This window comes from Erythrobacter sp. LQ02-29, from assembly GCF_022576075.2.
GTDB lineage: Bacteria > Pseudomonadota > Alphaproteobacteria > Sphingomonadales > Sphingomonadaceae > Alteriqipengyuania.
The window spans coordinates 2,592,540-2,820,491 of record NZ_JANCNT010000001.1; the positions used below are offsets into that span (position 1 = coordinate 2,592,540).

A 227,952-nucleotide genomic window follows, 5' to 3' on the forward strand; every position below is an offset into this window, starting at 1 on the left:
TGATCGGTCCGCCCAGTTCCTGAACCGAGCGGTGCCCGGTGACGATCTGACCGATGCCGGTGACCATCAGCCGGACTACGTCGACCGATTGCCGCACGGCCAGCGGAATAGCCTCCAGAGGGCCGACCTCCGCAATGCGGATCTGGCTGGAATAGACGCCGATCCGCCCGACGTGAGACTGATTGCCGAACTTATCGGTTTCCACGGTATCGCTAGGGGTGACGGGAATTTCTCGCCGCGCGCCGTCACGCTCGATTGTGAAGCGCAGCGTCTGGCCCGGGTACATGAGTACCTTCTGCTGCAGCGAGGAGAATTCCGGAACCGTGTCCCCATTGATGGCGACGATCCGGTCCCCCACCCGCAACCCGGCCTCTCGCGCGGCGGATTGTTCGGCGAATTTCGCGATCACGTTCGTCTCGGCGGGATCGGCAGCGACCGGGCGGCCGAAGATCGTGAAGAACGCGGCGAAGATCGCCACTGTGACGATGATGTTGGTGGCCGGACCGGCGAACACGATCAGCGCCCGTTTCCATAGCGCCGCGTACTGGAACGCGCCGTCGCGCTCTTCCGCCGTCAGCCCGTCATGGCCGGTCGCATCCGGCACGCTGGCGGGGTTCATATCGCCCTTGAACTGCACATAGCCGCCCAGCGGCAGCATGCTGACCTTCCACCGCGTGCCGCGTCGGTCGGTCCAGCCGAACAATTCCTTGCCGAAGCCGATGGAGAACGCCTTCGCCTTCACTCCGAACCACCGCCCGACGAGGTAGTGCCCCAGCTCATGCACCGTCACCAGCGGCCCCAGCAGCAGCAGGAACCCGACGATATACATCCAGAAAGGCGGCGAGCCGGTCATTCAGGTGGTCTCCAGCAACGCGGCAGCGCGCCGACGCGTGGCGGCGTCGAGCGCGAGCACGTCCTCCAGATTTTCGGGCGCAGGCGGCAGGTTGCTCTCATTCAGCACGGTTTCCACCACTAGCGCGATACGCGTGAACGGAAGGTGACCCTTCAGAAACGCGGCGACGGCGATTTCGTTCGCCGCGTTGAGGACCGCCGGGGCTGCCCCTCCCGCTTCCGCCGCTTCCCGCGCCAGCCGTGTGGCGGGAAAGCGTACCTCGTCGGGCGCGAAGAAGCTGAGTTCGCCGATCGCGGGCAGGTCCAGCGGCGCGCACGGCGTTTCCATCCGCCGCGGCCAGGCGAGGCACGAAGCAATCGGCACTCGCATGTCCGGCGGCCCGAGCTGCGCCAGGGTCGATCCGTCGCGGTATTCCACCATCGAGTGGATCACGCTTTGCGGATGGATCACGATGCGGATGCGATCGAGCCCGACCGGGAACAGGTGGTGGGCCTCGATCAGCTCCAGCCCCTTGTTCATCATCGTCGCCGAATCGACGCTGATCTTTGCGCCCATGCTCCAGTTGGGGTGCGCCACCGCCTGTTCCGGGGTGACGCGCGCCAGCTCTTCCGCGGAGCAGGTGCGCAAGGGCCCGCCGCTGGCGGTGAGCGTGATCCAGCGTACCTCAGCCACGTCGTTGCCATGGAGGCACTGGAAGATCGCGTTGTGCTCCGAATCGACCGGCAGCAGCGTGGCACCGTGCTTTTCCACCGCGGTGGTCATCACCTCGCCAGCGGAAACCAGCGCTTCCTTGTTCGCGAGCGCGATGGTGCCGCCCTGCTCGATGGCGGCCATGACCGGGGCGAGCCCGGCGCAGCCGACGATGGCGGCCATGGTGATGTCGACGGGGCGCGCGGCGGCCTCGCACAAAGCGCGCTGGCCGCCTGCCGCCTCGATCCCGCTACCTTCCAGTGCCGCGCGCAGCTCCGACAGGCACTCCTCGTCGCCCACGACCGCGAGACGCGCATCGAATTCGCGGGCCAGCGCGGCCAGCTCCTTCGCGCTGCAATTGGCGGTCAGCGCCTCGACCCGCCACTCACCCGGCTCGCGCCGCAGCAGGTCGAGCGTGGATGTGCCGACCGAACCGGTCGCGCCCAGAATGGTGATCGAGCGGGTCAGAGGTCGGTCGCCTGCATCAACGTGCCCATGAACACGAAGCCGAGCACGCAGGATACCGCGATCAGCCCATCGACCCGGTCGAGAATGCCCCCGTGTCCAGGAATGAGCGAGCCCGAATCCTTCACATGCGCCTTTCGCTTCATCCAGCTTTCCAGAAAATCGCCACATTGCGCGACCACCGCGACCACCCCGCCCAGCACGATCGCCGCCGGAACCGAGAGGGCAAGCCGTCCGCCCGATGCGAACAGGGCCAGTACCAGCGCCGCGCCCGCCATGCCGCCCGCCAGACCAGCCCACGTCTTGGAAGGGCTGATCCTGGGCGCGATCTTTGGCCCGCCGATGATACGCCCGGCGAAATAGGCCCCCGTATCGGTCGCGATCACGCTGGCGATCAGCGCGATCAGCGGGCCGCCGATCCGGCCTTCACCGGCGCTGCCCAGAATCTGGTCGTTGCCCAGCGCCGCGATCACGAAGGTGGCATAGCCGATATAGCAGAGGCCCAGGACCAAACCCGCCGCGCGGCGACCCGCGCTTTGCGTCATGCGCCAGACGATCGCGGTCCATTCGTACAGCGCCCACAGCCCGATTATCAGCGCGAGCCCGCTCCACAGCCAGCCGCCGATCCACAGCGCCCCGCCCGCGACCGCGACCATGACCAGCGCGCTGGCCGCGCGGCGCGGCAGATCGCCGGTGCGGACCGAGATCGGCACCGGGAGGTAGCGCTGCGCGCGCGCCTTCAGCCGGTCGCGCTTGCGCACATCGTCGTCAACGTCCGCCATAGCGCCTCTCCCTCGCTGCGAACCGGGCCAGCGCGTCCCGCAGGTGCGCCGGGGTGAAATCGGGCCACAGCGTATCGACGAAAATCATTTCCGCATAGGCCGATTGCCACAGCAGGAAGTTCGACAGGCGCACTTCGCCGCTGGTGCGGATCAGCAGGTCAAGCGGCGGGAGATCGGCGGTATCGAGATGCGCGGCGATCGTATCGGGCGTGATCTCCCCCTCGTGCGCCGCCTGGGTCGCCGCACGCGCGATTTCCTGCTGCGATCCGTAATTCAGCGCCACCGCCAGCGTCTGCGTACCGTTTGCCGTCCGCTCCAGCGCGTCTTCCAGCATGGCGACGATGTCGGAATCGAGCGCGCGCCAATCACCGACGATCCGCAGCCGCACGCCGTTCTCGATGAATTCGGGCAGGTCCGATTTGATGAACTTGCGCATCAGGTTCATCAAATCCCCGACCTCGTCCTCCGGCCGCTTCCAGTTCTCCGAACTGAAGGCATAGAGCGTCAGGCACTCGATCCCCATGGCCGGCACCGCGCGCACGAGTTCGCGCACCGCCTCCACCCCCCGCTTGTGGCCGAGCGCGCGGGGCAGATGGCGCCGCTTCGCCCAGCGCCCGTTGCCGTCCATGATTATAGCCACATGGCGGGCCGATGCGGATTCAGATGCCATGATGCGGCTTTCGCGAGGGACCGCCAGGGCCTCTCACTGGTTCAGTATTTCCTGAACCTTCTTTTCGACCGCCGTATCGGTCTCGGCGACGTATTTGTCGGTCAGCTTCTGGACCTCGTCCTCGGACCGCTTGCGGTCGTCTTCGGAGATTTCCTTCTTCTTCTCGTCTTCCTTCAGCGCTTCCATCCCGTCGCGGCGCACGTTGCGGATGGCGATCTTGCCCTTCTCGCCATATTCGCCCGCCAGCTTCGCCAGGTCCTTGCGCCGCTCCTCCGTCAGGTCGGGCATCGGCAGGCGGATGGTCTGCCCGTCGGTCATCGGGTTGAGGCCCAGATTAGCCTTGGCGATCCCCTTCTCCACCGCGCTGACGTTCGACTTGTCCCACACCTGCACGCTCAGCATGCGCGGCTCGGGGGCGGAGACGGTCGCGACCTGGCTCAGCGGCATCATCGCGCCGTAGACCTCGGCCACCACGGGATCGAGCAGGCTGGTGTTCGCACGACCTGTGCGCAGGCCCGACAGGTCGCCCTTCAGGCTGTCCACCGCGCCCTGCATCCGGCGCTCGATATCGCTTTTGTCGTATTTTGCCATGATCAGGCTTCCTCTTTCACTATCGTCTGCACGCCCTCGCCCGCCAGCACCCGGGCCAGATTGCCCTTCTCGCGGATCGAGAAGACCACGATCGGGATCGCGTTGTCACGGCACAGCGCCACGGCGGAGGCATCCATGACCTTCAGGTTGTCTGCCAGCACGCGGTCGTAAGTGACCGTGTTGAAACGCCTCGCGGCGTGGTTCTTCTTCGGATCGCTGTCGTACACCCCGTCGACGCTGGTGCCCTTGAACAGCGCGTCGCAGCGCATTTCCGCCGCGCGCAGCGCCGCGCCGCTGTCGGTGGTGAAATAAGGTGCCCCGACCCCGGCGGCGAAGATCACCACGCGGCCCTTCTCCAGGTGCCGCTCGGCGCGGCGTCGGATGACCGGCTCGCACACCTGATCCATCTGCACCGCGCTCTGGACGCGGGTCTGCACACCCAGTTGCTCGAGCGCGTTCTGCATCGCGAGCGCGTTCATTACGGTCGCCAGCATGCCCATGTAATCGGCCTGCGCGCGGTCCATGCCCTGCGCCGCCCCGGCCATGCCGCGAAAGATATTCCCGCCGCCGATGACGAGGCAGATCTGCAGCCCGGTATCCTTGGCCGCCTTCACCTCCTGCGCCAGCTCCGCGACGAAGGCCGGATCGATGCCGAAGCTCTGGTCGCCCATCAGCACCTCGCCCGACAGCTTGAGCAGGATGCGTTTATAGGCGGGCGCGGTCATAGTCAGGGGTGGTCCGGTTGGAGGGCGGGTCGCGGCGGTCCTTAGCGACAAGGGCTTGAACGCGCAAAGGGAAAGCCGGATGATGTCGGGCGATGTCCCGGCAGAGGCGCTCGCCCATGGTTTACACCGTTCTGACCGCGTTGAAACTGAGAAGTCCGGCAAACGCGCCACGCTTTTGGTGGCACACGCTGCGCTCGCTCTCCCAACCGCGCAAGGCGCCCGGCAATCTCTCGGTCGGCGTCGACCGGCTGGGGGATCATTATTGCACGATCACGACCTGGGAAAACGCGGGCGCGATGCGCGCCTTCGCCTATCGCGGCGCGCACAAGAGGGCGATCCGCGCCTTCCCCCGTATCGCGACCGGATACATCCATAGCTATGAAGGCGAACCGGTTAGCTGGGACGCGCTCATGGAAATCGTCACGGCGAAGGGCCGCGCATACGATTAGGGGCGACGCGCCCATCGGCGCGCCGCCCCCAGATTTCGGTCGAGAACCGCTCAGCCCTTGACGGCAGCGGCCACCTCGGCTGCGAAATCGCTTTCTTCCTTCTCGATGCCTTCGCCGAGCTGGAAGCGGACATAGTCCTTCAGCACGATGGGCTTGCCGGCATCCTTGCCAGCTTTCGCCACGACGTCGCCGATCGGGGTCTTGTTGTCCATCACGAACAGCTGGCTGAGAAGGGCGTTCTCCTTGGCGAACTTGCCGATGGCGCCTTCGACCATCTTTTCCTGGACGTTCTCCGGCTTGCCGCTCTCGGCCGCCTTTTCCTTGGCGATCGCACGCTCGCGCTCGATCAGTTCGGGATCGAGGCCCTCGGCGTTGAGCGCCTGCGGGAACGCGGCGGCGATGTGCATGGCGAGTTGCTTGCCCAGCGCTTCCAGCGTGTCGGCGTCGGCTTCGCTTTCCAGCGCGACGAGCACGCCAATCTTGCCGAGGTTCGGCGAGACGGCGTTGTGCATGTAAGGAACGACCACGCCATTATCGACGCTGACGGTCTTCATGCGGCGGACCTGCTGGTTCTCGCCGATGGTCGCAACGTTATCCGTCAGCTTGTCGCCCACGGTGCCGCCATCGGGGTAGGACGCGCCCTTCAGCGCTTCGACATCGTCGTCGTCCACGCCCAGCGCAACTTCGGTGGTCTTGCGCACGAAGTCCTGGAACTTGTCGTTCTTGGCGACGAAGTCGGTTTCCGAATTGACCTCGACCGCGACGCCCTTGGTCCCTTCGACGGCCACGCCGACCAGGCCCTCGGCCGCGGTGCGGCTGGACTTTTTCTGCGCGGTGGCAAGACCCTTGGCACGCAGTGCGTCGACCGCGGCCTCGATGTCGCCGTTCGCGTCTTCGAGCGCCTTCTTGGCATCCATCATGCCCGCGCCGGTCTTCTCGCGGAGCTTCTTCACGTCAGCGGCGGTAAAAGCAGCCATGTCTCGTTTCCTCGAATTTGATAGTGCAATGCGCCCGGGTCGAGCGTGCGACCCGGGCGGCTAATGTCTGTTTGTGAAGCGCCGGTGACGGCGGTTCATTCGCCGGTTCAGGCGGCGGCTTCAGCCTCTGCCGGCGGATTTTCCATCTCGCCGACGTTCTTGCCACCACCCGAGTTCTTCTTCGCGGCCTCGCCGAACGCCTCGCAATAGAGGCGGACCGCGCGGCTGGCGTCGTCATTACCCGGGACGGGGAAAGCGATGCCGGTCGGATCGACGTTCGAATCGAGCACACCGACCACCGGAATGCCAAGCACGTTGGCTTCCTTGATGGCGAGATCTTCCTTGTTGGCGTCGATCACGATCATGACATCGGGAATACCGCCCATGTCGCGGATGCCGCCCAGCGACATGTCCAGCTTGTCCCGCTCGCGCGTGAGCTGGAGAATTTCCTTCTTGGTCAGGCCGTGGGTGTCGCCCGAAAGCTGCTCTTCCAGTGTCTTGAGACGCTTGATCGACTGGCTGATCGTCTTCCAGTTGGTCAGCATGCCGCCCAGCCAGCGGTGATTGACGAAGTGCTGCCCGGCGGAGCGCGCGGCTTCCGCGATCGGTTCCTGCGCCTGGCGCTTGGTGCCGACGAACAGGACCTTGCCGCCCGCCCGCGCGGTCGCATCCACAAAATCGAGCGCACGCGCCATCAGGGGCACGGTCTGCGACAGGTCGATGATGTGAACGCCGTTGCGGTTGCCGAAGATATATGGCTTCATCCGCGGGTTCCAGCGGTGGGTCTGGTGGCCGAAATGCGCGCCGGCCTCGATCAATTGCTGCATGGTGACGGTAGGAGCCGCCATAATCATATTCCTTTCCGGTTTGACCTCTGGAAGGCAGGAACCGCGTTGCGGATCACCCGCGCGCGGCACCGGTATGTCAGCGCCTTCCATGTGGATTTTGCCGTGCGATACCCGACCGATGTAGCCGAGTCCCGCGCGACGCGGGGGCAATTAGCGACGATCGCCGGAGAAATCCAGCCCCCATTCGCCGCACCCGTATATCGGCCCGGCGCGAAAAGCACTTGACCCGCGAGAACAAATAGAGAACATGGCCTCTCGATCCGGAACAGGTGTGCTCCATCGAGGTTGTCCACCTGTTCTCCACAACTTGTCAACAGACGGACATTTGCGGATCAAGAACGGAAGGTGGTCTCATGGTTGGTTTTGCCCTTTTCACCCTGTTTGCCGTTGTCGCGGTAATATCGCTCGTAACCGTTGCCGACGCGGCGGTGCGTGCCCGCGGGGCCTTTCTGGCCCTGCGCGGCGAACTCGAGCAGGAAAAGAAAATGATTCGCTATCCGCAGCCTTTGCCACGGTCGCGGCGTATTATTGCAGCGGATCGTCGGCTTCGAGCGGGCGAGCCGCTTGCCGTGCTTCCGCGCGCTGCCGCCTGATCCGTCCATACCGGACGATTCCCAGCGGCATCAACACCAGATAGCCGCAGGCAATGGCCGCCAACGACCACCAGGGCTCGATCAATAGCGCGGCGAAGATGAGACCGGCGAAGAAAATGAGCTCCAGCCTGACGTTTCGACGGGGTCTGATCGAGGTCCAGCTGAGCGTGGCGATGTTCGAAATCATCAGGAACGCAATCAGCGCCATCCACGGCCCGACGAGCCACGCGTTGCGGAATTCTTCCCACCCGGTCGCAAGCCAGAGATAGACCGGCAGAAACGCCAGCCCCGCGCCCACCGGGGCGGGAACGCCGGTAAGAAAGCCCGCGCTCTTGTGCGGTTGTTCGTCCATGTCGATCTGTGCGTTGAAACGCGCCAGGCGCAGCGCGCAGGCGATCGCGAATGCCAGCGCCGCGATCCATCCCAGCCGGGGCAGCGCCTGCAACGACCACAGATAGAGCACGATGGCCGGCGCCATGCCGAACGATAGCGAGTCGGCGAGACTATCGAGTTCGGCCCCGAACCGGCTCTGCGCCTTCAGCAGGCGTGCGATGCGCCCGTCGATCCCGTCGAGCAGCCCCGCGAGAATTATCGCGAGCACGCTTTCGCGCCAGTCACCCGAGATCGCGAAGCGGATTCCGGTCAGGCCGGAGCACATCGCCGCCGCGGTGATTGCGTTGGGCAGAACGGCCCGAAGCGAGAGGCCCTGTCCTGACCCCCGCACAGCCTCAGGCGACGTTTCGTCTTCAGCGGCTTTGGGGCCAAGCCGCGACCCCCGCACCTTCACTGCAGCAGCCCCTCTATTTCGGGAGCCTGACCGATTTCTGCGAGGACCGTCTCCCCGGCGACGACCTTCTGGCCCAGGATCACCTTAGGTGCGGTACCGGCCGGAAGGTACACGTCCACGCGGCTGCCGAAGCGGATCAGGCCGACCCGTTGCCCCGCCGCGACCATATCGCCCGTCTGCACGAAGGGCACGATCCGGCGCGCCACCAGCCCGGCAATCTGGGTGAAGCCGATCTGCACCCCATCCGGGCGCGTGACCAGGATATGCTGGCGCTCGTTCTCCTCGCTCGCCTTGTCCAGATCGGCGTTGAGGAACTTGCCGGGAATGTAGGCGAGGCGGCTGATCGTGCCGCCCACCGGCGCGCGATTGATGTGGACATCGAACACGCTCATGAAAATCGACACGCGGATGACCTCGCCGGGGGGCAAGCCCTCCTGCCCGTTCTGGTCAGCCCCTTGCAACTGCGCCGGAGGCGCCACGGTGCTAATCAGCGAAACCAGCCCGTCCGCCGGCGCGATGATGCATTTGTCGCCCTGCGGCACCACCCGCTCCGGATCGCGGAAGAAGGCCAGCACCCCGAGGGACAGGAAGCCGAGCGGCCAGGCGATGGTTTCCCACGCGAACAGCGCGGCGACCAGCGCGAGACCCGCGACGATCAATCCGAACTTACGCCCTTCGGGATGTATCGCGGGCCAGTTCCAACCCGCTTCGCCCCGTCCCCGATTGTCCAACAATTCTCCTGCCATGGGTTCAACCTAGGGGCTGGTCCTCGCCGTCACAAGCAAAACCGGCGAGTGGCACCGCAGTCAGGCGCCGACCTTGCGCAGGAACACCGCGCCTACCGAATAGCCCGCGCCGAAGCTGCAGACGAGCCCAGTATCCCCGTGGGCGAGATCGGCGCGATGCCGATGAAAGGCGATGATCGAGCCCGCGCTGGAGGTATTACCGTAGCTGTCGAGCACGGTCGGGCTCTCGTCCTCGCTTGCCTCGTGCCCCAGCACGCGCTGCGCGATCAGCCGGTTCATGCCGGCATTGGCCTGATGCAACCACAACCGCCGCAAGGAGGTGGGGTCGATACCCAGTCGCTCCGCTTCCGACAGGATCATCTCGGCGACCATCGGCACGACTTCCTTGAAGACCTTGCGCCCTTCCTGGACGAACAGCTTGTCCGCCGCGCCCACCGTTTCGGGATGGGCGCGATTGAGGAAGCCGAAATTGTTGCGGATATTGTTTGAAAACACGGTCTTCAGCCTGGTGCCCAGAATGTCCCAATGCTCCGCCGGGGCCATGTCCGCGCGTTCGACCAGCACGGCGGTCGCGACATCGCCGAAGATGAAATGGCTGTCCCGGTCGCGCCAGTTGAGATGTCCGCTGGTGATTTCGGGGCTGACCACCAGCACGCTGCGTGCATGGCCCGCGCGGACGTAATCGGCCGCGGTCTGGATACCGAAGGTGGCCGAAGAGCAGGCGACGTTCATGTCGAAGGCGAAACCGTCGGTACCCAGCGCCTGCTGGATCTCGATCGCCATCGCGGGATAGGGCCGCTGCATGTTGGAGGCGGCGCACAGCACCGCATCGACATCTTCGGGATCGCGACCGGCCATCGCCAGCGCTTCGCGGCAGGCCGCCACGCCGATCTCCGCCATCAGCGACAATTCGTCATTGCCGCGCTCGCGGTAACGCGGTGCCATGATCGCGGGATCGAGGATCGCTTCCTTGTCCACCACATGCCGCGCCTTGATACCGCTCGCCTTCTCGATGAAGCCGACCGAACTCGGTTGCAGCGCCTCCGTTTCGCCAACTTCGATCGCGCCCGCGTTCGCAGCGTTTTCACGCTCTACGAACGCGTTGAAGCTTTCGACGAGCTCCTCGTTCGTGATGACATCGGTCGGAGTGTACAGGCCGGTGGCGGAAATGACGGGGCGAATGTGCGTGTCCGCATTCGCGGACGAAGATTGGCTGACCATGATCGCCGTTGCCTAGGCGCAACAGGTGGGATCGACAAGCGCAGACGAAACCCGCCATGCCGTACCGTCAACCACTTTACCCGAACGTCAAGTCTGCCACAGGAACGCCGGAAAACCGCGCATTCGAACCGTTATGAGCTTGACAAAACGCTATATTTCGATGCCTTTATGCCGCAGCGAATGCCGCCGTTCGGCGTACAAATTTGCAACAAGAATACACATGGGAGAGTTATTCATGCGCACTGTGTGCCAATCGTCGTCGCGTCGCAGAGCGACCCTGTCCCTCGGCGCCTCGCTGGTCGCCCTGGCAATCCCCGGTATCGCCCACGCGCAAACCGCCCCTGCCCAGGAGACCGAGGCCGAGCGCGCGAGCGTGGAGGACGATACGGCCGTCGATGAGGGCAATACCGTCATCATCGTGACCGCGCAGGGCCGCCAGCAACCCCTGGCCGATGTGCCGGTCGCCGTCTCCGCCGTCTCCGGCGAACTGCTCGAGAAAACGGGTGCCAGCGATATCCGCGAACTGAACGCGGTGGCACCTTCCCTGCTCGTCAGTTCGACGGGCAACGAAGCGAACGGTTCTGCCCGCATTCGCGGCATCGGCACGGTCGGCGACAATCCCGGCCTGGAAAGCTCCGTCGCGGTGTTCGTGGACGGCGTCTATCGCTCGCGGTCCGGCAATGCGTTGAGCGAACTCGGCCCCATCGACCGGATCGAAATTCTGCGCGGACCGCAGGGTACGCTGGGCGGGCGCAATTCCTCCGCCGGCCTCATCAGCATCTACACCGCGCCGCCCGAGTTCAATTTATCGGGCTATGGCAACTTCACCTACGGCAATTACGACACCTATCGTATCGAGGGCGGCGTCAACGCGCCCCTGAGCCAGACGCTCGCCGCGCGCGTGGACGGCGTCTATATGAAGCGCGACGGTTTCTACCACGACGTGCTGAACGATACCGACGTGAACAATCGCGACCGCTACCTCGTGCGCGGCCAGTTGCTGTTCGAGCCCAACTCCGACCTCTCGGTCCGGATCGTCGGGGATTACTCGAAGAAGAACGAAGCGTGCTGCGCCGCGACCTTCGTACAGCCCGATTTCGCGCCACTCGCGCGGACCAGCCCCGGCTTCGATCAGTTCAATCGGCCGACCGCCGCCGGGACCGCCCTGACCGGGAGCGGGAACCCCATCATCCCCGTCATCCTCGCGCTGGGCCAGGACCCGCGCGCGCTGACGCAGGATACGTTCGATCGGGATATTTATGTCACTCCGGGTCGCAGCTTCGAAGGCGAAACGAAGGATTACGGCGTTTCGGCAGAGATCAATTACGAACTTGGAAGCGTCTCGCTGACTTCGATCACGGCTTATCGTGAGTATTCGAACTTCCAGGGATCGGATACCGACTATACCTCGCTCGATCTGCTGTATCGTGCGTCCGGACCCGACGCTCTTGCGCGGGAATTCAAGACCTTCAGCCAGGAACTGCGCCTGCAAGGCTCGCTGTTCGAGGACCGGCTGGACTGGCTCGTCGGCGGATACTTCGCCAACGAAGACCTGACGGTGCGCGACAATCTGCGGTTCGGCGATGATTATGGCCGCTTTGCCACCTGCCGCGTGGTCGGCACCTCGCTCGCGCCGCTGGTTGCCGGCACGCCGCTGGCGAACATTTTCTCGCCGGGTTCGACCGGGTGTATCAATCCGGCGCTGGCGCCGATCCTTCAGGCACCCGCCTTCTCGCCCTTCAACGACCCCACCGTTCCCGCCCGGAACGAAGGCGCGCTGATCGTGGCCGGGTTCAACCGCCTCGACACGGTCAACGACGTGGGCGGGGTGCAGGACGTCTACAACCAGAACAGCAAGAACTTCGCGATCTTCACGCACAACATCTTCCATGTGACCGATACCGTCGATCTCACGCTCGGCGCACGCTACACGCACGAGAAGAAGCAATTCGACGCGACGTTCCAGAACGACAATACGATCTGCCCCACGCAGCGCGCCGAACTACTGTCTCTCACGCAGAGCGCGAACCCGCTCACTCGCGCCATCGCCGGGGGCCTCATCACGCTGGCGTGCCAGGGCAATTCCACAGCGGAGTTGAACGGTCTCAATCCCAACGACACCCGCAAGGAGAACGAGGTCACCGGTACCGCCATCCTCAGCTGGAAGCCGACCGACGACCTGCTGGTCTACGGCAGCTATTCCCGCGGCTACAAGGCAGGGGGCTTCAACCTCGACCGTTCGGCGCTAACCGGCACTTCCGCCACCGGCATCGTGCTAGGCCCGCTCCTTGCCGGCAGTGTCGACAATCTCCAGTTCGACCAGGAGACGGTCGACGCGTTCGAAGTGGGCATGAAGTACGCGACCAGAAGCTTCAGCCTCAGCCTCGCGGGCTTCTATCAGGAGTTCTCCAACTTCCAGCTCAACACCTTCAACGGTTCGGTCTTCCTGGTCCAGAACATCAACGGGTGCGACGCCGATCTGGGCGCGGCCGACAGCGATGCTGACGCGGCCACAGGCACCTGCTCGGCCGACGATGTCGCACCGGGCGTGGTCGCCAAGGGTTTCGAACTGGAAGCGTCGCTGAACCCGATCCGGGATGTCGGTCTGAACATGGGTCTGACCTATTCCGACACCCGCTATAAGGACGATCTGATCGGCAGCGATACCGGAGTCCCGCTCGACCCGGCGCTTCGCCTGCTGCCGGGCGACCAGCTTTCCAACGCTCCCCTGATCACCGCGACGTCCTCGTTCAGCTGGACTCCACCGATCGGAACCAGCGGGATGCGTGGCCTGGTCTTCGTGAATGCCCGCATGGTCGGCGACTACAACACCGGTTCCGACCTTCTCTATGGCAAGGAGCAGGACGGTTACACCGTGGTGAACGCGCGCGTCGGCCTGACCGACATCGCCGATCGGTTCTCGGTCGAGCTGTGGGCCCAGAACCTGTTCGACACGGACTACACGCAGGTGGCCTTCAACACGCCTTTCATCGCGCCGCAGCAAACCTATTCCGCCTATCTGGCAGAGCCGCGGACCTACGGCGTGACCCTTCGCGGTAAATTCTAACGCGGAGACGCGCAGGCTTGCAGTGCTCGAAAGGGGTCGTCGTCCACGCGGACGGCGGCCCCTTTCCTTTGGACGACGTTTGGTGCCGTCTGGTCTGCGCGCCGAGACCGGTTTTAATCCTCGTTAACCGAGTTCGCGTACCCCTGCTCACGGAGAACGAGGACCCGAGGCCGAGGCATGCGCAATCCCGACAGGGCACAATTCGACGCGGCGATGAAGGCGCCCCAGGTTCGAGCGACCTCGGCGCTTCTCTGGCTGCGCGATGTCACGGCGCTGGCCGCCTGCTATTTCTTCGCGGGGTATGTCGGACTGCAAATGGCTGTGCCCCCGGGATACGCGACCATCATATGGCCCGCGTCCGGTGTCGCTCTGAGCGCATTGATGCTTCGAAACAGGGCCATCTGGCCTGGAATCTGGCTCGGCTCCGCATCGATCAACCTCATGAACGGGCTGGAAGGCAGCGCCGATCCGGACCAGCTCTGGGGGGCAGTCGGCATTGCCGCAGTCATCGCCACGGGCGCAGTAATGCAGGCACTGGCGGGTCTGCTCACAACCCGATGGTTCCAGACCGGCATTGATGTAACCCGTCCGCGCGAACTGCCGTGTTTCGCGCTGATGGTAGTAGTGCTTCCCTGCTTCATCGCACCGACAATCGGGGTGGGAACCTTGCTCTTCACGGGGGCCGCCCAGCCCGAAATGGTACTGGAAAACTGGCTGACCTGGGCCGGGGGCGATGTACTGGGCGTCGCCTTCGTGCTGCCGATCCTCCTTTTGTCGCGATTTTCGCCGATCCCCGTTCTGTGGCGCGGCAAGGTGGTGCGCGGCACCAGTTCCACCATCGCGATCTGCCTGTCGCTGACGTTGCTCCTGACCTTCTATGCCTGGCGCTACGCCGCCGAGCGGGAGTACGAACAGTCGACCGCCAGCTTCCTCGCCCTGGCCACCGATACGGAGCAGGCGCTGCAATACCGCCTCCAGACATACAATCGCGCGCTCGATGGCGGGGCCGCCTTTGCCGCTATCGAGGGCGGAATCTCTCCCGCCAAATGGAAGGGCTATGTCGATCGGCTAGACCTCGATCGCGCTTATCCGGGCATGCGCGGGCTGGGCATCTTCCGGGAAGTAAGCGGCGCGGAATTGCCCGCCTATCGCCGCGAATTCTATCGCGAATACGGGGAACGCTTCGCAGTCCATCCCGACGTACCGGGGGACAAGCATTTCATCATCGACCGGATCGAACCTCTCCAGGACAATCTCGTGGCGCTCGGCCTCGATCTCGCATTCGAGGAGGGCCGCCAGGAGGCGGTCGAGCGCTCCGCGCGCACGGGTCGCATCGCGATGACCCAACCGCTCGCGCTGGTGCAAAACGGCGGTGGCGGTTTCCTCCTCATGGAACCCATAGTGGAAACAGCCGATACGGGCGCGCGCCGGTGGATCTACGCTCCGCTCGTCGCGGCGGAATTTCTCGCCAGGCTGACCCCGCGACAGGGCCAGGATTTTTCACTGGAGGTCTATAGCGGGCGCGACATCGACCCCGATCGCCTGATGTTCGCGAACTCGGCTTCTCCATCGCGCGAGGCACGCTTCGAGCTTACCAGGACCATCCAACTGGCCGGCCAGCCGATGACCTTGCGCTGGCGGAGCCTGCCCCCGTTCGATCGCCGGGTCGTGTCGGAAGAGCCGCTGCTCGTCCTCCTGAGCGGCTTCGTCGTCACCGTCATGCTCGGCATCCTCCTCATCGCGTTTTCCCGGCGCGAGGCGCTGGTCGTGAGGAAGGTGGACGAAGCGACCGCCGAACTGGAAGAGCGCAACCGCATGCTGAACCTGTCGGAGGCGACCGCCCATGTCGGCCACTGGCATCTCGATCTGGCGGAGCAAGCGATTCAGTGGTCCGACGAAGTCTTCCGACTGCATGGTCTTTCGCCGGGCCAACCTCCACCGCTTGGGGAAGCAATCGACTTCTATCACCCCGATGACCGGAAGATTGTAACCGACTCCCTGGACGAGGCTATCGCGACGGGTGAATCCTATCGCTTCACCGCGCGCCTGGTTCATCGCGATGGCCAGTTGCGCCATGTCGAGGTCATCGGACATGTCGACCGGAATGAAGACGCAGTGGCGACGGCCGTGTTCGGCGTGATCATCGATCGCACCGAGGATGTGACGATGCGCGAATATCTGACCCAGGCCCGCGACGAGGCGCGCGCTGCTGACAATGCGAAGAGCAGCTTTCTCGCCAATATGAGCCACGAAATCCGTACCCCGATGAACGGTGTCATCGGCTTCACCGATCTCGCGCTGAGCGAGGAAGACGATCCCGATCAGCGACGGCGCCTGCAGATGATCGCGGAATCGAGCAACGCCATGCTGCGCCTCCTCAACGACCTGCTTGACTTCGCGAAGATCGAGGCCAGCCAGATGACGGTTTCGAACGAACCGACCGATCTGCGGCATACGCTGCGCAGCTGCGTGCGGCTGATGGAGCCGGTGGCGCAGCGCAATGGCGTGGCGTTGAAGCTGAGGATCGACGAAACGCTGCCGCCGCGCGTATCAGTCGATAAGATGCGGTTGCGCCAGATCGTGCTCAACCTGCTCGGCAATGCGCTCAAATTCACCGAGAAAGGTAGCATCGGACTGCAGCTGACGATCGATCGAGGCAAGTCCGATGCGGCCCCGCGCATGGCGATCGCGGTGAAGGATACCGGCATCGGGATACCCGAGGATCGGCTCGGCCAGATATTCGAGAAGTTCACCCAGGCCGACGAAACGACCGCCCGCAAGTTCGGCGGCACGGGCCTGGGCCTGCCGATCAGCGCGCAGCTGGCCGAACTGATGGGCGGCAAGTTGCGAGTGGAAAGCGAAGAGGGCGTAGGCTCCTGCTTCACCCTCACCCTGCCACTGCGAGAATGCGCGGCCCCAACCACCGATGCCGAGGCGGAGGAGCCCGTCGAACGCAACGAGGGCACACCCGCGTCCGGTCTGCGCATCCTGGTGGCGGAGGACAATCCGGTGAACCAGGAGCTTACACTGGGTATGGTGGCGCAGGCCGGGCATCAGTGCGACCTCGCGGGCAACGGGTGCCAGGCGGTGGACATGGCGGTGGCAGCCGCGCGGGACGGCGCCCCCTACGACATGGTTCTGATGGACGTGCAGATGCCGGTGCTGGATGGCCTCGGCGCATCGATCGCCATTCGCGAGGCCGGTTTGAGCGCGGCGACCCTGCCGATCATCGCGGTGACGGCAAACGCCTATGCCGACGACATCCGGCAATGCCGCGCGGCGGGGATGCAGGCGCATCTGGCGAAGCCGCTGCGCGTGAAGGATCTGCGCCAGACCATTTGCCGCTGGTCGCCCCGCTCGCCCGACCGCCCTGCCCCTGCGGAACCGGCTATCGAGGAAGAGACCAACCCACGCCTGCAGCGCATGTTCGCCGATCGAAAAGCAGCGACGATCGCGGCAATCGAGGCCGCTTTGAAAAGCGGCGAGGTCGAAGACGAAGCGAAAACCGAAATCGCCGGGCTGCTCCACCAGATCGCAGGCGTCGCGGGATATTTCGGCCAGAGCGATTTGGGCGAGCGATGCCGCACGTTCGAGCGTGAGCTTCTGGCGAGTTCGGACCCCTCGGCAACGCGCGAACTGCTGGCCGCGATCGGCGAACAACTGGGCCGGGAACCGGTCGAACCATCATGATCGTCTTCAACAGATATTAAACCTATTCGCCCAATTCTTAAGGCAAAATTGGAGCGAACAATGGCTAGAATCCTCATTGCCGACGACGACCCGATCCTGGTTGAGTTGGTACGGTTCCGCCTCGAAGGGGGCGGACACAAGGTGATCGTCGCCGAGAACGGCGAACAGGCGCTGGAGAAGATCGAAGCGGAAATGCCGGATCTGGTGGTGCTGGATTCGATGATGCCAATCGTCTCCGGACCCGAAGTGCTGAGCACGATCAAGGCCGACCCCGAAACGCGAGCCATCCCCGTTCTGATGCTCACTGCGCGCAAGGGCGAAAACGACATCGTCAACGCGATCAAATCGGGTGCCGCCGAATACCTCACCAAGCCGTTCATCCCGCAGGAGCTTCTCGTGCGTATCGAAATGATCCTCGGCCCGAACGCATGACGGCATTCCGCCGTGTCTTGTTCTGGTGGCTGCTTGCCGTCGCAGCGCCGCTCGCCGCGCAAACGCCGGAAATGCCGCGCACCGAGCGGATCGAGCAGGCGGACCGCGCGCGCGCCGAGGGTAATTTCGAACAGGCGCGGGCCATTCTTTCCGCCCTGCTCGCCGATGCGCCGGACGATGCCGGCTTGCTGCGCCGGCTTGCAGTTGTCCAAGCGGCGGATAACGATCTCGATGCGGCCCAGGCGACTATCGACCGCGCCCTGCGCCTCGCGCCCGACGACCTCGATATCCAGCTGGCGCGCGGAAACATCCTGTCGTGGCGCGGCCAGACGCACCAGGCGCGCGCACAGGCAGCGGCAATGGTCGCCGTCGCGCCTGACTATCCCGAGCTGGACCAGCTCCAGGCGCGCCTGATGCGTGCCGAAGCTGGCGATCGGCCACGCATCGTTGCGCTCAGCGTGGTCACCGGGTTCTCCGATATCTCGTTCGACAATCGCGACGGACAGACCTGGTATTCGCAAAGCGTGGCCGCAGGCGCGCGGTTGAGCGACGACCTTTCGGCAGCGCTGGCGGTGGAACGGGAAAAGCGGGCGAGTACGGACACGCGTTTGTCCGCTCGCATCGATCGCCGTATCGACCAAGGCTTCATTTACCTGTCGGGCAGTGTCGTCCCGAACGCGGATTTCCGCGAGAGCTGGAGCATGGGTGCCGGTGGCGAATATGCGCTTGGCGGGCGCGCGACCGCCCTGCTCGATCTGCGCTATGCCGATTACGGCACCGGCGGCGTGTTCGTTGCTCAGCCGGGCATACGGCTGTCGCTGGCTCGCGATGTCGCCCTCTCGGCGCGTGCCATTAATCTGTTCGGCGGTGGCAACGACTACCGCCTCGGCGGGGCGTTGCAGCTAGATTATCGGCCGGAAGGCCGTATGGGCGTGTTCGCCAGCGCCGCAAGCTATCCCGATGTCGAGGCGGACCAGGTGCGGCAATTGCGCAGCGGAGCGCTCGGCGTGGTGGTTCCGCTGAACACAGGCCTGACGCTGACCGCGATCGGTGCCTACGACGACCGGAAGGACAGCTATCGCCGCTTGTCCGCCAATCTGGTTCTCGGCTTTCGCTTCGGTGACCGATGAATATCTATCAAACCGTCATCATCGGTTCGACCGCGCTGGCCGGGGCGGTGATCGCCATATTCCTGCTGCTCCTGCTGCGCCGCCATCTGGCGGAGCTTTCGGAGAAGAAGAACCGGCATGTCGAGGCGGCGGTGACGCGCAGCTATCTGCGCCGCGTCGCTGGCTACGCCGAGGAGGGCGAGCACAGCGGGTGGACCCACACGCGTCGAATGGCCGCCGTGGCGCATGTCCAGGCTTTGCTGCGTGGGGGCGAACGCGCTCGGCTGATGGAAATGGCGGAACTCGACGGATTGCTCGCCGTCACTCTGCGCCGGTCGCATAGCTGGCGCCGCGCGGAACGCATCAACGCGATCCGGCTGCTCCAGCGGTTCGGCAGCGAGGCGTGCATCGCGCGGATCCGGGCATTGATGGCGCGCGACCGTAGCCAGCGGGTCCGGATGGAAGCCGCCTTCGCGCTGGCGGCGATGCATGCCCTGCCCCCTCCGCGCGAGATCATGCGTCTGCTGAGGATGCCGGCCCGCCGTCCCTCGCGGCTCGATGTCGCGCTGCTGCGCACGAGCTCACCCCAATACAGCGAACAGCTGGTCCTGCTGCTCGACGACGATCTGTCTGGCGAATGGCGCGCGGAGCTGATCGACGCGCTTGGCTGGAGCGGAAACATGGAAGTGATCGGGTTGCTGAAGCACGCAGCGCGCTATCACGATCCGGAGATCCGCTGCGCCGCGCTGCGAGCTGCGGCAAAACTCGGCCACCCCAGTGCGCGATCCTGGGTCTTGCGTGCGCTCGACGACGAGGTGACCTCGGTCAGGGTCCAGGCCGTGAACGCCTGCGCCGCGCTGGGCTTGCGCGAAGCGAGCGACAAGCTGCGCGAGATGCGCGCCGATCCCCAGCTCTGGGTTCGCCTGCGCGCCGAACTCGCTTTGGAAAGGCTCACGGTCTCGCGCGACAAAGTGCCTACGGCGGGTGCCGCGGCGGAAAGGGACGCAGCATGAGCTGGACCGACCTTCTGAACGCGGTCGCACAGGTCATCATATGGCTGGCCTTCGGCTGTTTCATCGTGGTCGCGGTGCGCAACGTTATCAGCCTGATACAGCTCGGGATCGCCTGGTGGGTTTTCGCCACGCGCATTGAACCGAGCGAGGGCGCGCGGGAACTGTGGGAACGCTACGCCGACCTTGCGCTGCCGATCACGGTGATCGCCCCGGCGTTCAACGAGGAACTGTCCATCGTTCAAAGCACGAAGGCGCTGCTGGCCCTGGAATACCCCGATCACGAAGTGATCGTGGTCAACGATGGATCGGGCGACGATACGCTGGGTACACTGCTGCGATCCTTCGACATGGAGGAGTGCGAGCGGACCCAGATCGCGCAGTTGCAGCAGACGAAAATTCACAAGACCTACCGCTCGAAGAAATATGCCAACCTGCTGGTGGTCGACAAGGAGAACGGACGCAAGGCGGATGCCGCGAATGCGGGCATCGGCTTCGCCCGCACGCCGCTGGTATGCGTGATCGACGCGGATTCGATCATCGAGCCCGACGGGCTGCTGCGCGCGGCCGAACCATTCATGCACGACGATGGGCGACTGGTCGCGGTCGGTGGTGCTATCCGGATCGTCAACGGTTGTACGGTCAAGGGCGGATCGCTGCAGCAAATCGGCGTGGCGAAGGGGCTGCTCCCGCGCTTCCAGGTGGTCGAATATCTCCGCGCTTTCCTCACCGCCCGCGTCGCCAACGCTCATACCAACACCCTGATGCTCATTTCCGGCGCGTTCGGGCTGTTCCGTCGTTCCACCCTGGTGGAGATGGGCGGTTATCGTCACGATACCGTTGGCGAGGATCTGGAACTGGTGGTTCGCCTCCATCGCCATATGCGGGAGAAAAAGCGCCCCTACGGGATCGCGTTCGTGCCCGATATCGTATGCTGGACCGAGGCACCCGCCGAGCTGTCCGGATTGCAGAACCAGCGAGCGCGCTGGCAGCAGGGCGCGCTGGAGACCCTGCAACGCCACCGCCGCATGATCCTCAACCCAGGCTACGGCAGGGTCGGCATACTCGCCATGCCGCACATCGTGCTGGAAGACATCATCGGCCCGCCGGCCGAACTGGTGGGCTATCTGATAGTGCCGATCGCAGCGCTCTTGGGGCTGCTCGACCCGGTGATGGCGGTCGCCTATTTCTTCGTTTCGGTGGTGTTCGGTTGCGGCCTTAGCGTGGGCACCCTCGCGCTGGAGGAAAACCAGCTGCGCCGCACGCCCAATGCGCGCGACCTGTATCGCATCGGGCAGGCAGCCGTGCTCGAGAATTTCGGCTATCGCCAGATGAACCTGTGGTACCGGCTGCGCGGCATCCAACGCTTCTTCCGGAACGACACCACCTGGGCCGCCGTGCCCCGCGTGGGCTTCAACCGGGGGTGAGCGACGACGTCGGCCTGCTCTCCCGTTGTGAGCTGTAGGGTGTCTCGCCCTTCAAGATTTCGCCTCGCGTAACTTCGCCAGTCGTGCCCGGCTTCTCGAACTGCTTTCGAATCTAGTAAATATCTCCTTGCAAAGTCGCGCACCTTGGTCAGTATCGCGTGACGGCAGAGGTGGGGGTCGGGTTGTTTCATTTTAAAGGGTTAGGGGCAGGCGCCCTGGCGCTTGCGCTCGCGGCGTGCAGCACGTCCGGCCAGCTTGCCACCCCGGACGCCGGTATCGCTGTGCCCGAACGGTGGAGCGATCCTGCGCCTTCGGTCGCTCTCGACCCGGTATCCTACTGGACGGCGCTGGACGATCCGCTGCTCGACCGCTTCGTCGCCTTGGCGCTGGAGAACAATCGCGACCTTGCGCAGGCCGCGTCGCGCGTCGCGATCGCGCGCGCCGGAGTGCGGGCGAGCCGCGCCAGCTACTTGCCCCAGATCAGCGGCACGGCAGGAGTGCAGCGCGATTTCGGCTCTTTCGTCGATACCGATCCCCAGTTCTCGGTCGGCGCCGACGCCCAATGGGAGATCGACCTGTTCGGGCGCATTTCCAACGACGTGGCCGCCTCGCGGGCGGAACTGGCCGCGGCGGGATACGGATTGGCCGACCTGCAACGCCTGATTGTGGGCCAGGTCGCGCAGACCACGATATCGGCACGCACACTGGCGACGCAATTGGCGATCGCGCGCGAGACTTTGGCGATTCAGGACGACAACCTGCAGATCGCGCAATGGCGGCTTCAGGCGGGGCTGGTTTCCAGTCTCGATGTCGAACAGGCGCGCGCGCAACGGGCACAGACGGCGGCGTCAATCCCGGCGCTGGAACGCGATCTCGCCCAGGCCGCGAACACCATCTCGACGCTGCTCGGCGAAGCGCCCGGCCCGGTGCGGGCAGAGCTCGAGGAAGCCGCCCCTACCATACCGCAACCGCCGGGCTCGGTCGGCCTGGCCCTACCCGCCGAAGTCTTGCGCCAGCGCCCGGACGTGCGGCAAGCGGAGGCGTTCCTGCTTGCCGACACCGCGCGCATCGACATCGCGCGCGCGCAATTGCTCCCCCTCGTTCGCCTGAGCGGGAATGTAGGCTCCGGTTCCTTCGGCCTTTCCGCCCTGTTCGATACCATCACCGGCAGCCTGTTTGCGGGCGTAAGCCAGCTGATCTTCGACGGCGGCCGGACCAGGGCGCAGATCGACAGTGCGCGCGCCGTCGCGGCGGGATCGCTCGCCGCCTGGCAGCAAACCATCCTGCAGGCCCTGACCGATGTCGAGAACGCCAATATCGCGCTCTCCAAGGCGCGGCAGCGGGTCGCTGAGCTTGCCACCGCGCGCGACGCGGCGGGCAATGCCGCCATCCTGGCCCGTAGCCAGTACCAGGCCGGGCTGATCGACTTCCAGACCTTGCTGACGGCGGAAAGCCAGTTGTTGAGCGCGCGCAATGCGCTCGCCGCCGCCGAGGCGGAGCGGGCCAATGCGTTCGTCGCGCTCGAACAGGCAGCGGGCGGCGGCTGGGACCCGACGCGACCGATCGAACAGACTACTTCTATAGGCGAGGACACACAGCCGTGAGCGAGGCCACCACCGACCGCAGCGCCGGTTCGATCGACGACTTCCTGGGCACCAAGCCGCGGCCACGCTGGCGGCGCTGGATGAAATTCTGGCTGCCGGGCGTGATCGTGCTGGCACTCGTCCTCGCCGTCGCGACCTGCTCGCGCGGGAGCGACACGCCGAACTACATTACCGAACCGGTGGTCGATCGCTCACTCGACCTTACCGTGACCGCCACGGGCAATCTGCGTCCCACCAATCAGGTCGAGGTGGGCTCCGAAGTATCCGGGCGGATCGATCGGATATTCGTCGACGTCAACGATCGGGTCACCCGCGGCCAGGTACTGGCGCAGATCAACACCGACGTGATCGACGATCAGATCGCGCAGGCCCGTGCCAACCTCAACGCCGCGACCGCGCAAGTGACGCAGGCCCGGGCGACGCTGAATGTCGACACCGCCCAACTTGCGCGGTTGCAGAACGTCTACAAGATTTCGGGTGGCAAGGTTCCGTCGAAGGTCGAGCTCGAGCAGGCGGAAGCGTCGGTCGCGCGCGATCGCGCCGCCGTTGCCGCGGCGACGGCCAATGTGCAGGCGACGCAGGCGCAGCTCTCTACCGCTCAGACCAACCGCGGCCGGGCGGTCATTCGCTCCCCCGTCTCCGGCGTCGTCCTGGCGCGACAGGTCGAGCCGGGACAGACCGTCGCGGCCAGTTTCAGCACGCCGACGCTTTTCATCATCGCCGAGGACCTTTCCGCCATGCAGCTGCGCGTCAATATCGACGAGGCCGATGTCGGGCAGGTGCGCGAAGGGCAGAAAGCCACGTTCACCGTCGACGCCTATCCCGGCCGACGCTTTCCCGCCCGTGTGGAGCGCGTGGATCAGGCCTCGACCAATACCGCAGCCACCGCCAGCCAGCAGGCGAGTGCCGCGGGTGCGGCGTCCTCGGTGGTCGATTACGAGGCGCGCTTGTCGGTCGACAACCCGAACGGGCTGCTGCGCCCCGGCATGACCGCGACCGCCACCATCGCCACCGAGAGCACCGGCAAGCGGATGCTCGTGCCCAACGCGGCCCTGCGGTTCCAGCCGGATGCTCAGGAGAAGCAGGGCGGCGGCGTTCTCAACCCGGAAATCGGCCTGACCGAGGCAGATCAGCAGGCCTCGATCGGGATCGGAAGCCGCCAGCGCGTCTACGTGGCGCAAGCGGACGGTACGTTAAAGCCGATCGAAGTCGTTACCGGCCAGAGCGATGGCAGACTGACAGTGGTGACTTCGAAGGAACTGAAGCCCGGAATGAAGGTCGTGACGGGGAAGAAGGCCGAAGGTCAGTGAGCGACAGCCCTACCCCGGAAGACCAGGCGCTGATCGAGCTGCAAGGCATTACGAAGACCTTCGGAACCGGTGAAGCCGCATTCCAGGCGTTGAAGGGCATCGACCTGTCGATCGACCGCGGCGACTTCGTCGCGGTCATGGGCCCCTCGGGGTCGGGCAAGTCCACGACCATGAACATCCTCGGTTGCCTCGACATACCGACCAGCGGCGTTTTCCGCTTCCGCGGGGTCGAGGTCCAGGCGCTCACCCGCGACCAGCGCAGCCTGCTGCGGCGGCGCTATCTCGGTTTCGTCTTCCAGGGGTTCAACCTTCTGGCCCGGACTACGGCGATCGAAAATGTGGAGCTTCCGCTGCTCTATCGCGGGGAAAAGCGTGCGGTTCGCCGGGAAGCTGCGCTGCATGCCCTGGATCAGGTCGGCCTCGTTCCATGGGCGGACCACACTCCGGCCGAGCTTTCGGGCGGACAGCAACAGCGGGTGGCGATCGCCCGGGCGCTGGTGACCGAACCCGATGTGCTGCTTGCGGACGAGCCGACCGGAAACCTCGATACCGAGCGTTCGATCGAAATCATGGAACTGCTCACCCGCCTCAACGCCGCGGGGATCACCATCCTGTTGGTCACGCACGAACCCGAAATGGCGGAATATGCGCGGACCATCGTCCATTTCCGCGATGGCCTGGTCGAGCGGATCGACCGCAATCACCGCCCGCAACCCATGGAGCACGCCTGATGCTCGGCATGTTCGGCGCCACTCTGCTCCTCGCCTTCCGCGAGATCCGCCGCCATCTTCTGCGCTCGTTTTTGACGACGCTCGGCATCATCATCGGCGTCGCGGCGGTGATTACCATGGTCACCCTGGGCAAGGGCGTGACGGCATCGGTCCAGGACCAGATTTCCTCGCTCGGCTCCAACGTATTCATCGTATTTCCCACGAAGGGCGACCGGGACGCGCCGCGGCCTTTCAAGCAGCAGGATGTCGACGCGGTCGCCCGCCAGATCGGCGGCGTTCGGGAGGCGGCAGGCAGCGTTTCGACCAATGCCACCGCGATCCACAACGGGCAGGACTGGGCCACCACCGTCCAGGGCGTGGACAACGATTTCCTGCGTGCGCAATCGATCGACGTCACCGAGGGGCGCATGTTCACGAACGAGGAGATGGCGTCCGGCAAGGATGTCTGCCTGATCGGGGCCAAAGTGCTCGGTGCGATCTTCGTGGAGGGTACCAGTCCCCTGGGCGAAGAGATGCGCGTCAACCAAGTCTCGTGCACGGTCGTGGGCGTGCTGAAGGAACGCGGCGAAGGGGGCGGTCCCAACCAGGATCAGGACAATACGGTCATGATGCCGCTGAAAACGGTGCAGCGACGCTTCACCGGTAGCAACGACCTGCATTATTTCGTCGTGAAGTACGACGCGGCCTATTCCAGCGCTTCGATCCAGGATTCGCTGATCGCGCTGCTGCGCGAACGTCGCCTGCTGCAGGAGGGTGCGAACAACGATTTCAACATCATCGACACCGCTCAGGTCAATGAAGCTGTCGGCAGCGCCACCGGCGCGCTGACCGCGATGGTGGCCGTGATCGCTGGGATCAGCCTGCTGGTGGGCGGGATCGGCATCATGAACATCATGCTGGTGTCGGTGACCGAGCGAACCCGGGAGATCGGCATCCGGCTCGCCATCGGCGCTCTATCGCGCGAGGTGCGGATGCAGTTTCTGACCGAGGCGGTGGTGCTCTGCTGTTTCGGAGGGCTCGTCGGGATCGGCCTCGCGCTTCTGCTATCGTGGAGTCTTTCCGGCGTGATCGACGTACCGTTCGTCTTCGATCCGGTTATCAATGTCGCAAGCTTTCTCTTCTCGGCCTTCATGGGGATCGCATTCGGATACTACCCCGCCGCGCGAGCATCCAAACTCGATCCGATCGATGCCCTGCGGCATGAGTGAAGCGTCGCGTAACCCTAGCTGACGGCAGAAGCGGCTCAGAACCTCCGCCGGCCGACGCCGAACCACAAGGACGTACGTTAGCTACCGTGGGTGGCGTCGAGCTGGTCCCCGAGCGGATCGACCTGCGGTTCGGCCTTGCCCAATTCCGAGAAGTCCATGATCATGTCCGACCCGCTGTCATAGCGGGGCCATTGCGGCAGGTCGTAGCCGTTCGGGTTGCCGGTCTTGGCGAAATCCACGACATAGCTGCTCATCACGTCGGCAATCGCCAGATCCCGATCCGTGGTCTGTGCGCCGTACTTGATCCCCGCCGTGTCGAAGAAGAACGGGATATCGCTCGCGTGCTGCGCGCCCTCGGAGCCGACCGATTGCGCGACATAGGAGAAGCGATACTGCCAGACCGGCACGTCCTGCGCGGCCAGTTCTCCTGCGATACGGTGCGCACCCGCAACCATGGTGCCGGTGGGCCCCCCTATGTCCGCGCTGGTCGCCCCGATCATCACCGGGACATGCGCGAAGTTTCCGCTGCGATAGGCGGCGGCGGGATCGACCGCCAACTTGCCATCGGCGAAGGGGCTGGCGAATGTGCGCGCGTTGCCCGACCGCGCCTGGAACATGGTGGCGAGGTTCAGCCCGTCGGTGACCTGCTCGGCCGAAAGCGCCCGCAGCTTCGCCAGCGCATCGGGATCTTCAGGTGCAATCCCCTTCCCCTGAGCAAAGCGTGTTCCGATGGCTTCGGCAGTTGCGAAATCGCCTTCGCCCATCCCGCCCCCGTCGCCACCCGACATGACGATCGCCTTGTCGAACAGACCCTGCGCCATCGGGGAGGTCACGAGATTATGAACCGACATGCCACCCGCCGATTCGCCCATGATCGTGACGTTTTCGGGATCGCCCCCGAACGCAGCGATATTGCGCTGGACCCAGCGCAAGGCGGCAAGCTGGTCCATATAACCGTAATTGCCCAGCAGCCCTTCGTCCGCGTCGGCAGCAGTGAGCGCGGGGTGTGCGAAGGTGCCGAACCGGCCGACGCGATAATTGAAGCTGACCACCACCGCGCCTTTGCCCGCGAGCGGCGCGCCGGAATAGGTGGGCGGCGAAGATCCGCCATTCACGAAACCGCCACCATAGATCCACACGATCACCGGCAGTTTCACAGGCGCATCGGTCGGTCGCCATATGTTGGCGTAGAGGCAATCCTCGGCCGGCTGCGTTCCCAGCGGGGCCGCATCGCTCGGAAACGGCTTCTGCATGCAGTCGCTGGCGTAGCGCGTAGCATCGCGCACATCGTCCCACGGATCGGCGGGCTGCGGGGCGCGCCACCTGAGCTGCCCGACCGGAGGCGCGGCGAAGGGGATGCCTTTCCAGCTGACGATATCGTCCTCGACCATGCCCCGAACCGCGCCCGTATCGGTGCGCACCAAAGCGACAGCGGCCCCATCCTCCGGGGGCGCAGCGGTAGCGGACGTTGCCGAAAATGCGATGGCCAGAGCGGACAGGCTCGTGAGTATGCGCATGGTCGATCTCCGTTTCGCCGCAGCAATGCCGGTCGACCATTGCAGGATTACGCCCCTCGCACCATCCTTACCGCACCCGTTTCGACCGTATCGAGCATCTGGCCCTCACACAGCCGAGCTGAAACGACGCTGCGAATCCTGCCGGTAGGTATCGAACAACGCTGCGATTGTCCGCGCATAGGGCAGGCCGTCCGGCAGGATGGAGAGCCATCCCTCGTCCACACTGGCGAGGCCGCGTTCGATGAAGGGGGCGAGGCGCGGATGAACCTCCGCCAGCAAGCACGCGCCTATCCGGGCGTGACCGTGACACAGCAGCCGTTCGATGACCGCGCCGCGATAGCGATCCTGAGCGGTGCGCCTGACCCCGTTCGCGGTCGCCAGAGCCCCCTGCGAAACACGCATGCGGTAGCGCCCGGCGTTCTTCTCGTTCTGCACATGAAGATCGGGAAAGGAACTGATCGCGGACGCGCCCAGCCCGATCAGGTTGGGTGCATCGTCGTCGGTGAAACCCTGGAAATTGCGGTGCAGCCCGCCCCCGAGCGCTGCATGGGCCAGCGGGTCGCCTCCGGGCTTCGCGAAATGGTCGAAGCCGACGGGCGTGTAGCCATGCGTGCACAGGTAGGCATAGCCTAGCGAGGCCATCGCGAACCGCTCTTCCTGATCGGGCAGGCGATCGCCGTCGATTACCTTCTGGCGCGGCACGATATGGGGAACATGCGCATAGCCAAACAGCGACACGCGGTCGGCCCCCAGCACGCGTGTGCGGTGCAGCGTGTCGGTCAGATCCTCGCGCGTCTGATCGGGCAGGCCGTACATGAGGTCGAAATTGAGCGAGGTAACGCCGGCATCGCGCAGCTGGTCGACCGTGCGCAGGATCAAATCCTCCCCCTGCACCCGGCCGATCGCCTGCTGGCAATGTGCGGCGAAGGTCTGCACGCCGAGGCTGGCCCGCTCAATCCCGACGGCCTGGATCACCCCGGCCCATTCGTCCGACATGCTGCGCGGATCGAGTTCGATGGAGAAGATGGGGTCGGTCAGACCGAACTGGGCGGTCAGCGCATCGACCAGCCGGGCGAAGTCCATCGGCGAAAGGGCGTTCGGGCTCCCCCCTCCGAAAGACACGCGCCTGACCTGGGTGCCGGACGGCAGCAGGGCCGATACGGTCTGTATCTCGCGATGCAGCGCATCGAGGTAGGCGTGTAGCCGCGCCTGACGACCGGATGTACCCGTGTTGCACCCGCAGTAGAAACAGATCTTCTCGCAGAAGGGGATATGGACGTAGAGCGAGACATCGCCCGACACGGCCTCGATCGCCTTGCGATGATCGGCGGGCTGAAGCGCGCCGAACTCGGCGGCGGTGGGAAAACTGGTGTACCGCGGAACGGGTACCGCCAGCAGGTCTGGATGATAATGCCACATGCGGACGCCTTCGGCCGATCCGACCGCGCCGTCATTGCGTTGGATCAAATTCCTTGCGGTTACAGCCTGCGTGGCATGCCTTGGCCGCGCAATGGCCGGGTATCGCCGGCGGCTTGCCCGGGATCGGGACTTCGATGGTTCTTCTCTCGGTTCCCGAACAGATGGTCACGGACATCGTGTCTCCACTGGCGGGACTGGTGCCGAGCGCGAGTGGCAACAGGGCTGTCAGCGCGAGAAGCAAATTGCCGTTCATTCGTCTCGCTCCTGCCGGTCATCATCGTCGTCGTCGTCGATCAGGATGCGGTTGGCCGCGCCGTCCAGATCCTCGAACTGGCCGTCCCGCATCGCCCAGAAGAACGTGGCGAGGCCGCCCCCGCCCATCAGCAGCGCGATGGGAATGAGATAGGCCAGCACGCTCATCCGATCGACTTGCGCGCAGCGCGGGCCAGCCTCAGCGAGTTTCCGACCACCACCAGCGAGCTTGCCGACATGGCGACCGCCGCGATCAGCGGGGTCACGAGGCCTGCGAGCGCGAGCGGGATGGCGAGCGTGTTGTAAGCGATCGCGAACCCGAAGTTCTGCCGCACGATCCGCATCGTCGCCCGCGCGACACGCACGGCGAGCGCTACGGGCATCAGATTTTCGCCCACGAACACCGCATCCGCCGCCTGCTGGCTCGCATCGCTCGCGGTGCCCGGCGCGATGGATGCATGTGCGGCGGCCAGCGCGGGGCCGTCATTCAACCCGTCGCCCACCATGAGCGGATGGCGACCGGCGCGCTTCAGCGCTTCGAGTGCGGCGAGCTTGCCCGCCGGATCGACCCCGCCCTTCCCCGCAATGCCAAGCTGCGAGCTGGCGCGCGCTACTGCCGCCGGCCCGTCCCCTGACAGGACCGACGCTTCCAGCCCGAGCGTGCCGAAGGCAGCGATGGCTGCTTTGGCGTCGGGCCGCAGACGGTCTGCGAAGGCGATCAGGCGGCTGCGATAGCCGATCCGCAAGGAGACGCTGGGCGTTTCACCGTTTGCGCGATCGGTTTCGGATGGCCGTTCGAGAGCGACCGTCAGGCCCTCGCACCGACCGGTGATGCCCACACCTCCGGTCTCCGCGACACCGTCGATCCGGGCGGGGACGACCCCATGCGCAGCGAGCGACCTTGCCAGGCCCACGCTGAGAGGATGTCGGCTTTCCTGCGCCAGGGCGAGCGCGATAGAGCGCTCGCGCGGATCGAAATCCTCGATATCGGCGCGCAGTTCGCCCAGGCTCAGCGTGCCGGTCTTGTCGAAAATGACGGTGTCGACCTCGGCCAGCCGCTCCAGCGCGCTGCCGTCTTTCACCAGCAGCCCTTTGCGGATCAAAGCGCCGGAGGCGACCACCTGGGCCGCGGGGACCGCTAGCCCCATCGCGCAAGGACAGGTGATGATGAGGACGGCGATCGCAATGACCAGTGACTGGTGCCAGCCCGCTCCCGCGATCATCCAGCCGACGAAGGCAAGCGCCGCCAGCGAATGGACGGCGGGCGCATAAAGGCGCGCCGCGCGATCGGCAATACGGACATAGCGGCTGCGCGACTGGCCCGCTTCGTCCATCAGCCGAGCGATTTCCGCAATGGCCGTATCGCTGCCGGCCGCCGTGATGCGCACCCGGATCGGATCGAGCAGGTTGATGGCACCGGCATGGACCAGATCGCCGCACCCGATCCGTTCGGGATTGCTTTCGCCGGTGAGCATGGAGTTGTCGATCGAGCCCCCGGCGTCTTCCAGCACGCCGTCCGCCGCCAGCGCCTCCCCCGCCGCCACGACCATCAGCATCCCGGGCGCAAGCTGGTCCGCAACGACGCGCACGATTGATCCGTCGGCCTGTACCACCCCGGCTTCGCGCCCCATCCGCCCCAGCAGCGCCCCTATCCCGGCGCGCGTGCGGTTGCGCATCGTGGCGTCGAGCGCGCGGCCCGCCAACAGGAAGAACAGCAGCATCACCGCGCTGTCGAAATAGGCGTGTTGCCCACCGGACAATGTCTCGTACAGGCTCAGACCTGTCGCCAGCAGGATACCGATGGAGATCGGAACGTCCATATTTGTCCGCCGATGGCGTAGCGCCATCGCCGCCGATGCAAAGAACGGTCGGCCCGCATAGACTATGACCGGAAGGGCAATCAGCGCCGAGAGCCAGTGGAACAACTCGCGCGTCGCCCCGCCCGCGCCGGACCACACGCTGACCGACAGCAGCATGATGTTCATCATGCCGAAACCGGCGACGGCCAGCGCTCGCAGGAGCGCCCTGCCCTCGGCATCGTCCTGCGCCAGCGGGTTGGCCTCCACCGGCTGCGCGTCGAAGCCCAGGCGGCGCAGTTCGCCAACGAGCGCGTCCCGCGTCACGGATGGCACATGGTGCACCGCCACGCGCTTGGCCGAGAAATTGACGCGAGCAGCCTCCACCCCTTCGAACCCGGACAGGCCGCGCTCGATCTTGCCGATGCACCCTGCACACTTGATGCCCGGTACGGTTAGGCGCGTGTCGAGCATGCGCTCGCCCGATGCGGGTTCGATGGCGACCGCCGCGTTCATTCGACGTGTTGCTCGCCGACCCAGCGATTGCTGCCCGAAACGATCGTGACGCGGGCGATCCAGCGTCCCGCCGGCATAGGCTGGTCGGAGCGGTAGCGGTCCTTCCCGCTAGCCTGGAAGGTCAGATCGACCTCGTCCTTCTGCCCCAACGGATGCCGCAGATGGGCAGAAACATCGGCGGCTTGCGGCGCGCCAACGGTTTCGATCACCAATCTCCCGTCGTCGCCTCGCCCTATCTCGACCGACCAGCCCAACCGCTCCTGCGCGCGTTCGGCGCTCAGCCAGCCGTTGAAGTTCTGACTCGCAACGTAGGAGTTCTCGACCACCACACCGCCGAAGCCGCGCGTGGCGAGCGCTGCCATGGTGAAATTGACCGCGAAGACCACGGCGAAGCCACCAACAAGGATCATCGCCATGTCGCGCCCGCTGAATTTGCGTCTGGTACGGCCGGTCACGGGGCGTCCTCCGGTGCGGACAGGCGGGTTTTCACGCTGTCGCTTTCGCCCTCCTCGTCCTGCGCGGTGATGCGGAAGGTGAAATCCTGCGCAGGCGTGCCCGGCGGCACGGCGATATAGGCGCGCACGCTGCGCGTCTGGTCGGCGGGGACCGTCACGACCTGCGTGGGCGCGGCATCGGCGCGACCGACCGTGCTAGACCACATCGTGGCATCCCGCAGACCTTCCACCGCGATCTCCATCTGGCGCGGGCGGCTCTGCATGTTGCGCAGGTTGAGCGTGAACGCATTGCGCACCGACCCGTCGCTCATCAGCATGTAGGGCGGGTTGCGGTCGGGCGAGACCGTCAGTTCGGTGCGGCTGCGCGTGCCTAGCGCGAACAGCAGCGCGACCCCGATCCCACCCCAGACGAGGAAATAGACGATCGTTCTCGGGCGAAAGAGGGTGCGCCAGGGCGACCGGGGCGTTTCGCCCTTCGCTTCGCGTTCGCAATCCTCCAGCGTGGCATAATCGATCAGGCCGCGGGGACGGCCGACCTCGGCCATTACCTTGTCGCAGGCATCGATGCACAGCGCGCAGGTGATGCAGCCGATCTGCGGCCCCTCGCGAATGTCGATCCCGGTGGGGCAGACCTGCACGCATTGCATGCAGTCGATACAGTCGCCGAAATGCTCCGGATCGCGGCGCGCCTTCTTCACGCTGCCGCGCGGTTCGCCGCGCCAGTCCTTGTAGGTGACCATCAGCGATTTCTCGTCGAGCATCGCGCTCTGGATACGTGGCCACGGGCACATGTAGATGCACACCTGCTCGCGCATGAAGCCGCCCAGCGTCACCGTGGTCAGCGTCAGGATCGCGACGGTGATATAGGCGACCGGGGCCGCCTCCCCGGCGAAGAACTCCCGAAACAGCGTCGGCGCATCGGCGAAATAGAGGATCCATGCACCGCCCGTGACGAATCCGATCGCAGCGTAGATCGTCCATTTGAAGGCGCGCCGGAGCACCTTGCTCCAGCGCCAGGGCGCAGCATCCAGCCGCGCGCGCGCATTGCGGTCGCCGTCCACGAAACGGTCGATATGCTGGAACAGGTCGGTCCATACGGTCTGCGGGCAGGCATAGCCGCACCAGGCCCGGCCGACCGCGCTGGTGACTAGGAACAGCCCCACCCCGGCCATGATCAACAGACCGGCGACGAAGTAGAATTCGTGCGGCCATATCTCGATCGAGAACATGTAGAAGCGACGGTGGGCGACGTCGACCAGCACCGCCTGGTCGGGTGCGTACGGCCCGCGGTCCCAGCGCAGCCAGGGGGTGACGTAGTAGATGCCGAGCGTCACCAGCATGACGAACCACTTGAAGCGCCTGAACGGCCCGTCGATCCGCTTGTTGTGGACCTGCTTGCGCGGTTCGTAGAGCTTTTCGCGCAAGTGGGCGCGATCGGGCTCGCTCGGTTCGTGCCGCTTCGTGGCGGCGCCCGGCGCGGCGACGGCGCTGCTTACCGGCCGGTTTGTTTTCGCCACGCCCCGCTCGATGACCGCCGATCGCGCTCGGCCATCATGTGGATGCGGTTCTTCAGGGTTGCTCATCGACCTCTACCTCGGGGTCCTTGGCGACCTCTACGAAGTCTTCGCCTCCCCCGAGCGAGTGGACATAGGCTGCCAGCATCTTGATCGTCACCGGATCGAGCCGATCGCCCCAGGCTGGCATCGCCCCCATGCGCGGCTGAAGGACCTGCCTGCGAATGTCCTCCGCGGTGCCCCCACGCAGCCAGATCGCATCGTTGAGGCGCGGCGCACCGACTTCCCGATTGCCCTGGCCTTGGTTGCCGTGACACGCCGCGCAATTGTCGGCGAAAGTCTGCGCGCCCAGGCTGGTCGAGCGCCCCTTGCCGCTGAGCGAGAGCACATGCGACACGAGCGCTTCCAGCTGCTGCGGTTCGAAGGCACCCTCGAACGCGGGCATGACGCTGCTTCGCGTATCGGGATGGCCAGGCTGCCTGATACCGTTGACGATCGTGTATTCGATTGCCTTCAGGTCGCCACCCCACAGCCAGTCGTCGTCGTTCAGATTGGGATAGCCGAGCCGTTGGCTGCCCGCCGCGCCTGAGCCGTGGCATTGGCTGCAGTTGACGGCGAAGGCAGCGCGTCCCCCGGCCACGGCCTGCGCCATCAGCGCGCTGTCATCCGGCAAGCGTTCGATCGGGGTACGGGCCAGTGTGTCGCGCATGCCCTGCTGCGCCACTTGGGCGAGGTCGACCTCCTCGGCCAGCTGGCCCCGGCTCGACCAGCCGAGCAGGCCGGAAGTCGCACGGTCCAGCATCGGCCACGCAGGAAAGGCGATGACGTAGCCGATCGCGAAGATGATGGTGAGATAGAACGTCCACAGCCACCAGCGCGGCAGCGGGGTATCGAGCTCTTCGATACCGTCCCACTCATGCCCGACTGTCTGAGTGCCGGTTGGCTCGTCAATGCGCTTATTCGCCATCGTTCTCATCCTCGAAAATGGATTTCGCGGCGGCGCGGTTGTGCTTGCCGGCACCGGGGCGGAACGGCCAGGCGCACAGGATCAGGAACACCACCACGATCGCGACGAGGGCGTGGCTGTCGGCCAGATGCCGCAGCTGGTCGTACAAGCTCACCGGCCCTTCTCCTGCGCCAGTTCCTCATGCGCTGCGGCGCTCTCGAAATCGACGAGCGTGCCCAGCATCTGCAGATAGGCGACCAGCGCATCCATCTCCGTCAGGCGCGTTGGATCACCATCGAAATCGCGCGCCTGCGCTTTGGGATAGCGGGCGAGAAAATCGGCCATGTCGCCCTCGGCTTCGGGATCGCCTTGCAACATCATGTCGGCCAACGCCTGGCCGATATCGCGATCGGAATAAGGCACGCCGACGCGCCGCAGCGCGGTCAGCATCGCGGCCGGATCGGCGACGTGCAGGTCGGTCTCCGCGAGGAAGCCGTATTGCGGCATAACGCTTTCGGGCACCACGCTTTGCGGGTCGCGCAGGTGCTGGACATGCCATTCGTCGGAATAGCGCCCGCCCACGCGCGCCAGGTCAGGCCCGGTGCGTTTGGAGCCCCACTGGAACGGGTGATCGTACATGCTTTCCGCGGCGAGGCTGTAATGCCCGTAGCGTTCCACCTCGTCGCGGAACGGACGGATCATCTGGCTGTGGCAGCTGTAGCAGCCTTCGCGGATATAGATGTCCCGACCCGCCTGCTCGAGCGGGGTATAGGGCCGCACGCCCTCCACCTTCTCGATCGTGTTGTCGATCCAGAACAGCGGCGCAATCTCCACGATACCGCCGATGGCGACGGTGAAGAACGTGGCGATAGCCAGCAGCGTGATATTGCGTTCCAGGCGCTTGTGGCCTTTCACGGTTTCCTTGACGGCGAGATCGGTCATGCCTGGATGATCCTATTCGGCGGGAACGGCGGCACCGGACGCCGGGCGCGCGGAAGGTGATTGGACAATCGGGCGATCGGCCTGCGGATCGTATGATGCATCGGTCAGGGGCGCTTCGTCGCGCAGGCGACCGGCCAGCGTCATCCAGATGTTGAATGCCATCACCACCGCGCCGGTCAGGTACATCGCCCCACCGAAAGCGCGCATCACGTACATCGGATGCACCGCCGCGACGGTGTCGGCGAAGCTGTTCACCAGATAGCCGTCGGGCCCGTACTCGCGCCACATCAGCCCCTGGGTGATGCCTGCCACCCACATGCTGGCGGCGTAGAAGACGATCCCCAGCGTCGCGAGCCAGAAGTGCCAGTTGACCATGCGCAGGCTGTACAGCCGCTCCCGTCCCCACAGCCGGGGAACCATGAAATAGACGCAGGCGAAGGTGATCAGTCCGTTCCATCCCAGCGCGCCCGAATGCACGTGGCCGATGGTCCAGTCGGTATAGTGCGACAGGCTGTTGACGCTCTTGATGGAGAGCATGGGCCCTTCGAACGTGCTCATGCCGTAGAACGCGAGCGCCATTACCATCATCCGGATGATCGGGTCGGTGCGGACCTTGTCCCACGCGCCGTTGAGCGTCATCAGCCCGTTGATCATCCCGCCCCAGCTGGGCATCCACAGCATGATCGAGAACACCATGCCCAGCGTCTGCGCCCAGTCGGGCAGCGCGGTATAATGCAGGTGATGCGGACCCGCCCAGATATAGAGGAAGATCAGCGACCAGAAGTGGATGATCGACAGGCGATAGCTGTAGACCGGCCGTTCCGCCTGCTTTGGCACGAAGTAGTACATCATGCCCAGGAAGCCCGCGGTGAGGAAGAAACCGACCGCGTTATGGCCGTACCACCATTGCGTCAGCGCATCCTGCACGCCCGAGAAGGCGCTGTAGCTGCGTGATCCCAGGAAGCTGACCGGCACGGCCAGATTGTTGACCACGTGGAGCATCGCCACGGTCACGATGAAGGCGAGGTAGAACCAGTTGGCGACATAGATATGCGGTTCGCTGCGCTTCAGCAGCGTGCCGACGAATACCGCGAGATAGGCCAGCCAGACGACGGTGAGCCACAGGTCGACATACCATTCGGGCTCGGCATATTCCTTCGACTGGGTGACCCCCATCAGATAGCCCGTCGCCGCGAGCACGATGAATAGCTGGTAGCCCCAGAATACGAACCGGGCGAGCGAAGGGAAGGCCAGCTGCGTGCGGCAGGTGCGCTGAACGACGTAGAAGCTCGTCGCCAGGAGCGCGTTGCCGCCGAAGGCGAAGATCACCGCGCTGGTATGCAGCGGGCGCACGCGACCGAAATTGAGATAGGGTTGGAAATTGAGCTGGGGGAAGGAGAGCTGGAGCGCGATGAAGACGCCTACCAGCAGCCCGACGAGGCCCCAGAACATGGTCGCCAGCGTCGCCCAGCGGACCGGGTCGTCGTCATAGCGGGAAGGACCTGCGGGCATCTTGAAGAAACCCTGCGCCCGGCCTAGCGGATCGAAGCGCGCCGCGTTCATCCACATCAGCACGAATGCGACGAGCCCGACGATCGTCGCATGGACGGCGAAACCGCTGTCCGCCGCCGTCGCCGCGACGACCAGCGACAGCAGCATGATCCCGAACCACAGGCCTGCCCGGCCCAGCGCAGCTTCCGCTTGCATTAGAGTCTCCGTCCGTTTGGCAGGGCGTTAGGGTGCGTGTCGGCAAGCTTCATTGATCCAGCTCAAATTGGGAAAAATTCCATCCAGTCGCGGGCAGATGCCCGGCGCGTTCATCGAGTTGCGCCAGATCGAGCAGGCGGACGATCGAGCGTCCCGAGGTCTCGATCAGCCCTTCATCGCGCAATTCGCCGAGTTGGCGGCTGATGGTCTCGATCGTCAGGCCCAGACTGTCGGCGATATCGCGGCGCGACATTGGAAGGTCGAGAATGCAGGCACTGCCGCGCGGCGATCCGCCCCTCTTGCCTGTTCGTTCGGCCATCACGACCAGGAAACTCGCAACCCGCTCCTGCGCCGTTTTCCGGCCGAGCGTGATGGCCTTCTCGCGGGAACGGGCCAAGGCTGTCATCGCCCGGCCCAGCACAGCGTCCATCACAACCGCTTCCCCGCGCGCGAGGCTCAGGAACGCGTCGAGCGGGAAGGTCACGAATTCGGACGGCACCAGCGCACACAGCATGTAGGCGTGGGCGGCCCGTGCAGGGACGGACACGAGGTCCCCCGTGAAATGAAAGGCGACCACCTGCTCCCGTCCCTGGGAAGCATGGGCCACGAGCTTCGTCGCTCCGGATGCCAGGAACACCATCTGGGCCACATCGTCGTCGGCGATGGCCGCCTCTCCAGCCGCAGCCGTCGTAGAGCGCGCGAGGGCTTGGAACCGGCGACGTAGCGCCTCCGGCAGTTTCGGCGGAAGAATGGCGGTCGCGAAGCGATCGAACGGATCGACCGCGGACAAGGCTTCGCAATGGAGAAGGCGTTGCATGACCCGGTGATGCCCGGTCCGTGCACGACCATCATTGATCTGCGTCAATGCATGCGCGGGCGGTCTTCCGCATCGGGATGCGAGCGATGCAATAGCCTGGGCCGCACGAGGTGGCCGCTGCATCGCGGAGAAGCAAGATGAAACTGTCAGTCCTGATGGGCGCGATCGCGCTCGGAACCCTCGTCGTACCGGGAACCGCAATGGCGCAGGAACGCGCCGGGTCGGTCCAGATCAAGGGTTTCGTGACCGCGGTTCTGCCCGACGGCAAAATCACCGACGTCGAAACCGATATCGTGGGCCTGCCCGCAAACACGCAAACCGAGGCGAACGACAATGTCGTTCCGACCGTCGCCATAGAATACTTCGTCTCGGACAACGTCTCGATCGAGACGATCTGCTGCCTGACCCAGCATGACGTGGATGGCACAGCCGGGCTTCCGGGGGCGGAGTTCGTCTCGGACGCGAAGCTCATTCCGGCGACCGTCACCGCGAAATATCATTTCGATCTGGGCGGCGCGAAACCCTATGTCGGAGCCGGCCCTGCCTATTTCATCTTCATCGACGAAAAGCCCGGTTCGGCGACGATCCCGCTGGGCGTCACGGATTTCGACCTGTCGAACGAATTCGGGCTCGCGCTTCAGGTGGGCGCCGACATCCCGCTGAACGATCGCGGACTGGGGCTGAGCGTCGACGCCAAGCGCTATTTCATCGATACGACGGCCCGCTGGTTCGCGGGCGATACGCTGGCGATACAGACGGAGCACAAGCTCGATCCGTGGGTGATCGGTGCCGGCCTCTCCTACCGCTTCTAAACACCTGAAGGCCACACAGGCAGCGGGCTCGATCCTCGATCGCGATCCGATCGAGGATCGTCGCCTTCGCGTAATGGCAATCTCAACGACGCTGGAGCGGTCCGCAACCCGGTTGGATAAGCCGCCGATCACGGCATTCGTTTCACCCACCTGTTGCCGAATTTCCCGCCTCGGTTGCATCGATCCCGATCTGTGGCCGGGAAAGAGCCAGCTCCTGGCCAAATGCCGGCAATTGTACGAAAATGGGATCTGGCTCCGGCGCCGTCTTGTAGATGAAACCGAAGGTCGGATTGCTGCGCGATCCAAGTGCGTCGATCGGATCGTACCACACGCGCACCGAACTCCAGTCGCCTTCCTCCGACACGTCGACTGCAAGCACACCGCTGTCGATCACGCCCGGACCGGACCAGTTGGCGTGGTCCAGCAGGATGCGCCGATCGTCGAGGATGGCAGAGACGACCGCCACATGGCCCAGCGGCATTGCCCCGGTCGGACGAAATGCGAGGACCGCGCCGACCTGCGGGTCGCCGCCGCGAGGGTAGTGTCCCTCCGCCTGCCCCCACCAGGTGAGGGCATTGCCATGAATCTGGATGCCGGAAACCTGGCGCGCATAGGGCACGCATTGCAGATGGCCGGCCTGTGCCGCGACCGGACCGATGGCCAGTGCGAGGATGCAGGAAGCGGCGAAAATCGCCCGCGTTTTAAGATAGATACGCTCCGCACGGCAGCGGAAGCGCGATAATGCGCCCGTCATCGAGACCCTCCAGATTTTCCGTCCGAGGGCGATGTTACAAGGTCTCGGGAAAGGTGCCAGATGGCACCCGGTCCGCTGGCCGCGTTCGGATAACGACTGGTCGCTAAGTCCGAATGGCGCAGCGGGCGCCAGCGTCAGGACGCGCCCCCCCTGGGCCTCCGACCGCAGCATGCGCGGCCGAAGGCTTCGGGTAAGTTGCGTCGTCAGCGCGCTTTCAATTCCTTCACCAGCGCGGGTGCAGGGTAAATCGTCTCGAGCGCTTCCTGCACCGCGGCGGTAGACACCACCACCGTTCGGTTGAGCGTCGGGTCGTAACCGTAATTGCCGCCCAGCGAGTGGATGTTGCCGTCGAACGCTGCGCCAATCACGGTACCCGCCTTGTCGATGACCGGCGAACCCGAATTGCCCCCGATGATGTCGTTGGTGGTCACGAAATCGTAGGTCGTGTCCATGTCGATCTTCGCCTTGTTGGCGGCGAAGGCGGGTGCGACGTCGAAGGGCGGGCTGCCCGTGGCCCGCTCGAAGGTCCCGCCCAGCGTGGTCGCGATCGGCACCTCGTTGCCGCGCTCGACCCAGCCCTTCACCTGGCCATAGCTGATGCGTAGCGTGAAGGTGGCGTCAGGGTAGAGCGTGTCGCCATAGGCGGCGAAACGCGCATCGGCGAGCTTACCACCCGCGACCGTCAGCGGGCCGACATAAGCCTCGTCCACCTGCTGCTTCAGCTCGCGCTGGCGCGGGTTGAGCCGTAGCGCATACTGAATCATCGGATCGTCCGAAGCTTCAATCGCGGCCATACCGCCGTCCCACAATTGCTGGCGATAGGCTGGGTCGGCCAGGTTGCTGCCTTCGACCAACCGCGTGGCGAGCGCTTCGGGGCTTTCCTTGCCCAGCAGCAGCTTGGAATCGGGATCGTCGACGCCGAGATATTCGCGCGCCTTCGACAGGCTCCATTCCAGCGACAGCTGGTCGAGCCAGTTGTAGACGGGCTTCTCGTCGAGGATCTGTTTGCGGGTCAGCGGCAGCGCGCTGTCGGTGAAGCCGGGCAGACGCTCGGCGTTGGGCTTCGTCCGCTCCTGCGCCGCCATGACAAGCGCCTGCGCATAACCGTAAAGGTCGCTCGACGGCGAGATGAAGCGATAGGGCAGGTATAGCGAGCGATAGGCGGTGACCGCATCATCGACGGCGTTCCACGGATCGCCGATGGCGGCATTACCCGCGCTCTTCGCCTTGAGCTCGTCTTCCTTCGCCGCGAGCGTCGCGGTGAATGCCGGGTCGTTCAGCGCCTTCTGGCGGCCGATATAGACCTTCAGGCTGTTCTCGATGCCGTTCAGCATGTCGAGCCCCTCGCGTTCGTGATCCGCGCTCTCTTCCATCCCGCGGATCAGGCGGCCGCGCAGCTCGGAAAGCGTCGTAACGGTGATCGGCAGCCGCACCTCGCGCTCGAAGGCGAGCTGGCTTTGCGTGTAGAGGCGGCTGGTCGAGCCGGGGTTGCCGACGACGAAGGTCAGTTCGCCTTCCTCGGGCGCGGTCGGGTTCCACTTCAGATGCTGCGGTGTGCTGACCGGCTTGCCGTTCTCGTAGGCGCGCAGGAAGCTGGCATCGAGCGAGTAGCGCGGGAAGTTGAAGTTGTCGGGATCGCCGCCGAAGGTCGCGGCGCGATCCTCGGGCGACCAGACCAGCCGGACGTCGGAATATTTGCGATAGGTATAGAGCTTGTACTGCCCGCCGCCGAACAGGGTCACGACCTGGCAGCGCGTCGTATCGGTATCGGGGCAGCCGGCCGTCTCGATCGCGGCGATCTTCGCATCGCGCGCCTTGGTCAGCGCCTCACCCGTCAGCGATCCGATCGCCCCGGTGACGTCACCGGTAACGTCGGTGATCTTGGTCACGACCTCGGCCTGCTGCCCGGGGCATTTGAGCTCGAGATCGCGTCGGTCGGCGATGTAGCCGTCGTTGAGATAGTCGCTGCCCTGCTTCGAATTGTCGAACAGGCAGCTCGCAACGCAATGGTGGTTGGTCAGGATCAGACCCGAACCCGAAACGAAGCTGGCCGAGCAGCCCCCGGTGAGGCGCACCGCGGCGGCTTGCACCTTGTCGAGCCACTGCTGGTTCGGCGCCCAGCCATAAGCTTCCCTCACTTGCTCGGTCGGGAAATTGTCGAACGTCCACATGCCTTCGTCGGCCCGCGCAGGTTGGGCAGCGAGCGCGAAGGTGGAGGCGGCGACGAGAAACGTCGTGTTGGTTAGCTTCATCGGGGACATCCTTTCCAGTAGAGGCGTTGATCGCACAGGACGCGTCGGTCGTCATGCCATCCGCAAGGTTCTCTCGCTCACGCTTATGGCGAAGAGAGGGTTGCGCAAGGGTGAGCGAGCATTTTTCTCCCATGAGATAGTATCTCCTGTGTTGCAACTCATGAGTGCGTTCTCGCGGGCTTGCTCTCTCGGCGGATCGCTCGAACGAGCGGACAGCAAGGCAGGTTCGCGCGACCGGGCATCGCAAAAAGATTCGGTAAATCGATTGATAAGACTTGCTCGTTATTCGCGGCGCGTGGACGCATCTGCACATCCTACCGCGCTGGAGGAAAGCGCTCGATTGGCGGCTCTGGCCGATCTCGCGATCCTCGACACCGAGTCCGAACGCGAATTCGATGCGGTCACCAGGGTCGCGGCGTCGGTCCTGGGCGTGTCCAGTGCAGCGGTCAGCCTGATCGACAGGGACCGGCAGTGGTTCAAGTCCCGCCATGGGATCGATTTTACGCAGACGCCCCGTGACATCGCCTTCTGCGATCAGGTCGTGGCGCGGCGCGACCCGCTGGTGGTTCCCGACGCTCTCGAAGACAAGGCGTTTCGTGACAATCCGCTAGTCGTCGCGGAGCCTCGGATCCGCTTTTACGCCGGCGTACCGCTTTTCCTGAAGTCCGGCCATTGTATCGGCAGCCTTTGCGTCCTCGACGATCGCCCCCATCACAATTTCGGCGATGCCGAACTCCAGTTTCTGCGGGAACTCGCATCGATCGTCGAAGAGCTGATCGAGGCGCGCAAGGCGCGCTCGCGGGCCGACATCGCGGCGGAGGTGGTCGCATCTACACCTGACGCTGTTGTTGCCACCAATCGCGCAGCACAAATCGTTTTCTGGAATGACGCGGCAGAACGCATGTTCGGCTGGCCTTTGGATCAGGCGCTGGGCCAGGACATCACTCTGATCATTCCCGATTGGTTTCGCGACGACCTTCCCGACAGGGTCGAAGCCCCCGTCAACAACGGTCCTACCCGTTGGGTGAGCAAGTTCGTGGAACTCGAGGCGCGGACGAAGAATGGCGCGAACTTTCCGATCGAGCTTTCGCCTGCAGCCTGGGGCGACGACGATCACGGCGGATATGCAGCGGTGGTCCGGGATATCACCAAGAGGAAAGCCCTTCAGGCGGATCGTGACGCCAGCAAGAAGTTCCTGGATGCGGTGGTTACGAACCTCCCCTCGATGCTCTTCGTCAAGGATTCTCAGACACATCGATACCTTCTGCTAAACAAGAAGGCGGAAGAACTCGTCGGACGATCGGCCGAAAGCATGATCGGTAGGCACGATGCCGAGCTCTTCCCTTCCCGTGGTGCAGCATTCAAGCAGAACGATGCCAGGGCCGTTGCCAGCGGCAAGCCGGAGCAGGCGGAGTCCACGTTCGAGCGGGACGATGGTTCCATGGTCGACATCAGGACCACGCGTGTCCTAGTCGACGGTCCGGATCGGCCGGGCCAATATCTTCTCGGACTGTCGGAGGATGTAACCGAAATCCGGCTGTCCGAATCGGAACGCCTAAAGCTCGCACGGTACGACACCCTGACGGGTTTGTTGAACCGGGCCAGTTTCCTCGAACAGGTCGACAAGCTGATTGCGGATGGAGTTCGCTTCGCCATCCTCAATGTCGATCTCGACCGGTTCAAATCGGTCAACGACCAGTTCGGCCACGTCGTCGGCGACGAGGTATTGAAACTCGTGGGCCAGCGGATCGGGATGCTCGCCGACGAAGAGACGCATGTTTCACGGATAGGGGGCGACGAGTTCGTATGCGTTCTGACCGGCCAGGCCTTGCGAAAACGTGCCCGTCTCATTTCCGAAAGCTTGATGGCCGGGGTCAGTTCGCCAATCACCGTCGGCGGGATCACCGCACATATCGGAGCATCGATCGGGGTCGTCGTCTATCCGGATGACGGCGACTCTCTCGAAACGCTCCGCCAGCATGCAGATCTCGCAATGTATCGGTCGAAGCAGGATGGCAGAGGCGAACCATGCTTTTTCGACGATGCGATGGATGCGGCGGAGCGTGATCGGCGCAAGCTCGAAACCAATCTGCGCACGGCCATAGAGGAAGATACCATCGATGTCGCTTTCCAGCCGATCGTCGATGCCTCTACCGGTGAGGTAACCGGGTGCGAAGCCCTTGCGCGCTGGACCGAAGCCGATCGGGGCCCGGTGCCGCCGGACGTGTTCATATCGCTGGCGGAAAACTGCGGCCTTATCGAGATGCTGGGAGAACAGGTATTGCGGCGCGCCTGTCGCGAAGCGCAAAGCTGGCCCGAACACATCAAGGTCGCGGTGAATCTCTCCCCGCGCCAGTTCTTCTCGGGACGCTTGGTCGATACCGTCCTTGCCGTGCTGGCGGACACGGGCCTGGCGGCTGATCGACTGCAGCTGGAAGTGACCGAAAACCTCGTCATTCAGAACGCCGAGGAGGCCTTCTCGCAGCTCGCACTACTTAAGCAGAACGGTATTCAAATTTCGATCGACGATTTCGGGATCGGCTATTCTTCGCTAAGTTATTTTCAGACGTTTCCCTTTGACAAGGTCAAGATCGACAAGTCGTTCATCGGGGAAGTCGAGGATTCGCGCGCTGCCAAGGCGATCGTCACCGCCGTGGTCGGCCTGGGCGAGCAGCTTTCGATGAATGTCGTCGCCGAAGGTGTGGAGACTATTGCTCAGCAGAGGTTGCTGCGCAAGCTGGGCGTCACCCATCTCCAGGGCTATCTCTATAGCGAACCGTTAACCAGCGAACAGGTTACGAGCTACCTATCGCAACAAGTCGCGTCGCCGGTCGCCCGAGGCCTATTCGAACTCGTATAAGCGGTTATAATACGAACATTGGTGAGTGGGTCGAACTAGAACCCACCGCTTCGTTTGCGTCTGAAAATCTCTCTCCCCAGGAGTAGATTTCCCGGTGTATCAGCGCGCAATGGGCAGGCGTATTTCGAAGGTACTTCCCGCACCCGGGGCACTTCTCAGCAGTTGGATCGTGCCATCATGCAGTTCGACGAGCTGCTTGACCAGGGCCAGCCCGATCCCAAGTCCGTCGCCCCCGATACCCATTCCTGCATCGGATTGCTCGAACATGTCGAAGATCCGCGACTGCTGATCGGCCGGGATGCCAACCCCATTGTCGGATATGGCTATGCTTACGCTAGTCGCGTTACCGGTGACGGCGACCTCGATCCGCCCTCCTTTCGGTGTGTACCTCGCCGCGTTGCCGACGACGTTCCCGACGATCTGGATGAACCGCGCTGGATCGACGTCCAGCTCGATCGGGTCTGTCGGTAGCACCGCGTCGAGCGCGTGATGTCCCGCCTCGATCGCTGGCCCGGCAACCTCCAGCGCCGCCGGCATGATTTCGCTCACCAGCACCTTTTCCCGCCGCAACGAAATCTTGCCGCGTTCGATACGATTGATATCGAGAAGGTCGTCGACAAGTCGGATCATGTGACTGAGGTTCTGCCGCATCGATTTCCGCACGGTATCCGTGGCAGCGCCGTCGGACTTCCGTTCGAGGATGTTGAGCCCCGCCGTGAGGACCGCCAAGGGGTTGCGCAGTTCGTGGGCGAGCACCGCCAGGAAACGGTTCTTTTGGTGATCGGCCGCCTGCAGTGCTGCGGTAAGCCCCTCCAGCTCGTCGCGCTGGGCCGTGATTTGCCGCCGCTGGACGAAAAGGTCGTAGAACACCCTCGATTTCGAGCGCAGGATGTCGGCTTCGATCGGCTTCTGGATGAAATCGACCGCGCCGGCCTCGTACCCGCGGAAGCGGCGCGTGGCATCCCCGCTGCCGGCGGTCAGGAAGATGATCGGGATGTGCCGCGACCGTTCGTTCGCGCGCATGAATTCGGCCAGCTCGAACCCGTCCATGCCCGGCATCTGCACGTCGAGCAGCGCCAGCGCATATTCGTTCGCCAGCATCAGTTCGAGCGCATCTTCACCGCTGCGGGCCTTGTGCAGTTCGAGCCCGTCGCGCGCGAGCAAGGCGTCGAGCGCGAGGAGGTTTTCCTCCAGATCGTCGACCAGCAGGAATTTGACAGGATCGGTCATCGCGCGATCATCGCCTCCAGAACAGGTCCCATGTCCTCAAGGAGCATCGTTCGCGAGCCTGGGCACGCGGCACGGGCAGCCATCGGCATAGTCGCAACTTCCGCCGTTTCCGGGTCCTGAACGATGCCGAGACCGGCTGCCGCGCATACCGCCCGCAGACCTTGGGCACCATCGCTGTTCGCTCCTGTCATGACTATCCCGGCCAGCCCCGCCCCAAAGGCATCGGCCGCGCTTTCGAACAGCACGTCGATCGCCGGGCGCGAATGGTTGACCGGTTCATCGGACGAAAGGGCGATGGTCCCGTCGGTTTCGACGAGCAGGTGATAATCCGGCGGCGCGAAATAGATCGTGCCGGGCGCGAGCGGCTCCTTGTCCTCCGCTTCCTTCACCCGGAGCCGGCACTTTCCTGCAAACAGATCGACCAGTGCATTTTCACGCCGTGGCGGAATATGAACGACCACGAGAACGGGGGCGGGAAAGTCCTTCGGCAATGCAGGCAGCACTTGCGACAGCGCCTGAACGCCCCCTGCGGACGCGCCGATGACCACGGCCTCCAGGCTCATCGCGCGTTCCTCCGGTATATTTTCTCCGTCCGCACGAATTCGGAAAACATATCGGAATGGGTGGAAAAGCGCAGGCTCTCCTTCGACCCAAGACCCAGAAAGCCACCGCGAGCGAGCGATTCACCGAAAAGGCCGACGACCCGGTCCTGCAGTTCGCGGTCGAAATAGATGAGAACATTGCGGCAGGAAATCAGGTGCATCTCGCCGAACGCCGCATCCGTTACCAGGCTATGGTCGGAAAACACCGCCCTCTCCCGCAACGACTTATCGAAGACGGCCCTGTCGTAATCGGCGGTGTAATGGTCGGAGAGGGAGGAGTGCCCACCGGCCAGGCGATGGTTCTCCGTAAACAGGCGGATTCGGTCGAGCGGATAGACCCCGGCCTGCGCCGCACGCAGCGCCACCGGATTTATGTCAGTGGCGTAGAAAATGGTGCGATCCGCCAATCCCTCTTCCGCGAACAGGATCGCCAGCGAATAAAGCTCCTCGCCGTGGCTGCACCCGGCGATCCACACCTTCAGCGAAGGATAGGTGCGCAGATGCGGCACGACCTTTTCGCGCAGCGCCCTGAAATAGTAGGGATCGCGGAACATCTCGCTGACCTGCACGGTAAGGAAATTAAGCAGCTTGGGCAGAATGGTCTCATCGTGCAGGACCGCCGACTGGATGTCGGAGATGCTGTCGTAGCCCCACTGGCTACGCGCCTGTAGCAGCCGCCGCTTGATCGATGCCCGGGCGTAGTGCCGGAAGTCGTAGTGGTAGTGGCGATAGACCGCATCCAGCAGCAGCTGGATCTCGATGTCCTCGATGCTCTCGCCCGTCACCGCGGCATCCATACCCGAACCAGCGACAGCAGCCTGTCGACGTTGATCGGCTTCGCCATATAGTCGTTCGCACCTGCATCGATGCACTTGCGCTGGTCGTCCGGCATCGCCTTCGCCGTCAGCATGACGATCGGCAGCTTCTTCCAGCGGGTGTCGGCGCGAATCGCACGCGCGGCGGTCAGCCCGTCCATCACGGGCATCATCACGTCCATCAGGACGAGGTCGATCGCCTTGTCTGAATCGCCGGCCGCCTCTTCCAGCGCATCGAGCGCCTCCTGCCCGTTGCGCGCGATCCGTGTCAGCGCCCCGCGCGGCTCCAGCACGCTGGTGAGAGAATAGACGTTGCGCACATCGTCTTCCACGATCAGGATCCGACGCCCCTCCAGGGCCGCATCGCGGTGGCGCGCCTTCTCGATCATCTGCCGCTGTTCCGGCGGCAGATCGGATACGACCTGGTGCAGGAACAGGGAAACCTCGTCCAGCAGCCGCTCGGGCGATTTGGCACCCTTGATGATGATAGAGCTGGAATAGCGGCGCAGGCGCTGCTCTTCGTCGGCCGACAGGTCCCGACCGGTATAGACGATGACCGGCGGAAGCGGTCTCTCGCCCTCCTCGCTCAGCGTCTCCAGCAGCGAAAAGCCGGAGGCATCGGGTAGCGCGAGGTCGAGCACCATGCAGTCGTACTGCCCGTCGCGCAGTTCCTCCAGGCACTCGGTAGCGGTTCCGACGCCGACGGTTTCGACGTCCTGCGTTCCCAGCAGTCGGCCCACCGCCTCGCGCTGGACCTCGTCGTCCTCCACGATCAACACGCGCCGTACGCGTGTTGCGAGTTTGTTCTGCAGCGATGCGAGCACTTCGGCCAGCTGTTCGCGCGGCGCGGGCTTTTCCAGGAAACCGATCGCGCCGAGCGCCAGTGCGGTCTGCGCCTGGTCCGATCCGGAAATGACATGGATGGGGATATGCCGCGTGCCGTCTTCGTGCTTCAGCCGGTCGAGTACGGTCAGGCCGGACTGGTCGGGCAGGCCGATGTCGAGCACGATCGCGCTCGGCCGGTATTCGCGTGCCAGATCGATCGCCTCCTGCGCCGTGCCCGCGACGATGCACTGGAAGCCCATTTCGCGCGAAAGATCGCACACGATGCCTGCGAACGTTCGGTCGTCTTCGATGACGAGCAAAAGGCGCTTGCCTTCGGACAGGGCCTCCCGGTCGTCGTCCACCGGCGCGGAACTCCCCGTAGCGGGCGCCGGTGGTGCAGAAGTGGGCGATGGCGATGCGGTTGGCGCGGGCGACGGAACATTGTTTTCCGAGGCAGCCACCGGAACTTGGCGCGGTGCGACCGTGGCGGGGTCGTACACCGCCGGCAGCGTTACGACGAAGGTGCTCCCCTTCCCTTCCTCGCTCTCCAGTTGGATGCTGCCGCCCAGCAGACGCACGAGCTCGCGCGAGATCGAGAGGCCGAGACCGGTGCCGCCGAACTTGCGGCTGATGGTGCCGTCGGCCTGGCGAAACGCATCGAATATGGCCTCGCGCTGCGCGGGGGCGATGCCGATACCGGTGTCCACCACCGCGAAATCGACCGCTCCCCCTTCCCGTGCGGAGATGGACAGTGTCACGCTGCCCTGCTCGGTGAACTTGATCGCATTCGCCAACAGGTTCTTCAGCACCTGTTCCAGCCGCATGCGGTCGGTCTCGATCGATCGCGGCGCATCGGGTTGGAGCGCGATCTCGAACTCCAGCCCGCGCTGCTGCGCCAGCGGCTCGAATACCTTGCGCAGGTCCGCGGCCAGCCGCTCGGTCGCCATCGGGGCGGCCTCGATCTCGACGTGACCCGCCTCGATCTTCGACAGATCTAGGATGTCGTTGATAAGGGTCAGGAGGTCGTTGCCGGAGGACTCGATGGTCCGCGCGAACTTGACCTGATCGGCGGTCAGGTTCCCATCGGCATTGTCGCCCAGCAGCTTCGACAGAATCAGCAGCGAATTGAGCGGCGTGCGCAATTCGTGGCTCATGTTGGCGAGGAAGTCCGACTTGTACTGGCTGGCCTGCTCCAGTTCGCGCGCCTTCAGCTGCAGCGACGCCGCCGCGCGGGCCAGTTCGTCGCGTTGCCCTTCCAGCGTTTGCGCCTGCTCCTCCAGCTGGGTGTTGGTCTGCTCCAGTTCGACCTGCTGAAGTTCCAGCCGGGCCTGCGACTCCTTGAGCGCGTTGCCCTGTTCCTCCAGTTCCTCGTTCGAAACCCGGAGTTCCTCGCTCTGGGCTTGGAGTTCGCCGGCCTGCCGCTGTGTTTCTTCCAGCGCATCCTGCAGCCGCTCGCGGAAACGTGCCGAGCGCAGCGCAACGCCGACCGAGCCCGCCACCGCATCGAGCAGTTCGCGCACGCGATCGTCCACATCGTCGAAATAGCCGAGTTCGACCACGGCATTCACCGATCCTTCGTTGAAGGCCGGTGCCACCACGAGATGGCGCGGCGTGGCGCTGCCCAGCGCGGAGCCGATCCTGAGATATCCGTCCGGAATGTCCGACACGACGGTCGCCTGCGAATCAGCCGCGACCTTGCCCAGCAGCCCTTCATTCAGCGCGAACGCCTCCGGCACCGCAGCGCTGTCGGGGACGCCGAGCATGGCGACGCGGTTGAAGACGCTGCCCTCGCCCTTGAACAGCGCACCCGCCTGCGCACCGGTTCGTTCGGCGAGGAAAGACAGCACTGCCTCGCCCAGCTGCGAAACAGTCTTCTCGCCGCGCATCGCCTCGCTCAGATCGACCCGCGCGGTCTGGAGCCAGCGTTGCCGCTCGCGAGCGCGGTTGTTTCGCAAAACGAGGATGAAGATCGCGATTACCAACCCGATCCCGATCAGGCTGGTAATGACGGCGCTGAGAATCGCGGCGCGCTAGGCAGCGGCAAGTTCAGCAATCCGTTTTTCTCGTTCGCCCGTTTCCTCGCGGGTCATCTGCGCCATTTGCTGACGGATGGCATCCATGGCGATTTTGCCACGGTCGCTGTCGGTCAGTGCGATCGCCGCCTCGATACCGCCTTCGCGACGCGTCCGGATGGCAAGTTCGGAAAAGCGGAACTTGGTGGCGACGGTGTTTCGAAGCCTGTCGAGATTATCGCGTTGGACGGCGCTGTTTCGTGTGAGAGCCGCGAGTGCGGACAACTCCTCCCGCGCAGCGGCAACCCCTGCGTGGTAGGGTTCGAGATACTGATCGTGTCCGGTCAGAACATAACCGCGCTGGCCGGTTTCCGTGTCGAGCATGGCGATCATGAGGTCGTCTAGCGTCGTCAGAACCTCGTGCGTGTTGCGGATCCGCGTCTCGTTATCCCGCATGTCGAGCACGTTGGAATACGAGGCGATCGCGCTGATGACGAAGAAGCCGATTCCTAACAGGAGACCGACGACGGGCCATCCGGCCGATGCATCGCGGACTTCCCGCTTCACGAAAGTTTCTGGCAAGGGTCTCGAACCTTATGGGCGGACACCCGCCATACGAAAGCGGCGCAAGGGCAGGCAACCCTTTTCGGTCAGGGTGAATCGATCGCGGCACCTCACCGAGGCAAAGCCAGGAGTATGCTTCGGCCTTTTGGGTAACCGCCGGTCCGGATGCAGCATGTCGGCGGCGTAGGTATGCGATTTGCCCCTTCCCATGCAGCGTTCGCCCCGCATTGGATGAGAACCCCGAAACATCGGAAACGGTAACCGATGCGCGCCTGCGACTTTGCTCCTCATTCGTCGACGATTAGAAAAATCCGCTTCCGATCATTGACGGGTAAAGATCAAGCCGACTCCCTGAAAATCCCCTCGGAGCGGAACATCAATTCCGTGACGCATCCAGTAGGCACCGCTCGCCTCCGTTGGTGTCGCAGATGCGAGAGGTTCGCCATCCATACGCTCCACGCTATACCGGGCATCTTCGTTCAGACCCTGAAGGCGTATCGGTCGTCGCGGATCAAGCCGGTGGGTCCCCTGGACGAGGGCGAAGAGTGCGGCCTGACTTCGATCTGGCGCCACATAAAGTGTGGTCGACCTTACGTCGCCTTCTTCAGGCCGGTCGATCCGGTAGAGATCTCCTCGCTGCACCGTTGGGCGGATCCGCTTATAAGCGGCGACGTAGCGCTTCGCCGTAGCGAAGTCTTCCTGCGTCCATTCCGTCAGATCGTTCCCGATTCCCAGTCCGCCCTGCATGGCGGATAGAAAGCGAAAAGAAAGCGGCGTCGACCGCCGGTTGACCCAATTCGGACTGTCGGTGACCCACGCCATCATAACCCCCGGGTCGTAGGCCTGGGTGTAACCGTCCTGGATAAGAAGCCGGTCGACTGGGTCGGTGTTATCCGACGTCCAGACCTGGTCGGTTCGCTGCATGATACCAAGATCGATCCGGCCGCCGCCTCCCGAACAGCTTTCGATCTCCACCCCCGGATGGCGTCGCCGCAACTCGTCGAGAATGTAATAGAGATTGCGCATATAGCGTACGTAAATCTCCTGCTGCTCATCCACGGGCACACTCGGCCAACCGGGTTCCGACCAGTTGCGGTTATAATCCCACTTGAGGAAGCGGATGTCGTTCTTCGACAAAAGGTCGTCGAGTACTCCGAGAAGATGATCACGTACATCCTGCCTCGCGAGGTTGAGAACGAGCTGATTACGTCCTTCGGTGCGCGGCCTGCCTTCGAAGTTGATCACCCAGTCAGGATGGGCGCGATAGAGCTCACTGTCCGGATTGACCATTTCTGGTTCGACCCACAATCCGAATTCCATTCCCCGCGCCTGAACATGATCGATCAGGGGCTTGAGTCCATTTGGAAATTTCTCCGGATTGACCTGCCAATCGCCCAGCCCAGCATGATCGCTATTGCGTTCACCGAACCATCCATCGTCCATCACGAAGCGCTCTACGCCGATTCGCGCCGCTAGGTCGGCTAAGCGCATTTGACCGGCCTCGTCGACCGCAAATTCGGTGGCTTCCCAGCTGTTGTAGAGGACCGGGCGGAGCGGTAAGCGACCGTCATGCCGCGGCAGGATCGACTGGCGTTGGAAGCGATGAAATACGCGCGAGGCTGCGCCCATCCCCCCATCGGAGTAACCCGCGTAGAAAACCGGGGTCTCTAGGGTTTCCCTCGGCGCAAGCGAGTAGGCGAAATCGAACGGATTGAAGCCACCTGTAATCCGCGTACGCCCAGCGACGTCTCGCGCCACGCCAATCCGCCAGGACCCGCTCCAGGCGAGCGCTCCGATCCAGGCAGGGCCCGACTGCTCCGTTGTTTCGCCATCGACCGTTATCATGAACCACGGGTTGTTCTCGCTACCGGTCGATCCGCGGCGGCTCTCGAGCACGGTCCCGGCGGCCGAAACCGGCGCGTCGCCCCGTTGCCATTCGGCAGCCCATCGTCCGGTCGTATAATGAAGCCGATAGCGTTCATCGACTGGAAGCGTATATCCGGCAGCGGCGGCGCGATCGATCCGAACGCTCATGTCCCCATCGTTGCGGATTGATGCCGAGCGACCGATCACTCCGGTATCGGGATCGATCGTATAATGAAGGATCACCGTAAGCGGGCGCTGAATATCCTGCAGTTCGACCGTGACTGCATCGCGCTCGATCTTATGCGAGCGATAATGCAGCACCAGATCGCGATTGCCGTCCGGCCATGCCACTTTGAGCGCGGGATCGGCGAAGAGTCCCCCACCCCACCCGGCATATTCCTGCGGAACGACGTTGGCAGTAACATCGAAACCCGACAGCCCGCCAATTTCGGGGCCGTCGATCGGATCTTCCGCCTCGAGCCGTTCGCCCCAATAAACGCTCTGCAATAGATCGTCCCGACTCACTTTGAAGGCGTATGTTACGTCACCTCCGTCGAGACGAAATACACGCCGTTCGGCGTCGTAGCTCGCCTCGGCCTGGGCCCCTTCCACGGGCAGCGTGAGAATCATTGCGAACCCGATTGCGGACAGCGCGAAACGCATTCTTCCCTCCCTCAAATCATACAATTGCCGCGTGCGGTCCGTCTGTGGGTGGCGACGGGCATACGGATTATATATCCACCAGCGGTTGTGGACCGAAGAAAAGCCCTCGACAAGCCCTTCATTATATCATATTTAATTTGGTGTCGAACCACATGGGGGAGGATAACAATGCACGCTAGAAAACTTTCGCTGGCCAGCCTGCTGTCAGGCGTGGCGCTGAACATCGTGGCTCCGGCATCCGCTGCCGCGATGTCACCCGATGATCAGCCGCCGGCAGGAACCACTACCACCGGTGATGCCGAAGAAACCGGAAGCACGACGCAGCCGACCGGAGAGCAAATTCCCGCTGGCGAGGCGGATGATAACGTCATTGTTGTAACAGGCATCCGGGCGTCTCTCGGCAATGCGCTTGATCTGAAGCGCGAGACCATCGGCGTCGTCGACGCGATCTCGGCAGAAGACATCGGCAACTTTCCCGACGCCAACATCGCGGAGTCGCTCCAGCGTATAACCGGGGTCGCGGTCGACCGGGTAAACGGCGAAGGCAGCGGCGTAACGGTTCGCGGATTGGGACCGGAATTCAACACCGTGCTGCTCAACAACCGTCTGCTCTCGACAACTGGCGGCGGCAGGTCGTTCTCGTTCAATATCCTTCCCTCCGAACTCATCTCGGGCGCAGAGGTCTACAAATCGTCCGAAGCACGCCTCCAGGAAGGCGGAATCGGATCTACGATCATCCTTCGAACCGCTCGTCCTACGGATCGTGCAGGATTTCACTTTGCTGGAAGCATTGCTGGCCAGCATGACAGCACGGCAGACAAGATAACCCCGTTCGCCTCTGGATTCATCAGCCAGTCCAACGACGACCAGACGTTCGGCATCCTTGCCAGCTTTGTCTACGACAAACGCATCTCGACCCTATCCAACATCTCCACCGATGGCTGGATCATCAATCAGAACATCGACAGCGATGGAGACGGGGTGAACGATACCGCCTCGGGCCCGGGGACCGGGGTCGCCTTGCCGCGAACGCTCAACTTCACCTCTACCCATAACGACCGCGAACGCATCGGCGGGACGTTTGCGCTCGACTACGCGCCTTCGGACACACTGCGGCTGGAACTCGACGCCCTTTACACCCAGCAAAAGACGTCCAGCGTGACAAATCAGCTCGGCTACTATGTCGATCCGGGACGTATCACGAGCGCGACGATCAATCAGAACAACACCGCGACGCAGTTTACGGTGCTGCCCGCAACCCCAACCGCGGGCCTCGCGTCTGACAATATCCTGGCGACCAATCCGGAGGATGCGCGCACCTATCAGATTGCGGCCAACGCGCAGTGGAATCCGGCCGACGATCTCGAGATCGTATTCGACGCGGCGCATTCGAACACCCGGAGCGGAGCAGACCAGTTGTTCTACGTCGTTGGCACGCGACAGATCGGGGTTACGCCAACCTTCGTTCTCGATGGCCCGGACGGGTTGCCCACAATGACCAACGTGCTTGCCCCGAACGACAAATCGGCGCCCCGACTCCACTGCTGCTCGGAACGCGGGGGGCGGAATTCGGACACCATCAATCAAGGGACTATTGATGCGACCTGGGACCTCAGCGGCTTTCTCGACCGGATCCAGGGCGGGCTTTTGTTCACAAATCGGAAGAAAACCACGATCTCGCGTGAATCTCCCGAACCTCTCGGTTGCTTCTACTGCGGGTACCAGGCAGTTGCGCCTTCCAACCTGTTCAGCGATTTCAGTGCCAATGTGCTGGGACGCGATCTGACGTGGCTCACCTACGATCGCGACGCGCTCGTCCAGTTTTATGGCTCCGCCGCGGCGGTAAACCAAGTAGGCGGCAACTCCCCCGAGGCGATTGCGGCCCGCGAGCGTTTTCTCGCAGTCTACCAGGGCAACAATAACAGCCTCGATCCGATCGACCGCGACCGCGGGTCGGGTACCGTGCGCGAAAACACCTTCGCGGCTTATCTCCAGGGTTCCGCGGAAGGCACTTTGGGCCAAATGCCCTACACCCTTCTCGCGGGCGGCCGCCTGGTTCATACCGATGTCCATGTGACCGGCTATTCTGTCACATTGCTCGATGTGATCCAGAACCCGGCCGATCCGACGGCGGCGGTTCCCGTCTATAGCCCGACGATCCCGGTCGATGCCGACAACAAGTATACCTACCTGCTTCCGTCGCTCAATTTTCGCCTGAACCTGACCGACGACCTGGTATTCCGTCTCGCCGGTTCACGCACGCTCACGCGTCCTACGCTCAGCCGGCTTGGACTGTCGCAGAGCTTCGTGTTCCGTCCGCCGAACTCTAATACCGTCAGCGGCGGCAACCCCAACCTAAAGCCGTTCCTCGCCTGGAACGCCGATGCGGCAATCGATTATTATCTCAGCCGCACGAGCTATGTGAGCCTGACCGGTTTCTACAAGAAACTGCAGAATTTCATCATCTCTGGACAGCAGTTCGAGAACTATTTCGGCCTGACCTTTACGGCGAACCGGCCCTACAACGCACAGGACGGCGAGGTGTACGGTCTGGAAGCAGCAGTTCAGACGACCTTCGATTTCCTGCCGGCGCCGTTCAACAATATGGGCGTAACCGCCAACTACACGAAGGTCGAAAGCTCCATCCGGTTCGATCCATCGCTCAGCAACCAGACTTTCAATGTCGAAGGGCTGTCCGATACCGCCAACCTGATCCTGTTCTACGAGGACGATACCTTCCAGATCAGGGGCGCATACAACTGGCGCGCGCCGTTTCTTCGTCAGACGTTCGGACCGCAGAGCCAGCCGGAGAATATCTTCGGTTACGACCAGATCGACCTAAGCGGCTCGATCAAGTTCAACGATCGTGTGTCGCTGTTCGCAGAGGTCTTGAACCTGACGAACGAGGATTTCCGCAGCTATTCCCGGTACGAGGAGCGACTGATCACGGTTTCCGACCAGGGCCGTCGCATAACCGTCGGCCTGCGCGCAAATTTCTGACACTGACAGGGCTGCGGTCTCCGAATAGGGATCGCAGCCCGTTCTTCACCAAAACAAGCCCCGAGGCCATTGGACAACAGTACACTTCACCATCTTCCGGATGGCCGTATCGCGCGGAAATTCGTTCTCGCCGCCGGCAGTTTCCGCGTGATCATATCCGATCTCGGCGCGACCATCTTGGGGATCGAAACACCTGATCGCGACGGCATTATCGCCAATGTCTTGCTCGGTTATCCCGATCCTGCACATTACCCGTCTGCGGGGGCACCTGGATCCGATCACTATCTCGGCGCGACCTGCGGCCGTTTCGCCAATCGCGTAGGCCACGCGCAATATCGCAAGGACGGTGTCCTAGTGCGGTTAGAAGCAAACGAAGGCCCTCACCAGCTGCATGGGGGGCCGGTGGGCTTCAGCCATCGGATCTGGAAGGCCAAAGCCGCTTCCTCGACGTACCTCCGCCTCGAGCTCATTAGCCCCACTGGCGAAGGAGGTTGGCCGGGCACCCTGCGAGCTCGCGCGGAGTTCGAAGTCGCGAAGTCCGGTTCGCTGTCGATAGATTACAGCGCCGTTACCGATGCTCCGACAGCCGTCAATCTCGTTGCGCATCCTTACTTCAACCTATCGGGCACCAGCGCGCAGACAATCGACGACCACGTGCTGAAGATTGCTGCCGATACGTTTCTTCCGATCGATGGCGACCAGCTTCCTCAAGGAGAAATACGTGGCGTTGCACAAGGACCCTTCGACTTTCGCGAGGAACGACGCATCGGCGAGGCGATCGCCATGCCGGACAGCCAGCTACGAGCGGGCGACGGCTATAATCATGCTTTCATACTGCGGCGCGAAAGGGTCGGCCCAGCCGCAGTGCTCTTCCACCCGAACTCTGGTCGGCGGCTCGCAATCGAGACCGATCAGCCTGCCCTGCAATTCTATTCAGGAAACGGCCTGGCCGGACACTTTGGCAGGCGGCAGGGCCTTTGCCTCGAAACCCAGCAGTTTCCGGACAGCGTCAACCATGCCCATTTCCCACCCTCATGGCTGCTGCCCGGTGAAACCTATCGGTCCCATACGCGGCTCGGCTTCAGCGCGATCCCAAGCCCGGATCAGAGCCGTCCCATCCGACCGTGATCTGCGACAATGTCCTCGCCGGTGATAAAACGGGCACGGGGAGAAGCCAAATATAAGGCCAGCTGCGCAATATCATCGGGTTGGCCTATGTCCGCGGGATCGAGGCTCTCCTCACCGGAACGGATGGCTGGGCTCTGTTGCAGCAGGGGTGTGTCGATCGCCCCGGGAAGGATGGCATTGCAGCGAATACCGCGTTCACGCCCTTCGATCGCCGTGCTTCTGGTGAGGCTGACCAGCGCAGCCTTCGACGCGGCGTAGGATGCCACGAGGGGAGATGTGCGCCGGGCATGCACGGAAGCAATGTTGATAATCGAACTGCCGGGCGCCCCATGCCGAAGTACCAAGCCGCTGAGAAGCGCGGGCGCGATCAGATTGATCGCCAGAAGCTGGTGCCAGTCTTGCTCGGACTGTTCCTCCAGCGGCTTGAATATCATGATACCGGCGATGTTCACCAGGATGTCGACCCGGCCGAAGCGATCGAGAGTTCTCTCGAACGCCATGCTTACCGCTTTCCCATCACTCAGATCACAGCCGATACGCTCGACCGTTCCCTGCTCTGCGTTCCGCTCGGAGCCGAGCGCCTTATCGACCAGTGCGAGATGCGCACCGGCACGTGCGAAGACGGCCGCAGTCGCCGCACCGATCCCGCCGGACGCGCCCGTTACCAGTGCGACCTTTCCTTCCAGTTCGGCGCTTACCATTCCCGCAGCGATCCGTCAGGTCCACGCCAAACCGGGTTACGCCAGCGATGAGGTTGGCGCGCAGCGTGGCGAACGCGTTCCTCGTCGATCTCTACTCCTAGCCCTGCACCCTCGAGCACGGCGACGGATCCGTCGCTCACGTCGAGTACTTTGGGGTTTTGGAGGTAGGTAAGAAGATCGGCATCTGCCTGGTTATAATGAATTCCCAGCGACATCTCCTGGATCACGAAGTTGGGACACGTTGCAGCGAGTTGGAGGCAAGACGCCAAAGCCAAGGGTCCAAGGGGACAATGAGGTGCCAGCGCCACGTCGTAGGTTTCCGCCATTGCGGCAATTCGGCGTCCTTCCGAAATGCCACCTGCATGACTGAGATCGGGTTGGGCAATATCGATCGCAGCTGACTGGAAGAACGGCTTGAAATCCCAGCGGCTGAAGAGGCGCTCTCCCAACGCCAGTGGAACCGCAGTTTGGGCGGCGACTTGCGCGATCGCCTCGGGATTTTCGCTCAGCAGCACCTCTTCGATGAAGAGCGGTCCGAGCGGCTCGAGCGCGCGAACCACTTGCCGCGCCATCGGACGATGAACGCGCCCATGCAGATCGACCCCGACGTCCAGGCCGGTTTCGCGAACCTGAGCCAACCGTTCGACCGCATCGTCGACCGCCGACGGGCCAGCTAGCCAGGCCATGTCCTCCGTCCCGTTCATCTTTACTGCGTCGAAGCCCTGTTCCCGCCGCATAGCCGCAGCTTCGGCAACGTCACCTGGTCGGTCTCCCCCGATCCAAGCATAAACCCTGATCCGGTCGCGCACGCGCCCGCCTAACAGATCGGATACTGGAGCATTCAGCACCCGGCCCCTGCGGTCCCATAGCGCCTGATCGATACCTGACAGAGCAGACATCAGAACAGGCCCGCCGCGATAGAACCCCAGCCGATAGATCATCTGCCAGGCGTCTTCGATCCGATCAGCATCGTGGCCGATCAAGCGATCACGTGCTGCGTCGAGCGCGCCGGCTACAGCCTCCCCATGCCCTTCCAAACTGGCCTCACCCCACCCGACGGCTCCATCGTCTGTTTCGATACGCACGAAGAGCCAGCGTGGCGGAACAAGAAAATGCTCCATTGAGACGATTTTAGACATCATCGGGTCCGATCGAGAGCGGTGCGAGCGGCCAATGGCCACAGGCGAAGTTCGGAGAGACGCCCGCTCTGACGCAGACGATCGGCTATTACGGCCAGCAGTAGGATGCCGCCGCGCACGACATATTGGTAAAAGGTCGGGACATTGAGCAGGTTGAGGGCATTCTGCGCTGTTCCCATGATGAGTACACCGATGATCACTCCGGCCATCGTGCCAACTCCGCCGGAGAGCGATACACCGCCCAGGACGCAGGCAGAGATCACAGCCAATTCCAGGCCTGCACTGGTATTGGGCTGCCCGCTGGTAATGCGCGCGGCCAGGATAATCCCGGCCAGTCCGGCAATGAGCCCCTGCAGGGCGAAGACGGTAATGCGGATCCGGGTAATCGGCACCCCGGCCAATCGCGCGGCCTCAGGGTTTCCGCCGATCGCCAATACGTTGCGTCCAAATACGGTGCGCCTGAGCAGCAGCCCGAAAATTGCGAAGCTCGCGATCATCGCCCAGATCGGCCAGTTAACACCCAGGAAGCCCCCGGATCCCAGCGCGTAGAAGGACTGCACCGGTATCGCGACGCTTTCGCCTCCCGACACAAGGAATGCGAGGCCGCGAACGACTTCCATCGTTGCCAGCGTGACAATGAGCGAATTGACTTTCAGGCCGGCGACCACCGCTCCATTGAACAGACCAACCGCGGCGCCTCCAGCCAGACCCGACAGCACGCCCAGCAGCACGCTGCCTGTGGCGTTGATCGCGACGGCGGTAAGAACCCCGGAAAATGCTACGATAGAGCCAACGGAGAGGTCGACCTCGCGCATCGCGAGGACCAGCATCATGGTAGCAGCGATCGTCCCTACGAGGGTCACAGAAAGCAAAAGTCCGCGCAGGTTACGAATGCCGAGGAAGTCGGGCACTGCCAGCGAGAGCACTGCGAGCAGGACCAGCAGGACGATCACGGGCCACGCTTGGCGCATCAGATGTAGACGGGTCATGCGGGCACAGTTTCCTTCTCGCCATTGTCGGACATGGGTGGGCTCGCTTCGGGCAGAGCGAGGCGCAGCAACCGGTCTGATGTCGCGTCGGCACGTGCGACCACACCCGACACGCTTCCTTCGCGCATCACCACGATGCGGTCGGCGACCCCTAAAACCTCCGGCATGTCGGACGAGGCAAACAATACCGTCCCACCTCCTTCCGCGAACTTGTAGATGAGGTCGTAGATCTCGCTGCGCGCCCCGACGTCGATGCCGCGCGTGGGTTCGTCGAGAAGCAGGATCCGCGCATCGGCCATCAGCCAGCGCGCTATGACAGCCTTTTGCTGATTACCGCCCGACAGCGTTTCAATCGCCGTCTCCGCGCTCGCGGTCTTGATTCGCAGTGCATCGATTTGCTCGTCCGCCAGCGCCGCTTCCCGTGAGGGCCGCAGCAAGGGTGTTGCGGTGTGCAAATTTCGCCAAGCCAAAGCCAGGTTTTCCCGGACAGGCGCTAGCGGAACGATACCTTCGCGTTTCCGATCTTCCGGGCAAAATGCCAGACCAGCCGCAATAGCGGCGCGCGGATTTTCGGGAGGCAGATCGCGTCCCTCGATCATCACCGTACCTGCCGTGCGTCGCTCGGCTCCGAAGATCAGGCGGAAGAGCTCCGAACGTCCGGCGCCCACCAGGCCGAAAAGACCGACGATCTCGCCGCGAGAGGCGGACAGGTCGACCGGCTGGCGCAAACCGTGACCTTCTACCCCATGCAGAGCAATGGATTGACCGCCCAGAGCACGCGCGCGGAAGCCATAGATATCTTCAATTTTGCGCCCCGCCATCGCCCCGACGAGGCGGTCGGCATCAGCAGGGCCGACAGGCGCGGCATCCAGCACATGGGTACCGTCGCGAAGGACAGTCGCAGTGTCGGCTAGGCGGTAGACCTCCTCCATTCGATGACTGACGTAGAGGATCGCCTTCCCCTCCCCACGCAGATCGCCGATGATCTCCATCAGGCGTTCGACCTCGCGCGTGCTGAGCGAACTGGTCGGCTCGTCGAAGGCTATGATCCGCGCATCGCGCAAAAGCGCACGCCCGATCTCAACCATCTGGCGTCGGCCGATCGACAAATCCCCTAGCCTGGTATCGGGATCGATTTGCTCGCCCAGGCGAAGGAGTACCTCGGTCGCGCGGGCCCGCAGTTCGTGGCGATCTACGAACCCACCCCGCGCCGGGAACGCGCCGAGCATCAGGTTTTCCGCCACCGATAGTTCCGGCGCAAGCTGCAATTCCTGATGGATGATCGCGATACCTGCATCCTGGCTCTCGCGCGGCGACGTGAAATGGCGCGGCTGCCCGTCGACCAGCAAATCTCCGCTATCGGGCTGATACTGACCTGACAGGATTTTCAGGAGGGTGGATTTTCCCGCGCCGTTCTCCCCGATAAGTGCGCGCACCTCGCCACTCTCAACCGCGAAGCTGACCCCGTCGAGCGCGACCACTCCCGGGAATACCTTGCCGATGCCGCGATATTCCAGAAGCGCGCTCATGCGATCGCCTCGCGCGCCAGGATCTGCCTGAAGTTGCCCCGGTTCATGAGAGTGCCGCTGGTCAGGGTAACCGCCGGTGGACGAACACCATCCTTTATCCACCGGTACATGGCCGCGGCGGTGTCGTATCCATGACGGCGGGCGCTCAGAAGGACCGTTGCGAAAAAGCCGGTCGGGGTAGGCTTTGCCAGTTCCGACACAGCAGCCTCGGATCCGCCGATACCGACGCCGATGATATCGCCCGAGGTCATCGACAGCCCCTCGGCCGCGCGTACCCCCCCGATCACGCTCTCATCGTTCAGTCCGATGATGATCCACTGGTCTATTGCCGGGTTTGCAGTGATCACCGGGGCTGCTGCGGTAAAAGCGCCCTCCGTGTCACTGGTGCGTTGCGGAGCATCGAACACCTGTGAGAAACCCTCGCTGGCAAGCGCGTCGATCGCGCCAGAAGTGCGTTCTTGCGCAGTCTCCAGACTGTCGAAGGCCAGCCGCAGAACTCCGGTAGAAGCCGGGTCCCACTGGCGCCGTCGCGCTTCCGTTGCGGCCGCTTCGCCGGCCAACCTTCCGATCGCGGTAGCTGAGATACCGACATAGGGCATGTGCGAGATGGGTGTGCCGTCGGGAGCGCTTAGCCGGTCGTCCACGGCGAGAGCTTTCATTCCCGTCCGGTCGGCATATTCCGCAATTGCCGGGCCGAGCCGGGGGTCGGGCGCACAGATTATGAAGCCCTGGGCATATCGCGCGTACAGGGTCCACAAGGCCGACAGAACCCGGTCGCCATCCTCGGCGCCGATTTCTATAAGAGTGAACCCGAAATCACGGGCCGCCGCCTTCGCGAAACGCCATTCGTCTTGGAACCACTGTTCCTGGGGCATTTTGACGACGAAGCCGATGCGAATATCCGCGGGGGCACGCGTACAGCCCGAAAGCAGAGCGGCACTGCCCACCAAGCCAGTGCCAACCACGCTTCGCCGCGATAGCGCCATCGTTTCTGCCCCTCCCTGTTCCGCCGCGTTCGCTGATCAAACGCGCTGGATGAATCGTTGCGGGTGCTATATATCATATTTATAATCAAGGAAAGGCCTGTTGATGGACGATTATAGCGTGTTGCCTAGAGACGGGGTTGATCAGCTCGGCGAGGGACCGATGTGGTCGGCCCGCAACGGGTTGCTCTACTGGGTCGATATCTTGGGCGCGCATCTACATACGCTCGAGCCGGACACGAACGTGGTGCGGAGCCACGCGATGCCCGACATGGTGTGCTGGGCGGTCGAGCGGCGCGATTATGCCGATCTCCTTGTCGGCCTGCGCAAAAGCATTGCGCGCTTCGATCCACAAACAAGCCGGACCGAGCTGGTCTGTCCGGTCGAACCAGATCGCCCGCACAACCGCCTGAACGATGCGAAAGTCGACGCCGAAGGCAATCTATGGTTCGGCTCCAAGGACGATCGCGATCTGGAGGCGAGCGGTGCGCTATACCGCATGACGGAAGACGGGTCGGTCGCGATGGTCGACGATGGTTATAAGGTCACCAATGGTCCGGCATTCAGCCCTGACGGTCGCTGGCTCTACCATAACGACAGCGGGCGCGGCGTTGTATACCGCTTCGAGCGCTTGGAAGACGAAGGCATAGGCGAGCGCGAGGAATGGATCCGCTTCGCGACTGAGGACGGATACCCCGACGGGATGACGGTGGACAGCGAAGGTGGGCTGTGGATCGCGCACTGGGCAGGTGGCCGGGTCAGCCGTTTCGATCCAGCCGGTAAACTGATGCGCAGCGTGCAGCTCCCCGCCAGCAATATCACCAGCTGTGCCTTCGCCGGCCCGAACCTCGATCGGATGTTCGTGACGTCGGCGGAATTTGGCTCCCCAGGGTCACCCGACGATGGCGCATTGTTCGAAATCGAGCCAGGAGTGCGCGGGCTTCCTACCCCTGCCTATGCCGGCTAAGCTACTGCCTGGCTTGGCGAATGGCAGTCGAGGGGATAATAGACATCCTATCGTGACAATCGAAAACGCTGCCCCGCTCCGCAAACCGGCTCCCAGTTCTGCCACGTCGCGCGGAGCAGAGGACGGACGCAACCTGACCGAGAGCATCGTTGACGATCTGGGGCTCGCAATCGTTACCGAGCACTACAGTTCGACCCGCAGCTTTCCGACCGAAGCGGAACTCTCGCAGCGCTATGGCGCCAGTCGGCCGGTGCTTCGCGAGGCCGTGAAAATGTTGACCGCCAAAGGTCTCCTGCTGCCGCGCAAGCGCGCAGGTACCGTGGTCCAGCCCGAGAGTAGCTGGAATCTCCTAGATCCCGATGTTCTGCGCTGGATGCTCGAACGCAAATTCTCGATCGATCTGCTCATCGACTTCACCGAAATCCGGATGTCGATCGAACCCCGCGCGGCGAGCCTCGCGGCCCATACCGCGACTGGTCCTCAGCGCCGCGCGATCATGGATGCGATCGATCGAATGCTCGCAGCCGACGGCGGCGAGGGTGATGCGCTGGAAGCCGACATCGCTTTTCACATTGCAGTCCTGGAGGCGAGCAACAATCGTTTCATGCGCCAGTTCACCGGCCTGACCGAAACCACGTTACGGTTCTCCATCCGGCGGACAAACGAGTATAAGGGTGTGCCGAGGGCCAGCGCCAAGGATCACAAGCGGGTCGCCGATGCGCTTATAAAGGGTGATGCTTTGCAGGCCTCCGAACGCATGAGCGAGCTCATTCGGGGCGCACTCGACCTTTTGCTGACTGCCGGAAACCACCCTGGCCGCCCGTAGGCGGTTCGGATACGCGCTCCCCGTCGCTTTCCCCCTTGTTATCCCGCCGGATTCAGTTGCCCGCAAGGACTGCTACCGGGGACCGGCTGCGGCGACTTGACCTCCGCGTGTACCATCCCTGGATGATACCGCGGACCTGTCAGCGCTTGCAAATCCGCGTCAGCAAAGGGGACCGGTCGCAGGGCGCCTGTAGCGTAGCGAACAATCTGGTCATTGAAATGCGGCGATTGCGGATCGCCACTCTCTCCACCCGCCGATACCGCCCAGGCGTGTGGGCCCTCCGGTGAGAACTCGACCACAGCGACAAAACTGTTGCCGCTGGTGCCATAGAAGCATCGGTCGTCTGATTGCCGGACCACACCGAACGCAGCCAGCGAGCCGAAATTGCCCGAAGTGAAGCCAACGGGGAAACTCGGCGCCTTGTCCTGGAAGTCCTGTTCGATTGCGCCATCGATGCGCTGGAACCGATTGATGCGACCCCAGGCGATACGCCAGTCCCCCTGCTCGCGAACCATCTTGTCGACCGCAGTGTCCAGCGCGGATAGGCGATCCGCGTCGGTCGTCTGCGTTCGGAAATAGGTGAAAAGGGGCACATTTGCAGCGTAGGCTTTCGGACCCTCAGCAGACCATAAGGCTTCCCCCCAATAAACAGCGAGCGCCGTGGGCACGGATGTGACACTCCAGCGCCGGTCCCACCCGTCCAGCATCGCAACGGGCGCGGTGAGCTTCTCCTTTCTCGGATCGCCATCCGGCAGCGCAAGCAAGCCTCTTTTCAATCCCGGTATCTGATCGTCAAACAGGGGAAGAAAGCTATCGAAGGCGGCCCTCGTCAGGTCTTTTGCGTCGAACATGTGCTGACCCGACAGCAGGGCGACAGCATGGCGTCCGCGAGGGTTTTCACCGAACTGGTCCATGTAACGCGGAAAATCCCCTTGCTCGGGGCTGTCTTCACCCGCCGCGCTCCAGGGGTGATTGTTGGTATTGACGACCCAACCGCTTTTGGGCCGGATGACCTGGGGAAGCTGGTCGAGATCGTGGAGGCCCTGCCAATCGGTTGCTGGATCGCTTCCATCGACTGGTCGGGTATAGTCGAAGCGATCGTTACGGCGAGGAACGAACTGAGGATGAAGATAGGCTATCGTGCCGTCGTCGGCAGCAAAGATCGTATTGTTGGAACTGTTCGCCATCCGGCTCGACGCCTCGAGATATCCGTCCAGTGAATGCGCTTTGGTCCTAAGGTAGCTTTGCTCGAGCGCCGCGCGCGGGTTGTTCAGCATGCCCACCGCGATCCAGCGGCCGTTCTCTTCCCGGATGACCGGCCCGTGGTGGGTCGAAAGCAGGGTGAAGCGACGAAGCTTGCTGGTACCATCCGGCTGGCGAACTTTGAGCGATACGGTTCGGCTGCGAACGGGTCGCCAGTCGGTGCCGTAGCGGTATTGCAGGCGACCGCCCTTACGCCTGACTTCTAACGCGAATTCGTCGATGTTGTCGACGCCGCTCGAGGTATGCATCCAGCCGATATGCCGGTTGAAGCCCTGATAGATGAAAAACTGGCCCCAGGTCGCTGCGCCATAGGCATCAAGGCCCGCATCGCTCGACACTTGCTGTTCCGCGCGAAAGAAGAAGCTGGTGTGAGGGTTGATCCATAGAAGCGGACTGCCGCTTTTGCTGCGTGACGGCCCGATCGCAATACCGTTCGACCCCTTGGGCTCCACCATCTCGCCAGCTTCGCTGGTCAACAGAGCGACAAGGTCGGGGCGCGCCTGGCGATCGGGCCCGTCGTAGAATGCCTGCAAGGCGCGAAGATCAACGCCGCGCTCGATGTCGCCGCCGATACTGCCCTCGGAAAAGGCGAGCGCCATCCAAGGTTCGAACCGGGTCAGAACTTTGGGATGGGTGTCGGGATGGGTGGCAAGATAGTAGTTCAGGCCCGACGCCCAGGCATCCATCAGATCGCGCAGCCAATCGGGAGAGGTCCGGTAGTCCGCCTTCAGTTTATCAAGGTCGAGAAACAGGCGCTGGCGCACGTCGGACCACACCGCACTCTCACCTTCCGCTTCGGCAAGCCGTCCAAGCGCGGTTAGATAATTGCGCTCTATTCTTGGAAAGTCGTCTTCCGCCTGAGCATAGATCATGCCGAAAACGGCATCGGCATCGCTACGACCATGAATATGCGCAATGCCGTAACCGTCGCGCACGATGGTGACCCGCTCCGACCGCGGTGCGTCCTTCGCACTCGAAGGAGAAAGGCCGAGCGCAAAGACGCTCACCGCTAAACCTGCGAACCACTTTCCCCCCATCGTCACTTCCCTCCGCACCAAGCTCTTGCTCTCACTATAAATCATATATAATTGAGCAAGCCAAGTCCCGTCGGCGGATTTGAATTACAGGAGATCACCTTGTCCATTTCGCTGCGCCATGTCGCCATCCCGGATTTTGGCCCGATCGGTGCGCCTGCGCCCATCTCTGCGAAGCGTTACGCCGAACGCTGCGACACCGCGCTACGGACGGCAGGCACCGACTGGCTCTACGTCTATGCCGACCGGGAGCACTTCGCCAATGTGATGTACCTTTCGGGTTTCGAGCCGAGGTTCGAAGAAGCCCTGCTCCTGCTGGGTTCCGGAGGAAGGCGGATCATCGTTACCGGGAACGAGTGCGTATCGTACACCTCGGTTTCTCCTCTACCCGACCTCGAAGTCTTCCTTTCGCAGACGATGAGCCTGCCTGGTCAGGATCGAACGACTGCCCCCCGGCTCGATCACGTCTTGAGCGAAATCGGGTTGAAGAGAGGCGACAGCGTGGGAGTGATCGGCTGGAAGTACCTCGAAGCTGCTGAATGGCCCGAAGAACCTCGCCCCCCATTCCTCCCCGCTCCTTACCTAGCCGCGCTCCAGCGGACGGTCGGCGCAGACAGCGTAGTAGATCGCACCGAGGTCCTGCTACATCCGCAGGACGGGCAGCGATCTATCATCAGCGCTGATCAGATCGCTGTGTTCGAGGGGGCTGCGGCGCGAACCTCGCAAATGGTTTGGAACGTTATCGGCAGGATACGGCCCGGCGACACGGAGCGGGATGCCGCCTTGCGTATGAACTATCGCGGCGAGCCCGTATCAGCCCACCCGATGCTGGCTTCGGGCGACGCTGCGGGTGGACCGCTGATCGGCCTGAAAAGCCCAGGCTGGCGACGGATCAACAAGGGAGACGGCGTTTCCACCGCGGTGGGTCTCTGGGGCGGTCTGACAGCCCGGGGCGGATTGGTCGAAGACCACGACGATGCATTCGTAGAGGTCGCCGCCGCTTACTTCGCTGGACTGGTACGTTGGTACGCCACGGCCGATATCGATGTGGAAGGGGGCCTCATTCATGACGAGGTTACGGGCGTTCTATCGGACGGTGGGCTTCGTTCGCTTCTCAACCCCGGGCATCTGACCGGGCATGAGGAATGGTCGCACACACCCATCCGTCCTGGGTCCTCCGATCGTATCCGCTCAGGCATGCATATGCAGGTGGACATCATTCCTGCGCCTATGCGCGACGGCTGGGCTCTCAATTGCGAAGACAGCCTAGTATTCGCGGATCGCAGTTTGCGGGACGATCTGGCGCAACAATATCCCGATGTCTGGAAACGCATTTCGGCGCGGCGGCAGTTCCTGACCGACACATTGGGTGTAGCGATAGCGGATTCCGTGCTGCCCCTGTCGGATACTCCGCTCTGCCTTCCGCCCCTATGGCTGCGATCGGATCATATCCTCGTCATGGACTAGCAGGCGGATAGTTTTCTAAAGAATGCGCTTTGCGGCCCCTGCTGCAGGATTTGACAGATTCCTTTCCTGCTGGACCGGAGCATTGCTTTGTTACCACTGCGGCAGTCCCGTAAGCGCATCCTCTTTGCAAGCGCCCTAAGAATAAGGTTACCCATCAGCCGCTCGATGCCTCACCAGTCACGGTGGCTCGGCGCGTAGCCGAAGGCTCGGCGGAACATTGCCGTGAATCCGCTGGGACTGTCGTAGCCGATTTCATACGCCGCACGTGTGATCGACATGCCGGTGGCCATCAGGGCGATCGCTTCCATCAACCGCACCTGCTGACGCCAGACCGCCAGGCCCATTCCGGTCTCCGCCTTGAAATTGCGAGTCAGGGTGCGTCGACCCATGCCGGCAAGCCGGGCCCAATCGTCCAGATCGCGTGGATCGGAAGGGTCGGCGAGCAGCGCCTCGCACACGCGCAGCAGTCGGGGGTCGGACGGCATCGAGACGCGATAGGGGGTTTCCGGCATCCGCCCGATCTCCTCCAGCAGCAAGGCGATGATCCGGCCCGCACGACCTTCCTGATCGTACTCGGGATCCAGACGCGACGTTTCGAGGATGAGGGCACGCAGGAATTCCGACACCTCGAACACCCGGCATTCGCCGGTCTCGCGGGTCAGCGCATCCTTGGACGTAAGATACAGCGTGCGCAGCGAGACATCGCCGCGGCACGAAACCTCGTGTTCCACGTCCGCGGGGATCCACACCGCCCGTTGTGGCGGCACGACGAAGCTGGAACCGCGCGTTCGCACGCTCATCACCCCGGCCGATGCGTAAAGAACCTGCACGTGATTGTGGCGATGCATCGGATCGACGAACCCGGCTGGATATTCGTCGACGAGCGCGACCACCGGCCGGTCAAGTGCCAAGACGTCGTGACTATGCTTCAACCCCACTCTCCCACAGGGTGGACGAGCCCCTCCGGATCAGGCGGCGCTATCAAATATTTCGTGTCGATGACAGTGCGCGGCCTGATCATGGGGGTGATTGGCCTCTTCTTCGTGGAGGCGGATCGGACAAGACACTACATCGCTCGAACGACTTAGCAGCGGAGGAGAGCGGCCGATGGAAACGATTGACGCCCGGAGGGCCGCGCCGCTCGATCCCGATATCGCACGGTTCTTGGAGCAGATGGCGCAAGACAACGCGGCCCGGGGGGCCAGCGATACCCTGCCCATGGTGGAACGCCGCGCCATTGCGGAGGATGTGCGCGAACGCTGGCGGCTGGGCGGTCCGCAGATGGCCCAAACGCGCGAGCTCGACGCCGACGGGGTGCGACTGCGACTGCACCGGCCCGTCGACAAGCCGGGCCTGCCGGTGCTGTTCTATATCCATGGTGGCGGATGGCAGCTGTTCAGCATCGAAACACACGACCGTCTGATGCGCGAATACGCGGCGCGCGCGCAGATCGCGGTGGTCGGCGTCGATTATTCGCTCGCGCCCGAACACCGGTTTCCCGTGGCATTGGAGGAGATCGCGACCGCGCTTGCCTGGCTGGAGCGCGAAGGTGAGGCATTGGGCCTCGATACTGGCCGCATCGCAATCGGCGGCGACAGCGCGGGCGCGAACCTTTCGGTATCATCCTGCCTGTTACGACGTGCGAAGGGTGACGCGCCCCTGGCCGCAATGCTGCTGAATTACGGGGCCTACGATCCACAACCGACGGGAAGCTACGCGCGCTATGGCGAGCCGCCCTATCCGCTGGAGATTGCGGAAATGGATGCCTATTGGCAAGGCTATGTGGCCAATGCGGATGATCTGACCAATCCGCTGGTCGCGCCCGCTCTGGCCGATCTTCGCGATCTGCCCCCTGCCTTCTTCGCCATCGCCGAATGCGACATCCTGGCGGACAGCAATTACGCGCTGGCCGCGCGCATGGCCGCGGCCGGAGGCGAGGTTACCGAGCGAACCTATCGCGGAGCGACCCATAGCTTCCTGGAAGCGATGTCGATCGCCGCGATCGCGAACGCGGCGCTGGACGAGGCCTCGGCCTGGTTGCGTGAACGGTTGGATCTGATCGACGATGGCCGCGACGCCTGAGGCCTTCCACTGGCAGGCCGCGAGCCGGCTGATCGACGAATATCCGCTGGCCTGGGTGATTTCGCGCGCGTTCAGCGCCAGCCCGCTGCCCTTGCTGGCGGAGCGCAACGATAACGGCAAGGTGGTATCCCTGCTCGGCCATTGCGGCCGCCGCAATCCACTCGTGAAGGATTTCGCGTCCGACCCCGCCGGGCTGATCCTCTTCAGCGGGCCGGACGGCTTCGTTTCGAACGATCTCGTGTCGGAGCGCAACTGGGGTGCCACCTGGAATTATGCTGCCGCCCGGTTCGAAGTCGAAATCGAACTGGTCGAGGACGAGACGGAAGAAGCTATCAACCGTCTGCTGGAACACATGCAGGGGCTGGGCGAAGACCGCTGGACCGCCGCCGAGCTGGGGGAGCGCTATCATGGAATGCTGCGCGCGATCGTCGCGTTTCGCGCGCATATCCGCCGCTTCGTGCCCGCGTTCAAACTGGGTCAGGGCGAACAGGCGGATGCGTTCGAGGAGATCGTGAACGGCCATCCCGACCGCGATCTGGCGCAATGGATGCGCGCCTTCCACGAAGCAGGCGGCTAAGCCGTAACGCGCGGAGCGGTCCAACACCGCCCCGCGCACGGCGACCGGTCAGTTCAGGTCGAACCGCAAACTGGCACCGATCGTACGGGGCCGAGTGACCGAACCGGCAAAGGAGAACGGGGCGTTCAGAATAGCGTATTCGTCGAACAGGTTCTTCACGAACACGCCCAGCTCCAACCCGTCGGCCACCTCGATCGAGGCATTGAGATCGACGATGTGGTAATCGCCCTTCTGCAGCGCGGCACCGAACGCCACGGGCGCGTCGGAAAGATAGCGATGCGCGATACCCAGCCTCGGATTGCGTGGAGAATCGGGCAGGCTGAATTCGAGCTGGTTGGCGATGGTCCATTCCGCTGCACCTGGCAGGCGCGATCCGGCCGCATAACCGCCCCCGGGGGCGTAAGTGTCGGGCAGGAGCTCGGACAGACGTGCGTCATTGTAGCTGACGCTGCTTGTCAACGACATGAATCGCGCGGGTTGGAAAGCGAGCTGGAACTCGACGCCGTCTATATCCGCCCCACCGCCATTCGTAGTGTAGGCGTTGAAATCGGGTGGAGCGAACAGGCGAACCTGAATGTCGTTCCAGTCGATGTGATACGCGGTGATGTCGAACGACATGCCCTCGACGGGTCGGAAACGGGTGCCGATCTCGAAATTCCTGGTCGAGTCGCTGTCGAAATTGAGCGGCGCACCGGAGGCGACCGAATAGACGTTGATTCCGCCGAGCCGGAAACCCTCTGAGTAGAGGCCGTATACCATGAATTGATCGTTGGGCTTCCAGCGCAACGAAGCCTTCGGAATGAAGCCGCTCTCCTTCCTTTCGCCGGGTTGGTAATCGAATGCCGGGATCAGGTTCGCGTTGGGCAGAAACTGCAACCGCGGATCGGACCGGTATTCGAACGCCCGCCCGCCCAGTGTCAGCGTCAGCGTGTCGAGGAAAGTGTAGGACGCCTCGCCGAACAGCGCGATCTCGCGCACATCGCTGGTCGATTGGGTGCGCTGGACGAAGTCACCGGGCGCGATTGTGCTCGCGGACTGGTTGTCGAACTCCCCCGGATTGGCGTCGATATAGTCGCCGATCCCCTCGATGAACACGCGGTCGGTCGAATCGGCGCTCAGCTTGGTATAGTTGGCCCCTATGAGCCAGGTGAAAGGCCCGGTGCCGGAAGAAGTCAGGCGCAGTTCCCCGTAATAGGTTTCCGATTTGCCGACGGAGGCCGAAAGCTGAGGGGTGCCGGTACGCGTATCGATACCGACGAAAATCGAATCGTCGAAGGCGAGATCGTTTTCCTTGCGGATATAGCTGCCGATCGCGGTCAGGTCGGCGAAACCGCCCAGTTCCTGTTCCAGGCGCAGGCTGTGCAGCTGGAACTGCGTGTCCTGGTATTCGGGCACGTTGGTGTTGCGCGTGTAAGTCGGCTCATTGGGATCGGCACCGAACTCGACATAGGTCTGGTCGTCCAGATTGTATTCCTGGAACATGCTGAGTTCGGTGATCTTCGTGGTTTCTGTCGGCGTGAACACGATCGATCCACGCAAGCCGCGCACGCGCAGATCGTTGCTGCCGTCGACCCCGGTGCCGGTGTTGTCGAGATACCCGGCATCGAAGCGCTGGAGGGCAACCAGGCGCACGGCCAGCTTGTCCTTTACGACGGGTATGTTGACCATGCCCTTCACCGCGTAATTCGCCTCGCCCGCGCGACGGGTCGAACCGATCAACCCTTCGAAGCCGGCGTCGATCGCATCGGCCTTCGCCTCGTTGGTGACGTAGTTGACCGCGCCGCCGAGCGAGGACGAGCCGAACAACGTGCCCTGTGGGCCACGCAGCACCTCGACCTGTGACAGATCGAAGGTGTCGACATCGGGGATCGCAATCGGAAAGCCGGGCTCGACCAGCGGAATCTGGTTGAGATAGTACCCGGTCGTCGCCTGGTTCGCCTCGTGATAGGTGGTCGAGGCGATCCCGCGGATGACGACTTCTGACACACCGGGCTGATAGTCGTTGAAGACCACCCCAGGAATGCGCGTGATATAGTCCGAAAGGCTTTGCGCGTTTAAGTCCTGCAATTCCTCGCTGGTCACAGCGCTGACGGAGGCGGGGATATCGTCGAGCGGCTCGGTCCGCTTGGTCGCGGTGACGACGATCACGTTCGTCGCCTGCTCGTCGCTATCGGGACCCGCCCCGGCCTGCGCCAGCACCGGCGCTGCACCGACGATGCCGCAAAGTGACGCGCCCAGGGCGGTGGTACGGGCCAGCGTGGCGACTGTGTGACGGATACTCATGAGCGATCTCCTCCGGGATATGCGTTCAAGCCTGAGCTATCAGCGCGTGACCGGCACGAAGAAACGGCGCGGGTCATTATCTTGCTAGAATGGGCCATGATGCGCATGATCCGCGTAGTGTTGCGTCCAAGCCGCAATCCGATCACGTCTTCCGGCCCGATCTCGTGGATGCCCGGCCCTAATCAGACGGACCGAGCGGGACGCGTTGCATAGTCTCCGGTCCGAAGCGAGGAACCGATCATGAGCATCACTACCACTATGGCGACGCGGCGCACCGTGCTGATGGGCACTACCGCCATCGGGCTGAGCGCGGTTGCGAGCGGCGCGCGCACCGCCTTGGCGCAGGCGTCCGCCACCGGCGGGCAATGCTGGCCGGACATCACCGCACCCGCGCCGCCGCGCATCGAGCATCGCATCGAACAGCTCGGTCGGGTTCGCGACGATCCATATTCATGGATGAAATTCGTGCCACGGACCGGGACCCGCACGCTCGAGAAAGTGCCCCCGATCGTGCGCGACAACCTGAAGCCTGAAATGGCCTATGCGGACGCCGTGCTCGCCCCGCTGGCGGACCGACGCCAGAGCTTCTTCGCCGCGATGATGGCGCGCCGGGCGCAAGGGTCTCCGCCGCCCCTGCCCCATGGCGATTGGCGCTATGAAAGCGAAGTGCCGGAGGGCGAAGAACGCCCCGTCCATTACCGCATCACGCCCGCGGGCAAGCGCGAGGTGCTGGTGGACGAGAACGCGCGCGCCCGGGGCTACGCCTATTACCGTGCGACCGCATTCCAGCCGAGCCCCGACAATCGCTATTACGCCTGGGCGGAAGATATCGTTGGCAACGACCGGCACCGGATCGCGATACTCGACACCCGGACCGGTCGGACCCGGATCGTGGTGCCGGACGACGCCTACGGTTACGGGGGCCTCGTCTTCGGCGCGCAATCACGCAACCTGTTCTGGATCAAGCGCGACGCACGCAACCGCCCGACACAGCTGCTCCGCGTGCCTGCTGCAGGCGGGACCAGCGAGCTGGTATACGAGGAACACGATCCCGCTATCTTCATGCAGGTCTCGCGCACGGCAGACGACCGCTTCGTCGTGCTCGATCTCTCCGGACCCGATACCAGCGAAGTCCGGCTGATCGCAGCGGGGGCAGAAACCGAACCGCCCCGGATAGTGGCGCCACGTCGGGAGGGGCTGCGCTACACCGTCCACGGGTGGGACGGTGGGCTGGTCGCGCTGACCAATGCGGACGGAGCGACGGACAACAAGCTGGTCGCTCTCGATCTCGAGACTCTCGAACCCGATCGCACGCTGGTGCCGCATGTGCCCGGTCGCCTGATCGAAACGCTCCTGCCCTTTGCAGGCGGGCTGGTGATGATGGGGCGCGCGGACGGCCTTCAACATGTCTCGATCCTGCACGCGGGCGGTGCACGGATCGCGGTCCCGTTCGACGCCCCCGCCTATGCGCTTACCCTGGCCGAGGGTCAGAATTACGACGCCCGGAGCGTGCGCCTCGTTTACGAGACCCCTGCCCAGCCTCCGCTTTTCTTCGATGTCGCCCTGGCCGACGGTGAACGCACCCTGGCGGGGGAAACGCGCTACGCCGGCTACGACCCGGACGATTACGTGGTGGAGCGGCTGGAGGCCCGCTCACCCGACGGGGCGATGGTCCCGCTCACCGTCCTGTCGCGCCGCGATACGCCGCGCGATGGATCGGCCCCTCTGTTGCTATATGGCTACGGAGCCTACGGCGTATCGAGCGACCCGGTCTTTTCCGTTCCCGCTACCGCCTGGGTCGATGCCGGGGCGCGTTACGCCATCGCTCACGTGCGTGGGGGGTCGGAAAAGGGGCGAGGCTGGTTCCTGGACGGGCGCCGGTTCCACAAGCGCAATTCGATGACCGATTTCATCGCGTGCGCACTCCATTTGGTTCGGGGGCGCTACACCGCGGCTGGCCGCATCGCCGCCTTCGGGCTGTCCGCAGGCGGGCTGTTGGTGGCCGGGGCGACGAACCTCATGCCCGATCTGTGGGGCGCGGTGGTGGCGAAGGTGCCGTTCGTGGACATGCTCAACACGATGAGCGATGCCGACCACCCGCTGGTGCCGCTGTTCCGCCCCGATTGGGGCGATCCGCTGGCCGATCCCGAGGCCTACGACTACATCGCCTCGATCTCTCCTTACGAAAACGTCGCCCAAGCCGCCTATCCGCCGCTGCTGACGACCGCGGGATTGAAGGACGATCGCGTATCGTACTGGGAGCCGTGGAAGCTGGTCGCCGAGGTGCGCCGGCAAACCACCAGCGACGCGCCAGCCGTTCTCTCGCTCGATCTCGAGGCGGGCCATCAAACCAGTGCCGACCTAGGTGCCGAATATGCACAGATGGCGCTGTTCTGGGCCTTTGCGGAACGGGGCATTTCCTGCTGACACGATGTCCTGGTGCTAAAGGCCGGGTACGATGGGGATATTTCAATGCATCCGCCAGCCAGCATGACGTTCAGCAGTCTGGTTTAGTTGGGCGATGGCAGCGCTCGCAGCACTTATCCGGCTTCGAGCCGCGCAAGACGGCGGGCCGCCGCATCGTTCACCAGCCGACGTTCGTTCGGCGACAAGGACGACCATTGCGCGATCTCCTGCAACGTTCGACCGCATCCGATGCAGATCCGCCGGTCTTCGGACATCTGGCAGACCTTGCGGCACGGCGACGCAGTTTCGTCGTTATCGTCCTTTGTCATCATCATCCTGACCGTGGTTCCTCCCCCCCGCCATACCCTCCACGCCGCGCTTTCGATAACCCTATCGGACGTAACGAGGCGGGCAGGCACCCGGTGCCGGTCGGCGAATACCACCCCCGCCTCCTCGCCCAGCACGATTATCGCCGTTGCCAGCGCATCCGCTTGCATGCAGCCGGGATGAAGCACGGTCGCCGACAAGATCACGTCCGTGACCGGAGCCGCAGTTCGCGGATCGATCGAGTGCGACCACGACGATCCCCCCGCCGAACGCCGGCGATGCCAATGGCCGGACGTGGCAACTGCCCAATCGACCAAGCCTATACGTGTCTTGGGCGCTTTGCTCCCCGGGGGCACCTCCAGATCGACCCACCATGGCAGTGCGCCACACTGGAGACCGATCCCCCGCAGCTCTCCGCCGATTTCGAGCAGTGCATACGCCACGCCGATGCGCCGCAGTGCCGCGATACCGACATCCACCGCGAATCCCTTCGCAATGCCGCTGAAATCGAGTTCGATTCCGCCCGGCTGGATCAGCGGCTCGCCATCCTCCGGTAACCGAAGCGCGCTACTATCCCCAGGCTCGCCGTTCCCAGGTCTTACCCCGGAAAAGGTCTCCGCGCCGAAACCCCAGTGTCGCGCCGCCGCGCCGATCGCGGGGTCGAAAGCGCCCTCGCTTGCATCGCGAATCGCCAGCGCGGCCGCCAGCACCTGCCGGAACTGCGCGCCGATCCGGTGGGCGCTCCCCGCAGCTCCCGTGTTGAACCGGCTGAGCTGGGAGTCGCTTCGCCATTGGCTCATCTGCGAAATGACCAGTTCGAACGCGCCCTCCAGCGTTGCTCGGACATGCGATGGCTCGATACCGGTCGGGGCGAACAGCTCGACCGACCAGACCGTCCCCATGGTCTCTCCCGTCAGCTTCATCTGTCGAGAGTTAGCGGCCGGTTCCTTCGGGCGAGCCGATCCGGGAGGAAGGGCTGGCGGCAGGAGGAGTTCACCATCCTCCGCACGCTCTATGCCCGGCCCGTTCCTCATGTCGGTCAGAGCGGCAGGAACTCCAGCACCGCGGTGTAGGACATCCGCCGATTGCCGGCTTCGCCCGCGCGCGGCTCGTTCCCTTCGGCGGGAGCAGTCCCCTCGCCGCCTGGGCCGCCCTGCCCCTGGGTCAAGTCGGCCTCGAGATAATACATCCCCGGTTCGTCGGCATTCAGCGTCACCATACCGTTCGCGTCGGTGGTCAGCTTCCGGATACCCGGATCGTCGCGATAGCGCGTCCCGCCTTCGACGAATTCGAGCTCCAGACCGACGGCAGGTTTGCCATCGGCCAGGAACTGCATCTGCGCAGGCTCTCCGGCATACAGATCGTTGGGATGGGTGACCGGTATCATCTCCAGCCCGACGCCGGTGGGCGCCAGGGCCGTTTCGTTAGGGGCACCGAGCGTCACGAAGGTTTCGGTCCGTCCCGAGTTCTCGCTCACCCGGACATCGGTTGCGTTGGCCGGGATGCCGGTCGCCATCTCGGCCTTGGTCCCCCGCCAGCGGTGCCTCTCGCCATCGACCTGGTAGAACCCCATCATACCGTCGAAAACGACCGCGATCCGGTAGGTGCCCTGCTGCTTCAGCGGCACATCGAACACACTGCGATACGCGCCGGTGCCGATGACCGCGGGATCGACCGGCTGACCGTCCGGGCCAACGATCGTCAGATCGTCCAGTCCCATCGGTCGATGCTCGAAAACGAAAAGACCGTTGGATGCGGCGGCATCCACGCTGACGGTTTCCTCGTCGCCCGCCAGCACGGTGGCGGAAGGCAGCAGCCATCGGCGATGCGCCTCCGCGGGGGTCGCCGCGACAGCGGACAGACCGACCGCACAGGCGGCGGCAAACAGGCATTTTCTGGCAAGCATCGGTCTTCCTCCGGTCATCGATCAGGGCTTGATGGTGAAGCGCAGCGTGCCCAGTTCCTGGGAGCCGGTCGCGCTGCCGGAACGCACGTTGCGCGGCGGCCACTGAAACGGAATACTCAGCATCTCGCGCCCTCCGACCTCGCGCGCCGCCTCGACCCGCAAGGTATAGGATCCGGCGGCCAGGCGCGGGAGCGGGCGCGTGCCTTCGGTGAAGCGCAAATTGTAGCGGCCGGGTGCCTGCGTCGGTCCGCTGATACCGTTGGCCGGCATCGTCATGCTGCGGCCTGCGCGTCGCCACCAGGTGCGCATGTCGGAAAGCCATTTGCGGCCGTCCTCGCCCTTCTGATCCGTATCGTACCAGACATCGAGCGTGGCGACAGCCTTGCCCGCGTCGTTCTCGATCCATATCGCCACGTAGGGCTCGTGATATTCCGCAACCCGCAGGCGTGGTATCTCGAGCGAGATTTCCATCTCTCCCGCCAGTGCGGGGCTGGCGGAAAGCAGCGGAACGGTAGGGAGAGCGAAGAGCACAATTTTGCGCATCGGCCGGTTCTCTTTCTTTCAGTGCATCAGGAAGACGAGCAGCAACATCGGGATCACCACCCCCGCCGCGACGATCGGCCAGGTCGAGGGGCGCCGCCGGGCATGAAGCTGCAATAGCAAAAATCCGGTTGCGCAGAACACGACGCAGGCGACTGCGAAGATATCGATGAACCAGGCCCAGGCAGGCCCGGTATCCCGCCCCTTGTGCAGATCGTTCAGCCACGCGATCGTGCCCCGGTCGGTATCCTCGTGGATGGCGAGCCCGGTCGCCAGATCGACCGACACCCAGCCGTCGCCGCCGGGTCGCGGCAGGGCGACATACAGCTCGTCCGGGTTCCATTCCGGGATGCGGCCAGCCAGATTCACATCGAATTCGTCGTCCAGCCACCGCATCGCGGCCGGCGGGACGCTCTCATTCGAGCGCTGCCGCAAGGTCTTGAGCACCGAAGCCGGCATGGTCGCTTCGCGCGATGCGACCTGCGGAGAGGCTTCGATATCGCCAGCATGGTTGAGCGTGATGCCCGTGATCGCAAACAGCAGCATCACGACCAGACAGATGGCGCTGCTCATCCAGTGCCAAGTGTGGAATTGCCGGGTCCAGAAGGCGGAGAAGCCGCGTCGCTTACGCCCAGCGGTCGCACTCCCCCCGCCCGCGAAGGCCGCCCTGTCAGGTTCCGATCCCATATCGCCGCTGTTGCCGGTGCTGCGAATGAATGTCAATAGCACAACTTGGGAGGAGCGCCCTGGCTGGTTCGCCAACTTCTACGAGTGGATAGCAGCAGGCATGCGAAGCCGATTATGGCGCGCAATAAGACCGCGAAAAAGCTCGCTGCTCATTGCGTGACCCACCAGCGAATCACGCTAATCCACGATTTCGGGGCTTCAGTAGAAAGAGATATACAGCTGCGGAAAGTCGTGGTGGACAGGGCTGGATTCGAACCAGCGTACGCTTGCGCGGGCAGATTTACAGTCTGCTGCCTTTAACCACTCGGCCACCTGTCCACTGCACGGTTTCCGCGGGAATTGCGGCATGCCCGGGGGCGGCCGCTTGCCGAGAGGCGCCCCTTTGGCGAAGGCTCGCTTGCCTGTCAATGGTTGCGCTGGCAGGGCGTGCCGCATGATACGACATGGTGGACACGAACATGGCCAAAGGTGAGCGCAAGCGGGCGCTGCGCGGACGCGCGGGGCGCAATCAGAACGGGCGCGGCAGCGGGCGGGCTGGCGGCGGCAATGTCCGGCTATGGGGCCGACACGCTGTCGAGGCGGCGCTGAAGAACCCGGACCGGGTCCATCGCAAGCTATGGGCCACCCGCGAAGGAATCGAATCGCTCGATGGCGAACTGCAGCCCGATTTCCCGGTCGAACACGCCGACGTCCAGGATCTGGCCCGTCTGGTAGCCCGCGACGCGCCGCATCAGGGTCTGGTGCTGGAATGCGAGCCCCTGCCCGACCTCCACCTATCGGACGCCCTCGAAGAGCGCGAAGGACCGGTGGTGGTGCTCGACCAGGTCACCGACCCTCACAATGTCGGCGCGATCCTGCGCTCCGCGGCGGCGTTCGATGCAGCGGCGCTGGTAACGCAAGACCGGCACGCGCCACCGGAATCCGGCGTTGTCGGAAAGTCGGCGTCGGGCGCTCTGGAGCTGGTTCCCTGGGTGCGCGTCGTCAATCTTGCCCGCGCGCTCGATGAACTGGCGGACGCCGGATACTGGCGCGTGGGACTGGCAGGCGAGGCGGAGATGACGCTGGCGGAGGCGCTTCCCGCCGGTAACCGTGTGGCATTGGTGCTGGGTGCCGAGGGCGAAGGCATGCGGCACAATATCGGCGAACATTGCGACGCGCTCGCCCGGCTGCCGATCGCCGAAGCAATGGAAAGCCTGAACGTGTCCAACGCGGCGGCAGTCGCTCTTTACGCCATAAGCGCGCGCCAACCGACCGAATAGCGCAGAAAAAGAAAAGGCCCCGCCCGCAAACACGCGGACGGGGCCGAAACTTCTATCGCATCCGGCCGGTCCCACCTGCCGGCCTGCGGATACGAACGCGCTGTCTTAGTTGACCGCGTCCTTCAGACCCTTGCCGGCCTTGAACTTCGGCTGGTTGGAAGCCTTGATCGTCATCGGCTCGCCAGTGCGCGGGTTGCGTCCGGTGGAAGCCTTGCGCTTCGCCACGGAGAACGTACCGAAGCCGACCAAGCGAACTTCGTCGCCCTTCGACAGGGCACCCTGGATCGTGTCGAACACGCTCTCGACAGCGCTGGCTGCGTCGTTCTTGGACAGACCGCTGGAATCGGCGACGGCGCCGATGAGTTCATTCTTGTTCATTCGGAAAACCCCCTCTTTCGTATGGTGTGCATCTTTTGAATCACGGGAATCGCTTGCGCGAAGACCGCGGATTGGAGACCCTTTGCCCTACGCTGTCAAAGCAAAACCCGCTGGAACGGCCAAAAAGTGCGGCGGACGCCCGAACGCATGCAACATCGGGCGTCGCACCTCAATGCGCGGTCGGAGAGAGTTCGCCCACGCCGCCGCCCGCCGCGGGCTGACTGGCCAGATCGTCCGCCTCGGTCCATTCGATCGGCACCGGTTGCGCGGTCAGCGCCAGCTCCAGCACCTGGTCGACATGCGAAACTGGTCGGATCTCGAGACCTTCCTTCACGTTCTCGGGTATCTCGGCAAGATCCTTCACGTTCTCCTCCGGAATCAGCACCAGCTTGATCCCGCCGCGTAGCGCCGCGAGCAGTTTCTCCTTGAGCCCCCCGATGGCGAGGACACGGCCGCGCAGGGTTACCTCGCCCGTCATCGCGACATCCGGTCGCACCGCGATGCCGGTCAGGGTGGATACGATCGAGGTGACCATACCCACACCCGCGCTCGGTCCGTCCTTCGGCACCGCGCCTTCGGGCAGGTGGATATGGATGTTCTTGCGCTGGAAGATGCTCGGCTTGATCCCGTAATGCGGGGCCCGTGCCTTCACGAAGCTGAAGGCGGCGGCGACGCTCTCGTTCATGACCTCGCCCAGCTTGCCGGTGGTCTTGATCTCGCCCTTGCCCGGAGTCGTGACGCTCTCGATGGTGAGCAACTCGCCGCCGACTTCGGTCCAGGCGAGACCGGTCACGGCGCCGATCTGCGCTTCCTCTTCGCCCATGCCGTGCTTGAACTTGCGCACGCCCGCGAACTCGGAGAGGTTGTCGGGCGTGATCGTGACGCTTGTCGCCTCGCTTTCGAGGATACGGCGCAGGGACTTGCGGCACAGGCGCGCGATCTCGCGCTCCAGCGTACGAACCCCGGCCTCGCGGGTGTAATAGCGAATGAGGTCCCGCAGACCGGCCTCGGTCAGTTCGAACTCTTCGGGCTTCAGCCCGTGGTCCGCGACCTGCTTGGCCAGCAGGTGACGCTGCGCGATCTCGACCTTCTCGTCCTCCGTATATCCTTCCAGCCGGATGATCTCCATGCGGTCGAGCAGCGGCTGCGGCAGGTTGAGGCTGTTGGCGGTGCACACGAACATCACGTTCGACAGATCAATGTCGAGCTCCAGATAATGGTCCTGGAACTTTGCGTTCTGTTCCGGATCGAGCACTTCCAGCAGCGCGCTGGCCGGGTCGCCGCGGAAATCCTGGCCCAGCTTGTCGATCTCGTCGAGCAGGAACAGGGGGTTCGACTTACCCGCCTTGGTCAGGTTCTTGACGATCTTGCCCGGCAGGCTGCCGATATAGGTGCGCCGGTGGCCGCGGATCTCCGCCTCGTCCCGCACGCCGCCTAGCGACTGGCGCACGAACTCGCGGCCCGTCGCGCGGGCGATCGACTTGCCCAGGCTGGTCTTGCCCACGCCGGGAGGGCCAACGAGGCACAGGATCGGCCCCTTCAACTTGTTGGTCCGCGCCTGGACCGCAAGATATTCGACGATCCGGTCCTTCACCTTGTCGAGCGCGTAATGATCCTCATCGAGGACCTTCTGCGCGATGGCGATGTCCTTCTTCAGCTTGCTCTTCTTGCCCCAAGGCAGGCCGAGCAGGACGTCGAGATAATTGCGGATGACGGTCGCCTCCGCGCTCATCGGCTGCATGGCCTTCAACTTCTTGAGCTCGGCGTTCGCCTTCTCGCGCGCTTCCTTGGACAGTTTGGTCTGTTCGATCTTCTCGGTCAGCTCGGCCAGTTCGTCGCCCTCGCCGTCGCCGCCGCCCAGCTCGTTCTGGATCGCCTTCATCTGCTCGTTGAGGTAATACTCGCGCTGCGTCTTCTCCATCTGCCGCTTCACGCGACCGCGGATCTTGCGCTCCACCTGCAGCACAGACAGCTCGCCTTCCATGAAGGAGAGGACCATTTCCAGCCGCTTGCGCGGATCGGGCTCGGTCAGCAGCGCCTGCTTGTCCGCAACCTTGCCATTGACCGCCGCGGACACCGCATCGGCAAGCTGGCCCGCATCGTCGATCTCCGCCAGTTCCTCGCTCGCCTCGTCGCCCAGCTTCTTGTTGAGCTTCGCGTAATCGGCGAACTGCTCGGTCACCGTGCGCATCAGCGCGGTCACTTCGCTGCCCGAAACGGTTTCGCTATCGACCGTGGCTACGTCGGCAACGACCATGTCGCCTTCGATATGGAATGCCTCGAGCCGCGCGCGCTCGCGCCCTTCGACGAGGACGCGGACGGTGCCGTCGGGCAGCTTCAGCAATTGCAGGACATGCGCGATCACGCCCATGTCGTACAGGTCGTCGCGCGCGGGGTCGTCGCAGCCCGGATCGAGCTGCGAGAGCAGGAAGATGTCCTTGTCGCCTTCCATGGCCGCCTCGAGCGCGGCCACCGATTTGTCGCGGCCCACGAAGAGCGGCACGACCATGCCGGGAAACACCACGATATCGCGCAGGGGAAGGAGTGGGAAAAGCTGGTTCATGTTCGTCATATCCGTCCATGGCTGCCGCTCTCCGGCGGCGCCTTTCACAGGATATGGGGAGAGCCGCCGCAGCCCGCAACAGCTACCCGGTGCATAGCTGTGGAGCTAGCAGGACGGCGGCTGCCACAGTTCGATCGGGTTGCCTTCGGGATCGTGGATGCGGGCGAAGTGCCCGGTTTCCGGCTGATCCCATTCGGCGCGCGTCTCGACCGCGATGCCGGCATTCTCAAGCGCAAAAATCATTCCGGCGATGTCGTCGACACGAAAGTTGAGCATCACCTGCTTCTCCGCCGCGAAGTAGTCCGTGTCGGCCGCAAATGGGGCGAAGACCACCGGACCGCCCTGCGCCTGCCACATCCACTCGTCCGCCGCGGCCTCCGGGTCAGCCGAGCAACCCGGCCCTACTCCAAGGTGCTTGCGATACCATTCCGACAGCGCCTCCGGATTATGCGCCCGAAAAAACACCCCGCCGATTCCCAGAACAGCCATCGAAACTCTCCTCCGACGAACGGTAAGCGAAGATTACCCCATGCCGGGAAGATTGAATCCCGGTGGCAGGCCGATGCCGCTCTGGATCTTCTGCATTTCCTCGTTCGAAACCCGGTCCGCCTTGCCGCGCGCGTCGTTGAAAGCGGCGGTCACGAGGTCTTCGAGCATCTGTTTTTCTTCGGGCTTCATCAGGCTGTCGTCGATGTTCACCCCAAGGATACGGCCCTTCGCGGTGCAGCGGATCTTTACGAGGCCGCCGCCTGCGGTGCCTTCCACCTCGATCGCGTCGAGCTTGGCCTGCGCTTCGCCCATCTGGCTCTGGATCGTTTCCGCCGCCTGCTGCGCAGCCTGGATCATTTCTTCCATCGATTTCATGCGTTTGCACTCCATTGCGCGCGCCCGTTCGAGGGTGCGTCATCCTGTTCCGTAATGAGTTCAGCGCCGGGGAAAGCGGATTTGACCGCCTGCACCAGGGGATTGCGCTCGATCTCGTCCTTGAGAGAACGAGCCTCGGCTTCCTCGCGTTCCACCATGCTCGGTGGAGCGTCCACCCCTCTGCGCTCCTCGACCTGCCACCGCTGCCCGGTCGCGGCATAGAGCGCGGCCCGCAATTGCGGGGCGATATCGTCGGTGAAATGTTCCGCGCGCGAAAAGACCAGCTGGCCGGGCACGCATTCGATCACCCGCAACTGCAGGCGCATGAAACTGGCGACCAGCTGATCGCCCGCGTCCTCGACCTGGCGAACGAGCTGCGGGAAGTCGATCGCGGCGGGCGCGATCGGGACGGCCTCCGCCGAAGCACTTCCTTCCCCGTCCGAAGCGGGATTTGCCGGAGCCTGAGCCGCGCCGCTAGCGATCGTCTCCAACCGGCGCGCCAGCTCCCCCGGATCAGGTATCTCCTGCGCATGAAGCAGGCGCAACAGCGCCATCTGCGCGCTGACGAGAGGATCGGGCGCGAGGCGCACCTCTTCGTATCCCTTCAGCAGCATCTGCCACATCCGGTGGAGCTGACCGGCGGAAAGACGCCCCGCCCAAGCGACCAGATCGGCCCGCTCCTCCTCGCTGGTGGCATCGGGCAAATCCTCGCCCAGTTGCGCGACGGTGATGCGATGCACCACCTCCATCAGCGCGCGCATCAGCGCGAGTGGCTCCACCCCCAGCGCATACTGGTCGGCCACCGCCGCCAACAGCGCGCGCGGCTCGCCGTTCAGGACCGTACCGAGCAGCCGCCGCTGCGCGCCCTTGTCGGCCAGGCCCAGCATGTCGCGCACCCGTGCCGCCGTCACCTTGCCATCGGCGTCGAGATCGGCATGGGCGATCGCTTGATCGAGGATGGATAGCCCGTCGCGCACCGAACCTTCCGCCGCGGCGGCGACCATGGCCAGCGCCTCGTCCTCTGCCTCGACCCCTTCCTGCTCGCAGATCCAGCCGAAATGCTCCTGCAACGTTGACGTAGGGATACGGCGCAGGTCGAAACGCTGGGTCCGGCTGAGGACCGTTACCGGCAGTTTCTCGACCTCGGTCGTCGCAAACAGGAATTTCACATGCGGCGGCGGTTCCTCCAAAGTCTTCAGCAGCCCGTTGAAGGCCGCCTTCGACAGCATGTGAACCTCGTCGATGATGTAGATCTTGTAGCGGGCGGAAACGGCGGCGTAGCGCACCGCCTCAATGATTTCGCGCACATCGTCGATGCCGGTATGGCTCGCCGCGTCCATCTCCTGCACGTCGATATGGCGCCCTTCGGCGATGGCGACGCAGGGCTCGCACACGCCGCACGGATCGATCGTCGGGCCGCCGTTCCCGTCCGGACCGATGCAATTGAGCGCCTTCGCGATCAGCCGCGCGGTCGAGGTCTTCCCCACTCCGCGAACGCCGGTCATCAGGAAGGCATGGGCAAGCCGGTCCCGCTCGATCGCGTTGGCGAGCGTGCGGACCATCGCATCCTGACCGATCAGCTGACTGAAGGTCTGGGGGCGATATTTGCGCGCCAGCACGCGATAGGGCTGCGCGGGCGTTCCCGTCGGTGCCTCCGGCTTGGGATCGACCGGCGGTGGCGGCACGTCGTCGGCCGGTGCATCGCCGAACATGGCGGACTGCCCCGCAGCCTCGAGCTCCTCGGCACTCGGACCCTCGTCCTGAGCTTCGTCCGCCTCCCACGGCGGCGCGCCCGTATCGTCCGGTGAATCACCCATGCATCAAGAGTTAGGCGCTCCCCGCCCGCTTGTCATGCATGGGGGCACGGTTCGCCACGGAATTCGATCCCGCGTTGCCTATCACCCGATACTGACATGAAAAAGGAGCCGAGCGACCCGCCGCAATCCACCTGGGCTGCTTCCTTCCGGACCTGACCCGGTGAGCGAACGCAAACGTCCACCCGACTCCCGGGCGGGCATATGGCGGCGATCCACGGTAAACTCAAGAGGGTGCGCGCGCACCAATCAGGTCTGTTGCGATCCGGGCGACCTCGACACCGATCGCATCGCCCTGCTCCGCATCGGCGGGACGATCGAGAAAATAGACCAGTGTGTACCAACCGCGTCCATCGGGAGAGAACACCGCCACATCGTTGATCTCGAACGCGCCGGGGGCAGCGCAATAGCCGGTTTTGTCTCCCACGCGCCAATCCGTGGGAAGGCCGGCGCGCAGCCGCTTCAGACCCGTCGTCGCCCCCTGCAGCCAGCCGAGCAGGCGGTCGCGAGCGTCCGGTTCCAGCACCGCACCGTTCGCGAGCACGCGATAGCTTTCGCCGAAGGCCAGCGGGCTGGACGTGTCGCGCGGGTCGCCCGCGGCATTTTCGTTGAGCGCCAGTTCGTAGCGGTCGAGCCGGGTGGTATCGTCGCCAAGCGTACGCACCCACGCGGTGAGCGCGGTGGGGCCGCCGGTGGACCGAAGCAGCAGATTGGTCGCACCATTGTCGCTGACAGTAACGATATGCTCGATCGCGTCCGCCACACTCATCCAGCCCTGCTGCGCACGCGATCGGGTAAAGGGGGCGTGTCCCTCGACATCCGCGATCGAGAAATCGAGCCGGTCGTCCAGCGACAGCGGCGTATCGCCCGCCAGCACACGTGCGGCCAGCAGCGTCTTGAATGCGGAGCAGGTGGCAAAGCGTTCGTCACCGCGATGGGCCAGCAGTACCGCGCCGGATGGATCGCGCAGGGCTACACCCAGGCGACCGCCGCTCGCGCGCTCCAGTGCCATAAGTTGCGCCCGGGCTTGGGCTGCGGTTGCATTCTCCGTCGATTCCGGCTGCACGGCAATCTCCCGGTCGACGCAGGCGCTGGTTACCAGCGCGACAGCGAGGAGCGCGAGCGCACGCATGGCCCCTATCCAGGGCCTACCTGAAATTATCGGCGTAAGCCTGCAGCTTGAGGCGCTTGGGCGGGGTCGGCATCACACGCGCGGGGATGCCGTACTGCGCGGCGTAGGCCTGCGCCTCCTCCTTGCTCGGGAAAGTCAGTTGAACCTGCGCCTGCGTGTCGCCGCTGCCGGTCCAGCCCATCAGGGGGTCGGGCCGTCGGGCCTCCGACTGCTCGAATTCGAGCACCCATTCGCTGATCCGGGCCTTGCCCGACTGCATCGCGCTTTTCGGTCGCTGGAAGATACGTGCTGACATTCGTCTAATGACCCTCAATCGCCGGGCGCGGGCCATCCGGCCCGCTGGCTGCGCAGCAGTGGCCGCGCCGCGCGGTCGCGCTGGCGGGTCCCCTGCGGTGACCCGTCTTCCGGTAAGTCATTCGCCGGTTTTTGAAAAGGCGTTCTTCGTTTTCAGGCTCGGCTTCTCGGCCCAGGGTTCGTCCGGCCAGCGGTGTTTGGGATAGCGCCCCTTCATGTCCTTGCGCACATCGGCCCAGCTTCCGCGCCAGAAGCCGGCCAGGTCGCGGGTCGCCTGGATCGGTCTGCCTGCCGGGCTGGTCAGCTTAAGCAATAGCGGCGTGTCGCCGATCATGGGATGTCGTTCCAGCCCGAACAGCGCCTGGACCCGAACCTCGACCGAGGGCGCGTCTTCGCCGGTATAATCGATGCTGTGGCTGGTCCCGGCGGGGGACGAAAACGCGCGCGGCGCCAGCCGATCGAGCCTTTGGCGCGTATCCCAGTCGAGCAGACTGAGCGCGGCCTCGGCGTATCGCCCCGCACCCACCTTTAAGTCCCGCCGGCCATGCAGCAGCGGAGCGAGCCAGAGATCCGCCTGTTCTACGAGAGCCTGATCGGACAAGGCGTCCACACCGGCGAACTTCGCGCGGGCGAGCAGATCGGGAGGCAACAGCGTCCCCAGCCGTTCCACTGCCTTTTCCACAAGCATATCCACCATGGCCTTCGGATCGGGTGCCTCGTCGGGACCGCTTGCGATCACGATCGCACCAAATCGCCTCTCGACCCTTGCTTCGATCCGCCCTTCCTTTTCATTCCAGCGCAGGATGCGGCGAGTTTCGATCCGATGGGCCAGTCCCTGCTCGACATCGACGGGTTCGAGCGCAAGCGCTGCGGTAATCCGCGCGCCCTTCGCCTGACCTTGCGCATTGCACACCACCAGCCATTCCGCGCGCGCCAACGGCGATGCAGGGTCGAGCACATAGCCGCGCCCGCCGGCGCTCAGCCAATGTTCGCCGGATGGATCGCGCCGCTTCGCGACCCTGTCCGCCAGTCCATGAGCCAAGGCCAGCGCCGGGCTTCCTGCCTGCGTGGGTTCGACCAGCCGCTTCGCAAGCGCCGCCCAGCGGGCCGCCAGCTTGCGGCTCGCCTCCGCGCGCCCGCCCCGCTCGCCGTTCCAGCGAGCCAACCGGGCAGCCAAGTCCTCGCCGCGTCCGCCCAGCCCGCGTTCCTGCGCCAGCAGGGCGAGCCGCGCGACATCCTCGGGGCAGCCCATTTCGGCACCGTGCAGCACGGCCGCGGCCATCGGCGGGTCGAGCGGTAATTGCGCGATGCGCTCACCCAGCGACGTTATCCGTCCCTCGGCGTCGAGCGCACCCAACTCCGCCAGCTGCTTGCGCGCTGCTTCCAGCGCGGCGGCAGGCGGCGCATCGAGCCATTGCAGCGCACTCGCATCGACCGAGCCCCAGCGCGCCAGATCGAGCACCATCGGCGCCAGGTCGGAGGTCTCGATTTCCGGCGCGTCGAAGGTTGGGCGCCCCGCATGTCCGGCCTCTTCCCACACACGGTAGGCGATGCCGGGTCCCTGACGCGCCGCCCGCCCAGCCCGCTGCGCCGACGCGGCTTGGCTTGCGCGCACCGTTTCCAGATGCGTTGTTCCCGCCGCGCGATCAAACATCGCCCGGCGCGCGAGACCACTGTCTACCACGACCGAGACACCATCGAGCGTGAGCGAAGTCTCGGCAATGGCGGTTGCGAGCACGATCCGCCGCCGTCCGTCGGGATCGCGCCGGATCGCCGCCCGCTGCGCCGCAGGCTCCACCTGCCCGTGCAGGGGCAGCACAAGGGCATCCTTCAGCCGCATCTCCACTCGCTCGCGCACCCGTTCAATTTCACGAACGCCCGGAAGAAATGCGAGAATGTCGCCCTCCTCTGCGCGCCAGGCTCGCGCAATCGCACCCCCCATTGCCTCCTCGATCCGCTGCGAAGGATCCGAGCCAAGCCATTCGATCCGCAGGGGAAAGCTACGCCCCTCGCTCTCGATCGCCGGTGCATCGCCGAGCAGGCTTGCGAAGCGTGCGCCGTCGATGGTGGCGGACATCACCAGCAGGCGCAGGTCGGGCCGCAGCACGACTTGGCTTTCGAGCGCCAACGCAAGACCAAGATCGCTGTCGAGGTGCCGCTCATGCGCTTCGTCGAACAGGACGCCAGCGACGCCCGGCAGTTCGGGGTCGTCGACGATCCGGTTCACGAAGATCGCTTCGGTCATGACGGTTACGCGCGTCTTCGCGGAGCGCTTCGTGTCGAGCCGGGTTGCGTAGCCGATCGTCTCGCCCGCTCGCTCGCCGAGCAGTTCGGCCATCCGCTCCGCCGCCGCGCGCGCCGCGACCCGGCGGGGACTCAGGAGCAGGATTTCGCCGTCGCACCACGGCTCCCCAAGCAGCGCGGGTGCCACCGCGGTGGTCTTGCCCGCCCCCGGTGGCGCGACCAGCACGGCGTTCGGACCATCGCGCAAGGCAGCGAGCAGTTCGGGCAGTACGGTGTGTATCGGGAGTTCGCTCATACGCGAATCGCCGGCGTGGGAGGCGGCCTCAATAGCCCCGCGAGACTGCGAACTGGACCGCCTCGATCATCGCGCGACGGGCCTGCCCGTCGGGGAAAATCGCCAGCGCATCGGCTGCCCTCTGCGCGAAATGCCGGGCGCGCTCGCGCGTGTCGATCAGGCAATCGTGCTTTGCGATCAGCGACACGGCATGGTCGAGATCGCTATCCGAGCTGCGATGACCCAGAATCGCGCCGCGCCAGAATTCGCGCTCTTCCTCGTTGCCGCGCGAATAGGCCAGAATGACCGGCAGGGTCATCTTGCCCTCCCTGAAATCGTCTCCGCGATCCTTGCCCATTTTCGCCGCGTCGGAATCATAGTCGATCGCGTCGTCGACCAGCTGGAACGCAATGCCCAGATTGCGCCCGTAATCGTCCAGCGCCCGCTCCTCCGCATCGTCGCATTCCGCAACGACGGCGGCGATCCGGCTGGCGGCGGCGAACAGCGCGGCCGTTTTCGCGCCGATGATGTGGAGGTAACGCTCCTCGCTCGTCTCGATCCGGCGCTGGGCGGAAAGCTGTGCGACCTCGCCCTCGGCGATGACCGCACTTGCGCCGGAAAGGATTTTGAGAACCTTCAGGCTGCCATCTTCCGTCATCAGCTCGAAGCTACGGCTGAAGAGAAAGTCGCCGACCAGCACGGTGGCGGGATTGCCGAAGATGATATTGGCTGCCGCCTTGCCCCGGCGCATCTCGCTGCCGTCGACCACGTCATCGTGCAGCAGGGTCGCCGTGTGAATGAACTCGACCGCGGCGGCCAGCTTGTGATGCCGGTTCCCCTGATAACCGACCAGTTCGACAGCCGCGAGCGTCAGCATCGGGCGCAACCGCTTGCCCCCACCGGCGATCAGATGTCCGGCAAGGCGCGGAATCAGGGGAATTTCGCTCTGCATCCGATCGAGAATGACGGCGTTGACGGCGTTCATGCCGCTCGCGGTCAGCGCCAGCATCGGATCGAGTGTCGGCGCGCTCTCGCCATCGGGCTGGCGCAGGGGAATTATCTCGGCACTCATTGCAGCGCGGCAATGGGCTGCGCGTGGCCGCTTGGCAAGGTGCGAATTGCTGCTAGCAAGGGGGCGACATGGCCAGAAACCCGACCGACACCGCTGCGCCGCAAGCGCCCGCCGCCGAGCCCGATCCGGTCCTGGCGGGCTATCGCCGGTCGATCGACAATATCGACGCAGCGCTGATCCACATGCTCGCCGAACGTTTCCGGATCACGCAGGCGGTGGGGGAGTACAAGGCAGGCGCCGCATTGCCGCCAGCCGATCCCGGCCGCGAACGGGATCAGATTGCCCGCTTGCGTAGATTGGCCGAAGAGTCTCATCTCGATCCGGAATTTTCGGAAAAATTTCTGCGTTTCATCATCGAGGAAGTCATCCGCCACCACGAACGGGCACGCGACCGGAACGTCTGAAGCGCGACTTTCGCACCCCCTGCGACCGTAGGTATCGCTGCCGGGAAACTCAGTCGCTATAGGTACGGTTGCGGTGATCGTACCGGCGATCGTCGTGGCGGTGACGGTCGGACCGCTGCCCGCGATAGTCGCTCCAGTTCTCCCGATATCGGTAGTCTCCACGAGGGCGGCGGGACATCCAGTAATCCCGCTGGCGATCGTTCCACCGGTATCGGCGTCCGCGATTGTCGTACACGTGATCTCCGGCACCGGGATAGTAATAGCCGCTGTAGTATCCGTAATACGGGGTCTGAGCATAACGATCGTCATAGCCCCGACGGTCGTCATATCCGCCCCGGCCATAATAGCCGTCAGAGTAGTATCCGCCCTGATAGCCATAGCGATCGTATGTAGAACAGGCGCCCAGCGATAGTGCAGCGGCGGCGGCCAGCGTAGCCGTGATGATCGGACGGGTCATAGGTTTCTTCTCGCTTCCGGGCCGCTTGCACGACTTCAATGAGATTTTAACAAATAACACCTTACAAAGTTGAGCGTTCCCTAACGGCCACCCCCGACATCGCCCGGAGGGGGAGCGGCACAATTCGAAAGCGGCTTATTCCCCACAGCAGAGCTGTCATGACCTCTTCCTCAGAAACGCTCCTATCCGTCGAGGCGCGCCGATCGGTCCGGGTATCGCTGGACTATGCCGCGCAGCTGGTTACCCGCACCGGAACGGTCCTGTGCCGTATCGACAACATGTCTGCCAAAGGGGCCCTGCTTACCCCGCAGAAAGAGCTCGAACTGGGCGACTACGCGCTGTTGCAATGCGATATCCTGGATATGCTGGTCGAGGTGATCCGCCACGAGGAGGATGCCATTGCCGTGCGCTTCCTGGAGGACCTGGACGGCCGCGACCTGGGTGACGATCCGGCAGCGCAAGCGCGCGCCAGTACCAACCGCCGCTTCTTCCGGCTGACCGTAGCCAGCGCAAAGCATAAGGGCTGAGCGTTCAGGCCCGCGGCAGGCTGAGACGGACCAGCAGCCCGCCTAGGTCTTCGCTTTCCCCAAGCGCCACGGAACCGCCGTAGATTTCGGCCACGTCGCGCACGATGGCGAGCCCGAGGCCGGTGCCCGGCTTGCCGGTATCGAGCCGCGCGCCGCGATCGAAGATGCCCTCGCGCCCGGCCTCCGGGATGCCCATTCCATCGTCCTCGACCCATACCACGCACGGACCGCCCGGCCCTTCCGCATCGAGAGTAACGAACACGCTGCCACCACCATACTTGGCCGCGTTCTCGACCAGATTGCCGATGATCTCGTCCAGATCCTGCCGCTCGATCGCCACGCGCGCGGTCTTGTTCCCGGCCAGATCGAAACGGACATCGGGGTATAGCCGTTCGACCGCGCGACACACCGCCTGGGCGCTTTCGCAAACCGGGGTCTGCGCATGCCCCACCGCCCGCCGACCGACGGCGCGCGCGCGAGCGAGATGATGGTCGACATGGCGGCGCATCGTGCGCGATTCGCGCACGACGGTCTGCGCCAGATCGGGTGCCTGCGCGGTCGCGGCGTTGTTGATCACGGTCAGTGGCGTCTTCAACGCATGGGCGAGATTGCCGGCGTGGGTGCGCGCCTCTTCCGCCTGCCGCTCCGAATGGGCGAGCAACGCGTTCAGCTCGTCAACCAGGGGCTGCACCTCCAGGGGCAGCGGTTCGGTGACACGGTTGCTGCCGGTGGAACGTATCTTGGCGATCGCGGCGCGAACCCGGCGTAGCGGCCTCAATCCGTAATAGGCCTGCAGCACGGCCATGACGAACAGGCCGAGGCCCAGCACCGCGAAACTCCACACCAGGATCGAACGGATGCGGCGAATCTGCGCGTCCAGATCGTTGCGCGCCGAAGCGACCGCGAAGGTCCACACCGTATCGCTGTCGGGCAGCACCACCTGACGTTCCACCACGCGCAGCGGTTCGTTGGGAAACTGATCGCTGTTGTAGAAGACCGGATCGTCGCCCGGCTGCCCGCCGCGAACCTCCAGATTGCGATCCCACAGGCTGCGGCTGGGGTAGCTTTCCTTGCCAGGTCCGGAAATCTGCCAGTACCGCCCGCTATCGGGCTCCAAGAACGTCTGGTCGCCCAGCGTACGGTAGAACCGGACATCGCCGTATGGATCGATTTCCGCCGAGGCGATCAGCGCGGTCTGAACATATTCCAACTGCTCGTCGAAATTGGATTGGACCTGGCTGGTCAGCGTGCGCTCCAGCGCGATACCGCCGCCGAGCAGCAGGACCACGATCCACGCAGCGGAGATCAGCATCATGCGCTGGGCAAGGCTGCCCGTATTGGCCGCGTCTCGCGGCCCCGACGATGTCATCGCCCCGTTATCGCCTCCTGCAGCCAAAGCGCGGGACCACCCTCGGTCAGGCGCGCGGACTGTCTTGGGGATCGTCGAGGCTGTAACCCAGCCCACGGATGGTCGTGATCACCTCCGCACCCAGCTTCTTGCGGATGCGCGTCACGAACACCTCGATCGTATTGGAATCGCGATCGAAATCCTGGTCGTAGATATGCTCGATCAGCTCGGTGCGGCTGACGACCTTGCCCTTGTGATGCATCAGGTAGCTGAGCAGCTTGTATTCCTGCGCCGTCAGCTTGACCGGTTCGCCCTTCAGCGTGACCCGGCCCGAGCGCGTGTCGAGACGTACGTCTCCTGCGATCAGTTCGCTGGAGGTGTTGCCAGAGGCGCGGCGGATCAGCGCCCGCAGGCGCGCGATCAGCTCCTCGGTCTGGAACGGCTTGGCGAGGTAATCGTCCGCCCCGGCGTCCAGCCCGGCAACCTTGTCGCTCCAGCTGTCGCGCGCGGTCAGCACCAGCACCGGGAAGGTTCGCCCTTCCTTGCGCCACATGCCCAGCACGGTAAGCCCGTCGATCTCCGGCAGACCGAGATCGAGGATCACGGCATCGTAATCCTCGGTCGAGCCGAGGAAATGCCCATCCTCGCCATCGGTGGACAGGTCCACCGCGTAGCCGGTCTGCTCCAGCGTGCTCTTGAGCTGCTGGCCCAGCGTCGGTTCGTCTTCGACGATCAGAATGCGCATATGCGGATAGGTCCCCCGTTACGATGACGCGCCCTTTGGCGCTCTTTCGGACAACGCGTCAATCGCGGCCCGGTTTCAGCGCGATCGGCGCAACACCCGGCCTGTGCGCGCGTCGACATCCACGAAGATGACATGACCGTCCTGAATGAACTTGAAGCGATAGGCCATGGCGCTGGAATCGTAATCGCCCGCCAGATACTCCACGCAATTGTCGGCCTTGCTCTCGTCCCGTCGCCGGCAGATCGGTTTGCCGATCGCGGCGAAGGCGGCGTTTTCCAGGGTTCGCCGGGGCAGGATATTGCCCGCGCGCATTTCCTTGCGCGCCTCGTCCTGCGCACTTGGCGGCTCGGCACCGAACGAAGGGGCGACCGACGTGAGCGCAAGCGCGGCCACCAGCGAGAGGAAGAGGACAATTTTCATCGTTCTGCCGCGCTAGCTTACACGCATTGAATACGTTGTGAATGGGCGCAAGTGGTAGCGTTCACACTTGCGCCCGATCCGCTCACTTCACCATTTCATAGGTAAGGCTGACATTCACCCCCGTACCGACGACGCCGGGCTGAACCGGAGCTTTTTCCGCACTTACCCTACTGGCTGTCGCCATCACCGGGCGCGGCGGCTGAGGGCCGTTGCCGGTAATGGATTCGCTCACCTGCAGCAGGCGGACGTTGGAATAGCCGGCGAAGCGGGCGTATTCGAGCGCCTGGCGCTGCGCCCGTTCCAGTGCGCTTTTCCGCGCCGCGGCCTTCGCCGCCGTGTCGTCATCAACCGAGAAATCGGGTCCGGAAAGGTCGGTCGCCCCTGCCGCGACGAGCGCGTCCAGCACCTCGCCCGCGCGCTGAATCTGGCGCAGCTTCACACTGACGCGGTTCGACGCCTGATAGCCGCGGAACACCTGTCGCTGGTTCTGCTGATCGTAATCGTATTGCGCGTTCAGATTGATGCCGGTCGTCTGGATGTCGCGCTCGGCCACGCCCAACGCCTTGATCCGGTCGATGACCTTCTTCATGTCCGCCGAATTCTGTCGCAGGGCGGCGACCGCTGTCGGAGCCATCGTGGAGACCCCTGCGCCGATGGTGACGATATCGGGCTCGACCTCGACCTGCTCGTAAACCGACAGCTCTATCACCGGGTTCGTCGTCTGGATCGTGACGTCCGCGGCGGCGGCGGGTTGAGCGACGGCGGCAACCGTCATCGCGGCGGCAGCGAGGGGCAGAACATAGCGCATATCGGGTCGTCTCCTTGGAAAACTGATGCGGCCAGAAGAGCCGCGCGGCGATTACGCGCGGCTGAACCGGCTTGTTCCGCGAAGGCAGCGCGCCTACCTCGCGCCACCTATGGCACAGCCCCCCATTCTCTCGCTCGAAGAAATCGGCCTGCAACAGGGCGGTCGCTGGCTGTTCGGCGGGCCAAGCCAGGACCAGTTGTCGCTCCATGTCGGTCCGCGCGACCGGCTCGCGCTGATCGGGCGCAACGGAGCGGGGAAGACCACGCTGTTCCGCCTGATCAACGACCGGATCGAGCCCGATCGCGGGATCCGCAAGGTGAAGCCAGGCACGCGCATCGTGCTGCTGGAGCAGGACCCGGACGTCGCCCGTTTCGACACCCTGATGGATTTCGCGCTGGATGGCGAACATGCCCCGGCCGAGCACGAGGTGGAGGCAATCGCCGGCCAGCTCGGCATCGACATGAGCCGCAAGGCAGCGGGCGCCAGCGGCGGGGAGCGGCGGCGCGCGGCGATCGCGAAGGCGCTGGCGCAGGAGCCCGACCTGCTGTTGATGGACGAGCCGACGAACCATCTCGACCTCGCGGCGATCGACTGGCTGGAAAGCTGGCTCGACCGCTACAAGGGCGCGTTCGTCGTCATCAGCCACGACCGCACATTCCTGAAGCGCCTGACCCGCGCTACCCTGTGGATGGATCGCGGCACCATGCGGCGCAAGGAGGTCGGTTTCGGTGGCTACGAGGCGTGGGAAGAGCAGGTCTATGCCGAGGAAGCGCGCGCGGCTGAGAAGCTCGACGCGAAGCTGAAGATCGAGGCGCACTGGCTCGAGCGCGGCGTCACCGCGCGGCGCAAGCGCAACCAGGGCCGACTGGAGGCGCTGCACAAGATGCGCGCGGCACGGGCCGCGATGATCTCCGATGCGGGGGCCGCCAAGCTGAAGCTGGCGGTGGAGGAGGATTTCAAGTCGAAATCCGTCATCGTCGCGGAGAATATCACCAAGTCGTATGGCGATCGCACGATCATCAAACCGTTCAACCTGCGCATCCAGCGCGGCGACCGGATCGGTGTCGTCGGATCGAACGGCGCGGGCAAGACCACGCTGCTGAAACTGTTGACCGGCGAACTCGCGCCCGACAGCGGGACGGTCGAAATCTCCAATAAACTCAGCGGGGTGATGATCGACCAGCAGCGCAGCGTGATGGAGCCCGACCGCACCGTGCGCCAGGTTCTGGCCGAAGGCAGCGACTGGATAGATGTGCGAGGAAATCGCAAACATGTCCAAGGATATCTCAAGGAATTCCTGTTCGACCCCGGCATCGTCGATACCAAGGTCGGCATCCTGTCGGGCGGGGAGAAGAGCCGCCTGCTGCTGGCCCGCGAATTCGCCCGGAAATCCAACCTGCTGGTGCTGGACGAGCCGACCAACGATCTCGATCTCGAAACGCTCGACCTGCTCCAGGAGGTGATTGCCGATTACGAGGGCACGGTGCTGATCGTCAGCCACGACCGCGACTTCCTCGACCGGACGGTCACGCTGACGCTGGGCCTCGACGGCAGCGGCAAGGTCGATGTCGTTGCGGGCGGCTACGAGGACTGGGAGCGCAAGCGACAGGAGCGCGTCACCGCCAACAGGAAAACGGCACCGTCGACCTCCGGGAACAGCGCCCCGCCCCCACCACCGGCCCCGGCTGCGAACAAGCTCTCCTACAAGGACCAGCGCGACTACGAAATCCTGCCCGCGCGGATCGAGGAGTTGGAAGCCGCGATCGCCAAGGGTGAGACGATCCTGTCCGACCCCGATCTCTACACCAGCGATCCACAGCGCTTCGCCAATATTTCCAAGGGCGTGGAGAACGCGCGGCAGGAGAAGGACGCGGCCGAGGAACGCTGGCTGATGCTGGCGGAGCAGGTCGAGGAGGCGTGAGCGGGGACCCGGCCGAACAGCTGACGGGCGAAATCCGCGCGTGCACCCTGTGCGCCCCGCATTTGCCGCTGGGGCCAAAGCCGATCGTGCAGTTTTCCGCCACCAGCCGGATCGCGGTGATCGGGCAGGCCCCGGGGCGGATCACGCACGAAACGGGCCTCGCCTTTGACGACAAGTCCGGCGTTCGGCTCGCCGAATGGCTCGGCGTCTCGTTCGAGACGCTGCACGATCCGGCGCTGTTCGCGATCGTATCGATGGGTTTCTGCTACCCCGGCAAGGCCAGCGGCGGGGACAAGCCGCCCCGCCCCGAATGCGCGCCGACCTGGCACGAGCGCGTGTGGCGTACCCTCGAGAACATCGAACTGACCGTGCTGGTCGGCGCCCACGCGCAGGCGGCGTATCTCCCCGAAACGAGGCGCTGGCGCATGGCGGACCGGGTGGAGCGGTTCCGCGAATTCCTGCCCCGCTACATTCCCCTGCCCCACCCCGCATGGCGCAGCACACTGTTCATGCGCGAGCATCCCTGGTTCGAGGGCGAAGTGCTCCCCGCACTACGGAAACGGGTCGCCGAGTGTCTCCAAACGGCCACCTGACCGCCCCGCTTTCGTCACAAACCCCTTGCCCCCACCGCCCGCAGCGCCGATGTAGCGACCGCATGAAACGGCATACAACCGAAAGCGGGGGTGTCACGCGCATCCAGCAATCCGTCTTGACCCGGTCGGAACGCGCGGTGCTGAACTGGCTCTGCCCCCGCCTGCCGCAATGGGTAACGCCCGACGTGCTGACCTGGCTGGCGCTCTTTTCCGCGCTGGTGATCGGCGTGTCCTATGCGCTCAGCACCTTCGACCCGGCCTGGCTGTGGGTCGCAGTCGGCGGGTATTTCGTCCACTGGTTCGGCGATTCCCTGGATGGGAGCGTCGCGCGATGGCGCGGGATAGAGCGGCCTCGCTACGGCTATTTCATAGACCACAGTTGCGATTGCCTAGGCTCGCTGCTGATGGTCGGCGGGCTGGGCCTCAGCCCCTACATTACGATGAACTATGCGCTGCTGGGGGTGATCGGTTACCTGCTGCTCGCCGCCTATACCTTCCTGTTGGCGAAGGCGGGGGGCGAGTTCGAGCTTACGCATGGCGGGATCGGGCCGACGGAAATCCGCGTGTTCCTGGTCGCGCTGACCATCAGCATGTATTTCGCCGGACCGATGGCCAACGTCCTGGGGCCTCTCAGCCTGTTCGACCTTGTCGCCATCGGCGTGGCGGGATTGATGATGGCGGTGTTCCTCGTCCAGCTCGCGGTGACTGCGCGCAAGCTTGCGCGCCGCGATCACCGCGAACGTGTGGGCGCGATTACCCGCTGATCCGGTAGAAGTCCGCGACGCGTTCCAGCGCGAGCCGCAACACCAGTTTCCCGCTGCGCGTAGGCCATGCGAGCGCCCGTTCGGCATCGGGCAGGCTCTCGCAGGCGCATACCACCCGCCACAGGATATCCTCCAAACCGCTGCCCGCTCGCGCGATCGCACCGTCGAACCGCAGCTTCGCCGCCAGCTGGCGCTCGCTTGGCGACAGGCCGGCATCGGAGCCGCCCCGAATACGGACCGGGTCCCAGCGCATCGTCACCGAGGGCGCTAGTTGCGCGCGCTAGTAATCGGCGCGCAGCCGCTCGCCCGCGTCGAACAGCCGGTCGTCGAGGTGACCGCGCGCGTGCAGCCAGGCGAGCGGCGATTCCGCAGCGTTGACCGCGACGCTGCGCCGACCGGCGCGGGCCGCTCCGCCGCGTCGCGGACCCTCTGGCGTGAGATCTCGTTCGACGATGTGGCGTTTCATGGCGCAGCGTTCTCCTGTGGGGTCCAACCGGCGCGCCCTTGCCAAAGCGATCCGTGTGTAGGAAAGCGATTTTACCAAAACGGTTAGGGGACAGCGCTATGATCAACCGTATTCGCGCCATTCGCAAGGACAAGGGCTGGACGCTGGCGGAACTGGCGGCGGCTTGCGATCCGCCGACGACGGCGCAGACGATCGGTCGGCTAGAGACCGGTACCAGGAACATTTCCCTCGTCTGGATGGAACGGATCGCGCAGGCGCTCGGCGTGGATCCCGAAACCCTCGTACGGTCGGAGGGGCGTGACGCGCCGATGATCGTGGCCGAGCTCGGCCCGCGGGGGCCGGAGGCGCTGGCCCAGCCGAGGGAGGCCGTGCAGGCGGGAACGCTCGGCGGCGACGGCCCGCTCACCGTCCTGGCGGTCCACGCGGCAGTCGGACCCTATCTGCCCGGCGACCAGATCTGGCTGCGCCAGCTGGCGCCGGAGGACGCGAGCCGCGCGATCAACCGCGACGTGCTGGTGCCGCGCAAGGGTGGACGCTTCGCGTTCGGGCGGCTGATCGACCGACAGGGCGGACTGGTCGGCCTGTTGCCCCCGGGGGCCGGGGAGAAGCAGGAAGTCGTCAACGATCCGCCGTGGATCGCAGTGGCGGAGACGCTGGTTCGCAAACTGTGAAGCGGGTCCTGTCGCTCTCCGAACTCGATCCCAGCAGTTCCCTACCGCGCTTCGCCCCCTTCGTCGCCCGCTCGCTCGAAGGGCTGACGGCGCGCGGCGACTGGGGTGTCACGGTGGTCAGCCCGCTGCCGGTGCCGCCGGTGCTGTTCGGCAGGTTTCGCGGACAGACGCGCGGCGCGACCGATGGTTTAGAGCCCGGTGTGAAGTCCATCGACCCCAGTTCCGCATCCTGCCCGGCATCGGCGGGCGCTGGAACCCGATGCTGATGGCCCTCGCGGTCCTCTGCCGCTCGTCCGTCGCATCGCTGCGCCGGCCCTTCCACACGCCGCCTATTACGACCGGATCATCAGGGGATAGCTATCCCCCGCAACCCACTATCGAAGATCAGGCGCCGCGTTCGCGGGCAAGCCGCTCCTGCTTGTCCGCCGTCCCCTCCTGCGGAACGAAACTGTTGCTGTTCACGCCCAGCCAGATGAGGATCGGCGCGGCCATGTAGATCGAGCTGTAGGTACCCACGAAGATACCCAGCGTGATCGCGGCGGTCAGGCCGAACAGGCTGGCGGGGCCGAAGATCAGCAGCGGGATCAGTGCGACCAGCAGCGTCAGCGAGGTCATTACCGTGCGGGCCAGCGTCTCGTTCACCGACAGGTCGAGCAGCTCGGGCAACGGCATCTTGCGGTATTTCTTCAGGTTCTCGCGGATGCGGTCGTACACGACGATGGTGTCGTTCAGAGAATAGCCGATGATGGCCAGGATCGCGGCGATGATCTGCAGGCTGAATTCGAGCTGGAACAGGGCGAACATGCCCAGCGTCAGCGAAACGTCGTGCGCCAGCGCGAACAGGCCGCCCACGCCGAACTGCCATTCGAACCGCACCCAGATGTAGAGCGCGATGGCCAGCATCGCGGCGAGCAGCGCATAGACCGCCTTCTCGCGGAACTCGCCCGCGACCTTGCCCGACACGGTGTCGTTGCCGTCGCGGCGCACGCCGGGATAGGTCTTGCCGATCGCGGCAATCACCTGCTCGCCCACCGCGTTCGCGCCGCCTGGGGTGTTTTCCACCGATTCGGGCAGGCGGATGCGGATCGAAACCTGGTTGGGTTCGCCGAAACGCTGGATCACCGGATCGCCGTAACCGAGCCCGCCGACCAGATCGCGCAGCTCGCCGATCGGGGCTTGCTGGCGCTGCTCGAAGGTCAGCGTCACTTCCTGGCCGCCCGCGAAATCGACGCCGTAATTGAGGCCTTTGGTCAGCACCAAGGCCCAGCTCGCCGCCATCAGGATCAGGCTGACGACGTAGAACGGCACGCGCCATTTCAGGAAATGGATGTTGGTGTTGTCGGGGACGAGTTTCAGCAGTTTCATCGGTTCTCTCCCGCCCTCAGACGTACAGCTCGGTCGGGCGACGTTTGCGGATGTAGCCGGCGACCCACATGCGCGTCATCGTGACGGCGGTGAAGACACTGGTGAACAGGCCGATGATCAGCACCACGGCAAAGCCACGGACCGGACCGGAGCCGAAGATGAACAGCAACACGCCGGCAATGAAGTTGGTGATGTTCGCGTCGTAGATCGCGCGGCTCGCTTCCTTGTAGCCGTTCTCGACCGCGGCGACGACGCGCCGCCCCCGCTTTCGCTCTTCCCGGATGCGTTCGTTGATCAGCACGTTGGCGTCCACCGCCGCGCCGATGGTCAGCACGAAACCGGCGATGCCGGGCAGGGTCAGCGTGGTGTTGAGCACCGCCATGATGCCCAGGATCATGACGACGTTCAGAACCAGCGCCGCCGTCGCATACACGCCGAACCGGCCATAGGTCACGATCATCAGCGCGACGACCAGGAACGAGCCGATGCCCATCGCGACCAGCCCCTGACGGATCGAGTCCGCGCCCAGATCGGGGCCGACGGTGCGCTCCTCCACCACCGCCAGATCGACCGGTAGCGCGCCGGAACGCAGCGAGATGGCCAGCGCCGCCGCGCTTTCCACGGAGAAGCTGCCGGAGATACGCGCCGAACCGCCCAGGATCGGCTCGTTGATGTTCGGTGCGGACAGCACCTGCCCGTCGAGGATGATGGCGAAGGGCTTGCCCACGTTCTGCTGCGTCAGTTGGGCAAAGCGCGCCCCGCCCTGCTGGTCGAACTGGATGTTGACGACCGGTTCGTTGGTCTGCGGGTCGAAGGTCTGCTGCGCGTTGATCAGGTTGTCGCCGCGAATGCCGCCCAGGCGACGCACCGCGAGCGATTGCCCCTCCTGCGCGCTACCGGCGGCGAAGGGCACGATCTGGCTGCCTGCCGGGGCGATGCCCTGCTGGATGTCGGACGGTTTCGCGTTCTGGTCGACCAGCCTGAATTCGAGCCGCGCGGTCTGGCCCAGCAGCGCCTTGAGCTGCGCCGGGTCCTGCAGGCCCGGCACCTGCACCACGATGCGGGTATCGCCCTGCCGGATGATCGTCGGCTCTCGCGTGCCCAGTTCGTCGATACGCTTGCGCACCACCTCGGTCGCGCTGTCCATCGCCTGGCTGACCGCGTTGTCGAGGCCCGATTCCGTCGGGGTCAGGACGACGCGGCTGGTGTCGACCACGCTCAGGTCCCATTCTCGGGTCATGCCCTGCCCGTTCATCAGCGGGGTCAGGACTTCGCGCGCGCGATCGATATCGGCGCTGTTCTCCAGCATGAAGCTGAGCCGGCCGCCTTGGGTCGAGACGTCGCCGATGCCGATCGCGGGCTCCGCATCGCGCATCGCGGTGCGCACCGCCTCTTCCATGTTCTGGAGCCGCTGGCGGGCGACTTGCTTCGCATCCGCTTCCAGCAGGATGTGGCTACCGCCCGCGAGGTCGAGGCCGAGATTGACGGTCGGGTCCGGCAGCGAGGCGGGCCAGCGCGTGCCGGTGAGGGACGCGAGCGAGGGCACCGCGGCGAGCATCACCAGGATGGTGATCGCCCATAGCCAGATCTTCTTCCAGCGCGGAAATTCGAGCATTGGCGTGGTCCGTCCGTCAGTCGTTCGCGGGCTTGCCGCCCGGCTGGATCACATCGCCGATGGTCGCGCGCACGGCCTTGACCCGCACGCCCTGCGCCAGTTCGACTTCGACATAGTCGTCGTCGACTTTCACGATCCGGCCGAGCAGACCGCCCGCGGTCACAACCTGGTCCCCCTTTTTCAGGCCCTGAACCTTCGCCTGATGCTCCTTCTGCCGCTTCATCTGCGGACGGATGATCAGGAACCAGAAGATGAGGCCCATCGCGACGAGGGGGAGAAACTGCATCCACCCCGGCGGGGCGCCTGCTGCGGCAGTGAGAAGAAAGGACATTCGCGTGTTCAGCCTGTGACGGTATGCAAAACGGCGCGAGCCCCCCACCCCGTTATCTCGGATGCGGGCCCCGCGCTGGCCCCCGCGTGATACGAAAGCCGTTCGACGCCGCGCGCCTAGCAACATTGCCGCACGGTAGCAATCTGTCCGTGCGTGGGGGGCGTGAAGGGGGGACCGCGCGCCAATGCGAGGCAGCGCTTGCCATGCCGAGAACCCGCCCCTATAGGCGCGCCTCCACTGCTCGGGACGTAGCGCAGCCTGGTAGCGCATCACACTGGGGGTGTGGGGGTCGCTGGTTCGAATCCAGTCGTCCCGACCAGTGGATTTCCCCTTACGATACCACGAGAGCCACCCACCGCACGGCGGGATGGCCGAACTTCGTGCGCGCGGCGAACCTGCCCGTCGTTTCCTACCCCGTTTTCCTACACCAACCTATTTGGTTATTCCGGCGACCCCTTGGAAACCAGAGAAAGGTTGAAGCAATGCCGATCATCGAATCGCTCATCGGTCCGGTCGCGTCCATCATCGATCGCATCATCCCCGACAAGGACGCGCGCGAACGCGCCAAGCTTGAACTCCTCCAGCTGCAGGGCACGCAGGAATTACGCGTGTTCGAGGCGCAGCTGTCGGCGATCGTCGCGGAGGCGAACTCGCACGATCCGTGGACAAGCCGGGCACGGCCGAGTTTCCTCTATGTCATGTACGCGCTCCTGCTCTTCGCCATGCCGATGGGCATACTCGCGGCGTTTACGCCCGGCACCACGCGGGCCATTGCGGATGGCATGAACGCCTATCTCAACGGCCTGCCGGAACCGCTCTACGCCCTCTTCGGCACCGGCTATCTCGGCTACACCGCCATGCGCCAGTGGGGTAAGGTGAAGGGGGTCGAGAAATAGCCCCAGAACACTGTTCCATGTGTTCCATCGTGTAGGATTCGCCTGCGATTTTGGAGCGGCCTCCCGGTCCGGCGCTTGCACCCCGCGCCGGACCGGGTAAGCCCCCACCATGGACACTGTCTTCATCCTCAACGGCCCCAATCTCAACCTGCTCGGCACGCGCGAGCCCGATATCTACGGGCACGAGACGCTCACCGATCTGGAGGCGCGGTGTCACGAGGCAGGCGAGCGGCTCGGCCTCGCCGTGGACTTTCGCCAGACCAATCACGAAGGCGTGCTGGTCGACTGGCTGCACGAGGCGCGCGAGGCGAAGGCACGGGCCGTAATCCTCAATGCCGCGGCCTATACCCACACCTCGATCGCCCTCCTCGATGCAATCAAGGCCATCGGCGTCCCGGTGATCGAGGTTCACCTTTCCGACCCCCGTCAACGCGAGGAATTCCGCCACCTCTCCTATGTGGGCATGGGGGCCGTGCAAACCATTCAGGGGCGCGGGGGCGATGGCTATATCGAGGCGCTGGAACATGCCGCAACGCTCTGACCCCCCTTGCAAGCGAGAGCGGTGCCGCGCATACGCGGGCGCTTCCAAGTAATCGAAGGACGTACATGGCTGATACCAAGCGCTCTTCCGGCCGCAAGCCCGGCATGGATGTGGATGTTGACCTGGTGCGCGAACTGGCCGAGCTGCTCGCCGAAACCGGGCTGAGCGAGATCGAGGTCGAGGACGGCGATCGCAAACTGCGGGTCGCGCGCGGCGGCGCCGTACAGAGCTACGCGCCTCCTGCGCCGATGGCACCCGCGCCGCAGGCCGCTCCCGCGGCTTCCGCGCCTCCTCAGGCTGCCGAAAGTGGAGCCGACGCTGCGGCGGCGGACATCGCCGGCGCGGTCAAGTCGCCCATGGTCGGGACCGTCTATCTCGCCGCCGAACCGGGTGCGGCCGACTTCATCTCGGTCGGCCAGTCGGTGAAGGAAGGGGACACGCTCGTCATCGTCGAGGCGATGAAGGTGATGAACCCGATCACCGCCGACCGCTCCGGCACGGTGAAGCAGATCCTCGTCGCGAACGCCCAGCCGGTCGAATTCGACCAGCCGCTGGTCGTGATCGGCTGACGCGGGAAGACCCATGGCCATTTCCCGCATCCTGATTGCCAATCGCGGCGAGATCGCGCTGCGCATCCATCGCGCGGCGAAGGAGATGGGCATCGAGACGGTGGCAGTGCATTCCACCGCCGATGCTGACGCGATGCATGTCCGGCTGGCCGACCATGCCGTGTGCATCGGCCCGCCGCCCGCGACCGACAGCTATCTCAACATCGCCAATATCATCTCGGCGGCCGAGATCGCGCATGCCGACGCGATCCACCCCGGCTACGGCTTCCTGTCGGAAAACGCGAAGTTCGCGGAGATCGTGGAGGCGCACGACATCACCTGGATCGGGCCGAAGCCCGAGCATATCCGGACCATGGGCGACAAGGTCGAGGCGAAGCGCACCGCCGGCAAGCTGGGCCTGCCACTGGTGCCCGGCAGCGACGGGGCCGTGTCCGAGGTCGAGGAGGCGCGCGCCATCGCGGCCGAGATCGGCTATCCCGTCATCATCAAGGCGGCGAGCGGCGGCGGCGGCCGCGGGATGAAGGTGTGCGAGAGCGAGGACACGCTCGAAACGCTGATGAAGCAGGCGGGCAGCGAAGCAAAGGCCGCCTTCGGCGACGCGACCGTCTATATCGAGAAATATCTCGGCAATCCGCGCCACATCGAATTTCAGGTGTTCGGCGACGGACGCGGCGGCGCGGTGCATCTGGGCGAGCGCGACTGCTCGCTCCAGCGTCGCCACCAGAAGGTGCTGGAGGAGGCCCCCTCCCCCGTCATCTCCGCCGTGGAACGCGCGCGCATGGGCGAGGTCTGCGCCAGCGCGATGCGCGACATGGGCTATCGCGGTGCGGGCACGATCGAGTTCCTGTGGGAAAACGGCGAGTTCTACTTCATCGAGATGAACACGCGCCTGCAGGTCGAACATCCGGTGACCGAGATGATCACCGGCATGGACCTGGTGCGCGAACAGATCCGCATCGCCGATGGCAAGGAGCTGTCCTGCAAGCAGGAAGACATCCGCTTCGAAGGCCACGCCATCGAATGCCGGATCAACGCCGAGGACCCGTTCACCTTCGCGCCGAGCCCGGGGAAGGTAAGCGCCTATCACGCCGCGGGCGGCATGCATGTGCGCGTCGATAGCGGGCTTTATGCCGGCTATTCGATCCCGCCCTATTACGACAGCATGATCGCCAAGCTGATCGTCTATGGCCGCACCCGCGAACGCTGCATCATGCGCCTGAAGCGCGCGCTGGAGGAAATGGTGGTCGAGGGAGTGAAGACCAGCATCCCCCTGCACGAAGAACTGCTGCGCCAGCCCGACGTGCTCGACGGAGCGTATTCGATCAAATGGCTGGAGGAATGGCTGAAGGAGCGTTAAACCTCTTGGTCGGCGCGCCGGTCACCTGACCCGGCTCGACACGACAGGAGGACCGCCATGCTGCTTCCCCTATTTGCGGCCCTGCTGGGATCCGTTCCGCCTCCGCCCCCGGTGGCTGTCGCCAGCGACGGGGTCGACACCCGCGGACTGATCGATTTCGAGGCCGAAGGCTACAGCTGCGAAGGCACTGCGGTGACGCCGGTTCGGAAGGCCGCGATCCTGCCGATCGCGATGCGTCCGGAAGTTTCGCTAGAGAGGGACAGCCAGGTCCAGACCGTCGGTTTCGCCATCGATGCGCAGGGTCGCACGATTTCGATCCGCCTGCCGGATGGAACCTATGGCGACGACATCGCCCCCGCCCTCGCCGCCACTCGCTTCGCTGCCGGGACGCCCCGACAGGCGTGCACTGCGCGAATCGTGGCCCGGTACTATCCCCACGATCAGATTCCGCGCGCGCTCGCCGCTCGGTACTGGACTATACCGACCCGCGATCGTCCTCGCCTCGAAACGCATGCTCTGATCGCGGGTCCGGACGGCAATTGCGAGAAAGAACCGCCGAGATGGCTGGTCCGCGCGCAACCCGATTTCGATCGGGTGCCGGTCGATCCGGGTGCGCTGGACTTCGTCGCCATGACCTATTCCGTCGATTCCGCTGGGCGCCCGCGCGATATCGAAGCGCGCTTCACCAGCGGCAATGCGGCGTTCACGCAGGTGGGCAAGCGCGTGATGGCGCAGTGGCGCTTCCAGCCGGGGGAGGCGCGCGCGGGATGCGCCTATGGCTACTGGAGCGCGCCGCGCAGCCCCCTCCCGCCCCCACCGCTCGATCCCGGCCCGATGAAGAAAGAATGTCCGGACCTGCATTTCGCCTACATGCCGGAACTCGGGCCGTATTTTCCGCGCGCGTTTTCCCAGCGCTCGATCGAAGGCATTGCGCTCCTGCGCTTCTCGGTCGCGCCGTGGGGCCAGATCGGCGATGTCGAGGTCGTGGAGAGCCAGCCCGCCGAGGCGTTCGGCGAAGCTGCCATGCTTCTCTTGCCGCGAGCGCGGCTTGATCGGTCCGACGCGCCGCGCGTCGGGTGCACGGCCACGATCAGGTTTTCGGTTCCGAAGCGTTCTCGCGACACGAAAGGGTAAAGTCGGCTGAGCCGTACCGGCTGCCGACCGCGCCCGTGGCTCGGTCTAGAGCGGCACCCCCGGTTCGTGCTTGCTGGTCCGGATGGTGAGCGAGGTCTTCACGCTGCCCACATTCGGCGCGGGCGTGAGCTTACTGGTGAGGAATTCCTGGAAGCTTTGCAGGTCGCGGCTGACGATCTTCAGGATGAAATCGATCTCGCCGTTGAGCATGTGGCACTCGCGCACCTCGGGCAGCTCGCGCATGTGCTCCTCGAATTCCCGCAGCGCGCTTTCGGCCTGGCTCTTCAGGCTCACCATCGCGAACACCGTGATCGCGAAACCCAGCTTGGACGGCTCCAGTTCGGCATGATAGCCGCGGATGACCCCCTGCTCCTCCAGCGCCCGCACCCGCCGCAGGCACGGCGGCGCCGTCAGCCCGACGCGCTGTGCGAGTTCCACATTCGTGATGCGCCCTTCCGACTGGAGCTCGTCCAGCAAACGGCGATCGATATCGTCGAGCGTTGCCATGCCCAGCGCCCCTCCCCTGTTGATATCTTGCTTTCCACACTGGGAAATGATCCCAATCGATCTCAACATCCCAGCATAATATAATTATACATGCAAGCAATTGTCCCGCTTTGCAACGCGGCGAGTTTACGCGCTGCCATCGCGGAACGTTGGTTGGTAAAGAGAGCTTTAATCTTGACCGGACGAGGCCAGCGCGCTTCGCCATCCCCGCAGGACCCGCGCCCCCGTTATGCAATTCGACGACCGTCTCGCCACCGTACTGCGCCAGAGCGCAGGGGCCGGGGCAGTCGCGCGCACCCAGTTTCGCCAGCTTGTCGACCTGCTGTCGCGCCCGCACGCCGCGCCGGAACCGTCGCAGCTGGACGCGGCCTGGGTCCGGCTCGACCAGCTGGCCGAATCGATCCCTGCCGAGGAGCGCGCCGCGATCCTGCGCGAGCCTGGGACCCGGCTGGCCCATCCCCGCATCGTTTGCCACCTGGCGGGGCACGAGCCGGGGGTCGCATCCGCCGCGCTGGAAGCAGCGGCGCTCGATTCGTCCGGGTGGGAGGCTTTGATCCCCCGCCTGCCGGTGCGCGCGCGTGGGTTCCTGCGTCTGCGGCGCGGCTTGCCGGAACGGGCGATGGTCCTGCTCGATCGGCTTGGCATTCACGACCGGGCGCTGCCCCAGCCCCCGCTTCCCGAACCTCCGGCGGCCAGCGCGGAACCCGACCTGCGCGAACCGGCTGCGGGATCGGGGATTAAGCCGATCGCCGCCAACGACGCCAATCCGCCGCTGCGCGATGCGAGCGAGATCGGCGCCCTGCGGCAACGGATCGAAACCTTCCGGCAATCGCGCGCCGCGCGCAATGTCGCAGGCGATAACGAACGCGCGGACACTCCTCGGCTTCCTCTGGGCGAAAACAACGAGGGGCGCGAGACCGCTGCGCTGCCTGGCTTCGCCTTTACCACCGATGCGCAGTTGGCGATCGACTGGGCCGAGGATCGCGCCGCACCGATGATTCAGTATGCCACTCTCGATCGCCTGCTCCCCATAGCGGCCCGGGATCTGGCGCGCCGTCGGCGGGCGCTGGATACGATCGAACTGGAGCTGCCGGGGGCCCCGGCCCTGGGGGGGGAATGGATTCTGGACGCCCGCCCGCGCTTCTCCCCGGACGACGGCAGCTTCGAAGGATATGCGGGGCGTTTCCGTCGCCCCATTCACGGCGTGTCGCCGGTAACGGAGAGCGACAGCGGGAGCGATCGGCTGCGTCAGCTGCTTCACGAACTTCGCACGCCCGTAAACGCGATCCAGGGCTTTGCCGAGATACTCCAGCAGCAGATGTTCGGCACGGTTCCGCACGAATACCGAGCCCATGCGGCGAGCATCGCCGGCGATGGCGCGCGCATTCTGGCCGGGTTCGACGAACTCGACCGACTGGCGAAGCTCGAGGGCGGAGAGCAGGCCCTGGAAAGCGGTGAAGCCGACCTTTCGTCCATCGTGGAGGGTCAGGGACGGCAGCTGGACACGATTCTGGCGCGGCGCGATGCGGGGCTCGATATCACCATAGCCCCCGACCTCTCCGTCGCCATCGGGCGCGAGGAAGCCGAGGCGATGGTGTGGAGGGTCCTGGCGACCCTGGCGGGATCGCTAGCACCGGGTCAACGCGCTCGGGTTTCGCTACAGCGCAAGAAGCATATGGCCCGACTGAAATGCTCGCTTCCCGGACGGAAGAATGCGGCTGAAACGATATTCGAGGCCAAGGCGAAAACCGCCGGCGGCCCCGTCAGCGCGGGCATTTTTGGGGCTGGTTTCACGCTGCGGCTGGCACGCGCCGAAGCAGAGGCGGCGCACGGCGCATTTCACGCGGCCGGGTCCAAGCTGGTGCTCGAACTGCCGCTATCGACCCGGTCCCAGGGCGAACCTGGGGTGGACCCGATGCGAGAGGGCGTCGCGGGAGCCTGACGGAGCGTGACCTTCCACCGGGGCGAAAGGGGGCGCGGCACCGAAAATGCGATCGATGCGCGAACCGCCGCCGGGCGACGCCTGCGTCCGCTTTCCTGCCGGTTCGAAGCCGCGCGCCCTTCTGACGGTCGACACCGAAGAGGAATCTTGACGGTCGCGGAACTCGCCGCGAAAATGGACCGATAATTCCGCCACGCTTGCCCTTCCCTACCCGGCAAGCTACCTGCGCGCGGCACGCGCGTGCCGGGCATGGGCCTGTAGCTCAGCGGTTAGAGCTGGCCGCTCATAACGGCTAGGTCGCGGGTTCGAATCCTGCCGGGCCCACCACGGCGCTGCGCGTGCATTCCCCTTCGATCGCAAACGGTGCCGCCCGCCGCGAAGCTGCAGAACGGCAGGGGTTCAGGCTACCACTGCTCGTCGGCGCGGCAGTTCGGGCATGGGTCTTCCATGCTGCAAGAAGGTTCGAAATCCGGACACCGATAGCGCGCGCTCGCACGCCCCCGCCGGGCAAGACCGCCGGCAGAGGCAGCAGCCCTGGTGAGAAATCTCTCGATACGGCCGATCGCCGTCGATCCCGACAGGAGTTCCATGGGGCGTGCATGCCTTCACCATCCCCTGTCGTCTTTACGGGATTCCCCGCAGATCCCGTCGAGAAACAACTCGCTATCGCGCGGCCCGTTCGCTGAACAAATGCGGTCCGCAGCCGACAGGTTCGGCCTTGCCTCCAACCCTACGAGAACCTAAGGCGAGCGCCCGGTCGGGGAGTAGCGCAGCCCGGTAGCGCGCCTGCTTTGGGAGCAGGATGTCGCAGGTTCGAATCCTGTCTCCCCGACCAATTCAGCGTCACGCCGACGATCGAGCCTGCAAGGCTACTATAACTTCGATCTATCGCTCCCCCCTCCCCATCGATCGCAGCAATCGATAAGCGTGTGCCAGGTAAGGGCCAGCAGCGATATCGAGCCTGGGGAGCAAATCGTTTGGACGTGACCACCGATTACGATGGCGGGCGCAAGCTTCGCAGCCGCATCCTGCCGCTCTATCTCCTGCTCGGTTTTTCGGCCGGCCTGCCCTTCTTCATGTTCAATGCGGTGCTGCTGCTGAGGCTGGCGCGGCGCGACATCGACATCGTGACCATCGGCTATTTCGCGTGGGTGGCGCTGCTGCCAACCTTCAAGTTCCTCTGGTCGCCGCTGCTCGACCGGTTCTCGGTGCCCGGGTTCTCGCGGTTCTGGGGCAAGCGGCGCGGATGGATCATGCTATCACAGCTCGGCATCTTCGCTGCGATGGTGGGCATGGCCTTCACCAGCGACGACACCGATCTCGCCCTGGTCGCGCTGTTCGCAATCCTGCTCGCCTTCTGGACCACCACGCTGGAGGTCGCGGCGGATGGATGGCGTATCGAACTGGCCCCGACCCAGGAAGCGCAGGCCCCGATCGTGGCGGCCAATCTGTGGGGTTATCGCAGCGCGATGGTCGCGGCGGGCAGCGGCGCGGTGCTGATCGCGGCGCGCGCGGACTGGACGATCGCCTATCTCGCGATCGCGCTGGCCGCGTTTGCTCCCTTTCCGGTGCTGGCGCTGACCGGTCGCGAGCCCGGCACCGACGGTGCGCGCTGGCATGCGCTCGGGACGGGCGTGGCGATCGGGGCGGTGATCCTCGCCGGGTCCTGCGCGATCGTCGCCGTGGTCGGCTGGCTCGCCTTGCGCATGCTGGCGGGCGCGGGGATCGATCCGGAGACCAATCTGACCCCTGCCGTGATCGCGATCGCTCTCGCGCCCTTCGCGCTGCTCGCGGCGGCCCTGCCGCGGATCAAGCGCCTGCCGAGCGATGCGCCGCTGCTAAGCTCGACGACCCTTGGGCCCTTCGTCGACATCTTCTGGCGCTACGGCTTCGCCACGCTGGTCGTGCTAGGATTCGTTTCGCTCTACCGCGTGGGCGATGTGCTGGCACTGACGCTGTCGCATCCGATGTGGGACGCGCGTGGCTATTCGCTGGACCAGATCGGCATCGCCGATGGCGCAATCGCTTTGCCGGCGAGCATGATCGGTGTCGCTCTGGGCAGTTGGATGGCCGCGAGATGGCGCCTGTCCTGGGCTCTCGCGGCAGGCGCGCTGGTCGCGGCGCTGGGCAATTGGGTCTATGTCTGGTTGTGGTGGCACCGACCTGAAGGCTGGGTGCTGTACGCCAGCGTAGCCGTCGACCAGCTCGGCAACGGGCTCGCCGGGGCGGTCTTCGTGGTCTATCTTTCCATGCTGGTGAACCCGCGCTTCCCGGCGGCGCAATACGCTTTCCTGTCGGGTTTCGCCTTCCTGCTCGCGCGGCTGCTGGCTGGCACGTCGGGCGAAATGCAGCAGGTGATCGGCTATGATGGGTTCTTCGCTCTGACGGGCGCGGCGAGTATTGCCGCTATCGTCTTCCTTCCCTTCCTCGCGCGAATTTGCTCGCGCGGGCCCAGCGCCGGGCCGGTGGAGGCCGCATGATGGATATAGAACACGCTTTCGCCCCCGCCCGCCGCATGGTCGAGGAAGGGCGGATGCCCTGCGCCGCATTGGGGGTCATCGGTGCGGACGGCACGAGCGCGGTCGCGTTCGCCGGTAACGCCGCTATCGAGCCAGAAATCGAGCCCCTCACGCGGGGCCACTGGTTCGATCTCGCCTCGGTTTCCAAGACCATCGCCACCACCACGATGGTGTTGACCCTAGCCGAACAAGGCCGCCTCGACCTCGACGCGCCGCTGACGAGCGCGATCCCCGACCTGCGGCAATACGATGTCGAGCATGCGCCCGAACGGCGGATCACCTTTCGCCAATGTCTCGCACATCAGACCTTCCTGCCCGCCGTTTTCCCAATCTATACCTATGGCGACGACCCCTTGCGGATGCGCGCCTTCGTCCTGCAACGCGCGTGGGAGCACGGCTCGCCGGTCTATTCCGACATCAATTTCATCCTGCTCGGGATCGCGGTGGAACGGATCACGGGCGCACCGCTGTCGGATTGGCCACTCGGCGACGGGTTGTCCTACGGGCCGCCTCCGGGACCAGCGGTCGCGACGGAATTCTGCACCTGGCGCAACCGCATCCTGAAGGGTGAGGTCCATGACGAGAACGCTGCGGCCCTGGGCGGCGCGCCCGGCCATGCGGGACTGTTCGGTACGGTGGACGGCGTCCTGGAATTCGCGCGCGCGCTGATGGCGGGCGAGGTGCTGTCGCCTGAATCGCTACGCCTTATCCGCACCTCGCAATTTCACCACCGCACGCATGGGTGGGAATTGCCCTATGGCGGCTGGTCGGGCGGGGAAGCATGCTCGCGCACGACGATCGGGCATACCGGCTTCACCGGCACCGGCCTATGGATCGATTTCGAGCGTGAAATGGCATGGACGCTGCTGACCAATCGCGTTCATCCCACCCGCCATCGCGACCGAGCCATCCACGAATTGCGACCGGCGATCGGGCGCGCGGTGTTGGAAGCATGGGATGGCCGGAAATAACCGGGCTTCGGACGTTCCATGCGCCCTTTGCCCCCGCCTATAACCCGTTGGCATGCGGCGGGATCGCTGCGCTTGTCACGAACCTATGGAGCGCCCTAGGCAAGCCGTCATGCGATCGCTTTTCCTTGTCCTGACGGCGCTGCTCCTGTCGCCCGGCCCCGCACTGGCGCAGGTCGATGTGCCGGATCGAGCAGCGCACGCCCAGAGCGCCGATCTGCTGGCGGAACGACTTGCCATACCCTTCGCCTCGGGGCTCGTCGGCGCGGAGCTGGCACCGGTCTTCGCGTGGGTGGAAAATACGCGCGGCGTGCGCAACGTGATGGTGGCGCGGGCCGGTGAAGCGCCGCGCCAGGTGACCGATTATCGCGAAGACGACGGGATCGAAATCTACGGCCTCGCGCTTTCGCCGGACGGAGCGCGGCTCGCCTTCGTGCGCGGCGGCGATAGCTCCTTCCCCGACGACGGCCTGCCCAACACCGCCCAACGCGTCGAGGCACCGAACCAGACCGTGTTCGTCGCCGACCTCTCTTCCGTTTCACCGCCGAGCCCGATCGGGCAGGGTCACGATCCGGTATTTTCCCCCGATGGGCGCAAGTTGCTGTTCACCCGCGCCGGGTCGATCATGGTCCGGGGCGGCGAGGGCGATGCGCGGCGGATCGCCGATCTGCGCGGCAATGCAGGCGATTTCAGCTGGTCGCCCGACGGATCGAAGGTCCTGTTCCGCGAATCGCGCTCCGGCCACAGCGTCGTCGGCGTGATCGACGTGGCGCAAAGCACCCTGCGCTATCTGGGCGCGACGCTCGGCTATTCGAGCGATCCGGTCTTTTCCCCCGACGGTGGTTCGGTCGCCTTCGTCCAGTTCCGCGATCCGCCCGCCCGCTTCGCCGACAGCCGCAAGTCCTTCTGGTCGGTGCGCCTGGCCGACATCGAGACCGGAGCGGTTCGCACCGCATGGTCCGCGCCCGAAGGCGAAGGCGGTCAATATTACGGCACGCGCGGGCGCAACCTGTTCTGGACCGCGTCCGGCCATCTGCTGTTCCCGTACGAGGGCAGCGGTTGGCTCCATGTCTTGGCGTTGCCCGCGGCGGGCGGCCCAGCGCGCGACCTGACGCCGGATGCAAACGAGGTCGAGAATTTCTTGCCCACCCCGGACGGGCAGGGCGTGGTATACTCCGCGAACCCCGGCGATCTCGACAGCCGCACCCTATGGCAAGCCGATATCGCTAGCGGACGGACAAAGCGCCTCACCGGCGACGGGCAGTACTCCTTCTTCCCCACCTATGGCGGCGAGCGACTGGCCGCGACGGTCACCGACGCCCGGTCCCCTGCGCACATGGTTCTTGTCGATGGAATGGAGCCGCTCAGCCGCAAGCCGACCATCGCAAGCTATCCCGCACCGAAAAACGTCACCTTCACCGCGGAGGACGGAACGGTCGTCCATGGCCAATATTTCCGGGGCGCGGGTAACGGGCCGCGCCCGGCCCTGATCTTCGCCCATGGGGGCCCCCGGCGGCAGATGGTCGCCGCCTTCCACCCGCTGTTCTATTACCACAACACCTATATCCGGAATCAGGAATTCGCGGCGGCGGGTTACGACGTCCTGTCGGTCAATTACCGCAGCGGCACCAATTACGGTCGCGCCTTCCGCGAAGCGCCCGGCACCGGGCGCGATGGGGCCTCGGAATATCGGGACATCCTAGCCGGCGCGCGGTGGCTCGCTGCGCGGCCCGGCGTCGATCCAGCGCGGATCGGCATCTGGGGCGGAAGCTGGGGCGGCTATCTCACCGCGCTCGCCTTGGCGCGCGACAGTGACCTGTTCGCAGCGGGCGTCGACCTACACGGCGTGCACGCCATGGTGCGCTCGGTCTCCGACTCCTATCCGCCGGACGAGGTGCTCGCCATTCAACGCCTGCAATGGGACAGCTCGCCGATGGGCGCGATCGATGAATGGCGTTCCCCCGTCCTGATCGTCCATGGAGACGACGATCGCAATGTCGACTATCGCCAATCGCTGCTGCTGGCGCGCGAACTCACCGCGCGCGGCGTCCCCTTCGAGGAACTGGCGCTGCCGAACGAACGCCACGATTTCTTCCGCTACGCCAGCTGGCTGACCGCGCTCGATGCGTCGGGCGACTTCTTCCAGCGCAAGCTAAAACCGTCCCGATGATCCGCGCCCTGTTCGCCCTGATCGCGGCGCTGGTAATCGGCGTCACCGTGTTGCCCGCCGACGCCCGGCAGGACGACGTGACGCTGATCCGCAACGCCCGAATCTTCGATGCCACGGGCACCCCCGCCTTTCGTGGCGACGTCCTGATCCGCGGCGGCACGATCGCGCAGGTCGCGCCGCGCATCCGGCGCCCGCGCGGCGCGCGCGTGGTCGATGCGAAGGGCCGGACGCTGATCCCCGGCCTGCACGATCTCCACACCCATCTGCGCTCGCCCGCCTATTCCGCGCCGGAGGACATGGCGAAGGCCTGGGCGAGCTACCTCGTCAATGGCATCACCACGGTGAACGACTATTCGCTGTCCGCCGAAATGCTCGAGCCGATCCGCGCGATCACGAGCGGACCGGACGCGATCTGGGCACCGCATCTGAACCTCGCCGTCCGCGCAGGCGTACCGGGCGGGCACGGGACCGAATACGGCTGGGGCGACTTCTTCACGATGAAGGCCGCGAGCCCGCGCGCCGCGCATCTGATCATGGATCGCGCCTTGCCCTATCGGCCCGACGTGGTGAAGGTGTTCGCCGATGGCTGGCGTTACAATCGCGGGCCCGATCTCAATTCCATGAACACCGAAACACTCGCCGCGATCGTTTCCGATGCCCATGCGCGCGGCACGCCAGTGGTGACGCATACGGTGACGCTGGAAGGCGCGAAGGTTGCCGCTGCGGCGGGGGTCGACGCGGTCGTCCATGGGATCGGGGACAGGCCCGCCGACCGGGAAGTGATCGACCTGATGCGCAAACAGGGCACGGCCTATGTTTCGACGCTGGTCGTGTACGAGCCGGGCGATGTCCGCACGATCACGGACGCGGAAGAAACGGTGCTCTCCTCTCCGGAACGCGCGCGCGAAGCGGCCCGCGCGGCGCGCGGCAATCGCGTGGTCGATCCCGAAGTCTCCAGCCGATGGAGCGTCCTGAAAGCCAATCTGCGGACGATGCATGACGCTGGCATTCCGATCGGGATCGGAACCGATGCCGGGATCAGCGGCGTCTATCACGGCAGCGCCACGCTCCGCGAGATCGGCTGGCTGGTCCAGCTCGGGTTTACTCCCGCCGAGGCGCTGATCGCGGCCACGCGCACCAGCGCGCAGATCATGGGCCAGGGTGACGATCATGGCACTATCGAGGTTGGCAAGCGCGCCGATCTGGTGCTGGTCGATGGACGACCGGACGAGGACATCGCCGACCTCTGGAAAGTGGCGCGGGTGTGGAAAGCGGGCCGCGAAGTGCCGTTGGCCGAGCTGCGCGCCCGGCGCGACGATCCGGCGATGACGCCGCTGCCGACGGTCCGCATGCCCGGCCCGATCCTCACCGGCGCGCGCGCGGACGGACGAACCGATCTCGACACCCTGCCGGTCGATTCGACCGATGCGGGCAACGACCACAGCGACATCGCATTCGTCCATCGCGACGGCCCCACCGGCGAGCACCCGATCTTCAGCCTGGCGACCTTCGGTGCCAGCGCGAAGCCTTTTGCACAGCTCGTTCTGCCTCTGACGAAGGGCGCGGTTCTGCCCGCCGATGCCAGCCGGTTCACGGGCATAGAGTTCACCGCGCGCGGGGCCGGGACCTATCGCCTGCGCCTTGAAAGCTATGGCCTGAACGGGAGCGAATGGTTCCGGACCGATTTCACCGCGGGGGCCGAGGAGCAGACAATCCGCCTGCCCTTCGCTGCGTTCGCCACGGCGGGCGAGGCGCAGCTCGAACTGGACCGTCTGCGGGCGCTCCGCTTCGAATTGACCGGCGAGCCTGGCGGGCGTGCCTGGCTGGAGCTGAGCGATGTGCGTTTCTACTGAGCCGCTAGCCGCGCAGCCGATCGACCGTGGCGTCGAACGGTTCACCCGTTTCGAGCGAGCGCCGGGCCGCTTCGCGATCGTGTCCGAGCGCGATGAGAACGGCGACGCGAATATCGCCTTCGGCCGTCGCCAGGGCATCCTTCGCGCGATCCGCGTCGACGCCCGCGACGCGTTCGATCATCGCGATCGCCCGGCCTTCCAGCTTGGCGTTGCTGATGCGCATGTTGACCATCAAACCGCGATAAACCAGACCGAGCTTCAGCATGATCGCCGTGGAGAGCGCGTTAAGCGCCGCTTTCTGAGCGGTGCCCGCACCCAACCGGGTCGATCCCGCGACCGCTTCCGCTCCGGTATCGAGCAGGATCGCGTGCTCGCCTGCCTGCAGCAGGGCGCTGCCGGGATTGTTTGCGACGGCGATGGTCAGCGCTCCGCGCTCGCGCGCTTCCCGCACGGCACCGATCGTGAAGGGAGTACGTCCGCTCGCCGCCAGGCCGATCAGCACGTCCACCCCGCCCAATCCGGCCTCACGCACCGCGGTACGTCCCGCACCCTCGTCGTCTTCAGCCCCTTCCACCGCGCGCATCATCGCATCGGGTCCACCGGCGAGGAAGAAGGCGAGCCGATCCTCCGGCCAGCCGAATGTGGGCGTCAGTTCCACCCCGTCCTGCACGCCGATCCGGCCAGAAGTGCCCGCGCCCGCATAGGCGATCCGGCCGCTCGCCCCCAGTCTCGCCGCCGCAGCCGTCGCGGCATGTGCGATCGCCTCGTCCACTCGAACGACGGCAGCCACCGCCCTGCCCTGACCGGCAAGGATCGCGGCGACCGCGCGCTCCAGCGGCCAACGGTCGATTTCCTGCAGGTCGGGATCGATGCTCTCTGTACTCATCCCGGCGGCGTATCGCGTACCATCGCCCATTGCCAAGCTGTATCGACACCGCAGCCCTATAGGACGCGGCTATGAGCGAGAGGGATTTTTCAATGTCGCAAATGCTTATCGAAGCGGCGGAAGCGCCCGAACGGATCGCGCTCCAGCGAGACAAAAACCGGGACGCAAGGCGGGCGGCGGCACAGCGCATCCGCACGCTCGATCCCCCATTCGCGATCACGATCGCACGGGGATCCTCGGACCATGCGGCCAGCTTCGCCAAATATCTGTTCGAAACGCGTCTCCGCATACCGGTGCTCAGCCAGGCCCCTTCGCTGGCAACGCTTTTCGAGGCGACTTCGCCGAAACTGAGCGGCACGCTGGCGATCGCGATCTCGCAATCCGGACGCAGCCCCGATCTGATCGAGACCGCTGCCGCCGCCAGCGCAGCAGGCGCTCTCGTGGTTGCGCTCGTAAACGACGAGACTTCGCCTCTGGCACAGCAGGCCGATATCCTCCTGCCGCTGCATGCGGGCGAGGAGAAGAGCGTTGCGGCGACGAAAAGCTACATCGCCTCGCTGGTCGCGATCGCCGACCTCGTCGCCGAATTGCAGTCCGACGATCGGCTGGAGCGGGCGCTCGACGAGCTTGCTCCGGTCCTGAAACGCGCCTGGGACGCGGATTGGAGCGCCGCACTGGAACCGCTGGCCCGGATCGAGCGCCTGCTGGTCCTAGGGCGCGGCTCGACCCTGCCGATCGCGGCCGAGGCGGCGCTCAAGTTCAAGGAGGTCGCGCAACTCCAGGGCGAGGCATTCAGCAGTGCGGAAGTCGCCCACGGGCCGATGGCACTGGTACGCGACGGCGATCCCGTCTTCGCCTTCGCGCCGAGCGATGCGGCACGGGAAGGCTTTGCCGATCGGCTTGCCGCTCTGAAGGATCGAGGCGCGACCATCCTGTGCACCGGGAGCGAGGAGAGCGCGGTGCCCCTGCCGGTCGCCCGGTCCAGCGATCCGGCGGTGGATGCGATCGCGATGATCCAGAGCTTCTATCGTTTCGTGGAGGCGCTTGCCCGCACGCGCGGGCTCGATCCAGACAAGCCACCGCATCTTTCCAAAGTGACCCGCACGCGATGAGCGGAACCCGCATCTCCGGTGCCCGGATCGTCGCGCCGGACCGCGTGCACGAAAACGCGGTCCTGACGATCGACGGTGGCTTCATCCACGAAATCTCTACCGATGGCGCGGGCTCCTCGGGCTCGCTGGACCTCGAAGGCGGCTATCTCGTGCCCGGCTTCATCGACACGCAGGTCAATGGCGGCGGTGGAATGCTGTTCAACGACGCGCCCACCGTCGAAACGATCGCCGCCATCGCCGATGCGCATCGCCGGTTCGGCACCACCGGCCTGCTGCCGACATTGATCAGCGACGATCTGGCGAAGATGCAGTGCGCGATCGAAGCGGTGGATGCGGCCATCGCAGCGGGTGTGCCCGGCATTCTGGGCATCCATATCGAAGGGCCGTTCATCCATTCCAAACGCCGCGGCATCCATTCCGAACGCTTCGTGCGTGCGCCAACCGACGACGAGCTCGAACTTCTATCGCGCGAGTCGGAAGCGGTCCGGCTCGTCACGCTAGCCCCCGAAATGGTACCCGCCGGAACCATCGCGCGCCTGCGCAAGGCTGGGCTGCTGGTCGCGGCGGGGCACTCGACCGCCGATTACGCCGCGACGCGCCGTGCACTGGAAGAGGGACTCGACGGGTTCACTCATCTGTTCAACGCCATGACCCCGTTCGGATCGCGCGAGCCGGGCATGGTCGGGGCGGCGCTGGAAGACCGGACGAGCCAGTTCGGGATCATCGTGGACGGGCATCACGTCCATCCCGCCAGCCTGCGCGTCGCGCTTGCCGCGCGCGGTCTGGAAGGGGCGATGCTGGTGACAGACGCGATGCCGCCTGCGGGAACCGACATGGCGCGGTTCGATCTTCAGGGGCGTGCGATCGCGGTCGACGAAGGTAGCTTGCGCGGTGCCGATGGGACGCTAGCGGGCAGCGCGCTGACCATGGATGTGGCGTTTCGAAACGCCATCGACATGCTCGGCCTGTCGCTGTCCGACGCATCCCGCCTCGCCAGCGCCAATCCCGCAGGCTTCCTGCGGATGGAGGCATTGCGCGGTGCGATAGCACCCGGCATGGCCGCCGACCTCGTCCATCTCGACGACACGCTACGGGTTCGCCGCGTCTGGATCGGCGGGCGGCTGTTCGACTACAGCCGGCGATAGCCCGCCAGATACAGGGCGCCGTCGACCGGATCGCCTTCGGCCGGAACCAGCCGCGCCACGGTGCGCGCCTTCAGCCACGGCTGGATGCGCGGCGCGAGACCGCCGGCCAGCGAGCAGCGCGGCGCACCGCGTTCGAAAATCGTTTCGATGAAGCGTTCGATATGCTGCGCGGCATCTTCGACGATCGAGCAGGCGATCTCGTCCCCTGCCTCCGCAAAGTCCATCACCAAGGGTGCGAAGCTGGCGTAGTCCGCGGGCTGCGCCGCATCCATCCAGGCGATGGCGCGCGGGGTTTCGTGCCCGAAGCGCTTGGTCACCGCGCTGCTGAGCGGCGTGGGCTTGGTCCGCCCGTCGAGCGCGCGCAGGGCATGCCGCATCGCGCTGAGGCCCAGCGCGGCACCGCTGCCTTCGTCGGATATCGGAAACCCGTACCCGCCGATCGTGAAGCTCTTGCCGTCATGGAGGAGATGGGCCGAACTGCCGGTGCCGATGATCAGGATCGCCCCGTCGCGTCCGCCATGCGCGCCGAGATTGGCGATCACCCCGTCGGAGGCGAACGCGGTGGTCGCGTAGGGAAATTCCATCGCCTCGAGCGCGGCGCGCGCACCGGTGCGCGAAAACCCGGCGATTCCTGCGCCCATCGCCACATGGCCGATCTCGTCCGCGTCGAGCCCGGCCGTGGCGATCGCTTCCTGTCCCGCTTCGTCGAGCACGCCGCGCACGCCGTCGAGCCCCATGCGCGTATTGCCCGGCCCGGCGGCACCCGAGCCAAGCACCGTTCCGTCCGTGTCGATCAAGCGGGCGCGGGTGCGGCTGCCGCCGACATCGAAGCCGAGATAATATCGCACCATCGCCTGCCCTCCAGTTCGCATCGCAGTTACCCTCCCCTAGCCGCATGACCATGACGATGCGCGGAATGACGATAGGGCGGCCATTACCACAGGTTATGGACTAGCGCGCAAGGCCGCAGGAAGATGCTGTTGCGGCGGCGTTCACGCGCTAAGCATCGCTGATGCGTTTCATCCTCGCCTGCACGCTCGCCCTGTCCCTGCCCATGCCAGCCATGGCGCAGCAGACCTCGCCCTCGCCCCCAGCCACTGCGTCGACTGCGGTACCCGACTCGCTTGCGGGTTCGATACAGGCGATCCTGTCCGAAGCGCCCGCGGGGACACGCTATGGCCTGGTCGTCCAACGGCCCGATGGAACCGAGATCCTGGCCATCGCGCCGGATGCGCGGTTCATGCCCGCGTCCAATACCAAGATCTACACCACGCTCGCCGCCTACCGGAACCTGCCGGCCCTGCAACGAACGGCGGAGGGAACCGGCGTGCGTCTCGAACCCGCGAAGCGCGGAAGCTTCGATATCGTACTGGAAGGGCGCGGCGAGGCGACCCTTTCGAGCGCACCCGATTGCCAGGTCCAGTGCCTCGCCACGCTGGCAGACGCAGTGGCCGCGCGCACGCGCCGGGTCCACGACGTTATCGGCGATGCGACCTGGTATCCCGACGAGCGCTGGAGCGCGGGGATGAGCTGGAACAACATTCCCTTTCGCTATGGCACCGCCACCGCTGCGCTGCTGGTGGACGATAACGAATTCGCTCTCTCGGTAATGCCCGGCAGTGTCGGCGCTCCGGCCAGGATCGAGAGCGATGGCTATTACCGCATCGACAACCGGACGCGCACGGTCGCGGGGGCGGATAACGCGCTCGATATCCGCCGCCTGCCCGGCAGCGACACGCTGGTGGTGGACGGAACGCTCGGCCAAGATGCAGAACCCGAACAGTACCGCCTCGGCGTAGACGATCCCGCGCGCCGCGCCGCCTGGCGTTTCGCGCGCCTGCTGGAAGCACGCGGCGTCGCTGTTTCGGGAGAAATCGCCGGGCGCTATCGCCCGCTATCGCCGGACGACGATCCCGAAAACCGCGGGGGAATGCCCGCTACCCACGCAACGCCCGAGACGATGTTCGCGCAATTGCCGCCCGAGGCGCTGGCTGCGGACATGGTCACGATCAACAAGCAGAGCCAGAACCTCCATGCCGAATTGATGCTGCGGCGGGTGGCGAAGCTGCGGGGCAGCGGGTCGATCGCCGACGCCCAAGTGGCGCTGGCGGAGATGATGACCGCCGCAGGCCAGCCTCGCGACGGCTTCGTGCTGGCCGACGGGTCGGGCATGTCCAGCTACAACCGGGTCAGCCCGCGCGTCACCGCACGCCTGCTTGCCTGGGCGGCGGGCGAGGATTGGGGGAAGAACTGGCGCGCGACGCTCCCCGTCGGCGGCGTGGACGGGACTCTTGCACGGCGCTTCGCCGGAACCCCGCTCGACGGGCGCATCTTCGCCAAGACCGGCTCGCTCAACGCATCGCGCGCGCTATCGGGATATATGGTGGCGGCAAGCGGCGAAGTGCTGGTCTTCTCCGCCTTTGCCAACGACATCCCGCCCGGCGGCGAAGGCGCGGCCATAGGCGCCATGGATGCCGCGCTTCTAGCGGTCGCCGCCGCGAACTGATCTCAGTGCGGTGAAAGCGTGAAGCGCTTCACCGCCGCCTCGTCCACCGCAGCGCGGCTGAAGGACCATTCGACCATCTCCCCCGCGAGCCAGGGCGCATAGAAATCCCGGTAATGGGGCGAGGCGGGATCGGCCGATTGGCCGGGTAGCAGCAGGAAGCGCGTCCGGTCCCAATTCCCGACATCGGCGGCGAAGAGGAAGCTTGCGCCGTGCCGCACGGAATAGCCCCCGCCCGCACGCATTCCGCGCGCCATGACCGTGGTGCCATCTCCGCCCGAACGACCACCTTCGATCGGCGGGAAGTCCGAAGCGATGGCGGCGATGTCCGACAAGGGATGCGCGATGTTCACACGGTGCAGGTCGCCCCAGCACCATTGCGAGGGATCGGGCCCGACCAGTTCGACCGCCTTTGCCCACCCATCGACCAGCGCGCCCTCGATCAGCGTTCTTCTCGTTTCGGCCGGATCGCTGCCCAGTCGTGGATCGAGCGTGGTGAGCGCGGTCAGCATCGCGTCCAGATTGACGCGCGAGATGAGATCCTGCGCCTCCGGTGGAATGATGGCTGCGTGGAACCGCTCCGACAGCGCCGCGATCACCATTTCGTATAGCAGGGCCGCCCCGCTGTCCGCGCCGAGATAGCCGTCCCATCCCGCCAGCATCGCCGCCGCTTCGCGCGCTTCCGGTGCGGGATTTTCCGGCAGGAGAGCGATCAGCTCGGTGGCGGGAATGGCGAGAGTATCGTGGAGCAGCGCCACGCTGTCGTCGAGAGAATGGATGTCCTGTTCGCCCAGCACCTGATAGATCCGGTCCTGCCGGAACGGGTCGGACCAAGTGAAGCTCAGGATCCGTTCGGCGAAGGGATAGTCCGCCGGCAGGTTCATCGCGTTGGCGGAGGCGATCCGACCGGATGCCGGATTGAATAGGCTGGGCATCTCTTCGACACTCAGGATCCCGGTCCAGTCGAACGACCCGTCGCCGGGCGCGGGGAACAGGCCGTCATGACGCGGCCGCACCGGCGCGAACCCGATCGCGTGCCAGCCGGTATTTCCCTCGATATCGGCATAATGCAGATTGGTAGGGGATACGTGCAGGCGGAACGCCTCGCGTAGATCGTCCCACCCCTTCGCCAGATTGATCGCCACGATGGCGAAGCGCATATTGGCGCCGGGCAGCATGGTCGTCGTGGCGAAGGCGATCGCGCGGTTCCGCTCCCGGTCCTGCGCGATCACGGGGCGACCATCGGCATAACGCAGAGTGACCTGCTCTGCCGCCTGGCCCTCGACCTCGACCGTGTCCTCGACCACGTCGAAGGGCGTCCATTCGCCGTTATGGCGATAAAGGTCCGGATCGTCGGGATGGGTTTCCAGCACGAACAGGTCGGTCTGGTCGATGTGGAAGTTCGTGCGCCCGAAGGCGAACCGGTCGGTATGGCCCTGCATGACGCCGGGCAGGCCCGGATAGCCCGCGCCGATGATGTCGAGGCCCGGCGCGGTCAGGTGGACGATATGGCGGGGACTGAAGCCGCCGATCGCCAGATGGGGATCGTTGGCCAGGATCGGGCGTCCGGTGGGCGTGTGCGATCCCGAGACGGTCCACGCATTGCTGCCCTGCGCGGCGAGGTCGATCCGCCGCCCTTCGCGATCGAGCGCGCTGTCGATCCGGGCGACCAGCGCCGGTTCGATGGCGGGCGGGCGATCGTGATCGCCCAGGATGCCCAAATCGTCGCGGCTCACCGCCGCGCAGTCGAGGCCTTCGGGAACGGTAAAGTCCCAGTCGAAGCGCAGCGGTTCGCGCCAGTGTTCCAAATCGATCAGTCCGCGCGCGGCCAGCATTGCGCGGCGGATTTCCTCGTCGGCATCGTCGCTGCCCGCACCGCGGCGCAGCACGCAGTCGGCGAGCGACCAGCGCAGCGGTGCGATGCCGAGGATCGCGTATTCGCGCGGCGCCAGTTCGGGCCGCCCCGCGATCTCGTCGATCCGCGCATTGATCCCGGCGCAATACCCGCGCACGCAATCCACCACATCAGGCGGGATCGAGGCCAGTTCGGCATCGAGGTCGCCGCGAAAATGGAAGAGGCGCGCGGCGCGGTCGGCGGGCACGAAGGATGGGCCAAACGCCTCCGCCATCCGCCCCATGTCCCGCCGCAGGTCGAGATCGAGCTGAAACAGGCGATCGCGTGCCACCAGATAGCCCTGCGCCCAATAGGCATCGTGGATCGAATTCGCGCGGACATGCGGAATGCCGAAGCGATCTTCGAGAATCTCGATCCCGTCCCGCAGCCCCTTGCCCGGACGACGGGAACCCGGTTTGAACTTCGCTGCAACCGCACCCGGCAGGTTCGTGAAAATGCCGAGGGCCGCAGAGGCGAGGAGGATCGCCCGCCGCGTCACTCGGGAAGACGCAAGTGAATTGTCAATCGAGCTGCTCCGCCTGCAAAAGGACTAGGCCCGATCCTAGAAGGGGAGCGGGACGACATGCATATCGTTGTGCCCGCCTGCCATAACCTGGGGCTATCTCGCACCGGGTGGCTCGCCTTGGCTCCTTCTAGCCTATACCCTGCGTTTATACACTACTACACAGGTCAATCACGTCATCATATTGACGCGAACGCGGCTGCCGGTAGTTTCGATCCTGCGGGGAAAGGCACAAACCAAAAATAATTGGCCGTTTTCACGCAAGAGGCGCGCAAGTTCATAACACGGACGGATATCGATCCGCCGATCATGAACGATCGTGAAACCAGGTCCGGGCGAACCGGCCCTGGCATTCGAGGGAAGAGGGCCGGTCCTGCTTCGTAGCGTCGCAACCCTAACGGTTGGTCCACGCGGCAGCATCGATCGGCCCGATGAATTATGAGGGCTTTACCGATGAACTCTTCTTTGCGGACTCGTACGCTTTCCGCCTTTTCGCGCTCGTGTTTCGCGCGGCGCAACGCGCTCGCCAGTGTGGCGGCGATCGGCCTTCTGGCATCTCCGGCTGCGGCACAGACCGTCGCTACCGATGACGACGAGGACCCGGTCACGCGTACCGTCGATTCGGTCGAGCGTCCTTCGACAGAGATCATCGTCACCGGGTCGCGCGTCGCGCGCCTCGGCTTCGACAGCCCGACGCCGCTGACGGTCATCAGCACCGAACAGATCCAGTCGGAAGCGCCGACCAACAACCTGTTCGACCTCGTGAACCAGCTTCCCTCGGTCGCGGGCAGCTCGCAACTGTCGAACTCGCGCCTGAACATCAGCTCGGGCATTTCGGGCATCAACACGATCAACCTGCGCAACTTGGGGCTGGAGCGTACGCTCGTCCTGCTCGACGGGCGGCGCACGGTGCCCTCGACCGTGCAAGGGTACGTCGACGTCAACACCTTCCCCCAGCAGCTGATCAGCCGGGTCGAGGTCGTGACCGGCGGCGCTTCGGCTGCCTACGGCTCCGATGCGGATGCGGGCGTGGTCAACTTCATCCTCGACAAGCGCTACCAGGGCCTGAAACTGAGCGCCAACACCGGCATCACCGACGAGGGAGACGGCTTCACCTGGCAGGTCAGCGCTGCGGGCGGTACGTCCTTCGCCGAAGGACGCGGACACCTGCTCCTCAGCGGACAGCTGTCGCACCAGGACGGCATCTTCTCGGTCGACCGCGACTGGAACTTCGGCGTGCCGCAGATCATCGGCAACCCCGATTACACCGCGACGAACGGCCAGCCGCAGTTCCTCGTGGTCGGCCCCGGCAACCGCAACAATTCGGCACCGGGCGGCATCATCAACGCCTCGCGCGGCGGCACGCCCAACAGCCTGAAGGGGATCTATTTCGGTCCGGGCGGGTCGATCAATCGCTACGACTACGGCACCTATCCCAACGCCGGCACCATCACGATCAACGGCGATTACCTGGTGGACGACACCAATCGCCGCATCGGCCTGGGCGCGGAGGAAGACCGCCGCAACGTCTTCGGCCGCCTGAGCTTCGATGTGACGCCGTGGGCGACCGCTTTCGTCGAAGCGTCGTACAACTGGCAGGAAACCCTCTTCAACGCGGGTCCGCAGTTTTTCACGAGCACATCGTCGGGGCCGCTGGCGAACATCCCGCGCGACAACGCGTATCTGCAGCAGGCGCTCGGCTCGCTCCTGCCTGCCGACGTGACCTCGGTCGCCATCGGCACCACGCTGTCCGACGTACCCTTTCGCAAGCTCAACAATACGCGCGACGTGCAGCGCTACGTCGGCGGGTTCGAGGGTTCGTTCGACATCGCCGGCAAACCCGCGATCTGGGACGCCTACGTTCAGTACGGCGAGACGAACTCGCACGAACAGCTGCGCGACATCATCAAGAATACCGAGTTCGCCAACGCGGTGGATGCGGTGTTCGCGCCCGCCGGTAACGCGGCGGGCGTAGCGGCCGGTACGATCGTCTGCCGCAGCACGCTGACCAACCCCGGCAACGGATGCATTCCGCTCAACGTGTTCGGCCAGGGCGTCGCGAACCCCGCTTCGTTCGACTACTTCCTGGGCGATCCCTACCGCGACCAGAAGCTCCAGCAGACGGTGGCGGGCGTGAACCTGTCGTTCACTCCGTTCACCCTCTGGGCCGGCGACGTCAGCCTCGCGGTCGGCGGCGAGTACCGCAAGGAAGAAGTGTCCGGCTCCGTCCCCGAAGAATTCCAGGGCGGGTTCCAGGTCGGCAACTATGTGCCCACCTTCGGCGACTACAACGTCAAGGAAGCCTATCTCGAAACGGTCGTACCGCTGGGTCTCGGCATCACCTTCAACGGTGCCGTACGCGCGACCGATTACTCGACGTCCGGCTATGTCACGACCTACAAGGTCGGTGCGACGTGGCAGCCGATCGACGACATCAAGCTGCGCGGCACCTATTCGCGCGACATCCGTGCGCCCAACCTCAACGAGCTGTTCCAGGCGGGCAGCTCCAACACCAGCACGTTGGAGAACGGCCAAAGCTACCGCGCGGTCCTGTCGGGGAATCTCGATCTGGAGCCGGAAATCAGCAAGGCGCTGACCGGTGGCGTGGTGCTCACCCCGCGGTTCATCCCCGGGCTGATGGCGTCGATCGACTATTACAGGGTCAAGATCGACGGAGCGATCGGTGCCTACGGCGCGCAGGCGGTCTTCGACCGCTGTCAGGAAGGGGTGCAGCAGTTCTGCAACGCCTACGGCCCGGATCCCGATGGGGTGCGCGACCTGTTCTTCCGCGCCAGCTTCTTCAACTTCAATGTCGTGAAGAACGAAGGCATCGACTTCGACGTGTCGTACCGCCTGCCGCTCAACGATCTGCTCGCCATGCCGGACAGCTCGCTCTCGTTCCGCGCGGTCGCGACGCACTATCTCGAAAGCATCACCGACGACGGTATCAGCGAACCGATCAGCTCGCTCGGCACCCTGTCGGGCAGCGGCCCGCCCGATTGGCTCTACCGCGGTTCGATCTCGCTGCAGACGCCCGATTTCGGTCTGACCGCGGTCGGTCGGGGTGTCAGCAGCGGGCGGTATTCGGCCACTCGCTTCGGATGCACCTCATCCTGTCCGGCAACGACCCCGACGGCGCGCACCACCAGCGACAACAGCATCGACGGGGTGTTCTACGTGGACCTCAACGCCACGGCCAAGATCGCGGAGACGATGGGCGGGGATGCGGAGGTGTTCATCCACATCACCAACCTGTTCGATGCCGATCCGATCATCCTGCCCGAAACCGGGCTGGCTGCGAACAGCACGTACAGCGACCTGCTGGGCCGCTCGTTCCGTGTCGGCGTCCGGCTCGAATTCTAAGGTCGGCGTAAAGGGTAAAGAAAAGGCTCGCTCGCGGTTCGCGCCGCGGGCGAGCCTTTTGCTTTAGGGGCAGTTTTCCGGTTGAGGTCGCAGCAACACGCGTCCCGCCGCCTCGCCGGTGATATGGCTGTGCTCTACCGCCGACCGGCCGTTCACGAACAGCGCCTCGACCCCGACGCTAAGCTCGCGCGGATCGAGATAGGTCGCGCGCGGCGCGAATTTCGCGGGATCGAACACCAGGACATCGGCGAAATACCCCCGTTTCAGATAGCCCCGCTCCGCGATGCGGTAGATATCCGCGACCTGGCCGGTCGACTGGCGGATGAACCGCGCGAGGTCGATCGTCCCCCGCTCGCGCACATAGGTCCGGTATTTCTCCGGATAGGTGGCGAACATGCGCGGGTGGCCGAGCGACCCGTCGGACGATGTGACGACCCAGGGTTGCTGCATCAGCAGCTCGACATCCTCCGGTGCCATGTTGAACGATGCTACCTCGGTCCCGCTGCCCCCCTCGCGCACGACCTGTGCGATGATCGCCAGCGCGGTGTCGACCGGGTCGGTGCCCTGCGCCGCCGCGTATTCCGCCAAAGTGCGGCCCGTCCATGGGCGACCGGGTGCGGTCAGCAGCAGGGATTTCGCCCCGCCCCTGCGCCGCAGGTTCTCCTCCATTTCGCTGCGGATCCGCGCCGCCGTCTTCGGCTCCCCGAGCCGCGCCAGAAGTGCCTGGCCGCCGCCATCGACCGCCCAGCGCGGCAGCAGCGAGGCATCCAGGCTCGATCCCGAAGCGAGCCAGGGATATTGGTCGGCGGTCACGTCGACGCCGCGCGCGCGCGCCGCGTCGATCAGCGCGATCAGCTCCGGCGCCTTGCCCTGCACATCCACGCCCAGCGCCTTGATATGCGCGAAATGGACCGGCGCGCCTGCTTCCTCGCCGATCCGGATCGCCTCGCGGCTCGAGTCCATCAATCCGATCGTGTACGAGGATTCGTCGCGCTGGTGCGTGTCGTAGAGCCCGCCGCGGCTCCCCGCCTCGCGCGCAAGGGCAATCACCTCTTCCGTGGTCGCGAAACTTTGCGGGGCGTAGAACAGGCCGGTCGAGAATCCCGTCGCGCCCGCGCACATCGCGCCTGCCACCATGTCCTTCATCCGGGCGAGTTCCGCCTCGTCCGGCGCGCGCGCGGCATCGCCCAATACGCGGCTGCGCACCGCACCGAACCCGACGAAGGGCACGACGTTGGTGCCTATCCCCGATGCGGCGAGCTTGCGCGCGTCCTCGGCGACATCGGGCGTGCCGCCGCCGTCGACCCCGATGACGACCGTGCTCGCACCCTGGGCCAGCCACGCCGCGTTCACGCGCTCGGCCGGATCGTCGGAGCGCAGAAAGATGTCCGCATGGGTGTGGGGATCGATGAAGCCGGGCGCGACGATCATGCCGCCCGCTTCGATCACCCGCTTCGCCGCGAAGGACTTCGGCGGCCCCACGTAAGCGATCCGGTCGCCGGCGATCGCGACGTCGCCGGTGAAGGGCGCATCCTCGCTACCGTCGTACACCGTGCCGCCCTTGATCACGACGTCGACCGGTGGAGGAGCGGTGGTGGCACAGGCCCCCAGCGCCAGCGAACATGCGAGCGCCATGAGCGAAGTCAGGCTCCGGTTGTTGGTTCGGGACATGGGCAAAGCTCCTCCTGGCGCGCGGCATGCGGCCCGCATCGGAATGATACGGCGTATCCGCGTACGACAGGCATTTACGATCGCCGCCGATCCGTCCACCCCTTTGCCATCCCGCGCCTGCCGGGCGTATAACCCCGGCGAATGCGTGTCCGTCCAAGGAGGTCGTCCAGCCGATGAATCTGCGCCAGATCGAAGTCTTCCACGCCGTGTTTCTTCACGGAACGGTCAGCGCCGCGGCGCGCGCGCTCAACGTCTCGCAGCCCAGCGTCACCAAGGTGTTGCGGCACGCGGAAAAGTCGCTCGGGCTGGACCTGTTCGAGCGCACCAAGGGCCGGTTGATCCCCACCGAGGATGCCCGCACCCTGTTCGGCGAGGTCTCGGATATTCAGGACCGCGTGCGCTCGCTGCGCCAGGCGTGCCAGAACCTGCGCCAGGGCGAAGGCAGCCTGCTGCGCATTTCCGCCCTGCCCTCGCTGGGCCTCGGCGCTTTGCCCGAGGCGGTAGCGCAGTTCACGGCGAAGCGCGGCGAAATCCGCTTCGATCTCCAGACGCTCCATCACGACGAGATCGTGCGCAAACTCTACGAGCGCGAGACCGATATCGCGATCAGTTTCGAGGTTCCCCCCGCCGCACCGGTCGCCCACCAGGTGATTGGAGAGGGCGAGCTGGTGGTGTTGTTCCGGCCCGAGGACCTGCCCGACGCACCATCGCGCCTGCACCTCGCCGATCTGGTGGGCCGGGATTTCATCAGCCCGATCCAGAACGGCCCGATCGGAGAATCGCTACGCAGCGAGCTGGAACGGCTCGACGTGACCCTGACCGAGAGCGCCTCTTCCCGGACCTATTACATCGCGGCGGCGCTGGTGCGGGCGGGCCTCGGCATGGCGATCGTGGACAATTTTACCGCTGAGTCGTCGCTGGCCGCGGGGCTTGAGAGCCGCCCCCTGCAACCCGCGCTCACCTTCAACATCAATGCGGTCTATCTGCAGACCCGGCCCCCGTCGCGCGCGGGCGCGGACTTCCTCGATCTGCTCGCGGACGTCATCGACGCGGTATAGCCGGACGCTATGCCTGCGGTGTCATGCACAAGCTGGGTAAGCCGCCTCCGGACGGTTAGGATCGCGTTCCCTTAGGCTTTCGAGCAACTTATGATCGCGACACCCTATCTTCTGTATCTCGGCAATGCGACCGATCCCTACGCCATCAAGACCGCGCGCGGTCTGGCGATCTTCCGACCGGAAAGCTGCGTCGGCGAATTCCGTACCGATCGCTGCACGTTGACGCTCGACCTGCCGCGCATGGGCTTCGCGGAGGCCGCGGCGGCAGGTGCGCGGACCATGGTGCTGGGCATGGTCAATGCGGGGGGCACGCTCGACCGGGATATAGTCGAGGATGCGATCGCGGCGATGGAGGCCGGCCTCGACATCGCATCCGGCCTGCACCGGCGATTGAAGGACGAGCCTCGACTGGTGGAAGCGGCGGAGCGGACCGGACGCCAGCTCCACGACGTGCGCCACCCGCCTGCCGATCTCGTGGTGGGATCGGGTGAGCCGAGGGCGGGCAACCGGCTGCTGACGGTCGGCACCGATTGTTCGTCCGGCAAGATGTTCACGACCCTGGCGCTGCAACGCGGGATGGAGGCGCGCGGCGTCGCGTGCGATTTTCGTGCGACCGGTCAGACGGGCATACTGGTGGCGGGCGCGGGCGTCCCGCTGGACGCCGTGGTAGCGGACTTCATCTCGGGCGCGATCGAACAACTTGCACCTGCCCGGCACGACGATGGCTGGGATCTGATCGAGGGCCAGGGATCGCTGTTCCACCCTTCCTTCGCAGGCGTCTCGACCGGGCTGCTGCACGGTGCCCAGCCCGCCGCGCTGGTGATGTGCCACGATCCCACGCGGCGGGTGATGCGCGGGCTGACCCGCCGCGCGCCGCCCGAGCTCGGCGAATGTATTGCAGCCAATTTGGCCACGGCGCGGCTGACCAGCCCCGACGTGCGAATGATCGGCATCGCGCTCAACACCTCCAGCCTCGATGCCAACGAAGCGCTGGCGTTGTGCCTGCGCTTGCAGGACGAACACGGCCTGCCGTGCATCGATCCGCGTCGCATGGGCGTGGAGCCGATCCTCGACGCGCTGCTCGGGCCGATCGAAGGGGCCGAGCGGGCCTGATGGCGACACCGCCGCGCACCCTTTCCGCTCGCCACGAAAGCCTCCCGCTCGCCCGGCCATTCCGCATCTCGCGCGGGGTGAAGACGGCGGCGGACGTGGTGACGGTCGCCATCGCGCAGGACGGTGCCGTGGGGCGCGGCGAGGGTGTGCCCTACCCGCGTTACGGCGAAAGCGTGGCGAGCGCGCTCGCGGCGATCGAAGCGCAGCGTTCCGCGATCGAGGCCGGGGTCGGTCAGGAGGAACTGCTGGACCTCATGCCCGCCGGCGCGGCGCGCAATGCGGTGGACTGCGCGCTCTGGGATCTCGAAGCGCAGTTGGCGGGAAAGAGCGTTTTCGCGGCGCTCGGCCTCGCCGAACCGCTGGCACCGATCCCAACCGCCCTCACCGTCGGCCTCGACACGCCCGATGCGATGGGCGCGGCGGCGCGCGATCTGGCCGATGCGGTGCTGATAAAGGTCAAGGTCGATGCCAGCGATCCCGCCGCGCAATTGCGCGCCGTCCGCGAAGCTGCACCGCATCCGCGCCTGATCGTCGATCCCAATGAAAGCTGGTCGATGCGGGAGGTGGAGGGATTGCAGGATCTGATGGTCGACTTGCGTGTCGACCTGCTGGAACAACCTCTTCCTGCGGGAGAGGATCGGGGCCTGGATGGTTTCGGCTCGCGCATTCCGATCGCCGCCGACGAATCCATCCACACCGCCGCCGATCTCGATAGCTTGCCGACCGGGTACGCCGTTGCCAACGTGAAGCTCGACAAGTCGGGCGGGCTCACCGCGGCGCTGGAGCTGGCGCACGGAGCGCGCGAACGCGGGCTCGGCCTCATGACCGGGTGCATGGTCAGCTCGTCGCTCTCGATCGCCCCTGCCCTGGCGCTGGCTGCGGATAGCGCGTTCGTCGATCTGGACGGCCCGCTCTGGCTGGCCGAAGATCGCCCGGACGGTGTCTCGCTGGCAGACGGCATGCTGCGTGCGCCTCGTGCCGGATTCTGGGGCGCGTCAGGGTAGGAGGGATGAGCATGGGGGGATGGTTGCGGCGATGGCAGGCGATGGCGCTGTGGCGCCGCGTGCTGGTCGGCCTCGTCGCCGGGATCGCCTTCGGCCTGCTCGCTCCCTCGGCGACCGCCTATATCGCCTTTCTCGGCGATCTGTTCGTGCGGCTGATCCGCATGCTGGTGGTGCCGATCGTCTTCATCAGCATCGCCTCGGGCGTCACCGCGCTCGCCGATCCGCGCAGACTGGGCGCGGTCGGCGGTCGCACGGTCGCCCTGTTCGCCTTCACCACCGCCTGCGCGGTCATGATCGGGATGGCCATGGGCCTGCTGATCGAGCCGGGCGCGGGCGCAGCCATCGGCAATGGCGAGGCGTATCAGCTGGGCGAACCTGTGTCGGTTTACGACCAGCTGATGGGGATCGTGCCCGTCAACGTGGTCGAGGCGCTGGTCTCTGGCGACATGCTCGCGATCATCTTCTTCTCGATCGCCTTCGGTTTCGCCACCGTGCTGGCGGGCGAGGAAGGGCGACCGGTCGCCGTGCTGCTGCAATCGGCCGCGCGAATCCTGTTCCGCCTTGTCGCGCTGGTAATGGAGTTCACACCGTACGGGGTCTTCTCACTGATCGCGGTGGCGGTGGCGCAGAACGGCGTGGCGGTGTTTGCCAACATCGGCTGGCTGGCCCTGTGCGTGGTCATCGGCGTGATCGCGCAGATGGCGCTCGTTCACATGCCCTTGCTCGCCTTGGTCGCCAGGCGGCATGTGGGCCGGTTCTACCGCGCTGCGGTGGACGCGCTCGCCGTGGCCTTTGCCACCGCATCCTCGGCCGCGACCTTGCCCGTCGCCCTGCGGATCGCGATCGACAAGATGCACATCGATCGCGGCGTCGCTTCGACCGTGCTTCCGATCGGTGCGAGCATCGGCAAGGACGGGACGGCGATGTATGTCGGGCTGCTCAGCGTCTTCAGCCTGCAGGCGCTGGGCGTGACACCCGATCTCCCCATGCTGGGCATCGTGCTGCTAACCGGATCGCTGGCCGCTTTCGGGACGGCCCCGATACCCTCGGCCTCGCTGTTCATGCTGGCGGCGGTGCTTGCCTCGGTCGGCGTCTCGACCGCACAGACCGCGCTCGTGATCGGCTTCGTCCTGCCGTTCGACCGCCTGCTCGACATGACGCGCACGGTGGCCAGCGCCAGCGCCAACCTGACCGTGACGGCCTCGGTCGCAAGATGGGACAGGGGTGGAACGCTAGACACCGAAGAAAGCTAGCGTAGCGTAGCGGCAGCGGAGTGCCGCCTGCCTCAGCTCCAGTCCTCTTTCATCTTCAACGGACCTTCGCCGTACAGGTAATCGGGATCGAACCGGGCGTAGGCCTTCAGTCGGTCCCAGTCGTCGGTATAAAGATCGCCGCGCCGGATTTCGCCGATGCCCAGTTCCCGCAACTTGCCGACCGCGCGATTGGCATGGATCGCGCTGACTCCGCACATGTCCGCCATGTCGAATTGCGTGAACGGCGTCCTCAGCGCGCGCGTCACCGGGCGGCCGATCAGGGCGAGGCGCGCTTGAAGCTCTGCATACAGATGCGCGATCCGCTGCGGCGCGTCGAGCTGTTCCAGCACCTGGATCCATTTGCGATGGATCGCCGCGTCGAGCAGCGTCGCGAACCACATGGCGCGCGCCACGCCGGGCCGGTCCCGCATCACGGCCCGCAGACTTTCGTGGCTGACGCATCCCACCTGGACCGGGCCAGCTGTCACCACGTTGTGATCCAGTCGCTTGAGCGCGAAGCCGTGCAGATCGACGAAATCGCCCGGTATGTGCAGCCCGACGATGAAGCGACCGTCCTCGCTGTCGATGGAGCGGAAGATATAGCCGTCGATCAGGATGGTACTGCGTTCGGTCGGCGCACCGCGTTCCAGGATACGGGCCCCGTCCCCATGCTGTTCGACCGTCTCGACCAGATCCTCGATATAGCGAAGGTCGTCGAGGCTAAGATTGTCGCGAAGACGCCCCTTGAGAAAATCGCCCGTTCGCGGAAATTCCATATCTGGCCTGTTACCGCTCACTAACTCCATGCAGGCGCGATAAGCGGGAGGAGCAATTTCGGTCTATAGACGGATGTTAGCTTTCTGTTCTTTTCCGGTTTCCGCCGGATCGTCGTCCCTCGCGTCGTCCGGCTTCTCCAGAACGGCGAAGACCTCCTCCCGCACATGCCGCAGCGGATGGGCGATGTGAGGGAGGAAGTTCTCGACCCCTCCTCCGGCGCGGTAACCCCAGCGGCGCATCCTGTGGTCGAGGTCCGCATCGAGCGCGACCGGCACCGCGTAATCGCGGTTGCCGTCCCTGACATCCAGCCGATCCGATTTGCCCGGCAGCGACAGAAAGGCGAGGAAAGCGCGCATCCACCGGTCGGGGCTACGAACGAAATCCTCGTACCGCAGGACGAGCGCGGAATGGAGGAAGGGCAGATCGTCGTACAGCCGTTCGTATGCCTCCACCCCGTAGCGCACGAGTTCATCGGTCGGCGTATCGGTCCATTTGGCCAGCGCCGCCGCCATGACCTGCGGATGACGCAGGACGATCACGAACTGGCAGGTAGGAAAGAGCTGCTGATACAGCCGCATCCGGGTGAGGTTGACCGGCGATTTTTCCAGCCACCACGGCTTTGCCGGATCGAACCACGGCGCCCAGTCCGCAAGCAGGCGCTCGCGCGTCTCGAGCCGGTCGTAGCGCGAGCCCTCCACGTGCCGCTCCCGCGGATCGGTGGCGAAGCTGCCGGGAACGCCATGCAGGGCGGTGTGCGGGATTGCCCCCTGCAGATAGCAGCCTTCGTTTTCTGGAGCGGGCGAGCCCTCTATCGCGCTGACCTGCGCATGGGAGGCGATCGCCCGCGCGATCAGGCTCGTTCCCGTTCGGTGGAGCCCGGCGACGAAGACGAAGCGCGAGCGCACCCGGTCCTACATCCCGTCCCTGAGGGACAGCTCGCCTTCGCCGTAGAGGTAGTCGGGCGTGAAGCGCGCATATTCCTCCAGCCGCGCGCGATCCGGAATACGCACCTCGCCCCGCTGGAAATTCGCCAGCTCGTGCTTGCGCAATTCCGAAATCGCGCGATTGGTATGGATCGGCGTGGCACCGCACATGTCCGCGAGGTCCGTCTGGCGCAGGGGCGTGCTGAAGCCGTCCGCCAGCCCCAACCCCACCATCTCCAGCCTGCGCCAGACCTCCGCAAAGACATGCGCGATCCGTTTGGGCGCGGTGAGCTGTTCCAGCTTCATGATCCATTCGCGATGCATCGCCGCATCGAGCAGGGTGGAAAACCAGAATAGCCGCGCCAGATGCGCGTTTTCTTGCATCACCTGCGTGATCTTCTGATGCGGCACCCGCCCGATCTTGGCCGGCCCGATGCAGTCGATGTTATGATCGAGCCGCTTCAGCGCGAAGCAATGCAAATCCACGAAATCACCGGGCACATGGAAGCTGACCGCATAGCGACGCCCCTCGGTTTCGAGCGTGCGCAGCATAAAGCCTTCGATCAGGATCGTGGAGTGTTCGCACTGGCCGCCGCGCGCGATGATCCGTTCGCCATCTTCCGCCTGGCGCGTATCGCCGACGAGGCTTTCCAGCTGCTGCTTTTCCTCCTCGGACATATCGTGGCGCAATCGGCCGGCAAGAAACCGCCCGGTATTGGGGTATCGCGCCAGTTCCCCCTGCAAATCCATCTCGCGCTTCTCCTGCAAACCCGCGCCCATGCCTGTCGCGGAACATGAATGTTAGCTTGGTCGCCGGCCAGCGTCACCGGTCGTTCGATACATATGCAGTTCGATAACCATGGCTACCCGTGAAGATCGCCGTCCTAGCCCATATTCGTAATGCCATCGCCGAGCCGTTCAATGGGGGGATGGAGGCGCATTGTCACCTGCTGTGTCGCGGCCTGCGCGATGCGGGCCACGAGGTTGTGCTGTTCGGCGCGCGCGGATCGCAGGACGAGGGGCTGTTCGAGATATGCGCCGCTCCCTACGACCGGGTCCTCCCCTGGGCACGCTATCGCGGAACGAGCGAGCTGGCCGCGTATCAGCGCATCGCGTTCGAGCGTGCGCTGCTCGCCATCATGGCGGGCGAGTTCGACGTGGTGCACAACAACTCGCTGTTTCCCGACATCATGACCTGGTGCACCAATGCCGGGATCGCCTGCGTCACGTCGCAGCATGTCCCCCCCTTCGGCGCGATGTTCGATACCGTGCAGAAAGTGGTGCGCTACCCCAATACCCGGATCACCGTGACGTCCGATCACCAGCGCGCCCTGTGGGAATCGCGCGGGTGTGCGGGCCTGCACGTCGTGTCGAACGGGGTGGACGTCGACCACTGGCAGCCCGGCCCGGCGCGCGAGGATCACTTTATCTGGGTGGGACGCATCGTGCCCAACAAGGGGCTTGCGGAAGCGGTGGCGGCGGCGCGGATCGCCGGGGCGAAGCTGCGCATCTTCGGCCCGATCGAGGATGCCGGTTATTTCGCCGACCGGGTCCAGCCGTTCCTGTCCGACGGAATCGAGTATCACGGACACGGTTCGATGCAGGACCTGCGAGCCGAGGTCGGGCGCGCGCAGGGGGCGCTCGTCACCCCGCTCTGGGATGAACCGTTCGGCCTGGTCGCGGCGGAGGCGCTGGCGTGCGGCACGCCGGTCGCCGGGTTCGACCGGGGTGCGCTGGGCGAGGTAGTGGGGGATTGCGGCGTGCTGGTTGCCAGTGGCGACACAGCAGCATTGGCCCATGCCATGACGCAACTGCAGTCGATCGACCGCGACGCGTGTCGGCAACGGGTGCTCGAGCGATTTTCCATCGCCGCGATGATCGCCGGCTACGAAGAGTGCTACACCGCCGCCATCGAGGGGGCGCGGCGCGTATCGCTGCCCCGGCTGGCCTGGTCCTCCAACTGGCCGAGGACCAACGCGCTGCTCGCATAGGGTTGATCCTCCTGCTGCCGGGTGAGCGCCAGATGATGCGCGCTCGGCTCACGCAGCTTGACCCAGCCGCCCCGCCCATCCGGCTCGATCAGGCCCATCAGCCGGAATGCGCGTAGCCAGTGCTGCATGGTCGGCTCGCCCCATTTGTCCGCAAAGACCGCCGCATTGGCGAGCACGCTGTCGAGATGGTGAACCGGCGGCATGTGATGGGGGTGATACTGGTGATAGGCCTTGGCCCCGCGCGCCCACCATATCGGTACCCCGCGCGACGATAGCGTGCGCCCGAAATCGGTGTCCTCCCCCCCATAACCGACATAGCGCGGATCGAACCCTCCTACTTGCGCAAAGGTAGCGGCGCACAGCGCGAAATTAAGCGACCAGAAACAGCGGTAATCCCGGCATTCGCCCAGCTGAGCGATCGGCGGGCCGGCCCTTTCGGAATGCTTCACCGCCACCCGCTGGAACCGCTCGAAATCGATCCCGCCGTCGGTGGCACCCTTGGGCAGATAGCCGACTTCCCCCATCAGCACGCCCTCGCGCAGTTCCGCCGCCGCGGCATAGTCCGCCACCAGTTCGGGATCGGGGATGCAATCCACATCGACGAAGACGAGCAATTCGCCCCGTGCTTCTCGCGCCGCAGCATTGCGCGCTTCGGCCAGGCAGATGCCGCCTTCTCCCAGCATGATCTGCCGCACCGGAAAATCGGTCTTCGGGAGATCGTAGGCCTCGTCCTGCATGACCGCGACGAGGAGTTCGCACGGCGCACGCCGCGACCGCGAAAGTCCCTGCACAAGATTGCGCAAGTGCTCCGCCCGTCCATGGGCCAGGGTACAGACCGATATCTTCACGCCACCACCTCCAGCGGCGGATGCGGTGGCGCGCCGCGCCACAGGCGCTGCGCCGTCTCGTCGAGCCATGCGGCTGCGTCGGCCGCCGGATCGTCGGCGATGACCGCGCGCTGGCGCTCGGGATCGATCAGGCGGGCCGCCGCCCATAACTTCTCCCACCCCGCCGCGTGCGCGGGCCAATGGCGCGCGACCGCCGCCAAGCCTTCTCGGTCGAGCACTTCAGCCTTGCAGACCTGTTCGTCGAAATAGCGCCATTCGGGCACGGCGATCCAGGGCTTGCCTGCGGCTAGGATCATGTGAACGGTGGTATTGCCGCAGGACGAAACCACGCGGTTGGCAGCGGCGATCCAGTCGCGCGGATTGTCGACCCAGCCGCGATGGTCGAGATTGCCCGGCGGCGTCTCGTGCCATTCGCTCCGCACCTGGCCGATCGTCACCCACAGCGTATCGGGTTCGGCCCGTGCACCCAGCGTCAACGGCGCGGTCGGCGTGCCTTCCCCACCACCGCCCGCGACTACCAGAACCATCTCGCGGTCCAGGTCGATACCCAGCCGCTGGCGCGCATCCTCGCGGGTCGGGAAGGGTCGGCAATCGACCCCCACGCCGGACGCATAATGGCTCTTGTCGCGCAGCCGCTGGGGGCGATCGCGCTGCTCCAGGCTGGCGGCATAGGGGGCCAGCAGCCCCACCGCGCTTTCATATGCCGCCATGTGGCCCGGATCGCCGCGCTCGCCATGCTGCAGCACCGCGACATGGGGCACGGAGCACAGCCGGGCGAACTGCCCCAGCTCGGCGGACACGTCCGTCACGAACAGGGCAGGCCGTTCTTCCGCAAACCACCGGGCGATATGCGCGAAGGCTTGCGTGATGTTCGGCCAACCGACCGGCGCGCAATGCACCGTTTCGGGCATCGGTAGCGAGGCCATCGCGGGCGCTTCGCGGCCCGAGGGTTCGAACAGCGACGGAATGCGCTCTATGCGGATACCGCTCTTCAATTCGGGGAAGATGTCGTCGCGGGCACAGAACAGGGTGACGGGACGCAGGTCGATAAGCCGGTTGGCGATTGCCGCCGCCCGCTCCGCATGGCCGCGTCCCTGGTGGTGGACGAAATAGCCGACCGGCCGTGCACCCTTCATGCCACTTCCCTCGCGATTTCGCGGTCGCGCTCGCCACGCCTTCTCGCGCGATATTGCATCAGCACGCCTTCCAGTGCGCCACCACCATGCCGACGGCGTGCGAGATAGACATTGGCCCGGTCCGCCAGCTCAGCGATTTCGGGGGCATAATTGCCGACCAGGATCGCGTTCGCGCAAGCCGTCAGCATGTCGGCGTCGTTGCCACTGTCCCCTGCTGCGAAGACCTGCAGCGGGTCGATGGAAAGGCGATTGGCGACATGGTGCATCGCCGCCGCCTTTCCAGCGCGCGCAGGCAATATATCCAGCAGCCGCTCGTGGCTGAAGACCACACGGGCCGATAGGCCGACCTCGTCGAGCCGAGCGCGAACCTTCTGCACCAAGTCCGCACCCGCGGCGTAATAGCTGCGCTTGAAATCGCGTTGTTCGTGCATGGCCTGGGGGGCAAGACCCTCGATATCCCGCAGCGCGGAGCTGATCGCCACCGGTTCCCAGTCCGCCTCTATCTCGCGCGAGAAGCTTTCGTCGCGCACGAGATCGCCGTCGGCTCGCTCGAAATATATCTCGGTCCCGACCGAGGTAATCCACGCGTCCGGGCGGGGAAGCGCCCAGTCCCGCACCAGTCGCCGCGCTTCGACGATCGACCGGCCAGTCGCGACGACGAAACCGAAATCGCTGCGCCGATGGAGAAAGCGCGAGAAGCGCCCCGCCCCCTCGCCGCAACCCGTCAGCGTATTGTCGAGATCGCTCACCACCAGCCGTGTCCGCACCCGCGATCTGCGCGGTTCACCCTGGCGCAGGACGTCACGGGCGAGGTCCACGAACCGCGCGGCATAGGCATCCCAGTTCATCGCCAGCGAATTGGTGCGACCGTTGTGCGAATAACGCGCCCACAGCGCGTGGTCCGAAACCAGTCGCTCGATCGCAGCACCGATATCCTCCGTCGAGCGCGGATCGACCAGAATGCCGTGATCGAGTTCGGCGAGAATGTCCTGCGGTCCGCCGTTCCGCGTCGCCACCACAGGCAGGCCGTGCGACGCCGCCTCGACCAGCGTCAGGCCGTAAGGCTCGGTCAAGGCGGGATTGACGAACACGCCCCCGGTCCGGGCGGCGAGCCGGTACAATTGCTCTACCTGCTGGCGGGTATGCGTTTTCGGGTAGGCGACGCTGCCGTAAAGGTCGTGCGTATCAACCGCGTTGACGATGTCGCCCAGCACGCCTGCCTGTTCCGGTTCGCCACAGCGCAAGTGCGACCTGAGCCCGGCCAGGACCACGAGGTTGCAATTCTCGCGCAGATACGGCGACCGCCCGAAAGCCTCCACCAGCCGGACCAGGTTCTTCTTGCGCACCGGCCGGGCGATCGCGAGCACCATCGGTTTGGCCAAATCGCGCAATTGCGGGGATACGAGATCGAGCGCGGCGGATACCTCATCGCTCGGGCTCGGTCGATCGATGCCGGGGATCAGCCGGTGAATCCGGCCCACGCGCGCACCGGGATAGACCGTCAACTGCCGCTCGCATTCGTCGCAGGATGATCCGATGACCGCCCTCGCCGCCGCGATCGCGCGGTTCTCCTCCACGATCCGGCCCTGTAGGGCGGACGACGGCTCACCGGTGGCCTTCAGCTTGTCCATGCCGAGCGAATGGGCCGTATAGACGAAGGGGATGCCCAGTTCCTTCTCCACCTGTATCGCGACATCGGCGGCGTCGGCGAAATGGGCGTGGATCAGATCGGGCAGCCGCTCGCGCCCGCGCAGGTCGGCTATGAAAGCGCGGGTAAAGGCGGCCCGATCCGCGCCCAGCGCTTCCTTCGCGAGATAGCGCGGGTTACCGCTGTCGATCCGCCGGACGACGAGCTTGGGCCCCAGCCATTCCTCGCCGCTCGCATGGATGCCGCCGAGTTCGGGTGCATCGAACCTTCGGGTGACGATTTCGGCGAGGTCGACGTCTGCGCGGCGGGCAAGAGCCGACATCTCGCCCAGAATGTAGGCGATATGGCCCCCGGTATCTTCGGTAATTCCGTAACGAACCGGCTCCCCCTTGAGGCAACCGCCCAATGCCAGCGATACGATGTGCAAACGGTGTCCCCCGGTAAAATGCCGGTTAGAAACGGGTGGCCCCGGCGATCTCTCCCGAACAAATATTTGTTTAGCCTCGCGGATGATCATATTGGCCGGCGATGACCGGCGCATCTTCCCCCTCCTTTCGAGCCGGCACCATCTGGGCGATCACGCTGCCCGCGATGGTCACCAATGTGGCCACCGCGCTGATCGGCGTGGGCGACATGTGGATCGTCGGGCGGTTGGGCGATGCACCGACGCAAGGGGCGGTCGACATCGGCGCGCGGCTGTTCGCGATGCTGTTCACGGTGATGAATTTCCTGAAGACCGGGACCACCGGTCTGGTCGCGCAGGCCGGAACGCGGGTCGGCGAGCGCGAGCAGGCCGCCGTCCTGTTGCGCGGGCTAACCATCGGCCTCCTCATCGCGTTGCTGCTGCTGCTGGCGAAGCCGCTGTTGCTGCCTGCGCTGCTCGACGTGCTCGGCGCTCGGGGAGAGGTGCTTGTCGCGGCGCGCAGCTATGCGTCGATCCGATACTGGGCGGCACCCGGCGTCATGCTGAACCTCGCGCTGGTCGGCTTTCTCGTCGGTCGGCGGCGGATGACCGCAGTCCTGCTGTTCGAAGTCGGCTACAATCTCGTCAACGTGGCGCTGGGCCTGTGGTTCGTGTTGTCGCTCGGCTGGGGGGTCGAAGGGATCGCCTGGTCCAGCCTCATTGCCGAATATGTGAAGCTGGTGGCGGTCGGCGGGTTCGTCTTCGCGCGGATGGGCGGCCCGGTACTGGTGGCGCAGGCGCGCGACAGGTCGGTCTTGCAATGGGACGCGATGCGCCGGTTCCTCTCGGTCAATCGCGACCTGTTCCTGCGCACGGTTGTGTTGATGGTGGCGCTCGCCGCCCTCACCCGGCTGTCGGCGGAGCGCGGCGCGGTGACGCTGGCCGCGAACGGCATCATGTACCAGCTCTTCGTGGTGACCGCGCTGCTGCTCGACGGGTTCGAGAACGCGGCGCAGGTGCTGAACGGAGAGCGGGCGGGCGACGACGACCGCGAAGGGTTCGCCGCCGCCCTGCGGGCGATCCTGATCCGCGGTTTCGGCACGGCGGCACTGGTCGCGCTCGGCTTCGTTTTTCTCGCCGATCCGATCCTGGCCAGTTTCGCCGCCACAGATGAGGTCACCGTAGCCGCGCACGCTCTCGCGCCATGGCTGATCGTGATCCCCTTCGCCGGGGTCGCCAGCTTCGTGTTCGACGGGGCATTCGTTGGCGCGAGCTGGACCCGCGCGCTGCTCCTGTCGATGGTCGGCGCCTCCGCCGGGTACGCGCTGGCGCTGTGGCTGAGCTGGCCGCTGGGTAATAACGGGCTGTGGCTGAGTTTCTGCCTGTTCCTGGCGCTGCGGGCGGCGCTGCAGGCAGCGCTACTGCCCCGGCTGCTGCGCCGGGGGTTCGCGCGCTAGCCGCGATCGACGCGGGTCACGTTCTCGATCAGCGTCTCGTCCAGCGTATCGCCGTGCAGGACCGACACATCGCCGGTCGTTTCCAGCACGACCGCACGCACCTTGCCGAAATCGAGCACATTCGCCTCGCGCAATTTCGCAATCAGATCGCTTTCCGCCATGCGAGTCTTTGCCAGTGCGTCGTGGAGAATCTTGCCGTCCCGCATCACGAGCGTGGGGGCGTTCTGCATCAGGCTTTCGACCTTCTCGTGCGACCGCCGCAGATATGCCGCAGTGGCCTGCGTCAGGAACAGCCCGACCATCGCCAGGCATGCCTGGGCAAAGCCCTTCCACTCGGTCGCCTGCGCCGCGCCCGCCAGCAGCGAGCCGAGGGCGACCGTCATCACGAAATCGAAATTCGTCATCTTCGACAACGAACGCAGCCCGTTCAGCCGGACCAGCACCACGACCCACACCAGCCCGACGAAAGCGAGCACCAGCGAGCGCAGGACCAGGTCCCAGATTGGATCGGATACAAAGATGTAGGTTCTCCCGTTTCAGGAGATCAATCCGCAGCCATGCCGATAGGTCCCGGCTTGGTGAAGGGAATTCCGACCACCTGGCTCCACACAGTCATGTTCTCGGCAGACCAGCGGAGCGCCGAAAGGTTTTCGGCCAAGCGCGCGGTGCTATGACCCACCGCGCGCTTTGCCAAGTTCCTAGCTGCTCTTCTGCAGCTTCTCCGCCGTATCTAGGTGCTTCTGCAGCGTCGGCACCGTCTGCTCGGCCAGGCCGGTCACCGGGGCGGGATCGCTGCTCTTCGCCTCTTCCTGATAGGCGGCAATGTCCTTTTTGTGATCCTTCACCATGGCATCGACGAACGCCTTGTCGAACTCCGCGCCGGAAAGACCCTGGAGACGCTTGTACACCTCGTCCGCCTCGGCCTTCGTTTCCTGCGTCACGGGCACGTTCATCGATTTCGCCAGCGTCGCCACCTTGTCCATGTGCGCGCCGTGATCGTTGACCAGCATCGTGCCGAAATCCTTCACGCCTTGGGTCGCGCCCTTTTGGGCGGCGAGCTTGCCGACGCGGACCTCGGAATTGTCGCCCTTCATCGCGTCGGTCAGGAATTGGGTCGTGTGCGCATCGGCGGTCATGCCGGTGGTTTCGGCAGTGGTGGCGGGCGCGGCCGCATTATCCATCATCGCGCCGGTGGTAGCCGTGGTATCGGCAACGGGCGTATCCGTGGTCGCATTATCGCCGCAGGCGGCAAGGGAAAGCGCCGCAGCGCCGGTCATCAGATAGAGTGCAAGTGACTGTTTCATCGCGATGTCTCCGGTTCCTCCGCCCCGGAATCCGCAATGAGCATCATCGCGCTTCGTTCCGCACCGTCGCATTCTCCCTGGCAGTGCACGCATGCTTGCCCCCGCGCCTCTCGCCCCCTATCTGGCGCGGCAAACCTTTCCAGCGACAAACCAATCCGAAGGACCCCTGCGATGGCCGCGCAATACGCCTATGTCATGAAGGACATGACCAAGACCTTCCCCGGTGCCCCCAAGCCGGTGCTGGCGAACATCAACCTGCAATTCTACCAAGGCGCGAAGATCGGCATCGTCGGGCCCAACGGCGCGGGTAAATCGACGCTGATGAAGATCATGGCCGGGATCGACACCGATTTCGCGGGCGAGGCATGGCCGGGCGAAAACATCACCGTCGGCTATCTGCCGCAGGAGCCAGAGCTCGACGAGAGCAAGACCGTGCTCGAAAACGTGAAGGACGGCGCGCGCGACGTCGCCGACATGGTCGACCGCTTCAACGCGATCAGCGCGGAGATGGGCGACCCGCAGGACGACACCGATTTCGATGCCCTGATGGAAGAGATGGGTACGCTGCAGGAGAAGATCGACGCGGTCGACGGCTGGACGCTCGACAACCAGCTCGAAATCGCGATGGAGGCGCTGCGCTGCCCGCCAGGCGACTGGCCGGTGAACGACCTGTCGGGCGGTGAGAAGCGCCGCGTCGCCCTGACCCGCCTGCTGATCCAGAAGCCGTCGATCCTGCTGCTGGACGAACCGACCAACCACCTCGACGCCGAAAGCGTCCAGTGGCTCGAAACGCACCTCGCCGAATATGCCGGCGCCGTGCTGATGATCACCCACGATCGCTATTTCCTGGACAACGTGGTGGGCTGGATTCTCGAGCTCGATCGCGGCTCTTACTATCCCTATGAAGGCAATTATTCGACCTATCTGGAGAAGAAGGCGAAGCGGCTGGAGCAGGAAAACCGCGAGGAAAGCGGGCGGCAGAAATCGCTCGCACGCGAGCTGGAATGGATTCGGCAGACGCCGAGCGCCCGCCAGACGAAGTCCAAGGCGCGTATCCGGAAGTTCGAACAATTGCAGGACAGTGCCAACGATCGCAAGCCGGGGAAGGCGCAGATCGTCATCCAGGTGCCCGAGCGCCTGGGCGGCAAGGTGATCGAGGCGAAGAACATCACCAAGGCCTATGGCGACAAGCTATTGTTCGAGGACCTGTCCTTCATGCTGCCGCCGGGCGGCATCGTGGGCGTGATCGGTCCCAACGGCGCGGGCAAGTCCACCCTGTTCCGCATCATCACCGGGCAGGAGGAGCCGGACAGCGGCAAGCTGGAAATCGGCGACACCGTGCATCTGGGCTATGTCGACCAGAGCCGCGACGATCTGACCGCGTCGAACAACGTGTGGGAGGAGGTCTCCGACGGCCTCGACTACATGAAGGTCAACGGCCACGACGTCTCGACCAGGGCCTATGTCGGTGCGTTCAACTTCAAGGGGCAGGACCAGCAGAAGAACGTCGGCAAGCTGTCGGGCGGCGAGCGCAACCGCGTGCACATGGCCAAGATGCTGAAGAACGGCGGCAACGTCCTGCTGCTGGACGAGCCGACCAACGACCTCGACGTGGAAACGCTGGGCGCGCTGGAGGAAGCGATCGAGAACTTCGCCGGCTGCGCCGTGGTCATCAGCCACGACCGCTTCTTCCTCGACCGCCTCGCCACCCACATCCTCGCCTTCGAAGGCGACAGCCACGTCGAGTGGTTCGAGGGTAACTTCGAGGCTTACGAGGAAGACAAGCGCCGCCGCCTGGGCGACGCGGCGGACCGTCCGACGCGGTTGCAGTACAAGAAGCTGACGCGGTGAGGTTCAACGGGCGCGTGCCCGGCGCGCCCCATTACTGTCGAGAGAAATCCGGGGTCAGCTTGTTTCCCTCCCGTCACCCCGGACTTGATCCGGGGTCCAGCTTCGTCCTGCCGATGCCGGAAGCGAGCCTCATCCCCGTTCGCTGGCCCGGATGACGAAGGGGAGAGGTTGTCCCTCTAGCTCGACCCAACGGAAGTTAGCCTCGGAACCATCCCCCTCTCCGCCGCCTCTCTCGGGCATGGGGCATTTCTTCTCAAAGTATCGCATCTGGCCGATCGTGGCCTTTCTGTTCATCTGCGGCCTTGGCTTCGGGGCGCGCCAGGCTATCGGCACCGTCTATGGCGGAGCCGACGCGGCGCAGCTGTTGGAGGCGCTGTCGCGTGCCGGGCTCTATCTCGGCTCGGCGGTCGCGACGGCTTCTGCCACCACGCTGGCGCTGATGCTGACGCTGGTCGGGATGATCCGGCGGGCGGAGACCGAGTTCGATACCGAGGCCTACACCCGCGTCATCCTGATCGCGCGCATGTCCACGATCACGCTGATGAGCAGCTTGATCATGCTGCTCGCCTTCGTCTTCCCCGTGGGCGAGTTCGATGCCCTCCCCACCGACTGGTACGGCCTTCTGTACGAAGGGCTGTTTGCAGCCACGGTGCTGACCGTGGCGCTGCTCGCCGCCACCGTGCTGGTGGTCTACATGACGCTGGAGCATGTCATTCGCGGCGTCACCCCGGGCGACACTCTATGACCGCGCGCCGCGTGGTCCTGCACGGCAAGGTGCAAGGGGTGTTCTACCGCGACTGGACGGTGGAGACGGCGCGCGGGCTGGACCTCGTGGGTTGGGTCCGCAACCACTCAGACGGGACGGTCGAGGCGCATCTGGAGGGCGGGCCCGACGCGATCCGTCGGATGATCGAGGCGATGCATGCCGGCCCGCCCCGCGCGAAGGTCGACCGGATCGAAGAAAGCGCGGCAGACGAGGAGGGGCTGGCGACGTTCGAACGACGCTGAGCCCGATCTCCGCACGTTTTCCTACTACGCCGCCACGGGCTAGTCTCACCGGATGGCCCCGTCACCCTTCAGCCTAGCGGAATTTTCGGTCGCGTCCCGAACCCTATCGGAAGGCGCGCATCCGAGGGCTGTTTTCCCGCCCCAGGACACTGTGCCATGTGTTCCATCCTGTAGGGTTTGGCCGGATGGCGAGCGCTTATCGCGCGGGGGCGGAAACCGGCGCGAATCCCTTCGCCAGCGCGTGGTACAGGCGTTCGCGGCAGACCATGCCGCCCGCCCAGTCGCCGATCAGGGCGGTGGCGAACAGCGGCAGAATGGCGGAGCTGGTCCCCGTCGCCTCGCTGAGAATGATGACCGCGGTCAGCGGCGCGCGCACGACGCCGGTGAAGTATCCGCCCATACCGATCAGCACGATGATCCCCGCCTTGTCCGCCGGGAACAGCGGCGTCAGCAGCTCTCCGAAGCCCGCCCCCACCGCCAGCGACGGGGCGAAGATGCCGCCCGGAATGCCGCTGGCGCTGGTCGCGAGTGCGGCGATGAACTTGGCCGGACCGAACCAGTATTCGCCCGCGCCGCCTTCCAGCAGCATGCGTGTCGGCTCGTACCCTGTGCCCGACGTGACGCCGTCGGTAACGAAACCCAGCACGCCCACGATCACGCCGCAGACCAGTGCGGTGGTCAGCGGCTTCTTGCCGAACCGCGCCGTGAAGCGCCCGCCCGGCCCGCGCAGGGCGAGCAGCGAACGCGAGAACGCCCCGCCCAGCATCCCGCCGATCACCCCGGCCACCGGTGCCGCTATCAGCACCGATGTGAGCGGCAGCCCGCAGGTGATCTGCCCGAAATAGACGTAATTGCCCGCCAGCCCCTGGCTCGTCAGGCCCGATATCATGACCGCACCCATCACCAGGATCGCCACGCGTTGCTCGTAAGCCACCGCCAGTTCCTCGATCGCGAAGGCGATTCCCGCCAGCGGCGTGTTGAACGCGGCCGCGACGCCCGCCGCGCCGCCCGCGATATAGACGCCGGAGGTGGAGGGAACGCGGAAGAAGCGATGCACCTGCACCATGATCGCCGCCCCCAGTTGCACCGTAGGGCCTTCGCGCCCGACCGAGCCGCCAGCCAGCAGCGCGCCCAAAGTGAGCACCACCTTGGCCAGGGCGGTGCGCAGGGACACCAGCCGGCGGGAGGTGCGGCGCAGCGGCTTGCGACTGGCGGCGATCACCTGCGGGATGCCCGATCCCCGCGCCTGCGGGGCGTAGCGGAAGGTGAGCGCCGCGATCCCCACGAACATCGCCGGGGTCAGCACCAGATGGACCCAGCGCGAATGGTTGGTGGCTTCGGTGAACAGGCGATTGGCCCAGTCGCCTGCCCATGCGAAGCCCATCGCGACCAGTGCGATCAGCACCGCGCTGACCAGCGTAGCGGCCCTACGGCTCCAGTCTTCGGGCCGGATCAGCTCGCTCGGCACCTTCGCGTTGAATTCGGTATCGAAGGGCCGGGGGAGTTTCATGCGCGCCCCCCTTATGCCCCGGCAGGGCGGTCGTCCACCCGTGAGAACCGTTCCATATCGCCCGCGATCGAAGGGACGGTACGGTCGGTTCGGAAACGTCAAGCAAACCGCGACCAAGTTGCGCAATCGTTCATCTTACAGCATCCAAACCTGAACTATACCCTCGCGCACGGTTCAGTTTCGGGTCACTTGGATTTCCATAGTTTGATGACCATCGAAGACGGCGCAGGGTGGGCTGGCAGAGCGAAGGGATACGTATGATGAGCCTGAAATTCCTGACCAATACCGTGGGCGCATCGGCCCTCGCCCTTGCCGTGTCCCTGACCGGGCTGGCCTCGACGGCCCATGCCGCGGACCGGCCCGATCGCCCGAGCGAACGCCTGGAACAGAGAGTGGAGCGCCGGGCTGCGCCGAACCGACCGCAGGTGCGCGCCGATCGGGGCGCGCGGGCGACCCCGCGGGTTTCGCAGGCGCCCGAGCGCCCGACCTTCCGTTCCCCTTCGCGTACGACCGTCGACCGCGTCGAGGTGCGGCGCAGCAGTGCGGGCGACCGCGGGCGCCCCGTGGGGGTCGCCCCCCGCCGCAACGGCTCCGTAGATTACAACCCGGTCCGGCAGGTCCAGGCTCGCCGTGACGCTTACGACGCCCGGCGCGACCGAGAAGAAGCGGCGCGCCAGCGCCAGGTCACGCCCGCCGAGCAGCGGTTCCGCGAGCAGCGTACCGCGCGATACGGCAACCGTGAGGATCGGCGCGACAACCGGTACGATCGGCGTAACGACCGCCGGGACGATCGGGCGGAACGCCGCGACGATCGGCGGGATGGCCGCTACGACCGGCGCGATGATCGGCGGGACTGGCGTAACGACCGGCGCGACAATCGCCATGACTGGCGCAACGACCGGCGCGACGGACGTTACGATCGCGACCATCGCAGCTGGAACCGGGGCTGGCGCTCCGACCGGCGGTACAATTGGCAGTATTATCGCAACGCCCATCGCAACCAGTATCGGCTGGGCCGCTATTACGCGCCCTATCGCGGCTACTCCTATCGCCGGTTGAACATCGGGTTCCGGCTCGGCAGCCTGTTCTTCGGCAGCCGCTACTGGATCAACGATCCGTCCTATTACCGCCTGCCGCCCGCTTACGGCCCCTATCGCTGGGTGCGGTATTACGACGACGCCCTGCTGGTGAACACCTACACCGGCCAGGTGGTGGACGTGATCTACTCGTTCTTCTGGTAGGACGCAGCCGACAAGGCACCCGAGACCCCGCCGGTTCGCGCCGGCGGGGTTCTTCGTCTCCGCTCAGACCCGGCCGAAGGGCAGCATGCGGAAAATCCCGCCGTCCCGGTCGAAGAAGGTGTGCTTCAGCGCGCCCAGCACATGCAGGATCACCAGGATCATCAGGAAACTGCCGCCGGTGGCGTGAAGCTCGAAGATCTGGCCGCCCAGTTCCTTGTTCGCTCCCACGGGAAGCGCGGGAATGGTGAACAGACCGAACATGTCGATCGCCTTGCCGCCGAGCGAATTCGCGATCCACGCGCCCAGCGGCAGCGCGATCAGGAGGATGTAGAAGACCACATGGGTGGTTCGGGCGAGGATCCGCTCCCAGCTGGCGTAATTCTGCGGCAGGCGCGGCAGCGGGGTGGTCAACCGCAACGCCAGGCGTGCGAGCGTAAGCACCAGGATCGAGATGCCGATCGCCTTGTGATATCCGAACAGCTCGCCCGCCGCTGCCCCGCCGACATCGTGCGCGCGTTCGGCCAGATACCAGTTGAGAATCACCAGCGCGGCGATCAGCCAGTGGAAGATCATCGCCCCTGTCGAATAACGCTTCTTCGCGCTCGATACTTCCATGTGCGTGATCCTCTCCTGTTGTCGTCCGCTGGGGTCTAGCAGCGTGTGGACACCGCTGCTACCGTCCGCCCATGTCTGACACGAAGACCATGGTTCCGGACAAGGACGCACTCGCCCGCGTGGGTCGCGAGGTACGCAAGCGGCTGAAGGCGGATCGGCGGGTGCACAAGATCCCGACCGACGATGCGGAGATATTCGCGCTGGGCGAATTCGCGACGCCGAACGAATGCCAGCGCCTGATGCACATGATCGACGTCGTGGCCGTGCCAAGCACGCTGTACGCGGGCACAGAGCAGGAAGGGTTCCGCACCTCCTATTCCGGCAATTTCGATTCGCGCGACCCGTTCGTCGCGGCGATCTCGCGGCGGATGGACGATACGCTGGGCCTCAAATCGGCGCTGGGCGAGACCATCCAGGGCCAGCGCTACCTGCCCGGCCAGCAGTTCAAGCCGCACCACGATTTCTTCTTCCCCGGCCAGTCCTACTGGGAAGACGAGCGGCGCCGCGGCGGGCAGCGCAGCTGGACCGCGATGCTGTTCCTGAACGATGTGCCAGCGGGCGGCGAAACCGAATTTCCCAAGCTCGAGCTCGCCATCACGCCGAAGGAAGGCGTGCTGCTGATGTGGAACAATGCGGGGCCGGACGGGGTGCCGAACCTCCACACTCTCCATGCCGGCACGCCGGTGATCGACGGCGCGAAATACGTCATCACGAAGTGGTATCGCACCCGCAAATGGGGGTGATCAGCGCGTAGGGTTCTCCGCCCCGCCGACCGTCCGCTCGATCGCCTCCAGCCGATCGAGCAGCGCATGGCCCATCCGGTCGACCCGGCGCGACAGGCGCAGGATTTCCAGCTGCGTGCGCAGGTTCACCTCGTAGTCGTGCCGCGCGGCGACCCGATCCTTCGACGCCTGCCGGTTCTGGCTCATCATGATGACCGGTGCCTGGATCGCCGCCAGCATCGACAGCATCAGATTGAGGAAGATGTACGGATAGGCGTCGAACGGCTTGATGCCGAGATCGACCAGCACCTCGCTGTTGATCAGCATCCAGCCGAACAGCACGATGCCGAAAAAGATAATGAAGCCCCAGCTGCCGCCGACCGCCGCGACCCGGTCGGCCAGCCGGTCGCCGAAGGTCATGCGCATCTGCGCCGCCTCGTCGGCATCCGGCCCGATATAGGTCCCGCCCGCGACGCGGCCCAGCACCGCCTGTTCTTCCGGTCCCAGCTCGGTCAGCTTGCGGTCGAGCAGCTCCTGCGCCAGCTCCTCCGCCGTGCGCGCGATCATCGCGCCAGCGCCTCCGCGATCAGCTGGCGGGTGTTCGCGATCCCGTAGAGCGCGATGAAGCTGCCCATGCGCGGCCCCTGCTCGCTGCCGAGCAGGGTCTCGTAGAGCGCGCGGAACCAGTCGCGCAGCGAAGCGAAACCGTATTCCTCGCGCTTCCCGATCTCGTACACCTGCGTCTGCAGATCCTCCGCCGACATGTCCGCCGGGGCATCCGCCAGCACGCCATCGAGCTCGCGCAAGGCCGCGGCCTCGGTTTCGGTCGGCGCGCGCTTGGCGAGATGCGGGGCCACGAAATCGCGGTTGTAGGCGACCGCGGTGCCGATCAGTTCGCGCAACTTGGGATCGGTGACCGGCTGACCGGTATAGCTCGCCAGATAGTCGGCGACCGATTCCGCCGTAGCTTCCGCGCCCAGCACGCTCGTGAGGTTGAGCAACAGGCTGTAGGGCACCGCCAGGCTCTCCCCCGCGCCCGGTGCCTCCGCCCCTTCGAACCCGCCATTGGCGCGCGCGAGGTGCCACACCGGATTGCCCAGCTGCTTGTCGAGGTCCTGCTCGGCCAGCCGCTCGCGGAACTGCCAGTAATCGTCGACCGCGCGCGGGATCACCCCGGCATGGAGCTGCTTCGCGCTCTTGGGATTGGGGAAGATGTAGAAGCCCAGGCTCTCCTCGCTGCCGTAGGTCAGCCATTCCTCGATCGTTAGGCCGTTGCCCTTCGACTTGGAAATCTTCTCCCCATTGGCGTCGAGGAACAGCTCGTAGATCAGCCCCTCCGGCTTCTTGCCGCCCAGCACCTTCACGATGCGGCCCGACTGGACGCCGCTGTCGGTCAGGTCCTTGCCGTACATCTCGTAATCGACGCCCAGCGCGTACCAGCGCATGGCCCAGTCGACCTTCCATTGCAGCTTGGCCATGCCGCCCAGCGCGGACTGTTCGATCGTCGAGCCATCCTCGTCCGCGAAGCGCACAGTGCCCGCCTCGGCATCGACCACCTCGACCGGAACCTGCAGCACGCGCCCGCTGCTGGGCGAGACCGGCAGGATCGGAGAATAGGTCTGCCGCCGCTCCTCGCGCAGCGTGGGCAGCATGATGTCGAGGATGTCCTGGTTCTTGCGCAGCACCTGCCGCAGTGCATCGTCGAACGCGCCGGCATTGTAGCGATCGCTGGCCGCGACGAATTCGTAATCGAAGCCGAACCGGTCGAGGAAGGCGCGCAGCTTCGCATTGTTGTGCGCGGCGAAGCTTTCGTACCCCGCATCGAAGGGGTCGGGAATGCGGCTGAGCGGCTTGCCCAGATGCTGCGCGACCAGATCGCGATTGGGGATGTTGTCGGGCACCTTGCGCAAGCCATCCATGTCGTCGCTGAAGGCGACCAGCCGCGTCCTGCCGTCTTCCGGCTTCGCGCCGATCAGCGCCTCGAACGCGCGGCGGACCAGCGTGGTGCGCAGCACCTCCTGGAACGTGCCGATATGCGGCAGGCCGCTAGGGCCGTAGCCGGTTTCGAACAGCACCGGCGAGCCGTCCGGCTTCGCCCCGTCGGGATAGCGCTTGAGCAGGCGCTGCGCCTCCTGAAACGGCCAGGCCTTCGATGTGCGCGCGGCGGCGATCAGTTCGTCCATGCTCATGGCGCTCGCCTTCGCGCGAAGATGCTTATGTTGCAAGAGCGAAGGGTGGCCTCAGCTCGCGTAGAAATCCTACAGGATGGAACACATGGAACAGTGTCCTGGCGCGACAAAAGGCCCGGTGCGCAGGTATTTTCGACCTTGATTGTGACAGGCTGGCGGCTGGAAACATGCGCGCTGGGATAGCCCCGGCGGGCCGCGTAGGACAGCAGCTCTACACTAAGCGCTGCAACATCTCGTAAGCCCGAGCCTAGTCCACCGGCCCCAGTTCGGGATCCAGATCGCGCGGGCGGCGGAAGTCCGCGATCGCGCCGTCCTGCCCGCCGAGCGCGCCCCAGTCGTCGATCGGCAGATCGAGCAACGCGAACGAGGCGGTCGGATATTTCACCACCGCCTCGTCGAAATGCGCATTCTCGCGATCCGGCGCCACGAGCGACAGCAGCACGTCCTGCAAACCCGGATTGTGGGCGGCGACCAGCACCGCGTCCGCATCGCCCGCCTGTTCCGATACGACATCGATGATCGTCTCGGCGCTGGCGAGGTAGAGCCGCTGGTCGAATACCGGCTCCAGCCCCAGCTGCGCGGCGGCCAGCGTCGCCTTCACCCGTTCCGCCGGGCTGGCGAGAAGCAAGTCGAACTCCGGCCCGTTTTCGCGGATATAGCGGCCCATCAACCCCCCGCCGCGCCGCCCCCTGTCGTTGAGGCCGCGATCGAAATCGCGCTTGTCCGAATCGTCCCAGTCGGACTTCGCGTGGCGCAGCAGGCCGAGTTTCTTCATGGCGGGGATAGGTGTCCGTTGAGGGTGCCGGTTTCCGTAGCGTCTTGCACACCCGGTGGCCCGGCTGCAACCCGCGCCAGCGCCTCGTCCAGCGTTACCCGCGTAATCGGCGTGCCGGGCGGGAAGGCGGTCAGCAACCGGCTGGGGAAAGCGGCGGAAAGGACGACGAAATGGCCCGCGTCCTCGCGCGTGCGGATCAGTCGGCCGAACGCCTGAGCGATGCGCGCGCGGATCAGCCGGTCGTCATAGGCACCGCCGCCATTCGCGGCGCGCCGCGCGCGGTGGAGGATGGTCGGGCGCGGCCACGGCACCGATTCCATGACGACGCAGCGCAGGCTCTCACCCGGCACGTCGACCCCGTCGCGCAGCGCGTCGGTGCCGAGCAGGCTGGCCGAACGGTCGTCGCGGAAGATATCGGTCAGCGTGCCGGTGTCGATCGGGTCGACATGCTGCGCGTAGAGCGGCAGCCCGGCCCGCGCCAGCCGGTCGGCGATGCGGCCATAGACCGCGCGCAGGCGGCGGATCGCGGTGAACAGGCCCAGCGTGCCCCCGCCCGCCGCCTCTATCAACCGGGCATAGGCACCCGCCAGCGCGGGCAGATCGCCGCGCTTTATATCGGTGACGATCAGCACCTCTGCCCGCGCGGCATAGTCGAACGGGCTCGCATGGCTGCCGGTTTTGGGCTGGAGCGCGATGTGCGGCGCGCCGCTGGCCGCGATGGCCCCTTCCCAATCCTCGCCCGCTTCGCCGCGATCGGTCAGCGTGGCGCTGGTCAGCATGACACCGTGCGCGGGTTCCAGCACCACCTTGGCGAAAGGCTGCATCGGGTCGAGCCAGCGGCGGTGGACGCCGATGTCGAATTCGCGCGAATCGTTGCGGTCCACCGCGAACCAGTCGACGAAATCGGGATCGGTCGGCCCGCCCAGCCGGCCCAGCAGCGCTTCCCACGCGGCGACCAGATCGACGCGCCAGGCGAGCGAGTGGCGCGCGCCCTCGATCCGCGCCCGGCCCTGCCCGTCCAGCCAGTCGGGCGGGTCCTCCAGGATGGCGGAAAGGCGCACGCCGAGCGTGAGCAGCGGCTTGCGGATCGCGGCCAGCGCCTGCTGCGCGCTCTGCGCCGCTTCGATCAGCGGACCGGGAAGCTGCGCGATCTCGGTCTCTATGCCGTAGCCCGCCTCCTGCCCGCCGCTTTCGTCGCGGGCGTAGGTGAGCGCGCGGACCTGGCCCAGCAGTTCCTCGACCGGGCCCTGCGGCATCCCCTCGGCCAGCCGTCCGAGCCAGCCTTCGGACGGCAGCACCCCCGCCGCCTCGACCGCATCCTCCACCGCCTCGCCGCCCGCCTCGTCGTAGGAGGCGACATCGGCGAGCCGCGCGGCGAGCCCGCGCCTGCGGCCACGCGCATTGCGTTCGGGGCCGACGATCCAGCGGCGCAGCTCGATCGCCTCCTGCCCGGTCAGCGCGGCGGCAAAGGTGCTGTCGGCGGCGTCGAAGACATGGTGCCCCTCGTCGAACACGATGCGCGTCGGCGCGGGGCCATGATGGCGACCGCGCGCGGCGTTGATCATCACCAGCGCGTGGTTGGCGATCACCAGATCGGCCTGCGCGCTGGCCCGCGCGGCGCGTTCGATGAAGCACTTCCGGTAATGCGGGCACCCGGCATATATGCATTCACCGCGCTGGTCGGTCAGGGCCGCGATGCCGCGCTTGCGGAACAGGGTGCCGAGCCAGCCGGGCAGGTCGCCGCCGATCATGTCGCCGTCGCGACTGTAGGCGGCCCAGCGCGCGACCAGTTGCGCCAGGATCGCGGGGCGGCCCGCGAACCCGCCCTGCAACGCGTCCTCCAGATTGAGGAGGCAGAGGTAGTTTTCGCGCCCCTTCCTCACCACCACCGGCGGGGTGCCGTCGGCCCGCCGTTCGGGCCAGGCACGCGCGCTTTCGCGGCGAAGCTGGCGTTGCAGGTTCTTTGTGTAGGTGGAGACCCAGACGGTGCCGTGCGCCTTTTGCGCCCACAGCGCGGCGGGGGCGAGATAACCCAGCGTCTTGCCGATCCCGGTGCCCGCCTGCGCCAGCAGCAGATGGGGGCGACCGCGGCTTTCGCGTGGGGCGAAGACGCCGCTGGCGCTGCGGGTATAGGCGCGCTGGCCCTCGCGCCGCTCCGCCCCCTCGCCCGTCAGGCGCGCGAGATGTCCCTCGGCCTCGTTCTCCTCGATCAGGACCTGCGCGGGCTGCGGGCGCTCGGGCGCGTCCTCCCATTCGGGCAAGCGCGAGAAGAGCCATTTCTCGGGCTTCTCGGGCTTGCGCACATGCGGGCTGAGCACCTGGGCCCACGGCCAGCGCAGCCGCATGAGCGATTGCAGCGTGCTCCACGCGCCCTCCCGCTCGGCCCAGGCGTCGCTTTCGCAATGGGCGATCAGCGCGCCCGCCGCCGCTTGCAGGAAAGCGGGAATCGCCGCATCGTCCTCGGGCTCGGCCAGGTCGAGCGCATGAGCGAGCCCGCGCGCGGTCGGCACGCAGAAGCGCGCCGGGTGGACGAAGGCGAACAGCTCCAGCAGGTCGAGGCCGGAGAGATCGGGGTAGCCCAGCCGGGTCGCGACCAGCGGGGCGTTGATCATCAGCATCGGCGTGTCGGCGGCGGCGTTGATCGCCTCCCCCTTGGAGCAGCCGCGCGTCTCGCGCCCGCCGGTATCGCTATTGGGCTCCGCCAGCCAGCAGCCCGCGTGGCTGGCATGGAGGGCCGGAAGGGGGATCGCCGCCATGACGCTCAGCGATGATGAATGCGGAACGAAAAGTAAACAGGAGCCGCGGCGCTAGACCCCGGCATTGCCCACCACGAAGCATGCCGCGGCCATCAGGAACCCCGCCATGCGGTTCGACCGGAAGCGGTGGAGCGGGTTGCCAGGGTCCGCGCCGTCGGCGGTCAGCACCTGCCAGGCGAGATGCAGCGCGACCGGCACCAGCGCGACGATCGCCACCCAGTCCTCGCGCAGCAGCCAGAAGGCGAGCGCCCACAGCGCCACCGCCCCGGCGTAGAACAGCGCGACGCCCGCGCGGACATGTTCGCCCATGCGCAGCGCGCTGGAGCGGATGCCGACCAGCGCGTCGTCCTCCCGGTCCTGCAGCGCATAGATCGTGTCGTAGCCGATGCACCAGCAGATCGCCCCGGCATAGAGCGCGGCGAGCACGTCCATCCGATCACCCCGCAACGCGACCCAGCCGACCAGCAAGCCCCAGGTGAAAACGAGGCCGAGCCACGCCTGCGGCCACCACGTGATCCGCTTCATGAAGGGATACGCTGCGACCAGCACCAGGCTGCCCAGCGCGACCAGCTGTGCCTGCCACCTGAGTTGCAGCAGCACCACCAGCCCGACCGCGGCGAGCACCGCCAGCCACGCCCACGCGGCCTTTTTCGACACGCGCCCGCTTGCGACCGGGCGGCTGGCAGTGCGCGCCACCTTCCGGTCGAGATCGGCGTCGACGATGTCGTTATAGACGCAACCCGCCCCGCGCATCGCGATCGCGCCCAGCAGCATCCATGCGAGCAGACCGATCTGCCACCCCGCCCCCGCCAGCCACACGCCCCAGGCGCACGGCCAGAACAGGAGCCACCAACCGATCGGGCGGTCGAACCGAGCCAGCTGCGCGAGATCGCGCGGGAATTGCGGCAGGCGCGCAACCATCCCACGATGCTCGCTATCGGGGACGACGGTGTCGGAAACTGAGGTATCGCTCATCGCCTTGCGCCCTACCGCGCGCCGTGCCACCTGCCTACCCATGCCCGCCACTCCCGCTTGGCCCCCGAAGAGCGCGCCGCGCCTGTTCGTGCCCGACGAAATCCGCGCGTTCGAGCCGGTCGCCATCGGCGAGACGGGCGCGCATTATCTCTCGCGCGTGATGCGGGTGAAGCCGGGCGACGTCGTGATACTGTGCGACGACATCAGCGGCGAATGGGCGACCAGCGTGGTCGCGGCGGAGAAGCGCAGCGTCACGCTGGAGCCGGTATCGAAGCTGCGCGGGCGCGAGGCGGTGCCGGACTTCTGGCTGTGCCCGGCGCTGCTCAAGAAGGACCGGTTCGATCTGGTGCTGGAAAAGGCGACCGAGCTGGGCGTCGCGGCGATCCACCCGATCGTGACCCGCCGCTGCGTGGCGGACAAGCTGAACCTCGATCGCGCCCGCACGGTCACCACCGAAGCGGCGGAGCAGTGCGCTCGCACCGCGCTGCCCGCGCTGGAGGAACCGGTGAAGCTCGACGCGCTGCTGGCCGACTGGCCCGCCGATCGCACGCTGTTCTTCGCCGACGAGGAAGGCGGCAAGCCCGCCGCCCGGGCCTTCGCCGCCTCGTCCGGTCCCGCGGCCCTGCTCACCGGGCCCGAAGGCGGCTTCGACGCTGCGGAGCGTGAGGCGGTCCGGGCACTGGCGCAGGCAGTGCCGATCTCGCTCGGCCCGCGAATCCTGCGGGGCGAAACCGCCACGCTCGCCGCGACGGCGCTCTGGATGGCGGTCGCGGGCGACTGGCGCGATTAATCCTTTTCAGCAACCCACCGGCGGCGTAACGCGCGGCGAATGAGCACGCGCGAGGACAGCAAAGCCGACGATCCCGTGATCGAATCCCGCGACCAGTTGGTCGCGCCGATGGCCAATGGCGAGAAGCCCCGCGAGCGATGGCGCATCGGCACCGAGCACGAAAAGCTGGTCTACAAGCGCGACGATTTCCACGCACCGAGCTACGACGAACCCGGCGGTATCCGCGATATCCTGTTGTCTATGCAGGATTTCGGCTGGCAACCGGTCGAGGAAGGCGGGAAGATCATCGCGCTGAAGGGCGAGGACGGGGCGATCAGCCTGGAGCCTGCGGGCCAGCTCGAACTCTCCGGCGCGCCGCTCGAAAACCTGCACCAGACCTGCAACGAGACGGGTCGCCATCTGGCGCAGGTGAAGGAAATCGGCGATCGCTGCGGCGTCGGCTTCCTGGGCCTGGGCATGTGGCCCGACAAGACCCGGGCCGAGCTGCCGATGATGCCCAAGGGGCGCTACGGTATCATGGCCCGGCACATGCCGCGCGTCGGCGATCTCGGCCTCGACATGATGCTGCGCACCTGCACCATCCAGGTCAATCTCGACTATGCGAGCGAGGCCGACATGGTGAAGAAGTTTCGCGTCGGGCTGGCGCTGCAACCGCTCGCCACCGCGCTGTTCGCGAACTCCCCCTTCAGCGAGGGCAAGCCAAACGGCTACCTGTCCTATCGCAGCCATATCTGGTCGGACACCGACCCCCACCGCACCGGCATGCTGCCCTTCGTGTTCGAAGAAGGCTTCGGCTACGAACGGTGGGTCGACTACATGCTCGACGTGCCGATGTATTTCGTCTTCCGCGACGGGAAATATATCGATGCCGCGGGCCTCAGCTTCCGCGACTTCCTCGACGGCAAGCTGTCCATCCTGCCCGGCGAGAAGCCGCGCGAGAGCGACTGGTGGGATCACCTTTCCACCGCCTTCCCCGAGGTTCGGCTGAAGAGCTTCCTCGAAATGCGCGGGGCAGATGGCGGACCGTGGAGCCGCATCTGCGCCCTGCCCGCGCTGTGGGTCGGCCTCCTCTACGATCAGACCGCGCTCGATGCGGCATGGGATCTGGTCAAGGACTGGTCGATGGAAGAGCGCGAGGCGCTGCGCGACGCGGTGCCCAAGCTGGCGCTCGATGCGCCCATTCCCGGCGGCGGCCGGTTGCAGGATCTGGCGAAGGACGCGCTGAAGATCGCGCGCGCCGGCCTGTCCGCGCGCGCGCGGTTGGGCGAAGGCGGCGACAACGAGACCGGGTTCCTCTCGACGCTCGACGAGATCGTCGAAAGCGGGAAGGTTCCGGCGCAACGGCTGCTCGACAAGTTCCACGGCGAGTGGAACGGCGACATCGAGCGGGTCTACAAATACAGCTTCTGAGCTATTCCGCGGGCTGGCCGAGCACCGGCCCGCGCGGGCGGATCATCCGGCGCAGCCGGGTCAACGGCGCGGTGATGAGGCCGTGCCGGTCCATTCACGCATGGTATTCGCGATACTTGGCGTCCTCGCCGTGCCTCTGCTCCGTTACCGGAACGCGGTGATGCGGCCGTTGTCGTCGAGGATGTAGAGCGTGCGGTTGGCGACCACCGGGGGCAAGCTGACCCGTGCCTTCAGGTTCGTCACCATCTGCGCCGCGCCTTCGCCGGCGCTGGCACGCCACAACTCGCCTTCGGAACTGACCACATAGAGCGAATTGTTGGCGAGCACCGGACCCATCCAGAAGATCGGGTCCTTCTTCTTTTCCTCGTTGCGATAGCGCGCCAGCTGCGTGATCCAGCGAATGCGGCCGGTCGAACGCTGGATCGCCAGCAGGCGCGCGTCGCTGGTCAGGGTGAAGATCCACTCGCCCGCGATCGCTGGGGTGGAAATGCCCGCCAGGTTCAGTTCCCATACGCGCTGGCCGGTCACCAGCTCGTAAGCCGCCATGCGGCCGCCCTGGCCCAGCGCATAGACGCGGCCATCGTCGATGATGGGATCGGCGTCGATATCGGTCAGCGAACCCACCTCGGTAGAGATCGAGGTGCGCGCCAGTGCATCGGACCACAGGACGCGGCCGTTCTCGTAACGATACGCGATCAGCTCGCCCGAGCTGTAGCCCGCGATGACGGTGCCCTGCCCGGCGGCCGGGCTGGCGACGCCGAAGACGCCCGCCTGGGTGGTGGCGCCCGATTCCTGCCACGTCACCTCGCCGGTGTTCGCGTCCAGCGCGAAGATCTGGTTGTCCTGCGTCATCACGAAGACGAGGTTGAAGGCGACCGTCGGAGAATCGCGCAGCGGCCCCGCCGGTTTCGCCCGCCACAATTGTTCGCCCGTGTCGGCGTTCAGCGCCACGACCTCGCCCACGCCGCTGGTGGCGTAAACCTTCCCGTTGGAGAAACTGACGCCGCCGCCGAACGCGGATTTGCGCTGGTCGGAGGGGACGTCCATCCGGTGCGACCAGACCTGACCGCCGCTCTGCGTGTCGAAGGCGGTGACCGTGCCGGTCGTATCGACCACGAACAGCTTGCCGTTGCCGATCACCGGTGCCGCGCCCAGGCGCGCCTTGTTGCTGCTGCCCGCGACCGATGCGGTCCAGGCCACCGACGGGGCATCGGCCAGTTCGAGGTGGCCCTCGTTCTTGTCCGCGCTGCCGCCCGCTTGGCTCCAGTCGGGGTTCAGATGCGGCGGCGGCAGGACGACCGAGACGCCTTGCAGCGCGGGATCGACCTTCGCCCCCGCCTCGATCCGCGACAGCACCGGCACCCGCTCGCCCAGAGTCGGCGTGCCCGCCTTGTCCCCGCCCTTGAACAGCGAACATCCGGCGAGCACCGCGCCAAGGGCGATGGGGAGCGCCAGCCGCGCAACGGGCCTGATCGATTTCATGCAATTCATCCTTACTGTTGCGGTGCCGCCGCGCCGGGGCCACCCGGGCCGCCGGGGGCCATGACGCCGGATTGCGCGATCGCCTCGTCCACGTCCTCGATCGCATCGACGCCCAGCACGCCGGCCATCTGGCGGGAGCGCGAGCGTAGCGAATCGGGCACCTCCTTGTCCTTCGAAATGCGCGCGAACAGCTTGCCCGCCTCGGCGCGGTTGCCCTGTTGGAGATAGGCCATCGCGAGCATCTCGCCCGCGCTGCCGAAGAAGGCGTTGCCGGGCACCGCCAGCGGCTTCAGCCGCGCGATCACGGTTCCGGGTTGCAGCGTGTCGAACTGCACCGCGACGCTGCGGATGGTGGCGAGATCGCGCATCGCCTGCGGCGCGTCGGCATTGTCGGCGATCTGGTCGAACAGCTTCGCCGCCTTCGCCGGATCGTTCTGCTCCGCCGCGATGCCTGCCTGTAGCATCCGGCCCACCGATGCGGGGCCAGCCCCTTCTTCGGTGACGAGCGGGTCGAGATTCTTCGCGGCGGTATCGAGATTGCCCGCCTGCAACTGGTCGAGCGCCAGCGTCATCTGTTCGGAATTGTGTTCCCGGTCCACCGATTGCCGGTGTTGCCAGAACAGGTAGCCGCCGAAGGCGACTAGGCCGATGACGATCGCCGCGATCAGCGGTATGCCATACCGCTTGCCGAAATTGGCATACTGGTCCTGCCGCACGGCGTCGTCGACCTCGCGCATCAGCGCGTCGCCCTGCGCCGCCTGCGCTTGCGCCCGCTTGTCGGCGTCGGTCTTGTTGCGATCGGGTCTGAGAGCCACTCGCTGTCCGTCTTTCTTCGGTTTGGGGGAATGCGCGGCGTCTTTAAAGCATGGTGGCGGCAATTCAATAGACCGCGCGGTGAACGCCGGGTGAAGGAAGGTTCAGAGCTCCACCCCCATCGCGCTGCCGTAAAGGCGGCGATAGGCGTCGATCATCACCTTCTCGTCGAATTGCTTCTGAGCGCGCTCGCGATTGGCGGCACCGATCGACTTGCGCAGCGCAGGGTCCCGCGCCAGCGCCGACAGAGCCCCGACCAGCGCGGGCTCGTCCCCGGCAGGTGCGATGTAGGGTGCATTCGCATCGGCCACCATCACGGGAATATCCCCCACCGCCGGGGCCGCGACCGGCACGCCCGCCGCCATCGCCTCGACCACGGACAGAGGAAACTGCTCGGTGTCCGATGAAAGCGCGAAGATGTCGAACAGGCCGACATACTTCTCCGCCTCGGGGACGAAGCCGGGCATGTGCAGGCGATGGCCGATGTCGAGCCGCTCCGCCTCGGCACGGATCGCGTTCTTCTCCGGCCCGTCCCCGACGATCACCAACTGCCAGGTGTCGGGCAGCGCGGCGAAGGCCCGCACCAGCAGGGGCAGGTTCTTGACCGGGCGCAGCCCCGCCATGGTGCCGACCCAGAATTCGCCATCGCGCTTGATCACGCCGGGCAAGGCATCGGCGCGCGGGCGCTTCGCGAAGGCACGGGCCGGCACGCCATTGGGGATATGCTTCACCCGCCCCATCGGCTGGTCCCACCGCTCCAGCGCGATCCCTTCCAGCACTTCGGACGCAACCACCAGTCCGCTGGTCTTCCCCAGAGCCAGCTTGCGATAGATGTTGCGCCGCGTTTTCAGGCGCTTGCGCTCGTCTTCGTTGAAACCGTCTTCATGATGGATCAGCGGGGGCAGACCCAGCCGGTCGTGAAACAGCGTGTGGGCCATCGGCCCGTCCATCGCGCCCCAGTTGTAGGTCAGCACGAGGTCGAAGGATTTCATCTCCTCCGCGATCGCCCACAGTCGCCCGGGCATTGGCGCGCCTTGCAACGAAGGGAAATCGTCCGGAAAATCGACCTTGATCTCGCGCGCGATATGCCCGGCAGCGTCCAGTTCGCCCGGCACCCCGGATACGATGGTGTGCCGCAGCTTCGGGCCGAAGGCGTTGATCAGGCGGACGCTGCGCAGCTCCTTCTCCCCGGCGGCGAAGGAGGAATGAAGATGCAGCACGCGCGGCAGGCTGGGCACGGAGGGCGGCCTCATGGAACCTGCGCCACCCACGGGTCGATTGCGGCGCGCGCCTCCGCCTCGTCGAGCAGCGGCGCATGCCCGACATCGGGCACCGTCACTACGTCCAGCCGGGGGTTGCGCCGGGCCATCGCCGCCGCGGTATCGGCGGAAAGCAGGTTCGAGAGCCCGCCGCGCACCAACAAAAGCGGGATATCGCCCAGTGCGTCGAACGCTGGCCACAGGTCGGGCTGGTCACCCTCCGCCTCGTTCGTATCGCGAAACGGCTCGGCGATCGCCATGTCGTAATCGTAGCTGATGCGGCCGTTCTGCAGCAGGACCATGGTCCGCTTGGCCATCGCCAGCCAGTCCTCGGTCTCGAACGTCGGATGCGATCCGCCGTGCAGCTCGCGCAGCGCACGCGCCGCGTGCATCCAGGTGGGAAAGCTGCGCCCCTGCCCGACATAGCCCCGGATCGCCTCCAGCCCCGCAGGCTCCAGCTCGGGCCCGATGTCGTTCAGCACCGCGCCCGCCATCAGGCCCGGATTGCGCTGGGCCAAGAACATGGTGACGAGGCCGCCGAGCGACGTGCCGATTGCGGCGACGCGGTCGATCCCCTGCGCTTCCAGCAATTGCTCGACATCCTGCGTGTAGCGCAGCGGCTGGTAGCTCCCCGCATCTTCGGCATAGGCGCTGGTCCCGCGCCCCCGGAAATCCGGCACGATGACCCGGCGTCCCCCGGCCAGATCGTCGGCAAGCCCGGCGAAGTCGCGCGCGTTGCGGGTGAGGCCGTGCAGGCACAGGACGGGAACCTTGCCTTCGTCCCCCGGATAATCGCGATAATGCAGCTTCAGCCCGTCGTCGCTCGTCCAGAAGCGATCGGCATAGGGGTGGTCCATCGCGTTGTCGTGCCCTTCGCTTGCGCGGATCGTCGCTTGCGCCGATGGGCGCCCGTCTCCACTATCGCGCGATGCGCTTCGATCCGCAACCCGCGAGCTATCGCCCCGATCCCGCCATCCTTCCCCTGGCACCGTGGCTGGGCGATCCCGTCGAGGCTGCGACCTTCCCGCGTCACGATCTGCGGTTTCGCAACGACCGCTGGGCACGGGCGGTCGGGCTGGCGGAGCTGTCGGACGCGGCATGGGTAGACCATTTCGGGCGGTTCGCGCCGCTGTCCGACAATCTCCCCCAGCCGCTGGCCCTGCGCTATCACGGCCATCAGTTCCGCGTGTACAACCCGGAAATCGGGGATGGGCGCGGCTTCCTCTTCGCGCAGCTGCGCGACGGGGACGACCGGCTGCTCGACCTGGGCACCAAAGGTTCGGGCCGCACGCCGTGGAGCCGCACCGCCGACGGTAGGTTGACCCTGAAGGGTGCGGTGCGCGAAATCCTGGCGACCGAAATGCTGGAGGCGCTGGGCGTATATACCTCCAAGACGTTCAGCGTGGTCGAGACGGGCGAGGAACTGGTGCGCGGCGACGAACCGTCGCCTACCCGGTCCGCCGTAATGACCCGCCTCAGCCATGGCCATATCCGCATCGGCACCTTCCAGCGCCTGCTGGTGCTGGAAGAACGCGATCACACCCAGCGGCTGGTGGATTACTGCCTCGAGCATTTTCCCGGCCCTACCCCGCCCGAAGACGCGCCCGATCGTGACAATCCGGCGGTGCGGCTGCTGCACCAAGTGGTGGAGCGGCTCGCCGATCTGGCCGCCTCGTGGATGGTCGCCGGCTTCGTCCACGGCGTGCTCAACACCGACAACATGAATATCTCGGGCGAGAGTTTCGATTACGGGCCGTGGCGCTTCCTCCCGAAATGGGAGCCCGGCTTCACCGCCGCCTATTTCGACCAGCAGGGGCTGTACGCCTTCGCCCGCCAGCCGGAGGCGGTGCAGTGGAACCTCGGCCAGCTCGCCATCGCGCTGCGCCCGCTTTGCGACGCGAAGCCGCTGGTCGCGGCGCTGGATCGATTCGGTCCGCTCTACACTGCCGCCCTGGCGAAGCGGTGGTGCTGGCGACTGGGCGTGGCACCGCGCGGCGAAGATGCGGACGCGCGTCTCGTTTCCGCGTGCGAGCGCGCCATGCGCGAGGATGGATCGCAGCCCGACGCCTTCTTCCATCGCCATCGCGGCGGGCGCAACGCCAACGATGAACTGGCGGAAGCTTTGCAAGGCTACGCCGCAGTCGAGGACGAGGCCGAATACTGGTCCGACGACAGGCCGGAGACGATGGTGATCGAGGAAGTCGAACGGATCTGGGCAGCCATCGACCGCCACGACGACTGGACCGCGCTGACCGGCAAGATCGCCGCGATCCGGCGGATGGGCGCGGCACATGGCGAGCCGCCGGTGCCCGTCGGTCACATCAGGCGGGATCGCACATGACCCCTCTGCCGTTGGGCTATTTTGACGCGGGTGAAGTTCCCGCTAGAAGCACCATCTCGGTCGCTCGGACCGGGCAAATCGGCAGGATGTGAGAGAAGGGCGGACCGCGAGTGTCGGACAACACGATCGTTTCCTTTAACCCGGCGACCGGAGAGGAATTGTGGCGTAGCGCCCCTGGGGACGTCGAAGGCGCGGTGGCGAGCGCGCGCGCGGCATGGCCCGGCTGGGCGTCCAAGCCGCTGGCCAACCGGATCGAGTTCATGCGCCGCTTCGTCAACGAAGTCCGCGCCGCCGGCGACGATTTCGCGAAGCTGATCGCCCGCGAGACGGGCAAGCCGCTGTGGGAAGCCCGTACCGAGGTGGACGCGGTGATGGGCAAGGTCGAAGTGTCGATCTCGGCCTATGCCGATCGCACTTCGCAGCGCAAATTCGACTCCGCGCTCAACGGAACCGCCGCCGTGCGCCACAAGCCGCATGGCGTGATGGTGGTGCTGGGCCCTTACAACTTCCCTGCGCACCTGCCCAACGGCCATATCGTGCCCGCCCTGATCGCGGGCAATTGCGTGATCTTCAAGCCGAGCGAGAAGACCCCGGCGGTGGGCGAGATGCTGGTCCGGCTGATGCACCGCGCAGGCGTGCCGGAGGACGTCGTGCAGGTGTTGCATGGCGGCCCGGCAGAGGGGCAGGCGCTGGTCGCGCATGACGATGTGGACGGCATCCTGTTCACCGGGAGCGCGCAGGCGGGCATCGCGATCAATCGCAAGCTGGCGACCAATCCGGGCAAGATCGTCGCCCTGGAGATGGGCGGCAACAATCCCATCGTCGTCACCGACACCCCGCTGGTGCCGGATGCGGTGGCGCTGATAATCAAGTCCGCCTTCACCACCGCCGGGCAGCGCTGCACCGCGGCACGGCGGCTGATCGTCGTCGACAGCATGTACGAGAAGCTGATCGAGGCGTTGCAGGCGGCGACCGACCGGCTGATCGTGGGCGAACCCTTCGCCGAACCGCAGCCGTTCATGGGCTGCGTGATCGACAACCGGGTGGCGGACCAGCTGGTCGAGAGCTTCCTTTTCCTTCTTTCCAATGGCGGCCGGGCGATCCGGCACATGGTCCGGCCAGACGATGCGCTGCCGTTCCTGAAGCCGGCGATCATCGACACCACGGCGGTGGAGGACCGGCCCGACGTGGAGCTGTTCGGCCCGCTGCTGCAAGTCATCCGCGTGCCCGATCTCGATGCGGCAATCGCGGAGGCCAACAACACCCGCTTCGGGCTTTCGGCCTCCCTGGTGGGCGGCAGTCCGGAGGATTACAATCGCTTCTGGGCCAGCATCCGCGCGGGCATCGTCAACTGGAACCAGCCGACCAACGGCGCGTCGTCCAAGGCACCGTTCGGCGGTATCGGCCTGTCCGGCAATCACCGCCCGGCGGCCTATTACGCGGCGGATTACTGCGCCTATCCGGTCGCGAGCAGCGAGATGGAGCAGCCGCGCGCCTCGCTCGGCGTGGGTTTTCGCGACAGCTAGTCGCGGAGCGGTGCCGAGGCGCTATCGAACCCGCCGACGATCAGCTCGCCGCGGATAATGCCCCCCGAATCGGTCCACGCGAACAGGGCAGCGATGCGATTCGCTTTCCGGCCGAGCAGGACCATTAATGCTGCGAACAGGAGCGGGGCGAAGCGCATCGGCCCGCCAGTACCCGCCGAGAGAGAAGATTTCGATGCCACCCAAAGGTTTGGAGGTGCCCCCGTTCCCGAAGGATACGAGGACACCTCCCGCGGCTTGGTGGGGTACCGCGCCACGTCCCCGCCGAGACGGGACCGCAGATGGGCGACCGGCGAATCGCACAAGCGACCGCCCGCCGTTGATGTTCATGTATATGGGCACCTTCCTTAACGAAGTTCGATTAACCCGTTCATATTTCATTCGCTTGCGCGGACAATTGCGCTTGCCTAGGGCGCGGCGATGAACGGCGAGGAAAACACCCCCACTCCCTCCGGCCTTCCGGCCGCCTTGGGGGCCTATATCATATGGGGTTTCCTGCCGCTCTACCTGATCCTGGTGAAGAGCGTCCCGCCGTTCGAGTTCGTCGCGTGGCGCATCGTCTGGACCCTCCCGATCTGCCTCGCCATTGTCGCGTTCCGCCGCCAGGGGCCGGACGTGCGCGCCGCGATGGGGGACGGCCGGGTCATCCGCATGTTGCTGGCCAGCGCGACGCTGATTGCGATCAACTGGGGCACCTATGTCTGGGCGATCCAGATCGGGCACGTCTATGCCGCTAGCCTGGGCTATTACATCAATCCGCTGGTCAACGTCCTGCTGGGCACGCTGCTGCTGAAGGAACGGCTGAGCCGCCTGCAATGGATTGCCGTCGCAATCGCCGGATGCGGCGTCGCGATCCTCGCGGCGGGGGCGATCACCACGCTGTGGGTCAGCCTCACGCTCGCCTTCAGCTTCGGCACCTATGGCCTGATCCGCAAGCGGGTGGAGGTCGGCTCCCTGCCCGGCCTGACCATAGAGAGCGCGCTGCTGCTGATCCCCGCCGTCGGCGTCACGCTGTTCTACGGCCTCGGGCCGCAGGGATCGAGCTTCCTGCGCACGCCCGCGCTCAGCCTGTCGATCATTCTCGGCGGGTTCCTGACCGCGATCCCGCTGCTGATGTTCGCGATCGCGGCGCGGCGGATGAGCTATTCGACGCTCGGCTTCATCCAGTTCCTTGCCCCCACGATCGTCTTCATCCTAGGCCTCACCGTCTTTCACGAGGAGCTGCACCCGGCGCAGGCCGCCAGCTTCGGCCTGATCTGGGTCGCGCTGGCGCTGTTCGTGTGGGACATGTGGGCGCGCGGACGCCGGGCTAGGCCAGCCGCCACCCGAGCGTAGCGCCCGCGTGGAAGGGGACGAGAGCCTCCCCGCCCGCCTCGATCGTGTCGGGTACGGTGGTTGCCACCCGCTTCAGCGTGACAGTGCCTTCGTTCAGCGGCAGGCCGTAGAAGCGCGGCCCGTGCTCGCTGGCGAAGCCTTCCAGCCGATCAAGTGCGCCCTCCTCTTCGAACACGGCGGCGTAGCTTTCGAGCGCGAAGGGCGCGTTGAAGATACCCGCGCACCCGCAGGCGCTTTCCTTCGCATGGCGGGCATGCGGGGCGCTGTCGGTGCCGAGGAACATCTTCGGAGAGCCCGAGGTCGCCGCCTTGCGCAGCGCCAGCCGATGCGTCTCGCGCTTCGCCACCGGCAGACAGTAATTGTGCGGCTGGATACCGCCCACCAGCATCGCGTTGCGATTGATGTGGAGATGCTGCGGCGTGATCGTCGCAGCCACGCTCTCACCCGCACCCATCACGAAATCGACCGCGTCCGACGTGGTTATGTGTTCGAACACGATCTTCAGTTCGGGCAGCCGCGCGTGGAGCGGCGCAAGCACGCGCTCGATGAACACCGCCTCCCGGTCGAACACGTCGATCTCGCCATCGGTCACCTCGCCGTGAACGCACAACACCATGCCGATCGCAGCCATCCGCTCGAACACCGGTTCCAGATGCGCGATGTCCGTCACCCCGTGGGCGGAGTTCGTCGTGGCGTTGGCGGGATAGAGCTTCGCCGCGGTGAATACTCCCTCGGCGTGGCCCGCCGCCAGTTCGCCTGCGTCGGTCGCGTCGGTGAGGTAGCACGTCATCAGCGGCGTGAAGTCGCTGTCGGCGGGCAGCGCGGCCATGATCCGGTCGCGATAGGCGGCTGCCTGCGCCGCAGTGGTGACCGGCGGGGCGAGATTGGGCATCACGATCGCCCGGGCGAACTGGCGCGCGGTATATTCGGCCACGCCGCGCAGCATGTCGCCGTCGCGCAAATGGACGTGCCAGTCGTCGGGGCGGCGGATCGTCAGGCTGTTCGAATCGGACATGCTAATCCTACACGATGGAACACATGGAACAGTGTCCTGGGGCGAGAAAACAGGGCAAGCGCGCGCCGGTCCGATCGCATGGGAACGGTGTCGTCTGCTGGGCTGGACCGGCGCGAAACATGGCCGCCCCCATGGCACAAACGGCGCGGGTAGGACAGGCGGCGCGCGGTCCGGGCTTGATTTGCGGCGCGGATACGCCAGCTTGATCATCATGCCTGCAAGCCATTTGTCGCATCGCACCGTGGTCCGCGTTTCCCCGCAGGAGGATGGCGAGGACGTCGTCGGCTTCCTCCAGGGCCTGCTGACCAACGATCTGTCGGGCGCGTTGCCCGTATATGCCGGGCTGCTGAGCGCGCAGGGCAAGACGATGTTCGACATGATCGTGTGGCCGGGAAAGCCGGGCGAACTGCTGCTCGATTGCGAGGCGGACCAGGCGGACGAGCTGGTCAAACGCCTGTCGCTCTATCGCCTGCGCCGCAAGATCGCGATCGCCCGCGACGACGGAGTGGGGGTCCACTGGCAGAAGCAGCTCGGCGATGGCGGCGCGCCCGACCCGCGACTGGGCGATCTGGGCGAACGCTGGCTGTCCCCCATCACCGGCGAGGAGCAGGCGGCGGACGAGGAATGGCGCGCGCATCGCCTGTCGCTGGGCGTGCCGGAGGGGCAAGCCGAACTCGGCGACATCCTGTGGCTGGAGACGAATGCCGTCGAACTGCACGGCGTGAGTTTCGCGAAGGGCTGCTATATCGGGCAGGAAAATACCGCGCGGATGAACTGGCGGCAGAAGGTCAACCGGCGGCTCGTCGTCGTGCCCTCGGGCTCGGTCGAGGAGAAGCGGGTCAAGGCCGATTATCCCGACCTGCAATTGGCCGTCGCCCATCTGCGCGTGGACGATATCCCGCGCGAGCATGTCCCTGCCTGGATGACGCTGGAAGCGCCCGGAGGCTAGCGCTCGGTTTCCAGCTTCGCCTGCTCCAGCGAGGCGGTGACGAAGCTTTCGGCCAGATCGCGCGCGGTGCCCTCCGGCAGTTTGAGCGAGCGGGCAAGCGGTTCGCCCAGCAGCGAATGGCCCAGCGACAGCAGCACCACCGCAAGCGTTGCCGCGCGCGCGGCCTGCGACCCGCCATCCGCGCTGCCGGTCGGCTCCACCCGGTCCACCAGCGCGTGGATCGTCTCGACGAAGGGCTCGATCGCATCCTCGTGCCCGGTCGCAAGCATCCAGCTGACCAGCGCGCCCCCGCCCTCCCGGTCGAAAGCGTCGAAGGCTAGGTCGACGATCTCGCGCGGGGAGCCGATCCCGGCGCGGCTGGCATGTACCGCCTCTGCGATACTCTCGCACACGGTCGCGGCGAGATGTTGCGCCAGCGCCCGCTGCAGACCCGCCGCCGAGCCGAAATGGTGCAGCAGATTGGCATGCGTGCGCCCGACCCGCGCGCCCACCGCCTTCAATGTGACAGCTTGCGGCCCCGCCTCGATCAATAGGCTGCGCGCCGCCTCCAGCGCGGTCGCGCGCGATTCCTCGGGCGTCAGGCGTTTGCGGTTTCTCATGGGGCGCGGTGGTAGTGCGACGAACGAACGCTCGCAAGCGGCGCGCCGTGCGGATGCTGCTTCACCCTATTGACATTAATGTAAGTAAGGGTTAGCTACATGGAAACGGAAAAGGGTTTTCGAACCATGAACGCACAGACACACGATTTTGCCACAGACCACACGATCACCGTTCGCGACGAGCGGTTCAATCGCGAAAGCAAGCCTTCGCGCTGGTGGGCCGGCGAACCGTTCGGCACCACCTGGCACAACGCGCTGTCGGGCACTTTCCCGCGCGGCGAGGCCTTCTTCATCGAGTCGGTGAAGGGGTTTCGCGAAGGGGCCGATCCCCAGCTGGCAGCCGAGATCCGCGCTTTCGTGAAGCAGGAAATCAACCACACGCGCGAACACGTCGCCTTCAACCGCCTCGCGGCCGATTCCGGTTACGACATGGCGCGCATCGATCAACGAACGGGCGAACTGCTGGCCCTGACCAAGGGTCGCCCCGCCATCGCCAACCTCGCCGTCACCATGGCGCTGGAACACTACACGGCGATGATGGCGCACGAATTCCTCGCCAACCCGCAGCATTTCGCGGACTCCGACGAAGAGGTGCGCGCCATGTGGCAATGGCACGCGGTCGAGGAAATCGAGCACAAGGGCGTGGCGTTCGACACCTGGAACCACGCAACGCGCGACTGGAGCGGCTGGCGCCGTTGGCGCGTGCGGTCGCTGGTGATGCTGATGGTCACCGGTCGCTTCTTCAAGAACCGCTGGATCGACACGATGGACCTGCTGGCGCAGGACGGCATCACCGGATGGCGGGCCAAGAGCGGCCTGCTGAAATACCTGCTGGTCAAGCCCGGCGTGATCCGGCGGATTTTCCCGGCCTGGCTCGCTTATTTCAAACCAGGGTTCCACCCGTGGGATCACGACGATCGCGCGCTGATCGGGAAGTACGAAGGCGACTACGAAGCCGCGTTAATGCCGGCGGAGTAACACCCCGCCGGCTTTTGTCTCAGGCGGCGGCCCGCATCTGGACGGTCGGGTCGCCGTCTTCATCCGCGCCGATCGGAGAAAGCTCGATGGCGTAGCGACGCGTCGGCACCCTGCGCCCCCGCGCGAGGCAGGCGGTATTGCCGAGCTCGCCCGTACGCCGGAAGCCGGCTTTCTCCAGCACCCGTCCCGAGGCGGGGTTATCCAGGAAATGCGCCGCAACGATGCGCCGGTGGCCGAGCATCTGCGCCACCTGGAGCACGCCGCGCGCGGCCTCGGGGGCGTAACCCTTCCCCCAATGCCGCTGCGCGATCCAGTAGCCCAGTTGCACCTCGCCCGTATCGGGTTCGATGCCGAGGCCGCACCCGCCGATCAGCCCTTCGCCCGGCAATTGGACGACGAACCCAGGTACGCGCATGGCGAAGCGGCGCGCATCCTCCCCGCGATAGGGCCATGGCGCAGTCGACAGATTGCGAACGATGGATTCGTTCGCAATCGCTGCGTGAAGCGCCTGCCAGTCTTCGGGAAATGTCGGCCGCAGGAACAGCCTGCTCGTCCGGTGGAACATCGCTCGTACTCCCTCGTGCGCGCACCGGGCTCCTATTCCGGCGGCGTTACCTCGTGATGGCTTGCGTGTTGCAAGCCGGTGAAACAGAGGGAGAAACGACAAGAGGGAGACGGGTCGGCCCCATCTCCCTCTTCGTCTGCCGGTGCATCAGCCCGGCTGGGACCGTCCCGTCTGGACGATCCCGTTAGCGAACCGTCCGGTTATTCCGCGGCTTCCGCCTGCATGTCGACCGATACGAATTTGCGGCCGAGCTTGCCCGAATGGAATCGGACGATGCCGTCGGTCAGCGCGAACAGCGTGTGGTCCTTGCCCATCCCGACATTGCTGCCCGGATAGAACTTCGTCCCGCGCTGGCGCACGATAATGTTGCCGGCAACCACGTCCTGGCTGCCGAACTTCTTCACGCCGAGGCGACGGCCGGCTGAGTCGCGACCGTTGCGGGAGGAGCCGCCTGCTTTTTTATGTGCCATGGTTGCTGCTCCTTACTTCTCGTCGGTGGCCGGCTTGGCGGCCTTCTTCGGCGCGGCCTTCTTGGCAGGCGCCTTGTCGTCTGCGGCCTTGGCCGGGGCGGCGTCCTTCTTGGGCGCGGCCTTCGTTGCCTTGGGCGCGGCCTTCTCTTCCGAAGTGTCCTTCGTCGGAGCGGCCTTGGTCTCGGCCTTCGGAGCCGCGTCCTGCTTCGCCGCGGCCTTCTTCTCCGCCTTCGAATCGCCGACCGCGGTGATGCGCAGCAGCGTCATCTGTTGGCGGTGGCCGTTCTTGCGGCGATAGTTGTGGCGACGCCGCTTCTTGAAGACGATGACCTTCTCGGACTTCGCCTGCGCGATGATTTCGGCGGACACGGTCACCTTGCCGGCTTCCGACATCTGCTCGCCGTCGCCGGCCAGCAGGACATCGCCCAGCGTAACGGTGTCGCCGGCTTCGCCAGCGAGCTTCTCGACCGCGATCTTGTCTCCGGCGGCAACCCGGTATTGCTTGCCGCCTGTGCGCACTACTGCGAACATGGGTTTCAACTTCCAATCGTATTGCTGTGCCGATCCCGCTCTTCGGAAACGGCGCGGCCGGGGGCCAGCCACAGGCAGGCACCCCGAAAGATGGGTGCCGTTAAGGGAAGCATCGGCCGAAGTCAACGCCTGCGGCGGATCTGCCGGACAAAAATCCGCCACCGCGCACCGCTCCCGACTGGCACCCGCGCGCCTGCATGATATGGGGAGGCACGATGATCCGCAAGTTCGCTACCTCCCTGAGCCTCGCCCTCATACTGTCCGCCTGCGCCTCCAGTGGCGATTTCCCCTCGCTGGCGATTCGCGATGCGGAGCGGGCGGAGGGGCAATTCGCGGCGCCTGAACCCGCGCCACCGCCGCCGCTGCCCGCACCGCTCAGCGCCGACATGACGCAGCGGCTGGCGCAGATCGTCGACCAGGCGCAGGCGGCGCATACCGATTTCACGAAAGCGCTCCCCGCTGCCAAGCGACGCATCGCAGCGGGGCTGCGCGCCGCCAATGGCACCGATGCGCGCGGTGACGCGCTGGTCGCGCTCGCGGACCTCGAATCGATTCGCACCCGCACCGCGGTGCCGCTGGCCGATATCGACATCCTCTACACCGACGAGGCCGTGCGCGGCGATTTGCGCGATGCAGTGGTCGAGGCGCGCGCGACCGTCACCGACCTGATTGCGCAGGAAGATGCGGCGCTGGCGAAGCTTTCGGGCGGGGGCGCCTGATGCCCGATTGCATACACTGCCCCGTCCGCGAAAGCGCCGCCTGCGCGGTGCTGGAAGAGGACGAACGCGAGGCCCTGGCGCGCAGCGGCCGCAACCTGACCGCGCAGCGCGGCGAGACGGTCTTCGCTGCCGGGGACGAGAACACCGCCTGTGCCACGCTGGTGTCAGGCGCGCTGAAGGTTCGCTCCGTCGATCCCGAAGGGCGCGAACGAATCCTCGCACTGATCCACCCCGCGGGGTTCGTGGGCGAGATGTTCGCGCCCTTCGCCAGCCACGACATCGTCGCACTGACCGAAAGCAGGCTTTGCGTGTTCGGGCGCGGCGCGATGGAGCGCGCGATCGAAGACCACCCCGCCCTCGCCCGCGCATTGCTGCGCCGCTCGCAAGCCGCGCTGCACGAAAGTCGCAGCCTGCTGGAAATGACGGCCCAAGGCCGGGCGGAGGCCCGTCTGGCCGCGCTGCTGCTGGATTTCGCCGCCGCAGCGAGTCATTCGCCCTGTCACGGGACGGAGCGGTTCGACCTCCCCCTGTCGCGCGGGGACATCGCCAATTTGCTGGGCCTGACGATCGAGACGGTCAGCCGAAAGATCGGCGCGTTCGAAAGCGAGGGGTCGATCCGGCGCGAAGGGCGGCGCGGGATCGAACTGCTCGACCCCGCGCAACTTGCCGAGATAGCCGGGCGTTAGACCAACGCGGCGATCGTCACCACGGTCAGCCCCCAGGCCACGATCAGCACCGGCAGGATCAGCATCTGGATCGTCGCGTCGCGTGCCTTCAGCCGCCCCGTGGCGGTCATGATCCCGCGATCGCCGAACTGGCGCCAACGCAGGGCGGGCGTGCGGCTCTCGTCCGGCGCGAGGCGGGTCCAGATGGTCGGAACCGCGAACCCGGCGACGATAAACAGGGCGAAGATCGCCATCGGGATCGCCAGTTGCGGGCTCGCGAAACCGGTCGCCATCACGCCGAGGAACCCGAGATAGAGCCCCACCGTCGCCATGTAGAGGCGGCGCGGCAGTTCGAAGCTGCGATCGACCACCGTCGGCGCGTGCGGCGGCGCGACGATTTGCGCGTTACCCTGCAGAAGCTGCTGTTCGATCCGTTTCGACATGACCTGTTCTCCTTTGTCCGGAGACGGTTATGCCGCGCCTGTCCCGCGCCGTGTTTGATCCCGATCAAATCCGTTCAGGAATTATCCCAGCGGGCGCGATCGGCATGGTCGGCATCGCGCGGTTCGATCCAGTGCCAGCCGCCCTCCTCGCCCGAGCCGCGCCGCTCGCGCTTCCAGAACCATGCCGCGCCTTTCAGATGGTCCATCGCGAAATCGACCGCCTCGAACGCACCGCGGCGATGCCGCGCGGCGGCGGCGACCAGCACGATCGCTTCGCCCGGCCGCATCATGCCGACGCGGTGCCAGGCGAGTAGGCCGTCGAGCGAGAACCGCTCCAGCGCCTGCGCCGCGAGATCCTGCATGCCTGCCAATGTCAGCGGCTCGTAATGCGTGAGCTCGAGCGCCTTCACATCCTCGCCGGGTCGCACCTTGCCGACGAAGCTGGCGACGCCGCCTGCGTCCGGGTGCGCGGCGGTGAAGCCCGCCAGCGCTTCCCCGACCGACAGCCCCTTCTTCAGCACGCGCACATCGGCGGGGGTGGCGATAGAGAGCCTAGCCACCGGAGACCGGCGGCAGCAACGCGACCTCGTCGCCGTCCTGCGCGTTCAGCTGCGTCTTGTCGGAAAGTACGCGCCCGGCGCAGGCGACGTTGACGCGGTCGTCGCGCAATTGCCCGGCGATCTCTGGACCGACCATCGCGAGCAGCCGCTCCCAGTCTAGCGGCGCGTCGACCTGCCGCTCGGGCTCCCTTGCCAGGTCGCGCAAGGGACCGAGGAACACCACAGTCACCGCCATCTCAGCCGCCGGTCACCGACATGTGGCGATCTAGCGTAGGCGCTTCGCCTTCGCCGATACGGAAATCGTGCCGCTCCGGCTTGATCGCCATCGCGGTGTCGAGCGCATCGGCCAGCCGCGTCTGCGGATCGTCGGAGCGCAGCGCCGCACGCAGGTCGACTCGTTCCCCGCCGCCGAGGCAGGGGAACAGCTGCCCGGTCGCGGTCACGCGGATGCGGTTGCATCCGGCGCAGAAATTGTTCGAGAGAGGGGTGATGAGCCCAATCCGCCCGCCGGTCTCCGCCACCTCGAAATAGCGCGAGGGTCCGCCGGTGGTGTGGCTGGACGGGGTCAGCGTGAACCGCTCCGCCAGCCGATCCTCCACCGCAGCGAGCGGCAGGTAATGGTCGACCCGGTTCTCATCCACCTCGCCCAGCGGCATTGTCTCGATCAGGGTGACGTCGTGCCCCTCTCCGTGTGCCCACGCGACGATGTCGGGAATTTCCGCGTCGTTCACGCCCTTCATGGCGACGGTGTTGAGTTTCACTTTCAGGCCCGCCGCCTTGGCCGCGGCGATCCCGCCCAGCACCTGCGCCAGCGCGTCGCGGCGCGACAGCCGCTGGAACGTCTCGCGGTCGAGCGTGTCGAGCGAAATGTTGATCCGCCGCACCCCGCCATCGGCCAGCAACTGCGCCTTGTCGGCCAGCTGGGTCGCGTTGGTGGTGAGCGTCACCTCGTCCAGCTCCGCCCCGACATGACGGCCCAGCGCGCGGACGAGATCGGTCACGTCGCGCCGCACCAGCGGCTCGCCGCCGGTCAGGCGGATCTTGCGCACGCCGCGTTCCATGAAACCGCGCGCCAGATCGTAGCATTCCTCCAGGCTGAGGATGTCCTTGCGCGGCAGGAACTGCATGCGTTCAGGCATGCAATAGGTGCAGCGCAAATCGCACCGGTCGGTCACCGACAGACGCAGATAGGTGATGCGGCGGCCGAAGGTGTCGATCAGGGGTGCGGGTTCAGCCATTCAGACCAGATGGGTTGCCCGCCCCGAAGCCGTCAAGCTCGAGATACTGCCCGGTGATGCCCGGCGCGTCGGCGAGGAAGGCACAGGCGGCATCGATCGCGGCGGGATCATCGCCCGCGACGATGTTCACCCGCGTATCGGGATAAGCGCGGGCGAGATCGCGCGCGGCGGCACGGCGCCAGTCGGCATGATCGAAGGGAGCGGGAGCGAGCACTATGGTGAGAGCGCCCGCCCCGCCGCTTAGTTCCGCGCGAGCCTTCGCGGCCCATTCGCCATGGAACCGGGCCGCGGCATCGAGCGCGTGTTCGCCCAGCATGCCGACCTGCATGACCACGGCGTCCGCCATATCAACGCCGCTCGCGCGTCAGGGTAATGCCGATCTTCTCGTTCGCGGTGGCGATGGCGAGTTTGACGATTTTCACCGTAACCGCCTTCACCCGCTGGTCCTGCAGCAGCAGCGTCTCGCAGATATGATCCGCCACCGCTTCGATCAGCTTGAAATGCACGCCCTCAGGCAGCGCCCCGGTCGCGGCGAATTTCAGATCCATGTAGTTCTTGCTGTCCGCCAGCGGAGTGTCGGGATCGTAGCGATCCGCTACCTTGTAATCGACCGCGATGGAGATGCGCAGCGGCTGCGGCTTGCCCGTCTCCTCCGAATAGATCCCGGTCAGGACATCGGTTTCGATATCGTCGAATTGCAGGGTCAGCGAATCGGCCATCAGTGGCTTCTAGCCCGCATTGCGCCAGCGCGCGAAGATCGCCGTGGGCAGCAGTCTGGCATCCTCGCCCTGCTCCTGAACCGCCAGCTCGCCGTGCTCGACCACGCCGGGCATGTTTGCGAACAGCTCCGCCAACAGGCCACCGAGTGCAAGACTGCTCATCCGGACGGCATAGACGGTCAGGAACAGAAAGCGGCTGTCGGGATCCAGCAACCGGCGGCAATCGGCGACCAGGGGGCCGAGCCCCTCCTCGATCCGCCACGTCTCGTTCTTCGGCCCGCGCCCGAATTTCGGCGGGTCGAGGATGATTCCGTCATAGCGGTTGCCGCGCCGGACCTCGCGCGCGGCGAACTTGGCCGCATCGTCCACCAGCCAGCGGATCGGGCGATCCTCCATGCCGGAGGCGAGCGCGTTCTCGCGCGCTTGGGCGACCGATTTCTTGCTCGCATCGACATGGGTAACGGGGCCGCATTCGCTCAGCGCCAGCGTGCCGACGCCCGTATAGCCGAACAGGTTCATCGTCTGCGCATCGGGCTTGCCCTTCAGCGTTCCGCGCATCCAGTCCCACACCGGAGCCATGTCGGGGAAGAAGCCGAGATGGCGGAAGGGGGTGCACTGCGCGGTGAAGCGCGCCTCGCGCCAGGCCAATGGCCAGCCCTGCTCCGGCACCGCGCGCGACAATTGCCAGCGCCCGCCGCCGTCCTCGTCCGCGCCGGGCACGAACTCGCCATCGGCCTGCCAAACCGCCACGCGCGGCGTCCATAGCGCCTGCGGTTCCGGCCGAACGAAGCTGTGGGGGCCGAAGCTTTCCCATTTTCGGCCGTGCCCGCTGTCGAGCAGGCGGTAATCGTCCCACCCCTCGCCAGCCATCAGCACCGGCTCGCGGCGAAACTCGGCCATCAGGCGCTGGGGGTCGCGGTGTCGAGGATATACGCCATCAGCGCGTCGTAATCGGCAGACAGCTCCACGAAGCGCTCCTCGCGCGCGAACAGGTCGCCGATCCGGCTGGGCAGCGCGGGGCGCACGCCGGTCGCCCGCTCCACCGCGTCGCGGAACTTGGCCGGGTGCGCGGTCGCGAGGGTAACGATCGGCACGCCGCTTGGCAGGTCGACCTCGTGCGCGGCATGGAGGGCGATCGCGGTATGCGGATCGATGATCTGGGCGGCGTGCTCGCACGCCCGCCGCATCGCCTGCGCCATCGCGTCCGGATCGGTGCGAACGCTGGTGAACAGCGCCGCCGCCCCGCCGCGCTGCGCATCGCTGAGCCGCATGGCCCGGCTGCCTTCGAACCCGTGCATCTGCGCCGCCAGCGCCGCGCCGTCGCGCCCGCCGCAATCGAACAGCAACCGCTCGAAATTGGAACTGACCTGAATGTCCATGCTCGGCGCGGCGGTGGGTGTGACTTCGCCCGCGGAATAGTCGCCCGACGACAGCGCGCGGTGCAGGATGTCGTTCACATTGGTCGCGACGATCAGGCGTTCGATCGGCAGGCCCATCCGCGCCGCGACATAGCCTGCGAAGACATCGCCGAAATTGCCCGTCGGGACGCTGAAGGCGACCGGGCGCTCCGGCGCGCCGAGCTGGAGTCCGGCGGCGAAATAATACACCACCTGGGCCATCAGCCGCGCCCAGTTGATCGAATTGACCGCCCCCAGCCGAAGGGTGCCGGTCAGCGCGCTGTCGCCGAACATCCGCTTCACCGCGGCCTGCCCGTCGTCGAAGCTGCCGGTGATGGCGATGTTGTGCACGTTGGGGGCGAGCACCGTGGTCATCTGGCAGCGCTGGACGTCGCTGATCCGGCCCGCCGGATGGAGCATAAATATCTCCACCCCGTCGCGCCCCGCCACCGCGTCGATCGCCGCGCTGCCGGTATCGCCGCTGGTGGCGCCGACCAGCGTCAGCCGCTCGCCACGCCGTGCCAGAAACGTCTCGAACAATTGCCCCAGCAATTGCAGCGCGACGTCCTTGAACGCGAGCGTCGGGCCATGGAACAGTTCCAGCAGCCAATGCCGCTCGTCCACCTGGGCCAGCGGCACCACCGCGCTGTGGGCGAAGCGGGCGTAGGCGGTGCGGGTCAGCCCGTGCAGCTCCTCGAAGCTCAGGCTCTCGCCCACGAAAGGATGCATGACCCGTGCGGCTAGCTCCGCATAGGGCAGGCCGCGCCAGGACGCGATCTCTGCGGCCGAGAACTGCGGCCATTCTTCGGGCAGATAAAGCCCCCCGTCGGACGCGAGGCCGGTCAGCGTCACCTGCTCGAAATCGAGCACGGGGGCGGAACCGCGGGTAGAGACGTAGCGCATGGTGGCGCGGGCTTAGCGGCGCGAATCGGGGCGCACAAGAAAGCTAGTCTTGCGGCGGCGCGAGATCGGCCTCATCCTTTTCGCTCTCGCCCTCGCCCCTCGGGCGAATGCTGCGCCGCCGTAGCGCGAGAAGATAGATCACCAGCGCCGTGGCGGCGAAAAAGAACCACTGCCAGGCGTAGGCGAGGTGGTTGTTCGGGATTTCGCCCGGGTCGGGGTGCTGGAGCGGGGAGAGCCCGGCGACAGGCGGATCGGCGACCAGCCGCGGTCCCGGAGCTACGATGCCCGATACCGTACCGCCCGCCCAACTCGGCCCCTCGGGTGCACGGGTCCAGCCCAGCAGCACCAGCGCCTCGCCCCCGTCCGGCAACGCACAGCGCGCGGTCTGTGCCCAGCCCGGCGTACCCTTTGCGGATGTTCCTGCCCGGGCGCTGCTTTCGATGACCCGCGAACATCGCAGGGTGGCGCGGCGATAGAGCGCCTGCTTCGCCGCCGCATCGCTCTCCGGCCACGAGACCGGCTCCCTGATCGTCGCAGCGTCGCGATAGGTGGCGAGCAGCGCCTCCTTCTCGTCCAAGCGGCCCAACTGCCAGAAACCCAGGCCGATCATCGTCGCGACGGCGGCAAGGACCACGATCGTCGGGATTACTGGCACACGGCCCGTCACGGCTCGCGCCGCCCCGCCTCACCGGCGCTGTGTCGATATTCGTTCCGGATCAGCGCGCCCTTGGCCAGGCGAAGCCCGGCGAGCGTCAGAGCGATGCTGAGCGGCAGCCACAGGATCACATGGACCCACCACGGGGGCGAAACCGCGACCTCCAGCCATGCGGCAAGGCCCACGACCAGCGACCCCACGATCAGGATCAGGAACGCGGCAGGGCCGTCGCCCACGTTGAACTGCGAGAAATCAAGCCCGCACGCGCGGCAACGCGGGGCGAAACGCACGATCCCATCGAACAGCGTACGCGCCCCGCAGCGCGGGCAAAGACCCAAAAGGGCAGCCTCGCGCATGGCGGGCTGCCCCCCTTGGTGATCGGTTGCTCGGTTGTCGGGCTCGCCCGGGGTCATCCGTGGATTTCGGCGCCCCAGCCACCCCAGACATAGACGACGACGAACAGGAACAGCCACACGACGTCGACGAAGTGCCAGTACCAGGCAGCGGCTTCGAAGCCGAAATGCTGGCGCGGGGTGAAGTGGCCCAGATAGGTGCGGCGCAGGCAGACGATCAGGAAGATCGTGCCGATAATGACGTGGAACCCGTGGAAGCCGGTCGCCATGTAGAAGGCGCTCGAATAGGTGTTCCCACCGAAGGCGAACGGCGCGTGCGCATATTCGTAAGCCTGGATGCAGCTGAAGATCACGCCCAGGATGATAGTGGCCCACAGCCCCATCTTCAGACCTTCGCGGTCGCCGTTGATCAGCGAGTGGTGCGCCCAGGTCACGGTTGTGCCCGAACACAGCAGGATCAGGGTGTTGAGCAGCGGCAGATCGAACGGGTTCATCACCGCCTCGATCGCCTTGGGCGGCCAGACGCCGTCTACGACCTCGGAAATCTGGCTGGGGAAAAGGGCGAAGTCGAACCAGCTCCAGAACCAGCCGACGAAGAACATGACCTCCGACGCGATGAACAGGATCATGCCGTAACGCATGTGCAGCTGCACCACCGGCGTGTGATCGCCCCGCTGCGCTTCCTTCACGATGTTGGAGAACCAGCTGAAGAAGGTCGCGATCAGACCGGCGACGCCGAGGCCGAGCACGATGTGCCACGCGGCCATGTCGTGCATGAACAGCACCATGCCGCTGGTAAACGTGACCGCCGATACCGAGCCGATGAACGGCCAGATGTCGGGTGCGAGAATGTGGTAATCGTGGTTCTTGGCGCCGGCCATGAAGTCTGTCCTGTCAGCGTGGCGGATAAGGTCTGGCGTTTGCCCTTAGTGCGCCTTTGCCGAACGGTCCAGACCCCCGATAACAGGGAATCGTCGACCGCGCCCCGGTCAGGACGGCTGATCCTTCGCCTCGTGGAAGGTGTAGCTCAGCGTAATCTGCTCCACGCCCTTCATATTGGGGTCGTCGAGCGCCTTGGGATCGACGTAGAACAGCACCGGCATGCGCACTTCCTGACCCGGCTGCAGCGTCTGCTCGGTAAAGCAGAAACACTGGATCTTGTTGAAATAGGGTCCGGCCTGCTCGGGCTCCACATTATAGGTCGCGGCACCCGTGATCGCGTGATCCGAAGTGTTCCGGGCGTAAAAGAACGCCATGTCGCGCTGGCCGATCTGGACCGTATCGGTGGTCTGTTCGGGGCCGAACTCCCACGGCATGCCGCGTGCCACGCTGCCGTCGAAACGGATGGATATCTGCGGAAGGCCGGCGCTTTTCGCCATCTGTTCGGCGAGGACGGCATCGTTGTCGGTCGCGACCTGGGTGGTGCCGGCGAAGCCGGTAACGCGGCAAAACAGGTTGTAGAGCGGCACGGCCGCGAATCCCAGGCCCAGCATGGCGGCGGCCATCGCGAACATCATGATCCCGACCCGCTTGTTGCGGTTCTGAGTCGTGGCCGCGCCCGCCATGCTCAGTCCCCCAGCCGCACGATCGTGATCGCGTAGAACAGGACCACGAAGAACAGCAGCACGCCGCCCAGGGCGTAGTTGCGGCTGCGCTGGCGGCGACGGATCTCGGCTTCTTCCTCGGGGGTCATGTCGGCCTCAAAGATAAGGCGCTGCGACGCGGTCGACAACCAGCGCGGCGAACAGCGCGAACAGATAGACGATGCTGAAGGCGAACAGCCGCTTCTCCGGCTTCATCGCGTCCGGGACCGACGGATCGCGAAACGCGACCGGGATCGACAGCAGCGCGAAGGCCAGCGTCAGCACGAGCGCAACTACGCCGTAGATCGCACCCGCTCCGCCGATATACCACGGTGCCAGTGCGAAGGGCACCAGCAGGATCGAATAGATCAGGATCTGGCGGCGGGTGCTGCGGGCCCCGCGCACGACCGGCATCATCGGAATACCCGCCTTGGCGTAATCGCTCTGCACGAACAGCGCGAGGGCCCAGAAATGCGGCGGCGTCCACATGAAGATGATCGCGAACAGGATCAGCGGCATCGCCGTGATATGACCCGTCACCGCGACCCAGCCGATCAGCGGCGGGAAAGCGCCAGCTCCACCGCCGATGACGATGTTCTGCGGCGTGCGCGGCTTCAGCCAAATGGTGTAGACGATCGTGTAATAAAGGATCGACAGCGCCAGCAGACCGGCGGCGAGCCAATGCACCGCCAGGCCCATCACCATGACCGAGCCCACACACAGCAGCATGCCGAAGCCAAGCGCGTCGCCCTTGACCAGCCGCCCGGCCGGCAAAGGGCGGCCCGCCGTCCGCTTCATCCCCGCATCGATTTCGGCTTCCCACCACATGTTCAGGGCACCCGCCCCGCCCGCGCCCAGCGCGATGCACAGGATCGCGGTGAAGCCGATGATCGGATGAATGGTACCCGGCGCGGCGAGGAGGCCGCACAGGCCCGTGAAGATCACCAGCCGCATGACGCGCGGCTTCGTCAGCGCGAAGAAATCCCGCCAGTCGGCAGGCATCGGGGTGGAGGAAGGAGCGGCTGTGGTCATGCGTTTCGGTCGGCTTGCGCGGCGGCCCCGTCAATAGAGCGACGGCCCGGAGCGGTCAGCCCGGGCCGTCACTGGTGTTTCGTGCGGCCACTCGCCGGGGGCGAAGGACCGGGTTCGGATCAGGCGACCGTAGAACGATGGTCCTGACGGGGCGCGTCGGCGTCGATCACCGGCAGCGTCTCGAACTGGTGGAACGGCGGCGGGCTCGACAGCGTCCATTCGAGCGTGGTCGCACCCTCGCCCCAATAGTTCGGCGCCGCGCGCTTTCCGGCGACGAAGGCGTAGACGAGGTTCACGAAGAATACGCCCATCGACACCGCCATAATCACGTAGCCGACACTGGCGACGTGGTTCCAGTGCGCGAACGCTTCCGCATAGTCGGGGTAGCGGCGCGGCATGCCGTTCATGCCGAGGAAGTGCATCGGGAAGAAGATCACGTTCACGCCGATGAAGAACAGCCAGAAATGGATGTGCGCGAGCACTTCCGAATGCCAGCGGCCGCTCATCTTCGGGAACCAGTAGTAGAAGCCCGCGAAGAGCGAGAACACCGCACCCATTGACAGCACGTAGTGGAAGTGCGCCACCACATAGTAGGTGTCGTGCAGGTTGTCGTCGATGCCGCCATTGGCGAGCACGACGCCGGTCACGCCGCCCACGGTGAACAGGAAGATGAAGCCCAGAGCCCACACCATCGGCGATTTGAACTCGATCGAACCGCCCCACATGGTGGCGATCCAGCTGAAGATCTTCACGCCGGTCGGGACCGCGATCACCATGGTAGCCGCGGTGAAATACATCTTCGTGTTCACGTCTAGGCCGGTCGTATACATGTGGTGCGCCCACACGATGAAGCCGACGACGCCGATCGCGACCATGGCGTAGGCCATGCCGAGATAGCCGAACACCGGCTTGCGGCTGAAGGTCGCCACGATCTGGCTGATCATGCCGAAGCCCGGCAGGATCATGATGTACACCTCGGGGTGGCCGAAGAACCAGAACAGGTGCTGGTACAGGATCGGATCGCCACCACCGGCTGCGTCGAAGAAGGTCGTGCCGAAGTTGCGATCGGTGATCAGCATGGTGATCGCGGCGGCGAGCACCGGCAGCGCGAGCAGCAGCAGGAAGGCGGTGACCAGCACCGACCACACGAACAGCGGCATGCGGTGCAGCGTCATACCCGGCGCGCGCATGTTGAAGATCGTGGTGATGAAGTTGGTCGCACCCAGGATCGAGCCCGCACCCGCAAGGTGGAGCGAGAAGATCGCGAAATCCACGGCGGGCCCTGTCGAACCGCTGGTCGACAGCGGGGCGTAGACGGTCCAGCCGGTCCCGGCACCGAGGCCGGTCGCGTCACCTGGCACGAACATGGAGAACATCAGCGAGCAGAAGCCAGCGACGGTCAGCCAGAACGAGACGTTGTTCATGCGCGGGAAGGCCATGTCCGGCGCGCCGATCATGATCGGCACAAACCAGTTGCCGAAACCGCCGATCATCGCGGGCATGACCATGAAGAACACCATGATCAGGCCGTGGGCGGTGATCAGCACGTTCCACATATGCAGATTGGCCTCGATATTGGCTGTTCCGCCCACCGCGTTTACCCAGAAGCCGAGATACTGGATGCCCGGCTCCGCCAGCTCGGCGCGCATGATGCCCGAGATGCCGCCGCCGATGATGCCCGCGCAGATCGCGAAGATCAGGTACAGGGTGCCGATATCCTTGTGGTTCGTCGACATGAACCAGCGGGCGAAGAAGGACGGCTTATGATCGGCGTGCGAGTGATCGTGATCCTCGGTATGTGCCTGGAAGCCTTCAGCGGTGGTAGCCATGATGCTCTTTCGTTTGGGTATCTGTCAGCGCTATGCGTTCGGTCGGGTCAGACCGCGGGCGATGCGATGGGCTGGTTTTCCAGCGGCTTGTCTTCGTTATTGGCGGGCGGCTCGACCCCGGTACCGCTCGGCGGATTGCGGGTCTGCGTATCTTCGAATTCGCCTGCCTCGCCCTGCGCGGCTCCGCCAGCCGGCTCTTCCGTCTGGAAGCTGCCGCCCTTGGTCAGCACCCATTGGCGCCAGCGCGCCATCGGAACCGCCTCGATCGCGATCGGCATGTAACCGTGCTTCGCGCCACACAGTTCCGAACACTGGCCGTAATAGATGCCCGGCTCCTTGATCGTCAGCAGGCGCTCGTTGATGCGACCCGGAACCGCGTCGAGCTTGAACCACAGGCTCGGCACGGCGAAGGAGTGGATCACGTCGGCACCGGTGGTCTGGATGCGCAGCGGCACGCCCACGGGCACGACCATGCGGTTGTCCACTTCGAGATGGGTCGGACCGTCCCACGGTTCCGTGCCATTCATGCGGGTCGTCGGGTTCACCTTCGGCTCGCCCGGCGTGTTCAGCATGTAGGAGATGACTTCGAACCCGCCCTGGTCCGGATAGGTATAACCCCAATACCACTGGTAGCCGGTCGCCTTGATCGTGATCGCGTCCTTCGGCGGGCTCTTGTACTGGCGCGCCAGCAGCGAGATCGAAGGCACCGCGATTACCACCAGCACCAGCACCGGAACAAGCGTCCAGATCACTTCGATCAGCGTATTGTGCGTGGTGCGCGAAGGCGCGCGGTTCTCGCGGCGGCGATATTTCGCGACCACGAACAGCAGCAGGAACAGCACGAACAGGCTGATCACCACGATCACCGGCAGCAGGATCGCATCGTGCATCCACAGCGCGAATTCGCCATCGTCGCTGTACTGCTTCTGGAAATGCATGCTCGCGAGCGGGCTTTCCTCGTAGGAGGTCGGCTGCCCCTTGATCATGTCGGGGCCCATCGGAACGTAGGAACCGGCCTCAGCTGCCTCGCCCGTATCGGCGGCGACATGGTCCGCTGCGGCGGAGTCGCTCGCCTGCGGTGCCGGGGTGGCTTCGCCAACAGGCTGCGCCGCCGGGGCCTGAACCGAGGCCTGGGGAGGGGCCGCGTAAGCACCCTGCGCCGTGAAGGCGAGCAGGATCGCGGCGCACAGCATGGCCAGGATCCGGCCGGCCGTAAGGCGGTTGTTGTCGCGAAGCCAGGAGGCGGAAATCATCGGTCAGCGAGTCCCATTATCTTGTCTCGAAAGCCGCACGCACGGCGGCATCAACCATCCCGCCCAGGCGGAGGTTCGTGCGGGCCTATACGCATGCTTGCCCCCTGTCTCAAGCGCTTCTAGGGAGTTTTTTGCGCGCAGCACGCGCGTTTGCACCCCTGCCGCAGCGTAAGGCCCGCCAGAAAAATCCCATGACAGACGACGAAGTCCTCGCCGAATTCCGCAGTTGCGACGCCCTGCTGGAGGGTCACTTCAAGCTTTCGTCGGGCCGCCACAGCGCATTCTATCTACAATGCGCGCGCCTGTTGATGAATGCCGACCGCGCCGGTCGGCTGGCGGTCGCATTGTGCCAAAAGATCCCGCGCGACATCCGCAGCCGGATCGACACGGTGGTCAGCCCCGCCATGGGCGGCCTCATCATCGGACACGAGATGGGCCGCGCGCTGGGCAAGGACGCGATCTTTCTAGAGCGGCCCGAGGGCACGTTCCACCTGCGCCGCGGTTTCCGGCTCGATCCGGGGGCGAAGGTGCTGATGGTGGAAGATGTGGTCACCACCGGGCTCTCCAGCCGGGAGGCGATCGCCGCCGTGGCGCGTGAAGGTGGCGAAGTGGTCGCCGAGGCCGCACTGGTCGATCGCAGCGGCGGCACCGCCGATCTGGGCGTCCCCTTCTTCCCTCTGGTCGAGATCAACTTCCCGACCTACGCCGAGGACGAAATTCCGCCTGAACTCGCGGCGGTACCGGTGACCAAGCCCGGCAGTCGCAAGTAATGGGTGAGCGCCCCTCTTTGAACAGGTTGCGCCTTGGCGTGAACATCGATCACGTCGCGACCATCCGAAACGCCCGTGGGGGCGACCATCCCGATCCGGTCCGCGCGGCAGAGATTGTGGCGGCGGTCGGGGGCGATGGAATCACCGCCCATCTGCGGGAAGACCGGCGCCATATCCGCGACGGCGATTTGAAGCGCATTCAGGACGCGACTGGCCTGCCGCTCAATCTCGAAATGGCGGCGACCGAGGAAATGCTGGCGATCGCACTTGCCCATGCGCCGCATGCCGCCTGCATCGTGCCGGAAAAGCGCGAAGAGCGCACGACCGAGGGCGGGCTGGACGCGGCGGGGCTGCACAACCAGCTTGCGCCCGTGGTCAGCCGCCTCACTGATGCGGGCATCCGCGTCTCGCTGTTCATAGAAGCCGATCCGCGTCAGCTCGAGGCGGCGATACGCCTCGGCGCGCCGGTGGTCGAATTCCACACCGGCGAATACGCGCATGCCGGGCTCGACGATGACAGCGAGCGGGTCGCGGTTGAACTGAAGCGGATCGCCGACATGGCGGCGCTGGCGGCGAAGAACGGGATCGAACCGCACGCCGGCCACGGCCTCACCTACGAGAACGTGCAGCCGATCGCCGCCATCCCGCAGATCGCGGAACTCAATATCGGGCACTACCTGATCGGCGAGGCGGTGTTCGTGGGGCTGGAGGAGGCGGTGCGCCGCATGCGCGATCTGATGGATGAAGCGCGGTGAGGCACGGCCTTTCCGTTTCGTCGCCCCGGCCCACGAGCCGAGGCAAGGCTCCGGTTTGCACGGCGCAGCAAAAGAGCACTACCCCGGATCACGTCCGGGGTGACGGCTTGGGGGAGCCGTCATGATCATCGGCCTCGGCTCCGACCTGTGCAATATCGAGCGAATCCAGAACTCTCTGGACCGCTTCGGCGAGCGTTTCGAGAATCGCGTCTTTACCGATATCGAGCGGGCCAAGGCGCGGCGCAGGCCCTTCACCATCGCTGGCACCTACGCCAAGCGGTTCGCGGCGAAGGAGGCGTTCAGCAAGGCGGTCGGCACGGGGTTCCGGCGTGGTGTCTTCATGAAAGATATCGGCGTCGTCAACGCGAAGTCCGGTGCGCCGACTCTGCAACTGGCGGGCGGCGCGGCGGAGCGGCTTGCGGAAATGGTGCCGGAAGGCCATGAGGCACGCATTCATCTGACCCTCACCGACGATCACCCATGGGCCCAGGCCTACGTGATCATCGAGGCGATCCCGCTATGACTTCGGATACCCGTACCACCGTGAGCGACACCTCCCAACCCAAGCAAGACGAAAAGGGCCGCGAGAAGGTCAATTGGCTCGCGGAACTGCGCGGGCTCGCGCTGATGCTGCTCGCGGTGCTCGCGTTCCACAGCCTGGTCGCGAAGCCGTTCTATATCCCCTCGCCCTCGATGATGCCCAACCTGCTGGTCGGCGACCGGCTGATCGTGAGCAAATATCCCTACGGCTACAGCTGGGCCTCGGCGAGCTTTCACCTGCTCCCGCGCGGCCACTGGCGCCTGTTCGGCCATACGCCCGAATATGGCGACATCGTGATCCCGGTCCATCCCGAGCGTGACGAGGATTACATCAAGCGCGTGGTCGCCCGCCCCGGCGATACGATCGCGGTCCGCAACGGGCAGATCGTCCTCAACGGCAAGCCGGTGCCGCAGGAGGCGGAGCCCCCGCTCGACCTGCCGCTCGATGCCAACATGAATTGCGACTACGCCGATTTCGAACGCGTGCGGACCAAGGATGGCAAGGAAGCCTGCCGCGTGCCCGTCTATCGCGAGACCATGCCGAACGGTGCGACCTACCTGGTCATCGATTCGATTCCCGATGCGCCGCTCGACAATTACGGCCCGATCACCGTGCCGCAGGATGCGGTGTTCGTCATGGGCGACAATCGCGATCATTCTGCGGATAGCCGCGCGACCATCGCCGAAATGGGCCTGGGCGGACCGATCCCGCTGGAAAACCTAGGCGGACGGGCCGAGTTCATCACCTTCTCCTTCGACGGGACGGCGAGCTGGAACCCGCTCACATGGTGGGGCGCGCTGCGCGACGGCCGCGCATGGACGACCTTACGCCCGGCCAAGGTCGACAAGGCCGAGACCCGATGAGCGACCAGCAGCAGGGGGACACCGGGATTGACCAGCCGATGGGGGCAAGTCCGTCCTTCATCTCCAACCCGTTGATGCGGCAGGAAGCCCAACGGGCGATGATCTGGGCCGTGGTCGCAGGGCTGGTGATCCTTGCCGTTTACGTCTCCCAATCCCTGCTAGTGATCTTCGGCGCACTGGTCTTCGCCGCGATCATCGACGGGGGCGCGCGCCTGATCGGAAAGGTGCTGCCGATAGGCCGTATGTGGCGCATCGCGCTGGTATTGCTCCTCGCGGTCGCGTTCTTCGTCTGGCTTACCTACTACGCGGGCAGCCAGATCGCACAGCAAGCCGCGGCGCTACCGGACATCGTGCAGACCCAGACTTCGCGCCTGGTGCAGTTCGCGCGGGAGAACGGCCTGTCGGTCCAGGCGCAGGACCTGCAATCCTATTCCAGCCAGCTGATGAGCGGCGTGGGCACCGTCACTGCCGCGCTCACGGGATTGGTGGGCGGACTCACCACGGTGGTGCTGATCCTGATCATTGGCGTCTACGTTGCGCTCGAACCCAATCTCTACGAGCGGGGCCTCGAATGGATGGCGCCTCGCCACCGCCGCTCCAGCCTGAGCGTGACGATGGACCGGATGGCGCAGACCATGCGCCGCCTCATGGCGGGCCGTCTGCTGGGGATGTTCGTGGAAGGCGTTTTCACCTACATCGCGCTGTCGATCCTGGGCGTGCCCATGGCCGCGCTACTCGGAATCCTGACCGGCCTGTTGGCCTTCATTCCCAATATCGGCGCGGTCGTTTCGGGCCTGCTGATGGCGCTGGTCGGCTTCTCCGTCGATATGCAGACCGGCATTTACGCGATCGCTGTCTATTTCTTCGTGCAGACCTTCGACGGCTATGTCGTGGTGCCGATGATCGCCAAAAAGACGGTCGACCTCGCCCCGGCCTTGGTGCTCGGCATGCAGTTGATAATGGGCATCCTGTTCGGCATTCTCGGTCTCTTCCTCGCCGATCCGCTGCTGGCGATGATCAAGGTGATGCTGGAACGCCGGGCCGAGGAGACCGATGCGGAGGAACGCGCCGCGCGCGATGCCGAGCGTCTGCTCGACCATACCCCGGTAGCGAACGAGCCCCCCGCCCATGGTGCGTAAGTTCCTGTATGCCGTGGCGATCGTCATCGCCCTCGTCATCGCGGCGGGCATCGCGCTTGTCATCTGGTCGCGGCAGGCCACCGAATACGCCTTCGTCCCGCGCGGCGCATTCACCGAACAGGCGGCGCTGGCCGAAAACGCCTACGAAGACCCATCGATGTGGTATTCGCGGCCTGGCATCGGTATCTCCGACCCATCGCGCTACCAGCCCGCCGTGGCCCAGGCCGAACCTGAAACGGGGGAGACCCCTTCGCCCGACAATCCCGCCGCCGAGCGGACCCTGCGTCAGCCCGATCTCGAATCCCGGGCCGCGCAGACCGCAACCGATGCGGGCGAACCGGCGGACCCGGCCGCCACGCCGGATTTCGCGGTCTTCTTCATCCACCCGACCAGCTACATCCCGGTCAATCTGCGCGATGAGGTGAACTGGAACGCCTCGCTCGGCGATCAGGAGGCGGAAAACCGCGCTCGCCTGTTCCTGCAAGGCATGGCCAGCGCGTTCAACCGCGCGGACGAAATCTGGGCTCCGAAATACCGCCAAGCGGCGGTCGGCGCGTTCCTGACCGACAAGCCCGAGGCGACCAAGGCTATCGACGCCGCCTATCGCGACGTGGCGCAGGCGTTCGACTATTTCGTCGCCAGCGTCGATCCCGACAAGCCGATCGTCCTCGCCGGGCATAGCCAGGGCGCGCTGCTGACGCTCTATCTGTTGCAGCGTAAGGTGAAAGGCACGCCGCTGGAGAAGCGGATCGCCGCGGTCTACGCCATCGGCTGGCCGATCTCAGTCGAACACGATCTCCCCGCCCTCGGCCTGCCTGCCTGCGCCACCGCCGGGCAGGCGCATTGCATCGTCAGCTACGAGAGCTTCGCCGACGACGGCGATCCGCAAATGCTGATGGAGCGGTATGAAGCTACGCCGGGCTTTGACGGGCAGGCGCGCGGCGACGGCCCCGTCCTGTGCGTCAATCCGATCACCGGCACGATCAACGGCGAGGCCCCCGCATCGGCCAACCTCGGCACGCTGGTGCCCAGCGCGGACCTGCGTTCGGCCAGCCTGTTGCGCGGCTCCGTCCCTGCGCGCTGCGATGCGAGCGGGTTGTTGCGCATCGGTTCGCCCCCCGAAATGGGGTCCGCCGTGCTGCCCGGCGACAACTACCATGTTTACGACATTCCGCTGTTCTGGCGGAACCTGCAGGAGGACGTGGTACGCCGCGTGGCTGCATGGGCGAACAACCGACCCGCCTGATCACCGACAGCGCGTCACAATTCGCCGATGCCCTGCCCGATGGCGGGGTGCTGCTGGCGCTCGACCTCGGCACCAAGACGATCGGTCTCGCCACCTGCGATGCGGGCTGGCGCTTCGCCAACGCGGGCAAGACGCTGCCACGCGGCAAGTTCAGCCGCGACCGGCTGGCGCTGGAGAAGATCGTCGGCGAGCGGGGCGTGACCGGCATCGTTATCGGCCTGCCACGAAACATGGACGGCAGCGAGGGCCCGCGCGCCCAAGCGAGCCGGGCCTATGCCCGCAACCTGTCCGAAGCGCTTGAGCTGCCGGTGCTGCTGTGGGACGAACGCTGGTCGACGCAGAGCGCGGACATGGCGATGATCGGCCAGGGAACCAGCCGCGCGAAACGTGCCGAGCGGATCGACAGCCACGCGGCCGCGGTGTTCCTGCAGGGGGCAATCGACGCGCTGTCCGGGCCCGGCTTCGGCTGACATCCACCGGTGGCGAAGGTTACCGCGCACCCCAACAACCCTCTTGCCTCTTCCCCCGGTTTGCAGGCACGGGGACCGGAATGAGCGACACGCTGCCCCCATTCGATCCCGATACCGCCGGGCCGTTCCTGCTGAGGAGCGGGCATGTTGGATGGCTCGGCATGCGCTATGTCGGCCACGGAACCGACTGGATCGAACTCGAACTGCCCTGGCGTGAGGATCTGGTCGGCGAGAGCGAGGCGGAGGTGCTGGCCAGCGGGCCGATCATCTCGATGATGGACATGGCAGGGGGCATGGCGATCTGGACCCGTCACGGCGTGTTCCAGCCGGTCGCCACGCTGGACCTGCGCGTCGATTACCAGCGCCCGGCACGCCCGCGCGGCAAGGTGATCGGGCGGGCGGAATGCTATGCCGCCACCCGCTCCGCCGCATTCGTGCGCGGCATCGCGCACGAGGGCGACCCGGCCGACCCGGTGGCGCATGTCGCCGCGGTTTTCATGACCATCAACGGACCGAGCAATCTGGGGGCGCGGCTGAGTGCCTGACAGCGACCTCCTCACCGCATACGCCCGCTCGCTCGGCATCCGTATCCACGAACATGACGCGAAAGCGGATACCACGCCCATTCTGGTCGTCGATCCCGAACAGGCGATCGAGGGTCGGCCCGGCCACTTTCATGGCGGCGCGATCAGCGGGCTGATGGAAACCGCCGGCTATGCCGCGTTGCGCAGCGCGCTGAGCGAGCGCGGGCCGGACCTGAAGCTGAAGCCGATCAATATCACGGTACAGTTTTTGGCCGCCGCGAAGATGGACCCGCTGTTCGCGCAGGCGCGCATCACCAAGCTCGGGCGTCGCAACGCCAATGTCGCGGTCGAGTGCTGGCAGGATGACCGTTCCCGGCCACGCGCCACCGCTGTGATGAACGTCCTCGTGGCCGACCGCGGCTAACGCGCCCCGCTCTCGCGTTGCGCCTGTTCGAGCTGGCGCGCCGCCTCCTCGCCCGCCCGCTCCGCCTGTCGCCGCGCCTCGTCGATCGCGTCAGAGCGGACCTGCACACCACCGGACCGGTCGATCCGGATGTCGACCGGCATGCCGTCCGGCCCGGTGCGGATGGTCACGCCATCCTCGTCCACATCCAGACTGGAGTTCCCGTCCTCGACAGGATCGGGCTCGTCGAGGGGTTCCACCGCGCCTTGCGGGTTCTTGCTGGGCGCGGGAGACGGCCGTGCGTCGATCGTCAAAGCCTGCCGCATGAAGTCGCGCCAGATACGGGCGGGCAGCCCGCCGCCGCTGATCTTGCGATCGAGCGGCGAATTGTCGTCGTTCCCGATCCATACGCCGACGACCAGATCGCCCGCGAAGCCCACGAAGAGCGCGTCGCGGTGGTCCTGCGTAGTGCCGGTCTTGCCGTAATTGGCGATCGGCAGCATCGCCGCGCGCCCGGTACCCTGGTTCACCGCCCGGCGCAGCATCGCCTGCATCCCTTCGTGCGTCCGGCGGGAGAAGCTGTCCGGCCCGTTCCAAAGCTTCTCGATCAGCCCCTGTTCCTGCCGGGCGAACGGCGTCGCCTCGACCGGATAGGCATTGCCTGCGATCGCGGCGTAGGCGCCGGTGAGTTCGAGCAAGCTCATTGTGGCGGTGCCGAGCGCGACGCTGGGATCGCCTTCCGGGATGGGCGAGGTGACGCCCAGATCGCGAGCGGTTGCGATGACCGCCTTGCTTCCCACTTCTTCGAACAGGCGAACGGCGGCGACATTGCTCGAATGGGCGAAGGCATCCTGCAACGCGATGGTATCAGAGTAGCGCCCCGCGGCGTTCTGGGGCCGATAGCCACCCTCGGTAATTTGCGAGTTGTCGATCCGATCCTCGGGCGACCAGCCCTGGTTCAGGGCGGTGAGATAAACGAACAGCTTGAAGGTTGAGCCCGGCTGGCGGCGCGCCTGCGTGGCGCGGTTGAACGGCGTCGTCTCGTAATCCTTGCCACCGATCATCGCGACGACCTCGCCATTGGGACGCATCGCTACCAGCGCCGCCTGCGCGCGGCCCAGCGGTGCGCGCGCGATCACCTGCCGAGCGATATTCTGCAGCCGCGCGTCGAGCGTCGTCTCAATCGTCTGCTGCGCGTAGCCGCCGCCCGCCCGCTCGCGTGCCTCGGGCAGTGCCCAATCGGCGAAGTAAGTGCCGGTCGGGACGTCGGCCCGGTTGCGTACGTCGAGCCGGGGCAGCGGCAGGACGCGTGCCTGGGCCTGGGTCAGATAGCCCGCATCGACCATGGCACCCTTCACCTGCTTCATCCGCGCGAGGGCGCGGTCCCAATGCCGCGTCGGGGCGTAGGCGCTGGGCGCTTGCACCAGCCCGGCCAGCATCATCGCCTGTTCGGGGCGCAGCTTCTCCGGCTGCCGATAGAAGTAATGTAGGCTGGCCGCGCGCAGCCCGTAGGTATTGTCGCCGAAATAGGCATTGGAGAGATAGCGCTCGAGGATCTCGTCCTTGCTCAGCCACGCTTCCAGCCAGAACGCGATCAGCGCCTCGCGCGCCTTGCGGGTCAGTGTCTGTTCGGGCGTCAGGAAAGTGAACTTGGCAAGCTGCTGGGTGATGGTGGAGCCCCCGCCCCGCCCCGTCCACGCGGCGCGGGCGATCCCGCGCGGGTCGATCCCCCAATGCTCGTAGAAGCGGCGGTCCTCGATCGCCAGGAAAGGTTCGATCACATGCGGCGGCAGCTCGGAAACCTTCACCGGTGCGGCGACGTCGGCGCCCTTGCGCGCGATCGGCGTGCCGTCGGTCGCGGTCAGGGTGATCTGCGGCGGCACCACCGGCTGTAGCGATTTGGATAGCGGCGCGGTGACCGCCAGCCACGCGATCAGCAGGAAGAACACTAGCAGCAGACCCGCGACGATCCGCGCCGCCCACCAGCGCTTGCGCCGGTCCCGCCAATGCGCCGGTTGCCACCACTTCGTCGGAGCGCGTTCGATAGCACCCGCATGGCCGGGCGCATCGGCGGCCCGGCGGTCGAATGCCGCCAGCCGCGCATCCCACGCCTTGTAATCGGGTTCGGCGGCGGGCCGGCCCGAACGATAGGCGATCTCGTCGTCGTCATCGTCCCAATCGGGCAGCTGCGATTCGTGCAGCGTGTAATATCCCCGGTGGCGCCGCGGCTCGTCCTCTTCGGATCGCCGCTTCGATCGACCGATGAAAGGAATATTCATCCCGGTGTATTACCAGCTTAAGGCAGTCCGCGCGAGCGTGAATTCATCTGCGCCTATCCGGCGGAGGAAACCACGCTTTCCGGCAAGTCCTCGCCGAACACCCGCTGGTAGTATTCGGCCACCAGCATCCGCTCCGCCTCGTCGCAGCGGTTCAGGAAGCTGACGCGGAAGGCGTAGCCGATATCGCGGAAGATCGCGTTGTTCTGCGCCCAGGTGATGACCGTGCGCGGGCTCATCACGGTCGAGATGTCGCCGTTGATGAAACCCTGCCGCGTCAGGTCGGCGACCTTGATCATGTCCGCCAGCACCTTGGGATCGGTGTCGGGGTTCTTGGCCGCCACGATCTCCTGCTCGGTTTCGGCGGGCAGGTAATTGAGGCCGACCACGATGTTCCAGCGGTCCATCTGGCCCTGGTTGATCTGCTGCGTGCCGTGATAGAGCCCGCTGGTGTCGCCCAGGCCGACCGTGTTGGAGGTCGCGAACAGGCGGAAGTTGGGATCGGGCCGGATCACGCGGTTCTGGTCCAGCAGGGTCAGCTTGCCCTGCTGTTCCAGCACGCGTTGGATCACGAACATCACGTCCGGGCGACCCGCGTCGTATTCGTCGAACACCAGCGCCACCGGGTGTTGCAGCGCCCAAGGCAGCAGCCCCTCGCGGAATTCGGTCACCTGCAGCCCGTCGCGCAGCACGATCGCGTCGCGCCCGACGAGGTCGATGCGGCTGATATGCGCATCCAGGTTGATCCGCACGCAGGGCCAGTTGAGGCGCGCGGCGACCTGTTCGATGTGGGTCGACTTGCCGGTGCCGTGATAGCCCTGCACCATCACACGCCGGTTGTGCGCGAAACCCGCCACGATCGCCAGCGTCGTGTCGGGATCGAACACGTAGCTTTCATCGACGTCGGGCACGCGATCGTCTGCCTTGCTGAAGGCGGGGACGGTCCAGTCGATATCGATGCCGAAGGTCTCGCGCACGTTCACCTCGGTATCCGGGGCGGCGAGCGCGGTCTTGGCGCTGGGGTCGAAGCTCTTGTCGGTCATGTCGTTCATTTCGTTGTGCGACCTAAGGTTCCCGCCCGCAACTGGCAAGCGATAGCGGGCGCGACGTTTTCTTCACGGCGCGGCAGCCTATATTCCCCTAATGACCAGCCGCCCCCTGCCCAGCGAGTTTCTGCGCCAGCAACTGGTCGGCCGTGTCCGGGCGCTGTTCAACGATGTCGAGGGCGGCCAGCAGCCGGTGCCGCCCAGCGACGATGCCCTGTTCGAGCGCGATTCGCCGATCCGCATGGTCCATGCGGACATCGTGGGCATGATGGTGGGCGGAATCCGCAGCTTGCTGCTCCAGATGCTTCATCCACACGCCTTGCAGGGCGTGCTCGACCATTCGAACTTTCGCGCCGACATGCATGGCCGCCTGCGCCGCACCGCGCGATTCATCAGCGTCACCACCTTCGGCCATTGCGACGACGCGCACGACGCCATCGCGCGGGTCAACCGAATCCATGCGAAGGTGACCGGCACCCTGCCCGACGGCTCGCCCTATGCCGCGGCCGATCCCCGCACGCTGGCCTGGGTGCATGTGGCAGAAGCGACAAGCTTCCTCGCCGCCTATCTCCGGCTCGTGCGCCCCGGAATGCCGGGCCACGAGCAGGACGAATATTACCGCCAGTTCGCTGTCGTCGCCCGGGCGCTGGGTGCGGATCCGGTGCCGGTCGATCGGGCCGGGGCGGAAGCGATATTCCGGGAGTTGCGCGGCGATCTGGGCACCTCGCCCGCTGCGCGCGAGGTCGCCGATCTGGTGCTGAACCAGCGCCCCGAAGGCGCGCCACCAGCGTTGCAGGCGATGCTGGGGGCGGAGGCGGTCGGGCTGCTGCCCCCCTTCGCCCGGTCGATGCTGGGGCTGGAGCGCCCCGGTCTGACCGCCCTGCCCGCCAGCGTCGCGACCCGCGCCATGGGTCGCACGCTGCGCTGGGCGTTCCGCCAGTCCTAGCCGACCTTATCCGGGAGGGTAAAAATCTCCGCGAACCGCAGCGCGAGTTCGCGCCGTCCGGAAATCTCCACCGCCCCTTGCGCCTCCAGCTCCTCGAACGGGACCCCGCCATAGAACAGCGCGGCCAGCGGCGGTGCCTCGGGCGCGAAGAAGATCGCCTGCGCCTGGTCCAGCCTGTCGCGCGCGATGGAGAGCGCGCCATGCGACAGATTGGCGAGGAACTTCTCGTCGCCGATCCGAAAACCGATCCGCGCCTCGAACAGCAGCGCCAGCCGGGCATCGAACATGGTGCGCAGCGACATCATGAACGATGCGGCAGACAACGGCAGGGTCGTATCATGCAGCGGGGAAGCGACCGCCCAGCGCCCCAGTTCCTGGATCACCGGCTCCGCCGCGTAGCCCCATTCGGTCAGCTCGTAGACTTGCACCGTGGCGGTCTCCTCTACGATCCGCCTCGTCAGGACGCCATTCGCCTCAAGCGTAGTCAGCCGTTCGGTCAGAACCTTGGCGGAAATGCCCGGCACGCCGGCGCGAATGTCGGAGAAGCGCCGCGGTCCGAACATCAGTTCGCGCATGATGAGCAACGACCAGCGCTCGCCCACCAGTTCCAGCCCGAACGCGGTGCCGCAGGCATCGTCGTACCATTTACCGTGAAGCCTCGAACTCGTATCAGTTACATTTTGTAATTTCATAGTTGCCCAAGGTAACTATTCGGCGCAGAAGAAACAAGGACAGACCATGGGAGAAACAGGATGTACGTGAACGGATTCATTCTCGCCGTGCCCGAGGGCAACAGGGCGGCCTATATCGAGATCGCCGAGAAATTCTGGTCGCTGGTCCGGGAATACGGCGCGCTGTCGCAGGTGGAATGCTGGGAAGCCGACGTGAAGGACGGCCAGACCACCGATTTCCGCCGCGCGGTGAAGGCCGAGGAAGGCGAGAAGATCGTCTTCTCGTGGGTCACCTGGCCCGACAAAGCCACCGCCGACGCAGGCGAGGCGAAGATGATGGAGGACCCGCGGATGGAGGCGTTCTCCGACATGCCCTTCGACGGCAAGCGCATGGTCTATGGCGGGTTCGAAACCATTGTGCAGAAGGAAGCCTGAGCCATGGCGGACCATCGCGGAACCTTCATCTGGTACGAGCTGATGACCACCGATGCCGATGCGGCGAAGGTGTTTTACGACAACGTCGTTGGCTGGACCATCGATGCCGAGCCGAGCGGCGACAGCGAGATGGATTATCGCATGATCAGGCGCAGCGACGGCGGCTTCGCGGGCGGTGTGCTGCAACTAACGGATGAGATGGAGCAAGGCGGGGCACGTCCAGCCTGGTATGGCTATGTCCACGTCCCCGATGTCGACGCCGCGGTGAAGCGGTTCGAGGATGCGGGCGGCAAGGCATGGATGCCCGCGCATGACATGCAGGGCGTCGGTCGGATGGCGCTGGTCTCCGACGCGCAAGGCGCACCGATCTACGTCATGACCCCGACCCCGCCCGAGGGCGATCCGGAAGCGACCAGCGACGTGTTCTCCGCCGATCAGGCCGAGCATGTGCGCTGGAACGAGCTTTCCACCACCGACCAGGACGGGGCGATCGCGTTCTACACCGACCTGTTCGGATGGACGCAGGAAGGGGCGATGCCGATGGGCGAGATGGGCGACTACAAGTTCCTGCATCACGGGGGTACGATGATCGGGGCCGTGATGGAAAAGCCGCCCGCCATGCCGCAGTCCAACTGGGTCTATTCGATCGGCGTACGCGATATCGACGCCTCGGTGGCGGCGGTGCAAAGCGGCGGCGGCACGCTGGTTCACGGCCCCAGCCAGATCCCCGGCGGCGAATTCAGTACAGTATGTGTCGACCCGCAGGGCGCGGCCTTCGGGCTGGTCGGCCCGCGTAAGGAGCATTGATCATGGCGGACTACACCTTCTTCTTCCACCCGATAAGCCGGGCGCAGATCGCGCGCTGGGCGCTGCACGAGGCCGGGGCCGACTACGAGCCGGTGATGGTCGACTAGGAAGCGAAGCCGCAAGCGCTGCTGGATGCGAACCCCATGGGCAAGTTGCCGACCATCGTCCACCATGTTCCCGGAGCCGATCACGTGGTGACAGAAGCGGCGGCGATCTGCCATTATCTGGCCGAACAGACCGCACCAGAACTTCTCCCTAAGGCAGTCGAGATGGCGGATTATTTCCGCTACCTGTTCTTCGCCGCCGGCCCGGTCGAGCAGGCCGTCACGGCCAGGGCGATGGGCTGGGACGTTCCCGACGACCGGCAGGCGATGCCCGGGTTCGGGACCTACGACCGCACCGTAGATGCCCTCGATACCATGTTGAAAGGGCGCAAATACGTGTGCGGCGATCGCTTCACCATGGCGGACGTCTATGTCGGTAGCCAGATCGACTGGGGACTGACCTTCGGCACCCTGCCCGAACGGGAGAGTTTCGCCGCCTATCGCGAACGACTTCAGGGCCGCGCGGCCTACCGGAAGTCCAAGGCAATCGACGAGAAGTTGATCGAGGAGATGCAGAAGTGAGCGGCGACAAGCTCACCACGGTGCTGTGGTTCGATGGCGACGCGGAGGAGGCCGCGCGCTTCTATGCCGACACCTTTCCCGACAGCGCGGTGGGCGAAATCTTCCGCGCCCCGGCCGACTTTCCGAGCGGCAAGAAGGGCGATGCGCTGACGGTCGCGTTCACCGTGCTGGGTCGCAGCTTCTCCGGCCTCAACGGCGGCGACATGTTCAAGCCGAACGAGAGCGTCAGCTTCATGGTCGTGACCGAGAACCAGGCGGAAACCGACCGCTACTGGAACGCCATCGTCGCCAATGGGGGCGCGGAGAGCGCCTGCGGCTGGTGCAAGGACAAATGGGGTTTCAACTGGCAGATCACCCCGCGCACGCTGCTCGAATCGCAGCAGGCAGGAGGGGACGAGGCCCGGCGGGCGTTCGAGGCGATGATGACGATGGGCAAGATCGACGTTGCCGCTATCGATGCCGCCCGGCGGGGCGATTGAGGCCATGGCGCGCCTCATAAAAGCCAGCGCCTTTCTCTCGCTCGACGGCGTGATGCAGGCACCCGGCGGGCCGACCGAGGATCCCACGGGCGGTTTCGAGGAAGGCGGCTGGGTCTTCAAAATGTGGGACGAGGGCATCGAACCCACGCTGGGCTCGCTCTTCTCCGGCGAATACGACCTGCTGCTGGGCCGACGCACCTACGACATCTTCGCCGCCTACTGGCCCTATGTTCAGGGCGAGGAAAAACCGATGGGCGAAGCTTTCGATAGGGCCGCGAAATATGTCCTCACGCGCGGCGATCGGCCGCTCGAATGGCAGAACAGTCATCGGCTGACCGGCATCGAAGATGTCGCGCGGCTGAAGGAAACCGACGGACCCGATCTGGTGATCCAGGGGTCGAGTACGCTCTATCCCGGCCTCCTCGCGGCCGGGCTGATCGATACGCTGATCCTGATGACGTACCCCGTCACGCTCGGACGCGGCAAGCGGCTGTTCGGCGAAGGCACACCGGTCGACCGCCTCGAGATGACCGACCATTGCGTGACCGCGAAAGGCACGGTTATTGCAACCTATCGCCCCGGCGGCACTCTCCCTCCCTACCCCGACGAAGCACCAAACCCCGCCTCAAGCGAGCGCGAGATCGCCCGCCGGGCCGCGATGGCGGAAGGCCGCTGGTGACGCTCGCGCTGTATGGGCATCACTTTTCCAACTTTACCCGAAAAGCTCTGGATCGCGCATGGTGCACTCCCGGTGCCATGGGATGGCCGCGAAGATTCTACGGCAGGTTTTCCCAGGTTCGTTGGAAAAGCTGCCTGTCGGCTAACGACCCCATCGCGGTCGTTTATTCATTCGGAATACCGTTACAAAAGCAGACGACGCGAAACACCGATCATTGGCTGATAGAACGCGTCGCGCTTAGGCTTGGAGCGGCGCCGAACCCCGTTCGAACTACTCCAGCTAGCAGCGCGAGGGTGGTAAAGGCGATGATCGCGGTTTGCACACCAGCCCCCCCCATCAGCAGGCCGAAGAGCGGCGCACCAGCAGTCTGGCCGATGGCAAGTGTTAGGAAGCCTATCGTCAACCCGGTCGCAGGTCGATCCGGCAAAGCACGGACGCCCCAGACAAGATAGACGCCGGTCAACGTCACATAAGCGGCTCCGAAAAGCGCTCCGCTCGCCAAGACCATGCCGACGGTTGCCGCACCTGACCCTACCGCGAAAATGGTGGTAGCCAGGACACCGCAAAATAACAAATGCACGCGCCCAAGGCCGAAGCGTAACACAAGGGTGCCCGCCCATGCGCCGACAATGCCGCCTGCGCCGATGCAGCTCCACAAAATCGCGGTTCCGGTCGGCCCTCGACCCAAGCTTTGCGAAACGAGCTGACCGCCGAACGACCATATCGCGGTGCTGGCCATACCAGCCAGGAAAGTGGCGATCATCAAGCGTCTAAGCGGTCCGCCGACCTTTGGTAGACCGCCTGAGTGGCGGCTGCCACGTGTCGACGGGAGGGCCAGAGCGGCACCTATGGTGAGGACAGCCGCCATGCCTGCGAAGACTGCGAATGTCGTGCGCCATTGCCCATTCACTACGAGAGCAATCGGGCCGGATAGTGCAACACCCGCGCTCGTTCCTGCGTTGATGATCGTGTTCGTCGCATCCTGCCGGTCGGCACGCACGGCAGCTGCCACGGCAGCTGCCATCGGCGGGGACGCAAGCCCCGTGCTAGATCCGGCCACGATGACAGCAAAAGCCATAAGGGTGGGAGACGAAGCCAGCGCGATCCCGGCCATGCCGATCGCAGCCAGGGTTGACGCCGCCATCGCCACAGCTCGCGCGCCGAACCGCTCTGTCAGGGTCGCCGCTGCGACGATGGCTATGCAATAACCCGCAAATGCCCCACCCGATATGACGCCGCTCAGCGATGGGCCGAGGTTCAACTCGGCGTCGATCTGCGGGAGGAACAGGCCAAAGGCGAAGCGTGCGAACCCGTAGCACAGCGCAATCAGACCAAAGCCGGTCGCTCCAATCCGAAGAGCCGGGTTCATCTCGCCGCGTCCATCAGGAGAGCTGCAGCGGAGCGAGCCGCCGCTACGGCAGCGACGCCGCGATACACCGCGGCGTGAATCGCACCTTCGGCTAGAACGAGCATTTGTTCGGCGAGAACCGGATCGTCATGGCCAAGGTCCGCTGCGATTATCTCGCTAATTCGTTTCCGGAACGCCGCTTTGTGCGTGATCACAGCCGCAGCAATCTCGGAAGTCTCGCCGCCGGTCTCCGCCAGAGAACGCAGGAATAGGCACCCTCTCGCGCCCTCCTTCCGCACCCAGTCTTCGATAGCGGCGAAGAGCGCATCAACGCTTTGCAGGTTTATACTTTCCATAAACCGTCGGTCGCGGTCCGCGAGCACCAGACCCATGATGGCTGCCTTGCTTCCGAAATGTTTGTAGAGAGTCCGGCTCGACATGCCGGCAGCCTGGGTCAGCCTATCCATTCCCGTAGCGGTATAGCCGTTCGTGTCGAAGAGCCGCTCGGCGGCGGCGATCAGTGCGTGGTTCTTTTGCATAACGCGATGTAGAAGGCTTCTAGCACAATGTAAAACGATCGTTTTACATTGTGCTATGAACGCAACGGTTTTGAAGCGCGGATGGGCGAGATCCGCCTTCGGCATGCCCTTTATGCTCTAATGTGCCCTGTTTGGATCGGCAGAATTGCGTCCGCTTCGAGCCTTGGTTGCTTAAAAGCTGCCAGACCGCTCCCCACCCCAATTGCGGACACAGGGTCACTTGGAAGGGGCTCCTTTAAGCCGACACGCTGGTCATCCGCATTTCGACCTAGAATGCGTCAGTCAGCTAACGACCCCATTGCAGACCTTAGTTGCCATCGACATGAGAACTGATCCAAGCAGGGACTTTCTCAGCCAATTCTGCAAGTGTTGCTTCTAGTCGGTTCAATTCAGATGCTCTTGAGGCAGCCGGATCGTATCGTGCGAGCAAGTACTCCCGTCTCCGCGTGAGTGCCTTCAGATGGCTCACAGTGCGCTTCCTTAGATTTAGTTTTGCAGCGAGCGCCAACTCCGTTCGAACGCTAAGGTCATGTTGCATTCCTCTGATCTCAACTGCTGGCCGCCCCGCCGCCGTCAAGAAGGCGTTGAGGTACAGTTCAATCGCGTGAATGGCCGCCATTCGAAAGGGAGCACGAGAAAGTGGTTCACCCCTGCGCCCAGTCTTAGCCAGTTCTGCAGCCGCCAACCTGTATTCGTTCGCAAGCTGAGCGATCAACTCGGGCGAAGCCAACTCGCCAGGGTAAAACTTCTGCCCGTCCACAACCATGGCAAGCTCCTAGCCAACGACCGGCGAACATTTCGCTAACGTCCGCTTCGACATCAGAATCGGGTGCTCAACGATAAGTTACTCGGCCCCACAAGATGGACGTATCACCCGATAGCGTTCGACTTGCGCAGCACCTGGTAGGCTTCGACCACGCGGCTCAGGCGCTTTTCGTATTGCCGGTCGCCGCCATTGCGGTCGGGGTGGTAGCGGCGCACCAGTTCGGAATAGCGCCGCCGCAGCCGCCGCCGGTCGGTATCGGACCCCAGCCCCATCGTTTCCAGCGCCTGCGCCTCCTCGCGGCTGAAGCGGCCGTCCATCGCCATTTCCGCCTCGCGCCGGGCACGGCTCTTGATGCCGCTCGCCCGCGCGCCGATCGCATCCAGCGGATCGTCGAAATCGGCCCAGCGCGGCATGCCGTCTATGCCCGCGGTCGGGCGGAAGGCACGCGTCTCGCTCGCCCAGCCGGCGCCCGGCGACTGCGCGGCGTAGATTTCCTCCGCGCTCATGCCGTCGAACCAGTCGTACCCGGCGTTGAATTCGCGCACATGCTCCAGGCAGAACCAGCGCCACCGGCCCGGCCCGTCGAACCCGTGCCCGCCGTCGGCCGGCGCGCGGAACTCGCCCGGTTCGGTGCAGCCCGGGGCCTCGCATTGCCGTTCGCCCGCCTCGTGTCTTCCATGGAACCTTGTAGTGCGCATCGGCCTTTAGAATGGGAGCGCTTCCCACGAATTGCAAAGGCGAGAATCCCATGTCCGGCCCGGTCCAACGCGAAATCGAGACGCGCCTGAAGGAGGCGCTCGACCCCACCCATCTGGAGATCGTCAACGACAGCGCGACGCATAGCGGCCATGCGGGCGACGACGGCAGCGGCGAATCGCACTTCACGGTCATCGTCGAAGCGAAGGCCTTCGCGGGCAAGTCGCGGCTGGAGCGGCAACGGATGGTCAACGCCGCGCTGGGCGATCTGCCGGGCGAGCGGGTCCATGCGCTGGCGATCAAGGCATCGGAGCCTGCGGCATGAGCGCGCCTTACGACCTGTGGTACTGGCCCTCCATCCAGGGGCGCGGCGAGTTCGTACGCCTCTACCTGGCCGCGCTGGGCGTCGCGTGGCGCGACCGGGCGCGCACGGGCGACGCGCAGGATCTGATGGAGGACATGGAGGCGCGCGAGCAAAGCGACGATTTCGCGCCCTACGCCCCGCCCTATCTGGTGGTGCGCGAGGGCGACGACGCAGGCTTCGCCATCGCGCAGGTGGCGCATATCCTGGCGTTCCTGACCGACCGGCACGACCGCGGCACGGGCGACCTCAAGACCGACCTGCACCTGATCCAGCTGCAGCTCACCATCACCGACATCGTCGCCGAAGTGCATAACGTCCATCACCCGGTCTCCGGCGGGCTCTATTACGACGATCAGAAGGATGCGGCGAAGCGCGCGGCGGAGGGTTTTCGCCAGGAACGGGTGACGAAGTATTTCGACCACTTCGAGACAGCGCTAGGGAAACGCAACGGGCCCTATATGCTCGGCGAGGCATGGAGCCACGTCGACACCTCGCTGTTCCAGCTGGTCGAGGGGCTGCGCTACGCCTTCCCGCAGCGGATGGCGGCGATCGAGAGCGACTATCCGCGCATCGTCGCCTGCCGCGATGCCGTGGCGAAGATCGAGGGCGTCACGCGCTATCTGGACTCCGAAGAACGGATCGCGTTCAACGAGGATGGTATCTTCCGCCATTATCCGGAGCTCGACGCAGCATGATCGAACAGGTCGTCACCCCCGTTACCCATGATCTGGGCGATTTCACCGTCCGCCGCGCGCTGCCCGCAAAGGCGCGCAGCATGGTCGGCCCGTTCGTCTTCGTCGACGAGTTCGGCCCGGCGCAGCTCGATATCGGCGGCGGAATGGACGTGCGGCCGCACCCGCATATCAACCTGTCGACGGTGACCTGGCTGTTCCAGGGCGCGATCGACCACCGCGACAGCCTGGGTACCTTCTCCACCATCCGCCCGGGTCAGGTGAACCTGATGACCGCCGGGCGCGGGATCGTGCATTCCGAGCGCAGCCCGGCGGAGGAGCGCAAAGGCGGCCCCTCGCTCTACGGGATGCAGACCTGGCTCGCCCTGCCCGATGGGCGGGAGGAGATCGACCCGGCGTTCGAGGCGATCACCGATCTGCCGGTGGTCGAGGACGGCTGTACGAAGGCGATCGTGGTCATGGGTGAGCTGTGGGGTCGCCGCGCCGCGACCACCACGCATGCCGAGACGATCTACGCCGAGATCGTGCTCGGCCCCGGCGGTTCGATCCCGCTCGAGGCGGAGGCGGACGAGCGCGCGGTGATGCTGGTCGGCGGCGAGGCGCGCGTGGATGGGCAGCCGCTCGACCTGTTCGCTCTCACCGTGCTCAAGCCGGGTGCCACGATGACGCTGGCGAGCGAGGACGGCGCGCGTGTGATGCTGCTGGGCGGCGAAGCCTTCCCCACCCGGCGGCATGTCTGGTGGAACTTCGTCAGCAGCGACCGCGAGCGGATCCAGCAGGCCAAGGAGGACTGGCGGGCCGGTCGCTTCGCCAAGGTGCCGGGCGACGAGGAGGAGTTCATCCCCCTGCCCGAGGGTGCGCCGAAAACGGTCAGCTACCCCTAGACACGACGATGGAGGGAGCGATGGAATTCGACGGAAAGACCGCTTGGATCACTGGCGCGTCGAGCGGGATCGGCGCTGCACTGGCGCGCGATCTGTCGGGGCGAGGCGCGAGGATGGTGCTGTCCGGGCGGGACGAGGCGCGCCTGAGTGAGGTCGCGGACGATTGCGCGACCGACACGCTGATCCTGCCTTTCGATGTGCGCGACGACGCTGCGATGGCCGACGCGACCGCCCGGGCGCTTGATTGGCAGGGCGGGATCGACCTCGCCTTCGCCAATGCCGGGGTGTCCCAGCGCAGCATCGCGCTGGAAACCGACATGCAGATCTATCGCGACATCATCGCCGTCGATCTGACGCAGCAGATCGCCTTCGCACAGGGGCTGGTCCGTCCGATGGTCGAGCGCGGGAGCGGCGCGCTGGTCTTCATTTCCTCGGTCGCGGGCAAGGTCGGGGTGCCGATGCGCACCGGCTATTGCGCGGCAAAGGCCGGGCTGATCGGCTATGCCGACGCGCTGCGGGCGGAACTGACCGGGTCCGGGGTGGAGGTACATGTCGTCGTGCCCGGCTCCATTGCTACCGATGTTTCGCGCAACGCGCTCACCGCCGACGGTTCGGCACGGGGGCGCAGCGACAGCGCGATCGAGAAGGGGATTCCGGCACACGAGGCGGCAAAAGCGATGCTGGACGCGATCGCGCTCGGCCAGCGCGAGATCGTGGTTGCGCGCGGCATGGAGGAGGCGATGGGCGAGATGCGCCGCACGCCCGACCAGCTGCTGGACCAGGTCGCGCGGATGGTGGAAGAAGGTTACATCGACAAGATGCGGGCGGAGGACTGACCATGGAATTGCAGCGCGTAAAGCTGGCGAGCGGGATCGAACTGGACTGCGTCGATACCGGGCCGCCAGAGAGCGGGGGCGACGCGCCGGTGCTGATCTTCCTCCATGGTTTTCCCGAAAGTCACCGCACCTGGCGCCACCAGATCGCCCATTTCTCCGACCGCTATCGCTGCATCGCGCCCGACCAGCGCGGCTATCGCGGCAGCGCGAAGCCGCAGGAGGTCGATGCCTACACCCCCGACAAGCTGATCGGCGATATCTTCCAGCTCGCCGACGCTTTGGGCGTGGGCGAATTCACGATCGTCGGGCACGACTGGGGCGGCGCGATCGCCTGGGGCATCGCGCTCGGCGGGCAGACGAACGGCCGCGTCACCCGCGCGGTGATCGCCAACGCGCCCCACCCGGGCGTCTTCCAGAAGCTGCTCTACACCAACGAGCATCAGCGCAAGTCGAGCCAGTATATCCGCGGTTTCCGCGACACCGCCAACGACGAGCTGGTGCGCGAGCACGGCCTCGCCGGCATCCTTGCCAAGGAGGTGAAATGGGAACGCCCGAGCGCGATGGAGCCGGAGGAGCGCGATGCGCTTGTGTCCGACTGGCAGGACCGCGACGCCGCCTTCGGCATGCTCAACTGGTATCGCGCGAGCCCCGTCGTGGTCCCGCCGATGGATGCGCCCTTCGAGCTGCCCGAGGGCTGGAGCCCGCCGCCCCTGCCGAACCTGACCATCCCGACGCTGGTGGTGTGGGGGATGGACGACCTGGCCCTGCCGCCGGAGAACCTCGGCGGACTGGACGCGGTGGTGGACGACCTGACTATCGCAGAAATCGCGGGTTCGGGCCACTTCGTTCCGTGGGAAGCGCCGGAAAAGGTGTGCGCCGCGATGGATGCGTTTCTGGAGCGGACGGACCTCTAGCCTCCAATCCTCCCGTGGAGCTTTGCGTAAACTAACTCCGCTCGCCCTGAGCTTGTCGAAGGGTCGTCCTTCACTTTGAGCGCGGCACTCGAAGAAAAGTACGGTGCTTCGACAAGCTCAGCACGAGCGGAGTAGAGCAATCAATGTCATACGAGCCGCAAGCGGCGGCTCACCCCACCCCCAGCCATTCCACCCATTCGCCATGGGGATGCGCGTGGCCCAGCAGCACCGGCTCCTCTCCGCCAGGCCAGTAGCGCGCGTGGAGTTCGTGGCGGAAGGTCTCGCGATTGGTCTCCAGCGTCAGCCAGGCCAGCGCGCGGGTTTCGCTCGCCGCCGCGCCCGCTTCGGCCATCGCGTTCTCTATCGCCTCCTGCTGGAAATCGGGCAGATATTGCCACACGATCGAATGGAACAGCACCCGCGTGGTGCCCTCCTCCTGCGGCTGCGCGAGCGCGCTGCGGACGAATTCCATCGCGTCCATCCGCACCACCTCCGGCGGGCTTTCCTGCGCCAGCCGCGCGGCGGCATCGACGCGTTGCATCCGCCCGCGCGCTTCGGGCCAGACATAGCTTTTGAGCCGCAGCGCCTCGACCGGATCGGCGAGGTCGATCGGCGCCGTGTCGCAGCCGCGGATCGATGCGATCTGGATGTTCGTCTCGGGCGGCGGGTCGCCCCGCCATTCGGGTGTCAGCTGCACCGGGCTGTCGGGCGGCCCGCGCAGCACCCCGCCCAGGTCGAAGCGGAAGCGATGCATCATCGTGTTGATACCCGCGCTCGCCCCGATCTCCAGCAGTTCGAAGCGTGGCGGCACCCGCTGGCCCAGCCATAGCAGCCCGGCGAGCAGGCTGGCCGAGCGCCCCGCCTCGTTGGTCTGCGGGGGCCCGTCGAGCCAGGCGAGCAGCTGGTGGTCGTATTTCTCGACCAGCGCCACGACGATGTCGTCGACCTGCCCCTGGTCGGTGGTCAGCCCGGCATAGACCGGCTCCAGCCGCTTGTCCTCGCCCGTCAGCAGCAGGTGATGCAAGCCGCCATGGATCCGCAGCGGCATGGCGTCGCGCAGTGTCAGCCCGTGCCAGTTCGCCAAGCGCAGGCCCACGGTCGTGTCACCGTCCACCACCGGCAACAGGCCGCGGATCACGCGCGCGGTATTGGGCATACCCGCCTCCTCGGCATGGCGCGCCTGCCACTCGATCGCCTCGCGCACCGATGCGATCTCCATCACCGCCTGCTTTTCGGCCATACACATTGCCCTTTCGCCGCCCGCATCCTAAGTCGCGCGCGCAATGACAGGCCAGCTCACCTTCGCCGTGCCCAAGGGGCGCATCCTCGACGAGGCGCTGCCGGTGATGGCGCGCGCGGGCGTGGTGCCGGAAGAGGGCTTTCACGACAAGGCCAACCGGGCGCTCGCCTTCGCCACCACGCGCGACGACATGCGGCTGATCCGCGTTCGCGCCTTCGACGTCGCGACCTTCGTCGCCCATGGCGCGGCGCAGGTCGGCATCGTCGGCTCCGACGTGATCGAGGAGTTCGATTATTCGGACCTCTACGCGCCGGTCGATCTCGATATCGGGCACTGCCACCTCGCAGTCGCCGAACCTGTCGGGGCCGAGGGCGCGACGAACGGCGCCAGCCACCTGCGCGTGGCGACCAAATATCCGCAGATCACCCGCCGCCATTTCGAACGGCAGGGCATCCAGGCCGAATGCGTGAAGCTGAACGGCGCGATGGAGCTGGCGCCCTCGCTGGGCCTCGCCGGGCGGATCGTCGATCTCGTGTCCACCGGGCGTACGCTGAAGGAAAACGGGCTGGTCGAGCGCGAGCGCATCCTCGACATTTCCGCCCGCCTGATCGTCAACCGCGCGGCGCTGAAGACCGACCCGCGTGTCGCCGCGCTGGTCGAGGCGTTCCGCGCCGATGCCGAGAAGCGGAAGGCGGCCTGATGCAGCGGCTCGACAGCGGGGATGCCGATTTCGAGGCGCGGTTCGACCGGCTGGTGAACGCCCGGCGCGAAAGCGCGGAGCATGTCGGGCGCGACGTTTCCGACATCATCGCCCGCGTCCGGGCGAAGGGCGACGATGCGCTGGCCGAATATACGCTGCGGTTCGACAAGCATCGACTGGCGGACGACGCGGACTGGCGGATCGCGCCAGAGGCGTGCCGCGAGGCCTATGAGATGCTCGACCCCGAGCTGCGCGAGGCGCTTGATCTCGCGGCGACCCGCATCCGCGCCTATCACGCGGAGCAACTGCCGCAGGACCGCGACTATACCGACGAGGCCGGGGTGCGGCTGGGCGCGAAGTGGCGTGCGGTCGACGCGGCTGGGCTCTATGTTCCCGGCGGACGGGCGGCCTATCCCAGCTCCCTGCTGATGAACGCCCTGCCCGCCAAGGTCGCGGGGGTGGAGCGGCTGGTGGTAGTCACCCCGACTCCCAATGGCGAGACCAATCCGCTGGTGCTTGCCGCCGCGCATATCGCGGGTGTGGACGAGATCTGGCGCGTCGGCGGGGCGCAGGCGGTGGCCGCCCTCGCCCATGGTACCGAGCGTATCGCGCCGGTCGACGTGATAACCGGCCCCGGCAATGCCTGGGTGGCGGAGGCGAAGCGCCAGCTGTTCGGCGTGGTCGGGATCGACATGGTCGCGGGGCCGAGCGAGATCCTGGTTATCGCCGATGCGAAGAACGATCCCGACTGGATCGCCGCCGACCTGCTGAGCCAGGCCGAGCACGATCCGACCGCGCAGAGCATCCTCATCACCGACGACGCCGCCTTCGCGGAGCAAGTCGAGGACCGCGTCGACGTGCAATGCGCCATGCTCGCCAGCGGCAAAACCGCGCGCGCGAGCTGGGACGCGCACGGCGCACTGGTCGTGGTGGAGCATCTCGACCACGCGATCCCCCTCGCCAATCGGCTGGCAGCCGAGCATGTCGAGTTGGCGGTGGACGATCCCGAGCGTTTCATGGCCGGCATCCGCCACGCGGGCAGCATTTTCCTGGGCCGTATGGTGCCCGAGGCGATCGGCGACTATATCGCCGGGCCCAACCACGTCCTTCCCACCGGGCGCCGCGCGCGCTTCGCCTCCGGCCTCTCGGTCCTCGACTTCATGAAGCGGACCAGCTTCATCTCGGCAGACCGCGCCGGGCTCGACGCCATCGGCCCCGCGGCGATCGCGCTGGCCCGGGCCGAGGGCCTGCCCGCCCACGCCGCCTCCATCGAAAAGCGTATGCAATGACCGACACCGCCGCCCCCCGTTCCAAGGCCCGCTCCGCCGCCCGCCTCGCCGCCGTGCAGGCGCTCTACCAGATCGACATGGAGCGCACCGCGGTGGCGCGCGTGCTCGACGAATTCCACCAGCACCGCCTCGGCCGCGAGATCGAAGACATCCAGTTCGCCGATGCCGAGGTCGATTTCTTCGACGATATCGTCCGCGGCGTCGACGCGCGGCGCGAGGAGATCGACCTGCGGCTGAGCGAGCGGTTGGCCGAAGGCTGGACGCTGAAGCGGCTGGACAAGTCGATGCTGCAGGTGCTGCGCTGCGGTGCCTACGAACTGATCGCCCGCGCCGACGTGCCCAAGGCTACCGCAATCAGCGAATATGTCGACGTCGCCAAGGCGTTCTTCGACGATCGCGAGGCGAAGTTCGTCAACGGCATCCTCGACGCGGTGGCGAAGGACGCGCGAGGCTGAGCGACGAGCGCGCCTTCATCGAGGCGCTGCGCCGGATCGCCGGCACGCCTGCCGCGCGCGGTCTGGCCGACGATTGCGCGGTGTTCGACATGGGCGAGCGCGCGCTGGTCCTGACCCACGACATGATGGTGGAGGGAGTGCACTGGCTCCCCGGCCAGGCGATGCACGATGTTGCGTGGAAGCTGGTCGCGGTGAACCTGTCCGACCTCGCGGCGAAGGGCGCGACCCCGCTCGGCATCCTGGTCGGCCATACGCTGGGCGAGGACGATGCGGGTTTCCTCGCCGGGCTGGAGGAGGCGAGCGACACCCTGGGCGCGCCCCTGTGGGGCGGCGACACGGTGAGCCACCACGGCGGCGCGCGCACACTGGGGCTCACCGCCATCGGCCAGACGGAGCATCGGCCCGTACCCTCGCGCGGCGGGGCGAAGCCGGGCGACGCGGTGTGCATCACCGGCCCGGTCGGCGGCGCAATGATCGGTTTCGAGAGCTTGCGCGACGAAGGCGACACGCCCGACAACCGCCGCGTCACGCAACCCTATCGTCGCCCTACCCCGCTGCTGTCCGAAGGGCGCGCGCTGGCCCCGCTCGCGAGCGCCATCATGGACGTATCGGACGGCTTGCTGCTCGACGCCAGCCGGATGGCGGAGGCAAGCGGCGTGACATTGGCATTGGACCGCGCGGCAATACCGATCGCCGCGCCGGAGGATCGCCGCGACGAGGCGCTGCGCTGGGGCGACGACTACCAGTTGCTATTCACCGTCTCGCCTGAGGTGGAGTTGCCCATCCCCGCCCACCGCATCGGCGTGGTGCACGAACGCGGCGAACACGCGGTGCTGCTGGACGGCGAACCGGTATCGGGCGCGCCCGGCTACGAGCACCGCCGCGCGCACTAGAGTGCCGAACAGTCCACGCCGCGCTTCTCCAGCACCGGTTTCAGCGCGAAATAGGCGGGCTTGGTCCGGTGGTGCGGGATCTTCGGATAGAGGTGGTGAATCATGTGCACTTCCATCCCCATCGCAAGGAAATTGCCGATCGGGCTCTTCATGATCCGGGCATTGCCATAGCGCGACTGGTCCTTGCGCGGGTGATGCGGGGCCCAGCTGAGCGACAGGCGGATGAACCAAAGCCCGACATGGCGCGGGATCCACCACACCATCGCCGCCTCCAGCGCGTAGCCCGACCACGCCATGGTGAAGAGCGTGCCGAGATAGACCAGCTGAAAGATCGCGCCTTCTCGTAGGGCTTTTCGCGAGGCGGGCGTGTCCATCGCCTGCAAGGTCCGGCGATAGGCGGCCAACGACCCCGCCCCGCGCGGTTGCCGCCCCAGCCAGCTGCGCCAGGCGGCGTGCCAGAAATTGTTGCCCCAATCCTCGTAATCGGGATCGTGTTCCGGGTGATTGGTGAAGCGGTGGTGGCGGATATGCGTCAGCTTGCCGACCGAATAGGGCAGCAGGATCGGAATGCACGAGATCGTGCCGGTAAAATCGTTGAGCCAGCGATACTTGCCGCCCTCTCTTACCATGTTGTCGTGATAGGCCTCGTGCCCGGTCACGAAGCCGCCCGCGGCGATGAAGCTGGCGATGGCGCAGGCGACGAACAGGTTGAGATGGCCCGACATGGTGAGCGGAAACAGGCTGATCCACACGACCAGCGCGACGACCGCCCAGGCGGGGTAGAACCACAGCGGCCCGTTCTCGAACCCGCGCGCGATCTCCAGCTCTTCCTTGCGCAGATCCGCGCGGGTGTAGCTGTCCAGCGTATCGTCCGCCGCCAGCGAAATGGCGGGGGCATCGCCCGCCGCCAGGTCGCGCGGATCGAGATCGTCGGTATCGAGATCGAAATCGCGCACGGTCGCATCATCGGTCACAGCCAGCGCCCCCTGATCTGCGCGTAGAGCCCCCACGCCCCGCCGACGATCAGCCCGAACACGATCCGTTCCAGCCCGAAGGGCGCATCCCAGCCGGCGACCGCCATTACTTGCGCGACAAGCGGCGCGACGAAGCCGAAGCCGAAGATCAGCGGCATGATCGCGAACAGACGGGTCAGGGCGGCTTGCATAACGATTTGTTTACCAAGATGCCGCGGCACCGGCAAGGCGGTGAACCTGCCCCTGTTCTTCGCAGCTACGGTATTCGGCAGGACACGGGACTCCGCCACGGTCCACACAGGCTTGCGCGCAAGACGGCTCCGATATAGCCATGTCGTTGCACGGGTCGTTCGCAATAGAGCCGCCCGATGCCATAAAAACGAATAATAATAAGGGGAGAGGAACGTGGATCTGGTCTTGATCGCGATTGTGCTGGGACTTCTGGCCATTCTTTATGGCTTCGTCACCAGTGGGCAGGTGCTTGGCGCGGGCGCCGGCAACGAGCGAATGCAGGAAATCGCCGGTGCCATCCAGGAAGGCGCGCAGGCCTATCTCAACCGGCAATACACCACCATCGCCATCGTCGGCGTGGTCGTGGCGGTGCTGATCTTCGTTTTCCTCGACATGCCGCGCGGCGGCGCGCCGATCTCCGCCATCGGCTTCCTCATCGGCTCGATCCTGTCGGGCATCGCAGGCTATATCGGGATGAACATCTCGGTCCGGTCCAACGTACGCACCGCCGCGGCGGCACAAAGCGGGTTGCAGCAAGGTCTGACCCTCGCCTTCCGCGCCGGGGCCATCACCGGGATGCTGGTGGCGGGCCTCGCCCTGCTGGCGATCGCGGTCTTCTTCTGGATCCTCGTCGGAGCGATGGGGCTGGAGGCGAACAGCCGCGAGGTCGTGGACGCCCTCGTCGCCCTCGCCTTCGGCGCGTCGCTGATCTCCATCTTCGCGCGGCTTGGCGGCGGTATCTTCACCAAGGCGGCCGATGTCGGCGCGGACCTCGTCGGCAAGGTCGAGGCGGGTATCCCCGAGGACGATCCGCGCAATCCTGCCGTGATCGCGGACAATGTGGGCGACAATGTCGGCGATTGCGCGGGCATGGCCGCCGACCTGTTCGAAACCTACGTCGTTACCGTGGGCGCGACCATGGTGCTGACCGCCCTGCTGCTGACCGGCCTCGGCGACCTGCTGCTACCGATGATGAGCCTGCCGCTGCTGATCGGCGGCGCGTGCATCGTCACCAGCATCATCGGCACCTATTTCGTCCGCTTGGGATCGAAACAGTCGATCATGGGCGCGATGTACAATGGCTTCCTCGTCACCGCGATCCTCTCCATCCCGGCGATATGGTTCGTGATGACGCTGGCGCTGGGCGACCTGTCGGCGACGATCGGCGGGGCGATGCTGGCCGAGGCGGTCGCGGTGCCGGTGGCGGGCGGGGTGGCCGTCGCGACGCAAACCACCACGGTCGGCGGCTTCACCGGCTGGGACCTGTTCGGCTGCGCGATGCTGGGCCTGGCCATCACCGGCCTCATCATCTGGATCACAGAGTACTACACCGGCACCGAATACCGCCCGGTCCGCTCGATCGCCAAGGCGTCGGAAACCGGCCACGGCACAAACGTTATCCAGGGGCTGGCCATCAGCCTCGAATCCACCGCACTGCCGACGCTCGTCATCGTGGCGGGCATCATCATCGCCTACGGCCTCGCGGGGCTGATCGGGATCGCCTACGCGGCGACCGCGATGCTGGCGCTGGCGGGGATGGTGGTGGCGCTCGACGCCTACGGGCCCGTCACCGACAATGCGGGCGGCATCGCCGAGATGGCGGGCCTGGACGACAGCGTGCGCGAGAAGACCGACGCGCTGGATGCGGTGGGCAACACGACCAAGGCGGTGACGAAGGGCTACGCGATCGGATCGGCGGGTCTCGCCGCGCTGGTTCTGTTCGCCGCCTACACCACCGACCTGACCGAGTTCTTCCCCGGGCTGGCGGTGGATTTCAGCCTGAAGAACCCGTTCGTGATCGTCGGCCTGCTGCTGGGCGCGCTGCTGCCCTATCTGTTCGGCGCGATGGGCATGACCGCAGTCGGCCGCGCGGCGGGCGACGTGGTGAAGGATGTGCGCGACCAATTCGCCGCCGATCCCGGCATCATGGCAGGCACCAGCCGGCCGAACTACGCGCGCACCGTGGACCTGGTGACGAAGGCCGCGATCAAGGAGATGATCGTCCCCTCACTGCTACCCGTCCTCGCGCCGATCGTGGTCTATTTCGTGATCGCCGCCATCGCGGGCCAGGCCAACGGCTTCGCGGCGCTGGGCGCGCTGCTCTTGGGCGTGATCGTCGGCGGGCTGTTCGTCGCCCTCTCCATGACCGCCGGGGGCGGTGCGTGGGACAATGCCAAGAAATACATCGAGGACGGCAATCACGGCGGCAAGGGCTCCGAAGCGCACAAGGCCGCGGTGACGGGCGACACGGTCGGCGATCCGTACAAGGATACCGCAGGCCCGGCGGTGAACCCGATGATCAAGATCACCAATATCGTCGCGCTGCTGCTGCTGGCCGCGCTGGCCGGCAGCGGTGTCGGCTGACAGCGGCAGATCGCGCGAAAGCCCCCGTCCGGAGCGATCAGGGCGGGGTTTTGCACTCGCATATAGTAGTTTCGCAAGAGGGAGTCTGGCGGGTTTTTACTTGCGGTAGGTTCTTACATCCTTAGGCTGCGATTATGAACCATCCGTGGGGAGCGCGCTTCGTTCTAAGGGGTCCGAGGCGTGAATGGCCGCCTTGGATTCACTGGTCGCAATCAGACGGGACATTTACCATGCTCAAAAGCAAAAATCTTTTCAGGAGCGTCAGTGCGCTCGCCTTCGGCATCGCCGGTGTCGGCCTACTTCCCTTCGTTACGCCAACGCTTTCGGCTCAAGAGGAAGCCACAGGGGACGAGATTGTCGTTACGGCCGATACCATCGTGCCTCTATCGGTAATAGGCGCCATTCCTAACACCCAACAGGTGAGTCTCTCGCCGAACGGGGATCGCCTTGCCCTGACCATGAACCGGGACGGAGAGGAAGTTTATGCGGTATTGGACCTTTCCGACAAAGATCCACAGCCGAAGATCTTCGCGTCTGCGGGCGAATTTCGGAATGCCGGCGATCGTACCGTCGGTTCCTATCGATGGATAGGCAACGACCACATCGTGTTCCAATTGGTAAGCCGCGAGAATATTTTCGGACAGCGTGGTGATATCGGCCGACTGGTCGGCTACAACGTTGATACAGGCAAGGCTCAGCCTCTGGTCTGGCGCGACAGCGGTGGCAACGCGAGCCGCATTCTCTACGTCGATAATGACAAAGGAGAGTTCCTGCTTGAGCGCACGAACCTGGGCTACCAGAGCGGTGCGGACCAGCGTCGTCCGGAAGTTGTGCGTGTCGACGTAGAGACGGGCAAGTTCGAGCGGGTACAAAGGCCCAACCTGATCGTGAATCAGTGGTTTGCCGACGGAAAGGGTGTCGTGCGAATGGGGTCATCCTACGATGGCGATACCGGTGAAGCCCGAACTCTCTATCGCTCTGACGATAGCGGCAATTTTCGAACGGTGCAGAGTGTGGTGGACGAAAGCTTTACCGGCGAAGGGATTACGCCGGAGGTTTTCCTAGAAGAGCCCGATATGGCTATCGTCACCAGCAACAAGGATGGCTTTAAGAAGGTCTACAAGGCCAATCTCTCTACAATGCAACTTGGCGATGAACTATTCGCAGTCGACGGCTATGATGTCGGGGGTGCGATATCCAACAAAAAAGATAATGGGATCGTAGGTTACTATTATCAAGATGATCGTAGCAGGATCGAATTCACCGATCCCTTTCTCAAGACCGTAAAGCAAGAGGTGCTCGATCCTACGTTCGGCAAGGGCAACGCTCAGATTATCTCAACCAGCGAAGATAGCAAGAAGATGGTACTTCGCGTGGCTGATACCAATCAACTCGGCGGCTATTATTTTTATGATACGACCAATGGTTCGTTCAAGACCATCGGCTGGACCAACAACCGGCTAAAGAACGCTGAGCTCAATCCGGTTAGGGCCATGCGGTACACAGCGTCAGATGGGGCGGAAATTGAAGCGATCGTTACCATGCCCCGTCACCGAAGGGGCGAAAAAAATCTTCCTGTCATGATGATCACGCATGGCGGTCCGTTCGGGCCGCGTGACAGCGCGGATTATGATGGTTTCGGCTGGAACCAGGCAATGGCCGAACAAGGCTACGTGGTCGTCCAACCTAACTATCGCGGTTCGGGCGGATACGGCGCGGAATGGATCAAAATGGGTAGAAACGACGGTTTCGGGCTACGCATGCAGGATGATCTCAACGACGCTATCGATGCGTTGGCCCAGAACGGTATCATTGATCCGAACCGAGCCTGCATGATGGGCTGGTCCTATGGCGGTTACGCCGCGGCGCGCGCGGCGCAACGCGATCCCGACCGTTGGAAGTGTACGATTGCCGGGGCAGGCGTTTATGATCTCGGGCTGATGAAGCGGTATGACACGGGCTATCTCGGAAAGTTTGGCTCCAACTATCTCGCAAAAGGAGCGGTCGATCTGGATACGGTGAGCCCTGCCGAGAACGCCGACGGTCGCTGGGCTCCGATCGCCATCGTCCAGGGAATGCGTGACGAGCGTGTTCCACCGGAACAGGCCCATGCGTTGGTTGGCGCGCTCAAGAGCGCCGGGAAAGTTGCAGGTAAGGATTTTGTCTATCTGGAGCAGCCCATGAACACCCATCACCTGCCATACACGAAGAACCGGGTCGAATGGCTCGGAACCGCCACGGCTTGGGCTGCGAAGTGGAATCCGGCCTATATACCAAGCGACGCTGACTATGCTGACCGGCCCAAAAAGCTGGATCCGGCGGCTCAGGAAATGGCGAAACGCCTGTCAATTTCGGGCATCTAGCCAAGTCCCACGAGATAACGCGCAAATTCCCCGTCCGGAGCAATTCGGGCGGGGTTTTTCGCGTCCGGCGCGCACCGCGCGGTCAGGCATTTTTCACCGCTTGTCAAAGCTTGCCCGCTAGGGCGGCGTGCGAGGCGTCATGTCCGGCGCTGCCAGGACCAGCGAAGTGAGCCGCAGCGAAACCGCGAGCATGCAGAACCCCGGCACGCCGGCGCTGGTCTTCGACGCGCCCGGCTGGCGCGAGAGGGGTTGGGACGCGTGGATACGGCGCAGTGGGCGCAACTCGCGCGTCAGGAGGGCGATCCCAATCCCATCTTCGAAGGCTGCGCACTCGCCCCTGCGCTGGCGCAATTCGACCCCGAAGGCAGCGTGAAGATCGCAACGCTGCATGCCGATGGCGAACTCGTCGGCCTCGCGCCGCTCCGGCGAGCCTCGCGCTATTACGGGCGCACATTGCCGCACTGGACGATCTGGCTGCACGACAACGCCTTCGTCGGAGCGCCGCTGATCGCCGAGGGCCATGAACACGCGTTCTGGCAAGCGCTGCTGGGCTGGTGCGACACACGCGCGGGGTTCGCGCCCTGGCTTCACTGCCCCGCCCTGCCCCACGACGGGGCCCCCTATCGCGCTCTTTGCCCCATCGCCGATCACACACGCCCCGCCGCCAGAGTGTGGGAGGGGGAGCGCGCCATGCTCGCCTCCGACCGTCCGCCCGGTGAATATTTCGAGCAGGCGATGAGCGCGAAGAAGCGCTAGGAATTGCGCCGTCAGGCAAAAACGGCTGGGCGAATGGCATGCTCGCCTTCGCGCGCCGGGAGGAAGATACAGGTATCGAAGAATGGATCGACCAGTTCCTCACGCTCGGCAGCAAGGTGATGACCCAGTTCCCGGCGGGCGATCCGCGCTATGCCCCCGACCGCACGCATGAGAGCTATCACCTGCGCGGCCCGCGCGAGCTCCACTGGTCGGACGACCTGCTGGAGGGAGGGCGCGCATTCCCGCTCGGTCCGGGGGAGGCGCTATATGTCCCGGTCATGGCGCCGCATTTCGTGCGCAACGGACCGGAGAGTTCGATCTCGTTATCTATCACCTGGCGCAGCGAATGGAGCCATGCCGAACCCGATGCGCGCTGCTTCAACCGGCTGCTGCGGCGCGCAAAGGTCGCTCCCGCCCCGCCGGGGCGCTGGCCGGCGAGCAAGCGCCTGAAGTCGCTGGGATACCGCGCATGGCGCCGCACCTTCGGCCCGGCGAAGCCCTGAGCGAGGCCGGCGCCGCGACTTGACCGGCGCGCGGCAGCCACGCAATGCGCATCTCCATGAGCGAAACCGAACCCACGCCCCAAGCCTTGGTCGAAGACCTCGTGACCCTGCTCACGGTGGAGCGGCTGGGCGCAGATCATTTCCAGGCCCCGCCGAAGAAGGACGGGGTTGGCCGCGTGTTCGGCGGACAGGTGATCGCCCAGGCGCTGCAGGCGGCGCAAGCGACGATCGAGGACGACAAGGTCGCCCATTCGCTGCACGCCTATTTCCTGCGCGGCGGGACCGAGGGCGTGCCGATCGACCTTGCCACCGATCGACAGTTCGAAGGGCGCAGCTTCGCCAATCGCCGCGTCGTCGCCAGCCAGGACGGCAGCCCGATCCTGAACCTCGCCGCCAGTTTCCAGCGGCCCGAACAGGGCCTGGAGCACCAAGACCCGGCAATGCCCGACGTGCCCCCGCCCGAGGACCTGCCCACCGGTCAAGAGGCGCGCGAGAAGGTGGTCGAGCACTATCGCGACCGGTTGAAGCCGGCGCAGGTCACCTTCTTCCTGCGCCCACGCCCGGTCGAGTTGCGCCCGGTCGGGTCGATGCACTGGACCTCCAGCGAGCCGCAGCCGCCGCGAACGCAGGTCTGGTTCCGGGCCGTCGCGCCACTTCCCGACGATCCGGCACTGCACCGCGCGGTGATCGCCTACGCCAGCGACTTCAACCTGCTGGGCACGGCGGTGATGCCGCACGGCGTTTCGTGGATGCGGGGCGAGCTCATCAGCGCCAGCCTCGACCACGCGCTGTGGTTCCACCGCCCGGCCCGCGCCGACGAGTGGCTGCTTTATTCGACCGATTCCCCGTGGAGCGGGAACGGGCGCGGCTTCAACCGGGGGCAGATCTTCGATCGCAATGGCACGCTGGTCGCCAGCGTCGCGCAGGAGGGTATGATCCGCCGCGCGCGCGAGAAGCGATAGGGCGATTTGCCAGCACTGCCAAAGCCTGCATAAGGGCGTCCGATAAACGGGAGCCCGACGACCATGACCTTCGCCAGAACCGGGGCAGCGCTGCTCCTTTCCACCGCCCTCGCCGCCTGCGCGCATACCCAGCTGGACACCCCGACGCCGCCCGTGCCGCCCACGCCGCCGGCCGTCGCCACCGCCGCCGCCGCGCCCGATTACGACGCGGCGCTCCAGCGCACGATGCAGGCCTACGATTCGACCGGGATGGTCGCCGCCGTCTCGATCGACGGGAAGACCGTGTGGCAGGGCGCACGGGGGCTGGCGGAAGAAGGCACGAACCGCCCGGTGACGCAGGACATGCTGTTCCCCATCGCCAGCATTTCCAAGGCCTTCACCACCACCGCGCTCGCCATGCTGGTCGACCAGGGCAAGGTCGACTGGGACGCGCCGGTGCGAACCTACATCCCCGAATTCGCGATGTACGATCCCTGGGTCAGCGAGCACTTCACCGTGCGCGACGCGCTCACCCACCGCTCCGGCCTGCCGCTGGGCGCGGGCGACCTGCTGATTTGGCCCGACGGCGACGCGAAGCCGGAGGATATCATCAAGGCGCTGCCGTTGCTGCGTCCCACCACCGGCTTTCGCGCCGAATACGCCTACGACAACCTGCTCTACGTGGTCGCAGGCGAGATTGTCCGGCGCGTTTCCGGGCAGAGCTGGTCGGACTTCGTGACGGCCAATATCCTGCAGCCCGTCGGCATGGGCGAGTGCGTCGCCAGCAAGAACCTGATCCCGGCGGGCGAACCCTTCGTCATCGGGCACGAGCGCGCCGCCGGGGCCGATGCGGGCGTGCCGATCGACGAGCGCCTTGCCTTCTCGGAAACCTGGAACCCGGCGGGCGGAATCTGGTGCGACACCGAGGGGATGATGAAATGGGGCCGCTTCTGGCTCGATGGCGGCGTCACCGCCGACGGCAAGCGCTTGCTGAGCGAGAAGCAGGCCGCAGAGGTGTGGAAAGGCGTCACCCCCGAAACCGTCAGCGGCAGTCTGCGCAAGGCAGGCGTTTCGCATCTGGAGCTCTACGCGCTCGGCTGGAACGTCCAGGATTTCGAAGGCCAGCTGCTGGTCAGTCACGGTGGCGGGGCGCCGGGGGTGGTCAGCAATTTCATGATCATCCCGGAAGAGAACATCGTGCTGTTCAGCGCCACCAACGACTATCGCGGCGCGCCCTCCACCTTCAACTTCGCGATGGCGGACGAGCTGCTGGGTCAGCAAGACCACGACTTCATCGGCGAATGGGGCGGCGCCTTCGCGAAGCGCGAGGCGGAGGGGACCAAGCTGCTCGCCGACACCGCCGCCAGCCCGCCCGCCGACGCGAAGCCTGCCAGCCTGCCGCTGTCGGCCTATGTCGGCACCTATCGCGACCCGTGGTATGGCGAGGTGCGCGTGCGGATGAACGATGCGGGCGGGTTGTTCATCGACATGGGCCGCAGCGAGATCCTCGACGGCGACCTGACCCATTACAACGGCGACCGCTTCGCCGCATTCTGGCCCGACAGCTCGCTGAAGGCGGATGCCTTCGTCGACTTCACGGTCGCGGGCGGCAAGGTCACGGGCATGACCATGAAGGCGATCAGCGACCTGACCGACTTCTCCTACGACTTCCACGACCTCGACCTGAAGCGGGTCGGGAACTGAGGGCCGTCAGGCGGCGGCACGCTCCACTGCCTCGGCGGAAACGCAGCGATTGCGGCCCGAGCGCTTGGCCTGGTAAAGCGGCGCATCGGCGCGCGCGAGCCATTCTTCCGGCGTCGCCACGGCGTCGGAGAGCTTGGCCACACCGAAGCTCGCGGTGACCGGCAGTTCGACGCCGCTCTGCAAGGTGAACGGCCGCTCGGCGACCGCGACACGCAGGCGTTCCACCGCGGCCATCGCCGCCTCGTCCGCCGTTTGCGGCAACAGCACCGCGAATTCCTCTCCACCGATCCGCCCCAGCACATCGTTGGGCCGCAACTCGCCGTGAATACGGTCCGCCAGTTCGCGCAGTACCACATCGCCCGCCGGATGGCCGTGCGCGTCGTTGATCGATTTGAAGTGATCGATATCGAGCAAGGCGACCGTGCCGATGCTGTCATGCCGGCGGAAGCGCTGGATTTCCTTGGTCGCCTCCGCCAGGAAGCCGCGCCGCGTCAGGGCATCGGTAAGCTGGTCGGACCGGGCAATCTGGCGCAGTTCCAGCTCGTCGACCACCAGGCTGGCGAAGCTTTTCAGCAATTCGATCTGCTGCGGGGTGAACGCGCGCGGGCGCGTGTCGATCACGCACAGCGCCCCGACATTGTAGCCATCGGACGTTCGCAGCGGCGCGCCGGCATAGGCACGCAAGTACGGTTCGCCCAGGACCGAGGGATTGTCCGCGAAATGCGGGTCGGCCAGCGCATCGGGCACCACCAGGGGCTCGGCGCGCTCTACCGTCTGGGTGCAGAACGACGTGTTGCGCGCGCTTTCGCTCGCCCCGATGCCGATCTTCGCCTTGAACCACTGGCGATGGCGATCGACCAGCGAGACGGTAACGATCGGCACCTCGAATACAGCGCGGACCAGGCCCGCGATCTTGTCGAACTGCTGCTCGCGCCCGGTGTCGAGCACCTCGAGGCGATCGAGCGCAGCTTGGCGCGCGACCTCGTCGCCCAACTTTACGTGTATCACAGCGAAGCTCCATTCATCTGGCGCAGGGCTGCCGACAGTTCGCTGCGATAGCTTTCCATGAGGCTGGTGATACCGAGCTCTATGGCGTCGTCGTCCATTCCTATCGCGCGCATCTTTTCCGCAAGATCGCCGACATGGCGCCGATGGCGAGCCATGCTCTCCTGCAGTTCCGCCGGCAGCGCGCCCGACTCCACGCTCGAAATGTCGAGATAGAGATCCGCAATTTGGGTCATCGCTTACGGCATAGGCGAGAGTGGTTAACATGGGGTGTGGAAAGCCCGCGCCGACGGAGGCACCGGTTCGACAGGGGCGCGGAGGGCAAACGAGGTTGCACTGATCCGATGGGATGGAACGCGGAACGCGTTTTTGAAAAGTGTGACTTTCGCCCGTCCTGCTGTTCTGTCATCGGCATGGTGCGCCGGGGCAAGGAGCGCGAAAAGGGCGTAATTGCTAGGTTTTTGCCGCGCCTCGGAACAGTACCCTTCATGCTTCCCGACCCGCCACCCGCCCGTCTCGAAGGGTCATGCGCGGTCGCCATGTGTGACCTTCCGCGAATGGCGTTGCGCCGCGCGGTCGTATCGTATGCGGACAAAAATGCTTCATCCGAAAGGATAAGCCACGAACCGGAGCCAGTAGGAAAGCGAATTGCCCACCCTCTCCGTCGCCCCGGACCCCGATCCGGGGCCGGTGCTTGACCTTGGTCGGACGTCCCAACCCAGCGCTGCATCCTCAGAAAGCACCGCCCCGGCTCGGAGGGCGGGGCGACGAGGGGAGAGGGAAGCCCGAAGATTTCGTCCCCCCGGGCTTGACCCGGGGGGTATAGCGAACGTCATCGAAATACGCTTATCGGACCACACTCGTTACGTACATTTTTTTGATGAGGGTTGCGTGTCGATAGCCATAGAACCGTGCCTCAAATCCTTGCGAACTCGTGCCTTGGCCTTATTGAGATGGTCGACAAGCCGATCGATCTCTCGCTCCAGATCAGGGCCAAGATGGATTTCATGCTCGGTTTCTTGGTACTGATCATACATGTCGTAGATGATAGTCTGTGCCGAGTCTCTTGCCGATGATATCGCATCTATGGCACTTTCGCTCAGCCCGGCTTCGTGTAATTTCAGCAAATTGCGCAATTCTTCATCTATCTTATCGATGTCTTTAGCGATGTAAGTTCGTGCATCCGACCAATCTTCGTGTGGTGTCCGACGTTCAGGCATGATGGATCGGTAGCTTTGGAGAAACGCTCTGACGGCCTCCACCTCTTCGGCAAAAAACAGTTCTTGCCGTTTCAGAAGTAGCCGCTTTCTATCGGCTTCCTTCGCCAGATCGGCTTTATGCGTTTCTGTCTCACGGTCGAGAACCGCCTTGTTCTTTTGAAGCCACTGCTTGGCGCGAGTGTCCGCAGTCAGCCTGGCCACGAACCATGCGAAGGCACCTACCCCACCGATGGTGAGAAAACCGGAAAGTAAGTTTTCCAAAGGGTCTTTTCCTATCCCTAAAGAGGCAAATTGAATTTCATTGCACTGTACCTCAGTCAGAGATGAAGTCGGGAACATAGATTTGCCGCAACGGGATCATTGTTCGATAGCGCGGCGAAAGCTCAGGGTAGTGTTCCAATATTAGCTGAACCAACTCCTCGCCGTCCAACAGGCGAAGGCGTGGTGTGTTGCGTTCGCGCACCCTAGCCTGACGGCTATAGGAGCCCAACGTGACGAACAACGCAAACTCTCCTTCGCCCAAGGTGCCCAAGAGCTGACTAACATCCGGCTCGCCGATTGAGCCGGTCTGACGCTTGCATTGGATCTTTATGATGGGAGGCTGGAATCCCAACTCGTCAGTGTGGGCAATGACATCCACGCCCCCGTCGCCAGATTTCTCGGAAACCCGTGCAGTGTACCCCAGACATTCCATGAGGTGTGCAACGAAATGCTCAAATTCGAAGCCCGACAATCCTGAAGTGATCCGTCGAACGACAAAATCTTGGGTGTTATC

At 65.3% G+C, this 227,952-nt stretch carries 211 protein-coding genes, 4 tRNA genes, 1 other RNA gene and 3 pseudogenes (2 of these 219 running past the window's edge); 96 read left to right on the forward strand and 123 right to left on the reverse strand.

Annotated elements, in window-relative coordinates; all coding sequences use genetic code 11:
• The 6 genes in view from rseP to pyrH are tightly spaced (at most 33 nt apart) and all read right to left on the reverse strand, a layout consistent with a single transcriptional unit that may run on beyond the window.
• Positions 1-853, reverse strand: partial view of an RIP metalloprotease RseP gene (gene rseP / locus MKP08_RS12670; protein ID WP_241554133.1) — the 5' portion only. Its footprint begins 278 nt before the window's first position; 853 of the gene's 1,131 nt are visible here — the first part of the coding sequence; the start codon lies at positions 851-853; its stop codon lies off the left edge, out of view.
• On the reverse strand, positions 854-2,011 hold the full coding sequence (locus tag MKP08_RS12675) for a 1-deoxy-D-xylulose-5-phosphate reductoisomerase (RefSeq protein ID WP_241555606.1): 1,158 nt from the start codon (positions 2,009-2,011) through the stop codon (positions 854-856). It lies immediately after the preceding gene.
• Positions 2,008-2,790, reverse strand: a complete 783-nt coding sequence (locus MKP08_RS12680; RefSeq protein WP_241554134.1) for a phosphatidate cytidylyltransferase — start codon at positions 2,788-2,790, stop codon at positions 2,008-2,010. Before MKP08_RS12680 ends, MKP08_RS12675 begins: the two co-directional genes overlap by 4 nt.
• Positions 2,777-3,460, reverse strand: a complete 684-nt coding sequence (gene uppS, locus MKP08_RS12685; RefSeq protein ID WP_241554135.1) for a polyprenyl diphosphate synthase — start codon at positions 3,458-3,460, stop codon at positions 2,777-2,779. The genes MKP08_RS12680 and uppS overlap by 14 nt, the downstream gene beginning before the upstream one ends.
• Before the next feature lie 33 nt (positions 3,461-3,493).
• The gene (gene frr, locus MKP08_RS12690) at positions 3,494-4,051 is read right to left on the reverse strand and encodes a ribosome recycling factor (protein ID WP_215227794.1); all 558 of its coding nucleotides are present in this window, start codon (positions 4,049-4,051) and stop codon (positions 3,494-3,496) included.
• A 2-nt stretch (positions 4,052-4,053) separates the two neighbouring features.
• Entirely contained in the window at positions 4,054-4,776 is a 723-nt protein-coding gene (gene pyrH / locus MKP08_RS12695; protein WP_241554136.1) for a UMP kinase, read from the reverse strand.
• A 116-nt stretch (positions 4,777-4,892) separates the two neighbouring features.
• Here pyrH and MKP08_RS12700 point away from each other — a divergent pair, with 116 nt between their 5' ends.
• Complete coding sequence (locus tag MKP08_RS12700; RefSeq protein WP_241554137.1) at positions 4,893-5,225, forward strand: hypothetical protein; 333 nt, start codon at positions 4,893-4,895, stop codon at positions 5,223-5,225.
• Between the two features lie 50 nt (positions 5,226-5,275).
• On the opposite strand, the gene tsf is transcribed toward MKP08_RS12700, so the two are convergent.
• The 6 genes from tsf to MKP08_RS12730 all read right to left on the reverse strand — a co-directional run bounded on the left by tsf (position 5,276) and on the right by MKP08_RS12730 (position 10,397).
• A complete protein-coding gene (gene tsf / locus MKP08_RS12705) occupies positions 5,276-6,202 on the reverse strand; it encodes a translation elongation factor Ts (protein WP_241554138.1) in 927 nt (308 codons plus the stop codon).
• 107 nt (positions 6,203-6,309) lie between these two features.
• Positions 6,310-7,050, reverse strand: a complete 741-nt coding sequence (rpsB, locus tag MKP08_RS12710) for a 30S ribosomal protein S2 (protein WP_241554139.1) — start codon at positions 7,048-7,050, stop codon at positions 6,310-6,312.
• 332 nt (positions 7,051-7,382) lie between these two features.
• The gene (locus MKP08_RS12715; RefSeq protein ID WP_241555623.1) at positions 7,383-7,652 is read right to left on the reverse strand and encodes a hypothetical protein; all 270 of its coding nucleotides are present in this window, start codon (positions 7,650-7,652) and stop codon (positions 7,383-7,385) included.
• Positions 7,576-8,367: a phosphatidylcholine/phosphatidylserine synthase gene (locus MKP08_RS12720; protein ID WP_241554140.1), complete on the reverse strand. Its 792-nt coding sequence runs from the start codon at positions 8,365-8,367 to the stop codon at positions 7,576-7,578. Before MKP08_RS12720 ends, MKP08_RS12715 begins: the two co-directional genes overlap by 77 nt.
• 59 nt (positions 8,368-8,426) lie before the next feature.
• Positions 8,427-9,176, reverse strand: a complete 750-nt coding sequence (locus tag MKP08_RS12725; protein WP_241554141.1) for a phosphatidylserine decarboxylase — start codon at positions 9,174-9,176, stop codon at positions 8,427-8,429.
• Between the two features lie 60 nt (positions 9,177-9,236).
• Positions 9,237-10,397 carry a beta-ketoacyl-ACP synthase III gene (locus tag MKP08_RS12730; protein ID WP_241554142.1) on the reverse strand — a complete coding sequence of 387 codons (1,161 nt, stop codon included), beginning with the start codon at positions 10,395-10,397 and terminating at the stop codon, positions 9,237-9,239.
• Positions 10,398-10,632: 235 nt separating this feature from the next.
• Here MKP08_RS12730 and MKP08_RS12735 point away from each other — a divergent pair, with 235 nt between their 5' ends.
• The 10 genes from MKP08_RS12735 (at position 10,633) to MKP08_RS12780 (ending at position 25,985) form a co-directional block, all read left to right on the forward strand.
• Positions 10,633-13,464, forward strand: a complete 2,832-nt coding sequence (locus MKP08_RS12735; protein WP_256970098.1) for a TonB-dependent receptor — start codon at positions 10,633-10,635, stop codon at positions 13,462-13,464.
• Between the two features lie 213 nt (positions 13,465-13,677).
• Positions 13,678-17,154, forward strand: a complete 3,477-nt coding sequence (locus tag MKP08_RS12740) for a CHASE domain-containing protein (protein ID WP_255750562.1) — start codon at positions 13,678-13,680, stop codon at positions 17,152-17,154.
• A gap of 60 nt (positions 17,155-17,214) precedes the next feature.
• Positions 17,215-17,586, forward strand: coding sequence for a response regulator transcription factor (locus MKP08_RS12745; RefSeq protein ID WP_241554144.1), 372 nt, complete (start codon positions 17,215-17,217; stop codon positions 17,584-17,586).
• Positions 17,583-18,716, forward strand: a complete 1,134-nt coding sequence (locus MKP08_RS12750) for a YaiO family outer membrane beta-barrel protein (RefSeq protein WP_241554145.1) — start codon at positions 17,583-17,585, stop codon at positions 18,714-18,716. Before MKP08_RS12745 ends, MKP08_RS12750 begins: the two co-directional genes overlap by 4 nt.
• Entirely contained in the window at positions 18,713-19,708 is a 996-nt protein-coding gene (locus MKP08_RS12755) for a HEAT repeat domain-containing protein (RefSeq protein ID WP_241554146.1), read from the forward strand. Before MKP08_RS12750 ends, MKP08_RS12755 begins: the two co-directional genes overlap by 4 nt.
• The gene (locus tag MKP08_RS12760; RefSeq protein ID WP_241554147.1) at positions 19,705-21,132 is read left to right on the forward strand and encodes a glycosyltransferase family 2 protein; all 1,428 of its coding nucleotides are present in this window, start codon (positions 19,705-19,707) and stop codon (positions 21,130-21,132) included. The genes MKP08_RS12755 and MKP08_RS12760 overlap by 4 nt, the downstream gene beginning before the upstream one ends.
• Before the next feature lie 182 nt (positions 21,133-21,314).
• Positions 21,315-22,736 (forward strand): efflux transporter outer membrane subunit, encoded by a 1,422-nt coding sequence (locus MKP08_RS12765; protein ID WP_241554148.1) that lies wholly within the window; start codon positions 21,315-21,317, stop codon positions 22,734-22,736.
• Positions 22,733-24,046: an efflux RND transporter periplasmic adaptor subunit gene (locus MKP08_RS12770; protein WP_241554149.1), complete on the forward strand. Its 1,314-nt coding sequence runs from the start codon at positions 22,733-22,735 to the stop codon at positions 24,044-24,046. The genes MKP08_RS12765 and MKP08_RS12770 overlap by 4 nt, the downstream gene beginning before the upstream one ends.
• On the forward strand, positions 24,043-24,777 hold the full coding sequence (locus MKP08_RS12775; protein ID WP_215227782.1) for an ABC transporter ATP-binding protein: 735 nt from the start codon (positions 24,043-24,045) through the stop codon (positions 24,775-24,777). Before MKP08_RS12770 ends, MKP08_RS12775 begins: the two co-directional genes overlap by 4 nt.
• Positions 24,778-24,785: 8 nt before the next feature.
• The gene (locus MKP08_RS12780) at positions 24,786-25,985 is read left to right on the forward strand and encodes an ABC transporter permease (protein WP_241555608.1); all 1,200 of its coding nucleotides are present in this window, start codon (positions 24,786-24,788) and stop codon (positions 25,983-25,985) included.
• Between the two features lie 77 nt (positions 25,986-26,062).
• Here MKP08_RS12780 and MKP08_RS12785 read toward each other — a convergent pair whose 3' ends face one another.
• From MKP08_RS12785 to MKP08_RS12840, 12 genes are all read right to left on the reverse strand, one after another.
• Entirely contained in the window at positions 26,063-27,502 is a 1,440-nt protein-coding gene (locus MKP08_RS12785) for a carboxylesterase/lipase family protein (protein WP_241554150.1), read from the reverse strand.
• A 105-nt stretch (positions 27,503-27,607) separates the two neighbouring features.
• Entirely contained in the window at positions 27,608-28,921 is a 1,314-nt protein-coding gene (gene hemN, locus MKP08_RS12790) for an oxygen-independent coproporphyrinogen III oxidase (RefSeq protein ID WP_241555609.1), read from the reverse strand.
• A 31-nt stretch (positions 28,922-28,952) separates the two neighbouring features.
• Entirely contained in the window at positions 28,953-29,174 is a 222-nt protein-coding gene (locus tag MKP08_RS12795) for a hypothetical protein (protein ID WP_241554151.1), read from the reverse strand.
• Positions 29,171-29,341, reverse strand: coding sequence for a cbb3-type cytochrome oxidase assembly protein CcoS (gene ccoS / locus MKP08_RS12800; RefSeq protein ID WP_215227779.1), 171 nt, complete (start codon positions 29,339-29,341; stop codon positions 29,171-29,173). The genes MKP08_RS12795 and ccoS overlap by 4 nt, the downstream gene beginning before the upstream one ends.
• Positions 29,338-31,485, reverse strand: coding sequence for a heavy metal translocating P-type ATPase (locus MKP08_RS12805; RefSeq protein ID WP_241554152.1), 2,148 nt, complete (start codon positions 31,483-31,485; stop codon positions 29,338-29,340). The genes ccoS and MKP08_RS12805 overlap by 4 nt, the downstream gene beginning before the upstream one ends.
• Positions 31,482-31,940: a FixH family protein gene (locus tag MKP08_RS12810; RefSeq protein WP_241554153.1), complete on the reverse strand. Its 459-nt coding sequence runs from the start codon at positions 31,938-31,940 to the stop codon at positions 31,482-31,484. The genes MKP08_RS12805 and MKP08_RS12810 overlap by 4 nt, the downstream gene beginning before the upstream one ends.
• Positions 31,937-33,523, reverse strand: a complete 1,587-nt coding sequence (gene ccoG, locus MKP08_RS12815) for a cytochrome c oxidase accessory protein CcoG (protein ID WP_241554154.1) — start codon at positions 33,521-33,523, stop codon at positions 31,937-31,939. The genes MKP08_RS12810 and ccoG overlap by 4 nt, the downstream gene beginning before the upstream one ends.
• Positions 33,510-34,421: a cytochrome-c oxidase, cbb3-type subunit III gene (ccoP, locus tag MKP08_RS12820; RefSeq protein WP_241554155.1), complete on the reverse strand. Its 912-nt coding sequence runs from the start codon at positions 34,419-34,421 to the stop codon at positions 33,510-33,512. Before ccoP ends, ccoG begins: the two co-directional genes overlap by 14 nt.
• A complete protein-coding gene (locus MKP08_RS12825; RefSeq protein WP_215227774.1) occupies positions 34,411-34,575 on the reverse strand; it encodes a cbb3-type cytochrome c oxidase subunit 3 in 165 nt (54 codons plus the stop codon). The genes ccoP and MKP08_RS12825 overlap by 11 nt, the downstream gene beginning before the upstream one ends.
• Positions 34,572-35,342 (reverse strand): cytochrome-c oxidase, cbb3-type subunit II, encoded by a 771-nt coding sequence (gene ccoO, locus MKP08_RS12830; protein WP_241554156.1) that lies wholly within the window; start codon positions 35,340-35,342, stop codon positions 34,572-34,574. Before ccoO ends, MKP08_RS12825 begins: the two co-directional genes overlap by 4 nt.
• Positions 35,343-35,354: 12 nt before the next feature.
• The gene (gene ccoN, locus MKP08_RS12835) at positions 35,355-37,049 is read right to left on the reverse strand and encodes a cytochrome-c oxidase, cbb3-type subunit I (RefSeq protein ID WP_241554157.1); all 1,695 of its coding nucleotides are present in this window, start codon (positions 37,047-37,049) and stop codon (positions 35,355-35,357) included.
• A 49-nt stretch (positions 37,050-37,098) separates the two neighbouring features.
• Positions 37,099-37,839 (reverse strand): helix-turn-helix domain-containing protein, encoded by a 741-nt coding sequence (locus MKP08_RS12840; protein WP_241554158.1) that lies wholly within the window; start codon positions 37,837-37,839, stop codon positions 37,099-37,101.
• A 164-nt stretch (positions 37,840-38,003) separates the two neighbouring features.
• On the opposite strand from MKP08_RS12840, the gene MKP08_RS12845 reads away from it, so the two are divergent.
• The gene (locus tag MKP08_RS12845) at positions 38,004-38,678 is read left to right on the forward strand and encodes an OmpW family protein (RefSeq protein ID WP_241554159.1); all 675 of its coding nucleotides are present in this window, start codon (positions 38,004-38,006) and stop codon (positions 38,676-38,678) included.
• A gap of 142 nt (positions 38,679-38,820) precedes the next feature.
• Here MKP08_RS12845 and MKP08_RS12850 read toward each other — a convergent pair whose 3' ends face one another.
• Both MKP08_RS12850 and MKP08_RS12855 read right to left on the reverse strand, forming a co-directional pair.
• Positions 38,821-39,432 (reverse strand): CHAP domain-containing protein, encoded by a 612-nt coding sequence (locus tag MKP08_RS12850; protein WP_241554160.1) that lies wholly within the window; start codon positions 39,430-39,432, stop codon positions 38,821-38,823.
• A gap of 203 nt (positions 39,433-39,635) precedes the next feature.
• Positions 39,636-41,684 (reverse strand): S46 family peptidase, encoded by a 2,049-nt coding sequence (locus MKP08_RS12855; RefSeq protein WP_241554161.1) that lies wholly within the window; start codon positions 41,682-41,684, stop codon positions 39,636-39,638.
• Here MKP08_RS12855 and MKP08_RS12860 point away from each other — a divergent pair.
• Positions 41,644-44,544: an EAL domain-containing protein gene (locus tag MKP08_RS12860; RefSeq protein WP_241554162.1), complete on the forward strand. Its 2,901-nt coding sequence runs from the start codon at positions 41,644-41,646 to the stop codon at positions 44,542-44,544. The two genes, MKP08_RS12855 and MKP08_RS12860, sit on opposite strands and share 41 nt — an antisense overlap.
• A 99-nt stretch (positions 44,545-44,643) precedes the next feature.
• Here the strand turns inward: MKP08_RS12860 and MKP08_RS12865 are convergent, their stop codons facing one another.
• The 5 genes and pseudogenes from MKP08_RS12865 to MKP08_RS12885 all read right to left on the reverse strand — a co-directional run bounded on the left by MKP08_RS12865 (position 44,644) and on the right by MKP08_RS12885 (position 53,121).
• Positions 44,644-45,774 carry a hybrid sensor histidine kinase/response regulator gene (locus MKP08_RS12865; protein WP_241554163.1) on the reverse strand — a complete coding sequence of 377 codons (1,131 nt, stop codon included), beginning with the start codon at positions 45,772-45,774 and terminating at the stop codon, positions 44,644-44,646.
• Positions 45,771-46,337: a chemotaxis protein CheB gene (locus MKP08_RS12870; RefSeq protein ID WP_215227766.1), complete on the reverse strand. Its 567-nt coding sequence runs from the start codon at positions 46,335-46,337 to the stop codon at positions 45,771-45,773. Before MKP08_RS12870 ends, MKP08_RS12865 begins: the two co-directional genes overlap by 4 nt.
• Positions 46,334-47,173 (reverse strand): protein-glutamate O-methyltransferase CheR, encoded by an 840-nt coding sequence (locus MKP08_RS12875; RefSeq protein ID WP_241554164.1) that lies wholly within the window; start codon positions 47,171-47,173, stop codon positions 46,334-46,336. The genes MKP08_RS12870 and MKP08_RS12875 overlap by 4 nt, the downstream gene beginning before the upstream one ends.
• Positions 47,158-50,484, reverse strand: a pseudogene (locus MKP08_RS12880) (response regulator). Before MKP08_RS12880 ends, MKP08_RS12875 begins: the two are co-directional and overlap by 16 nt.
• A 429-nt stretch (positions 50,485-50,913) precedes the next feature.
• On the reverse strand, positions 50,914-53,121 hold the full coding sequence (locus tag MKP08_RS12885) for an alpha-galactosidase (protein ID WP_241554165.1): 2,208 nt from the start codon (positions 53,119-53,121) through the stop codon (positions 50,914-50,916).
• Between the two features lie 168 nt (positions 53,122-53,289).
• Between MKP08_RS12885 and MKP08_RS12890 the strand changes: the two genes are divergently transcribed.
• Both MKP08_RS12890 and MKP08_RS12895 read left to right on the forward strand, forming a co-directional pair.
• On the forward strand, positions 53,290-56,121 hold the full coding sequence (locus MKP08_RS12890; protein WP_241554166.1) for a TonB-dependent receptor: 2,832 nt from the start codon (positions 53,290-53,292) through the stop codon (positions 56,119-56,121).
• A gap of 69 nt (positions 56,122-56,190) precedes the next feature.
• Complete coding sequence (locus MKP08_RS12895) at positions 56,191-57,249, forward strand: aldose epimerase family protein (protein WP_241554167.1); 1,059 nt, start codon at positions 56,191-56,193, stop codon at positions 57,247-57,249.
• Here MKP08_RS12895 and MKP08_RS12900 read toward each other — a convergent pair.
• From MKP08_RS12900 to MKP08_RS12920, 5 genes are read right to left on the reverse strand one after another with little or no spacing between them, the layout of a single operon-like run.
• Positions 57,225-57,950 (reverse strand): SDR family NAD(P)-dependent oxidoreductase, encoded by a 726-nt coding sequence (locus MKP08_RS12900; protein ID WP_241554168.1) that lies wholly within the window; start codon positions 57,948-57,950, stop codon positions 57,225-57,227. The two genes, MKP08_RS12895 and MKP08_RS12900, sit on opposite strands and share 25 nt — an antisense overlap.
• A complete protein-coding gene (gene dgoD, locus MKP08_RS12905) occupies positions 57,944-59,089 on the reverse strand; it encodes a galactonate dehydratase (protein ID WP_256970099.1) in 1,146 nt (381 codons plus the stop codon). The genes MKP08_RS12900 and dgoD overlap by 7 nt, the downstream gene beginning before the upstream one ends.
• Positions 59,089-60,078 (reverse strand): L-arabinose ABC transporter permease AraH, encoded by a 990-nt coding sequence (gene araH / locus MKP08_RS12910; protein ID WP_241554170.1) that lies wholly within the window; start codon positions 60,076-60,078, stop codon positions 59,089-59,091. Before araH ends, dgoD begins: the two co-directional genes overlap by 1 nt.
• Entirely contained in the window at positions 60,075-61,607 is a 1,533-nt protein-coding gene (gene araG, locus MKP08_RS12915) for an L-arabinose ABC transporter ATP-binding protein AraG (protein ID WP_241554171.1), read from the reverse strand. Before araG ends, araH begins: the two co-directional genes overlap by 4 nt.
• Positions 61,604-62,593, reverse strand: coding sequence for a substrate-binding domain-containing protein (locus MKP08_RS12920; protein ID WP_241554172.1), 990 nt, complete (start codon positions 62,591-62,593; stop codon positions 61,604-61,606). The genes araG and MKP08_RS12920 overlap by 4 nt, the downstream gene beginning before the upstream one ends.
• A gap of 103 nt (positions 62,594-62,696) precedes the next feature.
• Between MKP08_RS12920 and MKP08_RS12925 the strand changes: the two genes are divergently transcribed.
• Together MKP08_RS12925 and MKP08_RS12930 are read left to right on the forward strand one after the other, a co-directional pair.
• Entirely contained in the window at positions 62,697-63,557 is an 861-nt protein-coding gene (locus MKP08_RS12925; RefSeq protein WP_241555610.1) for an SMP-30/gluconolactonase/LRE family protein, read from the forward strand.
• Positions 63,558-63,609: 52 nt separating this feature from the next.
• Positions 63,610-64,383 carry a FadR/GntR family transcriptional regulator gene (locus tag MKP08_RS12930; RefSeq protein WP_241554173.1) on the forward strand — a complete coding sequence of 258 codons (774 nt, stop codon included), beginning with the start codon at positions 63,610-63,612 and terminating at the stop codon, positions 64,381-64,383.
• Between the two features lie 38 nt (positions 64,384-64,421).
• Here MKP08_RS12930 and MKP08_RS12935 read toward each other — a convergent pair whose 3' ends face one another.
• Positions 64,422-66,683 (reverse strand): penicillin acylase family protein, encoded by a 2,262-nt coding sequence (locus MKP08_RS12935; protein WP_241554174.1) that lies wholly within the window; start codon positions 66,681-66,683, stop codon positions 64,422-64,424.
• Positions 66,684-66,782: 99 nt separating this feature from the next.
• On the opposite strand from MKP08_RS12935, the gene MKP08_RS12940 reads away from it, so the two are divergent.
• Positions 66,783-68,147, forward strand: coding sequence for a hypothetical protein (locus MKP08_RS12940; protein ID WP_241554175.1), 1,365 nt, complete (start codon positions 66,783-66,785; stop codon positions 68,145-68,147).
• Positions 68,148-68,317: 170 nt separating this feature from the next.
• Here the strand turns inward: MKP08_RS12940 and MKP08_RS12945 are convergent, their stop codons facing one another.
• On the reverse strand, positions 68,318-69,079 hold the full coding sequence (locus MKP08_RS12945) for a helix-turn-helix domain-containing protein (RefSeq protein WP_241554176.1): 762 nt from the start codon (positions 69,077-69,079) through the stop codon (positions 68,318-68,320).
• Between the two features lie 175 nt (positions 69,080-69,254).
• Here MKP08_RS12945 and MKP08_RS12950 point away from each other — a divergent pair, with 175 nt between their 5' ends.
• On the forward strand, positions 69,255-70,229 hold the full coding sequence (locus MKP08_RS12950; RefSeq protein WP_241554177.1) for an alpha/beta hydrolase fold domain-containing protein: 975 nt from the start codon (positions 69,255-69,257) through the stop codon (positions 70,227-70,229).
• Positions 70,213-70,806, forward strand: coding sequence for an FMN-binding negative transcriptional regulator (locus MKP08_RS12955; protein ID WP_241554178.1), 594 nt, complete (start codon positions 70,213-70,215; stop codon positions 70,804-70,806). Before MKP08_RS12950 ends, MKP08_RS12955 begins: the two co-directional genes overlap by 17 nt.
• Before the next feature lie 48 nt (positions 70,807-70,854).
• Here the strand turns inward: MKP08_RS12955 and MKP08_RS12960 are convergent, their stop codons facing one another.
• A complete protein-coding gene (locus tag MKP08_RS12960; RefSeq protein WP_241554179.1) occupies positions 70,855-73,089 on the reverse strand; it encodes a TonB-dependent receptor in 2,235 nt (744 codons plus the stop codon).
• Between the two features lie 240 nt (positions 73,090-73,329).
• On the opposite strand from MKP08_RS12960, the gene MKP08_RS12965 reads away from it, so the two are divergent.
• Entirely contained in the window at positions 73,330-75,516 is a 2,187-nt protein-coding gene (locus MKP08_RS12965; protein WP_241554180.1) for a S9 family peptidase, read from the forward strand.
• 113 nt (positions 75,517-75,629) lie between these two features.
• On the opposite strand, the gene MKP08_RS12970 is transcribed toward MKP08_RS12965, so the two are convergent.
• The 5 genes from MKP08_RS12970 to MKP08_RS12990 form a co-directional block, all read right to left on the reverse strand.
• Positions 75,630-76,745, reverse strand: a complete 1,116-nt coding sequence (locus MKP08_RS12970; RefSeq protein ID WP_241554181.1) for an FAD:protein FMN transferase — start codon at positions 76,743-76,745, stop codon at positions 75,630-75,632.
• 116 nt (positions 76,746-76,861) lie between these two features.
• Positions 76,862-77,728, reverse strand: a complete 867-nt coding sequence (locus MKP08_RS12975) for a DUF4198 domain-containing protein (protein WP_241554182.1) — start codon at positions 77,726-77,728, stop codon at positions 76,862-76,864.
• A gap of 21 nt (positions 77,729-77,749) precedes the next feature.
• Positions 77,750-78,271: a DUF2271 domain-containing protein gene (locus tag MKP08_RS12980; protein WP_241554183.1), complete on the reverse strand. Its 522-nt coding sequence runs from the start codon at positions 78,269-78,271 to the stop codon at positions 77,750-77,752.
• Between the two features lie 18 nt (positions 78,272-78,289).
• Positions 78,290-78,955 carry a PepSY-associated TM helix domain-containing protein gene (locus MKP08_RS12985; protein ID WP_241554184.1) on the reverse strand — a complete coding sequence of 222 codons (666 nt, stop codon included), beginning with the start codon at positions 78,953-78,955 and terminating at the stop codon, positions 78,290-78,292.
• A 232-nt stretch (positions 78,956-79,187) separates the two neighbouring features.
• Positions 79,188-79,273: transfer RNA gene (locus tag MKP08_RS12990), tRNA-Tyr, on the reverse strand.
• Positions 79,274-79,413: 140 nt separating this feature from the next.
• On the opposite strand from MKP08_RS12990, the gene rlmB reads away from it, so the two are divergent.
• Positions 79,414-80,214 (forward strand): 23S rRNA (guanosine(2251)-2'-O)-methyltransferase RlmB, encoded by an 801-nt coding sequence (rlmB, locus tag MKP08_RS12995; protein ID WP_241554185.1) that lies wholly within the window; start codon positions 79,414-79,416, stop codon positions 80,212-80,214.
• Between the two features lie 105 nt (positions 80,215-80,319).
• On the opposite strand, the gene MKP08_RS13000 is transcribed toward rlmB, so the two are convergent.
• The 10 genes from MKP08_RS13000 to MKP08_RS13045 all read right to left on the reverse strand — a co-directional run bounded on the left by MKP08_RS13000 (position 80,320) and on the right by MKP08_RS13045 (position 90,849).
• Positions 80,320-80,592, reverse strand: a complete 273-nt coding sequence (locus tag MKP08_RS13000) for an HU family DNA-binding protein (protein WP_241554186.1) — start codon at positions 80,590-80,592, stop codon at positions 80,320-80,322.
• 169 nt (positions 80,593-80,761) lie between these two features.
• Positions 80,762-83,155, reverse strand: a complete 2,394-nt coding sequence (lon, locus tag MKP08_RS13005; RefSeq protein WP_241554187.1) for an endopeptidase La — start codon at positions 83,153-83,155, stop codon at positions 80,762-80,764.
• A gap of 105 nt (positions 83,156-83,260) precedes the next feature.
• Positions 83,261-83,644, reverse strand: a complete 384-nt coding sequence (locus tag MKP08_RS13010) for a VOC family protein (RefSeq protein WP_241554188.1) — start codon at positions 83,642-83,644, stop codon at positions 83,261-83,263.
• 33 nt (positions 83,645-83,677) lie between these two features.
• The gene (locus MKP08_RS13015; RefSeq protein ID WP_215227730.1) at positions 83,678-84,019 is read right to left on the reverse strand and encodes a YbaB/EbfC family nucleoid-associated protein; all 342 of its coding nucleotides are present in this window, start codon (positions 84,017-84,019) and stop codon (positions 83,678-83,680) included.
• Complete coding sequence (locus MKP08_RS13020; RefSeq protein WP_241554189.1) at positions 84,016-85,836, reverse strand: DNA polymerase III subunit gamma/tau; 1,821 nt, start codon at positions 85,834-85,836, stop codon at positions 84,016-84,018. Before MKP08_RS13020 ends, MKP08_RS13015 begins: the two co-directional genes overlap by 4 nt.
• Positions 85,837-85,934: 98 nt before the next feature.
• Positions 85,935-86,029, reverse strand: an RNA gene (gene ffs / locus MKP08_RS13025) — signal recognition particle sRNA small type.
• 30 nt (positions 86,030-86,059) lie between these two features.
• Positions 86,060-86,965, reverse strand: coding sequence for a class A beta-lactamase (gene bla, locus MKP08_RS13030; protein WP_241554190.1), 906 nt, complete (start codon positions 86,963-86,965; stop codon positions 86,060-86,062).
• Positions 86,966-86,981: 16 nt separating this feature from the next.
• Positions 86,982-87,260 (reverse strand): ETC complex I subunit, encoded by a 279-nt coding sequence (locus MKP08_RS13035; protein WP_241554191.1) that lies wholly within the window; start codon positions 87,258-87,260, stop codon positions 86,982-86,984.
• A 117-nt stretch (positions 87,261-87,377) separates the two neighbouring features.
• Positions 87,378-89,798 carry an ATP-dependent helicase HrpB gene (gene hrpB, locus MKP08_RS13040; RefSeq protein ID WP_241554192.1) on the reverse strand — a complete coding sequence of 807 codons (2,421 nt, stop codon included), beginning with the start codon at positions 89,796-89,798 and terminating at the stop codon, positions 87,378-87,380.
• 28 nt (positions 89,799-89,826) lie between these two features.
• Positions 89,827-90,849 carry a polyprenyl synthetase family protein gene (locus MKP08_RS13045; protein WP_241554193.1) on the reverse strand — a complete coding sequence of 341 codons (1,023 nt, stop codon included), beginning with the start codon at positions 90,847-90,849 and terminating at the stop codon, positions 89,827-89,829.
• 68 nt (positions 90,850-90,917) lie between these two features.
• Here MKP08_RS13045 and MKP08_RS13050 point away from each other — a divergent pair, with 68 nt between their 5' ends.
• The gene (locus tag MKP08_RS13050; RefSeq protein ID WP_241554194.1) at positions 90,918-91,253 is read left to right on the forward strand and encodes a chorismate mutase; all 336 of its coding nucleotides are present in this window, start codon (positions 90,918-90,920) and stop codon (positions 91,251-91,253) included.
• 49 nt (positions 91,254-91,302) lie between these two features.
• Here MKP08_RS13050 and MKP08_RS13055 read toward each other — a convergent pair whose 3' ends face one another.
• Positions 91,303-91,710: a hypothetical protein gene (locus MKP08_RS13055; protein ID WP_241554195.1), complete on the reverse strand. Its 408-nt coding sequence runs from the start codon at positions 91,708-91,710 to the stop codon at positions 91,303-91,305.
• Between the two features lie 158 nt (positions 91,711-91,868).
• Between MKP08_RS13055 and MKP08_RS13060 the strand changes: the two genes are divergently transcribed.
• Positions 91,869-92,237, forward strand: a complete 369-nt coding sequence (locus tag MKP08_RS13060) for a PilZ domain-containing protein (protein ID WP_241554196.1) — start codon at positions 91,869-91,871, stop codon at positions 92,235-92,237.
• 4 nt (positions 92,238-92,241) lie between these two features.
• Here the strand turns inward: MKP08_RS13060 and MKP08_RS13065 are convergent, their stop codons facing one another.
• The 4 genes from MKP08_RS13065 to MKP08_RS13080 all read right to left on the reverse strand — a co-directional run bounded on the left by MKP08_RS13065 (position 92,242) and on the right by MKP08_RS13080 (position 95,558).
• Positions 92,242-93,606, reverse strand: coding sequence for a HAMP domain-containing sensor histidine kinase (locus MKP08_RS13065; RefSeq protein WP_241554197.1), 1,365 nt, complete (start codon positions 93,604-93,606; stop codon positions 92,242-92,244).
• A gap of 46 nt (positions 93,607-93,652) precedes the next feature.
• Positions 93,653-94,330: a response regulator transcription factor gene (locus tag MKP08_RS13070; RefSeq protein WP_215227722.1), complete on the reverse strand. Its 678-nt coding sequence runs from the start codon at positions 94,328-94,330 to the stop codon at positions 93,653-93,655.
• 75 nt (positions 94,331-94,405) lie between these two features.
• Complete coding sequence (locus MKP08_RS13075) at positions 94,406-94,750, reverse strand: PepSY domain-containing protein (protein ID WP_241554198.1); 345 nt, start codon at positions 94,748-94,750, stop codon at positions 94,406-94,408.
• An 82-nt stretch (positions 94,751-94,832) separates the two neighbouring features.
• Positions 94,833-95,558 (reverse strand): SIMPL domain-containing protein, encoded by a 726-nt coding sequence (locus MKP08_RS13080; protein WP_241554199.1) that lies wholly within the window; start codon positions 95,556-95,558, stop codon positions 94,833-94,835.
• Between the two features lie 109 nt (positions 95,559-95,667).
• On the opposite strand from MKP08_RS13080, the gene MKP08_RS13085 reads away from it, so the two are divergent.
• The 3 genes from MKP08_RS13085 (at position 95,668) to MKP08_RS13095 (ending at position 98,836) form a co-directional block, all read left to right on the forward strand.
• Entirely contained in the window at positions 95,668-97,479 is a 1,812-nt protein-coding gene (locus MKP08_RS13085) for an ABC-F family ATP-binding cassette domain-containing protein (RefSeq protein ID WP_241554200.1), read from the forward strand.
• Positions 97,476-98,072 carry a uracil-DNA glycosylase family protein gene (locus tag MKP08_RS13090; protein ID WP_241554201.1) on the forward strand — a complete coding sequence of 199 codons (597 nt, stop codon included), beginning with the start codon at positions 97,476-97,478 and terminating at the stop codon, positions 98,070-98,072. The genes MKP08_RS13085 and MKP08_RS13090 overlap by 4 nt, the downstream gene beginning before the upstream one ends.
• Positions 98,073-98,134: 62 nt before the next feature.
• On the forward strand, positions 98,135-98,836 hold the full coding sequence (locus MKP08_RS13095; RefSeq protein ID WP_241554202.1) for a CDP-alcohol phosphatidyltransferase family protein: 702 nt from the start codon (positions 98,135-98,137) through the stop codon (positions 98,834-98,836).
• Here the strand turns inward: MKP08_RS13095 and MKP08_RS13100 are convergent.
• Positions 98,826-99,302 (reverse strand): annotated as a pseudogene (locus MKP08_RS13100) (DUF6456 domain-containing protein). The gene MKP08_RS13095 and the pseudogene MKP08_RS13100 overlap by 11 nt on opposite strands.
• Before the next feature lie 98 nt (positions 99,303-99,400).
• Between MKP08_RS13100 and MKP08_RS13105 the strand changes: the two are divergent.
• Both MKP08_RS13105 and MKP08_RS13110 read left to right on the forward strand, forming a co-directional pair.
• Complete coding sequence (locus MKP08_RS13105; protein ID WP_241554203.1) at positions 99,401-99,973, forward strand: helix-turn-helix domain-containing protein; 573 nt, start codon at positions 99,401-99,403, stop codon at positions 99,971-99,973.
• The gene (locus MKP08_RS13110; RefSeq protein ID WP_241554204.1) at positions 99,970-100,239 is read left to right on the forward strand and encodes a hypothetical protein; all 270 of its coding nucleotides are present in this window, start codon (positions 99,970-99,972) and stop codon (positions 100,237-100,239) included. The genes MKP08_RS13105 and MKP08_RS13110 overlap by 4 nt, the downstream gene beginning before the upstream one ends.
• 118 nt (positions 100,240-100,357) lie before the next feature.
• Here the strand turns inward: MKP08_RS13110 and secF are convergent, their stop codons facing one another.
• From secF to yajC, 3 genes are read right to left on the reverse strand one after another with little or no spacing between them, the layout of a single operon-like run.
• Positions 100,358-101,338 (reverse strand): protein translocase subunit SecF, encoded by a 981-nt coding sequence (gene secF, locus MKP08_RS13115; protein WP_241554205.1) that lies wholly within the window; start codon positions 101,336-101,338, stop codon positions 100,358-100,360.
• Positions 101,339-101,354: 16 nt separating this feature from the next.
• Positions 101,355-102,953 carry a protein translocase subunit SecD gene (gene secD / locus MKP08_RS13120; RefSeq protein WP_241554206.1) on the reverse strand — a complete coding sequence of 533 codons (1,599 nt, stop codon included), beginning with the start codon at positions 102,951-102,953 and terminating at the stop codon, positions 101,355-101,357.
• Between the two features lie 16 nt (positions 102,954-102,969).
• On the reverse strand, positions 102,970-103,239 hold the full coding sequence (gene yajC, locus MKP08_RS13125; RefSeq protein ID WP_241554207.1) for a preprotein translocase subunit YajC: 270 nt from the start codon (positions 103,237-103,239) through the stop codon (positions 102,970-102,972).
• 287 nt (positions 103,240-103,526) lie between these two features.
• Between yajC and MKP08_RS13130 the strand changes: the two genes are divergently transcribed.
• From MKP08_RS13130 to MKP08_RS13155, 6 genes are all read left to right on the forward strand, one after another.
• Positions 103,527-103,603 (forward strand) — tRNA-Pro (locus MKP08_RS13130).
• Positions 103,604-103,766: 163 nt separating this feature from the next.
• Positions 103,767-104,180 carry a holin family protein gene (locus tag MKP08_RS13135; protein WP_241554208.1) on the forward strand — a complete coding sequence of 138 codons (414 nt, stop codon included), beginning with the start codon at positions 103,767-103,769 and terminating at the stop codon, positions 104,178-104,180.
• A 109-nt stretch (positions 104,181-104,289) separates the two neighbouring features.
• Positions 104,290-104,721: a type II 3-dehydroquinate dehydratase gene (locus MKP08_RS13140; RefSeq protein WP_241554209.1), complete on the forward strand. Its 432-nt coding sequence runs from the start codon at positions 104,290-104,292 to the stop codon at positions 104,719-104,721.
• Positions 104,722-104,786: 65 nt separating this feature from the next.
• Positions 104,787-105,290 (forward strand): acetyl-CoA carboxylase biotin carboxyl carrier protein, encoded by a 504-nt coding sequence (gene accB / locus MKP08_RS13145; protein ID WP_241554210.1) that lies wholly within the window; start codon positions 104,787-104,789, stop codon positions 105,288-105,290.
• A gap of 13 nt (positions 105,291-105,303) precedes the next feature.
• Positions 105,304-106,647 (forward strand): acetyl-CoA carboxylase biotin carboxylase subunit, encoded by a 1,344-nt coding sequence (accC, locus tag MKP08_RS13150; protein ID WP_241554211.1) that lies wholly within the window; start codon positions 105,304-105,306, stop codon positions 106,645-106,647.
• Between the two features lie 57 nt (positions 106,648-106,704).
• Positions 106,705-107,781, forward strand: a complete 1,077-nt coding sequence (locus MKP08_RS13155; protein ID WP_241554212.1) for a TonB family protein — start codon at positions 106,705-106,707, stop codon at positions 107,779-107,781.
• 45 nt (positions 107,782-107,826) lie between these two features.
• Here the strand turns inward: MKP08_RS13155 and MKP08_RS13160 are convergent, their stop codons facing one another.
• Positions 107,827-108,288, reverse strand: a complete 462-nt coding sequence (locus tag MKP08_RS13160) for an Lrp/AsnC family transcriptional regulator (protein WP_215227708.1) — start codon at positions 108,286-108,288, stop codon at positions 107,827-107,829.
• Between the two features lie 229 nt (positions 108,289-108,517).
• On the opposite strand from MKP08_RS13160, the gene MKP08_RS13165 reads away from it, so the two are divergent.
• The 7 genes from MKP08_RS13165 (at position 108,518) to MKP08_RS13195 (ending at position 117,740) form a co-directional block, all read left to right on the forward strand.
• Positions 108,518-110,230: a HAMP domain-containing sensor histidine kinase gene (locus MKP08_RS13165; RefSeq protein ID WP_241554213.1), complete on the forward strand. Its 1,713-nt coding sequence runs from the start codon at positions 108,518-108,520 to the stop codon at positions 110,228-110,230.
• A gap of 251 nt (positions 110,231-110,481) precedes the next feature.
• Positions 110,482-110,557 (forward strand) — tRNA-Ile (locus MKP08_RS13170).
• 431 nt (positions 110,558-110,988) lie between these two features.
• A tRNA-Pro gene (locus tag MKP08_RS13175) sits at positions 110,989-111,065 on the forward strand.
• A gap of 148 nt (positions 111,066-111,213) precedes the next feature.
• Complete coding sequence (locus MKP08_RS13180; protein ID WP_241555611.1) at positions 111,214-112,710, forward strand: permease; 1,497 nt, start codon at positions 111,214-111,216, stop codon at positions 112,708-112,710.
• Positions 112,707-113,720, forward strand: a complete 1,014-nt coding sequence (locus tag MKP08_RS13185; RefSeq protein ID WP_241554214.1) for a serine hydrolase — start codon at positions 112,707-112,709, stop codon at positions 113,718-113,720. The genes MKP08_RS13180 and MKP08_RS13185 overlap by 4 nt, the downstream gene beginning before the upstream one ends.
• A gap of 109 nt (positions 113,721-113,829) precedes the next feature.
• On the forward strand, positions 113,830-115,887 hold the full coding sequence (locus MKP08_RS13190) for a prolyl oligopeptidase family serine peptidase (RefSeq protein ID WP_241554215.1): 2,058 nt from the start codon (positions 113,830-113,832) through the stop codon (positions 115,885-115,887).
• A complete protein-coding gene (locus MKP08_RS13195) occupies positions 115,884-117,740 on the forward strand; it encodes an amidohydrolase family protein (protein WP_241554216.1) in 1,857 nt (618 codons plus the stop codon). The genes MKP08_RS13190 and MKP08_RS13195 overlap by 4 nt, the downstream gene beginning before the upstream one ends.
• Positions 117,741-117,744: 4 nt before the next feature.
• Here the strand turns inward: MKP08_RS13195 and MKP08_RS13200 are convergent, their stop codons facing one another.
• Complete coding sequence (locus MKP08_RS13200) at positions 117,745-118,626, reverse strand: N-acetylmuramic acid 6-phosphate etherase (protein ID WP_241554217.1); 882 nt, start codon at positions 118,624-118,626, stop codon at positions 117,745-117,747.
• Between the two features lie 92 nt (positions 118,627-118,718).
• On the opposite strand from MKP08_RS13200, the gene MKP08_RS13205 reads away from it, so the two are divergent.
• Together MKP08_RS13205 and nagA are read left to right on the forward strand one after the other, a co-directional pair.
• The gene (locus MKP08_RS13205) at positions 118,719-119,738 is read left to right on the forward strand and encodes an SIS domain-containing protein (RefSeq protein ID WP_241554218.1); all 1,020 of its coding nucleotides are present in this window, start codon (positions 118,719-118,721) and stop codon (positions 119,736-119,738) included.
• A complete protein-coding gene (gene nagA / locus MKP08_RS13210) occupies positions 119,735-120,883 on the forward strand; it encodes an N-acetylglucosamine-6-phosphate deacetylase (RefSeq protein ID WP_241554219.1) in 1,149 nt (382 codons plus the stop codon). Before MKP08_RS13205 ends, nagA begins: the two co-directional genes overlap by 4 nt.
• Here the strand turns inward: nagA and MKP08_RS13215 are convergent.
• A complete protein-coding gene (locus tag MKP08_RS13215) occupies positions 120,868-121,755 on the reverse strand; it encodes a BadF/BadG/BcrA/BcrD ATPase family protein (protein ID WP_241554220.1) in 888 nt (295 codons plus the stop codon). The two genes, nagA and MKP08_RS13215, sit on opposite strands and share 16 nt — an antisense overlap.
• Positions 121,756-121,895: 140 nt before the next feature.
• Between MKP08_RS13215 and MKP08_RS13220 the strand changes: the two genes are divergently transcribed.
• Positions 121,896-123,389 carry a D-alanyl-D-alanine carboxypeptidase/D-alanyl-D-alanine-endopeptidase gene (locus tag MKP08_RS13220; protein ID WP_241554221.1) on the forward strand — a complete coding sequence of 498 codons (1,494 nt, stop codon included), beginning with the start codon at positions 121,896-121,898 and terminating at the stop codon, positions 123,387-123,389.
• Between the two features lie 2 nt (positions 123,390-123,391).
• Here MKP08_RS13220 and MKP08_RS13225 read toward each other — a convergent pair whose 3' ends face one another.
• Positions 123,392-125,779, reverse strand: coding sequence for a penicillin acylase family protein (locus MKP08_RS13225; protein WP_241554222.1), 2,388 nt, complete (start codon positions 125,777-125,779; stop codon positions 123,392-123,394).
• 477 nt (positions 125,780-126,256) lie between these two features.
• Here MKP08_RS13225 and MKP08_RS13230 point away from each other — a divergent pair, with 477 nt between their 5' ends.
• Entirely contained in the window at positions 126,257-129,166 is a 2,910-nt protein-coding gene (locus tag MKP08_RS13230) for a TonB-dependent siderophore receptor (RefSeq protein WP_241554223.1), read from the forward strand.
• 63 nt (positions 129,167-129,229) lie between these two features.
• Here the strand turns inward: MKP08_RS13230 and MKP08_RS13235 are convergent, their stop codons facing one another.
• Positions 129,230-130,837, reverse strand: a complete 1,608-nt coding sequence (locus MKP08_RS13235) for an amidohydrolase family protein (RefSeq protein ID WP_241554224.1) — start codon at positions 130,835-130,837, stop codon at positions 129,230-129,232.
• Positions 130,838-131,010: 173 nt separating this feature from the next.
• Here MKP08_RS13235 and MKP08_RS13240 point away from each other — a divergent pair, with 173 nt between their 5' ends.
• The 4 genes from MKP08_RS13240 to MKP08_RS13255 all read left to right on the forward strand — a co-directional run bounded on the left by MKP08_RS13240 (position 131,011) and on the right by MKP08_RS13255 (position 135,265).
• A complete protein-coding gene (locus MKP08_RS13240; RefSeq protein ID WP_241554225.1) occupies positions 131,011-131,895 on the forward strand; it encodes a LysR family transcriptional regulator in 885 nt (294 codons plus the stop codon).
• 90 nt (positions 131,896-131,985) lie between these two features.
• Positions 131,986-133,008: an N-acetyltransferase DgcN gene (dgcN, locus tag MKP08_RS13245; protein WP_241554226.1), complete on the forward strand. Its 1,023-nt coding sequence runs from the start codon at positions 131,986-131,988 to the stop codon at positions 133,006-133,008.
• Complete coding sequence (gene dgcA / locus MKP08_RS13250; protein ID WP_241554227.1) at positions 133,008-134,012, forward strand: N-acetyl-D-Glu racemase DgcA; 1,005 nt, start codon at positions 133,008-133,010, stop codon at positions 134,010-134,012. Before dgcN ends, dgcA begins: the two co-directional genes overlap by 1 nt.
• A gap of 5 nt (positions 134,013-134,017) precedes the next feature.
• A complete protein-coding gene (locus MKP08_RS13255) occupies positions 134,018-135,265 on the forward strand; it encodes a dicarboxylate/amino acid:cation symporter (RefSeq protein WP_241554228.1) in 1,248 nt (415 codons plus the stop codon).
• A 32-nt stretch (positions 135,266-135,297) separates the two neighbouring features.
• On the opposite strand, the gene MKP08_RS13260 is transcribed toward MKP08_RS13255, so the two are convergent.
• From MKP08_RS13260 to MKP08_RS13270, 3 genes are all read right to left on the reverse strand, one after another.
• Entirely contained in the window at positions 135,298-136,041 is a 744-nt protein-coding gene (locus tag MKP08_RS13260) for a Crp/Fnr family transcriptional regulator (protein ID WP_241554229.1), read from the reverse strand.
• 63 nt (positions 136,042-136,104) lie between these two features.
• Entirely contained in the window at positions 136,105-136,947 is an 843-nt protein-coding gene (locus tag MKP08_RS13265; RefSeq protein WP_241554230.1) for a sulfotransferase, read from the reverse strand.
• A 6-nt stretch (positions 136,948-136,953) separates the two neighbouring features.
• On the reverse strand, positions 136,954-137,745 hold the full coding sequence (locus tag MKP08_RS13270; RefSeq protein ID WP_241554231.1) for a Crp/Fnr family transcriptional regulator: 792 nt from the start codon (positions 137,743-137,745) through the stop codon (positions 136,954-136,956).
• Positions 137,746-137,834: 89 nt separating this feature from the next.
• Between MKP08_RS13270 and MKP08_RS13275 the strand changes: the two genes are divergently transcribed.
• Positions 137,835-138,956 carry a glycosyltransferase gene (locus MKP08_RS13275; protein WP_241554232.1) on the forward strand — a complete coding sequence of 374 codons (1,122 nt, stop codon included), beginning with the start codon at positions 137,835-137,837 and terminating at the stop codon, positions 138,954-138,956.
• On the opposite strand, the gene MKP08_RS13280 is transcribed toward MKP08_RS13275, so the two are convergent.
• The 3 genes from MKP08_RS13280 to MKP08_RS13290 are packed head-to-tail and all read right to left on the reverse strand — an operon-like array spanning position 138,863 to position 143,015.
• Positions 138,863-139,804, reverse strand: coding sequence for a galactosyltransferase-related protein (locus MKP08_RS13280; protein WP_241554233.1), 942 nt, complete (start codon positions 139,802-139,804; stop codon positions 138,863-138,865). The genes MKP08_RS13275 and MKP08_RS13280 overlap by 94 nt on opposite strands.
• On the reverse strand, positions 139,801-140,940 hold the full coding sequence (locus MKP08_RS13285; protein ID WP_241554234.1) for a hypothetical protein: 1,140 nt from the start codon (positions 140,938-140,940) through the stop codon (positions 139,801-139,803). Before MKP08_RS13285 ends, MKP08_RS13280 begins: the two co-directional genes overlap by 4 nt.
• Complete coding sequence (locus MKP08_RS13290) at positions 140,937-143,015, reverse strand: HAD-IIB family hydrolase (RefSeq protein WP_241554235.1); 2,079 nt, start codon at positions 143,013-143,015, stop codon at positions 140,937-140,939. The genes MKP08_RS13285 and MKP08_RS13290 overlap by 4 nt, the downstream gene beginning before the upstream one ends.
• Before the next feature lie 101 nt (positions 143,016-143,116).
• On the opposite strand from MKP08_RS13290, the gene MKP08_RS13295 reads away from it, so the two are divergent.
• Positions 143,117-144,448 (forward strand): MATE family efflux transporter, encoded by a 1,332-nt coding sequence (locus MKP08_RS13295; RefSeq protein WP_241554236.1) that lies wholly within the window; start codon positions 143,117-143,119, stop codon positions 144,446-144,448.
• Here MKP08_RS13295 and MKP08_RS13300 read toward each other — a convergent pair.
• Together MKP08_RS13300 and MKP08_RS13305 are read right to left on the reverse strand one after the other, a co-directional pair.
• Positions 144,445-144,924 (reverse strand): YetF domain-containing protein, encoded by a 480-nt coding sequence (locus MKP08_RS13300; RefSeq protein ID WP_241554237.1) that lies wholly within the window; start codon positions 144,922-144,924, stop codon positions 144,445-144,447. The genes MKP08_RS13295 and MKP08_RS13300 overlap by 4 nt on opposite strands.
• Before the next feature lie 222 nt (positions 144,925-145,146).
• Positions 145,147-145,752 (reverse strand): DUF4142 domain-containing protein, encoded by a 606-nt coding sequence (locus MKP08_RS13305; protein ID WP_241554238.1) that lies wholly within the window; start codon positions 145,750-145,752, stop codon positions 145,147-145,149.
• A gap of 171 nt (positions 145,753-145,923) precedes the next feature.
• Here MKP08_RS13305 and ettA point away from each other — a divergent pair, with 171 nt between their 5' ends.
• The 3 genes from ettA (at position 145,924) to MKP08_RS13320 (ending at position 148,611) form a co-directional block, all read left to right on the forward strand.
• Positions 145,924-147,603 (forward strand): energy-dependent translational throttle protein EttA, encoded by a 1,680-nt coding sequence (gene ettA / locus MKP08_RS13310; protein ID WP_241554239.1) that lies wholly within the window; start codon positions 145,924-145,926, stop codon positions 147,601-147,603.
• A 277-nt stretch (positions 147,604-147,880) separates the two neighbouring features.
• Positions 147,881-148,348 carry a hypothetical protein gene (locus MKP08_RS13315; protein ID WP_241554240.1) on the forward strand — a complete coding sequence of 156 codons (468 nt, stop codon included), beginning with the start codon at positions 147,881-147,883 and terminating at the stop codon, positions 148,346-148,348.
• On the forward strand, positions 148,345-148,611 hold the full coding sequence (locus tag MKP08_RS13320; RefSeq protein WP_241554241.1) for an acylphosphatase: 267 nt from the start codon (positions 148,345-148,347) through the stop codon (positions 148,609-148,611). The genes MKP08_RS13315 and MKP08_RS13320 overlap by 4 nt, the downstream gene beginning before the upstream one ends.
• A gap of 196 nt (positions 148,612-148,807) precedes the next feature.
• Here the strand turns inward: MKP08_RS13320 and MKP08_RS13325 are convergent, their stop codons facing one another.
• Positions 148,808-150,121, reverse strand: coding sequence for a chloride channel protein (locus MKP08_RS13325; protein ID WP_241554242.1), 1,314 nt, complete (start codon positions 150,119-150,121; stop codon positions 148,808-148,810).
• A 260-nt stretch (positions 150,122-150,381) separates the two neighbouring features.
• On the opposite strand from MKP08_RS13325, the gene MKP08_RS13330 reads away from it, so the two are divergent.
• Positions 150,382-151,362 (forward strand): RcnB family protein, encoded by a 981-nt coding sequence (locus tag MKP08_RS13330; RefSeq protein ID WP_256970100.1) that lies wholly within the window; start codon positions 150,382-150,384, stop codon positions 151,360-151,362.
• A gap of 63 nt (positions 151,363-151,425) precedes the next feature.
• Here the strand turns inward: MKP08_RS13330 and MKP08_RS13335 are convergent, their stop codons facing one another.
• The gene (locus MKP08_RS13335) at positions 151,426-151,977 is read right to left on the reverse strand and encodes a cytochrome b (protein ID WP_241554244.1); all 552 of its coding nucleotides are present in this window, start codon (positions 151,975-151,977) and stop codon (positions 151,426-151,428) included.
• A gap of 71 nt (positions 151,978-152,048) precedes the next feature.
• Here MKP08_RS13335 and MKP08_RS13340 point away from each other — a divergent pair, with 71 nt between their 5' ends.
• On the forward strand, positions 152,049-152,720 hold the full coding sequence (locus MKP08_RS13340) for a 2OG-Fe(II) oxygenase (RefSeq protein WP_241554245.1): 672 nt from the start codon (positions 152,049-152,051) through the stop codon (positions 152,718-152,720).
• Here the strand turns inward: MKP08_RS13340 and MKP08_RS13345 are convergent, their stop codons facing one another.
• From MKP08_RS13345 to ubiA, 5 genes are all read right to left on the reverse strand, one after another.
• Complete coding sequence (locus MKP08_RS13345) at positions 152,721-153,266, reverse strand: DUF1003 domain-containing protein (protein ID WP_241554246.1); 546 nt, start codon at positions 153,264-153,266, stop codon at positions 152,721-152,723. It abuts the gene before it with no gap.
• Complete coding sequence (locus MKP08_RS13350) at positions 153,263-154,888, reverse strand: lysine--tRNA ligase (protein ID WP_241554247.1); 1,626 nt, start codon at positions 154,886-154,888, stop codon at positions 153,263-153,265. Before MKP08_RS13350 ends, MKP08_RS13345 begins: the two co-directional genes overlap by 4 nt.
• A 247-nt stretch (positions 154,889-155,135) precedes the next feature.
• Entirely contained in the window at positions 155,136-155,663 is a 528-nt protein-coding gene (locus MKP08_RS13355) for a histidine phosphatase family protein (protein ID WP_241554248.1), read from the reverse strand.
• Complete coding sequence (locus MKP08_RS13360) at positions 155,660-158,419, reverse strand: ATP-dependent DNA helicase (RefSeq protein ID WP_241554249.1); 2,760 nt, start codon at positions 158,417-158,419, stop codon at positions 155,660-155,662. Before MKP08_RS13360 ends, MKP08_RS13355 begins: the two co-directional genes overlap by 4 nt.
• Positions 158,420-158,470: 51 nt before the next feature.
• On the reverse strand, positions 158,471-159,394 hold the full coding sequence (gene ubiA / locus MKP08_RS13365) for a 4-hydroxybenzoate octaprenyltransferase (RefSeq protein WP_241554250.1): 924 nt from the start codon (positions 159,392-159,394) through the stop codon (positions 158,471-158,473).
• Positions 159,395-159,434: 40 nt separating this feature from the next.
• Here ubiA and MKP08_RS13370 point away from each other — a divergent pair, with 40 nt between their 5' ends.
• Complete coding sequence (locus tag MKP08_RS13370; RefSeq protein WP_241555612.1) at positions 159,435-160,184, forward strand: 16S rRNA (uracil(1498)-N(3))-methyltransferase; 750 nt, start codon at positions 159,435-159,437, stop codon at positions 160,182-160,184.
• 39 nt (positions 160,185-160,223) lie between these two features.
• Positions 160,224-161,594, forward strand: a complete 1,371-nt coding sequence (locus MKP08_RS13375; protein WP_241554251.1) for a glutamate--cysteine ligase — start codon at positions 160,224-160,226, stop codon at positions 161,592-161,594.
• Between the two features lie 144 nt (positions 161,595-161,738).
• On the opposite strand, the gene MKP08_RS13380 is transcribed toward MKP08_RS13375, so the two are convergent.
• The 4 genes from MKP08_RS13380 to MKP08_RS13395 form a co-directional block, all read right to left on the reverse strand.
• A complete protein-coding gene (locus MKP08_RS13380; protein WP_373418091.1) occupies positions 161,739-163,085 on the reverse strand; it encodes a PQQ-binding-like beta-propeller repeat protein in 1,347 nt (448 codons plus the stop codon).
• Positions 163,086-163,087: 2 nt separating this feature from the next.
• On the reverse strand, positions 163,088-163,891 hold the full coding sequence (locus MKP08_RS13385; RefSeq protein ID WP_241554253.1) for a tetratricopeptide repeat protein: 804 nt from the start codon (positions 163,889-163,891) through the stop codon (positions 163,088-163,090).
• A 102-nt stretch (positions 163,892-163,993) separates the two neighbouring features.
• Positions 163,994-165,142, reverse strand: coding sequence for a glycosyltransferase family 4 protein (locus MKP08_RS13390; RefSeq protein ID WP_241554254.1), 1,149 nt, complete (start codon positions 165,140-165,142; stop codon positions 163,994-163,996).
• Positions 165,139-166,005 carry an alpha/beta fold hydrolase gene (locus MKP08_RS13395; RefSeq protein WP_241554255.1) on the reverse strand — a complete coding sequence of 289 codons (867 nt, stop codon included), beginning with the start codon at positions 166,003-166,005 and terminating at the stop codon, positions 165,139-165,141. The genes MKP08_RS13390 and MKP08_RS13395 overlap by 4 nt, the downstream gene beginning before the upstream one ends.
• Positions 166,006-166,076: 71 nt before the next feature.
• Here MKP08_RS13395 and MKP08_RS13400 point away from each other — a divergent pair, with 71 nt between their 5' ends.
• Together MKP08_RS13400 and astD are read left to right on the forward strand one after the other, a co-directional pair.
• On the forward strand, positions 166,077-167,489 hold the full coding sequence (locus tag MKP08_RS13400; RefSeq protein ID WP_241555613.1) for a protein adenylyltransferase SelO family protein: 1,413 nt from the start codon (positions 166,077-166,079) through the stop codon (positions 167,487-167,489).
• Positions 167,490-167,599: 110 nt separating this feature from the next.
• Positions 167,600-169,015, forward strand: coding sequence for a succinylglutamate-semialdehyde dehydrogenase (gene astD / locus MKP08_RS13405; RefSeq protein WP_241554256.1), 1,416 nt, complete (start codon positions 167,600-167,602; stop codon positions 169,013-169,015).
• Here astD and MKP08_RS13410 read toward each other — a convergent pair.
• On the reverse strand, positions 169,012-169,173 hold the full coding sequence (locus MKP08_RS13410) for a hypothetical protein (RefSeq protein WP_241554257.1): 162 nt from the start codon (positions 169,171-169,173) through the stop codon (positions 169,012-169,014). The two genes, astD and MKP08_RS13410, sit on opposite strands and share 4 nt — an antisense overlap.
• Positions 169,174-169,453: 280 nt before the next feature.
• On the opposite strand from MKP08_RS13410, the gene rarD reads away from it, so the two are divergent.
• A complete protein-coding gene (gene rarD / locus MKP08_RS13415; protein ID WP_241554258.1) occupies positions 169,454-170,368 on the forward strand; it encodes an EamA family transporter RarD in 915 nt (304 codons plus the stop codon).
• Here rarD and pyrC read toward each other — a convergent pair.
• Positions 170,343-171,383: a dihydroorotase gene (pyrC, locus tag MKP08_RS13420; RefSeq protein ID WP_241554259.1), complete on the reverse strand. Its 1,041-nt coding sequence runs from the start codon at positions 171,381-171,383 to the stop codon at positions 170,343-170,345. The two genes, rarD and pyrC, sit on opposite strands and share 26 nt — an antisense overlap.
• A 211-nt stretch (positions 171,384-171,594) precedes the next feature.
• Here pyrC and MKP08_RS13425 point away from each other — a divergent pair, with 211 nt between their 5' ends.
• On the forward strand, positions 171,595-172,332 hold the full coding sequence (locus MKP08_RS13425) for a folate-binding protein YgfZ (protein WP_241555614.1): 738 nt from the start codon (positions 171,595-171,597) through the stop codon (positions 172,330-172,332).
• On the opposite strand, the gene MKP08_RS13430 is transcribed toward MKP08_RS13425, so the two are convergent.
• Positions 172,329-172,931 (reverse strand): TetR/AcrR family transcriptional regulator, encoded by a 603-nt coding sequence (locus MKP08_RS13430; RefSeq protein ID WP_241554260.1) that lies wholly within the window; start codon positions 172,929-172,931, stop codon positions 172,329-172,331. The two genes, MKP08_RS13425 and MKP08_RS13430, sit on opposite strands and share 4 nt — an antisense overlap.
• 126 nt (positions 172,932-173,057) lie before the next feature.
• Here MKP08_RS13430 and MKP08_RS13435 point away from each other — a divergent pair, with 126 nt between their 5' ends.
• The gene (locus MKP08_RS13435) at positions 173,058-173,909 is read left to right on the forward strand and encodes a metal-dependent hydrolase (protein ID WP_241554261.1); all 852 of its coding nucleotides are present in this window, start codon (positions 173,058-173,060) and stop codon (positions 173,907-173,909) included.
• Positions 173,910-173,928: 19 nt separating this feature from the next.
• Here MKP08_RS13435 and MKP08_RS13440 read toward each other — a convergent pair whose 3' ends face one another.
• The 3 genes from MKP08_RS13440 to rplU form a co-directional block, all read right to left on the reverse strand.
• Positions 173,929-174,474, reverse strand: coding sequence for a GNAT family N-acetyltransferase (locus MKP08_RS13440; RefSeq protein ID WP_241554262.1), 546 nt, complete (start codon positions 174,472-174,474; stop codon positions 173,929-173,931).
• Between the two features lie 200 nt (positions 174,475-174,674).
• On the reverse strand, positions 174,675-174,944 hold the full coding sequence (rpmA, locus tag MKP08_RS13445) for a 50S ribosomal protein L27 (RefSeq protein WP_215227660.1): 270 nt from the start codon (positions 174,942-174,944) through the stop codon (positions 174,675-174,677).
• Between the two features lie 12 nt (positions 174,945-174,956).
• Positions 174,957-175,475, reverse strand: coding sequence for a 50S ribosomal protein L21 (gene rplU, locus MKP08_RS13450; protein WP_241554263.1), 519 nt, complete (start codon positions 175,473-175,475; stop codon positions 174,957-174,959).
• 215 nt (positions 175,476-175,690) lie between these two features.
• On the opposite strand from rplU, the gene MKP08_RS13455 reads away from it, so the two are divergent.
• Both MKP08_RS13455 and MKP08_RS13460 read left to right on the forward strand, forming a co-directional pair.
• Complete coding sequence (locus MKP08_RS13455; RefSeq protein WP_241554264.1) at positions 175,691-176,194, forward strand: hypothetical protein; 504 nt, start codon at positions 175,691-175,693, stop codon at positions 176,192-176,194.
• Positions 176,194-176,880: a Crp/Fnr family transcriptional regulator gene (locus tag MKP08_RS13460; RefSeq protein ID WP_241554265.1), complete on the forward strand. Its 687-nt coding sequence runs from the start codon at positions 176,194-176,196 to the stop codon at positions 176,878-176,880. Before MKP08_RS13455 ends, MKP08_RS13460 begins: the two co-directional genes overlap by 1 nt.
• Here the strand turns inward: MKP08_RS13460 and MKP08_RS13465 are convergent.
• From MKP08_RS13465 to coxB, 16 genes are all read right to left on the reverse strand, one after another.
• The gene (locus MKP08_RS13465) at positions 176,877-177,302 is read right to left on the reverse strand and encodes a hypothetical protein (protein ID WP_241554266.1); all 426 of its coding nucleotides are present in this window, start codon (positions 177,300-177,302) and stop codon (positions 176,877-176,879) included. The two genes, MKP08_RS13460 and MKP08_RS13465, sit on opposite strands and share 4 nt — an antisense overlap.
• A 74-nt stretch (positions 177,303-177,376) precedes the next feature.
• Positions 177,377-177,862, reverse strand: a complete 486-nt coding sequence (locus MKP08_RS13470) for a molybdenum cofactor biosynthesis protein MoaE (protein ID WP_241554267.1) — start codon at positions 177,860-177,862, stop codon at positions 177,377-177,379.
• Positions 177,855-178,097 carry a MoaD/ThiS family protein gene (locus tag MKP08_RS13475; protein WP_241554268.1) on the reverse strand — a complete coding sequence of 81 codons (243 nt, stop codon included), beginning with the start codon at positions 178,095-178,097 and terminating at the stop codon, positions 177,855-177,857. The genes MKP08_RS13470 and MKP08_RS13475 overlap by 8 nt, the downstream gene beginning before the upstream one ends.
• Position 178,098: 1 nt before the next feature.
• Complete coding sequence (gene moaA, locus MKP08_RS13480) at positions 178,099-179,100, reverse strand: GTP 3',8-cyclase MoaA (RefSeq protein ID WP_241554269.1); 1,002 nt, start codon at positions 179,098-179,100, stop codon at positions 178,099-178,101.
• Positions 179,093-179,446: a Rossmann fold domain-containing protein gene (locus MKP08_RS13485; RefSeq protein WP_241554270.1), complete on the reverse strand. Its 354-nt coding sequence runs from the start codon at positions 179,444-179,446 to the stop codon at positions 179,093-179,095. The genes moaA and MKP08_RS13485 overlap by 8 nt, the downstream gene beginning before the upstream one ends.
• 1 nt (position 179,447) lies before the next feature.
• Entirely contained in the window at positions 179,448-179,819 is a 372-nt protein-coding gene (locus MKP08_RS13490; RefSeq protein ID WP_215227651.1) for a dihydroneopterin aldolase, read from the reverse strand.
• Between the two features lie 9 nt (positions 179,820-179,828).
• On the reverse strand, positions 179,829-180,719 hold the full coding sequence (locus MKP08_RS13495) for a class I SAM-dependent methyltransferase (RefSeq protein WP_241554271.1): 891 nt from the start codon (positions 180,717-180,719) through the stop codon (positions 179,829-179,831).
• Entirely contained in the window at positions 180,719-182,119 is a 1,401-nt protein-coding gene (gene thrC / locus MKP08_RS13500) for a threonine synthase (protein WP_241554272.1), read from the reverse strand. Before thrC ends, MKP08_RS13495 begins: the two co-directional genes overlap by 1 nt.
• A gap of 43 nt (positions 182,120-182,162) precedes the next feature.
• Positions 182,163-182,786, reverse strand: a complete 624-nt coding sequence (locus tag MKP08_RS13505) for an SURF1 family protein (protein WP_241554273.1) — start codon at positions 182,784-182,786, stop codon at positions 182,163-182,165.
• The gene (locus tag MKP08_RS13510; RefSeq protein ID WP_241554274.1) at positions 182,783-183,130 is read right to left on the reverse strand and encodes a DUF983 domain-containing protein; all 348 of its coding nucleotides are present in this window, start codon (positions 183,128-183,130) and stop codon (positions 182,783-182,785) included. Before MKP08_RS13510 ends, MKP08_RS13505 begins: the two co-directional genes overlap by 4 nt.
• A 53-nt stretch (positions 183,131-183,183) precedes the next feature.
• Entirely contained in the window at positions 183,184-184,008 is an 825-nt protein-coding gene (locus tag MKP08_RS13515) for a cytochrome c oxidase subunit 3 (protein WP_241554275.1), read from the reverse strand.
• Positions 184,009-184,116: 108 nt separating this feature from the next.
• Positions 184,117-184,692: a cytochrome c oxidase assembly protein gene (locus MKP08_RS13520; protein ID WP_215227645.1), complete on the reverse strand. Its 576-nt coding sequence runs from the start codon at positions 184,690-184,692 to the stop codon at positions 184,117-184,119.
• 2 nt (positions 184,693-184,694) lie between these two features.
• The gene (locus MKP08_RS13525) at positions 184,695-184,820 is read right to left on the reverse strand and encodes a hypothetical protein (RefSeq protein WP_255750256.1); all 126 of its coding nucleotides are present in this window, start codon (positions 184,818-184,820) and stop codon (positions 184,695-184,697) included.
• A 7-nt stretch (positions 184,821-184,827) separates the two neighbouring features.
• Positions 184,828-185,742: a heme o synthase gene (locus MKP08_RS13530; protein WP_241554276.1), complete on the reverse strand. Its 915-nt coding sequence runs from the start codon at positions 185,740-185,742 to the stop codon at positions 184,828-184,830.
• Positions 185,743-185,861: 119 nt separating this feature from the next.
• Complete coding sequence (ctaD, locus tag MKP08_RS13535; RefSeq protein WP_241554277.1) at positions 185,862-187,571, reverse strand: cytochrome c oxidase subunit I; 1,710 nt, start codon at positions 187,569-187,571, stop codon at positions 185,862-185,864.
• Between the two features lie 47 nt (positions 187,572-187,618).
• Positions 187,619-188,824, reverse strand: a complete 1,206-nt coding sequence (coxB, locus tag MKP08_RS13540; RefSeq protein ID WP_241554278.1) for a cytochrome c oxidase subunit II — start codon at positions 188,822-188,824, stop codon at positions 187,619-187,621.
• 191 nt (positions 188,825-189,015) lie between these two features.
• Here coxB and pyrE point away from each other — a divergent pair, with 191 nt between their 5' ends.
• The 9 genes from pyrE to MKP08_RS13585 all read left to right on the forward strand — a co-directional run bounded on the left by pyrE (position 189,016) and on the right by MKP08_RS13585 (position 195,556).
• Complete coding sequence (gene pyrE / locus MKP08_RS13545) at positions 189,016-189,594, forward strand: orotate phosphoribosyltransferase (protein WP_241554279.1); 579 nt, start codon at positions 189,016-189,018, stop codon at positions 189,592-189,594.
• Entirely contained in the window at positions 189,594-190,349 is a 756-nt protein-coding gene (locus tag MKP08_RS13550) for a pyridoxine 5'-phosphate synthase (protein ID WP_241554280.1), read from the forward strand. The genes pyrE and MKP08_RS13550 overlap by 1 nt, the downstream gene beginning before the upstream one ends.
• A 121-nt stretch (positions 190,350-190,470) precedes the next feature.
• Complete coding sequence (gene acpS, locus MKP08_RS13555; protein ID WP_241554281.1) at positions 190,471-190,872, forward strand: holo-ACP synthase; 402 nt, start codon at positions 190,471-190,473, stop codon at positions 190,870-190,872.
• Positions 190,869-191,753 (forward strand): signal peptidase I, encoded by an 885-nt coding sequence (gene lepB / locus MKP08_RS13560; RefSeq protein WP_241554282.1) that lies wholly within the window; start codon positions 190,869-190,871, stop codon positions 191,751-191,753. The genes acpS and lepB overlap by 4 nt, the downstream gene beginning before the upstream one ends.
• Positions 191,750-192,892, forward strand: a complete 1,143-nt coding sequence (locus MKP08_RS13565) for an AI-2E family transporter (RefSeq protein ID WP_241554283.1) — start codon at positions 191,750-191,752, stop codon at positions 192,890-192,892. Before lepB ends, MKP08_RS13565 begins: the two co-directional genes overlap by 4 nt.
• Positions 192,882-194,138, forward strand: a complete 1,257-nt coding sequence (locus MKP08_RS13570) for a DUF3089 domain-containing protein (protein WP_215227637.1) — start codon at positions 192,882-192,884, stop codon at positions 194,136-194,138. The genes MKP08_RS13565 and MKP08_RS13570 overlap by 11 nt, the downstream gene beginning before the upstream one ends.
• Positions 194,114-194,608, forward strand: a complete 495-nt coding sequence (gene ruvX / locus MKP08_RS13575; protein WP_241554284.1) for a Holliday junction resolvase RuvX — start codon at positions 194,114-194,116, stop codon at positions 194,606-194,608. Before MKP08_RS13570 ends, ruvX begins: the two co-directional genes overlap by 25 nt.
• An 80-nt stretch (positions 194,609-194,688) precedes the next feature.
• Complete coding sequence (locus MKP08_RS13580; RefSeq protein ID WP_241554285.1) at positions 194,689-195,153, forward strand: PaaI family thioesterase; 465 nt, start codon at positions 194,689-194,691, stop codon at positions 195,151-195,153.
• Positions 195,146-195,556 carry a PaaI family thioesterase gene (locus tag MKP08_RS13585; RefSeq protein ID WP_241554286.1) on the forward strand — a complete coding sequence of 137 codons (411 nt, stop codon included), beginning with the start codon at positions 195,146-195,148 and terminating at the stop codon, positions 195,554-195,556. The genes MKP08_RS13580 and MKP08_RS13585 overlap by 8 nt, the downstream gene beginning before the upstream one ends.
• Here MKP08_RS13585 and MKP08_RS13590 read toward each other — a convergent pair.
• Both MKP08_RS13590 and cobS read right to left on the reverse strand, forming a co-directional pair.
• The gene (locus tag MKP08_RS13590; protein WP_241554287.1) at positions 195,553-197,814 is read right to left on the reverse strand and encodes a transglycosylase domain-containing protein; all 2,262 of its coding nucleotides are present in this window, start codon (positions 197,812-197,814) and stop codon (positions 195,553-195,555) included. The two genes, MKP08_RS13585 and MKP08_RS13590, sit on opposite strands and share 4 nt — an antisense overlap.
• A 53-nt stretch (positions 197,815-197,867) precedes the next feature.
• Complete coding sequence (cobS, locus tag MKP08_RS13595) at positions 197,868-198,863, reverse strand: cobaltochelatase subunit CobS (protein WP_241554288.1); 996 nt, start codon at positions 198,861-198,863, stop codon at positions 197,868-197,870.
• Positions 198,864-198,954: 91 nt separating this feature from the next.
• Between cobS and MKP08_RS13600 the strand changes: the two genes are divergently transcribed.
• Complete coding sequence (locus tag MKP08_RS13600) at positions 198,955-199,803, forward strand: oxygenase MpaB family protein (protein WP_241554289.1); 849 nt, start codon at positions 198,955-198,957, stop codon at positions 199,801-199,803.
• Here MKP08_RS13600 and MKP08_RS13605 read toward each other — a convergent pair.
• Positions 199,800-200,495, reverse strand: coding sequence for a helix-turn-helix domain-containing protein (locus MKP08_RS13605; protein WP_241554290.1), 696 nt, complete (start codon positions 200,493-200,495; stop codon positions 199,800-199,802). The genes MKP08_RS13600 and MKP08_RS13605 overlap by 4 nt on opposite strands.
• A 60-nt stretch (positions 200,496-200,555) precedes the next feature.
• On the opposite strand from MKP08_RS13605, the gene MKP08_RS13610 reads away from it, so the two are divergent.
• From MKP08_RS13610 to MKP08_RS13630, 5 genes are all read left to right on the forward strand, one after another.
• On the forward strand, positions 200,556-200,909 hold the full coding sequence (locus MKP08_RS13610) for a DUF1428 domain-containing protein (RefSeq protein ID WP_241554291.1): 354 nt from the start codon (positions 200,556-200,558) through the stop codon (positions 200,907-200,909).
• 3 nt (positions 200,910-200,912) lie between these two features.
• A complete protein-coding gene (locus MKP08_RS13615) occupies positions 200,913-201,716 on the forward strand; it encodes a VOC family protein (protein WP_241554292.1) in 804 nt (267 codons plus the stop codon).
• Between the two features lie 125 nt (positions 201,717-201,841).
• Positions 201,842-202,342 (forward strand): glutathione S-transferase family protein, encoded by a 501-nt coding sequence (locus tag MKP08_RS13620; protein ID WP_306300330.1) that lies wholly within the window; start codon positions 201,842-201,844, stop codon positions 202,340-202,342.
• Positions 202,339-202,821 (forward strand): VOC family protein, encoded by a 483-nt coding sequence (locus tag MKP08_RS13625; RefSeq protein ID WP_241554293.1) that lies wholly within the window; start codon positions 202,339-202,341, stop codon positions 202,819-202,821. The genes MKP08_RS13620 and MKP08_RS13625 overlap by 4 nt, the downstream gene beginning before the upstream one ends.
• 4 nt (positions 202,822-202,825) lie before the next feature.
• Entirely contained in the window at positions 202,826-203,500 is a 675-nt protein-coding gene (locus tag MKP08_RS13630; RefSeq protein WP_241554294.1) for a dihydrofolate reductase family protein, read from the forward strand.
• Positions 203,501-203,711: 211 nt separating this feature from the next.
• Here the strand turns inward: MKP08_RS13630 and MKP08_RS13635 are convergent, their stop codons facing one another.
• From MKP08_RS13635 to MKP08_RS13650, 4 genes are all read right to left on the reverse strand, one after another.
• Positions 203,712-204,869 (reverse strand): MFS transporter, encoded by a 1,158-nt coding sequence (locus MKP08_RS13635; RefSeq protein ID WP_241554295.1) that lies wholly within the window; start codon positions 204,867-204,869, stop codon positions 203,712-203,714.
• The gene (locus MKP08_RS13640; RefSeq protein ID WP_241554296.1) at positions 204,866-205,492 is read right to left on the reverse strand and encodes a TetR/AcrR family transcriptional regulator; all 627 of its coding nucleotides are present in this window, start codon (positions 205,490-205,492) and stop codon (positions 204,866-204,868) included. Before MKP08_RS13640 ends, MKP08_RS13635 begins: the two co-directional genes overlap by 4 nt.
• Before the next feature lie 202 nt (positions 205,493-205,694).
• Positions 205,695-206,153 (reverse strand): hypothetical protein, encoded by a 459-nt coding sequence (locus MKP08_RS13645; RefSeq protein ID WP_241554297.1) that lies wholly within the window; start codon positions 206,151-206,153, stop codon positions 205,695-205,697.
• A 104-nt stretch (positions 206,154-206,257) separates the two neighbouring features.
• Positions 206,258-206,851 carry a DnaJ domain-containing protein gene (locus MKP08_RS13650; protein ID WP_241554298.1) on the reverse strand — a complete coding sequence of 198 codons (594 nt, stop codon included), beginning with the start codon at positions 206,849-206,851 and terminating at the stop codon, positions 206,258-206,260.
• Positions 206,852-206,901: 50 nt separating this feature from the next.
• Between MKP08_RS13650 and MKP08_RS13655 the strand changes: the two genes are divergently transcribed.
• The 5 genes from MKP08_RS13655 to MKP08_RS13675 are packed head-to-tail and all read left to right on the forward strand — an operon-like array spanning position 206,902 to position 210,539.
• Entirely contained in the window at positions 206,902-207,174 is a 273-nt protein-coding gene (locus MKP08_RS13655; protein ID WP_241554299.1) for a BolA family transcriptional regulator, read from the forward strand.
• Positions 207,171-207,908: a glutathione S-transferase gene (locus tag MKP08_RS13660; protein WP_241554300.1), complete on the forward strand. Its 738-nt coding sequence runs from the start codon at positions 207,171-207,173 to the stop codon at positions 207,906-207,908. The genes MKP08_RS13655 and MKP08_RS13660 overlap by 4 nt, the downstream gene beginning before the upstream one ends.
• Entirely contained in the window at positions 207,905-208,789 is an 885-nt protein-coding gene (locus MKP08_RS13665; RefSeq protein ID WP_241554301.1) for a pirin family protein, read from the forward strand. Before MKP08_RS13660 ends, MKP08_RS13665 begins: the two co-directional genes overlap by 4 nt.
• A 20-nt stretch (positions 208,790-208,809) precedes the next feature.
• Positions 208,810-209,625 carry an SDR family NAD(P)-dependent oxidoreductase gene (locus tag MKP08_RS13670; RefSeq protein ID WP_241554302.1) on the forward strand — a complete coding sequence of 272 codons (816 nt, stop codon included), beginning with the start codon at positions 208,810-208,812 and terminating at the stop codon, positions 209,623-209,625.
• A 2-nt stretch (positions 209,626-209,627) separates the two neighbouring features.
• Positions 209,628-210,539: an alpha/beta fold hydrolase gene (locus MKP08_RS13675; protein ID WP_241554303.1), complete on the forward strand. Its 912-nt coding sequence runs from the start codon at positions 209,628-209,630 to the stop codon at positions 210,537-210,539.
• A 169-nt stretch (positions 210,540-210,708) separates the two neighbouring features.
• Here the strand turns inward: MKP08_RS13675 and MKP08_RS13680 are convergent, their stop codons facing one another.
• Positions 210,709-211,779, reverse strand: a complete 1,071-nt coding sequence (locus MKP08_RS13680) for a DUF2332 domain-containing protein (protein WP_241554304.1) — start codon at positions 211,777-211,779, stop codon at positions 210,709-210,711.
• Between the two features lie 43 nt (positions 211,780-211,822).
• Here MKP08_RS13680 and hisG point away from each other — a divergent pair, with 43 nt between their 5' ends.
• The 4 genes from hisG to thiL are packed head-to-tail and all read left to right on the forward strand — an operon-like array spanning position 211,823 to position 215,116.
• Positions 211,823-212,479 carry an ATP phosphoribosyltransferase gene (gene hisG / locus MKP08_RS13685; RefSeq protein WP_241554305.1) on the forward strand — a complete coding sequence of 219 codons (657 nt, stop codon included), beginning with the start codon at positions 211,823-211,825 and terminating at the stop codon, positions 212,477-212,479.
• Positions 212,479-213,768 carry a histidinol dehydrogenase gene (gene hisD / locus MKP08_RS13690; protein WP_241554306.1) on the forward strand — a complete coding sequence of 430 codons (1,290 nt, stop codon included), beginning with the start codon at positions 212,479-212,481 and terminating at the stop codon, positions 213,766-213,768. Before hisG ends, hisD begins: the two co-directional genes overlap by 1 nt.
• Positions 213,765-214,223, forward strand: coding sequence for a transcription antitermination factor NusB (gene nusB / locus MKP08_RS13695; protein ID WP_215227615.1), 459 nt, complete (start codon positions 213,765-213,767; stop codon positions 214,221-214,223). The genes hisD and nusB overlap by 4 nt, the downstream gene beginning before the upstream one ends.
• Positions 214,220-215,116: a thiamine-phosphate kinase gene (gene thiL, locus MKP08_RS13700; protein WP_241555615.1), complete on the forward strand. Its 897-nt coding sequence runs from the start codon at positions 214,220-214,222 to the stop codon at positions 215,114-215,116. Before nusB ends, thiL begins: the two co-directional genes overlap by 4 nt.
• On the opposite strand, the gene MKP08_RS13705 is transcribed toward thiL, so the two are convergent.
• Positions 215,113-216,090: a fatty acid desaturase gene (locus MKP08_RS13705; RefSeq protein WP_241554307.1), complete on the reverse strand. Its 978-nt coding sequence runs from the start codon at positions 216,088-216,090 to the stop codon at positions 215,113-215,115. The two genes, thiL and MKP08_RS13705, sit on opposite strands and share 4 nt — an antisense overlap.
• Positions 216,087-216,281, reverse strand: a complete 195-nt coding sequence (locus MKP08_RS13710; RefSeq protein WP_241554308.1) for a hypothetical protein — start codon at positions 216,279-216,281, stop codon at positions 216,087-216,089. Before MKP08_RS13710 ends, MKP08_RS13705 begins: the two co-directional genes overlap by 4 nt.
• Before the next feature lie 214 nt (positions 216,282-216,495).
• Here MKP08_RS13710 and MKP08_RS13715 point away from each other — a divergent pair, with 214 nt between their 5' ends.
• The 6 genes and pseudogenes from MKP08_RS13715 (at position 216,496) to MKP08_RS13740 (ending at position 224,952) form a co-directional block, all read left to right on the forward strand.
• Complete coding sequence (locus MKP08_RS13715) at positions 216,496-218,685, forward strand: sodium-translocating pyrophosphatase (protein WP_241554309.1); 2,190 nt, start codon at positions 216,496-216,498, stop codon at positions 218,683-218,685.
• 230 nt (positions 218,686-218,915) lie between these two features.
• A complete protein-coding gene (locus MKP08_RS13720; protein ID WP_241554310.1) occupies positions 218,916-221,048 on the forward strand; it encodes a S9 family peptidase in 2,133 nt (710 codons plus the stop codon).
• Between the two features lie 258 nt (positions 221,049-221,306).
• Positions 221,307-221,804, forward strand: coding sequence for a hypothetical protein (locus MKP08_RS13725; RefSeq protein WP_241554311.1), 498 nt, complete (start codon positions 221,307-221,309; stop codon positions 221,802-221,804).
• A 107-nt stretch (positions 221,805-221,911) separates the two neighbouring features.
• Positions 221,912-222,307: pseudogene (locus MKP08_RS13730) on the forward strand (transcriptional regulator); the annotation flags it as partial.
• Between the two features lie 56 nt (positions 222,308-222,363).
• Positions 222,364-223,269 carry an acyl-CoA thioesterase II gene (locus MKP08_RS13735; protein ID WP_241554312.1) on the forward strand — a complete coding sequence of 302 codons (906 nt, stop codon included), beginning with the start codon at positions 222,364-222,366 and terminating at the stop codon, positions 223,267-223,269.
• A gap of 63 nt (positions 223,270-223,332) precedes the next feature.
• Positions 223,333-224,952 carry a serine hydrolase gene (locus MKP08_RS13740; RefSeq protein WP_241554313.1) on the forward strand — a complete coding sequence of 540 codons (1,620 nt, stop codon included), beginning with the start codon at positions 223,333-223,335 and terminating at the stop codon, positions 224,950-224,952.
• Between the two features lie 6 nt (positions 224,953-224,958).
• Here the strand turns inward: MKP08_RS13740 and MKP08_RS13745 are convergent, their stop codons facing one another.
• The 4 genes from MKP08_RS13745 to MKP08_RS13760 form a co-directional block, all read right to left on the reverse strand.
• Positions 224,959-225,960 carry a sensor domain-containing diguanylate cyclase gene (locus MKP08_RS13745; protein ID WP_241554314.1) on the reverse strand — a complete coding sequence of 334 codons (1,002 nt, stop codon included), beginning with the start codon at positions 225,958-225,960 and terminating at the stop codon, positions 224,959-224,961.
• A complete protein-coding gene (locus tag MKP08_RS13750) occupies positions 225,957-226,193 on the reverse strand; it encodes a hypothetical protein (protein ID WP_241554315.1) in 237 nt (78 codons plus the stop codon). Before MKP08_RS13750 ends, MKP08_RS13745 begins: the two co-directional genes overlap by 4 nt.
• Positions 226,194-226,820: 627 nt before the next feature.
• Positions 226,821-227,516, reverse strand: coding sequence for a hypothetical protein (locus MKP08_RS13755; RefSeq protein WP_241554316.1), 696 nt, complete (start codon positions 227,514-227,516; stop codon positions 226,821-226,823).
• Positions 227,491-227,952: the final stretch of a restriction endonuclease gene (locus tag MKP08_RS13760; protein ID WP_241554317.1), read on the reverse strand. The gene runs 561 nt beyond the window's last position; the window shows 462 of its 1,023 coding nt (coding positions 562-1,023); its start codon lies beyond the right edge, outside the window — the gene reads right to left on this strand; its stop codon occupies positions 227,491-227,493. The genes MKP08_RS13755 and MKP08_RS13760 overlap by 26 nt, the downstream gene beginning before the upstream one ends.

Excerpts from the sequence above, each read along its gene's own strand:
- MKP08_RS13440 (WP_241554262.1), bottom strand. The coding sequence starts at position 174,474 with ATGTTCCACCGGACGAGCAGGCTGTTCCTGCGGCCGACATTTCCCGAA.
- ctaD (WP_241554277.1), bottom strand. The coding sequence starts at position 187,571 with ATGGCTACCACCGCTGAAGGCTTCCAGGCACATACCGAGGATCACGAT.
- ccoS (WP_215227779.1), bottom strand. The coding sequence starts at position 29,341 with ATGAGCGTGCTGGCCTATCTCATTCCCATCGCGCTGCTGATGGGCGGG.
- MKP08_RS13475 (WP_241554268.1), bottom strand. The coding sequence starts at position 178,097 with ATGGCGGTGACTGTGGTGTTCCTCGGTCCCTTGCGCGACCTGGCAAGG.
- MKP08_RS13160 (WP_215227708.1), bottom strand. The coding sequence starts at position 108,288 with ATGGCAACGCTCGACGATATCGATCGCCGTTTGCTGGACGAGCTCCAG.
- MKP08_RS13015 (WP_215227730.1), bottom strand. The coding sequence starts at position 84,019 with ATGAAATCGATGGAAGAAATGATCCAGGCTGCGCAGCAGGCGGCGGAA.
- rpmA (WP_215227660.1), bottom strand. The coding sequence starts at position 174,944 with ATGGCACATAAAAAAGCAGGCGGCTCCTCCCGCAACGGTCGCGACTCA.
- uppS (WP_241554135.1), bottom strand. The coding sequence starts at position 3,460 with ATGGCATCTGAATCCGCATCGGCCCGCCATGTGGCTATAATCATGGAC.
- MKP08_RS12745 (WP_241554144.1), top strand. The coding sequence starts at position 17,215 with ATGGCTAGAATCCTCATTGCCGACGACGACCCGATCCTGGTTGAGTTG.
- MKP08_RS13085 (WP_241554200.1), top strand. The coding sequence starts at position 95,668 with ATGGCACAGCCCCCCATTCTCTCGCTCGAAGAAATCGGCCTGCAACAG.
- MKP08_RS13010 (WP_241554188.1), bottom strand. The coding sequence starts at position 83,644 with ATGGCTGTTCTGGGAATCGGCGGGGTGTTTTTTCGGGCGCATAATCCG.
- MKP08_RS13510 (WP_241554274.1), bottom strand. The coding sequence starts at position 183,130 with ATGCGCGAGGCTGCCCTTTTGGGTCTTTGCCCGCGCTGCGGGGCGCGT.
- MKP08_RS13195 (WP_241554216.1), top strand. The coding sequence starts at position 115,884 with ATGATCCGCGCCCTGTTCGCCCTGATCGCGGCGCTGGTAATCGGCGTC.
- MKP08_RS13655 (WP_241554299.1), top strand. The coding sequence starts at position 206,902 with ATGTCCGGCCCGGTCCAACGCGAAATCGAGACGCGCCTGAAGGAGGCG.
- rarD (WP_241554258.1), top strand. The coding sequence starts at position 169,454 with ATGAACGGCGAGGAAAACACCCCCACTCCCTCCGGCCTTCCGGCCGCC.
- MKP08_RS12845 (WP_241554159.1), top strand. The coding sequence starts at position 38,004 with ATGAAACTGTCAGTCCTGATGGGCGCGATCGCGCTCGGAACCCTCGTC.
- ccoG (WP_241554154.1), bottom strand. The coding sequence starts at position 33,523 with ATGAGCAACCCTGAAGAACCGCATCCACATGATGGCCGAGCGCGATCG.
- MKP08_RS12900 (WP_241554168.1), bottom strand. The coding sequence starts at position 57,950 with ATGGTAAGCGCCGAACTGGAAGGAAAGGTCGCACTGGTAACGGGCGCG.
- MKP08_RS13155 (WP_241554212.1), top strand. The coding sequence starts at position 106,705 with ATGCTGCTTCCCCTATTTGCGGCCCTGCTGGGATCCGTTCCGCCTCCG.
- MKP08_RS13425 (WP_241555614.1), top strand. The coding sequence starts at position 171,595 with ATGCCTGCAAGCCATTTGTCGCATCGCACCGTGGTCCGCGTTTCCCCG.
- MKP08_RS12855 (WP_241554161.1), bottom strand. The coding sequence starts at position 41,684 with ATGAAGCTAACCAACACGACGTTTCTCGTCGCCGCCTCCACCTTCGCG.
- MKP08_RS13525 (WP_255750256.1), bottom strand. The coding sequence starts at position 184,820 with ATGACCCCCGAGGAAGAAGCCGAGATCCGTCGCCGCCAGCGCAGCCGC.
- nusB (WP_215227615.1), top strand. The coding sequence starts at position 213,765 with ATGACCGACACCGCCGCCCCCCGTTCCAAGGCCCGCTCCGCCGCCCGC.
- ccoN (WP_241554157.1), bottom strand. The coding sequence starts at position 37,049 with ATGCAAGCGGAAGCTGCGCTGGGCCGGGCAGGCCTGTGGTTCGGGATC.
- MKP08_RS13605 (WP_241554290.1), bottom strand. The coding sequence starts at position 200,495 with ATGAAATTACAAAATGTAACTGATACGAGTTCGAGGCTTCACGGTAAA.
- thrC (WP_241554272.1), bottom strand. The coding sequence starts at position 182,119 with ATGCGCTACGTCTCTACCCGCGGTTCCGCCCCCGTGCTCGATTTCGAG.
- pyrH (WP_241554136.1), bottom strand. The coding sequence starts at position 4,776 with ATGACCGCGCCCGCCTATAAACGCATCCTGCTCAAGCTGTCGGGCGAG.
- MKP08_RS12960 (WP_241554179.1), bottom strand. The coding sequence starts at position 73,089 with ATGAGTATCCGTCACACAGTCGCCACGCTGGCCCGTACCACCGCCCTG.
- yajC (WP_241554207.1), bottom strand. The coding sequence starts at position 103,239 with ATGCAGTTTCTCCCCCTCGTCGCGATGGGCCTCATCTTCTGGTTCCTG.
- MKP08_RS13165 (WP_241554213.1), top strand. The coding sequence starts at position 108,518 with ATGCAATTCGACGACCGTCTCGCCACCGTACTGCGCCAGAGCGCAGGG.
- MKP08_RS13185 (WP_241554214.1), top strand. The coding sequence starts at position 112,707 with ATGATGGATATAGAACACGCTTTCGCCCCCGCCCGCCGCATGGTCGAG.
- MKP08_RS13370 (WP_241555612.1), top strand. The coding sequence starts at position 159,435 with ATGCCCGCCACTCCCGCTTGGCCCCCGAAGAGCGCGCCGCGCCTGTTC.
- MKP08_RS13200 (WP_241554217.1), bottom strand. The coding sequence starts at position 118,626 with ATGAGTACAGAGAGCATCGATCCCGACCTGCAGGAAATCGACCGTTGG.
- MKP08_RS12975 (WP_241554182.1), bottom strand. The coding sequence starts at position 77,728 with ATGCTTGCCAGAAAATGCCTGTTTGCCGCCGCCTGTGCGGTCGGTCTG.
- MKP08_RS13135 (WP_241554208.1), top strand. The coding sequence starts at position 103,767 with ATGCCGATCATCGAATCGCTCATCGGTCCGGTCGCGTCCATCATCGAT.
- rplU (WP_241554263.1), bottom strand. The coding sequence starts at position 175,475 with ATGTTCGCAGTAGTGCGCACAGGCGGCAAGCAATACCGGGTTGCCGCC.
- MKP08_RS13735 (WP_241554312.1), top strand. The coding sequence starts at position 222,364 with ATGAGCGAAACCGAACCCACGCCCCAAGCCTTGGTCGAAGACCTCGTG.
- MKP08_RS13465 (WP_241554266.1), bottom strand. The coding sequence starts at position 177,302 with ATGTCGAAACGGATCGAACAGCAGCTTCTGCAGGGTAACGCGCAAATC.
- MKP08_RS13395 (WP_241554255.1), bottom strand. The coding sequence starts at position 166,005 with ATGGACCACCCCTATGCCGATCGCTTCTGGACGAGCGACGACGGGCTG.
- MKP08_RS13075 (WP_241554198.1), bottom strand. The coding sequence starts at position 94,750 with ATGAAAATTGTCCTCTTCCTCTCGCTGGTGGCCGCGCTTGCGCTCACG.
- MKP08_RS13220 (WP_241554221.1), top strand. The coding sequence starts at position 121,896 with ATGCGTTTCATCCTCGCCTGCACGCTCGCCCTGTCCCTGCCCATGCCA.
- hisG (WP_241554305.1), top strand. The coding sequence starts at position 211,823 with ATGACAGGCCAGCTCACCTTCGCCGTGCCCAAGGGGCGCATCCTCGAC.
- nagA (WP_241554219.1), top strand. The coding sequence starts at position 119,735 with ATGAGCGGAACCCGCATCTCCGGTGCCCGGATCGTCGCGCCGGACCGC.
- MKP08_RS13485 (WP_241554270.1), bottom strand. The coding sequence starts at position 179,446 with ATGGCGGACGCCGTGGTCATGCAGGTCGGCATGCTGGGCGAACACGCG.
- cobS (WP_241554288.1), bottom strand. The coding sequence starts at position 198,863 with ATGAACGACATGACCGACAAGAGCTTCGACCCCAGCGCCAAGACCGCG.
- MKP08_RS13710 (WP_241554308.1), bottom strand. The coding sequence starts at position 216,281 with ATGCAAGCCGCCCTGACCCGTCTGTTCGCGATCATGCCGCTGATCTTC.
- MKP08_RS12755 (WP_241554146.1), top strand. The coding sequence starts at position 18,713 with ATGAATATCTATCAAACCGTCATCATCGGTTCGACCGCGCTGGCCGGG.
- ubiA (WP_241554250.1), bottom strand. The coding sequence starts at position 159,394 with ATGAGCGATACCTCAGTTTCCGACACCGTCGTCCCCGATAGCGAGCAT.
- MKP08_RS13320 (WP_241554241.1), top strand. The coding sequence starts at position 148,345 with ATGACCGCGCGCCGCGTGGTCCTGCACGGCAAGGTGCAAGGGGTGTTC.
- MKP08_RS13495 (WP_241554271.1), bottom strand. The coding sequence starts at position 180,719 with ATGGCCGAGTTTCGCCGCGAGCCGGTGCTGATGGCTGGCGAGGGGTGG.
- MKP08_RS13335 (WP_241554244.1), bottom strand. The coding sequence starts at position 151,977 with ATGGAAGTATCGAGCGCGAAGAAGCGTTATTCGACAGGGGCGATGATC.
- ccoP (WP_241554155.1), bottom strand. The coding sequence starts at position 34,421 with ATGGCGAATAAGCGCATTGACGAGCCAACCGGCACTCAGACAGTCGGG.
- MKP08_RS12740 (WP_255750562.1), top strand. The coding sequence starts at position 13,678 with ATGAAGGCGCCCCAGGTTCGAGCGACCTCGGCGCTTCTCTGGCTGCGC.
- MKP08_RS12750 (WP_241554145.1), top strand. The coding sequence starts at position 17,583 with ATGACGGCATTCCGCCGTGTCTTGTTCTGGTGGCTGCTTGCCGTCGCA.
- moaA (WP_241554269.1), bottom strand. The coding sequence starts at position 179,100 with ATGGCTGAACCCGCACCCCTGATCGACACCTTCGGCCGCCGCATCACC.
- MKP08_RS12680 (WP_241554134.1), bottom strand. The coding sequence starts at position 2,790 with ATGGCGGACGTTGACGACGATGTGCGCAAGCGCGACCGGCTGAAGGCG.
- MKP08_RS13460 (WP_241554265.1), top strand. The coding sequence starts at position 176,194 with ATGCCCGATTGCATACACTGCCCCGTCCGCGAAAGCGCCGCCTGCGCG.
- MKP08_RS12870 (WP_215227766.1), bottom strand. The coding sequence starts at position 46,337 with ATGAGCCTGGAGGCCGTGGTCATCGGCGCGTCCGCAGGGGGCGTTCAG.
- MKP08_RS13215 (WP_241554220.1), bottom strand. The coding sequence starts at position 121,755 with ATGCGAACTGGAGGGCAGGCGATGGTGCGATATTATCTCGGCTTCGAT.
- frr (WP_215227794.1), bottom strand. The coding sequence starts at position 4,051 with ATGGCAAAATACGACAAAAGCGATATCGAGCGCCGGATGCAGGGCGCG.
- tsf (WP_241554138.1), bottom strand. The coding sequence starts at position 6,202 with ATGGCTGCTTTTACCGCCGCTGACGTGAAGAAGCTCCGCGAGAAGACC.
- MKP08_RS12785 (WP_241554150.1), bottom strand. The coding sequence starts at position 27,502 with ATGCGCATACTCACGAGCCTGTCCGCTCTGGCCATCGCATTTTCGGCA.
- MKP08_RS13045 (WP_241554193.1), bottom strand. The coding sequence starts at position 90,849 with ATGAGTGCCGAGATAATTCCCCTGCGCCAGCCCGATGGCGAGAGCGCG.
- MKP08_RS13615 (WP_241554292.1), top strand. The coding sequence starts at position 200,913 with ATGGCGGACCATCGCGGAACCTTCATCTGGTACGAGCTGATGACCACC.
- MKP08_RS13140 (WP_241554209.1), top strand. The coding sequence starts at position 104,290 with ATGGACACTGTCTTCATCCTCAACGGCCCCAATCTCAACCTGCTCGGC.
- MKP08_RS13430 (WP_241554260.1), bottom strand. The coding sequence starts at position 172,931 with ATGAGAAACCGCAAACGCCTGACGCCCGAGGAATCGCGCGCGACCGCG.
- MKP08_RS13285 (WP_241554234.1), bottom strand. The coding sequence starts at position 140,940 with ATGAAGGGTGCACGGCCGGTCGGCTATTTCGTCCACCACCAGGGACGC.
- hemN (WP_241555609.1), bottom strand. The coding sequence starts at position 28,921 with ATGTGGCATTATCATCCAGACCTGCTGGCGGTACCCGTTCCGCGGTAC.
- MKP08_RS13740 (WP_241554313.1), top strand. The coding sequence starts at position 223,333 with ATGACCTTCGCCAGAACCGGGGCAGCGCTGCTCCTTTCCACCGCCCTC.
- MKP08_RS13305 (WP_241554238.1), bottom strand. The coding sequence starts at position 145,752 with ATGAAACAGTCACTTGCACTCTATCTGATGACCGGCGCTGCGGCGCTT.
- secD (WP_241554206.1), bottom strand. The coding sequence starts at position 102,953 with ATGCTCGAATTTCCGCGCTGGAAGAAGATCTGGCTATGGGCGATCACC.
- pyrE (WP_241554279.1), top strand. The coding sequence starts at position 189,016 with ATGACAGACGACGAAGTCCTCGCCGAATTCCGCAGTTGCGACGCCCTG.
- MKP08_RS12980 (WP_241554183.1), bottom strand. The coding sequence starts at position 78,271 with ATGCGCAAAATTGTGCTCTTCGCTCTCCCTACCGTTCCGCTGCTTTCC.
- MKP08_RS13635 (WP_241554295.1), bottom strand. The coding sequence starts at position 204,869 with ATGAACCCGGCTCTTCGGATTGGAGCGACCGGCTTTGGTCTGATTGCG.
- MKP08_RS13600 (WP_241554289.1), top strand. The coding sequence starts at position 198,955 with ATGACCAGCCGCCCCCTGCCCAGCGAGTTTCTGCGCCAGCAACTGGTC.
- MKP08_RS13070 (WP_215227722.1), bottom strand. The coding sequence starts at position 94,330 with ATGCGCATTCTGATCGTCGAAGACGAACCGACGCTGGGCCAGCAGCTC.
- pyrC (WP_241554259.1), bottom strand. The coding sequence starts at position 171,383 with ATGTCCGATTCGAACAGCCTGACGATCCGCCGCCCCGACGACTGGCAC.
- MKP08_RS13675 (WP_241554303.1), top strand. The coding sequence starts at position 209,628 with ATGGAATTGCAGCGCGTAAAGCTGGCGAGCGGGATCGAACTGGACTGC.
- MKP08_RS13515 (WP_241554275.1), bottom strand. The coding sequence starts at position 184,008 with ATGGCCGGCGCCAAGAACCACGATTACCACATTCTCGCACCCGACATC.
- MKP08_RS13720 (WP_241554310.1), top strand. The coding sequence starts at position 218,916 with ATGCTCAAAAGCAAAAATCTTTTCAGGAGCGTCAGTGCGCTCGCCTTC.
- MKP08_RS12890 (WP_241554166.1), top strand. The coding sequence starts at position 53,290 with ATGCACGCTAGAAAACTTTCGCTGGCCAGCCTGCTGTCAGGCGTGGCG.
- ruvX (WP_241554284.1), top strand. The coding sequence starts at position 194,114 with ATGGGCGAACAACCGACCCGCCTGATCACCGACAGCGCGTCACAATTC.
- MKP08_RS13390 (WP_241554254.1), bottom strand. The coding sequence starts at position 165,142 with ATGAGGCCGCCCTCCGTGCCCAGCCTGCCGCGCGTGCTGCATCTTCAT.
- dgcA (WP_241554227.1), top strand. The coding sequence starts at position 133,008 with ATGGCGACACCGCCGCGCACCCTTTCCGCTCGCCACGAAAGCCTCCCG.
- bla (WP_241554190.1), bottom strand. The coding sequence starts at position 86,965 with ATGCGTGCGCTCGCGCTCCTCGCTGTCGCGCTGGTAACCAGCGCCTGC.
- MKP08_RS13520 (WP_215227645.1), bottom strand. The coding sequence starts at position 184,692 with ATGGCGGGCGCGGCCACGACTCAGAACCGCAACAAGCGGGTCGGGATC.
- MKP08_RS13095 (WP_241554202.1), top strand. The coding sequence starts at position 98,135 with ATGAAACGGCATACAACCGAAAGCGGGGGTGTCACGCGCATCCAGCAA.
- MKP08_RS13550 (WP_241554280.1), top strand. The coding sequence starts at position 189,594 with ATGGGTGAGCGCCCCTCTTTGAACAGGTTGCGCCTTGGCGTGAACATC.
- MKP08_RS13380 (WP_373418091.1), bottom strand. The coding sequence starts at position 163,085 with ATGAATTGCATGAAATCGATCAGGCCCGTTGCGCGGCTGGCGCTCCCC.
- MKP08_RS13645 (WP_241554297.1), bottom strand. The coding sequence starts at position 206,153 with ATGGTTGTGGACGGGCAGAAGTTTTACCCTGGCGAGTTGGCTTCGCCC.
- accB (WP_241554210.1), top strand. The coding sequence starts at position 104,787 with ATGGCTGATACCAAGCGCTCTTCCGGCCGCAAGCCCGGCATGGATGTG.
- MKP08_RS13630 (WP_241554294.1), top strand. The coding sequence starts at position 202,826 with ATGGCGCGCCTCATAAAAGCCAGCGCCTTTCTCTCGCTCGACGGCGTG.
- MKP08_RS13325 (WP_241554242.1), bottom strand. The coding sequence starts at position 150,121 with ATGAAACTCCCCCGGCCCTTCGATACCGAATTCAACGCGAAGGTGCCG.
- rlmB (WP_241554185.1), top strand. The coding sequence starts at position 79,414 with ATGGCCAAAGGTGAGCGCAAGCGGGCGCTGCGCGGACGCGCGGGGCGC.
- rpsB (WP_241554139.1), bottom strand. The coding sequence starts at position 7,050 with ATGGCGGCTCCTACCGTCACCATGCAGCAATTGATCGAGGCCGGCGCG.
- MKP08_RS13670 (WP_241554302.1), top strand. The coding sequence starts at position 208,810 with ATGGAATTCGACGGAAAGACCGCTTGGATCACTGGCGCGTCGAGCGGG.
- MKP08_RS13345 (WP_241554246.1), bottom strand. The coding sequence starts at position 153,266 with ATGATCGCGCGCACGGCGGAGGAGCTGGCGCAGGAGCTGCTCGACCGC.
- MKP08_RS12875 (WP_241554164.1), bottom strand. The coding sequence starts at position 47,173 with ATGGATGCCGCGGTGACGGGCGAGAGCATCGAGGACATCGAGATCCAG.
- MKP08_RS13640 (WP_241554296.1), bottom strand. The coding sequence starts at position 205,492 with ATGCCGAAGGCGGATCTCGCCCATCCGCGCTTCAAAACCGTTGCGTTC.
- MKP08_RS13650 (WP_241554298.1), bottom strand. The coding sequence starts at position 206,851 with ATGCGCACTACAAGGTTCCATGGAAGACACGAGGCGGGCGAACGGCAA.
- dgcN (WP_241554226.1), top strand. The coding sequence starts at position 131,986 with ATGATCGCGACACCCTATCTTCTGTATCTCGGCAATGCGACCGATCCC.
- MKP08_RS13080 (WP_241554199.1), bottom strand. The coding sequence starts at position 95,558 with ATGCGCTATGTTCTGCCCCTCGCTGCCGCCGCGATGACGGTTGCCGCC.
- MKP08_RS13060 (WP_241554196.1), top strand. The coding sequence starts at position 91,869 with ATGACCTCTTCCTCAGAAACGCTCCTATCCGTCGAGGCGCGCCGATCG.
- MKP08_RS12735 (WP_256970098.1), top strand. The coding sequence starts at position 10,633 with ATGCGCACTGTGTGCCAATCGTCGTCGCGTCGCAGAGCGACCCTGTCC.
- MKP08_RS13565 (WP_241554283.1), top strand. The coding sequence starts at position 191,750 with ATGAGCGACCAGCAGCAGGGGGACACCGGGATTGACCAGCCGATGGGG.
- MKP08_RS12970 (WP_241554181.1), bottom strand. The coding sequence starts at position 76,745 with ATGAAGCTGACGGGAGAGACCATGGGGACGGTCTGGTCGGTCGAGCTG.
- MKP08_RS12935 (WP_241554174.1), bottom strand. The coding sequence starts at position 66,683 with ATGGGGGGAAAGTGGTTCGCAGGTTTAGCGGTGAGCGTCTTTGCGCTC.
- MKP08_RS13050 (WP_241554194.1), top strand. The coding sequence starts at position 90,918 with ATGGCCAGAAACCCGACCGACACCGCTGCGCCGCAAGCGCCCGCCGCC.
- MKP08_RS13205 (WP_241554218.1), top strand. The coding sequence starts at position 118,719 with ATGTCGCAAATGCTTATCGAAGCGGCGGAAGCGCCCGAACGGATCGCG.
- MKP08_RS12715 (WP_241555623.1), bottom strand. The coding sequence starts at position 7,652 with ATGGACGGATCAGGCGGCAGCGCGCGGAAGCACGGCAAGCGGCTCGCC.
- hisD (WP_241554306.1), top strand. The coding sequence starts at position 212,479 with ATGCAGCGGCTCGACAGCGGGGATGCCGATTTCGAGGCGCGGTTCGAC.
- MKP08_RS13055 (WP_241554195.1), bottom strand. The coding sequence starts at position 91,710 with ATGACCCGTCCGATCATCACGGCTACGCTGGCCGCCGCCGCTGCACTA.
- lepB (WP_241554282.1), top strand. The coding sequence starts at position 190,869 with ATGACTTCGGATACCCGTACCACCGTGAGCGACACCTCCCAACCCAAG.
- MKP08_RS12965 (WP_241554180.1), top strand. The coding sequence starts at position 73,330 with ATGAGCATCACTACCACTATGGCGACGCGGCGCACCGTGCTGATGGGC.
- MKP08_RS13375 (WP_241554251.1), top strand. The coding sequence starts at position 160,224 with ATGAGCACGCGCGAGGACAGCAAAGCCGACGATCCCGTGATCGAATCC.
- MKP08_RS12955 (WP_241554178.1), top strand. The coding sequence starts at position 70,213 with ATGGCCGCGACGCCTGAGGCCTTCCACTGGCAGGCCGCGAGCCGGCTG.
- MKP08_RS13570 (WP_215227637.1), top strand. The coding sequence starts at position 192,882 with ATGGTGCGTAAGTTCCTGTATGCCGTGGCGATCGTCATCGCCCTCGTC.
- MKP08_RS12865 (WP_241554163.1), bottom strand. The coding sequence starts at position 45,774 with ATGACCGATCCTGTCAAATTCCTGCTGGTCGACGATCTGGAGGAAAAC.
- MKP08_RS13240 (WP_241554225.1), top strand. The coding sequence starts at position 131,011 with ATGAATCTGCGCCAGATCGAAGTCTTCCACGCCGTGTTTCTTCACGGA.
- MKP08_RS13590 (WP_241554287.1), bottom strand. The coding sequence starts at position 197,814 with ATGAATATTCCTTTCATCGGTCGATCGAAGCGGCGATCCGAAGAGGAC.
- MKP08_RS13680 (WP_241554304.1), bottom strand. The coding sequence starts at position 211,779 with ATGGCCGAAAAGCAGGCGGTGATGGAGATCGCATCGGTGCGCGAGGCG.
- MKP08_RS13490 (WP_215227651.1), bottom strand. The coding sequence starts at position 179,819 with ATGGCCGATTCGCTGACCCTGCAATTCGACGATATCGAAACCGATGTC.
- MKP08_RS13665 (WP_241554301.1), top strand. The coding sequence starts at position 207,905 with ATGATCGAACAGGTCGTCACCCCCGTTACCCATGATCTGGGCGATTTC.
- MKP08_RS12780 (WP_241555608.1), top strand. The coding sequence starts at position 24,786 with ATGTTCGGCGCCACTCTGCTCCTCGCCTTCCGCGAGATCCGCCGCCAT.
- MKP08_RS13270 (WP_241554231.1), bottom strand. The coding sequence starts at position 137,745 with ATGGGCGCGGGTTTGCAGGAGAAGCGCGAGATGGATTTGCAGGGGGAA.
- MKP08_RS13660 (WP_241554300.1), top strand. The coding sequence starts at position 207,171 with ATGAGCGCGCCTTACGACCTGTGGTACTGGCCCTCCATCCAGGGGCGC.
- MKP08_RS12950 (WP_241554177.1), top strand. The coding sequence starts at position 69,255 with ATGGAAACGATTGACGCCCGGAGGGCCGCGCCGCTCGATCCCGATATC.
- MKP08_RS13235 (WP_241554224.1), bottom strand. The coding sequence starts at position 130,837 with ATGTCCCGAACCAACAACCGGAGCCTGACTTCGCTCATGGCGCTCGCA.
- MKP08_RS13035 (WP_241554191.1), bottom strand. The coding sequence starts at position 87,260 with ATGTCAGCACGTATCTTCCAGCGACCGAAAAGCGCGATGCAGTCGGGC.
- secF (WP_241554205.1), bottom strand. The coding sequence starts at position 101,338 with ATGAAACTGCTGAAACTCGTCCCCGACAACACCAACATCCATTTCCTG.
- MKP08_RS12920 (WP_241554172.1), bottom strand. The coding sequence starts at position 62,593 with ATGGCGCTATCGCGGCGAAGCGTGGTTGGCACTGGCTTGGTGGGCAGT.
- hrpB (WP_241554192.1), bottom strand. The coding sequence starts at position 89,798 with ATGAGCGAACTCCCGATACACACCGTACTGCCCGAACTGCTCGCTGCC.
- MKP08_RS12700 (WP_241554137.1), top strand. The coding sequence starts at position 4,893 with ATGGTTTACACCGTTCTGACCGCGTTGAAACTGAGAAGTCCGGCAAAC.
- MKP08_RS13435 (WP_241554261.1), top strand. The coding sequence starts at position 173,058 with ATGAACGCACAGACACACGATTTTGCCACAGACCACACGATCACCGTT.
- MKP08_RS13020 (WP_241554189.1), bottom strand. The coding sequence starts at position 85,836 with ATGGGTGATTCACCGGACGATACGGGCGCGCCGCCGTGGGAGGCGGAC.
- MKP08_RS13230 (WP_241554223.1), top strand. The coding sequence starts at position 126,257 with ATGAACTCTTCTTTGCGGACTCGTACGCTTTCCGCCTTTTCGCGCTCG.
- MKP08_RS12725 (WP_241554141.1), bottom strand. The coding sequence starts at position 9,176 with ATGGCAGGAGAATTGTTGGACAATCGGGGACGGGGCGAAGCGGGTTGG.
- MKP08_RS13295 (WP_241554236.1), top strand. The coding sequence starts at position 143,117 with ATGACCGGCGCATCTTCCCCCTCCTTTCGAGCCGGCACCATCTGGGCG.
- lon (WP_241554187.1), bottom strand. The coding sequence starts at position 83,155 with ATGAACCAGCTTTTCCCACTCCTTCCCCTGCGCGATATCGTGGTGTTT.
- araG (WP_241554171.1), bottom strand. The coding sequence starts at position 61,607 with ATGAGCGCGCTTCTGGAATATCGCGGCATCGGCAAGGTATTCCCGGGA.
- MKP08_RS13610 (WP_241554291.1), top strand. The coding sequence starts at position 200,556 with ATGTACGTGAACGGATTCATTCTCGCCGTGCCCGAGGGCAACAGGGCG.
- MKP08_RS13455 (WP_241554264.1), top strand. The coding sequence starts at position 175,691 with ATGATCCGCAAGTTCGCTACCTCCCTGAGCCTCGCCCTCATACTGTCC.
- MKP08_RS12730 (WP_241554142.1), bottom strand. The coding sequence starts at position 10,397 with ATGGTCAGCCAATCTTCGTCCGCGAATGCGGACACGCACATTCGCCCC.
- MKP08_RS12805 (WP_241554152.1), bottom strand. The coding sequence starts at position 31,485 with ATGAACGCGGCGGTCGCCATCGAACCCGCATCGGGCGAGCGCATGCTC.
- MKP08_RS13580 (WP_241554285.1), top strand. The coding sequence starts at position 194,689 with ATGAGCGACACGCTGCCCCCATTCGATCCCGATACCGCCGGGCCGTTC.
- MKP08_RS13065 (WP_241554197.1), bottom strand. The coding sequence starts at position 93,606 with ATGACATCGTCGGGGCCGCGAGACGCGGCCAATACGGGCAGCCTTGCC.
- MKP08_RS13190 (WP_241554215.1), top strand. The coding sequence starts at position 113,830 with ATGCGATCGCTTTTCCTTGTCCTGACGGCGCTGCTCCTGTCGCCCGGC.
- MKP08_RS13755 (WP_241554316.1), bottom strand. The coding sequence starts at position 227,516 with ATGTTCCCGACTTCATCTCTGACTGAGGTACAGTGCAATGAAATTCAA.
- MKP08_RS12985 (WP_241554184.1), bottom strand. The coding sequence starts at position 78,955 with ATGGGATCGGAACCTGACAGGGCGGCCTTCGCGGGCGGGGGGAGTGCG.
- araH (WP_241554170.1), bottom strand. The coding sequence starts at position 60,078 with ATGACCCGTCTACATCTGATGCGCCAAGCGTGGCCCGTGATCGTCCTG.
- MKP08_RS12925 (WP_241555610.1), top strand. The coding sequence starts at position 62,697 with ATGGACGATTATAGCGTGTTGCCTAGAGACGGGGTTGATCAGCTCGGC.
- MKP08_RS13400 (WP_241555613.1), top strand. The coding sequence starts at position 166,077 with ATGCGCTTCGATCCGCAACCCGCGAGCTATCGCCCCGATCCCGCCATC.
- MKP08_RS13355 (WP_241554248.1), bottom strand. The coding sequence starts at position 155,663 with ATGAAGAAACTCGGCCTGCTGCGCCACGCGAAGTCCGACTGGGACGAT.
- coxB (WP_241554278.1), bottom strand. The coding sequence starts at position 188,824 with ATGATTTCCGCCTCCTGGCTTCGCGACAACAACCGCCTTACGGCCGGC.
- MKP08_RS13530 (WP_241554276.1), bottom strand. The coding sequence starts at position 185,742 with ATGACCACAGCCGCTCCTTCCTCCACCCCGATGCCTGCCGACTGGCGG.
- MKP08_RS12760 (WP_241554147.1), top strand. The coding sequence starts at position 19,705 with ATGAGCTGGACCGACCTTCTGAACGCGGTCGCACAGGTCATCATATGG.
- ccoO (WP_241554156.1), bottom strand. The coding sequence starts at position 35,342 with ATGACCGATCTCGCCGTCAAGGAAACCGTGAAAGGCCACAAGCGCCTG.
- acpS (WP_241554281.1), top strand. The coding sequence starts at position 190,471 with ATGATCATCGGCCTCGGCTCCGACCTGTGCAATATCGAGCGAATCCAG.
- MKP08_RS13350 (WP_241554247.1), bottom strand. The coding sequence starts at position 154,888 with ATGAGCATGGACGAACTGATCGCCGCCGCGCGCACATCGAAGGCCTGG.
- MKP08_RS13410 (WP_241554257.1), bottom strand. The coding sequence starts at position 169,173 with ATGCGCTTCGCCCCGCTCCTGTTCGCAGCATTAATGGTCCTGCTCGGC.
- MKP08_RS12885 (WP_241554165.1), bottom strand. The coding sequence starts at position 53,121 with ATGCGTTTCGCGCTGTCCGCAATCGGGTTCGCAATGATTCTCACGCTG.
- MKP08_RS12850 (WP_241554160.1), bottom strand. The coding sequence starts at position 39,432 with ATGACGGGCGCATTATCGCGCTTCCGCTGCCGTGCGGAGCGTATCTAT.
- dgoD (WP_256970099.1), bottom strand. The coding sequence starts at position 59,089 with ATGTCTAAAATCGTCTCAATGGAGCATTTTCTTGTTCCGCCACGCTGG.
- MKP08_RS13000 (WP_241554186.1), bottom strand. The coding sequence starts at position 80,592 with ATGAACAAGAATGAACTCATCGGCGCCGTCGCCGATTCCAGCGGTCTG.
- MKP08_RS12795 (WP_241554151.1), bottom strand. The coding sequence starts at position 29,174 with ATGAACGGCAATTTGCTTCTCGCGCTGACAGCCCTGTTGCCACTCGCG.
- MKP08_RS13330 (WP_256970100.1), top strand. The coding sequence starts at position 150,382 with ATGAGCCTGAAATTCCTGACCAATACCGTGGGCGCATCGGCCCTCGCC.
- MKP08_RS13105 (WP_241554203.1), top strand. The coding sequence starts at position 99,401 with ATGATCAACCGTATTCGCGCCATTCGCAAGGACAAGGGCTGGACGCTG.
- MKP08_RS13360 (WP_241554249.1), bottom strand. The coding sequence starts at position 158,419 with ATGGCGGCGATCCCCCTTCCGGCCCTCCATGCCAGCCACGCGGGCTGC.
- MKP08_RS13255 (WP_241554228.1), top strand. The coding sequence starts at position 134,018 with ATGAGCATGGGGGGATGGTTGCGGCGATGGCAGGCGATGGCGCTGTGG.
- MKP08_RS13750 (WP_241554315.1), bottom strand. The coding sequence starts at position 226,193 with ATGACCCAAATTGCGGATCTCTATCTCGACATTTCGAGCGTGGAGTCG.
- MKP08_RS13260 (WP_241554229.1), bottom strand. The coding sequence starts at position 136,041 with ATGGAATTTCCGCGAACGGGCGATTTTCTCAAGGGGCGTCTTCGCGAC.
- ettA (WP_241554239.1), top strand. The coding sequence starts at position 145,924 with ATGGCCGCGCAATACGCCTATGTCATGAAGGACATGACCAAGACCTTC.
- MKP08_RS13340 (WP_241554245.1), top strand. The coding sequence starts at position 152,049 with ATGTCTGACACGAAGACCATGGTTCCGGACAAGGACGCACTCGCCCGC.
- accC (WP_241554211.1), top strand. The coding sequence starts at position 105,304 with ATGGCCATTTCCCGCATCCTGATTGCCAATCGCGGCGAGATCGCGCTG.